Source organism: Allobosea sp. LjRoot9 (assembly GCF_964252745.1).
Taxonomy (GTDB): domain Bacteria; phylum Pseudomonadota; class Alphaproteobacteria; order Rhizobiales; family Beijerinckiaceae; genus Allobosea.
The window spans coordinates 226,331-449,187 of record NZ_CAXUPC020000002.1; the positions used below are offsets into that span (position 1 = coordinate 226,331).

The window sequence follows — 222,857 nt, forward strand, 5'->3', positions numbered from 1 at the left end:
TCGCCGTGACGCGGACGGTCTCGCACAGCGTCTCCCGGAAGAAGCCTGCGCCGGCGGCATCGGGCGCATGGACGACGGCCTCGTGCCCCAGTCGCACCAGCGCCTCGCCGAGCGCCAGCGCATGCACGACGCCGCCGCGCGGATTGGTCGAATGGGCGAGGATCGCGACCCTCATGCCGCGGCCTCCCTCGGCGCGGCGCAGCCGAGTAGCGGCTGGTGGGCGTGATCCCATATAGCTTCCGTTGCGCGCCCATCGGTGATCGCGACCCGGCTGCCGGCCGCGATCAGGCCGATATCCGCTGCCGCGATATCGCGCTCGGCATAGAGCGCCGTTACCGCCTCGATATCGGCAGGAGCGACAGCGAGCAGATAGCCGAAACTCGGAAAGCTCGTGAGCCAACGCTCCAGCGGGACTGCCGCGGGTTTCGGCACCGCTGTGACATCGATGGTGATGGCGACGCCGGAGCATTCGGCAAGCATCGCCGCCGTGCCCACGATACCGCCCTGGCTGATGTCCTTGGCGGCGCGGGACAAGCCGGCCTCGGCGATGCGCGGCAGTAGTTCGAGATCGCCGCGCAGCCGATCGGCCGGCGCATCGGTCGCAGCCTCCCAGTTGGAAAAGGGCTCGCGATATCGCCCGCGCAGATCGATCGCAGCGACAAGGTGGTCGCCGGGCTTAGCGTCGAAGCTGGTGAGAAGGCGTTTGGCGCGACCCAGCACCGCGACGGACAGCTGGCCTCGGTCGGTGCGGATATTGCTGTGGCCGCCGACGATGGGAACGCCGAAGCGCGCCGAAGCGTCAGCCAGCCCTTGCAGCACTGGCTTGGCCTTATCCTCGCCATTGGCCCAGATCGCATCGACGATGGCCAGCGGACGCCCACCCATCGCTGCGATATCGGACAAATTGACCATCACCCCGCACCAGCCGGCGAACCAGGGATCGCCAGCGACGAACTCATTCATGAAGCCTTCGATGGCGAAGAGCAGCCAGCCGTCGCCATCGGGGATCGCGGCGCAATCGTCACCGACCGGTACGGCAGAGGCACCCGACAGTCCCAGCCGCTCCGTCACCGATCCGATATCGGCTTTGGCGGTAAGCCCCCGGCCCGCTCGCAGCGCGGCGGCGAGAACGGCAAGATCGGGCAACGCGCTCATCAGGCGGCCCTTCGCAAAGTGAGGAAGCCGTCTTCGGGCTTGGGAAAGGGTGGATAGAAGGCCAGATCCGCCTCCATATGGTGATGCGGCCGGCCATGCAGATCGCACTCGCCAATGCTTCGCCAGTGCAGCCGATGGAACAGCGGCACATTCTGGCTTTGCACATGCGCGAAGAAACATGTGCAGCCGCGTGCATGCGCCGAGGAGACGGCGAGACGGATCAGGGAGGCACCGAGCGCTCCGACCTTGCGGTAGTCTTCGGCAACAGCCAGACGCGAACCCCACCACACAGCCGGGCTCTCCTCATGGATACGCACCGTCCCAACGACGGCGCCCGCGGCGACCCCCAGGAGGGACAGCGCCACGATCGGCGTAGCGACCGCATCGAGGTCGTCGCGATCGTCGCTCCCGAAAAGACCTTGCTCGCGGCAGAAGACGTCCCGGCGCAGGGCGGCTGCACCGGCACGCTCCCAAGCCTCCGTCGCGTATTTCACCTGGAACTCGCTGGCGACGAACGCCTTGAAGGGGTCGAACATCAGGCACACCCCTTTTGTTGCGACAGACCACGCTCATAGGTCGAGAGCGCCGAGCAGGCGCCGCATTTGGCGCAACCCGCCTTGACGTCGATCGCTTTGAGCCCGCTCGCCAGCAACATGCCCGCCAGCGGGCCCAGGATGGAGTTCATGAAGGCTGGCGGCGGCGTCGGCTGGCTCTCCAGCGGCGTGCCGGAAATCGGCACGAATGGCACGACGAAGGGATAGACACCGATGGCGGTGAGGCGACGACAGATCTCGAGAATCTCGTCGCGCGTATCGCCAAGCCCCGCGAGGATGTATGTCGAGACTTGACCGCGCCCGAAGACAGGAACGGCCGCCTCAAAGGCGGAGAAGTATCGCTCCACCGAAACCTGCGCCTTGCCCGGCATGATGCGTTGGCGCACCGGCTCGGTAACCGCCTCGAGATGCATGCCTAGCGCATCGGCGCCAGCCTCCCTCATGCGGCCAAACCAGGCGTCGTCGTCGGGCGGCTCGCATTGCACCTGGATCGGCAGGTTGACCGCGGCCTTCACGGCAGCCGCGCTCTCGGCAAGGATCGCCGCGCCGCGGTCCTTGCCGGGCGGCGTTCCAGTCGTCATCACCATGTGCTTGACGCCGTCGAGCGCGACCGCGGCTTTCGCCACCTCGGCGAGCTGCGCCGGGGTCTTGCGCTCAATCGTGCGCCCTGCCGCGAGCGACTGGCCGATGGCGCAGAACTGGCAGGTCTTGGTCCGGCTCTGATAGCGGATGCAGCTCTGAAGGACCGTAGTCGCCAGCACGTCGCGCCCATGCAGCACCGCGATCTTGGAATAGGGAATACCGTCCCGCGTCGTCAGCCCGTAGAATTTGGGTTGGACCGGGAACGAGACCTCGCCGAGCACCAACCCCTCGCGGGTGATGCGGCTTCTGCCATAGGCATCTGGCTGTTCGACCAGATAGGGACTCTCGAAGGCCGGCGCGGTGTGCACCGGCACCATCACGGTCATGCCGTCGATGGTGAGCGCCTTGTGGTCCGACGGCCCGGCGCCGCCTCGGCGGCTGTCGGCGCCAATTCGAGGATCAACCAGCCGCACCCCGAAGGATTGCAACTCGTTGATCAGCTGCTCCGTCGGCAGTGGCTTCAGTTCGGCTTGCGGTAGCGTTTGGTTCATGGGGAAGGCTCTCCGCCGGAAGGGGAAAGGAGGGGGCGGCCGTGCGCATCGGGACGGCCTGACGGTTGTCGAGATTGAGGCTGAGCAATTCGGGACGGGCGTAATGGCCGACTGAATCCATCATCCGCTTGCGCTTGGTGATGAGGCCCATGTCGAGATCGGCGATGAGAACACCTTCGCCCTCGGTCAGAGGCGGCACGACATGGCTGCCTTCCGGGGAGATGATCGCCGTCATGCAGCCGCCGCGCAGACCCCTGCGCAGCCTTTCGTCGGGCGATATCCGGGCGATCTGCTCTTCCGTGAGCCAGCCGGTCGAGTTGACCACGAAGCAACCGGATTCCAGCGCATGATGGCGAATCGTCACCTCGATCTGCTCAGCGAAGATCGGCCCGACCAGAGAGCCGGGAAACTGCGCAATATGGATTTCCTCGTGCTGGGCCATCAGAGCGTAGCGCGCCAGCGGGTTGTAGTGCTCCCAGCAGGCAAGCGCGCCGATGCGGCCCACGGTAGTGTCGACGACCTTGAGCCCCGCCCCGTCGCCCTGCCCCCAAATCATGCGTTCGTGGAAAGTCGGCGTCAGCTTGCGCCGCTTTAGCAGGAGCTCGCCATCCGCGTCGAAGATGAGTTGGGCGTTGTAGAGCGAACCGTGGTCGCGCTCATTGACCCCAAGCACAATCACGATGCGGTGCCGTCGCGCAGCTGCCGCGACAGCCTCCGTGACGGGACCGGGCACCGTCACGGCATTTTCGTAAAGCCGCAGATGCTCCCCGCCGGTCAGGACCGGCGGGTGCACGAAGGAGAAATAGGGATACCAGGGCACGAAGGTCTCGGGGAAGACCACAAGCTCCGCACCCTTGCCTGCCGCCTCGGCCGTTGCGGCCAGAACGCGATCGAGCGTCCCGGTGACGCTGTCGAGATCGGGCGCGATCTGCACCGCGGCGACTCGAACCTGCCTTGTCTCGACCATCACGACCTCCTTGTCTGCGACAGGCCCGCCTCAGAGCGTCCAGGTGTCGAGGATGAAGGCATTGTCCTTACGGTGGAGCAGGATGAGATCGAGCACGTCGAGCGGGCTGATCGGGATGATGCCGGGGATCAGCGAGCCCTCGCCATGCCCGTACAACGCCTGGAGCGCGAAACGACAGGCATAAACCTTGCCGCCCTCCTCGATGAACTTGGCGATCTGGTTGTTGAAGTTCTGGTGGCCGGGGAAGGCCTCGTCGCCGAGCTTAGGGAAGCCGCGCTGCACGCCGAGCGTAACGCCAGGGCCGTAAAGCAGGACAGCGGTCTCAAAGCCCTTGCGTTGCAGGCGCGTGGCCTGGAGCAGGTTGACGAATCCGATCGAGCCTTCGAACGCCACGGTATGGAAGGTCACAAGAGCCTTCTCGCCCGGCTGGGCTTTCACGTCCTCGAATTTCTTGTCCTCGTAGTCGACGAGGAAGTCGCCCTTCTGATTGGCGGGCTTGGTGACGGCAGGCATGATGCTCTCCTCGGTTCCGAAATGACCGCCCGATGACGGGCCGAACGCGAAGGAGTTTTGCAATCAATGTGCCAATTGATTGGTGATTAAAATATCGTCAATAACCGTCAATATGCATTCAATAATACATTCAATCTCACACCAGGGCGAGAACTTGCGCTGCGCACCCTTTGAGCGATGCTCATTAGAATCGCAGTAAAATGCCTGAATCTTGCGCGCCTTGTCGGCGCGCAGCCACTCACAGAGAGACCTTCCGCCTATCAACCTTGCGGGATTGAGGGTGACAGGCGAGCAATGCAACAATATACAGTCAATTCGAGTAGGCGTGCGAATCGCGCCGGTTTATGAAGTTGCAGAGCCATGCTCAATTGGACACCCGACCTGACGCGCAGCGACAAGCCGCGCTATCTCGCCATCGCCGATATCATCGCCGAGGACATCCGCAGCGGCCGACTCACGGTCGGCGACCGCCTGCCGCCGCAGCGCCGGCTCGCCAGCCGCCTCGACGTCGATTTCACCACGGTAGCGCGCGGCTATGTCGAGGCCCAGAAGCGCGGACTGGTCGAATCACGCGTGGGCCAGGGTACGTTCGTGCGGACGCCGCCGCGTCCGACGACCGTGACACGACCGCCTAGAATCGAGCCCGTCGACCTATCGATGAACCTGCCCCCCGAGCCGAACGACCCGGACCTGATCGCGAGAATGCAAGATGGCGTGGCCGAGGTGAGCCGCGATCTCGTGTCGCTGCTGCGCTACCAGGGTTTTGGCGGATCCCCAGCCGACAAAGACGCGGCTTCCGCCTGGCTCGGCCGCCGCGCTTTGGTACCCTCGCAAGAACGGCTATTCGTCACACCGGGCGCCCACTCTGCGCTGCTCGGTATTTTCGGCATATTGGCTAAGCCAGGTGACGTGATACTTGCAGAGGCCCTCACCTATCCCGGTGCGCGTGCCATCGCGGCGCAGCTCGGATTGAAACTTGCCGGCCTGCCGATGGACGCCGAGGGCGTCGACCCTGACGCCTTTGCGGAGGCCTGCGTCAAGCTGAAGCCGAAGGCGCTCTATCTCAATCCGACGCTGCAGAACCCGACGACGCTTACCATTCCCGAAGCCCGACGCGTGGCGCTCGTGGCGGTTGCGCGGCGCTACCATGTTCCGATCGTCGAGGATGACGCTTATGGCTTCATCCCGGCCCATGGGCTGCCGCCCTTCGCGGCGATTGCGCCGGACCTGACCTGGCATGTGGCGGGGCTGGCGAAATGCATCGGCGCCGGCCTGCGCACGGCTTATGTCGTCGCGCCCGATACGCGCGCCGGATGGCCGTTCGCCGCTGCCCTACGGGCTTCCAATGTCATGGCTTCGCCGCTGACCGCGGCGATCGCGACGCGCTGGATCGAGGACGGCACCGCCGACACGATCCTGCGCTTCATCCGGGCCGAGACCGCGGCGCGACAGCTGCTCGCCGCCGAGATCCTGCCAGCCGGCAGCTTCCGCGCCGACCCGATCAGCTTCAATCTCTGGGTCGAGCTGCCGGAGCCGTGGACGCGCTCGTCCTTCGTCGGCCACATGCAGTCGACCGGCATCGGCGTCGTCGCGAGCGACGTCTTCACCACCGATGGCGCCCCTCCTGAGGCGGCGCGCGTCTGTCTTGGCGGCCCCAAGGATAGGGAGACGATTCGCAGCGCGCTGGAATACATGGCGCATGCCTTGAGCAACTCTCCGCACATCGCCTCGGCCTTCCTATAAGCCGGCGTTCCGCTGCCTGGGCTCGCTGCTTTACCGTCAAAGCATCAGCCCGGCCGCCTTGGTGACCAGTCGAAACAGCCCGGCCGCGCAGCATCAGTGCACGGCGGTCGAGAGCGATCCAGCGGGCAGCCGTGCCTGCCGGGTCCGGATCACCCCCATCGCGAGAGCAGCAATTGCGAGTGGCGCGGCCAGCCCCAGATAATAGCCGGGAACGCCGCCGGCCTGGAGGAACCAGCCACCCAAGGCCGAGCCGATGATGGCGCCGGTGCGGCCGATGCCGATGGCCCAGCCCGTGCCGGTGGCACGAAGTTCCGTCGGATAAATGCTGGAGATCAGGTAGTTCAGCGCGATCTGTTGGCCCCCGATACCAAAGCCCGCTGCCGCAACCAGAATGAAAACGACCGTCCAGTTTGTCCCGCTCAATGCGAGGCCAATGCTGACCGCTATGCCAATCGCGAACATGATGATCAGTATGAGCCGCGCATTGACCTTCGGCAGGACGAGGGAGAGCGGGATAGCAAACAGGATGAAGGCCGTGTTGACCGTTACGGTCCCGAAGGCGGCAGTGGCCGCAGGCAGGCCCGATGCGGTCAATACCGTAGGCAACCAGAGCAGCAGCATGAACCAGGCGATCCAATTGAAGAGATAGGTCGCCCAGACCGCGAGCGTGCTCATGCGATATTCCGGCGCGAAAAGAGCGGCTACAGAGCCCTTCTGGACCTTTTCGGCGGCGACGAACTGCGTGCCGGCCGGCACTGGGCGGCCAAGAATGCCCTCGGCCAGGCTGCGGCTCTTGGCCAAGTCGACTGACCTGCCGCGCGCAACCAGGAACTGGGGCGATTCCGGCAGAAGAGCGAGGCAGATAACCAGCATCGCGAGAGGGAGCGCGCCGCCGACGATGTAGATGCCCTGCCAGCCAATCGCCGGCATCCAGGCAGAGGCCAAAAGTCCCCCCAGCACTGCGCCAAGAGGAAGGCCGAGAAGTACGCCGGTCAGCACCGAACCTCGGGTGTGCGCAGGGCTGTATTCTGCGGAGAGCGCTAAAAGCACTGGCGTCGCGCCGCCCATCCCCAAGCCTGTCAGGAAGCGAAGGACGACGATTTGCGCCGGGGACGTCGCAAAGGCAATGGCTAGGGAGAAAATGCCAAACAGGGCGATTGCCCCAAGAATCGCGGCGCGGCGGCCGATGCGATCGCCGATCGAGCCGAGCGTCATGGCGCCGATGGCCATGCCGAGCGTCCCGGAGATGAATATGTAAGTCATATCGGCGGGGGCCATACCGAATGCTTTGGCGATCGCTGGGCCGGTATAGGCAATGCATTGGGTATCGAAGCCATCGAGCGCCGCGACCAGAAAGCAGAGCATGAACACAAGCCACTGCCGACGGCGGATCGGTTCGTTATCAAGAAGGCTCTGAAGACTTTGAGTTGCAGTTTTCATGTTTCTCCCTTGGGTCCGTTTTTTTCGGCCACTGGGGCCGCTTTCGGCTCAGGGAGCAATTTCACGATATCCTGCACAGCGTCCAAGACCGTCTCGGTCAGCTTTGATACCTTTTAAGTCTAAAACCGCCCTCTGCCCTTGGCGCGCGCCTTTACTCTTGGGGCATGGCAATCGGTAAGATTGCTAGTAAACGGCTTCTGCAAGCTCGGCGCGCCGTAGATCTCCAACGACATTTCGGCCTAGAGCGATTTCCGATCTAATTGGATCATTCAATCACTCTAGGCATTATCTCGATATTTTGTAGTCTAATTTCGCTTAGACAGTTAAATTTGGTGCCATTTTACAGAATTTATTTGGCGATATACAAATACAATAGAGGAAAGAAGGCAAAATTTTAAACTATTGGTTGCTTAGGATTTGCCAAACGGCCCTCCTCAGCTTTGTAAAAAAACTGAGTCGCAACTAACCATCCCTTAAGCGGCCGAAGAGGCGGGATACACGTTAGCAAGATCAAAGGGAGGGTTGTAACGAGATGCACCCAAGCGGGAGGCTCATAGGCTAGCTCTAGCCATAGTGCGAAGCCAACTGCAGGAACACAGAAGAACATCATCACGAAGAACGCTGGACCATCGGCAGGGTCCGCGAAGGAATAATCAAGGCCGCAGACTTCGCAGCGGGGGCGCAACTTCAGGAAGCCGAGGAACATGCCCCCCTTTCCACAACGAGGGCAGAGTCCACGAACGCCCGTCCGTAGGGGAGACAGAGGTGGCCATTCTTCACTGTTTGTCGCCGTCTTCATTTCCATATCCATTCGCTCCGGACAGCGCCCGGTTTCGTGTCCATCTATTGTCATCGGAGGAAACGCCTTGATCTCTGCTCAGGGTTTCAGCGTGCCGGGTTCCCACCTCCGTCGGCCATTGAACCTCGATACTGTCTGGCCCGTGCCAGGAGCACGCGCTGACATTCGAAAATACGATCTCCTCAGATGCCGAGATGCCGTTCGAGAATTGCCGGATTGGCCTGAAGTTCGCCAGGTGTCCCATCGAAAGCCACCTCTCCCTTGGCCATCACCACCATGCGGTCGGCCACTTTGGCGAGGCTGCGGAAGTCTTTGTCCACGACGATGGTGGCAATACCTTCGGCGCGGATGACGCCGAGCGTCTTCCAGATCTCCTGCGCTATCAGCGGCGCAAGGCCTTCCGTCGCCTCGTCGAGAAGGATCAGGTCTGGATTGGTCATCAGGGCGCGGCCGATCGAAAGCATCTGTTGCTCTCCACCTGACAACTGGTGCCCGCCATTGCCGCGGCGCTGGTGCAGTCTCGGAAACACCTCGAAGACTCGGTCGATCGTCCATCGTCGAGAACCCGAAACGCCTTGGCGGGCGGACATGACGAGGTTCTCCACGACAGAAAGCGAGCCGAAGACGCCGCGCCCTTCCGGCACATAGGCCAAGCCTTTGCGGGCGATGTCTTCGGGCTTGGCACGCAGCGTGCTGGTTCCAGCGAAACCAATCCGGCCCCGCCGATCCGACAGGAGGCCGACGATAGACTTCAACAGCGTCGTCTTGCCCATGCCGTTGCGCCCGATCAGAGCGATTTGCTCGCCCGGGCGGACAACCAGATTGACCCCATGCAAGGCCTGGCTGGCACCGTAGAAGCTCTTGAGGTCGACGATTTCCAGAAGAGCGTTCATGCCACCGCTCCATGGTCTTGGCCGAGATAGGCTGTGCGAACGGCAGGGTGGCTGCGCACATGGTCGGGCGCGCCGGAAGCAATCACCGTTCCGTCCGCCATCACGGTTAACCGGTCCGCCAGGACGAAGACCGCATCCATGTCGTGCTCGACGAGGAGGACGGCACGGCCCTGCTTGAGACGCCGGATCAACGCTATCATGCTCGACGCCTCGGCATGGCCCATCCCTGCGAGCGGCTCGTCGAGGAGGATGACCTTCGGCTCGGTCGCCAACACCATAGCGATTTCGAGCTGGCGCTGCTCGCCATGACTCATGAACTTGGCGATGGTGTTGGCCCGATGGGTAAGGCCAACCTCTGCGATGGCGCTATTGGCGCGAGCGTTGACGTTGAGATCTTTCGTCACGCTGCCGAACAGCCGCAACGCCTGCCCGCCATGCGCCTGCGCCGCAAGGCGGACATTCTCGAATACGGTCGATGTCTGAAAGATTGTCGTCTTTTGATAGGAGCGACCAACTCCAGCTCGTGCCCTACGATCGGGCGACAGAGCGGTAATGTCGCGATCGCGCAGCATGACAGCGCCGGCGCTGATCGAGACGTCGCCCGAGAGCAAGTTGATCAGCGTGGATTTCCCGGCACCATTCGGGCCGATCACCGCATGGACCTCATCACGGTGAACGTCGATGGAGACGCCCGACACGGCCTTCAAGCCCCCATAGCGCTTTTCGAGCGCTGTCGCCTTGAGCAGGACCTCAGACATGATTGAGCGCCTTTCCGACGGGAACGGCGACGACCTTGGTCGTGTCCGCCTTCGCGTTCGATTCGTCAGAAGAGCCGGGCAGTAGCATGGCGGCGAGTTGCTGGAGCCCACCGGGCAATGCGAATACCAGTCCGATGACGACGAGGCCCTTGATCAGCTTCCAGTGCTCGAATGAGGATTTCAGCACCTCCTCGAGCCCGATCAGCGCGATGGCGCCGACTATCGGACCGAGGACCGAACTCATTCCGCCGAGCACGACCATCACCAAGACGCTGGCGCTCAGATGCCAGCCCAGCATCTGCGGCGCGACGAAACCGAACTGCGCGGCTGAGAAGTAGCCAGCAAGCCCGGCGATCATCGCCGAGATGACGAAGGCTGCCAGACGGATGCGGAAGACAGGAAAGCCGAGCGACAGCGCGCGTCTTTCATTGTCGCGCGCCGCAGCCAGAGCATGGCCGAAGGGCGAGCGCACCAGCGCGCGGATCAGCAGCACCGCGCCGACCAGGCACAACAGCACGACGTAGTAGAATGCGTTCGCTTTCTCGAGGTCGAACAGGATCGATCCGGCGACCGTGAACTCCGGCTTGAAGTAGATGTACAGCCCATCTGAACCGCCACCTATCTTGGTGTCGTGGAAGAAGTAGAAGAGCATTTCGCCGAAGGCGAGCGTGACCATTATGAAGTAGATGCCGCGGGTCCGGAGCGAGAGCGCGCCGATGATCGCCGCGACAGCACCGACGGCGAGAACCGCGACCGGCAGGGACAGCCAGCCGGACGCACCGCCGCTTTCGGGGGAGAGGAAGCCAAGCATGTATCCGGCAAGTCCGAAGAAGGCGGCATGGCAGAGGCTGACCAGCCCGCCATAGCCGACGACGAGGTTCAGCGAGAGGGCCAGCATCCCCATCAGCATCGCTTTGGACGCAAACTGCACGTAATAGCCTGGCGCAAGCAGCGGAAGCGCTAGTGCGGCTGCGAGCGCGGCGGCGATGAGCGCGTTGGTCGCAGGCGGTGAGGAATGGATCATTGGAGCCTCCTCACGCCTTGCCGAGCAGGCCATTGGGCCGCCAGAGCAGCACGCCAGCCATCAGCACATAGATCAGGATCGACGAGATCTGCGGGAAGAAGACCTTACCGAAGGTGTCGGTCAGCCCAATCAGCAGCGCTCCGATCGCGGCACCGGCGACCGAGCCGATTCCGCCGAGAACCACGACGACGAAGGAGAGGATCAGCATGCCGTCGCCCATGCCAGGAAAGACGGTCGAGATCGGTGAAACCAGGATACCGCCCAGCGCCGCCAGCGCGATCCCGCTGGCGAAGACGTAACGATTGACGAGGTCGAACGGGATACCGAGACAGCGCGTCATGTCGCGGTTCTCAGCTCCGGCGCGGATGATCATGCCCAACCGCGTCTTTTGGATCACGTAGAAGATCGCGACAGCCAACAGGAGGCAGATCAGGCAAAGAGCGATTCGGTAGATCGGGTAGGACAGTACATCCGTGAGCTGAATCGAGCCCTGCAGCCAGGATGGCGGCGCGACCGAGTGGACATCCTTGCCGAACAGGACCTGCCGAACCTCGTCGATCACCAGGATCAGCCCAAAGCTCAGCAGCACCTGCGCGAGGTGGTCGCGCCCGATCATGCGTTTGACGAAGACCTCTTCCAGCGCAACGCCCAGCACAAAGGAGATCGCGAGCGCCCCGACGAGCGCCAGCGTGAAGCTGCCGGTGTAGGCGGCGATCGCCCAGGCGAGATAGGCGCCGAGCATGTAGAAAGCGCCATGCGCGAGGTTGATGACGCCCAGAATGCCGAAGACGAGCGTCAGGCCGCTTGCCACGAGGAATAGCACGAGCCCGTATTGCACGCCGTTCAGCAACTGAACGGCGAAAGTGATCGCATCCATGGCGATTATCCTACCGTCGGAACAGAGAAATGGGCGCGGGGCGCGACGCCTCGCGCATCGTCGCGTGCTCAGGCAGGAGCACGGCAGCCGCGCGCCGGGTCGTTGACGGCCTGGCCGGCGACCGAGACCAATTCGTTGCGGCCGTTGCGGACCTCGCGCAGGTAGACGTTCTGGACGGGGTTATTCGCCTTGTTGAAGCTCAGCGGGCCGCGCGGGCTGTCGAACTTCGCCGCTTGCATGGCCGCGACCACCTGGGTCCGGGCCGCCCAGTCGCCCTTCGTGGCGGAAAGTCCCGCCGCCATCAGCGCAGCTGCATCGAAACCTTGCACCGCATAGATATCGCCGTCCTGCCCGGTCTTCGTCTTGAAGGCGGTCAGGAAGGCTTTGTTCGCGGCGTTGTCGAGATTATCGGCGTAATGCAGCGTCGTCTTGATGCCGTTGGCCGCCTCGCCCTGGGCCGGAATCGTGCCGTCGGTCAGGAAGCCCGCACCATAGAGCGGAATCGACTTGCTGAGACCAGCGGCCGCGTAATCCTTGACGAACTTCACCGCCCCGCCGCCCGCGAAGAAGGCGAAGACGGCGTCCGGTTTCAGCGTCGCGATGCGGGTTATCAAAGCCTGGAACTCGACCTCCGGGAAGGGCAGCGCCAGCTCCTCGACGACCTTGCCGCCGGCCTTGATGAAGCCCTCGGCGAAAGCGCCGACCATTTGCTGGCCGGCGGCATAGCGCCAGGTGATACTGACGACGTTGCGGTGGCCGGCGTCGAACATCACCTTGCCCATAGGCTCGCAAACCTGCCAGTTCGAAAACGAAGTGCGGAAGATGTTCGGCGCGCAGAGCGGGCCGGTAGCCTCGTTCACGCCGGCATTGGGAATGATCAGCATCGTGTTGGTGTCGCGAGCAACCTTGACCATCGCCATGGCGACGCCGGAATGGACCGTGCCGACAACGACATCAACCTTCTCGCGGCCGACGAGACGGTTCATGTTGTCCGTTCCCGCCTCGGGCTTGGACTCGTCGTCGACCTGGAAGAACTGGATCGGACGGCCGCCGAGCGAGCCGCCCTGCTGCTCGACATAGAGGCGGAAGCCGTCATCAATGAATTTGCCGAGCTTCGCGAAGGTCCCCGAATAGGGGAGCATGAACCCCACCTTCAGCGGTGCCGCCTGCGCGATCGCTGGCGTCGGGAAACGAAACGCGGCGCCAGCGGCCAAGACACCGGCCGACCCCATCAGGAAGCGACGGCGATCGAGCGAGCGCAACAAAGTGATCGATTGTGACATGAAACTCTCCTCCAGCGGCTATTGCGCGTTTTTCGCTGCCGGGAGAGACCTCCGGCATGACCGGGCCTCCTCGGACGGCAAGCGTTTCTTCCCAATAGTCACGCTAGGGAGGCTCACTCGTTAAGGACAGGATCGATTGAGTGTATTTTGATACCTCGCAGGTATGATCACTCCGCCGACCTCGCAGGGGCTCTGGATTTTTCGAAGGTTGGAGCCGGCGCTCAGTTGAATTTATGGCGCAGGAGTATCGTCAAGCAGGATGCTCCAGCCCAGGCGCTCAAAGCGGTGTCGAACCGGGCGGGGCCAAGCTCCACGAGAACCTGGCAAGAGCCGAGCCCCTCGCTCGACACGGCGCATGAACGGCTGATGCCACTTCTTCGAGCGTACCGGTCTCCGTCAGACCGCCCGCAAACCGAGTGCCGATCGCGCCTCGGTGGCAGAGGCCGGGCGTCCGCCATGTCTTGCGATGGCCTCGCCCGCCAGGTTCACCAACTCGGCGTTGCTGCCTGCAAGCCGATCCTTCGAGATACGGATATTGTCTTCCAGCCCGGTGCGGATGGCATCGGCGCCGCGCGCCAGCGCCCAGCCCATTACCTGCGCCTGATGCCGGCCGATGCCCGCCGCCGTCCAGGTCGCGCCGGGAATGATGCGCCTGGTCTCCGCAAGTAGAATGTCGAGCAGATGCTCGTCGGACGGCATGGCATTCTGCACGCCGAGCACGAACTGGACATGCGGACGCGGGGACATCAGCCCAGCGTCGATCAGGCGGCGTGCGCCATGGATATGCGAGAGATCGAAAATCTCGATCTCGGGCGCGATGTCGAACTCCTGCATGCGCATCGCAAGGTCTACCACCAGCGAGGCGGAGTTCTCGTAGACGATGGTCGGAAAATTCGTCGAGCCCGTCGAGAGCGACGCCATGTCGGGCCGATGAGCCAGGGATAGGCCGCGCGAAGCAGGATCGCGCCCGCGGCCTCCCGTCGAGAATTGCACGATCATGCCCGGGCAGTACCGGCGGACGCCTGCCTGCACCTGGGCGAAGCGCTCAGGGTCTGAGGACGGGCTCTCGTCGTCGTTGCGAACATGGATATGGACGAGCGACGCTCCGGCCTCATAGGCGGCATGGGTCGACTCGATCTGCTCGGCGGGGAGAACCGGGACGGCCGGATTGTCCTTCTTGCACGGCACCGAACCCGTGATGGCGACGGCGATGACGACAGGTCTCATGACGCTCTCCTCAGCCCTGGTCGCCGCCACCGACCGGCAGCACCGTGCCGGTGATGTAGGAAGCAGCGTCCGAGGCGAGAAAGAGGATTGCCCCCGACATCTCGCGCAGCAGCCCGTAGCGCTTCATATGGCTGGATTCGATGGTTTGATCGACGACCTCCTGGATCCAGGCCTTGTCCTGCGCGCTCTGCGCCTCTGTGTTGCGCGGCACCTTGCGCGGCGGCGCGGTCGTACCGCCCGGAGCGACCGCGTTGACCCGGATGTTCCTGGTCCCGAGTTCGAAGGCCAGCGCCGCGGTCAACCCGTTGACCCCGCCCTTCGCGGCCGCGTAAGGCACGCGGTTGATGCCCTTCGTCGCGATCGACGAGACATTGACGATGGCGCCGCGTCCCTGTTCGAGCATGTGGGGCAGCACCGCGCGGCAACCCCAAAGCGTCGGAAAGAGCGAGCGTTGGATTTCCGCGATGATCTGCTTGTCGTCGAAATGCTGGTAGGGCTTCATCCAGATCGCGCCGCCGACATTGGTGACGAGGACGTCGATCGCGCGGTAGGTCCGATTGGCCACCTCCATGACCTCGACATTGGCGTCCCAACTCTCGAGATCGGCGACGATGCCTATCGCCTCGCCGCCGCCGTCACGGATCTCGCTCGCGACCTGCTCGACGAGAGGCGACCGGTCGACGAGCGTCAGCCTGGCTCCCTCGGCCGCGGCCTCGATGGCGACCTGCCGGCCAATCCCCTGGGCGGCGCCGGTCACGACCATGCTCTTGCGGGAAAACCGCATGGCTGAAGCTATCATCTGCCCTCCGATGGCGAGAACTTCTCGAAATGGAAGCTCTTCGGCGCAACCCCGCGCTCCGCGAGATGAGCCCGGACCGCGTCGACCATCGGCGGCGGGCCGCAGAGATAAACATCGACATCGCCGCCGTGCAGCACGGCGTCCGGCATATGGTTCGTGACGTAGCCCTTGCGGCCATGCTTGCTTGCAGGATCGGCGACCACGGTTGAGTAGGTGAAACCGTCGATCTCTGCCGCAAAGGCCGTGAGCTTCTCGGTCTCGACGAGATCGGCATCGTTGGTGACGCCGTAGATCATATGGACCGGCTGATCGCTGCCGATACTCTTCAGCTCGTCGAGCATTGCAAGGAATGGTGCGAGCCCGGTGCCGCCGGCCAGGAACAACAGCGGCCGCTTGACCTCGCGCAAATAGAAGCTGCCGATCGGCCCTGTGATGGTGAGGCCGTCGCCTGGCACAGCGCGCTCCGCGAGATAGCTCGACATCAGCCCACCGGGAATATTGCGGACGAGAAACGCGGCCGTCCCGTCGCGCGGCATCGAGGAAAAGGAATAGGATCGCGTCTGGGTCGTGCCCGGGACGGATACGTTGACATACTGTCCGGGCAGATAGGACAGCGCCTCGCCCGCGACCGAGAGAGAAAAGCCGATCGTGGACGGGGAAAGCTTGTGAATCTCGCTGACGGTCGCCGGCATCGACGACGGCTTGACCTTGCAGACCGAAGACGAGGCCGGGATGTTGATGACGCAGTCGGATTGCGCTTTCATCTGGCAGGTCAGGACATAGCCCTGCCCGGCCTCCTCATCGGTCATCGCGTCGTCGAGAAAGCTGCCGAGCGAGTAACGGCCGGATTCGCAATGGCATTTGCAGGTGCCGCAGGCGCCGTCCCGGCAGTCCATCGGGATGTTGAGGCCCAGGCGATAGGCGGCGTCTGCCACGAGTTCGTCCGGGCGCGCCTCGATGAAGCGGGTGACCCCGTCCTCAAAATTCAGGGCGATGCGATGCGTCATGATCATCCTCCCGCAGCGGCTCCGCCAGTCCCTCGACCCGCGGCGCGCTGCCTCCATTGACCCGCGCAAAGGCGTCCGCCCGGAAGGCGTGGCGCCCTGGCCGCCCGGGGATTGCGTCAGATATGGTAGATGTCCACCACGTGGTGGATGTAGTCGTTCTTGAGAACGACCTTCTTGGCCGTGATCTTCAGGCCGTCATCTGACGTGTCGAGCGTATAGTATGACGTACCGAAATAACTGTCCGTCGTCTTGTAACGGAAACTCAGATTCAGCCAGTTGAACCGGATTTTCATAGAGCTTTCGCCCTGCTCGACGATCTCGACATTCGAAATGTTGTGCGAGGTGCGCGGCTCCGGCAACGAGGTCGCACTCGACCGCTCGGTCCTGATGCGGAATACGCGATCCTCCAGGCCCTGCTTCGAGCCGTAGTAGATCAGCGAGATCTCCTTCTGGGGATCGTCGGTCAGCGTGTCGTCGTCGTCCCAGGCCGGCATGTGAAACGTCGCATGCGGGGCATAGCAGGCAAGCCAGGCGTCCCAGTCACGATCATCGAGCGCGCGCGCCTCAGTGTAGAGGAAGGCCTGGACCTCCTCGATCGGCACAACCCTCGCCTGGGCGACGGGCTTCAGCATGGCGGACATGGTGATCCTCCCTTATTGTTCTTGTAAGATGAGCGGCCACAGCGACCGCAGGCTAAGGCCTCATTCTGCCGCTTGCCGGAAACCGGCCTCGGCTTCCTTCCGCAGCGCGGCGACCATCGCGTCCTTCCAGTAGCGATGCTGGACCACGAACAGACCCTCGTCCTCGGTCTTGGCGCCTGAGAGCAGTGGCTCGAGGCCGATGACCTGCGCATCGGCGTCAGCCCCCTCGATCCAATGGGTCGCGCCACGAGAGAGGTCGTTCCAGGCCGCGTTCCTGGCGCCATAGCCGATCTGGCAGGAGCGGAACTCCTCCAGATCATCCGGCGTCGCCATGCCGGACGCGTTGAAGAAGTCCTCGTATTGCCGGATACGGTGAGCACGAGCTTCCGCGCTCTCGCCTTTGGGCGCGATGCAGTAGATCGTGACCTCGGTCTTATCGACAGAGATCGGACGATACATGCGAATCTGCGACGAAAATTGATCCATTAGATACACGTTCGGATACAGGCAGAGATTCCGGCTCTTCTCGATCATCCAGTCGGCGCGCGGTTCCCCGAACTGTTCGACCAGCGAGGCGCGCCGCTCATAGAGCGGGCGATCTTCAGGGTTCGCCCAGTTGGTCCAGAGCAGGAGATGGCCGTTCTCGAAGGAATAGAAGCCACCGCCCTTCTTGGCCCAGCCGCCGGCGTCCATGGCGCGGACATCGTCCTTGCCCGCGGCCGCAGCTACGGTCGCCTTTCGCTGATTGGTTGTCGCGGCGTAGTTCCAGTGCACGGACGAGACATGATAGCCGTCGGCGCCGTTCTCGGTCTGGAGCTTCCAGTTGCCGTCGTAGATGTAGGACGATGAGCCGCGCAGCACTTCCAGCCCGTCCGGCGACTGGTCGACGATGAGGTCGATGATCTTGGCCGCCTCGCCCAGATGCTCTTCCAGCGGCTTCACGTCCGGGTTCAAGCTGCCGAACAGGAAACCGCGATAGTTGCCGAAGCGGGCGACTTTGGTGAGATCGTGGGAGCCGTTCTTGTTGAAGGTCTCGGGGTAGCCCGCGCCATCCGGATCCTTCGCCTTCAGAAGCTTGCCGGTGTTGTTGAAGGTCCAGCCATGGAAGGGGCAGGTATAGGTCGATTTGTTGCCGCGCTTGTGCCGGCACACCATGGCGCCGCGATGCGAGCATGCGTTGAGGAAGGCATGAAGCACGCCCTGGCGGTCGCGGCTGATCACGATCGGCTGGCGGCCGATATAGCTGGTCATGTAGTCGTTGTTGTTGGGGATCTGGCTCTCATGGGCGAGGTAAATCCAGTTCCCCTCCCAGATGTGCTTCATCTCCAGCTCGAACAGATTCGGGTCGGTGAAGATGTCGCGCCGGCAGCGGAAGGTTCCGGTTTCGTGATTATCCTCGACCGAGGATTCCAGTCGCTCGATGATGGCGTCCAGCATGGTCGTAGCTCCCAATGAATCTTTTTTGGAGGAGAGCCGCGCAACGTTGCGCGCGGCTGCGATCATCGGACCTGTCAGGCAGCGACCGCGTGCTCACGGTTCACGACGGTGCTTGGCGCACCAGCCTTCTCGCGGGTCATCTTGAAGTCGAAGGCGATGCGGGCAAACGGCTTGTTGAGGCCAGCCTTGTGAATCTCGGCCGCGTTGGTGACGCGCTCGACCGGCGGGATGAGATCGTCGCGTGTGCCGAAGGCGAAATCGTCGTGCAAATACTTGTCGCCGTCGATGTTGATCTGTGTCGTGAGCTGCCGGTAGCCGTTGGCGGTAACGAAGAAGTGGATATGGGCCGGGCGCTGGGCATGGCGGCCCATCTGCGTCAGCAGCTTTTCGGTGTTGGAGCCGGGAGGGCAGCCATAACCGGACGGCATGATCGACCGGAAACGGTAGCGGCCTTCGGCGTCGGTCTCGATGCGACGGCGCAGATTGTAGGGCGACTGCGGAGGACCGAAGAAGGAGTAAAATCCGAAGGAGTTGGCGTGCCAGACATCGACGATCGCGCCCGCGACAGGCCTGTCCTTGGTGTCGAACACCTGGCCTTCCATGAACAGGATTTCGCCGTCATCGGTGCCGTCGTCGAGGCGGGCCTCGTGCTTGGACAGGGGGGCGCCGGCGATATAGAGCGGTCCTTCGATAGTGCGGGCCGTGCCGCCGTCGAGACCGGCCAGGCGCTCGGCCTCGTCGAGGCGCAGATCGAGAAAGTGCTCGATCGCTACACCCGGGATCAGCAGACCGAGTTCATTGGCTTTCGCGACCTCGCCGATATAGGCGACGCCGGCCCAGAACTCGTCCATCGAGATGTCGAGTTCGTCGATGGTCAGCATCAATCTGTAGAGCAGCTTGTTGACGACTTGCTTGGTGCGCGCGTCGCCCTCTGCCTGGTCGAGGCCGGCAGCCTTGGCGGCGAGCGCCTTCATATCGGATTTTGCGATGAGATCGGCAGGCATGGCGTTTCCCTTTTTGACCGCAGCCTTATCTGGCTGATGGATGATCGAGCGATCCGATTAGGTGTCGTCCTCACGGATGGATGAGGGGTGTCGGCACAGAGGCGAGACGCTGATCTCCATGAATGGGAACAGCGGCAGAGTGGAGAGGATCTGGTGCAGCTCCTCGGCACCCGAGACATCGAAGATGCTGATGTTCGCGTAGCGTCCAGCAACGCGCCAAAGATGACGCCACTTGCCTAAGGCCTGCAGGTCCTGAGCCCGCTCGCGCTCGGTCTTCTTCAAGGCATCGGCCTTGTCGATCGGCAGGTCGTGCGGCAGCCGGACATCCATTTCAACGTGGAACAGCATGCTGTCAGCTCCCCGTCTTGAGAACGAGATGAACGGAGCGTTCCGATCGGTCGCGTCGGAAGCGATTCACACGCGCCTCGTCGAGGGCAATTCCAAGGCCCGGACCTGAAGGAACGCCGAGGCTGAACTCGCTGTAGTCGAGCGGCTCTTCCAGGATCTCTTCGGTCAGCAATAGCGGCCCGAACAGTTCGGTGCCCCATTCCAGCTTGGCGAATGTCGAGAAAAGCTGCGCCGAGGCAATCGTGCCGACAGCGCCCTCCAGCATGGTTCCGCCGTAAAGCCCAATGCCGGCAGCTTCAGCGATCGCCGCCACCTTGGCGCTGGCGAAAAGCCCTCCGGACTGCTCGATCTTGAGCGCGAACACATCCGCCGCCGCGAGGGAGGCAATCTGAAAGGCGGTCTCCGGGCCGTTGAGCGCTTCATCGGCCATGATGGCGATCGAGGTTTCTCGGGCAAGACGAGCCATGCCCCTGATATTCTTGAGCGCGATCGGCTGCTCGATGAGATCGACGCCGGCATCGGCCAGCAGCGGCAGGCAGGCCGATGCGGTGGCCTCGCTCCAGGCCTGGTTGACATCGACCCGGACGCTGGCCCGGTCGCCCAGCGCCGCCTTGATGGCGGCGACATGGGCAATGTTCTGGCGCGGATCGCCACGGCCGATCTTGAGCTTGAAGATGTTGTGCCGCCGCTTTGCCAGCATCTCCTCGGCTTCCGCGATGTCCTGCCCCGTGTCGCCGCTTGCCAGCGTCCAAGCCACCGGCAAGCGATCATGGCAGCGACCGCCGAGGAATTCGGACGCGGGCAGACCAATGCGCTTGCCGAGGACGTCGATCAGCGCCGTCTCGACAGCACATTTGGCGAAATGATTGCCCTGAACGGATTTGGCGATCGTTGCCATCGTCAACCCGACGCGGTTGGCGTCGCACTGCAGCAGAACCGGCGTGAAATAGGTGTCGATGGCGAGCTTCATTCCCTCGGGGCTTTCCGGCCCGTAGGCAAGCCCACCGATCGTGGTCCCCTCGCCAATCCCCACGATCCCGTCCGACGTGCGAATCCGGACGATCATCAGGGTCTGCCCCTTCATCGTCGTCATCGAAAGCTGATGCGGACGAATGGTCGGAAGATCGATGAGAAAGGTTTCAACCTGTTCTATCCGAGCGGCTGGCGTCGTCACGTTCATATACCCTTGCTGAGGTAGGGCCGACGATAGGATCGCTGTCTCTTGCTGCACAGGATCGATTGCGTCTATTTTCATACCCAAGAGGTATCGAAAACCTCATGGGAGGAACGACTATGGAGCTGCGTCATCTGCGCTACTTCACCACAGTGGCAGCGGAAGGCTCGTTCAGTCGCGCTGCTGAAAAGCTCAATATGGCTCAACCTCCACTGAGCAGGCAGGTACAGCAGCTCGAAGAGGAGCTTGGCGTCAGGCTCCTCGACCGGGGCCGCCCGATCACGCTGACCGAGCCAGGTCGATACCTTTTCGAGCAAAGTCGCCAAATTCTCCAGCGCATCGACGAGATGCGCGCAATGACGCTGCGGATCTCCAAGGGCATGGTTCTGCAGTTCAACATCGGCTTCGTCGCATCGACGCTCTACGACGCGCTGCCTGAGCTCATCAGGCGTTTCCGCATCATCGCTCCGGGAGCCGAAGTGCAGCTCGTCGAGCTGACGACGATGGAGCAAGTCGCAGCGCTCAAGGACGGGCGCATCGACGTTGGGTTTGGCCGGCTGCGCTTCGACGATGAAATGATCACGCGCAGCATCATTCGCGAGGAGAAGCTCTGCCTGGCCGTTCCGGTCGGCCATCCTCTTGCCGCGACGGAGGGGAAGCTCAAGCTCAGGCAGATTGCCGGCGAGCCGCTGATCATCTATCCGAAATCCCCGAGACCAAGCTATGCCGATCAGGTGCTGTCCTTCTATCGCGACGCGGGTGTCGAGCCGACGATCGGGATGGAGGCGAAGGAGGTGCAGACCGCGCTTGGCCTAGTGGCGTCGGGCGGTGGCGTCTGTCTCGTGCCGGCATCGGTCAAACGCCTGGGCCGTGACGATATCCGCTACATCGACCTCGATGAGCCCAAAATGATGAGCCCAATCATCATGAGCTACCGCAAGAATGACAGCTCTGCGCTCCTCATGGCGCTAGTCAAGCTGGTGCGCGATTTCGATCAATGGGATCAGGCGCTCAAAAGCGCCAAGCAAGCGTAAGGCTCGGATCATTGGTCGTGTCCGGTAGCGTGGCTCGCAGAAGCTACATCACGCGACCAGATACGACCCAACCGGGTCGAAGAGACAACTATCACAAGACATCGCATTGCCGTTTGCGCCGCACTACCAAGCATGTGCGCAAAAAGGCTTCAAACCTCGGGAGGGGCACCGCTCAGTCGCCCCAGAAGCCAGCGGCCGGCTGGCCCTGGAGGTTCATCCTGTCGATGAGCCACCACAAGATGCAGACTTCTAACCTGCTGAAAGCGCCCGTCGTCCCGAACCGACAGGCGAACGAGACGCCCTGAACTCAGATCGTCCATGACCAGCGCCTCCGGCAGGCTGCCCCATCCGATGCCTGCAAGGATGAGGGAATGCCTGGCAGACTGGTCGGTGACGCGCCAGGTGTTCAGCGCTGCGACCTGCACATCTTCGCCTGCCACGGCCTCCTCGACCTCGCTCAGGACGAGTTGCAAATGATCCCGAAGGATCTGCGCATCCAGGACACCCGTCATTCGGGCGAGTGGATGCGAGGAGGCAGCCACGGTGACGAGCTCGATCTCTGAGATCAGATATCGCTGAAAAGTGCCAGGCAGCAATTGTTCGTACAAAATGCGCAGGTCCGCTGTGCCCTTGGCGAGGGCAGGTGCGTTCCGACCGGTTGCCATCGAGAAGGGCTGTACGATCAGACGGACCTGTACCGTCGGAAACATGTCACGGAAGTCCGCCAGCGCAGGCGTCAACAGATTCATCGGAACGCCGCCCGCCACAGCGACCCGCAACTGAGCTTCCAGCCCTCGCGACAGTTCGAGAGCACTCGAACGGAAGCGCGCGACGTCGTCCATTATCCGTTGCGCCTTTGGCAGCAGGATACGCCCGGCTTCACTCAAGGTTGGGCGATATGTGGAGCGGTCGAACAATGCGGCGCCAACATGATCCTCCAGCTTCTGCATGGCATATGTAATTGCGGACTGGGCGCGATTGAGCTTTCGCGCTGCTCCCGAGAAGCTGCCGGCTTCCACGACCGCGATGAAGATCGCGAACTGATCCAACGTGTACGCGTCCATCTTTATCTGATTATCTGATCGTCTTTATCGAAACAATCCCAGTTTTTTACTCAATCCTCCTCCGCCATAAGCCATCGATCGTTCCAGCTCGCGGAGGCCCCGATGTCGACCATCCTAACAAAAGACCGTTCTCAGCCGGTCCTTTCTGCGGGCAAGCCGCTGCGCATCGGTATCTGGCTGGCTCAGATCGTTGCCGCCGGTCTGTTCTGCATGTCCGGGGTGATGAAACTCACCACGCCGATCCCGGAACTCTCGGCAATGATGCCCTGGACCGGCGAACTGTCCCCGGCCTTCGTGCGAGTGATCGGCGTCATCGATCTCGCAGGCGGCCTCGGTCTGATCCTGCCGTCACTGACGCGCATCCTGCCCCGTCTGACCGTAACCGCTGCCCTGTGCTGCATCCTGCTTCAGGTTCTGGCCGCCGGCTTTCACAGCTTTCGTGGCGAGTTCGCGGTTCTCCCCTTGAACGCTCTGCTGCTTGGCCTCGCGATCCTCATCTTCTGGGGGCGTTCGAAGAAGGCACCCATCGCGCCTCGGAACTGAGCGCTGCTGGCGCCGTCCTCATATCTCGGGAGCCTTCCGTGATTTTGGCAGAGAACTCGCAAATGGCCGGTCCGGCACGCGATGACATCGCGGCATGTGCGCCCATTAGGATTGGTGGTGTCACCCTGGTGGTTCGGGATCTGGATCGCGTGACCCGCTTTTATCGCGACGTGATTGGCCTGGAGCCGATCGTCCGGGATGGGCACACGCTCCACCTCGGCGTCCACGGCCGTGTCCTCATTTCCCTGCGGCACGATCCCTACGCGCTGCCCAATGTGCCGCAGAGCGCCGGGCTCTACCACATCGCCTTCCTGCTCCCCTCCCGCAACGATCTGGCTGCATGGGTGCATCATGCGCTCCGCTTGGGAACCCGCTTGGCCGGCGCATCGGATCACCTCGTCAGCGAGGCCATCTATCTGTCGGATCCGGAAGGCAACGGCGTCGAGATCTACGCCGACCGGCCAAGTTCGACCTGGAAGCGGATTCAGGAAGTTATCCAGATGGGCGCCGGTCCGCTCGACCTGCGCGAGCTGTCACAATCGACGACGCTCGCCTGGAATGGACTGCCGGCAGGCAGCACGATTGGCCATGTTCACCTGCAGGTCGGCGATGTCCGCTCCGCTGATTCGTTCTACGGCACGCTGCTCGGCTTCAAGATCAACGCAGCGGCGCCAACAGTCAGTTTCTACAGCACCGGCGGCTATCACCACCAGCTTGCGGGCAACACCTGGCAAAGTGGTGGGGCCGGAGCGCGTCTCGAGGATACGACGGGGCTTGCCGAGGTAGAACTCCTCCTACGCGATTCCGAAACGCTAGCGGCGATCGCCTTGCGATTGGCCAATGCAGGCAAGCCGGCCTTGGTCGACGAAGGACACCTGACCGCTTTCGATCCCTGGAACGTCCGGTTGAGCTTGACCAATGCGCCTGAAGCTCCGGGGCCGCGGTGAAGGCGGTCGTCCCAACGGTGGTTTCGCTCCTCCCGCCATTCGCTCGAACGCATGGTCAGGCCTGAATCATGTGGACCTTCCTCAAAGTGACCGGCCGCAGATTTCTGTCCCTCTTTCAATCTCGCGAAAGGCTCAAGCCGATGAACATCCTCCACCTCGATTCGAGTATTCTGGGCACCTATTCGGCCAGTCGCGACTTATCCGCGGCCATCCTTGATCGTCTTGTCTCATTGAATCCCGGTGCCGAGGTCATCTACCGCGATCTCGACGCGCAGCCACCGCTGCATCTGTCGAGCACCCATATGGCCGTGTTTCAGGGTGCGCCTGTGGAGGACGTTGCTCTTGGAGCCGATCTGGGCCTGGCTGGCGCCTATATCGAGGAACTGGTTGCCGCCGACATCGTCGTGATCGGCGCGCCGATGTACAATTTCACCATCTCAACCCAACTCAAATCCTGGATCGACCGCGTCGTCGTGGCCGGGAAGACCTTCCAATACGGCGCCAACGGCCCTGAAAGTCTGCTTCCATCGGGCAAAAAGGTCTTCCTGGCTTCGACCCGTGGCGGGGCCTATGGCGAAGGGAGCCCCGCTGCCTTTCTGGAGCATCACGAATCCTACCTGCGCGGCGTGCTCGGCTTCATCGGGCTGACCGATATCACGATTGTCCGGGCCGAAGGTCTCGCCATGGGCGATGATGCCAAAGCAGCGTCGATCGCCAGGGCGAAAGATCAGATCGCAGCCCTCGGCTGAGACGGCATCTGCTCAGGCCGAGGCCGTGACCGGCCCCTTTTTGCCTACGAGATAATGCACCGGGCCAAAGTGGAAAGACGCTGGCTGTGCGGGGAGCGCAAAGAGCCGAACCTAAACAGATCCTTCAATCCCGCGGCAATATGCATCCGGCCTTTGTGAGCCAGAATGCCGGGCGATAAGATTCCGTCCGCCAACGCGATCGGATGGAAGGTTTAACAAATATCAAAATGGAAAAGATCGATGATCAAGAACGATGAGCATCATGTGAAAAGCGAGTATCGCAAGACGCGGATCCTGGGCGTCAGTTTCGTTTTGTCACTTCTGACCGCATGCCACACGACCGATCTGGGGAAGTCCGTCGGGTGGCCGACTCCTCCATCCAGATCCGTCAACTAGCAGCACGGCAAGTTCAAATTGCCTGACCGGAGCGCCTTAGTTACGCGTCCGCAACGCCGGCATAGTCGACAGCGGACCACTGCAACAATCTGCGCCTCCGGCTCGGTCCTGAAATGGGTTGCCCGGTTGAGTGGCCTCGTTTCAATCTAATGCAAGGTTGGCTTCGCGGCCATGCAGGACAATGCTGCAGGCGCCGGAGGCTTGCAGCCAAGCGAGGAATACGGGCGCATGGTGTTGTAGCACTGGCGCCAGCTCTCGATGACGGCCTTCGCCTCGACGGCGCTGCAGAAGGTCTCATCTCGGAGCTTGGAGTCGAATCTCTCGCAGCAGCCATTCTCCCACGGAGATTCCGATTCAATGAAGGCAGTCCTGCCGGGAGTCGAGCAAACGTCCATCGCGGAAGAGATAGGCGCTCATGAAGTCTGGGCGTCCCCGTTGTATTTCGCTCGGATATCGGAGCGGAGAACGCCACGCCTAGCAGGGCGTTTCCGAAGCAGAATTTCTGCTCGCTCCGAAGTGGCTACGCCTTGAGAACTTTGTCCCACCAGTCCTTGAGTTGCGCATCATTCTTGAGAAGGTACTCGTTGTCGGGAAGGAAGACCTTGTCTTCCATGCCCTTCGGAATGCCGACACGCGACGAATATTCGTCCGGCAGGAGCGGCTTGTTGAGCACGGGGGCGTAACCCAAATCCTTGGCGAAGGAGATTTGCGTATCGTCCTGCAAATTTGCGTTGAGAAACTTGTATGCCTCGTCCTTGTTTCTTGCATTTTTGGGCATGCTGAAGCCGTAAAGCTCCAAGCCCAATCCCTCTTTAGGGAATGCGATCTTGATCGGAATACCTGCGTTCTGCCACATGACGCCGCGCGCCTGCCACATGATGCATATCCAGCACTCTCCGCTCTTGAGCGCCTGAGCCATGGCCTCGTTGGTCGGGTAGATTTTCAGGCCGGCCTTCTTGAGTTCGAGCAGTTTTTCCTTGCCCGGTTCGTAGTTCGAGATTGAGCCGCCGTTGATGAACGCAGCCGACTCGATCGTCGAGCGATATTGAAGGTCGATAGCCCCCACACGACCGGTGAGCGCAGGGTCCCAGAGGTCCGCGTATGATTGAGGAGCCTCGGCGAGCTTGTCAGGATTATAGAGAATGACGCGCGTGCTGAAGAACTTCGGGATCATATAAGGCTTCTTGACCGCCGGTATGATCTCGCTGGCCCTTACTATCCTCGTGTAATCGATGTCGGCAACGGCACCATTCTTCCAGAGTTCGAACGCACCTGTATCGGTCAAGCCAGCGATATCCATCGTGCCGCGAGGGAGCGCGCGTTCGGCCATGATCTTGACCTTTCGTGCCGGCTCCGCGGCAGCGTCGAAAGCAACTTCAATCCCTTCTTTCTTGAGGTAAGGGTTGACGATGTAGTCCTCGAGCCCTTTCTGGGAATCTCCACCCCAATTGCCCACAACGAGACGGCCTGTCCGTTGCGCCCGGGCCGCAAGACCGACGCAGGAAAAAAGGCCGCCGGCAGCGAGAATGTTGAAACCACGTCGTGAAGGCTGGCTCATTACATTCTCCTGTCAGGTTTGGCTAAGAACTCGCTGTTGCGGGCGCCTAAAGCGCGTTTTTGTAGAAATGACCGCCGCGCATGATCGCCGATAAGCGCGTGCCTCGATCCTGAAAAACGCTGAGATCTTCGAGCGGATTGCCATCCACGACCAGAATATCGGCGTGTGCGCCTGGAACGATTTCTCCCAGCTTGCCCTCCTGCCGAAGAATCCGGGCATTTACGAGAGTTGCTGAGCGAATGACTTCCTTGTTGGACTGAACCTGTGCCTGGACGGCCAGCCCATCGGTCTGATATTTTTGCGTGTAGGTCATCAGGTCGCTTCCGAACCCGATTTCGACCCCAGCGCTGCGGCAGACGTCCAGCGATGCCAATCCAGCAGCGTGCACGATGTCATTCTTTGCCAACTGAGAGGGGCTCTTCCCGGATGCCGCTCCTAGCCGTTTGTTGATCTCGTAAGTGATCAACGTCGGGACAAGGAATGCGTCCTTCTCCCGCATCAATTCAGCGCCTTCGCGCTCGACGAAATTTCCGTGCTCGATCGTTCTGACGCCATGCTTCACACCGCGAACAATCGACTCGTTGGAATAGGCGTGGGCGCCAACATAGACCCCCCACCTCTTGGCCTCGTCGACAGCGGCCGCAATCTCGTCGGTGGTGAACTGCACGCTTTCGAGAGGGTCGTTGGGCGACGCCACACCTCCGCTCAACATGAGCTTGATCTGGTCGGCCCCTCGTCGAAGTTCGTTTCGGACGGTTCTGATTACATCGGGGACCCCGTCAGCGACGACGCACATCAACTGTGCTCCGGTGCAACAAACATCGGAGCTCTCGCCGCCCTCGACGCGGCTGCGGAAATCGCCATGGCCGCCGGTCTGACTGATGGCGCGCCCGGAGATGAAAAGACGTGGCGCCTCGACATAGCCGGCATTCACCGCATCGCGCATGCCATAATCCGCCCCGCCCATGTCGCGAACGGTCGTGAAGCCGCGCATCAACATGGATCGGAGTGTCATCGTCGCCATAGCCGCCGAGAAGGTCGGTGGCACGGTGTTCATGAAGAAAGGGCCAGAATTGCTCAGGAAGTAATATATGTGGATGTGATTATCGATCAGGCCCGGCATCACGACTTTGCCGTTGCATGCAATGACCTCGGCAGATTTCGCGACAATAGGCTTGTCCGAAACCTCCTTGACGATTTCATCCTCAACGAGAACGTCGATCCCATCGATCAAGACGCCCTGATGGGGGTCGAGCAAACGCCCCCCACGGAAGAGATAAGCACTCATGATGTCCGGACGCCTCGTTGCGTTTCGCTCGGATGTCAGGGTGGAGACGCCATGCTTGTCATGGCGCCCCGAAGCAGAGTTCTGCCCGCGCCGAAATGGCTAGGCCTTGAGAATCTTGTCCCACCAGTCTTTCAGCTGTGAGTCGTTGTTGAGCAGGTAGTCGTTGTCGGGAAGGAAAACCTTGTCCTCCATGCCCTTCGGAATCCCGATGCGCTCGGCATAGTCGACCGGCAGCAGTGATTTCTTTAGGACCGGTGCGTAGCCGAAGTCCTTTGCGAATGCGACCTGTGTGTCGTCCTGCAAATTGGCATTGAAGAACTTGTACGCATTCTCCTTGTTGCGTGCGTTCTTCGGCGTCCCGAAACCATAAAGCTGGAGCGACAAACCTTCTTTCGGAAAGGCGATTTTGATCGGAATGCCGGCGTTCTGCCACATCACGCCGCGCGCCTGCCACATCACGCAGATCCAGCACTCCCCGCTCTTGAGCGCTTGCGCCATGGCCTCGTTGGTCGGGTAGATCTTCAGACCCGCCGTCTTCAACTCCAGCAGCTTTTCCTTGCCCGGCTCGTAATTCGAGACCGAGCCACCATTGGCCAGTGCCGCGGATTCGATCGTCCACTGATACTGAATATCAATGGCCCCAACGCGCCCGGCATAGGCCGGATTCCAAAGATCGGCATAGGACGTCGGCGCGGTCGTGACCTTGTCGGGATTGTAGAGGATGACGCGCGTCGTCATGAACTGAGGCACCATGTAGCTCTTCTTGGCTATCTCGATGATCTCGTTGGCTTTGACGATCTTCGAGTAGTCGACTTCGGCCAATGCGCCGTTCTTCCACAATTCATAGCCACCGGCGTCGCTCAGCCCCGCAATGTCCATCGTGCCGCGCGGAAGCGCCCGTTCCGCCATGAGCTTGACCTTGCGCGGAGGCTCGGCTGCGGCGTCGAAAGCGACCTCAATGCCCTCCTTCTGAAGATGGGGCGCGACGATAAACTGCTCGAGAACGCGCTGGGAGTCGCCGCCCCAGTTCCCGACAACCAAACGGCCTCCCGCTTGAGCGGAAGCAGGGGACACGGCCGTGGCAGCCAAGCTTCCGAGGGCCAATTTGCCGATTTGACGCCGTGACAGGTCAGTCATGTCCGTATCCCTCTTCTGGTGTTGTCTGCCTTCAGGGTCCTCGGCTCGACCGGCATCGCCGCTTCAACCAGCCGGCCACCACCATTTATCTCGACATCAAGCGTCGCAGAATTGGATACAATGTAAAGATACATTATTCATATATCGCATCTTCAATATACGATTTTGCTATCCGATCTCCGAAAATCAGGCTGTCTTGCCCGCCAAGGACAATGTGATCCGGTGACGAGGGCGCCCCCAGTCACGCGCCATGGCAACGCAGCGGGAGACGTCCTCGTCTAGGATGAACCCGGCCTCGACCAGCACCGTCGCCGCTTTGCGGATGGCGTCTGCGTAGTCCTCGACCACCGCGAAGCGCAACGAGACAGGCGCGCGTGGATCGTTCGTGAGGAGCGCCACTTCCTCGGTCTCCGGGAACGGCATGTAGGAACCCGTCACACCGAGCATGACGCCCGGGCCAAATTCGCGCCGGCGCATGCTCCACCCGGTGTAGGTGCCCAATGGAGCCTCGACCATCGGCGCGCGGAGGCCCGCGATATCGTTCCCATCCTCGTCCACCGCCGGAACGAGCACGGCATATTCCACATCGGGATCGATCCGTGGTGGAACGGTTTCCAGCAGCCCCTCGGCGAAGCGAGGGCCATAATCCATACGTTCGAGACGGCTAGGGCCGGTCGGTAGCGAGACACCGGGAATTCTCGGAAAACTGTCCAGCCAACTTTTGCCGGTAACAAGCGTCCCATCTTGCGCCAGCGGGAATCGACTCGGCGGAGGAGCGACGCCGCGTGTGACCCAGTCGTCCAGGCGTTGGACCGCCGCCCGAAAGAACATGGAGGTAGAGACCGGGTTGAAAAATTGTTCGGCTATCCCCGTGGAAAGCTCGTTCACGATCGGCGAGGCCCAGTGCTGTGAGCTCGACCAGAGATAGATGCGAACATTGTCGGGCAGGGTAAGGTCCCGACCTTCCGTATCCGTGTGAACCAAAGACGCGCGCCGATGCCAGTACTCGGCAGCAGAGTCCGTGTGAATCACGAAAGGGTCGCTCGCCGGCCGCTTGAGGATCGCGTCTTCGGCTCCAGTGATATGATCGCAGGAGCGCGCATAGGAGAACGGAAACACGTCCGCCGGCGCGCTGTGGTTGTCATGCGTCTGTCCAGGCAGCAGGGTCGGCTTAGCGAAACGGTGATTCAGCCACATCTTGCCGGCGCCGGCCACATGAGGCATCGCGCCTTCGAAAACCTGGCGGCCCTCGAGATCCTCATTGAATCCGAGATAGATGAAGTCCCGAATGCAGCGCCCTGACTGCGAGCGGCCCCAGCAATAGGCCTTCTTGATGCCGGCATCTCCCTGTCGCAGAGGGTTGGGTTGGCCGGAATTCGTATGCTGACCGTGTTTGAGGAACGAAATGAAGTCGCGGACAGCGCTGTGGCCGAGGCCGAGCACAAGCGGATCCTGCGCGGTATAGATCAATTCGTAGATCCAGCCCGGCTCGAAGCCCTCCGGCAGATAGATATGCGTGTCCGACGGCAAGATCGCGAGCTCTGCCCCTTGGTTGTCGGCCCCCTGCCCGCCTTCCGTTCGTGCAAATTGCCAGCGATCGCGCGCGACCTCCTCGCGAGAACTGCCGTAATAGCGCCGCCGGGTCAGGCGAGCCTGGCCCTTCGCATGTTGCGCGACCGGATAGGATCGTGATGTCGTCGCCGCGCTGAGCGGAAAAACCTTGACGCCCCTGGCATTGGCGATGAATTCCGAGAAGACCTCGCCTTCGATGGGGCCCTCGGGCAAGCGGGCCAATGGCGCTTCGAGCACGACCCGGTCGTCGCCCGGCCACAGGTCGCCCTGCCAGCCGAGCCAGACGATCGTGTAGCCCTGCCGCAGCAGGAACCCGTTACCGGCATCCGCCGCGTGAATGGGCATGTTTCCCGGCGGAGCATCGTTGAAGAACTGCAGAAGGCGCTTGTTGCCGCGATTGACGAACTCGAAGACAAGGCGCCCGTTGCCGGCCGAGAGGTCGACGGGTTTCAGGATGCAGACGTCAGCGCGATAGGCGACCAACTCATCTTCGCCCACAGGCGCGTAGGCGAGATCGACAATCCCGCGATTGCGCCCGTCAGCCGGATCGATCTTGAAGGTGGCCTTCCCGATGAGGCGCTCATAGGGGCCCGCATCGCCGAATGGTTGCCCGGCGGCAAAGCTCGTGCGCTCGAGGGCCGCGAAGTCGACGACATGATCCATTTTACACCGTCCAGGCAGGGTTTCAGCAGCGTGGTTCAGCCAAGGTCGTTTTTGACGATCTGGCCTGCCTTCATCACCAGACGCAGATTCTGCTCCGGTCGGGTCATCACGCGGATGTCATGCAGGGGATTGCCTTCGACCACGATCAAGTCCGCGCAATAGCCTGCGGCGACACGCCCGATGCGACCATCCAGTCTGACCAGTTCGGCAGCAACAGTCGTCGCCGAGCGCAGTAGCTCCAACGGGCTCAGGACTTCACTGCGCAGCACGAATTCATCAAGCTGCGCCTCATGAAGCTCGGCCCCGACGAGATCCGTACCGTAAGCCATCGGAATGCCGTGACGCTTGGCGATCTCGACTGCCTTGATGCCCGAGGAGATCAGGGCGTTGATCTTCGCCACGGACTCCGCTGCCATGCCCAACTTGGCGCCGTGCCTGGAGGACATCTGATAGGTGATCAGCGTCGGCACGAGGAAGCAGCCACGCTGCTTCAGGAGCTTGGCTGTCTCCTCGTCGAGATAGTTGCCATGTTCGATGGAACGAACGCCGAGACGCGCCGCTCTTTCGATGGTGCGCCCGGAATAAGCATGCACCACCGTATAGAGGTTCGCCATTTCGGCTTCCTCGACAACGGCTTTGATCTCTTCTTCCGAGAATTGATCCGAATCCAGCCTGTCAGTCGGCGATGCTGCGCCACCTCCGCCCATGATCTTGATGTGGTTGGCGCCGCGGCGGATCTCCGCACGGGCGGCTTTGCGAACCTCCGGCACGCCATCGCAGATCACTCCAAGGCCGGGCTGGGTGTAGGCCGCATCATAAGCTTCGTGACCCGGGCCTCGCAGATCGCCATGTCCACCCGTCTGAGACAGGGCCTTGCCGCCGAACAAAAGGCGCGGACCAGGGAACAGCCCCTCCTCCACGGCTTTCGACAGGCCGAAATCTGCGCCGCCCACATCACGGACCGTCGTGAAGCCACGCAGCAACATCCGGTTCAGGATGCGCGCGGACTGCGCGGTTACATAGGCCGGAGACGACCGCGCCAGCGTCCCAAAGTCGGCAGTGAATGCCGTGACGTGAACGTGAGCGTCGATGAGGCCAGGCAGGAGTGTACGCCCGCGAAGATCAAGAACCTGGCTATCGCTAGAAGGACTGCCTGCTCCGTCGCCGACTTCGCGGATTGTGCCGTTCTCGACGATCACGGTCCGCGCGGGAACAAGTTCTCCCAAATCGAGATCAAGCACATTCGCGTTCTTGAGGACGGTCAGGGCCATGGCGCCCTCCTTTTTCAGGCGTATGTCAGGATTTACGGGAGCGTCCGAAGACGCTCGTCAGGAGCAGCGTCGTCACCACCAGGAAGAAGGCCAGCGTCGCACCGACCGGCCAATTGTTCTTCGCCAGGATCTCGTCGGTCAGCGCAGGCGCCATCATCCTGAAGCTTGGGCCCCCGAGCAGGACGGGCGTGGCGTAGGCGTTCATGCCGAGGATGAAGGAGAGCACGAAGGCGGTGCGTACGCCCGGCAATGCAAGCGGCAGCGTGACCTTTCGGAACGTCTCGAACGGCGTCGCTCCCAAGCTGATCGCAGCCTCCTCGACGGATGGGTTGATGCCGTCCAGAACGCTCTGGATTGTCAGCACCACGAAGGGAATGTTGACCGCAACCGAGCCGATCAACACCGCCACGGGCGTGTACATGATCCGGATCGGTTCGGCGGTGATGCCAAGGCCGACGAGGATAGCATTGACCAGCCCCTGCTCGCCGAAAGCCAGCATCCAGCCTGCGGCGCGAACGGCGTTTCCGACGAACAGGGGCACGATGACGAGCAGGACGAGAAACTTCTTCATGCGTCCCGCACGGCTGATGAAATGCGCGAGCGGTAGACCTATCAGCAATGCGAGCAGCGTGACCGACAGCGCCATGGCGATCGTCGTCATCAGCACGTTGCGGTAATACGGGTCGCTGACGACGTTGACGTAGTTGGCAAAGGTGAAGTCCGAGACCATGAACTGGCCGGGGACGAACCGGTTGAAACTGTATCGCGCCAGCAGGACCAGTGGCAGCAGGTAAACCACAATCGTTATCGCCAAGGCCGGCGTCACCAGCAGGAACTCGCTGCTTCGGCTTGGAGCCGTGGCATCGGTCGACATCGTTGGCTTCGCCATCGCCGAAACTCCCTTAAGCCGCAGCGGCAGCGTTCTCATCGCGTCGCATCGCCATGAGACTGGGTTTTGGCAACCGCAGATGGACGTGATCGCCTTCCGTGATGCTGGCTAGGGGATCCGACGATCCCAGATGAACCGTGATGACCACATCCTCGGCGACGCGGCATTCCGCGAGAATCCCGGCCCCCAGATAGGTCTTGGATTCGACGATGGCGTCGACCTCGTTCTCCGCACCGATATCTCGCTCACGAGAGATTTCGACCTGCTCGGGGCGGATGACGAGCAGGTCGCAGTCCGCAGAGGCGTTCTCGACCGCCAAGCTTGCGCCCCCGGCTGTCACAAAGGCACCTTCATGCATCGAACCGGCGATGAAGTTCGCCTGCCCAATGAAATCTGCGACGAATGGGTTGAGCGGCCGCGCGTAGATATCCGCCGGCGTGCCGATCTGCTGGACGCGGCCCTGGCTCATCACGACCAGGCGATCGGCGATGCTCATCGCCTCCTCCTGGTCATGCGTCACCAGCACGGTCGTGATCCCGAGCGTCTTCTGGAGGCGCCGGATTTCCTGCCGGATGCTCAGCCTCAATTTGGCGTCGAGGTTCGAGAGCGGCTCGTCGAGCAGGAGGATGTCCGGCGAGATGACGATGGCGCGGGCGATTGCGACACGCTGCTGCTGCCCGCCGGAAAGCTCCCGCGGCATCCGAGCGGCGAGATGCCCCATGCGGACAAGTTCGAGCGCCTCCGCAACTTTGCTCGCGATCGTCGCCTCGACGACCTTTCGGCGCCTCAGACCGAACGCGACGTTCTCGGACACCGAGAGGTGCGGGAAGAGTGCGTAATTCTGAAACACCACGCCAATGTTGCGATCATAGGCTGGAACGCCGGTGATCTCGCGAGAGCCAAGCCGGATGCTGCCTTCGCTGGGATCGATGAAACCGGCAATCATGCGCAGCGTCGTCGTCTTGCCGCAGCCCGACGGTCCGAGAAAGACGACGAGTTCGCCCTCCTCGACGTCGAGATTGAAATCTTCGACGGCCACGGTAGCGCCGTAGCGCTTTGCGAGGCCGGAAATGCTGATCTTCGTCATCAGACAACTTTCGTCAGCGGGACAAAACGGTCGGTGATCAGGAGCCCCGCTGCGATCATCACGATCTGCAGCACGGAAATCGCAGCCACGCTCGGGTCGATCCGCCATTCCAGATATTGGAGGATGGCGATCGGCAGCGTCGTCTGCCCGGGAGCCACCAGAAAGAGTGAAAGCTCCAGGTTTCCGAAGCTGACGACGAAGCTGAACAGAGCGGCCGCCACGATGCCCGGCCACATCAATGGCACGGTCACTTTGACGAGAACGGTCATCGGCCTAGCGCCAAGGCTAATCGCCGCCTCTTCGACAGCGCGATCCACGGAGCCGATATTGGCGAGGATGAGCCTGAGGCACCATGGGATCGCAAGCAGGATGTGCCCGAGTACAAGACCCCCGGTCGAGCCAACGAGCGGCAGGTCGGTCAGGATCTCGAACTGGATGAGGCCGACATAGAGGCCAGCCCCGACAACGATCGCCGGGACGATCATCGGACTCATCAGAAACTGCAGGATCGCCGCGCTCATCGGAAGGCGGTTTCGCGTGAGTGCAATCGCGGCGGGTACTGCGACAAGGAGGCCCGCAAGGGATGCCAATGCCGCCACACGCAAGCTGTTGACGAAGCCGCCCGTGAATTGCGCATTGGCCAGGGCGGTCGGATACCAAATCGTCGAGTATCCGCTCGGCGGCACCGCCGGGATCTGATCCTTGAAGAAACTCAACCAGAATATCAGCCCTAATGGGCAGAGAAGGCAGAACAACGCGAACGCGATCATCACGTAATATGCCAAGCGGCCCGTTGCCACGGAAACGGCCCTCAGCCTTGTCGGCGTTGTGTCGCGTCGCATCATCGACACGGCCTCCTATGGATCGGTCGAGCCGCGTGCAGCAGGGATGACAGAGGCCGTCGAATAGGGGGCAGAGGCACCCTGGCTGATGCTTGCCCGGTCATGCTCGCGCGCATCCTCATCCGTCCCAAGGGCTGCCCCATCCGAGCGATGCGACCGCTGTAGCGCTCACTGCGGGCATCTCGAGTTCAGAGTATTCAACTCCCTGCGACTGAATACAATCAATTAAATTTGCATACCATACAGCTCGGCCATTCCTTGCACGCAGGGAGCCAGACGGAACTGCGTGAAGAACCAAACCGGTGCATCAAAAACCAAACTCGCTTGGTCCAAAGACCCGCGCTTATGAAGCTCTCTCCGTCAGTCGCTGCTTTCGTCGCGCGCACGATCGCATCGGCGATCGGCCTGCCGTCGGTTGAGGTCGATCGACCCGGCCATGATCACTTATTGGCCACTGGCGTGGCGCGTGTCAGCAGGACGACACCTGCAGCGTCAGCCGTATCGTAGTAGGTGAAACCACTCCCATTTTCGCGCCGGCCCCGCATCAGCAGCGAAAGACCAGATGCCCTTGCCTCGGTTTCGGCAGCATTGGCGTCAGGCACTTCGAAGCCGATATGGAAGACGCCCTCACCCTTCGTATCGAGAAACTCGCGCTGCGGACTCGGCTCTGCGCTCGGCTCGCAAAGCTGAAGCTGGATGTTGGGCAAATTGCAAACGCGGTACTTCAACGTCATGAAGGCATCGCGGCTGGGAACCGACAGGTCCGTGTAATCCGCCATCGGAGGATAGGCCTGCCATGGTGCGATCCCGATGGATTCATACCAAGCTTGCGCCTTGTCGATATCAGCCACCACGATGCAGATATGGTGCAGCTTGTCGAAGTTGTTCATCGGCTCAATCCCTTACCGGTACGACGTAGTTCAGGATACGGCGCCCGCCGTCGGGATAAATCGTTTCACCCGTGAAATAGGACGCGTCGTCACTGGCCAGGAACGCGACGACAGAGGCAATCTCGGCTGGGGTGCCGCAGCGGCCGATCGGGGTACGTGAGAGGATCGCGCGACGCGTTTCGTCCGAGTCGATGAACGAGCCTTCGACCATCTCCGTCAGGATCGTTCCTGGACCGACCCCGACCACGCGAATGTTATGGGGTGCGAAGGCAACGGCCGCCGTGCTCGTGATCTGATTCATGCCGCCTTTGGAAATCGCGTAGGTCGCGACTCGGGGGTTTGCCAGCCCCGAATTGATCGACGACATGTTGATGATCACCCCACCCTGTCCTTGGGCTATCATCTGACGGCCGGCCGCCTGAACGCCCATGAAGGCGCCCTTCAGGTTGATGCCGAGCACCTTGTCGTAGTCGGCCTCGGTGACGTCCAGGAAATCCTGCATCATCGCGATGCCGGCATTGTTGACCATGATATCGACACGGCCGAATTTTTGGACTGCCGCCAGGATCAGGGCATCCAGCTGAGCCTTTTGGCTGACGTCAGTCGTGACGGCCAAAACGGTGTCGGCTGCGCCAATGGCGGCAGCGGTTTCATTGAGGCGGACCGTATCGATATCGGCGATCACGACCTTGGCGCCTTCTGCCAAGAAGCGCTCGGCGCAGGCGCGACCGATACCTCGTGCCGCGCCGGTGACGACCGCCACCTTTCCCTTCAGTTTCATGCTCGTATCCTTCTCAGCTCGCTAATAGACCACCGTCTCGTGCAGCGGCGTGCCCGACCGGATCCGTCCGAAGCCGAGAGGTGACAGGTCGATCGCTTTGAATCCGCCATGCACGATCAACTCGGCGATACCTCGCCCGGTCGCCGGCGCATGCATCACCCCGTGGCCGGAAAAACCTGTCGCGAAGACCAGATTCTCGATCTCGTCATGGCGGCCGACGATGCCGTTATGGTCGAACGTATTGACCTCATAATGGCCAGCCCAGGCGCGCTCGACCCGCAATTGCTCGAGCGCCGGGATACGATGCGCCAATGCCGGCCAAAGCGTCTCTTCCAGCAGCGCGTGGGCCGGCTCGAAATCGCCCGTCGCATCCGGGTCATTGTCGTCCGTCGGCGCGATTCCGCAGATGAAGCCTTCGCCTTCGGGGCGGATCCAGGCTCCCGAGATATCGAACAGCATGGGAAAGCCCGACCGTTCGAGCGGTGTCTTGATGCCGAACACTGTGCGTTTGCGGGCCGAAACGGGAAGCGCGATGCCAAGATCGCGCACGATCGCTGCCGAGGCTGGGCCCGCGGCGTTGATGCACCAATCAGCCTTGATCTCGCCCCCGCCTGACAGCCGCACTCCGGTGACGCGCCCTCCCGCCACGGTGATCGCCTCGGCATTCCCCTCGACATAGCTGACGTCGCGGTCGCGCGCCCCGCGTCGCATCAGCGAAAGCAGCGACCAGGCATCGAACCAGCCTTCGTCGCGCCGCGCCGTGGTGGCAACGCCGAGATCCTCGACATTGAGCCAGGGAAAGCGCGCTTGCGCCTCGACAGGCGTCAGCGCTGCGACATCGGCCCCTTCGCCGCGCTGCATCTCCACGCCTGCCCTTCTCGCCTCGACCGCTTCCGGGCCACCGAGGATGAGATAGCCACGCTCAACGAAACCAATGTCGGCATCGCGTCCGAAGCGTTCCCTGATCGAACGGAAGAATGCTGCGCCGAACAGGCTCATATGGATGTTGACCGGCGTGCCGAACTGCGTGCGGATCGAAGCGGCCGACAAGGCGGTGGATGATCGCTGATAGGTCGGATCGCGCTCGATGACCGTGATCACCCCGGCAAAGCCGAGCTCGCGCAGGAAATAAGCGATCGACGATCCCACGATCGCACCGCCGACGATGACCACAGCTTCCGATCTCTGCGCCACCGAGCCCTCTTCGTCGGTCATATGGATGCCATGCGGCTTTCAGCAGGTCTCAAGGCCAAGGTGCTTGCGGAAGCGGTTCTTGACGTGCGCAGCATCTCGAGGTGGCAGCGACCGGGGGAGGTTCTCGGCGGCGATCTTGAGAACGAAGAGCCGGGGCCCTGCGCTGGGCTGGCGCAGACGATCGCAAAGCTGATCCACCTCCTCCAGCAAGCGCAGCTCGGCCGCCTCAGCAAAGCCACAGGCCGCCGCCACCTTGTCGAAGGCTATGCCGCGGCCGGTATGGCTGGACTGCATCCCGGTCTCGCCGAAATGCTGGTTGTCGAGCACAATCAGGTCGAGATTCTTCGGGCGCGCCACCGAGATCGTCGCCAGGGCTCCGAAGGCCATGAGCTGCTCGCCATCGCCGGTGATGACCATCACCCGCTTCGTTGGCTGCGCTTGGGCGATTCCAAGCCCGACCAGCGCGGCGCCCCCCATCGCGCCCCAGAGATAGTAGTTATCGTCGCGATCGCCGGCCGCATGCACATCGTAGCTCGGCGAACCGAGGCCGGTGACGACCAGAGCCCCGTCACGCGCGTCGAGCAGCTTCTTCACCGCGACGCGGCGGTCCATCGTCGAAATCACCATGACGCTTACCACTTCTTCTTGCCGAGCAGGCGCTGCCCGATCAGCACGGCAATCTGCTGATCGGCGTCGAAGGCCATCGTCGCGGCTTGAGCCACGGTCTCGACCAGATCGGAACCGGTCTCGGCGCGCAAAACGGTCAAACCGATCGCCTTCAACGAAGCTTCAGTCGCCTGCCCCATCGGCACCTGCCAGGGATTGAACTCGGCCCATTCCCCACGCATCGTCACCAGTATGAGCAGGGGAAAGCGCGCCTGAACCGGCAGGGACAGCATATTGATGCAGTTGCCCACACCCGATGACTGCATCAGCACGACGCTGCGCTTGCCGCCAAGCCAGGCGCCGGCTGCAATCGCTACGCCCTCTTCCTCGGTTGTCAGCACGTTGGTGATGACGTCGGGATCCGCATTGAACAGCTTGATCAGCGTCGAATGGCCGGCATCGGGCACATAAGACATCTGGCTGACGCCAGCGGCCTTGAGCGTGTCATAGAGTGCGATCGGCCAGTCCGACGACAGGTCGCGAGCCTTGCTGTCTTCAGACGAAGAAATCACTGCGGCGGCACTCAAGGCTTGTCTCCCCGACATGGCTTGTTGCCAGCTCTATAGCCTTGTCGGAAACGCACTCACATCGACTGGTTTTCATAAACAGATATAACGGTATTCTATAGCGATGGAACTTTCCCAACTTCGGACGCTCATCCACGTCGCCGAACTCGGCAGCTTGTCGAAGGCCGCAGACCGACTCCACATCGCTCAACCCGCACTCAGCCGCCAGATACGTATGCTGGAGGAGGAGCTTGGCGCGCGCCTCTTCGACCGGCACGGCCGCGGCATGACCGTCACCGAGCAGGGGCAGGATGTCCTGCTCCACGCTTTGCGGGTGATGGCTGAGCTTGAGGAAATCCAGGCCGTCGTCTCGGATGAAAACGCGCCGCTACGCGGCCATGTTTCGATCGGAATGCCCCCAACCGCATCTGACATCTTGTCCGAACCACTGGTTTCCGCCTTTCGGGACGCCCATCCCGAGGCGACGCTGCGGATCGTCAGCGCCTATTCGGGCTATCTGATGGACTGGCTGCAGCGCGGGGAGATCGATGCAGCGATCCTCTACGATCCAAGATCCGCGCGGTCCCTGCGCACCCAACCGCTATTGGAAGAGACGCTATTCTTGATAGGTCCACCCAACTCCGGGCTTTCTCGGGACCAGAGCGTCGAGTTCATCGAGCTTGCAAACCAGCGCCTCCTGCTGCCCAGCGCCGGGCACGGTCTTCGCTCGATCGTCGAACGCTATGCCGGCGAGCTTGGCATCAAATTGAACATCAAAGTCGAGGCCGACAGCTATTCGACGCTAAAAAGCCTCGTCCACAAGGGCCATGGCGTGACAGTGCTGCCGCTTGCGCCCATCCACGAGGAATTGCGGGAGGGCAGGCTTTGCGCGGCCCCGCTGGTCAATCCGGTGCCGATGCGCCGCCTCATCATGTCTTACCCGGCCGATCGGGCAACACCTCGGCTCGCTCGTTTCGCTGCTCAGATCATTGCTGGCACGATCAGAGCCATGGTCGAACAGGGCATTTGGTCCGGCCGGCTTCCGGACCTCGACACTGAGGCAAAGACAAGCAGCCCGCTATAGAAATCCAGCATAGCTGCTCTCGCCAGCTTGTCATTGTCGAACGGCTGCTCCGGCCTTTACACACGGCGTGAGGAGCCCCCATGAACATCCTGATCGTCTATGCGCACCCGGAGCCGACATCCTTCAACGGGGCTCTGCGCGACCTCGCAATCGAGGTGCTGAGCGCTCAAGGTCATATGGTGGAGATTTCAGATCTTTATCGGATGAACTTCAACGCGGTCACGGGGCTCGGGGACTTCACCGGCGAACGTTCTGACTCCACTCGGCTAAGCATCGCGCGAGAGCAGACTCACGCATTGGAGACCGGCACAATTGCTCCAGACATCGCCGCGGAGCAGGCCAAGATCAGCCGCGCCGATATGCTGATCCTCCAATTTCCGATCTGGTGGTTCGGCATGCCCGCCATCCTCAAGGGCTGGGCTGACCGGGTATTCGCCCGCGGGTTCGCTTATCTTCCAGGCCGCAAATACGATACCGGCATGTTCCACGGAAAGCTCGCGCTTGTCTCGGCGACCACCGGCACCTCGGCTGAAACATATGCCCCCGACGGGATCGACGGCGACATCCTCTCGGTGCTCTGGCCCGTTCACAATGGTCTGCTGCGCTATACCGGCTTCGATGTGCTGCCGCCCTATGTCGCCTATATGCCGGGCCGCTTGGACCAAGCCGGACGCGCCGCCCAGCTCGATGCTTATCGCGAACGGCTGCTGACGATCGACACGACACCGAGGCTATTCTTTCACCCCGCCTCGGACTACGCCCCGAACGAGCGCCTGAAACCTGGCGTGCTCGCGCGTTCGGGCGTGCAGCGCAACGTCTGAGACCACGCCAGCGGCCTGTGTTCCGCCATTGCGCAAACCCGCAGCCCCTTCTGTGCGCCCTACGCTTGCGGAGGCGATCGCGGTCTTGGCCTCAAAACATATCCATTCCGACAGCGACGAGTTGGGTCGTCTCAGTTCGGAGCCAAGCACCTGTCAGCCAACGGTCGCGCCGAGCTCGAGGAGACGCTTCCCAACTGGGAGGCGTCGCCGTACAATATTATCCATTTGACATTTTTTGAGTTCAATCAGATCATAATTGTATATTATTTTGCCGCGCACACACGCCTCGGCAACCACTAGCGAGGTCCACGATGACAGCTGCAGCTCGCCTCTTGGCATGGGCACTCATCGCCATCGTCAGCGGCCACTCCAACATTGTCCGCGCCCAGACTTATCCAGACCGCCCTGTCCGCATCATCGTTCCTTTTCCAGCCGGTGGTGGCACCGATGCGCTCAGCCGCATCCTCGCTGAAGCGCTCGCTCAAAGACTTGGCCAGCGCTTCGTGGTCGAGAACATTTCAGGAGCCGGCGGCAACTTGGGCGCTGCGCGTGTCGCGAATTCCGAAGCTGATGGTTATTCTCTGTTGATCGGCTCCATGGGTGTCTTGAGCGTCAATCCTCTCATTTACCGCAATACCGGCACTGCTGTCGTAGACAAGCTCGTACCGATTTCTCTCGTTTTCGAGACGGGGCACCTGATCGTCGTCAATCCGCGCGTTGAAGCACGATCTTTGACCGAGCTTGCGGCACTGGCCAAATCGGAAGGCGGCAAACTGACCTATGCCTCCGGTGGCATCGGCACTTCCACGCATCTCTATGCCGAGTTGTTCAATCTGCTGAGCGGCTCTTCGATGACGCATGTCCCCTATCGTGGAAACGGCCCCGCACTGCTGGACGTCATCGCCGGACATGCGCAAATCATGTTTGACCAGATCGGCAACTCGTCAGAGCAAGTGCGTGCCGGCAAGGTTCGCGGGCTGGCTGTGACGACGCCGTCTCGGCTGCCAATCATACCCGACGTGCCCACGACCGCGGAGATCGGGATGCCACAGCTGTCCGGGACGTCATGGACGATGCTCATGGCTCCGTCCGGAACATCGACTGCGATCCTGGGAAAGCTCAACGCGGCGATCGCTGCCATCACCGCAGATCCCGTCATGCGCGACAAGATGGAATCGATCGGTGCGTCTGCGAGAGCAAGTTCCTCGGCGGAGGCAGCCGCATTGATGCGATCCGAACTGGAGCGCTGGAAGCCGGTGGTTGCAGCGGTCGGCCTTCAGGCCAACTGAGCCTGGACAGGAGTTATTCTCGATGACGCGTCAAACCGATCTCATGATGCTGGGCTGCGGCAACATGGGCGCCGCTATTGCGGGGGGCTACCTCAAGCGAAACCCGGGAGCCCGCATTCTAGCCGTCGACCCTCAGGTGGCGCGCGCCGCTGAATTGTTGCAAGGCGTCGCGGGCATTGATCTCGTCCCGACACTTCAAGCGGAACCGCTCGTCGACCCAAGGGCCACGATCGTCGCGCTGAAGCCGCAGGTGACCGCAGACATCCTTCCACAGCTTGCCGCTCATCCGGCTGGCCGAGGGCTGGTCGTCTCCGTCGTAGCTGGCGTTTCGATTGGCACCCTTCGGCAGGCCTTGCCGGGAGCCCGGCTCATCCGGGCAATGCCGAATACGCCGGCTCTGGTGTCGAAGGGCGTAACCGTTCTCGTCGCGGCAGCGGATACGACGGAAGCCGATCGAGCATTCTGCGAGGAATTGTTCAGTGCGGTGGGCACGGTGCACTGGCTCGACGATGAGGGGCTGATGGACAGCGTGACGGCCGTTTCCGGCAGCGGGCCGGCCTATATCTTCGCTTTCGCCGAGGCTTTCATCGCCGCGGCGCAAGCAGTCGGCCTCGATGCCCCGCTTGCGAAAGCCCTCGTCGTGGAGACGCTGGACGGTGCGACCGCGATGATCCGCGAGACGGGGCGTCCTCTCTCCGATCTCAAAAGCGCGGTGCGCAGCCCGGCCGGCACGACCGATGCGGCATTGCGGGTCTTCGAGCACGACCAAATGCTGGCCCGCCTGATCGCGGAGGCCGTCACGGCTGCGGCAGTTCGAGCCCGAGAGCTTGGAGCGGGCTGAAGAACGGGCAGGAGCCCGGTGAAGGGATACGGCAATGGCTGTTGCTTCAAAGCGAATGTCGGTCGCTGAGTTGGAAGCACTTATCCAGCGCGCCCTGGGGCGTGCAGGTCTCGCCCACGACAATATCGCACCAGTGGCGCACAGCATCACGGCGTGTGAACGCGACGGGGTGAAGGGGCATGGCCTCCTTCGGCTCCCCGGCTTCGTTCATTCGCTCGCCACCGGCTGGGCCGACGGCACGTCTCGCCCGCAGATCGTGAGCGAAACGGATAGCTTGCTCACCATTGACGCACATAACGGCTTTGCACAGGTCGCGTTGGCATCGACGCAAGCTCGTCTGAAGGAGATGGCACGGAAGACCGGGGTTGCCGTCCTCTCGACGCGCAACTCGCATCACTTCTCGGCCATTTGGCCTGACATCGAGCCTTTCGCAGAAGATGGTTTCGTTGCGTTTTCCTGCGTCAACTCCAAGAAGCGAATGGCGGCATGGGGAGGTGGCCGTCCTGTGATCGGAACGAACGCCATGGCATTCGCAGCACCACGAACCGACGGGCATCCACTCGTCTGGGATCAGTCGTCGAGCGTGCTGTCGCAAGGGGACGTATTGCTTGCTGCCAAGGAGGGCCGGAGCCTGGAGCTCGGAGTAGGTTGCGACGCGGACGGGCGCCCGACGACCTCCCCCGCCAAGATCCTGGAGGGTGGTGCACTTCTCCCATTCGGCGGCCCGAAGGGCGCCTCGCTGGCAGTCATGGTCGAGATCCTGGCGGCGGCCCTCACGGGCGGGCCCTTCGGCTTTGAGGATTCTTCACCCAGCGGGACGACCACAACCTCGCTGGGAGGGCAATTTTTGTTGATCATAGACCCCCGGCGCTCGACCGGAGACTTCTACGATCGGATGGCCGGATTCTGCGCCGCCCTGGTCGAAGCCGGCTCTGAGCGTCTCCCAGGAGACCGTCGGTACAGCGCACGCGCGCTCAGCCTAGCGAACGGTATTGAGCTCGACGGCCATGCTTTTGAAAGCCTGTTGGAACTTGCCGGAGCGGACAAGGATTGCTCCCCGGATCGGTCAGCCCGACCGGTTGTCGAGGGCTCATGCCGGACGAAAGCGATCTGATCGTTCGTCACGAGAGCCTGGGACGCTTGTTTCGACAAGTGGCGCCCGATCCTTTTGACCGCTCCCGGGTGGAAACGATGGTCGGCAAGCCCACAGTCCGAAAAGCCTTGCCTCACCGCCTGGAGCACCAAGGGGCCAGCTCAAATGGATTTTGATCTGATCGTCAGATCCCGCTCGTGCTCCTGCTCAGCAAGCGCCCGAAGCGCGACCTCAGCAGCGCGCCGGACATGATCACGGCATGCCTGCGCTGCCAGGTCCGGCTGACGCCGTTCGATCGCCTCGACGATCTGGCGCACCTCAGCCAACATATGTGGCAGCCTCCCCGGCGCCGACAGCGACATTCCGCGGAGCTGTGTGATGCGGCTCAGCAAAGGCGCGAGCATTTTGGCGACATGATCGTTGCGACAGCCCCGCAACAGCACATCGTAAAACCGTCGTTTCAGGGCAACCAGCCCGTCGCTGCCAGAACCGGCTTGATACGCGGCCATCTCCTCATAAATCCGGCGCAAACCGATACGCTCCTCATCCGAGGCTCGAACCGCAAAGGCTTCGCCAGCCAAGGCTTCGAGCACGCCGCGAACCTCATAAATCTGCGCCGCTTCCACACCGGACAGATAGGCAACGAAGGGACCGCGGTTCGGCAAGACGGTGACGAGGCCCTCTGCCTCAAGCAACCTCACTGCCTCGCGCACGACCGTTCGGCTCGCGCCGAACAACTCGCACAGCATCCGATCCGGCAGATGCTCGCCCGCCGCAAACCGTCCGCTGACGATAGCGTTGCGGATTCCGTTCTCGACCAGCAGCCGAACCGGTTGAGGGACCACGCGTAGCTGCTGGCTTTCGTCTGTCATGGCCCCCGCGGATCCCCCCAATATTGTGCCCTATCACCGATCAGGGCGCATACGCACTAACGGCATTCCGTAGCGAAGAGCACGCGCCAGGTCGACGGCCAAACCGAAAAGCGAAATCATAGATTGACATACAATATGACAATTTCTAGGAGAGTCATACATCGGCAGAAGGGTGGCGCAAATGTCTGAAGACGATGCTCTGTTTCAGAAGGGCTTACCTATCCGGCGAGAGGTGCTGGGGGCCGATTATGTCGACGCCTCCATGGCCAAGGCCGACGCGTTCATGATGTCCTTCCAACGGGCGACGACATCATGGGCCTGGGGGTGGGCTTGGGGCGATCCGACTTTGGACCGACGTACGCGCAGCATGTTGAACCTCGCCATGCTCACGGCACTCGGTAGGACACCCGAGATCAAGCTGCATGTGAAGGGAGCGCTGAACAACGGCGTTTCTGTCGAGGAGATCAAAGCGGTCCTGCTTCATGCAACCGCGTACTGCGGCATCCCGGCAGGGCTGGACGCCTTCAAGGCAGCGCACGAAGTCCTGGTCAAAGAAGCCGCGCTGACGGGCGAGCCAGTGACGGATCCAGACCGATGAGCGCTGGGACGCCTATCCGTCGCGTCGGCTTCATCGGCATCGGCAATATGGGGTGGCCGATGGCTGCCAATCTGCACAAGGCCGGTTTCGAGATCGCGGTTTGCGACGCCGTTGCCGGACATGCAACGCGCTTCGCCAACGAGGTCGGCGGTCGAGCAGCCACCGACCCAGCGGACGCGGCCCAGGGGGTCGACGCGGTCGTCACGATCCTGCCCACCAGCAAGCATGTCGAGAGTGTGGTGCAGTCGATGCGAGGCAGCCTGCCGCGAGGGGCGCTACTGATCGAGATGAGCTCAGGCATTCCGCTGGTGACACGCCGTCTCGCGGATCTCTTGAGCCCGGACGGCATCGAGGTCGTCGACGCGCCCGTATCGGGCGGTGTGTCGCGCGCTCGCAGCGGCGAACTTGCCATCATGGCTGGAGGAGCCGCGACAGTCCTTGACCGCGCCGAGCCCGTACTTCGCGCGATGAGCACGACCATCCACCGCGTCGGCGCCGTCGGCGCCGGTCAAGCGATGAAGGCGTTGAACAATCTCGTCTCGGCCGGCGGTTTTTTGGTTGGCATAGAGGCGTTGCTTATCGGCCAGAAATTCGGCCTGGATCCCGCGCTGATGGTGGATGTGCTGAACGCCTCGACGGGCATGAACAACAGCACCCAGAAGAAGTTCAAGCAGTTCGTGCTTTCCCGCCGGTTCGACAGCGGTTTCGGCCTCGATCTGATGGTCAAGGACCTGACTATCGCTCTCGATGTCGGACGCGGAACGGACACGCCCACCCCGTTCGCAGCACTCTGCCGGGAGTTGGCGGCCAGTGCCGCCGCCCTGCTCGGGCCGGGGCAAGACCACACCGCGCTGGCCCAGCTTAGCGAAAGGCTGGCGGGCACGGCCCTGAGCGGCTCGGATCGCCCCCCCGACGCCTGATCGTGCTCGCAGGCCACGGGAGTTGCCCATCGAGAAGCCAGAAAACTGGCCGGAAGACAAATTCGAGGAAACGGACATGGGCGACGCCAAGAAGGCCTGCCGCGAATTCGACTACGTCGTCGTCGGAGGAGGCTCCGCAGGTTGCGTTCTGACAAACCGCCTCAGCGAGGACGGTTCATCGGTGTGCCTGCTTGAAGCGGGGCCACGCGATCTCAACCCGCTGATCCATATTCCGTCGGGCTACATCAAGAATGTCTACAGCCGGACGCTGACCTGGAATTTCGAATCGGAACCAAATCCAAACACCGCCAATCGGCAATTTCCTTTACCGCAAGGCCGCGTTCTCGGAGGCTCAAGTTCAATCAATGGCCTGAACTATGTTCGCGGTCAGGCAAGGGACTACGATCTCTGGGCTCAAAGCGGCAACACGGGCTGGGCCTATCGCGATGTTCTGCCGTATTTTAAGCGATCCGAACGGCGCATAGGTGATGGCGACGCGAGGTTTCGAGGCCGGGATGGCGAGCTCCCCATCACGGATCTGGACTGGCACCACCCAGTCAGCGACGCGCTCGTGGCCAGCGCCGAAGCGCTCGGCATCCCTCGCAATCGCGACTATAACGGCGCCTCGCAGGATGGGGTTGGTTACTTCCAGCGGACGATCCATCGCGGATGGCGCTTCAGCGCCGCGCGCGCATTCTTGAGCGCCGCTCGCAAGCGCCCTCATGTCAGCATCCGCACCGATTGCCAGGCCACCGGGCTCATCTTCGAGGGGAAGAAAGCCGTCGGCGTTCGGTATATGCGGGGTGGCCGGGGCGGCAAGGTCGAGGAGGTACGGGCACGCCGCGAAGTCATCCTATCAGCCGGCGCACTCAATTCACCCAAGCTGCTTCAGCTCTCAGGAATCGGCCCCATCGAGGTGCTGCACGAGATCGGCGTTGCACCGATCCACGTGCTGCCCGGCGTCGGGCAAAACCTGCGTGACCACTATGCCGTGCGCATGGTCGCCCGGATCAGGAATACGACGACGATCAACAACATGGTCCGCGGCCCGCGGCTCTTGCTGGAGATCGGGCGATGGCTCGCTGGCAAACCAAGCCTCCTCGCTGTCAGCCCCTCGCTCGTTCATATTTTCTGGAAGTCCGACCCGGCGCTGGGGCGGCCCGATCTCGAATTCGCCTGCTCGCCGGCAAGCTTCAAGGAGGGCGTGGTCGGCTTGCTCGACGATATTCCCGGCCTGACGCTCGGCGTCTGGCAGGAACGGCCGGAAAGCACCGGATATGTGCGCGCAACGAGCGCCGATGCGTTCGACAAGCCGATCATCCAGCCGAATTACCTGGCCGAAGAGGTCGATCGGAGATCGCTGCTGGGCGGCATGAAGCTGGCGCGGCGCTTGTTCAACGCCCCGCCGCTGGCTCGCTATTTTGACATGGAGACCGCGCCAGGCCCACAGCTCCAGTCCGACGACGAACTCCTGGATTATGCGCGCAGGATGGGCACGACGGTCTACCACATGACCGGAACGGCCAAGATGGGCATGAGCACCGATCCGGCCGCAGTGGTCGACGAGCAGCTGCGGGTCCACGGCCTGCAGGGCCTACGCGTCGTCGACGCCTCGATCATGCCCTCGATGCCCTCTGCCAACACCAACGCGACGACGCTCATGATCGCCGAGAAGGCAGCGGACATGATCCGCGGCCGTGCGCCGCCGGCGCCGATCGACGCCTGAGCTGCCGCATCATCACGCTCCCGCCTGCCCCGCTGGCCGCGACCATCGAGCCGGCATCCTGGATCATCTTCTCGGACAAAAGAGATCAACATGACAAACACTCCGACGGTTTCCGACCGGATCGCCGATGTGGTCGCCAGCCACGCCGATACCGTTTTCAGTCTGATGGGCAACGGCAACGCACATTTCGTCAGCAGCCTCACGCAGCGAGGCCATCGCGTGGTCAATGTCAGGCACGAAACGGCAAGCGTCATCGCCGGGCAGAGCTACTACCTGTCGACGGGCAAGATCCCAGCCGCGACCGTGACGTTTGCCGCAGGGTTCACCAATGTCCTGACATCGCTTGCGGAGGCGCGGCTGGCCCGCATCCCGATGGTCGTCGTAACAGGAGGCTCTCCCACCACTGGCCTGCGCGGCCAGGACATCGACCAGACCGGCGCCGCCGCGGCGATCTATGTCCGCACCTTCAGGGTAGGCAGGAACAACCCCGCGGCGATCACCGAAGCCGCTTTCGAGATTGCCAAGCGCGATCGCGTGCCGGTCATCGTCGAAATCCCCTATGATCTCGTCGACCGCCCAGCCGAGGAGGCTGCGGCGATCCCTACCCTGCCAGCCCCGGACGTGTTGCGGCCGACGGAACTGGCCGAGGCTCTGGCTATCGATCCCGACATCGCCGCTGCTGTCGCCCGCGAGTTGAGCCAGGCTGAGCGGCCCCTCATCCTGGCGGGGCGCGGCGCGGTCCTTGCCGGAGCCGGGCCCGCTCTGCGGAGCGTCGGCGACCATGTCGGCGCACTCTTCGCGACATCGCTCATGGCGAACCGCATCTTCAATTCGTCCTGGGACATCGGCCTCGCAGGAGGCTTTTCGTCGCTTCGTGCCGCCGAGCTTATCGGTGAGGCGGACGTCGTTCTCATCGTCGGCGCAAGCCTGAACCTCTATCAGATGCGCTATAACAAGCTGATCGCGAATGCCCGCAGCATCATCCAGGTCGATACCCTTGCTGTCGCGACCCATCCGCAGGTGACGAGATTCATCCGCGCCGATGCCAAGGCGTTCGCCGCTGTTCTCGATCAGCAGCTCGAAGGCGTTCAGCGAGATGGCTGGAGGGCGACTGTCGAGCGGCCTTTCACCGGCGAAAAGACGGAATGGAGCGAGTTTGGGCCTGATGGACGGCTCGACCCCCGCGCCGTGATGGATGCGTTCGAGGAACTGCTCCCGGAGCAACGGACTATCGTGCAGGATACCGGTCACTTCATGGGCTGGGCTGCCCGTCATCTCAGCGCGCCCGACCCCCAAGGGATGCTGCTGCCCGGGCTAGCGTTGCAAAGCATCGGGCTGGGCGTCGGGGCTGCGCTCGGCATCGCTGTTGGCCGATCAGACCGATTGCCCGTGCTCGTCACCGGGGATGGCGGCATTGCGATGGAGCTGAACGAAATCGACACACTCGTGCGCGAAGTGCCTTCCGCTCTCATCATCGTGTTGAATGACGCAGCCTACGGCATGGAGGTGCACCAGTACGGGCCTCGCGGATTGGACACCACCGCCATGAAATTCACTGAGATGAACTTCGCGCGGATCGGGGAGGCGGTCGGCGCGAAAGGCATCAAGGTTCGCAGCCTTGACGACTTAGGAGTGGTTCGCGACTGGTTGAATCAGGGCGCCAAAGGCGTCTTTATCGCCGATGTCGCTATTTCCGCGGAGATCGTGGCTGATTGGCTCGGGCTGAGCAATGCATACTATGCGTCGATAAGGACGTAGCGACACCCGAGCAATGAATTCGACATCCTCAAATGGCCGCACCGCTTCCACTTCGGAAGCCGGTGCGGGCCGCCTTGCGCGGCAGCCCGGTTGTCATGTGTTGGCCGGCGCCAGCCTGGTCGCCGGCTTCCTTGTCAATCTACCTGGTCAATCGACTTGCCGCGCCTGCTATTTGCCGCGCTTGCTATTTGCCGATTTTGGCGAGCTCGGCTTCAAGCTCCGGCATGATCGTGAAGAGATCGCCAACGAGGCCGTAATCGGCAATCTGGAAGATCGGCGCTTCCTCGTCCTTGTTGATGGCGACGATGACTTTCGAGTCCTTCATTCCAGCGAGGTGCTGGATCGCGCCGGAGATGCCGACCGCGACATAGAGGTCGGGGGCCACGACCTTGCCGGTCTGGCCGACCTGCCAGTCATTGGGGGCGTAGCCGGCATCGACCGCGGCGCGCGAGGCGCCCATGGCCGCGCCCAGCCTGTCTGCGACGGGCTCGATCACCTTGGTGAAGTTCTCCGCCGAGGCGAGCGCCCGTCCGCCGGAGACGATGATCTTGGCCGAGGCGAGCTCGGGACGATCGGATTTGGCGACCTCCTCGCCCTTGAAGCTGGAAACGCCGGGATCGCCCACGGCCGACACCGTCTCGACGCTGGCCGAGCCGCCTTCGCCTGTCGCCTGGAAGGAGGCGGTGCGGATCGTCATCAGCTTCTTGGCCTCGGAGGACTGCACGGTCTGGATGGCGTTGCCGGCATAGACCGGGCGCTCGAACGTGTCGGGCGAGACGATCTTCATCACATCCGAGATCTGCATCACGTCGAGCAAGGCGGCGACGCGCGGCAGCAGGTTCTTGCCACCGGTCGTCGAAGGCGCGACGACGGCGTCATAGCCCTCGGCGAGCTTGGCGACGAGAGCGGCGAGCGGCTCGGCAAGGCCGTGGCCGTAGATCGCGGCGTCGGCCAGGAGCACCTTCTCGACGCCGTCGAGCTTGGCTGCCGCATCGGCCGCGCCCTTGGCGCCTTCACCGGCGACGAGGATATGGACGGGGGCGCCCAGCGCCTTGGCCGCGGTCAGCGCCTTGGCGGTCGCGTCCTTGATGGTGGCGTTGTCGTGTTCTGCAATCAGCAGCGTGGCCATCACAGCACTCCCGCTTCGTTCTTGAGCTTGGAAACCAGTTCGGCGACGGAGCCGACCTTGACGCCGGCCGAGCGGCCGGCGGGCTCGCGCGTGTTCAGCACCTTGAGACGGGGGCTGACATCGACGCCCAGCGCCTCGGCCGAGGTCTCGTCGAGCGGCTTCTTCTTGGCCTTCATGATGTTGGGCAGCGAGGCGTAGCGCGGCTCATTCAGGCGAAGGTCGGTGGTGACGATCGCCGGCAGCTTGAGCGAAACCGTCTGGAGGCCGCCATCGACCTCGCGGGTGACATCGACGGAATTCGCGTCCAGCGCGACCTTCGATGCAAACGTGCCCTGCGGCCAGCCCAGCAGGGCCGCCAGCATCTGGCCGGTCTGGTTGCAATCGTCGTCGATCGCCTGCTTGCCGAGGATGACGAGCTGCGGGCTCTCCTGCTCGACCAGCTTCTGCAGGAGCTTGGCCACCGCGAGCGGCTCGACCACGCCGTCGACCTTGACCAGGATGCCGCGATCGGCGCCCATGGCTAAGCCCGTGCGGATCGTCTCGGCAGCTTGGGCTGGACCGATCGAGACCACGACGACCTCGGTCGCCTTGCCGGCTTCGCGCAGCCGCAACGCCTCTTCGACCGCGATCTCGTCGAAGGGATTCATCGACATTTTCACATTGGCGAGCTCGACGCCCGAGCCGTCCGCCTTCACGCGGATCTTCACGTTGTAGTCAACCACCCGCTTCACGGGCACAAGGATCTTCATCACACACTCCACGACCATCTCTCATCGCGACGCCCTGCCTACCGGTCGCGTAGTTTAGCGTCAATATATTGCATGCAATCTGTTATTTTATTTATGCAATTTTTAGGTTGGCCGTAAGAGAAAATTGGCTAGAATTTGTACCCACCCTTTGAAGGCACCGCCCTTTCTGACAAGTCATCGGAGAGATCAATCGAGTGTCCATCTCGACGCCAGACGCCTAAAAGCCGGGCGCGGCTCTGCTGAGGAAACCAGCATAATTGGATAAAATATGTATTGTATGTATCCAATCATAGATTACCGTATGGGCACTGAGCCCAAAACGGGCCATCTGATTGGAGGGGTCACATGCTGTCTCGTCGCCACTTTCTCGCCGCGTCCGGAGCGGCTCTGATCTCGTCTCCCAAAAACTCGCTCGCGCAATCCTCGGATGCTTTCCGCATAGGAGTCCTGACTCCCCTGACTGGCGCGGGTAGCACATACGGCCCTGGCATCCAGAAAGCCGTGGCGGCGGCCATCGAGTCGATCAACCAGCTCGGGGGCGCCGGCGGCCGGAAGCTGGAACTCTATTCAGAAGATGATCAGACACAGCCGCAGGCTGGCGTTCTCGCGGCGAAGAAGCTCATCGAGGTCAACAAGGTTCGCGCGATCGTCGGCGGCTGGAGCACCAGCGTCAGCATGTCGGTCATGCCGTTGACCAACGACGCTGACGTGCTGTTCGCCTACAGCTCGACCTCGCCCGACCTCTCGAACCCCATCTACAACAAGAAATGGCTCGGATTCCGCTTCCAGGGACCTGCGCCGCGGTACGGCAACGCATATGCCGAGGTTTGCGCCCGCGAGGGGTTCAAGCGCGTCGCGGTCATGGCCTTCAACAACGGTTCCGCAGTCGGCATTGCCGACTCCTTCGAGAAGGCATGGGCCGACCGGGGCAACAAGATCGTCGAGCGCGTCATCTACGAACCCAACCAGAGCAGCTATCGTTCAGAACTCCAGCGCGTCCTCGCTGCCAAGCCGGATTGTGTGGTGACGGGCTCCTACCTTACCGACACCACGATCATCCTGAAGGACTGGTACCAGAGCGGAGCGACCAACAAATGGATGGCACCGAGTTGGGCTGTGAACAGCGATCTGGTCAAGGCGCTGGGCAACGACGTCAGCGAGGGCCTGATGTCTGTCATCGCCGTCACGAACGAGGGCTCGCCGGCCTATAAGGTCTATGACGAGGCTTATCGGAAGGTCATGGGTGTTCCTGGCGAAACCAATAACGATGCAGCCATGAACTGGGACGCCATAGTCACGATCGCGCTGGCGCTGGAATCGAGCAAGGGTGCCGAAGGGCAGGAGCTTGCCAAGCACCTGAGGGCTGTCAGCGGCGGACCGGGAAAGGTCGTCACGACTTTCGCCGAGGGGCGAGACCTTCTGCGCAAGGGCGAGAAAATCAACTACGAAGGCGCCTCCTCGTCGGTCGATTTCAGCGACACCAACGACGTCTCGACCGGATACGCGCTGCAGCGCGTCGAAAAGGGGCAATTCGTCAAGAAATACGTGATCCCCGCCGCGCCCGCCTGATCGGCTGCAGGGCTCGGCCGACCGATAGCCCGGCAACAACCAGGGTGCACATATGCCCCCGCATTTCATCGACCATCGCGCGCCGCGGATGACGCGGCGCGCCGCCGGTGAACAGATATGCGCCGGAGGGCGGACATGGATTTCAACGATATCGCGCAATTGATCGTCAACGGATTCGTATCCGGCCTGATCATCAGCCTGGGCGCCCTGGGCATCACGCTGATCTTCGGCATCATCAGATTTGCCAATGTGGCCGCCGGCGACATGGCGACGTTCGGCGCCTATGCCGGATTGCTCGTCGCTTCGGCCGCCGGATCGATGGTCCTTGGATTCGCCGGCGCGATCGTCTGCACGGCCCTGTTGGGCGCCCTGCTTCACAGGGTCGTCTTCAGAAAGCTGCGCGGTCAGGCATCGGTGCCCTACCTCGTCTGCTCCATCGGCATCGCCTTCATGATCCGGTCCGTCATCGGCCTTGCCTTCGGCCATGGGCAGCATGTGTACCCGGTCCCGCTTGCCCGCCCCTGGGTCCTGGGCGAGATCAGGATCGGCGTCGTCGATGTGCAAGTGATGGCGATGACGGGTTTTGCGCTCGCAGCCGCCTTCGGCATCCTTCGATTCACGACCATCGGGCGGGAGATGCGTGCCGTCGCCGACAACATCGATCTCGCAAGGCTTTCAGGCATCCGCGCCGAACGGGTGATGGTGATGCTTTGGCTGCTGGTCGGCGCGCTCTCTGCCGTCGCCGGCACGGCATTGGGGCTCAAGGCCGTCATCACGCCGGAGATCGGCTGGGAGACCCTGCTGCCCGCGTTCGCCGCAGCGATACTGGGCGGGCTCGGATCGCCGATCGGCGCCGTGGTCGCCGGCATCCTGATCGGCATTACCCAGGAGGTTTCGACCCCGCTCATCGGCTTCTCCTACAAGATCGCCCTGTCTTTCGTCGTCATTCTGGCTGTGCTCCTAGTCCGTCCCGCCGGATTGTTCGGCAGCCGCGAACTCGTCCGGTGACCACCGTGCTTGCTTGTCCCATCAGCCAAAAATCGGCGTAGTCGGAAGCTCAGCTCATGGAAGCGTACGTCATCGCGATCGCGATCATCGCCCTCATCTATATGCTGATGGCACTTGGGCTTACCCTGCAGTTCGGGCTGGCCGGGTTGATCAACTTCGGCCTCGCCGGCTTCTTTGCCGTGGGCGCGTATGCGAGCGCGCTGATCACCGTGAAGACCGGACTTCCCATGCCCGCCGCAATGGCGATCGCGACGGTCGTGGCGGGTCTCGTTTCGATCCCGCTGGGGCTCATCGCGCTGCGCTTGAGGGATGATTACTTCGCCATCGTGACGCTCGGCTTCTCGGAGACGGTGCGCATCGCAGCGACAAGCGAGGTCGGGCTGACCAACGGCGTGCGCGGAATGGCCGGCGTGCCCCGCCTATTCGACACAGTAGGCGGTCAGACGATGCAGATCCTGACGCTCGCGGCCGTTCTGATTGCGGTTTCGGCGACGGCCTTGATCATGCGGCGGATCGTGCATTCACCATTTGGCAGAATCATCGAGGCCATCCGGGACAATGAACCTGCCGTGGCCTCGGTCGGAAAGGACCCAGCCCGCTTCAAGGTCGAAGTCTTCGTCCTCGGCAGCGCGATCGCGGGTTTGGCAGGATCGTTCTATGCGCATTACATCGGCTTCGTGGCGCCTGACCAATTCATCCCGCTCGTCACCTTCTATGTCTGGATGGCGATCGTCCTGGGCGGCATCGGACGGATTTCCGGTGCAGTGATCGGCACGGTGATCCTCATGACGCTGCTCGAAGGGTCGCGGTTCCTGAAGGACGGGCTGCCTTTCGTCTCCGAAGTCGGCATGGCCTCCCTTCGTCTGGGCATCGTCGGTCTCGCTCTGGTCCTGTTGATGCTCTACCGCCCGACTGGCCTGATGGGCGCTTCCAGCGGACGTCGCGCATGAGCCTCGAGATCCAGTCGCTCAGCAAGAGCTTCGGCGGTCTGACCGTGCTGACGGACGTCACGCTCTCCGTTCCAGCCGACAGCATGTTCGGGCTCATTGGTCCCAACGGCGCCGGAAAGTCGACCCTCTTCGCCCTCATCACCGGGCACCAGAAGGTGGATTCGGGCGAGATTCGGTTCTGCAACGAAGACCTCAAGCATGCCTCGGTCGCAGCCAGGGCCCGCAAAGGGCTGATCCGCACGTTCCAAGTCCCCCGGGAATTTGGCCATCTGAGCGTGCGGGAGAACCTCATGGCCGCCGCGCCTGACCAAAGCGGAGAAAAGCTCGTGAACCTCTTCCTCAAGCCGAAGCGGGTCGCGCTGGACGAAAAGCGCGTCAGGAGCGAGGCCGACGCCAAGTTGGAGTTCCTGAAGCTCGATCACGTGGCGAACCAGCCTGCGGCCGGCCTCTCAGGTGGGCAGAAGAAGCTGCTCGAACTGGGGCGGGCACTCATGGCCAAGCCTGAGATGATCCTGCTGGACGAGCCCTTCGCCGGCGTCAATCCGGTTCTCATCGACCAGATCATCGAGCGCCTGCGGCTGCTCTCCCAAAGTGGCATCGGCATCTTCATCATCGAACATGACCTCGAGGCCTTGACGCGGCTTGTGCCGCGCCTGGCCGTGCTGGACCGGGGCACCATCATCGCAGACGGCAGACCAGACGAGGTGCTCGCCAACGACCGCGTGCGCGAAGCCTATCTCGGAGGAGCGTCCGCATGAGCTGCGTGCTGTCGATCGACGCGCTGAGGGGCGGGTATGGCGAGGCGGACATCCTCAACGGCGTCACGCTGACCTTGAACGACCGCGAGATCCTGACGGTCGCAGGCACCAACGGCGCCGGAAAATCGACCCTCGCCAAGGCGATCGTCGGTCTGCTGCCGCGATCGACCGGCGCAATCATCTTCCACGGCAAGGATCTCGCCGGCCTCAGCACGGAAAAGCGGATCAGCCTGGGTATCGGCTTCGTCCCGCAGGTCGCCAACGTCTTCTCCGATCTGACGATCCAGGAGAACCTCGCTGTCGTAGCCGGCATCAAGGACAAGCGCACCCGTCTTGACGAGATGCTGGCTGTGTTCCCGGCTCTGCAAACCCGCCTTCACCAAAAAGCTGGCAGCCTATCCGGCGGTGAGCGGCAGCAATTGGCCGTTGCGCGGGCGCTCATGCCGCGACCGACGCTTCTCATCATGGACGAGCCCACGGCTGCGCTCTCGCCTGACCGAGCCTCCGCTGCACTCGAACTCGTGCAGCGCCTGCCCAGCCTCGGCGTCGCGGTGCTGCTGGTGGAGCAACGCGCACGGCAAGCTTTGGCGATCTCACATCGGGGCTGCATTCTCGACGGCGGCCAGGTCGCGATGGAGGGTCCTGCCGACACCCTCCTCTCGGATGGACGCGCTGCAGAACTCTATCTGGGCCAGTCCCGCAAGCCTGAGGCGACGCGGCACGAGAGTATGGGAATGGGTGGAGTATCCACTGCGTACTGAGGCAGGGTTTGGCGTCATCCCCCCGGCAAACTAGCAAGGGGTGTGAGTCCCGATATGCTTGGCGGCGAAGAAGGAGCGGCCCATGTCCTGGGTCTCCTCGCCCACGAACTGGACACGACTATGGGCATGCTCGGCGCCCGCAACCTCAGCGATCTCCGTCTCTGTTGAGATATCGTCCGAGAGTGAGCGATGCCCGCATCAATGCGCGGTTAAACGTACGTCACATGTCGTTCGCGCGGCTCCGCATGGCATCTCGCCACGAGCAAAAAGCTGTTCCACCGCCAGGTTTCGAGGTAGGTGTGCATTCGGTGCATGGCAGATGCTTCGCCTTGAGCCTCGAGCGCTAACAGTAGACAAATGGCTTCGTCACGAATCCGGGCGAGAATTCATTGCGATCCGGTAGCAGAGATGGCGGATCAGCCTTCAGCCGCCCAAGAGATGAATAGATGCCGCACGAAAATCAGACGAAACACCCCGTCGATGACAGCCGGCAAAAACGAGACAAATCAGAGGCATCGCTGTTTGTAAGCTCGACGCGGAAAGCATTTCAGGTCCTTCATGCTTTCGATGGCGCTCAGCGCCATATGACGCTCGCCGACATCGCGCGTGCGGCAAAACTCGACCGTAGCGCCACGCAACGGCTCGTCTTCACGCTAGAGGCGCTCGGTTATTTGCGGCGCGTGACCGATACACGCAACTATGCTCTGACCGCGAAGGTCCTGCAGTTTTCCCATAATTATCTCCACGCCAATGAGCTGATCGACCGCGCCTCGCCATACTTGCTTGAGATCAGCCGCCAGCTCGGCGAAACGACCAATCTTCACGAGCTCGATGGGCACGAAGTCGTCTTCGTCGCGCGGTTTCCAGGCCGACACCTGATGAATATCGATGTCGTTGTAGGAAGCCGGGTTCCGGCTTTTTTTACTGCATCGGGCACCGCCATTCTGTCGAGACTGAGCGAGGCCGAACAGCGAGACATCCTGGAAAGGACAACCTTGAGGCAGATCACGCCTCTGACGCAAATCGATCCGGATGTTCTCCTCGACCGCGTTCGGCGCGCAGGGGAAGCCGGCTATTCCGTGATCAGCAATGAAGCGATGATGGGCAACATCTCCGTCGCCGCCGCGATTACCGACGAGCACGGCCGCGCTGTCGCGGCAGTCAACGTGAGTGTTTCGACCTCTCGCTGGACGCCAGAGGACGCGGAGCGGGAGTTTGCGCCCCATGTCCAGGTCGCGGCGAGCTCGATGTCAAAGTCCCGCTTCACGCCCTTCCGGCGCGACGAGATGGACTCGAAAAGCGGGATCGACAAGCGCCACAAATAGTGGCGGCCACAAGTTGATCATTGCAGGTTCAACACAGCTTCTGCGGGCATTCCATGTGAGCGCCCCACGTGGCCTTTACTCCCGCGCTCCATGCCATCGGCGCGACGACAGAGGCCTCTGCAAACGCCAACAGCCCAGATCATCGGGGCTCCTTTCTCGCTGGAGGTGAGCGCCCATAGCCCGACGAGTCCGGCGTCTCTCGGCATCTGCAGTCAGCGTCTCTTTAGTATACAATATGATATTGCATGTATCCAATTACGGATCTAGCATGTCGCTGACGCTTCGCCCGTCATCGGCTTGATCCGTCATGCCGCACGTGACGCGCTTCTAAGAATTCTCCACCAGAGGAAGCCAGTTCCATGGCCTCAGGCGATATTGGCTTTATCGGAGCAGGCACCCTGACAGTCGCGGTGGTTCACGCCGTGCGGGCTCGCTCGAACAGTCCTACGATCCGGCTTTCGCCGCGCTCGCATGTGATCGCAGACGCGCTCGCGCGGGAACTCCCGAACATCATCCATGAGGCAACCAACAGCGCCGTCGTCGAGAAGAGCGACATCCTATTCCTGTCCGTCAGGCCTCAGCAATTGGACGAGGCGCTCAGCGGGCTGCAATTCCGGCCGGATCAGATCGTCGCCAGCTTTGTCGCGACAGTGCCTGTCGCGGAAGTGACCAGACTCGTGCGGCCGGCGGAACGCGTCTGCAGGGTCACCCCCCTGCCTACGATAGCCTTGGCGAAAGGACCGATCATCATTTCGCCGGCGATACCAGACATCGTGGAGCTGTTCGGCGGACTCGGAGATCTCATTCTCACCGAGAGTGAAAGCGAGATCATGGACCTCGGCTCGGCCGCAGGGTTCATGTCCACCTTCTTCGAGATCGAACACGCACTGGTAACGTGGCTGACGGGACGGAGCGTTCCATCTCAGCACGCTTCGCTTTACATACGATCCCTGTTGTCCGGCCTGGCCGATGTTGGCCTCCAGAACGCCGACATGGAATTGCGAGCGCTGGTTGAGAGCTATGAGACAAAAGGCGGTCTCAACGAGCATGTGCGGCTTCATCTGAAGACGGCCGGCCTGTTCGACCTCCTTCGCGCCAGCCTCGACAGCGTTTCGTCCCAATCCCTCCACAAGACAACACGACCGCCCAACCCGTCCGCCAAATAAAGCCGAATACGACCGCGCCAGTCGATCGCGCTCACGGGGCGAAACAGCACCAGCGGGTTTGTGACTGGCCAGGCGCAAGCCAGCTTGGCCAGTCCGCCTTCCCTGGCTTTATGCCGGCGCGGACACCGTCATCGGCGCCTGTTGCAGCGTGACCAGCTTCACAGGGCTGGATAATTTTTATTCAAAATCACTTTTTTGTATGCATAATTGGAATGCAGATGGCCTTCGAATTTGCGGAAGTTATTGATATTTAGGGATATTTTTGCAGAGAGGCGCGGCGCCGTCTCCTTGACAGCTCTCTTGATCAAACATTGACTCCGATCTATCGTATTGCAGTTGATGTAATCGCAGAGCGCTTACAAATGTTGAACCATCCATCTCTTCTCGACAGCTTGATCCGTCTGCTCGGCCCGCAAGGTGTCCTGCACGAGGCCGCCGACATGGCTGGCTTCACCGAAGATTGGCGGGGGCGCGTGAAGGGGCCGGCTCTGTGTGTGGTTCTGCCCTCGAATACGTCACAGGTTTCGCAGATCGTTAGGCTTTGCGCCGCTCACGGCACACCGCTTCTCCCGCAGGGCGGCAACACCAGCCTCATGGCGGGAGCGGTGCCCCATAGCGGGGACAAGCCGCCCGTCATCGTGTCGCTGCGACGGATGCGAAGCATTCGAGCGCTCGATACTCAAAACAATACCATTGCGGTCGATGCCGGATGCATTCTCGCCGAGATTCATCGGGCCGCGGCAGATGCCGGTCGGCTCTATCCCGTGAGCCTGGGCGCTGAAGGCTCATGCATGATCGGCGGCAACATCGCGACCAATGCCGGCGGCACGAGCGTATTGCGCTACGGCAACACCCGCGACAACGTGCTAGGGATCGAAGTCGTTCTGGCCGACGGCGCGGTCTGGAACGGCATGTACGGCCTGCGGAAGAACAACACCGGCTACGATCTCAAGCATCTTTTCATCGGCTCGGAAGGCACGCTCGGCATCATCACCGGCGCGGTGCTCAAGCTCCATGCGCTGCCGACCCAACGGGCCCTGGCATGGTTGACGGTGATCAGCCCCCAGCAGGCGCTCGACATCCTCACCATGGTCCGAGAGCGCGACGAGACGCGCCTCACGGCCTTCGAGCTTCTCAACGAAACACAAGTGCGGCTGGTTGCCGACAACGTGCCCGGCCAGCGCTGCCCGGCGCCGAGGCTTGATGCCTGGCATGTGATGATCGAACTCTCGGACGCGTCTTCAGAGCAGGGCGAACTCGACCGCGCGCTCGAGAGCGTCCTCGAACGGGCCTATAATGACGGGCTATGCACCGACGCAGTCGTCGCGACGACTGAAGCCCAGCGCGCGGCGTTCTGGCAATTCCGCCACAGCACCTCGGAAAGCAACAAGAAGGGCGGCATAGGCCTGAACACGGACGCAGCCGTGCCGGTCTCCGCCGTTCCCCGCTTCATCGAGGAAGCGACGGCAGCCATGCACACCGTCGTGCCTGATCTGCCGACCGCCGTCACCGTGCATATGGGCGACGGAAACGTGCACTACATCCCGTATTTCACCTTCGAGGCCTGGAATGCCCTCGCCGACCGCGACGTCGTCGCCGGACGCCTTCGTCGCGTCGTGAACGAGGTCGCGGCGGACTGCGCCGGGACATTCAGCGCCGAGCACGGCATCGGCCGAACATTCCTGCCGGAAATGGAGCATTTCAAGCAACCGCTGGAACTCGCGATGATGCGCGCGATCAAGCACGTTCTGGATCCGAACAATCTCCTGAATCCAGGCCCGCTTCTGCCGCCCGGTCCCATCTATGGCCAGCGCACGTCATCGGCTCTGGACGTATAGCCATGGGCATCGGTGTCGATCATGCGACGTGTCCGGCGGGTATCGCGCCAACTCCACGATACACCGCCACCAAGCATCTGCGGCCCGGCGGCCATGCATGCGAGCGCGCCAGGCAGGCCGAGAGGCCGCTTCTCTTGGTGCTCCCAGCTCCCGCCCATAGACGCCGCGATTTCCGCAACGACATAGCGACACACCAATGACCTCGACCAGTCTCGACATCTCGAAGATCTCAAAGCGCTACGGTGATTTCGTGGCGCTGGCGTCGAGCGATCTGAACGTCCCCCAAGGCGAGTTCCTGACCCTGCTGGGGCCTTCGGGCTCCGGCAAGACCACGCTGTTGAGCTTGATCGCGGGGCTCATCCAGCCCGATGAAGGCGTCGTCTCCATCGGCGATGTCGATGTCACCTATAGCCCGCCCTACGAGCGCGACATCGGCATGGTGTTCCAGAACTATGCCCTGTTTCCGCATATGACGGTCGAGGAGAACGTTGCCTTTCCCTTGCGCATGAGGCGCCTGAGCCCAGCCGAGACGAAGCGCCGCGTCAGCGAGGCGTTGGAGATGGTGCGTTTGCCCCATGTCGCCAAACGCACCCCACGCGAACTTTCCGGCGGTCAGCAGCAACGCATCGCCCTCGCGCGCTGCATGGTCTATCGCCCCGCGATCATCCTGATGGACGAGCCTCTCGGCGCGCTGGACAAGAAATTGCGCGATCAGATGCAGCTCGAGATCAAGCGCATCCATCGCGAGCTCGGCACGACGATCGTCTACGTCACCCATGATCAGGAAGAGGCGATGACGATGTCGGATCGCATCTGCCTGATGAATGCCGGCCGTATCGAGCAGCTCGGCACACCTCACGAACTCTATTTTCGTCCGCGCACGCTCTTCGTCGCTGATTTTCTGGGTGAATCCAATCTTTTGCCCGCACGCGTGACCGGACTGAGACCGGATCTCCTCGATGTGAGCCTTGTCGCTGGCGATCTCCCCGCCCAGGCGATGAGTAACGGCAGCCGGTTCGCAGAGGGCGAGCGGGTCAAGGTGATGGTTAGGCCGCAAAATCTCTCAGTTGGCTCAGCCAGCGCTGGCGGCAAGCTGACAGGCCGTGTCAGCGAGGTCATGGTCAGCGGAAGCCTGACGAAGCTCTACATTGAGCCTCTCGCTCCCGATACGCCGCCTTTGGTCGCGGCATATCCGACGCGCCCCAGCGCTGATCATCACGCGATCGGCGAGACCGTGTCGGTCGACTGGCACGCCTCGGATGCCGTCGTCATCGCCGAAGGCGGGGTCTGATCGCATGCCCTCCTCCGTCCAAGCCGTGAACCTCTCGCGCCGACATGCCGCCTCTCGGAAGGCGGTCTGGACCCGGTTGATGATGGGCGCGCCGCTGGTGCTCCTGCTGGTCTGCCTACTCGTCGTCCCAGTGGGGCAGGTGCTGATGCTCAGCATCTACGGCGATGACGGCTTCAACCTCGCGCCATACAGACAGCTCTTTGCCTCGTCGGTCTATGTCGACGTGCTTCTCACCACTCTCAAGATCTCGCTGGCTACCACGGCGCTATCCGTCGTCCTCGGCTACCCCGTCGCTTATCTGATCTCGCTCACCGATAAGGAGCGCCAGGCCAAGCTGTTGTTCTGGGTGCTTCTGTCCTTCTGGACGAGCTTTCTGGTGCGCGCCTTTGCCTGGATGGTTCTGCTCGGGCGCAATGGCGTCATCAACAAGACGCTGCTGGCGCTCGGCATCATCGATAGCCCGGCAAATCTGCTCTATAATTTCGGCAGCGTCGTGATCGGGATGGTCCATGCGCTGATGCCGCTCGCCATCCTCAGCATGCTGTCGGTCATGGAAAACATAGACCGAAATCTGCCGCGCGCAGCGTCCACGCTGGGCGCCCGTCCCGGCACAGCGTTCTGGAGCGTCTACTTTCCCCTGTCGCTGCCCGGCGTGGCTGCGGCAGCGATCATGGTGTTCGTCACATCGGTCGGCTTCTTCATCGTCCCCGCGCTTCTCGGCGGCAGACGCGAGACCATGATCACGCAGATCATCATGGACCAGGTTCAGCAAACCCTAAATTGGGGTTTTGCCGGCGCCATCTCCGTCCTGTTGCTGGTTGTCGTGCTCCTGGTGTTCGCGCTCTATGACCGGGTGCTTGGCCTGTCCACCATGACAGGCGCCTATACCCCGCGGACCTCGGCCAAGGATAAACCCAAAGGGCCTGCCCGCCATATCGGCGATACCATCCTGACTTTGCTTGGCCGGTTTTTCGACACGCTGCACGCTCTTCTGTCGATCGGACGAAGGCGCGCAGAAGGGGCTGCGCCGCGCTGGCTGACCGTTCTGGTCTGGGCAATTCTGGCGGCCATCAGCGTACCGGCTTTCCTCATGATCCCGCTCTCATTCGGACGCAGCGGCCTGAACTGGCCGCCACAGGGCTTCACTTTGCAGTGGTATGCAGATGTGCTGACCTCCCCGGTTTGGACGCAGGCGCTGCTCCGCTCTTTGCTCGTGGGCATCGGAACCGGCCTGCTCTCCATGCTGATCGGCACACCGGCTGCCTTCCTGCTGGTGCGCAGCAGCATGCGCGGCAAGGGTCTACTGCTGGCGTTCGTGCTGTCGCCGATCATCGTGCCCAGGATGATCATCGCTGTCGGAATCTTCTATCTTTTCGCCCGCATCGGTCTCGTCGGCAGCGCCCTTGGGCTGATCCTCGCCCACACGGTGGTGTCCGTGCCCTATGTGGTCATGACGATGATGGCGGTACTGCGCAATTATGATACCCGGCTCGATCTGGCTGCCCACAGCCTCGGCGCGCGACCGCTCGCAACCTTGCGCCACGTTACCTTCCCGATCCTGGCCGCGGGCATGATGTCGTCCTTTCTTTTCGCATTCGCCACCTCCTTCGACGAGCTGACGATCGCACTTTTCACCTCGGGCGGCCTCAACACTACGTTGCCGAAGCAGTTCTGGGATGAGGTGACCCTGCAGGTGTCGCCGACCATCGCAGCCGTTTCGACCTGCCTCTTCGTCTTCATCGCAGCACTCATGCTCGGAGCCGAGCATCTGCGCCGACGAGCAGCCCGTTAGTCGCAGCCTCTTCACCCTGGCGAACTCCCTTCGCCGGCAGAGTTACCCGGAGGCAAAGCCGGCGGGATTAAATCTTCACAATACAACGACCTCAAGCAGCACGTATTCGACCGCTTTCCGCAAGTTATTTGTAGTGTTTGATATCGATACGCCGCCTTCCGCAATCCTGATGAAAGGACTTGCGGGCAGCAGCCAAGAATGTCATTATACGATTGTATTAATTGCAATGCGATTAATTTGGCAGTGAACGCTGACCTCCCCGGCTCTGCGTGCCTTCAGCCGGGCGCCTTGCGCCACAGCATCGGACCACGCCTTCAACTCTCGTTTCATCACTGTGAGGGGCCATCATGAGCAGCACATTCAATTCAGGTGGATCGCGGCGCACCGTCATCAAAGGCGTCGCTTCGGGACTGGTCGGACTGGCTTTGCCGGCCGTGTGGAGTCCAAGCCGCGCGCAGAACAAGCGCATCGTCGTTCGCGACGATGGCGGGATTTATACGCGCGCCTACCAAGCCGCCTTCTACCGCCCCTTCACGCAAGCAACGGGCATCGAGGTGGTCGCCGTTCAGGCCAACGCCGAGCCTGTCGCGCAGATCAAGGGCATCGTCGATTCCAAGGCCAACACCTGGGACATGGCGAAAATCAGCTCGCCGGCGATCTTGCTGCTGACGACCGGCAACAAGGTCTATCTTGAAAAGCACGGCCTTGAGGCCGAGCCGGTCGTCCAATCGATCCCGGACCATTTCAAATCAGCCTATGGCGTCGGCACCAACGTCTATACCTCGGTTCTGGCCTACCGGACCGACGCGTTCAAAGGCCGCAAAGCGCCCAGATCCTGGGTCGATTTCTGGAACATCAAAGACTTTCCGGGTCGGCGCGGAATGCTGAAGTTTCCGTACAATTCGATCGAGGAAGCCTTGATGGCCGATGGCGTTCCGACCGACAAGGTCTATCCTTGCGATCTCGACCGCGCTTTCAAGTCGCTCGACAAGATCAAGTCCGACGTTCAGGTCTGGTGGTCGAACGGCGCCCAGGTCGAACAGTTGCTAACGACTGGCGAGGTCGATCTCGTCGCCACATTCGTGTCACGCCCGCAGGCGGCACAGGCCAATGGCGCACCAGTCGAAATCGTCTGGGACCAGGGCATCTGGGGCTTGGACAGCTGGGCGATCCTCGCCGGCACGCCCAATGGCAATGCCTGCCGAGAGTTCATCAAATTCGCATCCGATCCCAAGCGGATGGCCGCGCTGACAGAGTTCTTCCCCGCCGGCGTGACTCAACCTGCGGCCTTCGACGGCATCAAGCCTGATCTCGCCAGGAACTGTCCGACTTACCCGGACAACATCAAGAACAGCCTGAAGATCGATGCCCAGTACTGGTACGACAATCAGACCGCGGTGATCGAGCGCTTCAATGCCTGGATCCTCAAATAATCGCCTCCGCGCCGGGCAAGCACGTTGCCAGCCACGTCTTCAAGGAGGCTCTTACCGCTTCATCGTGACGTTCCCACACACGTCCCGCCATCATGCGGGCGCCCGCCAAAATCATCATCAATCCGTTCCAAAGCACGCGCTTCTCCTCTCGAGGCGGCCGCGCGACGACATTCTGTAATCGGAGATCTTCATGCTTGCTTCCAATGATCTGCGCGGCATCATTCCTGCTCTACCGACGCCGGTGCGCGCCGATATCGTCGATGCCAAGGCCGTTGAGGCCCTGTTTTCCTGGCTGCACAAGGCTGGCGTGGACGGCGTTCTGCCTCTGGGTGGGACAGGCGAATATGGCTCGCTTGCCAAATCCCAACGCATTCGGATGGTCGAGCTCTGCGCCAAGGAAATGGCCGGCAAGGGACCGGTGATCTCCGGCATCCTGGATCCCGGCTTTCATGATGCGCTGCAGAGCGGAAAGGACCTTGCCGCGGCGGGGGCGGACGCCCTCCTGGTGCTGACACCCTATTACACCAATCCCACCCAGGCCGGCGTGCGCGACTACTTCCTTCGCTATGCCGATAATTCGCCTGTTCCGATCCTGATCTACGAGATTCCCTATCGGACACGGGTGGCCATTCAGCCCGAGATTCTGCACGAGCTTTCGCGCCATCCAAACATTATCGGCATGAAGGCCTGCAACGTCGACATGTTCCATTTCCTGCAGGTGGTGGCGGGCGTGGCGCCCGATTTCGCCGTGCTCAGCGGCGAAGATACGCTGTTCCCGCTGCAGATTGCAGCCGGAGCCGTTGGCGGCATCGTGGTTCTGGCTAACTTCCTGCCGCGTGTCTGGCGCAAGATCTTCGATCTGGCGAGTGCGGGACAACTGCAGGAGGCCATCCTGCTGCACCGCGAACTGGTGCCGTTGATCAACATAGCCTTCGCTGAAACCAATCCGGGGCCAATCAAATCGATCGCCGATCTGATCGGCGTCGATGCGCCCGATCTGCTGGCGCCGCTGGTCAATGCAGACCCCAAGCTGAGTACGCGCCTGCGCGCCGAAATGTCTCGCCTGATGGCGAAGTTCGAGCAGCCGGTCGGCTAGGCCGGACGCCGCCCATTGCCAGCTCCCTTCCTGTGCCACGACCGATGAAGCAATGACAGGGAGTGGCGCAGGGTGGAAGAGACGTCACGCAATTTCAAACAAGCGATAGACGCCTGATGTGCCGGGAGAATGCTTCCGGCACAGCCTCACTCCGGCCAAGCGGGCTTGTCGCCGTGAATTGGCTGCTTGCGGATAGCTCTACCCTGCTGGAATGAGCCCTACCTTGCCGACGAGCCGTCCGACGTGGCTAGCTAACGCGGCCAAGATCGGGGCGCTCCGCTTCAGGCTATCGGCATCTCGGTATGCCCTTCGCCCACAAATTTGCGAGGCAGGAGGTTGCTCGGACCAATGGGAAACGCCGCTCGGATTGAATCCGAGTATTGGCCCCGGATACCAGAAGGTCTCATTGGATATGCTGCAGGAAGCTTGCCAGCCGCTCACTCGGCGGGTTGGAAAGCAACTCCCGGGGATTACCATCGTGAAGAACATGGCCTTTATCGATGAACAGGAGACGTGAACCTACGTTTCGCGCAAACCCGATCTCATGGGTCACGACGACCATCGTCATCCCCTCATCAACAAGCTGTTTCATGACTTGCAAGACTTCATGACGCAATTCAGGATCCAGAGCCGACGTTGGTTCATCGAACAGCATCAGCTTCGGTCGGATGGCCAGCGCCCGCGCGATCGCCACCCGTTGCTGCTGTCCGCCTGAGAGTTGGCTTGGATAAGAGTCAGCGCGCTCCTTCAAACCCACCTTCTCGAGCAAATCTCGAGCGATAGCCTCTGCTTCCACCTTCGTTGATTTGCGCACCTTGAGCGGGCCGAACATTATGTTCTGAAGCGCTGTCATGTGCGGGAAAAGGTTGAACTGCTGGAACACCATTCCAGCCTCTAAGCGGATCTGGCGGATTTGGGCTGCAGTTCCCTTCGAACTGAGCCCGTCGACAATGAGATCGCCGCCCTGAATGGTCTCAAGCGCATTGATGCAGCGTAGCAAGGTTGATTTGCCAGAGCCCGACGGGCCGATCAAGAAAACGATTTCGCCCGGTTCGATCTTGAGATTCACGCCCTTGAGAACATCAAGCGATCCATAGCTTTTGACCACATTTCGAAATTCGACGATGCTCATGCAATGTGAATCCGCTTTTCAAGAATACGGAAGCTGATCGCCATGATGCTTATGATAACCAGATATATGCCGCCGACCGCAGTCCAGACTTCAACGGCCCGATAATTTTCGGTCATAATTTCCTGGCCAGTACGCGTGAGCTCGGCGACACCGATAACGATGAGCAGCGAAGTGTCTTTCAGACCAATGATGAACTGATTTCCAAGGGCGGGCACCATTCGGCGAAATGCCACCGGGCCAATGATGTAAAGCAGCACCCGATGAAGCGGCAGCCCCATTGCCAGGCCAGCCTCACGAAGGCCAACTGGGACGGCAAGAAAGCCACCTCGAACGATCTCTGCAAGGTATGCCGATGAATTCACCGTAAGCGCGATCATGCCCGCCGTCAGCGCAGTCAGCTTAATACCAAGCAGAGAAGGCAACGCAAAGTAAATGAACATAATTTGCACGACCATCGGCGTGCCGCGAATGAGGCCTATGTATATTTGCGCAATGAACGAAATGTAGCTCGGCGCGTATGTTCTAATTACACCAACTATGGTTCCCAGTATTATTCCCATGGAAAGCGATGCCGCAGCGATCATCACGGTGGCCGCCGCACCGTTCAGCAATGCGGGAAGGGCGTCAATAGTTGCCGACCACTCAAAGGTCATGCGAGATCCTATATTGTATAGAGAGTTCGATATCGACGCCCTTCGGATTTAACCGGAGACCTTACCAAACCATTTCTTGTAAATCGTATCGTAGCGGCCGTCTGCCCGGATCTTCTTGAGGGCTTCATTGGTTTTCGCAACGAGACTGCTGCCCTTAGGGAAAGCAATTCCGACTGGAATTCCATCACCAACAGGTTTCTCGATGACCTTTACCTTACCATTTCCTTCCGTCTGTGCATAATATGCCAGGAACGGGTAGTCATAAACCACGGCGTCGGCGCGGCCAGCCTGCAGTTCCATGAACATATTGGTAACTTGGGGAAACAGCGTGACTTTAGCTGTCGGGACGTTCTCCTTGAGCCATGTCGTAGACGCGGCTCCCGTTACGGACGCAACCCCCTTGCCGGCGAGATCGGCTCCGGCCTTGATCGTCGCATTGTCGGCCGCGACGAGAATGCCAAGCGCGCTCGTGTAATAAACGTCGGAAAAATCAACGACCTTCTTGCGAGCGTCCGTCATGAAAATGCTGGAGATCGCCAGGTCGATATTCGCTGTTTGGAGCGCGGGGATCAGCGCGCCGAAGTCCATCGCGTTGACCTTGTACTTAAAGCCGGCCTCTTTAGCGATCTCAGCGAGGAGATCCTGGTCAAATCCCATAAACTTTCCGTCTTGCATAAAATCAAACGGCTTGGAGTCGATGCTGGTGCCAACAGTGACCAGTTTATCTTGCGCCATGGAGACCTGCGCAAATGCGGCAGTCGCGAGAATAACACCCAAAACCGTGCGTCTTTTCATGCTCTTTATCCCCTTTAAGCTTGTTATCGCGACGTCATCCCAAACCAGCCGACGGGATTTCTCCTGACAGCGAGGGAAGCGCCATTATGGATACAATCACATAAAATATGATAAATCAACGACAGATTGTATAAAATACGGAGGGACGTGGCGCGCCGCGTTCCCTGCCGGCCAGCTGACGGCTCCATGGCACAAGCATTGAGAAGGGTCCGTGCAACCGACATCCACCGAGCGACCCTAACTTGGCGTCGTCTGCCAGCTGCACGCTGTCAAACTGACCATACGGGTCGTTTGCACCTTGGACTCAGGCGGGCTGGCTCGAATGTCGAACACGACCCCACCCTATTCTCTGACGGTGTCGAAATAGGTGAAGCCGCTTCGATCCGCGCGGCGCGCTCATCAGGATCGACATTCCTTCGGCCTTCGCGGCCGCTTCCCCCGCGTCGCAATCGGGGACCTCGAAATCGAGATGGAACACCCCTTCACCATGCGCCTCGAGGAATTTGCGTTGCTGATTATCCAGCTTGCTCGGCTGGCAGAGCTGAACCGGGACCTTGTCCAGATCGATGGACTTGCAGATCGGCTGATCAAAGGCCTCGCTGGGAACATTCGGCGACATTGCCTTCAACAAGAAGGGCGACATCACCCGCGCGGACTATGTCATGTACACGTGGAAGAGGACGGCCGACGGCAAGATCACTTATGTCGAAGCTGCGCCAGGCGCCTGAAACCGCGACAACATCACGAAGCCCGACGGACGCCCTGGTCACATTCCAGGGCGTTTCGGTCTCAACAGGCCTAGCGGAACGTCCGGTCGTTAAAATCCGAGCCGGCCCAGGCGCCGATCGAACATTGATAAGGCCAGAGCCAGCCTCAGATACGCCGCATGGTCGATTGGAGCGACTTCTGGGTATGGCCGATGTGCTGCTCAAGCAATGTAACCGCCTTATCGATCGCTCCGGCTTGGCACGCCTCCAGAATCTTCCAATGCTCCCGGTTCGGGCTCTCCTTCCCCGCGGCGATCGAAACGCGGGTGCGCGTAAACCGGCTGACATGGTTCCAGTTGGATTCGATCAGTTCGAGCAAGCGCGGCATATTGCACGGCACATAGATCAGCCTGTGAAACTGCCAATTCATTTGCGCCCACATCTCGGGCCGCGGTTCGGCGTCATAATCCTTGAGGATCGCGCCTGCCGCAGCGATGTCTTCCTCAACCATATGAGGAATGGCCAGGCGCAGCGCCCTCGTTTCCAAACCGATGCGGATCTCCATCACCTCCATCAGGTCGGCGAGTGAGTAGGTCTTAACGATCGCACCGCGGTTCGGCAGGAAGTCCACCAGACCTTCGACGGACAACTGCTTGAGTGCCTCGCGCACAGGAATCCGGCTCGTGCCGAACCTGGCTGCGATCTCATCCTGGCGCAGCTGCGTCCCGGGCGCGATGTCGCCGGCGATGATCGCAGCGCGCAGGCCTGCACGCACGAGCTCGGGGGCCGGAATCCGCTCGTCGGCTGGAACTTCGATCGCACTGTCCATCGCGGCCCTCAAGCGTTTCTTCTCACGGATTATCATTGTAGCCAACGCTGGCTTGTAACCTGCCATAGCAGACATGAAGCAATCGGCACATCGTCGAACAGTGGCGCCTCAAGACAGGGTCCAAACCAGTAATTCTAGATGATGCCACGCTCCGGTAGCGGTTTGCCATCCAGCAGCCGCTGCCAACCAAGGCGGGACAGATCGATCGTCTCATACCTACCTTTGAGGATCAGCTCCGCCATGGCGCGTCCGCAGCCGGGAGCATGCATCAAGCCATGGCCAGAGAACCCGGCGAGCATCTGGAAATTCGTCAGCCCACCAGCGCCGGGACCGATGATCACATTGCCATCGAAATCGTTCTGATCGTAAAGGCCAGGCATGGTGCTCTTAACCTTGGTCTTCTCAAACTGCGGGAAGCGATGCGCCAAGGCAGGCCACACGACGTTTTCGAAATAGTCGTAATCCGTCTCGAAATTGTAGCCGCGCGGTTCGGCAAGGGTCGGCACTCCCCCTGTGTAGCCATTACCTTCGGGTCGAAACGCCAGCCGCGCCACGTCCTTCAAATAAGGAAGCGGTTCGATCGGCTCTTCCACCTCGAAATAATGCTCGAAGCGGCGCAGCGGCTCGATTGGCACAGCGACATCCACCATCGCGCAGATCTCCTTCGCCCAGGCGCCGGCCGCGTTCACAACCCATTCTGGCTCGATCTCGAGACCCGATTTCATCTTCGCCCTAACCACCCGCGTGGCAGTCCTCTCAAGCGCGACGACGTCTTCGGCCATGAACTCGGCACCCAAAGCCTTCGCCTTCCGGCGGAAGCCCTGAAGCGCGCTATAGGGATCGATCCATCCATCATCGGGAGAATGAACCGCACCGCCGAGATCGGAGACGTTCATCGAAGGGAACTTGGCCTTTAGCGCATCGGGATCGAGCCAAACGACATTGGCGCCGAGCGAGAGCTGTGTGTCGTAGTTGAGTTTCAGCAAGTCGATCGACTCTGGCGGAACGATGAAGAGGTAGCCGCCCTTCTTCCATCCGATTTCCGCCTTCTCGCCATCGACGGCCATTGTTTCCGCGAAATCGGAGAAGAAGGGGATACTGTAATTCGACAGTTCGATATTCTCGGGAAGCGCGAACAAACGCCGGACGCCACCCGAGGCCCTCGGCGTCGAAGCCAGTTCATAAGTCGGGTCGCGTTCTGCCACCACGACACGGCATCCGGGCTGCTGGAGCTTGAGGTAATAGGCTACCGAAGCACCGATCGCACCGCCACCGATCACAAGAACATCCGTCTTCATCACTTTGCCTTCAAAAATCTAAACTGTCGTGAGGCGCGAGGAACGAGCGATCTGCCCTCGCGCCAAATGAAAATCAGCTTCCAGACTGCCCTGATATCCGGTCTGGCGGTCACAGCACGCTGCGCTCCGACACTGCCGCGAGGTTGGCCATGAGCTCAGGATCCTCGTAGCGCGCCAGGCTGAGAGCCGGCGCGTATGCGGGCAGTGAGGCGCCCGCAACCCAGGCTGCGCAGATCGCGCCCGTCGCACAGGCAGCCATCGTACCAAAGCCGGAGAGCGCGCCTGCCATGAAAGCACCTGGCGTTCGCGACGGGCCGATCAGCGGCAAATTCTCCTCGGTCATGGTATAGTAGCCGCCATAATGGCGAGCCCCTCGCGGGAGCCGGCCTATATACTGCTTGAGCAACGGATTGAGCCTGCTCGCGCCCCTCAAGACGATGTCTGGGAAATTTGGGTCGACCGGCTCCAGCCCGTGAGGATCGGCAGCATCCTCATTGAAGGCCCAGCCAAGCTTGATCCATTTGCCGGCCTCGGTGCCGTCGGGCCGACAGTGGATCCCGCCTGGCAGCTTGGCGAGATATCTAGCCGCCTTTGGATCCTCGCCGAGTAGTTCCCGCTCCTCAGCGGACCAATCCACCTCTTGCCCATCCAGATCGATCGCGAAGGGTAGGTTGCGGGGAATTGCGCCCTCGCGGTCCTCGAAGGCGATCTTCTGCTGGTAAACGTTCTTGATAGGCAAATCCTCACCCATCATCCTTGCGGCATCCGCGAAGAAAGGTCCGGCTGCGTTGACTAGGTACTCGGCTTTCACGCTATCGAGCCCATGCGGCCCGCTGACGCGGATGGAGAATGATGAGGAGCGCTCGATCGATGCGACCTCGCCCCGGATCACGCTACCCCCACCCAGCTTGATGCGTTCAAGCATGAACTGCCCGAGTTGCTGGCCGCTGATCGAACCCGCTCGCCGGACATGGAGCACGGTCGCAATGTCGGGCGAGAAACCCGGAAAGGTCTCGCGGATGAGGGCCTGGCTGGTCAGAACATCGACGCCATCGGGCGCATCGCGCCAGGACGACGAGAGGGGCGGAACGTAACCCATCCCATCCCTGCTTGCGTGAAAGCGAATCGAGCCTTCCGCAGCGTCACCGTATCCCCGGACCAGATCGGCCATGAGATCGTCGGGAGCGGCGCGACGCGTGGCGAGGGCATAGCCGCGCCTCGTCATGTTGATGCGATCCCCGGATTTGCGGGCGACCTCTTCCATCAAACTGATGCTGTGGTTCGTATAAGCCGTCATCAGCGGATGCGGCCACCAGTTTCGATAGTTCTCCCCCGACTGAGCCGAGGTCAGGCTCATTGGGTCTCGGGGGTCGATCAGAACGACCTGTTTGAAGCCATGCTTCTCAACCAGATAGTAGGCCACGGAGATACCAACGACCCCCGCCCCGATAACGGCAACCTCAACGTCCTTCATCATCCAACCATCCAAAGGCCACCCCAACCCGCACGGATCGCTTTGCCGAGATTGCAGCCGGCACGAAAGCCGCTCGGCAAACCTTCATTTCGTTCTGTGCGGTCGAAACATATCGCATATTATTGAATTATTATTGTATCCAATCCGGAGAACTTGGCAAGCGGATCTCCGACATTCAGATCCACAAAAATCGAACATGCCCCGCATCGCCTGACTAGGCAGGCGTTGCGGAAATGGATACTATCAATGACTAATTGCATAATATCCTCCGACATCTCAACACCTGCTCTCCCGTGAGCAAGCAAATGACGGAGCGCATGTGTTGGAGCATCGTGATGACGACCGAGATCATTCCCCTCTTCATCGACGGCGCATGGCGGACTGGGGCCGCCGGTGACACGATCCCGGTGGTCGATCCAGCAACCGAAGAGGTTTTCAGTTCGGTCGCCTGTGCAAGCGCCGGCGATCTCGATCTCGCCTTGGATGCGGCCGCCAGGGCTTTTTTGTCCTGGAAACACGTGCCCGCAGCCGAGCGTGCGCGAGTTGTCGGTCGGGCCGCAGATCTGATCGAAGGCCGGAAGTTCGAGATCGCGCGCATCCTGACCCGTGAGAACGGGAAGCCGCTTGCCGAGGCCGAAGGTGAGCTGCAGTTCTGTGCGGATGCATCACGCTGGTATGCCGAGGAGGGCAAACGCGCCTATGGCAGAGTCATCCCATCCCGCTCGCCCGATGTGCGCCAGATCGTCATGCGCGAACCTGTCGGACCCGCGCTCGGTTTCGCCGCCTGGAACTTTCCAGGCGGGAACGTGACGCTGAAGATCGCTGCGGCGCTGAGCGCCGGCTGCTCGATCATCGTCAAGCCGAGCGATGAGACGCCAGGAACCGCCGCCGCGATCGCGCGATGCTTCGAGGAAGCTGGCGTGCCGGCAGGCGTACTGAATGTCGTTTTCGGCCCTCCTGCCGAGATCTCGCGCCATCTCATCGCCTCGCCGATCGCGAAGAAAGTCTCACTGACGGGATCGACGCCAGTGGGCAAGCTGCTCCAGCGCCAGGCGGCAGAGACGTTGAAGCGCTGCACGATGGAACTTGGCGGACACGCCCCCGTGATCGTCTTCGCCGATGCCGATCTCGAGCGCGCCCTTGACGCGCTCGTCGCAGCCAAATTCCGAAACGCCGGGCAGGTCTGCACATCGCCAACGCGCTTCTTCGTCCACGAAAGTCGGTACGAGGACTTTATCCGTGGCTTCGTCGAGCGCACCCAGACATTGACCATCGGAAATGGGCTCGATCGCACCGTCAGTATCGGCCCCCTCATCACGAGCCGGCGGCGCGAACTCATGGACGGGTTTGTGCAGGACGCCACCGCTCGCGGCGCGCGGATCGTCCTGGACGGTGGCAGGCGGGACGGCAAAGGGTACTTCTATGCACCCGTCGTGCTCCGTGATGTACCCGACGAAGCGCGCATCATGACCGAGGAGCCCTTCGGGCCCCTGGTTCCGGTAACCCCCTTCGCCAGCTTCGACGAAGTCATCGCCCGCGCCAATGCCCTGCCCTTCGGCTTGGCATCCTATGCCTTCACACGCGACGCCTCGACTGTGGCGCGCGTCAGCGATGCGCTCGACGCTGGCCAGGTCGGCATCAACCATACGTCCGTCCACGAGCCAGAAACGCCGTTCGGCGGCGTCAACGAGTCGGGATACGGCGCTGAGAGCGGAATCGAAGGGCTGGACGCTTACCTTCGCACCAAACTCGTGACGACGCTCGCTCTCTGACGCCAGGATCCCCCTGGCGAGCGCACCCATGAGGTCGCGCTTATAAGCTCTCACCCCACTTAATCGAGCGTGTCCGGCACGCGGAGAGACACAGATCGTGACGGAATACGACTACATCATCATCGGCGCGGGCTCCGCTGGGTGCATCGTCGCTGCCCGCCTCACGGAGGATCCGTCCATCAGCGTCCTCCTCGTCGAGGCTGGCGGATCCGATAGGAATCCCATCATAGCAATGCCCGCCGCTCTCCCGTTTGCCTACCAGAGCAAGGCGCTCGGCTGGGGGTATCAATCGGGACCTGAGCCGCACCTCGGCGGCAGAACCATCGATGAAAAGCGCGGTCGCGTGATCGGCGGCTCCTCCTCGATCAATGCGATGATCTATAATCGCGGCAACCCCCTCGATTTCGAAGGCTGGGCCGAGCGCGGTCTCCGGGAATGGGACTACGCCCATTGCCTGCCCTACTTCAGGCGTATGGAGACCTTCTCGGGCGGTGCGGATGATTGGCGCGGCAGTGACGGCCCGATGCGGATCAATCGCTGCGAGGCGCGCCACAAACTCTACGACGCCTTCCTGCGCGGCGGCGAGCAAGCCGGCTTCTCGATCACACCCGACCATAACGGTTTTAGGCAGGAAGGCCTCCATGTCGCGCAATCCTTCATCCATGACGGCTTGCGATGGAGTTCCGCACGCGGCTACCTTCATCCGGCTCGGGCAAGGCCCAATCTCACCGTTCTGACGCGGTCGCTCGTCAAGAAGGTGATCATCGAGAACGGAGCCGCTGTCGGAATCGAACTCACGGACGGCCGCCATTCGCAGAAGATAAACTGCGCGAGGGAGGTCGTCCTGTGCGCCGGGGCATTCAACACGCCTCAGATCTTGATGCTGTCGGGGGTCGGTGATGCAGGCGAGCTCAAGGCTCTCGGGATCGAGGTGAAGGCGGACGTTCCCGAAGTCGGCCGGAATCTGGAAAACCATCCCGGCGTGAACGTGCAATACGCTAGCCGCTATGAGGATTCACTGGTCTCCGAGTTGAACCTGTTCGGCAAGGCCAAGCTCGGTCTCGAATGGCTCCTGCGCCGACGCGGCCTCGGCGCGACCAACTTCTTTGAAACCGGCGCTTTCCTGCGGACGCGCGACGAGTTCGCGTTCCCCAACATGCAGTACGAGTTCCTGCCGCTGACGCGTTTCGTCAGGGATGGGAAGCTCATCGCCATCCCGGGGTTCCAGTTCTGGATGGATCTCTCGCGTCCCGAGAGTCGCGGGACCGTCAAGCTACGAAGTGCGGATCCTGCTGCGCATCCCTCCATCGTGTTCAATCACCTGAGCACGAGGAATGACCTGCGCGACCTGGTCGAGGGCGTGAAGCTTGCCCGCCGCTTGGTCGCGCAACCCGCATGGGACGGTTTCCGCGGCGAGGAATTGAGCCCTGGCCCCGCAGTCCAGTCGGATGCCGACCTCGAGAGCTTCGTGCGAACGAATGTCGGAACCTCGTATCACCCGGCGGGAACCTGCCGCATGGGGGGGGATTCCGAAGCGGTCGTCGACGGAGACGGCAAGGTCAAGGCGATCCTGAGAATGCGGATCGTCGATGCCTCCATCATGCCAAGGATTGTCACGGCAAACCTAAGCGCCGCGATCATGATGATGGCCGAGAAGCTCTCTGACAGCATCCTCGGAAAACGCGCGCTGGCTCCATCGGGCGCGGCGTTCTTCCGCTCCTTGCCGCCCGAAGGCGCCTCGACCACCCGATCTGCGTGAGAGGTAGCCGATGAGGTAAAGCCCTCGGCTTTCTCTCACGCGCCTACGAGATGACCGCCGAAGCCCGCGAGCATGGCGATTTGCTCCTCGGTGAGGGCAAGCCCCTGCGTCTGTGAGCGCAACCGCGCTTCCAGGCGCCGGTCGCCCGGCAACCGCTCCTGGCCGGCTTCCCTCAGATGCTGCACCAGTTCGTCGACCCGCAATTCATAGCGGTTGGCGGGATCGGCACCCGCCCGTGGGTCGATCAGGATGACGGTCTGCCCGGTATTCGGCGTATGTGCTCCAGGGTGCTTCGAGAGCTCCATCTCGATCGAGAAATGCCCGCCGACAAGAGCAGCGCAAAGCAGTTCGACCATCATGGCTAGGGCCGAGCCCTTGTGGCCTCCAAACGGCACGAGCGCCCCGCCCGACAGCACCTCATCTGGATCGGTAGTGGGTTCCCCAGCCCTGTCGACGCCCACTCCGGCAGGAAGCGTCCGCCCCTCGCGCTTGGCGATCTTTACCTCCCCATGCGCCATGGCGGAGGTGGCAAGGTCTACGACGATGGGGGCAGCGCCATCGCGCGGCACGGCAAACGCGATGGGGTTGGTTCCGAAGACCGCTTTCCGCGCGCCATGCGGCACAACCACGGCCATCGAGTTCACACAGGAGATCGCGACGAATCCGGCGTCGGCGAAGGGTTCGACGTCGAGCGATAGCGACGCCAGGTGATGCGAATTTCGTATGGCTGCGACTGCAATGCCATGACGGCGTGCCCTTTCGCGCAAAGGGCCGCTCACAGCCAGGAGTGCGGGCTGAGCGAAGCCATTCCTCGCATTGACACGCAAGAAGGCCGAAGCGGCCTCCTCGATGAGGGGCACGGCCCGCCCGTCCGTCCAGCCAGCGTCTAGGTTCGACAGATAGCCCGGCAGGCGAAAGAGTCCGTGGCTGATGTTGCCGTCGCGCTCGGCCGCAACGCAGTTGCGCGCGATGACGTCCGCAACCGCTTGCGAGCAGCCGCGCGCCTCGAGAATCTCGCCGACACACCGCACCACATCTTCAATGGGAAAACCATGCTTCATCCGTCAATTCCCGCAAGTTTCCCAGCCCCAAGCCTAGCCAGCCATGCGTTTGATGGAGCTTGATATATTATCCAATATATTTATTAATGGATACAATCAACGGCAAGCATTGGATATTTCACGCTTCCGTCAAGGAAGCAGTCGATCGTCACAGACGCACTCGGTCGAATTCCCAAAGCCCCTCGCCAATCCTCTCTCGCTGCCTGAACACCGAGGAGCACCGCATGCATGATGATCTCGCCCATCTCCTGTCCTTGCTGGAACAGCCGGGTCAGCCATCTCCGGCCTTCGAGGCCCTTGATCGCTTGACCAAGCGCCTCGTGGGTCATCGCCTCTTCACGATCCTCAGCGTGGAGGGCGACGAGGTTGTCCGGCTTTACGCAAATCTTCCTGACGAGGAACCCGTCGGAGGACGGAAGACGATGGGCCCGACGCCCTGGGGGGATCTCGTTATCAAGCAACGACAGCCATTCCTGGGAACGGACATGGCAGCTATCGCCTGGGCATTTTCCAATCATGAGACCATCAAGGCCCGTGGCATGGGCTCGGTCATCAATGCGCCGGTTGTGTATGATGGTGAGACAATCGGGACGATCAACATCCTCGACCGAGAGCATCATTATCGACCCGAGCACATACCTCTCATATGCCGACTGGCACCGACGCTAATACCAGCAATTCTACGTTCGAGGCTGCGATAGCCCTGACAATCGTAAGAGGACCGCGGCGTGAGCGATGGGATTTGAGCTCCCGCCTCACTCCCAACCGCTCCGCGATTCAAACACCTTTTGAGACCGCCTCAGCGACAACCTCACTCGTCGAATGAGCGGTATTTCGTGGCCGCACTGCCGACCGGACGCCCATTGAAAGTGACTGCGGCGCGCTTCCCGCTCTGGCATCCCGGGCTGGTGCCCCTCGACGGCAGGCCTGAACGGCCAGAGCGCCCTGCCCTAAAAAGCATGACCTGAAATCGCGGCCCGCCCGGCATCGCAGATCCAATGGGGTTCGAACGCTGGCGCGGCGCCTCACCCCCCCTCGCATGGATAGGCCCGGGCAAATTTCACGTCGCCTTGTAGGTTGCCCCAACCCGCCCCCCTTGCGTCAGGTGCATAATTATATACAATATTCTATTATCTAATACGATTAATCAAAATCGCACAAAATGCGCGAGGGGAATATCATGAAAATCACGCGGTCAGTGTTCGCTCTGGCGGCAGCGCTTGGGCTCTCAACCGTCGTCGCGCCCGTTCAGGCGCAGGAAAGAAAGCTCGAGACGGTGAAGAAGCGCGGTACTTTGAAGTGCAGCGGACACAACAGCAGCTTCCTCGGCTTCGCCGAAGTTGACGACAAGGGAAACTGGAAGGGCATGGACATCGAGCTCTGCCGGGCCCTGTCCGCTGCCATATTCGGCACATCCAACGGCCACTTGGAAATCGTGCCGATCAGTTGGGCGCAGCGCTGGCCTTCGCTTCAATCGGGAGAGCTCGACGTCGTCATCAAGATTTCGGGCTGGACGCAGAGCCGCGATACCGAGCTGAACCTATCCTTCTCGAACCCATACTTCATGGGCGAGTACAAGATCATGGTGCCGAAGGCGCTCGGCGTCGCGAAGATCGCTGATCTGAAGGGCGGCTCGATCTGCGTCGCAGCGGGCACGTCCCAGGAGCGCATCCTTGCAGCAGCTCTGCAAACCCGGAAAGTCTCCGCGGAAGTGCTCAGCTTCGGGAAGTCAGACGAATTGAGCGGCGCGTATTTCGGCGGCCGCTGCGACGGATACATGGAATTCGCACCGACGCTTGCCATCGCCCGCTCGGCAAAGGCAAAAAAACCGGAAGACCACATATTGCTCGAAGATACCCTGACGCTCGAGGCCGAGAGCATCGTCGTGACCGAGGCCGACCCAAAGTGGCTCGATATCCAGAACTGGATGATCTCGTCGCTGTTCTTCGCTGAGCTCGAAGGCATCACCAAGACGAATGTCGACGAGAGGCGCGCGAATCCAACGAGCACAGAAGTGTCGAAGTTTCTGGGCGTGACGCCCGGTTACGGCAGCCGCCTCGGGCTCTCCGACGACTGGGCCTACAAGATGATCAAGGAAGTCGGAAACTACGCCGAAATCTATGGCCGCACTGTCGGCGACCAGAGCCCCTACAAGCTCCCGCGCGGCAAGAATGCGCTCTACAACGCCAACGGCGTTTTCTTCCCGCTGCTGATCGACTGAGGCGAGCATGACGGCGGCCCTCGGGCCGCCGTCATGCCCCAGTCAACGGAGCCTGGCGCGTGCCCAAAACGCTTCTCAAGAACCGCCGCGTTCGCAGTGCGGTCCTTCAATCCATCTTCGTCGGAGCGCTGTTGCTCTCTCTCGGGGTGGTGGTTTGGACGACGCGCGCCAACCTTGCGGCACAGGGGCTGACGTCCGGCTTCGCTTTTCTCGACCAGTCCACCGGCTGGAACATCAACTTCTCCTTATTCCCCTACACCCCAGACGACCACTATTCCCGTGCGCTTCTCGTGGGCTTCGCCAATACGGTCTTCCTCGCGGCCATCGCACTGCCGCTTGCGACGCTGATTGGCCTCTTGGTCGCAATCTTGCGCACATCACAACAGCGGATCATGGAAGCGATCGGAACGACCTATGTCGAGACCTTCCGTAACGTCCCGCTCCTGCTCCAGCTGTTCTTCTGGTACGCGATCCTCACCGGCCTCCCCGCCCCGCGCAACGCGCTGAATTTTGCCGATTCTATCTTCTTGTCAGGTCGCGGGCTCTTCATGCCCTGGATTTCCTCTTCGAGCAGCACCGTCCTGCTCGCCGCTGCTGTTGTCCTGATCGCAGCCGCGCTGGATTTCGCCATCAAGCTGAGCGCGCCTGGTCGACGATTGGGAGAGCCAACGAAACGCATCATCAGAGCGGGCATATGGGTAACGGCCCTCATCGGCGTGGCCGTACTGCTTTGGACATCGCGCATCGAAGGACAACCTTTCCTCAGCTATCCGCAATTGCAAGGGCTGCGTTTCCGAGGCGGTATCTCAATCTCGCTTGAGCTGCTCGCTTGCATCGTCGCGATCTCGCTATACGGCGGGGCTTATATTGCGGAAGTGCTGCGCGCCGGCTTCAACGCCGTACCAAGGGGGCAAGTGGAGGCAAGCCTGGCCCTTGGCTTACGCCCTTGGCAGATTTTCTCCCGCATCCGCCTGCCGCTGGCGATCCGCGCTTGCCTGCCGATGCTCACGAACCAGTATGTCGCGCTCACCAAAGCCACGACGCTCGGCATCGCTGTCGGCTACGCCGATTTTTACATGGTGGTGTCCACATCGATCAATCAAAGCGGACACACCCTCGAATTGATCGCGATCCTCGCCGGCGGCTTCCTCGCGATCAACTTCACCCTTGCGACGGTCCTCAACCGCGTGAATGACGCCGTGAAGCTCAAGGGCAGTCAGTTGAGAGCATGACGGCACACCAGCTCCCCCTCCGCCATACTTCGCGGTCTTCACGCTTCATCCGTCGCCTCCATCGAGGGCGACTTCTGATGCCCTTCGCTACCGGCGCCTTGCTCGCCGGTCTCCTCTGGCTCGCTTGGCTTGCATTCGACTGGGCGATCTTGCGCGGAGTGTTTGCGGGGGATGGCCGGCCAAGATGTCTTTCAGACGGTGCCGGCGCGTGCTGGTCCGTCATCGCCAACCGCTGGCGCCTGATCATATTCGGGCTATTCCCCTTCGAAGAGCAGTGGCGGTCTGCGCTGGCCTGCTTTGTCATCGTGACCGTCGCTGCTTTATCCTGTATTCCAGCCTTCTGGAGCGCGCGTCGACTAGCCGCGCTTTGGCTCGGCGGCTTCACGGCCTTCTATGTGCTGATGCGCGGCGGCATGTTTGGCCTGACCGCGGTCCTACCCCAGTACTGGGGCGGGTTGTCGCTCAACATTTTCGTGTTCTGCTTGGTGGTGATCCTGGGCATGCCGCTCTCGATCGCCATGGCCCTGATGCGGCGATCCGAGTTGAAGCTTATAGCCCGAACGACAGGCGCCTTCATCGACATCGTCCGCGGCATCCCCCTCCTCGCGATCCTCTTCACCTTCTCGGTTGTCTTGCCCTTCGTCATTCCGAACTGGATGTCTGGCGACAAGCTGTACCGCGTCATCATTGGATTCTCGATATTCTATGCCTGCTACCAAGCCGAGATCCTCCGTGGTGGTCTCCAGGCACTGCCCGACGGCCAGGATGAGGCCGCCAAGGCCCTGGGCATGTCCTACTTCCAACGCGTCGGCCACATCCTGCTACCGCAAGCATTCCGCCGAAGCCTTCCGCCAACGATCAACCAGATCGTCACGACCCTGAAGGACACATCCCTCGTCCTGATCGTCGGCTTCTTTGAGATGCTCGGCTCTGGCTCGGCGGCCTTCGGCAATGCCGAGTGGCAGTTCGCAAACAAGGAGGTCTACGTCTTTGTCGCGCTGGTCTTCTTCGCCTTCGTGTTCTCGCTATCCCGCTACGGCGCCTTTCTCGAGAGACGCATGAGCAGATCCTCACATTGAGAACCGGCATGAACGACGATCAGACCGCAATCCAGATTCGAGATCTCAACAAATTCTATGGACCGTTTCACGCGCTGCGCGACGTCAACCTGCGCGTACGCAACGGCGAACGGATCGTGCTGTGCGGCCCGTCTGGATCGGGAAAGTCGACGCTCATACGTTGTGTGAACAGGCTTGAAACTCACCAGTCGGGTTCGATCAGCGTGCTCGGAACGGAACTCGATGACGATGTCGACAACATCGATGCGATCCGACGCGAGACTGGCATGGTGTTCCAGCACTTCAACCTGTTCCCGCACCTGACGATCCTGGAGAACTGCACCCTCGCGCCAGTCCTGGTCCGGAAAAGCTCGCGGAAGGAGGCCGAGACGGTTGCCATGCATTTCCTCGATAAAGTGAAGATCCCCGAACAGGCGCACAAATTTCCGGGCGAGCTTTCCGGCGGTCAGCAGCAGCGGGTGGCGATCGCCCGCGCGCTGTGCATGAAACCTCGGATCATGCTGTTCGACGAACCCACCTCGGCTCTGGACCCTGAGATGATCTCTGAAGTGCTCGACGTAATCGTGACCCTCGCTCGCGAGGGAATGACGATGGTCTGCGTCACTCACGAAATGGGGTTCGCCCGTCAGGCCTCTGACCGAGTGATCTTCATGGCTCAGGGCGAAATCGTCGAGGAAGCGCCGCCAGCAGAATTTTTTTCAAATCCAAAACACGAGCGAACGCGCGCGTTCCTCGGACAAATCCTCGGTCACTAGACCCAAGCGGCGTCACAGGATCCCAGACAACTGACGTCGCCGCTCGGCAAACAATCTCAACTCGGGCGCCTCGCGACTATCCGCCAGCGTGCAGGGAAAAGCCGCATGTCGGAAGCCACCAAGCAGCTCTTCAACTTCTACAACGGCACACTTTTGCCGGACGATCTCCTTGACGTGATGACCAATGACCAAGGCTGGTTCCCCTCGGGCAAGGTCGCCGTTGGCACATACCGTCGCGACTTCTCGGTCCGTGCTGCAGAGCTGCCGCCGCTCGAAATCCAGGATGGCGGGCGAACATTCGACGTCTACGACTACATCGCCACGAATGCCGTCTCCGCCATGATCATTCTGAAAGACGGAGTCGTCGTGCACGAATTCTACAGGCGCGGATTGTCGTCCAGCACCCTTTGGCTGTCGTGTTCATTGGCGAAATCCATCGCTGCCACGCTGGTTGGCGTCGCGTTGGGCGAGGGCAAAATCCGATCGCTCGACGATCCGGTATCGCGATACTGCGAGTTGCGTGGCGCCTATGCCGATGTCAGCGTGAAGCAGCTGCTTCGCATGTGCACAGGCGTACGCTGGAACGAAGACTATGGCGACGCGACCTCCGATCGTCGCGCGCTCCTCGACGTGCAGCTTCGCGCGATATCTGGCGGCATCGCCACCGTTATGCAGGGCCTCGGCACAACTGCACCGCCTGGCAGCACGTGGTGCTACAACACCGGGGAATCGTGCCTTCTCGGGGCTGTCATTCAAGGCGCGACGGGGACGAACCTCACCGATTACCTGTCCGACAAGATTTGGTCTCGCTTCGGCATGGCGCAAACCGCTTCGTGGTGGCAAGAAACTGAGGGCGGCATCACCGTGTCCGGAACCGGGCTTTATGCGGCCCTAGGGGATTACGCTCGCTTCGGGCAATTTATTCTGGAGGAAATGTCGACAACTCCAAGCGGAATCATGCCTGATAATTGGCAGAGGGAAGCATCAGCACCGTATCGTTTGAACGGCAGCCGCATACCATATGGTTACATGTGGTGGGTACCTGACCCTATCGACCCTGTACTGGAGGGGAGTTTCCAGGCCGAAGGTATCTATGGCCAGTTTCTTCATATAAACCCGAACCAGAGAATAGTTGCGATGATCGCTTGTTGCAGATCCAAGCCTAGCAAAAAGCGCCGAGTTGAGATTTGCGACGATGCGTTCTTTGCGGCGTTAGCGAAGACATTATACTAATATACTCCTATTCCCTGGTTATTTCGAGGCAGCAGTGACAACTCACAGCCTCGAGCAAGTGAGCATCAAAATGCGGCCATCTCGATCATGAGCTGGGTTGGCTTGCCCGAAAGGCGTCTCACATCATTCGCCTGATGAAACGCAGATCCGGCTTGGCCTTGGGCTATCCAGAGCCAATCGCCTCGAAGTGGATATTCCGCCTCTCGGGCCGACGGACGCGTTCACTGACATCACAGCCTCGCTGACAAGCGATGGCCCACGCGTGGGTACTCGACCTGGATACGCGCCTCTCTGGGTGCAAGCTCGACTATGGCGCGATACGGATTTGACCATCGAAAATCTTCCGGCCTCAATCGCGCAGCAATGGAAGCAATTGATCGCCCTGTCGCTTAATCTCGAACAGATACGGCGTGTCGGAGAGCACGAAGTGGGCGACGCCAAGATCGCGGTATTTGCCTAGCGAGCGCGCGACGTCTGCCGCCAAACCCACCAGCCAGGTGTTGCCGGCGCCGCCTCCGCCGAACTTGCCCGGCGCGGTATAGAGGTTGTCGTCGAGCACATCGCCGCGCGCATGCAGTTCGAGCAGCCGCTGCTAGCCGACAGCGACAGCCCGCTGGTCGTCGTTCCAGCCGGCCCCTTGCCCTTGGCCATCTCGGCGACCTTCGCCTCGGCATCGACCCAGGCTTGCTCGGTAGTGTCGCGGACCAGCGTGGTGATCCGCAGCCCGAATTTCAGCGACGGCAGGTCGCGATCCAGTGTCTTGCTCAGCGCCTTGAGCCGTTTGATCCGCTCTCGAACAGAGGCCACTTTCACAAGCACGTCGTTGCCGTGGACTCGTAGCCAACCTCGGCGACATCGCCGTCACGGACATCGGCAATGTCGCTATCGCCCTCAACCCACCAGTCTCGCCAGCTGATCAGGCGCCCCCTCGAAAGCAAAGGGATTGAGGAACTGCCGCCGCCACATCAGGTTGCGGTCAACCTCTCCAAGCCGGGCCTCGTCACAGATCGCGGACCAATGGTCGCGGACAATGACGATCTGCCGTTCAGCGAGTGCGATCGCCTCCGCTTCATCGAGCTGGAACTGCGCCGCGGCAGCGATGCAGACCGCAAGGCGGCTCTGCCGGTTATCGCCGGTGATGAGCATGGCCTGCCCCGCCTCGTTGCCGGCCCGCCCTTGCGGACAGATGTCGTAAGCGGGTGTCAGCGCAAGCATGGTCCCGTTCCAGAACGCAGCGTGGTTCCTGGCATGATCATCCGTATTGCCGCATAGGATGTTGAAGACGAGGCGTCCGAACAGTTCCTGCAGCGCCGCCCGTGGTGCCTCGAAGCGATGGCGAACGATCTCGGCCAACTCTTCATAGCTCGCATAGCGCGCCATCAGTTCGTCGAGGCCAAACAACGTCAACGCCGAGACCATAGCTTTGCGCCGCCAACCGCCCTCAACCTTTTCCCTGTCGAAGCGTTCGATCAGAAGCACGTCCTTCCCGGCTGCGCCGACAAGTCGGACAGGGGCGACTCGGAGCCCAGCAAGCGTTGCCAGCCGCATCGCAACGAACTCTGCCTTGACGACATTGAGCACGTCCGTGCGCGACGAGAACTTGGCGATGTACTTGGCGTCGGCCTCCTCGATCATCGCTTTCGGCCGAGCGCCGCCGAGCGAGCTTCCATGAAAAAGCGCCTGGTCGAGTTCGGGCGAAATGGGGACGCCGGCCTCGACACGATCTGCCGCCGTCAGGAGCTCATCGAGAGAGGCCGCGCGGCCCTGTCGCTGCTCGTAGACGCTGGCCGAACGCTGGAAATCGAGTGCGCCAATTCGATCTGAGCCGGATTCGATGAGATAGATTAGTTCGTCGAGCTGACCCAGATCGATCGCCGCGCCTTTATGGCCGAATTTGCGATTGACGATGACCCGCCGACCCCAGGCATCCGGCGCCGCATCGCGGAGACAGCTCGGCATGGACAGTCCAGGAAGAAGCGGCAGTATCCCGACCTCCAATGGAAGCTCCGGCAGGTAGATCGGTATCGCATTGCCGCGTTCAAGGTAGCTGCGGCCGTAGTTGAACACGAGTGTGTTGCCGCTACGCGACAACAGGCCCGCCACAACCGGCTCTATCTGTCCCGGCAGCCAGACCCAGACATAGACTTCGTCGAGCGGCGTCTCAGAAATCATCTTTGACGGCTTTCGGGGGATTGCGTACGGATTGGGGCAGTAGGGTCAGAATCTGGTCGTTCGACGTGATCCTCGCCGTCATCGTGGTCTGGTCGGCATCGAACAGGCGGATGCCGACGATGGCCGCCGCCTCGAACACCGCGCCGATGGCGCAACCCATGTCGCCGCGCTCGATGCGCTGGACAAGCCCCCGCGATAGACCGGCACGCTCCGCCAAATCCTCGATCGTCAGCTTCCGATTGATACGGGCAAGACGGATTGACTGACCCAGCAGTTTCGCCGCGTCGCGACCGTAGCGAGAATAGCTGCGGCTCGCCGGTTTAGGCATGTCTGTCAGCACTCCATTTATGGCCCAAGAGGCCTCCTTGAGCCTCATTAATGAACCATATAACAGAACAACGCTCGAGCAGCAACCAATCACCCATAAACCGCGCCTGAAAGGCGCTTACGCTTCATTAATGGACCTCATTTTTGATCGAAAGCAGCTGGCGATCTAAATCGGCGAGCCCCGTCGCCGTCTTAGCCGATGACGAGTTCGTCAACGCTGCCAGTCATCAGTCAGCAGCATTCATCTGTCAGGGCATTACCGCCTTCTTCGTACATGGCGGCCGGCAATGATGACGGCGCCTTCCGGAAGGTTTCTGGTCGTGCGAGGCCGATCACGAACCGGATCGGCCTGTACATAGATCACTGCCAGCCGAACCTTCTCTCTATCAAGACTCGGATAAGCCTCGAGAATGTGTTCGACCGAATGACCCGCTGCGACCGACGCCGCGACGTCATGCACCGGAACGCGAGTGCCTTGAATGACGAGGGTTCCGCTGAGCAGGTCAGCTGACGTCACGACCAGCCTGCGAGCTGCCTCAAGATCAAGACGACTCTCGTTCGTGTCCTTCAAGAAAGGCATCTCATCCATCCAGACTCTGAAAGGGACTGAAGGGTAACACTGGCTCGGTCATTGAACCAAAATGCCTGGCGCCTCTGCCGGAGATTGGCAGTAGCCGCGCCGATCTAGTTGAGCGCTCCCTTCGAAGCTCGTTCACAACCGGCTGCCGGCGCATTACTCCAGCCTCTTATCGCTCTCCGTGGCACAGTCCGTCTCCGTAGGCTGGGCTGCGTCCAACTCAGCCAACTTTTCGCGAAGCGCCCCTTCTATGACGCGTTCAATTTCGGCAACGCGTATGGGACTGAGATTCACCGCCATCAAGGATTGTTGGCTTGATCCTTTCGCCGACGATTTACGGCCATCGAACGAGCGGCTATGACGCACACACTGGTGGTACACACGCCGCTAGTCGAGGTCGCCAAAACCCCGGTATTTTCGGGCTTTTTGGGGAAGTGGGCGAGAGTTCAATCCTCTCTCGCAGCACCAGCAAACCCCCTTTGATGTGGCTAGAAAATCAGAGAAACAACGGGTTAGATCGCTGCTGGTGATACACAGAGGCGCTACACGTGGCTCCCTACCGGGGAGCCGGCGACGAGCCTGCGGGATCCGCTCCGCGCACCGCCAAATGCGATTGGGTGAGGGACGTAGCCCCCACGACCGCCATCAACGCAGATTTGTTGCCAGCCAGCCGGCGGCTGCCAGAAAGGAGAATAGCGACAACCACCCGCAGACATGAGCGGCTCGAAACGTGCCATTGACCTTCTGCCCAAGCTCTTTGAGCTTCTTCTCCAGTTCGGCTTGAGTTTTAGCTCGTTCGTCCTCGTGCTGCCCGACAATGCCGAGAACCACGCCAACGTAGAACTTGTCTTGCTCGCTCCTCATGCGGGCGAGTTGGCCATGAGTTTGAAAGTTGAAGTAGACGAAGAGAGAACATAACGCCGCAAGCACGAGACCGGCAGCAAAACCTGACGCGGAAAGTCCGAGTATCCACATTCGTTCGGGGCGCGGCAACGAGCTGACACCAAGGAAAACGGAAAGAGCCGGGAGCGAAATGAGACCGCCAGCGTTCAAGACGTACAAGTTCGTCACAAGTAGCTTGGAATACTCTACCGCGAACTTCTGATACTCGACGGCCGCTTTCTCCCATGGTTCGGCGGCAGCGCGAGTTTCGCGCAGGTAGCGAGTCCACTTCTCGAAATGGGCGTCCTCGGCTCCGTCTGACATTATTCCTCACGAGGTCGCGGGTACGTCGGCCGCCTTCAAGATGCGGTGGGCTTGCATCCTGCTGATCCCCAGCGTCTTGGCAATCTCTGACGTTCCCTTGCCTCCGTCCGGAGGCTCCGCGCGCTGTCAGCGCCGATCCTGCGCTTGCCGCCTGTGCAGACCTCAGCTTCTTTGGCTTTGGCAATGCCGTAGCGCTGGCGAAACTTGATGAAGCCCCGCTCCATCTCCGCCACCATCCCTGGGACCGTCAGCACGGTCCTGCCGGTGTCTCCCTTGGTCAAGACATGGGGCTCCAGAACGGTGAGTGAAGGGGCATGGGGGAACTTCGGCTTCGCTTTAGCGAGGAAGCCACCTGGGATTTTTCGGCCAAATATCGGCCTTAAATACATATCTGCTGTGCCAAGGCCTCAAGCTCCGCGCATACCTGTGACATCCATCTTGTCTGCGGAATGGCGTTCGCTTGCGCATCCCGCAGAAAGCGTCCCGGCCGGGCTGCACGGTAGCGCTTTCCGGCCAAGGCCATGGTTGCTGCGTTGAACTTTTGAGCCCCGTCCTTCTGCTCATGCGCGATCCGATGCCTTATAGCGCCAAAGTGGGCCAACCGTTGTTGAGCGGAGGCCAAGATGTTCTCAAATCGGCTATTTCTGAAATTGCCAGCCGCCCTGCCAATCACAGAACTGACGTTGTGCCAAAGAACGTACTGGCGGCCGTTCAATAACGCGGCTTCGGCATCAGAGATTTTGCTGTGGTATGCGCTTCCGGGGAGAAGTGGTTCCTGCCCTGCGGAATGCTCGTAACCACACATCAACCGCAAAAATGCCTCTTCAAGAAAGCTCTCCCAAGCCACAAAAACCCGGAGATAGGCGAGCTCGTATGCAAGCTCGACGTCAGTAAGAGTGATTAAAAGCCCATTTTGTCCACGCAAAGCTAAAGCAGCCTCTAAGCGCTGAACAAGCGCAAGTGACGCCACGATCTGCGCCGAAAAATCTGCGTCAAATCTCGGCAAGCGCCTAGGCATTACCGAAATGCGTGTGAGTACAACGTCTCAAGTCGAATTCGCCGAGGACGTATATTATCGGTCTGACTCAAGCATGCCGTAATAAAATTACGGAATTGCTCTACTATCTGACCATCTTTATCTTTCGCCGCTTCAACGACGTGCGAGAGCTCGCGTACGGCTTCTTGGAGTCCGTCCATATCAGCACGCGTCAAGTGCCCAGTTGCAGGGGACGTAAGCTCCACCCCCGGAAGTCCGAACATTCTATGAGCCACCGCCGCAAACAAACTGTAGAATAAAGGCCCTCGTCGAAATTCGGTAAGAGAAATTATATCACCAACACTTTCGTTTATAGCGTCGATTACAGTTTTAAATTTTCGTTCCACAATAATTTTTTCATTAAAATTATCGTCATTCGTCCTATAATAAATATCGATCGACTTTTTCTTGTCTTGCAATCCATTCATTATCGCAATCATTAATTCACTTGTTAGCTCAACCTCCTGCATTCGAGCGATAGCTTGCTCGCTGAAAATCTTACGGGTACGCCAAAATTCGAGGTGTTCGAAAGAGAGGCCAAATGCTGATCTCTTGAACTCTCCAAAGAACTGCCCATTTCGCAATTCTTGCGCATTCAACTTGACAGAGTGAGTGTTTAGCCGAGCAAAAATTCGCAGTATGTCGCTATCATCAACCCCATAAAAAACCTCACAAATGAACGAAAATTGATGGATCGCGTCCTTCTGATCCTGATCTAACTCGCTGAAGCGTTTACCAATCGCAGGGCTTTCGATATTCTTAGACAGCGCGAAGCCATCATTGACGTACGACAGAACAGCGGAGAGGCGTTGCTGGCCGTCTACGACCTCACGTATCATGCCTTTTTTGGCGTCCTGAGCGACCCGCAAATATATCGGGGGCACCGGCAGCCCAAGCAAAAGCGTGTCGATCAGATAAGACTGCGCGGGTCGGCCCCAAACTCCCCTTCTTTGAAATTTTGGGGAGATGACGAGAGTATCGATAGCCTTCCACTGCATGAAGTCCAACGTCGTGTAATTGCTGCGTTCTGGCTTCTTCATGCTCGCTTACCAACCTTAGGGTTCGTTCTCGTCCGACCATACCGGCGGATATGGTTCTGCGGCAATGACCGCTCATGCCGATGCGACAGACCGTTGCCGTGAGCATTGGCTTAACGCATCGCATGGAGGCCGAGCGGCGGCGGGGTAACTGCCGATTAGCTTCGGCTTAGCAACTCGGCGCTGCGGCAAACTGCGTTGCCCGTGATCCCCACGGGTGACACACAGACCGCAGCTCAACCCACCGGAAGCAACTGAAACGCCTACGCTTTCTCTCCGCTGCTGAGAGTTCAATTCTCTCTCGCAGCACCAGGCCTCCGGGCTTTAACCCCTTGAAATCGCAAATATCGCTTGATTTCGGGCACTTATGCCCATTCCATTGCCGCAAAAAGGGGCGCGATACGCGCTTTCGGGACCACGCCTATGTCAGGCCGCCGGCGGCAGCATGACGACCGTGCACCGTAAGGTTCGCGAGTTGGCGGCCATCGTGACCACCAAGCGCGGGCGCCACCCGCATCCCGTCGATGTTGAAATTCTGGACATCGCGTCGGCGACTGCCGATGAGGCCGAACTAAGGGAATTCGCTGACATCTTGGGAGACTCGATCTCATTCGCATCGCGATCACCGATCCAAGCGATGCGCGAGCGGGCGTGAAACGCCTTTCGCGACACGTGCTTCAAGGCGCTCGTGAGCATCCGGGCGGAGACGCAGCACAGCGCCTAAGCCAAGGGCGATTTACGCCATTAGGCCCGCCGGTGCAGATCGGCGGGCCTAATGACATCCTCGGGTAACCCAGTATCAGAGACTAATCCGCCCCTTGATGCTCGCTTTGATCTGAACGGAAATTACGCGATACAGCCCCTGCCACCAACGTTCGGGGATACCGCTCTCCCATTCGAGACGGACTTCTTGCCCGCTTTGCTGGTCGTTAATATGCAGCGATCCCCTACTGTATGCATCACTGGAGCCGCGGTTGTTGCGGAGCGTATTGATGATGCTGGATAGAGCGAGGTTAGGATTCGAGACGCGAGGAACAGCCGGCTTCCTAGATTTAGGAACCTTACCCTGTGGACCTGCAACTCGACCGCGACTTGGCGTCTTCATCATGGACGGATGTCTCTCAGAACGTGCCGCGGACACGAATGCCTCGCGTGGCCGGTTGATCACCGGCTCCTGATGTCAGCCCAACTCGGTTTGATGCCCCGTGGACGCCTCGGCGTTGTATCCCGCCTCGCTTCGTCCGGTTGCGACCAGAAAAAACGCGAGCGACTTCCCGGCGTCACCGTCTCCGGAGTGCACCGCTAGATTCGCCTCGATCCGTCTGGAAACTCTTTTGCGGGTGTCGATAGGCGTTTCCGCCGTCGTCACGCGACGGTTGATATCTAGTCCCGGATAGCGCTTTCCGTCAAGGATTAGGGTCGCGCAAACCCTGTGGACACGACATCTGGTAGGCTGAGGGCGTCACGCGGATAGGCTATAGAGCGTACGCTAAGACTTGGAAATCATGAGAGAATTCCGCGATTGCTGCGGGATCACATCACCGCGGCCAAGAAAAAATGATTCGCAAGCTGAAACGTGGCGATGTCATGCAGTAGAAGTAGTATTACACGGAGCGCTGTCAGCGCTGCTCACTCGATTCCCCCCTCACCATAGCGCCGCTCAAAACCCCTGCCATCCTTTTCGCCATTCAGGATGCGCGTCATCAGGCCGAGCGAATGGTTGAGCGGATCGAGGCCGAGATAGATCGAGCTGGCGATAGGCACCTCCGCTGCCCATGTCCGCACCTTGTGTTCGAACGCCTTCACCTCCCGCTGCATTTCCTCGATCTTGCCCATATCGAGTGAGCGCTTCGATCTCTGGACCATCACTGATCCTCGCCCGCATCATCGCGAGGTGCCCTTGTCCCCTCAGAGAACACCGCGCGTAGGAAGCCCCGCGACACTGCTTTGTCGGCATCGGCAAGCAGCGCGTGGAAGTCGTGCAAGAGCGCCCGCAGAGCCTGGCGCTCGCTGCCGTGCTCCTCGACCAGCTCGATCAGTTCCCACTCGATCGCGTCGCGACCATCCTCAATTTCGGCTGGCTTGGCTGACATGTTCCCATTCCTCGCGAATGAGAACAAAATACGAACACAAGCCGAAGGGGAGTCAAGGCTAAAGTGCGTTATCCACCGTTACAAGCGGCCCAAGAAACGCTCCACCACAGTGCCCCAAAATTACCTATAAGTAATTGATTTTATTATTTTACCTAGAGTTCAATCCTCTCTCGCAGCACCAGCCCATCCCTTTGGAATTGCTGAAGACCTTGACGCCACGGGACTTCCGTCCATTGGCCTGCCCCCGTTTGAGTGGCCCGGCTTCGACCTCATGCATCGTCGGCTTGACCTGATCCCCTTTTCGGGCCGCCGGAGGTTGGCGTTTTCCGGCCTTTGTCGCAGTGGCGAACTGGGAGCGCCGCCTGCGTTCTGCAATGAGATCGGCGGCTTATGGCCGATGGAGCCTGCGTCGCGATGCGTGCTTGTGATTGAGGAATTCTTCAGCATGCCGTCATCCTGCCGCAGCGACAGGCCAGAAATTTACAAGCTGCGCGCTATGGCCGACAAGACTACATCTCCAGCCAGGCTGCAGGCATGTCGATCATCCCATCTTCGGTCTTACGTCTGCTCGACCGCCTGCGCGCCTCCTATACGGCCGAGCAAGCGCGCAGCCGAATGAGCCACAGGGCTGAGCTGACGCCCCAGCGGTCCCTGCGCTCAGCGCGCGTGACGGATGCTTCCAGCATTGCCTCGCTCTGGCGGCAGCTCCACGCGGCCGGTGTCGCGACCGAAGCCGCAGAACCCGTTCTGGCGGACACGCAGACGCTCTCTGACGCCGCGCGTTACTCGGCGAACATCGAGGCGATGATCGGGACGCTGAAGCTGCCGCTGGGTGTCATCGGTCCGCTCGTGATCAATGGCCTCAACGCCAATGGCGCCTACTATTTGCCGCTGGCCACCACGGAAGCGGCGCTGGTTGCATCCTATGCGCGCGGCGCGGCGGTCGCGACAAAGTCGGGCGGCGTGACGACGGCCCTGCTGAACGAAGGCGTCCTGCGCAGCCCCGGCTTCAAGTTCGCTGGTCTCGTCGATGCCGGCCTGTTCGTGGAATGGGTGACGCGCAATGTCGACGATCTCCAGGCGGCAGCGGAGGCGACGACGCGTCACGGCAAGCTGATCTCGCTCGAGCCGATGATCGACAACGACATCGTCTTTCTGCTCTGCCGCTACACCACCGGCGATGCCGCCGGCCAGAACATGGTGACGATCGCGACCGACGCGCTCTGCCGCCGGATCGAGGACACCTGCCCTATCAAGCCGTTGCACTGGTTCATCGAGGCCAATTTCTCCGGTGACAAGAAGGCCTCCTATCTCGGCTTGCTCACCGGCCGCGGGCGGAAGGTCAGCGCCAGCGTCATCATTCCAGGCCCGCTCGTCGAGAAGCACCTGCATGTCAGCGTCGATCGGATGATGGCCTATGGCGAGATGGCCAATCTCGGCGCCCTGCTCAGCGGGCAACTCGGCGCGCAGGGGCACTATGCCAACGGGCTGGCCGCCTTCTACATCGCGACCGGGCAAGACGCCGCCTGCGTCTCCGAATCGGCGGTCGGCTTCACGCGGATGGAGCGGCGCGGCGCAGATCTTTTCATCTCGGTCACGCTGCCCAACATCCTGGTCGGTTCGGTCGGCGGCGGCACCGGCCTGCCGAGCCAGTCGGCGGCCTTGTCCCTTCTCGGACTCAAGGGCACCGGCCATGGCGCCGCGCTGGCGGAGGTTGCGGCAGCGCTATGCCTGTGCGGGGAAATCTCGATCATGGGCGCGATCACGGCCGGGCATTTCGCGTCCGCTCATGACAAGCTCGCGAGGCGCAGGTGACGGCCGACCTATCGAGCGAGCAGACGCTGCCCCTGCTGCGCCGGCTCTGGATCTACCAGGCCGAACGCTTCCCGCTGGCGAAGACGTCGGTCCTGCTCGTGGTCTTCACCGCGGCGAGCATCAGTGTCTCCGCCCATCTCGGCGGCCGCACGCTGCCTGCGTGGCCTGCCTTCGCGACGGCCTTTCTGGTGACGCTGATCATCTTCTTCCAGCTGCGCGCCTGCGACGAGGTCAAGGATGCCGAGGATGATCGCCGCTTCAGGCCGGAACGCCCGGTGCCGCGCGGCCTCGTCAGCTTGCGCCTGATCGTCAATCTCGGCATCGCCGGTGTCCCCGTCGCGGCGCTGGTGACGGTGCTGTTTGCACCGGGGCTGATCTGGCCGCTGGCTCTGGTCTGGGCCTGGCTTGCGATGATGAGTTTCGAGTTCTTCGCGCCAGCCTGGCTGAAGGCACGGCCCTTCCTCTACCTCGTCTCGCATATGGCGATCATGCCGCTGATCGACCTGTTCGTGACCGCCTGCGAGTGGCTGCCACGGGCAGGTGCGCCGCCGCCGGGGCTCTGGCTCTTCCTGGCGCTCAGCTTCGTCAATGGCTGCGTCCTGGAGATCGGCCGCAAGCTCTATGGCCGTGGGAATGAGCGACCGGGCGTGGAGACCTATTCCGCCCTGCTGGGGCCCAAGCGCGCTGCCTTGGCCTGGAGCGCCTGCGCGCTCCTGGCCTATGGGCTCCTGCTCGGCGTCGGCCATGCGGTCCAGGCCTTCTTGCCGGTCGCCATCATCGGCACGGTCGCACTAGTGGCGACGCTGGCCTGCGCCCTTCGCTATGCCCGCAACCCCGTTGGCGGCACACAGAAGACGGTGGATGCGATGGCGGGCCTTTGGGTGCTGGTCTGCTATGGCGCGGCAGGTTTCGCGCCGCTGCTGGCCGGAGGCACGATGTGAGCAGCTTCATCCTTCAAGCGCATGAGGCAGGCGATCCGGCTGTCGCCGGCGGCAAGGCCGCAGCGCTTTCAGCGCTGACGCAAGCGGGTTTCGATGTTCCGCCCTTCCTGGTCATCCTGCCCGAGGGCGTGTCCGCGCGCGGCCTCAAGGCGGAGACACGTGGGAGCCTCCAGGCCGCATTGCCGGGTATCGGCCCAGGCCCGTTCGCCGTCCGGTCGTCGGGGCGCGAGGAGGATGGTGCAAGCCATTCCCATGCCGGGCAATTCCTCTCCCTGCTCGACATGGCAGAGCCCGAAGTGGCTGCCGCCGCGCTGAAGGTCTGGCGCTCGGGCAGTACTGACAGCCTGAAAGCCTATCGCGCCACGCGTGGCGTCGATCCGGCCAGCGGGGCGCCCGCGGTCATCGTGCAGCGCCTGGTCAAGGCGCGCGCGGCCGGCGTCGCCTTCTCGGCCGATCCGGTCGGTGGCCGGCGCGACCGCTTCGTCATCTCCGCCATTGCCGGCCTCGGCGACAAGCTGGTCGGCGGCGAGGTCGATGGCGACGACTATGTGGTCGATGCCGCGACGGGCGCCATGCTGGAAGGCCCCCCGGACGGTGTGCTCGGCACCGCGGACATCGCCGCGCTCGCCGAGTTGATCGCACGGGTCGCCGCCGCCAGAGGCTCGGCCCAGGACATCGAATGGGCGTTCGAGGGTGAGCGGCTCTTCCTGCTGCAGGCGCGCCCGATCACGACCCAGTTGCGGGACCCGGCCTGGCCGGACCCAACTGTGACGATCTTCGACAACTCGAACATCGTCGAGAGCTACCCCGGCCTCGTCTCGCCTTTGACCTACAGCTTCGCGCAATACGCCTATGCCCGGGTCTACCGCCGCTTCGTCGCGCTGCTCGGCGTCGCGCCTGTCCGCATAGCCGAGAGCGCGCCGATCTTCGACAACATGCTCGGACGCGTCGACGGGCGGGTCTATTACAACCTCGTCAACTGGTATCGCGCGCTGGCCTTGCTGCCGGGCTTCAGCCTCAACCGCGCCCATATGGAGACGATGATGGGCGTCAGCGAGCCGTTGCCGGCCGCGATCAGCGCCAGCATCGGACCGGGACCAGTGCGCGGCTTCGCCAGGGCGGTCGAATACGCCCGGATGGGCCGCGCGGGCTTGGGCCTCGTCTTCGAGGCGCTGCGGCTGAAACGGACGATCCGGGGCTTCTATGCCAGGCTCAACGGCGCGCTGCGGCTCGGGCCCGAGGCCATCGCCGCCATGCCGCTCTCGGCGCTGGCGACCGAGTATCGCACGATCGAGGCCCGGCTGCTCGACCGCTGGGACGCGCCGCTGGTCAACGACTTCCTCTGCATGATCGCCTTCGGGGCCTCGCGAAAACTGCTGGAGCGCTGGTGCGGGCCCGAGGGCGTCGAGATCCACAATGCGGTGATGATCGGACAGGGCAACATCGTCTCGGCTGAACCGGCCCGGCGCATCGCGACGATGGGTGCGCTGGCTGCAGGCAAGCCGCAGCTTATCGAGGCCTTGCAGCGTGGCGATCTGGCGGCCAGCAAGGCCGATGCGGCTCTCGGGCGCGAGATCGACGCCTACCTTGCCAAATTCTCCGACCGTTGCACGGAAGAGCTGAAGCTGGAGAGCATCACGCTCGACCACGACCCCGCGCCGCTGCTCGCTGCGATCGCCGCCGCCGCCCTGACGTCGCGCGCAGCCCATGCCCAAAGCGGGGATGGAATGACGGCGCTGGAGCGCATCCTCGGGGATCGTCCGATCCGGCGCAGGATCGCGCGCCTGATGCTGGGTTGGGCCCGCGACCGGGTCCGCGACCGCGAAAACCTGCGCTTCGAGCGTACCCGCATCTTCGGCCACGCCAGGCGCGTGCTGGTCGCCATGGGGCAACAGCTCGCAGCGCTGGATGCGATCGATGCTCCGCGCGACGTCTTCCTGCTGACCGTCCCCGAACTGCTCGGCGCGATCGAAGGGTTTGGCACGACGGCCGACCTCAAGGGTCTCGTCACGATCCGCAAGGCCGAGATGGCGCGGGCGACTGAGCGACCGGATCCGCCGGAGCGCGTCACCGTCACAGGCGCCGCCGGCCTCGGATCGGAAGCCGTCGCCGTTGCGGAGCCGATACGCACCGATGCGTCGAAGACCGTTCGCAAGGGCACGGGCTGTTCGGCCGGCACGGTACGCGCCAGGGCAAGGCTGATCCGCGACCCGCGCCGGGAGGCGCTGGTCCAGGGTGAGATTCTGGTGGCGAGGCATACCGATCCCGGCTGGATCGCGGTGTTCAGCAACGCCTCGGCCATCGTCGTCGAGCGCGGCAGCCTGCTGTCGCATTCGGCGATCGTGGCGCGCGAGATGGGCATCCCCTGCGTGGTTGGGCTCAAGGGCGCGCTCGACTGGATCATCGATGGCGAGATGATCAGCGTCGATGGCGCTTCGGGCGAGGTAGGGAAAGCCGATGGCTGAGAGCGAAATCGCCGGCAAGGCCTCCTTCGAGGCGATCCGCTATGCCCAGCTCTGGGAGGATGCCGATGTGCTGACCGCCGCGCTCGGCACGCCGCCCGGCGCCACGCTGGTCTCGATCTGCTCAGCCGGCGACAACGCGCTCGCCATGCTGACGCTCGACCCCAAGCGCGTCGTGGTCGTCGACCTGTCGCCGGCGCAGATCGCCTGCCTGCGCATCCGCATCGCGGCCTATCGCAGGCTGGATCATGCCGGGTTTCTGGAACTGATGGGCTCCCGCCCAAGCGATCAGCGCGGCGACCTGCTGGACCGCGTCATGCAAGACGGCGTCATGCAAGATCTGCCGGAGGCCGAGCACGCCTTCTGGACTGCAAGGCGGGACGACATCATCGCGCACGGGCTCGGCGGCATCGGCAAATTCGAGCGCTATTTCCGGGTAATGCAGCGTTACCTGCTGCCGCTCGTCCATTCCCGCGAGACCATCGCGGCGATCTTTCAGCCGGGCAAGAGCCGGCGGGAGCGCGAGCGCTTCCTCGATACGCGCTGGAACAGCTGGCGCTGGAACCTGCTGCTGCGCGGCTTCTTCTCGCGTTTCACCATGGGACGGCTCGGCCGCGACCCCGCCTTCTTCGACCATGTCGAGGGCAGCGTCGCCGACCATGTCGCCCGCCGCATCCGCCACGCCGCGGTCGATCTCGACCCCGCCCTGAATCCCTATCTGCGCTGGATCCTGACCGGGAGCCATGGCGAGGCGCTGCCGATGGCCTGGCGCGCGGAGCATTACGAGACGATCCGCAGCCGGCTCGACCGGCTCGACATCCGCCAGGGCTCGCTCGAGGCTTTCGTCTCGACCGGCGAAAAGGCTGATGGCTTCAACCTCTCCGATATTTTCGAATACATGAACCCGCAGGTTTTTGAGACCGTCTATGGCAGCGTCGTCGCTGCTGCCCATCCGGGCGCGAGGCTGGTCTACTGGAACATGATGGCGCCGCGCCGCCTGCCACCGGCCCATGCCGACCGCATGCTGCCTCGGCCGGATCTCGAGGCGCCGGGCAAGGCCGCCGACAAGGCGTTCTTCTATTCCGACTTCGTCGTCGAGGAGGTTCAGGCGTGAGCGTGGCGGTGAACCTGCTGCTGGTCGCGGGCTCGATCTCCGCCATGCTTGGCCTCCTGGCAGGGACGAAATGGCTCGGCCGCCGCCATGGCCTGTCGGTCGAACTGCAGCGCAAATGCGTGCATATCGGCACCGGGCTCTATGCGCTGACCCTGCCGCTCACCTTCTCCGAACGCTGGCCGGCCGTCCTGCTGATCAGCCTGTCGCTCATCGTCCTGCTCGGCTTGCGTCTGCGCCGCTTCGCCGGTGACGGCATCAGCTCCGCCGTCCATGGCGTCGCCCGGAAATCCTATGGCGAGCTGTTCCTGGCGCTCAGCGTCGGCTTCCTGTTCTTCGCCTCGCAGGGACAGCCGGTGCTCTACGCGCTGCCGATCCTCGTGCTGACGCTTTCGGATGCGGCCGCCGCGCTCACCGGCACGCGCTATGGCCGCAAGCATTTCCAGGTCGAGGCCGGTACCAAGACCTGGGAGGGCGTCACGATGTTCTTCCTGGTCACCTGGATCCTGGCGCTGATCCTGCTGCTGATGATGACGGAGATGGACCGATCCAAGGTCGTGCTGTTCTCGGTCATGATCGCGGCTTTTGGGGCGCTGGTGGAGGCCGATTCCTGGCGCGGTTTCGATAATCTCTTCGTGCCGATCGGCATCCACCTCCTGCTCGCCAACAACCTCACCACCGAGCCGCTGCAACTTGGGCTCCTTGTGGTGGCGTTTCTGGCAACGCTCGCCTTCGTGATCGCCTTCGCGCCCTTGCTTGGTCTCACGAACCATGCCGCACGCGCCTATGTCGTGCTGGTCTTCCTGATCTGCTGCGTGACCGCTCCGCACAACGCGATCCTGCCCGTCGCAGCGGTGTTCACCCATCTCTTCGCCCGCAACGCACGGCCGAGCCGATCACCCTATCCAGATCTCGACCTGATCGCCGCCGTCAGTGGCGCGGCGCTGTTCTGGCTGTTCCTGGGCGATTATACCGGCCAGAACGCGCTCAACGCCTATAACCTCGGCTTCGCGGGAGCCGCGATCGGGTTCTTGGCGCTGCTGCCACGCCGGCTGATGCTGCTGACCGCGGTCGGCGTCCCCGCGATCGGCGCGATCCTGTTCCTCGTCGCTGCGGCCAATCCGGCCCACAGCCAATGGCACGGCCCGCTCTGGCCCTGGGCACTGGGGTCGATGGCGCTGTGCTTCATCACAATCGCGGCCATGCCGGCCTGGTTCGACCGCTACCGCGCCGCACGCGTGATGGCGCTCTCGCTCGCCGTGCCGCTGACCCTGTTCCTGGCCAAGCTTGCGACGAGGACGCCGACGCTATGACGGAAATCCCCTTGGAATGCGCGATCGAGGGCGCCTCCTGCCTGATCTTCAGGGACGCGCCCTCCTGGGAGGGGCGCCGCACGGCCAGTGTCGGACGTTTCCGCTGTGACAGCGCCAAGGCGGGCCGCGATCTGCTCGCCCGTGCCGCGGCTGATCTGGCGACTGAGGGCTATGAGGCGCTGATCGGTCCCATGGATGGCGACACCTGGCACAGCTACCGGCTGGTGACGGAGAGCGACGGCTCGCCGCCCTTCCTGATGGAGCCAGTGAGCGGCGCCTTCGACGCGGAGGCCTTCACGGCCGCCGGTTTCGCGACGCTGTCGAGCTACGTCTCGACGCGGACGACGCTGGATGCGGCGATTGCGCCCGAGGCGGTTTCGATCGCGGGTGTTTCGGTGACGCCATGGGACGGTAGCGACGCCGCCGGGCTCGTCCGCCAGCTTTACGCCATGTCGGCCGCGGCCTTCCGCAACAACGCGTTCTTCAAGCCGCTCGACGAGCAGGGCTTCCTCAAGCTCTACGAACCCGTCATGCCGCTGGTCGATCCGCGCTTCGTGCTGTTTGCACGCAACGAAGCGGGCGCGCTGATCGGCTTTCTGTTCGGTATGCCCGACCGGCTCGAGGGTGCAACGCCTCGGACCGTCATCCTGAAGACCTATGCCAGTGCCCAGCGCGGCGTCGGCCATCTCCTGGCCGACCATTTCCACCGCACGGCGCGGGACGCTGGCTTCACGCACGCCATCCATGCGCTGATGCATGTCGATAACATCTCGCTGGCGCGCAGCACCCGGCACTCAGGAACGGTCTTCCGCCGCTACGCCCTGCTCGGCCGCCTGTTGGACCTCTGAGGGCATGAACCTGCTCGACCCTTTCCTGCGGAATGCCGAGCAGCACGGCGACCGCACCGCGATCGTGGCGGGGAACGGCGACCGGGTCGGTTTCGCCGACCTCATCACGGCATCCTCGGCATTGGCTTCGGCCTGGCGCCGCGCCGGCATCGGCAAAGGTGACCGCGTCCTGATCGCCATGCCGCTCGGGCCTTCGCTCTATGCAGGCCTGGCCGCGCTCTGGCGGATCGGCGCGGTCGCGGTGCTGCCGGAGCCGGCGCTCGGCCTCAAAGGCCTGCGTCACGCCGCGCGCGCGACCGCCCCAAAAGCCTATCTGAGCGCCGGCTGGTTTCGCGCGCTGCGATATCTCGTGCCGGAGCTCTGGCCGATCAGGCTCATGCTGACGCCCGACGATGCAAGAGTTTCGGGCGAACCGCTGGAGTCGCTGACGCCCGAACATCCGGCCCTGATCTCGTTCACCAGCGGCTCGACCGGCCGCCCCAAGGCGATCCAGCGCAGCCATGGCTTCCTCGCGGCGCAGAGCGCCGTGCTGGCCGATCTGCTGGCGCCCGGGCGCGAGGACGAGACCGACCTCGTCGCCTTCCCGGTCTTCGTCGTCGCCAATCTCGGCCTCGGCGTGACCTCGGTGCTGCCGAGCTGGGACCTGCGCCGCCAGGATCGCACTGAGGCCGGCCTTATCGCCAGGCAGATCTCGGCCCAGCGGGTGACGCGCGCCCTGCTGCCGCCGTCGATCTGCGAAACGCTGGCGCGCAGCGAGGCGCCGCTGCAGCTGGACGCGATCTTCACCGGGGGCGGACCGGTGTTTCCAGACCTTTTGGAGCGCCTCTCGGCAAAAATTCCCGAAGCCGGGATCGTGGCGGTCTACGGCTCGACCGAGGCCGAACCGATCGCCCATCTGCACCACCGCGATATCGGCCATTACGATTGGAGCGCGATGAAATCAGGCGCAGGCCTGCTCGCGGGACACACCGTCGACAGCATCCAGGTCGCGATCCTGGACGATGAGATCGTCGTCACCGGCGATCACGTCAACAAGGGCTATCTCGACCCTGCCGACGATGCCTCGACCAAGCTGAGGCGCGCCGGCCAGATCTGGCATAGGACCGGCGATTCCGGCCATCTGGACGCGGAAGGCCGCCTTTGGCTCGGTGGCCGGCTCGACGGCCGGGCCGGGCAGCTTCTTCCCTTCGGCATCGAGGCCGCGTCGCGCTTCTGGCCGGGCGTGCGCCGCAGCGCGCTCGTGGAGATCGGCGGGCGGGCGCAGCTCGCGGTCGAGGGCGATCAGGACAAGATGCCGGCCTGGATGCAAGCCGCAGCCCTGATCGGGGAGGTCCATGTGGTCGGGATCGACGAGATCCCTCTCGACAGACGTCACAGGTCGAAGGTCGACTACGTCGCCCTTCGCGCCAGATTGCAGGGGCTGGCGAAGTAGCCAGGTCGATCGCGTGAGGCCCGCCAACTTAGCCTTTCCTCTGCGGGTGGCTTAGGTTGCAAGGCCGTCCCAACGAGTTCACCAAGGCCATTGGCGAGTTCGACAAGGTGACTGGCACGTCCGTAACGCTTGCGTCTGCTCTCGATTGCGTTGCCCGCCGCGCTCGCTCCCGCACGAAGCCGCAGGGAACCAACCTGTCAGCACCAGCCAATGTAGCGGGGTGCGTAGAGCTTCCTGAGCATCGTGCTTGGCCTCATAGACGGCCGTCGCGATCTCTTCGCCGATGATTGGTGGAATCGTCGATGCGCCGCCGCCTATGCCTGTCCCTCCAATCAGAACGAAATAGGAAATCTCTCCGACTGCGAGTCAGCATACCCATTCGGCTCGCCACCTCGACAGGCACAACCAATCCGTGCAGTCTTTAGCGCCAATAAAGGGAACAGGTTATGGCTAAGGGTCCGAAGACTGACGTGCTCGCGCAGCCTGTCAGCATGGAAGCGAGACTGACCGAGAGCGGAGTCAAGATCAGCATCAAAAGCAGGTTGGTGTCCGCCTGGGATCGCCTTAGGGGAAGCACAATCGATGCCGCGGCGGCAGAGCATGAGGGGCGCGCCACCCTTCAGCGGGCAAAAGATGCCGTTCAAGCCGACTTAATCGCCGAAGCGGGCAAAACTATCGCGAAAGAGGTCAAGACCGATCCCAAGCTAGCCATTGCGATTTTGTCGGGAGACTTTGCCGAGGCTTCGCGTCGCTATCAAAATCGAACCGCGATTGCCGGGATGACGGGAGAGGAAGTCATTCAGATAACCGCAACTCGCCCGGAAACAAAAATGGAAGAAGAAGATTCTTCAACGGAAATTGACGATGATTGGATGAATCAATTCTATAATTACGCTGGAGACGCGTCCTCCGAAGTGTTGCAACGCTCGTTTGCGCGGGTTCTGGCTGGTGAAATCGTAAATCCAGGATCTTTTTCAAAGAGAACTTTGCGATCTCTCTGCGAATTAGACAAGGACACTGCAGCCGCCTTTCAAAAATTGGCGCGATATCGCGATCGGCTTCATAGACATATATCGAAACCTACGGGAGAAGATGAACTTCCCTACCATATCATTGTTGCGCTGGACGACGCGGGTCTAATTGCCAATGTTCCTGGCGTCGGATTTGATCTCCACGCAGACGAAAGTAATGTGAGCATTCTTCAGAATGGAACAAGATCAATAGTATGCCATCAGAAAATAAAGACCTCCGCATTCCAACCACCACTGCGAATCGATGTATACGCCCTAACTCGATTTGGCTCTGATATTTGTTCAATTCTTCCTGATGAAGATGATAATTTTTATCTTCACGCTGTTACAAAACAACTTATGGAAGATGAAAATGTTGGAAAGATTTTTATTGGCGACGTCACAGCTATGAATAAAACTACTGGTGAAATACAAGTTGGTAATCAATATTTGATGTTTGAATCTGTCGGCAAAAACCCTAACTAACCCGCCGCCTTTCACGTCCCAAACCACGGCATTTTAACGCACCATCTCTCTGCTGAAATATTCGTTTATGGAAATATTTACGGCGTTCCCCTTCATTCGCTGCGTCCGCAATCTCTTTGAAATTCCTGGCATATTCGCGAAATAGGCATACTCGGCTACGCGCGATCAAATGCGAGACATTGCGAAGACCTGCGCCTATTCCAGAACCCCTTTGACCCGCGGAATCGCACTCTGTTCTCTTGGCCACGCGGCGTTGCTATAGTGCGCCGATGTGCGGACGTTTCAGCCAGTCCTATACCTGGGAACAAATTCATGCTTTCAGCCGGCCGCTGACGAAAGCGTTGCCGGCTGGGCAGGACAATCTGCCGCCGCGCTACAACATCGCGCCCACGACCAATGTGCACATGATTGTGCCCGTCGACGGCGGGCGGGAGCTGCGCATTGCCCGCTGGTGGCTGATCCCCTCCTGGTGGAAGAAGGGCATCAAGGAGGTGCCATCGACCTTCAATGCGCGGGTCGAGACGGTCGATTCCAACCCGATGTTCCGCGACGCCTTCAAGCGCACGCGTTGCATCGTACCGGCTTCGGGCTTCTTCGAATGGACCGGCCCTAAGGCCGATCGGACTCCACACTATTTCTCAGCCGCCGATGGCGGCCTCCTGGGGATAGCGGGCCTGTGGGCGATCTGGATAAACCCCGAGGGCGAGGCAGTCACGAGCTGCACGATGGTGGTCCGCGACGCGGACGAATGGACCGCGCGCTATCACGACCGCATGCCGTCCTTTCTGAAGCCCGAGGACTTCGACGCCTGGCTCACCGGCTCGGCGGGGAAGGAGATCCTGCGCAAGACACCGCCAAGGCTCCAGGAATGGATCGTCTCCAAGCGGGTCAACAAGACAGGCGACGGCGACGACGATCCCAGCACGGTCGAGCCGATCGCGGCTGCCTGAGAGGCCCTTCCCCTATTCGATGCCGTTCTGGCCGAACGATCGCTCATAGCGATCATCGATCGCCGCGTTCAACTGCGCGTCCATTAGGAGCAGCGCCGAATTGAGGTTGTCGAGCGCAACATAGACCGTCGTTTTGATCGGCGTCTCGGCGCACCAACGCCGGACCTCATGATGAAACGACTTCAGCACAGGCTGCATCGCCGCCGCCTTGCTCGCATCCATGCTGCGCTTCGTACGCTTGACCATCACTCGCCTCGCCTTTCGCCAGAAACCGGCTTCGCACCATCCACGAATCTGCAGCGCAGGTAGCCGCGCGACACGGCCTGCTTGGCATCCGCCAGCAACACAGCCATGCCATGGAACAGCGCGCCGATCGCCTGACGCGCGTCGCCGCCGAACGCGGCCAGAACCGCGTCGATCGGCCCTGCTCACCGCTGGAATTGTGGGTGCCGCCGCCTCGGTCGGTTCCTTGATTGCATCCTCAAGTATGAGAACATAATAAGAACAAACGCAAGTTGGGAGTCAAGCTATCCCCGCCCTCGTTCCAAAGCGCGCCATCGCATTGCCCAGTCCCCGAGCTCTTGTTCCGAAGACCGCCGGAGCTTCAGGAATTGCTCAGCACCGCGACGGCATAGACGCAGGCCCGGTCGCTCTCGTTCTTGAAGACGCAATCGCTGGGAGGGCCGAGCTCGAGGCAATCGCCTTCCGTCATCTCGTGCCGCGTCTGCCCTTCCCAGAAGACGAGCTCGCCATCCAGCACCCAGATCAGTTGGCGCATGAAGGCATAGGCCGAGGCGGGCATCGGCACCTCCTTCCCGGCCGGCAATTCGATGCGCACCAGGTCGAGCGGCAGGTCCGAGCGTGGCGAGACATGGCGGCGCACATAACCGGTCTGCGGATCAACCCATAGCGGCTGATCGGCCTTCCGCAGCAGCCACCCCTGCTGCATCTCCGCCCGCGCCATCAGCGTCGACATGCTCAGGCCGAAGGCTCCGGAGAGCTTGCCGAGCAAGGTCGCCGTCGGGCTGCTCTCGGCCCGCTCCACCTTGAAGATCATGGCGCGGGATACCGACGCCTTTTCGGCGAGATCGGACAGCGACCAGCCCCTGCCCTCCCGTTCGATGCGAATGCGAGCGCCAATGCGCTGATCGATGCCGTCAGATTTCGCCATGCGTGATACTATAGTGGACGGATCCGCAAAATCAAAAGCGGATCGCGCTGCGTCATGGCGTCTCCGCGCGCCCTCATCCCGTACTCGCGAAGTGACCACGCCCGATGCCGGACGTCTGCCCCTCGAATGACAAATGATAACGTTGTCATGCAGGGTCGATCCTGCTAGAGGCAGGCTCGCCGGGAGGAGCAGCCCAATGATGCAGTCGATCATGGATGGCGAACGCATGGATGGCGAAAGCCTGCGTCTCGACGCGAGCTTGCGCGGTGTGCCCTTCGCCCAGTCGGTATCGTCGCAGGACCTCATCGAGGCGGGCCTGCGCCCGAGCCATGGCGAGCTCTCGCTACCGGCCCTGACGCTGGATGAGGCGGCGCTTGCCTCCAATCGCGAGATCTTCTTCCGCTATCTCGCAGCTCATGGCGCGCTCGTCGCGCCGCACGCCAAGACGCCGATGTCGCCCGAGATCGTCGCCGAGTTGCGCCAGGCCGGCGCCTGGGGCGCCTCCGTCGCCAATCTCCAGCAGGCGGCGGTGCTGATGCAGGCCGGCGAGCCACGCCTCCTGCTCGCAAACCAGATCGGTGGCATCGCTGCCGGCCGGCGTCTGGGCGCCCTGCTCGCCGCCTACCCCCAAGTCGAGCTCACCGCTTTCGCGGATTCACCCGCCTCCGTCGCCGGGCTCGCTCTTGCCGCTGAAACCGCCGGCCGCCAGGGCCTGCCGGTCGTCGTCGAAATCGGCGCTGGGCGCGCCGGCGCACGCGATGCGCAGGCCGTCGAAGCGGTCATCACTGCGGTCGGCGCCTCCAATGGGCGGCTTCGTCTCGCCGGCGTCGCGACCTATGAGGGCGCCGTCGCCAGCCCGGATCCCGTCGCCACCCGCGCGGCCATCGCTGCACTCATGGAACGGACGATCGCGGCTTTCGCCCGCATCCGCGCCATCGAGCCCGAAGCCCCCTTGCTGATCAGCGCCGGCGGCTCGGCCTATTTCGATCTCGTCGTTGCCGCGCTTTCGCCTGTAGCGAAGGCGGATGGGCGAGCGAGCCTGCTCCTGCGCAGCGGCGCAATCTTCTTTTCCGATCACGGCATCTATGCCCGCGCCTTCGCGGCGCTCGACGCCCGCGGCGGCCTCGTCATGGATGGCGAGACGCTGTCGGCGTCAGCGAGCTTCCGCCCGGCGCTGCGGCTCTGGGCCGAGGTGCTGTCGCGGCCGGAACCCGGGCTCGCCATCGCCGGTTTCGGCATGCGCGACGTCTCCTTCGATCAGGGCCTGCCGCGATTGCTGAGCGTCCATCGCGACGGGGCTGAGCTTGCGGGCATGGCGGGCGTCACGGTCGAGCGATTGAACGACCAGCACGCTTTCCTCTCCCTGCCGGCCGGCTGCGATCTCGCGGTCGGCGACATCCTGTGCCTGGGCATCTCTCATCCCTGCACCTGCCTCGATCGTTGGCGGGCGGTCTTCGGATTGACGCAGGACGGCACGGTCGGGCGCGTGCTGCGCACGCATTTCGGCTGAGCGACGAGGCGCGGCGATGAACTTCCAGCAGCTCTGGCGCTATCAGGACCAGCTCGTCGAAGGCACGCTGATCACGCTTGCCCTGACGCTGATCGCGGCCTGCGTCGGCCTTGCCATCGGTCTGCTCGGCGCGGCGCTATTGCGCAGCGGATCGCGCCCCGCCCGCCTCGCGATCCGCAGCTATATCGAAATCATCCGCAACACGCCCTCGCTGATCCAGATCTTCCTGATCTTCTTCGTGCTGCCGAGCTTCGGCCTGAAGCTGCCGGCCTTCGAGGCGGCCGCCGTGGCGCTCAGCCTGTATTTCGGCGCCTACGCCATCGAGATCGTGCGGGCGGGGCTGGAGTCAATCCCGCCAAGCCAGATCGAGGCCGGCCGATGCCTCGGGCTGACGCGCTGGCAGGTCTTTCGCCATGTCGTGCTGCCGCCGGCGCTGCGCAACGTCTATCCGGCCTTCACCAGCCAGTTCACCTTGCTGTTGCTGGGCACCTCGCTCGCCTCCCAGGTCGCGGCCGGAGAGCTGTTCCACGCCGGCAGCTTCATCGAAAGCCGGACCTATCGCAGCTTCGAGGTCTATGCGGTGATCTGCGCGATCTATTTCGCGATGGTGCTGGCGTTCAAGGCCGTGTTCGCCGTCATCGGCGTCCTCGCCTTCCGCTGGCCGGTCAGGCGCTGAGGAGCCCGGGATGCGTTCCTTCAGCCTTATCGACCTGGTCTCCCTCGTCTATGCCCTGCAATGGACGGTGCTGCTCGTGCTGCTGGCGCTCGCCTTCGGCGCTCCGCTCGCACTCCTGCTCGCAACCGCGCGCACCAGCCGGTTCGCAGCCTTGCGCTGGCTCGCCGCAGCCGTGATCCAGCTCATCCAGGGCGTGCCCCTGCTCGGCCTGCTGTTCTTCTTCTATTTCGGCATGCCGGTCTTCCTCGACCTGCAGGTGCCGGCGCTCGTCGCCGTCGGCATCGCCTATACGCTCTATACGGCGGGCTTCCTCGGCGACATCTGGCGCGGCGGCATCCAGGCGGTGAAGCCGGCGCAATGGGAGGCCGGAGCATGCCTGGGCCTGAGCGCCTGGCAGCAGTTTCGCCACATCATCGGCCCGCAAGCGCTGCGGCTGTCGCTGCCGCCGACGGTCGGTTTCCTGGTGCAATTGATCAAGGGCACCTCGCTCGCCTCGATCGTCGGTTTCGTCGAGCTCGCCCGCGCCGGCCAGGTCGCGAGCGCGGCGACCTTCCAGCCGCTCCTCACCTACAGCGTCGTGGCCGCGATCTATTTCGCGCTGTGCCTGCCACTGACCTTGTGGTCCCGTTCCCTGGAGGCCCGCCTCAATGGCGCTCGTTGAAATCCGCGATGTCCGCAAGAGCTTCGGCCAGGTCGAGGTCCTGAAAGGGGTCTCGCTCGATGTCGCGGAGGGCGAGATCGTCACGATCATCGGCCGTTCGGGATCGGGCAAATCGACGCTGCTGCGCTGCATCAACGCGCTGGAAACCGTCAATTCCGGCACGATCACGGTCGAGGGGCAGCCAGTCTCCGCCGGCATGGCCAATCTGCGCCAGTTCCGCCAGCGCGTCGGCATCGTCTTCCAGGCCTTCAACCTGTTCCCGCATCTGACGGTCGAGAAGAACATCACGCTGGCGCCGCTGCTGACCAAGAAGATCGGCAAAAGCGAGGCCCGCGCGCTCGCCCAGGATGTGCTGCGCCGCGTCGGCCTCACTGACAAGATCGACGCCTGGCCGGAGCAGCTTTCGGGCGGCCAGCAGCAGCGCGTCGCGATCGCACGCTGCCTGGCGATGGCACCGCATCTGATGCTGTTCGACGAGGTGACCTCGGCGCTCGACCCCGAGCTCGTCGGCGAGGTGCTGAAGGTGATGGAGGACATGGCGCGCCAGGGCATGACCATGGTCCTCGTCACCCATGAAATGGGCTTCGCCCGCAATGTCGCGAACAAGATCGTCTTCATGCATCAGGGCAAGGTCTGGGAGGAGGGTCCGCCGGAGAAGCTCTTTGCCGATCCCCAGACGCCCGAGCTGCGCAGTTTCATCAACTCGGTGAAGTAGCCGGTCCCCAAGGCTGCAACGAGCCCTCAGAGGAGAACAGCATGACCCCGTTCAAAACCATGATGGCGGCACTCATTGCCGCAACAACCCTGGCCGCAGCGACCCTGGCCGCCCCCGTCGCCGCCAGGGCCGACAAGCTGCAGGACGTCCTCAAGGCCGGCAAGCTGCGCGTCGGCATCCTGACCGACGCCGCACCCTGGGGCTTCAAGGACGAGAAGGGCGAGATCGCCGGCCTCGACGCCGACCTCGCCAAGCTCGTCGCCAGCGACCTCGGCGTGAAGCTCGAGCTCGTGCCCGTCACCGGCGCGGCGCGCATCCCGAGCCTGCTCTCCGACAAGATCGACGTGCTCGCCGCCGGTCTCGGCGCCACGCCTGAGCGCGCCCAGCAGATCATGTTCTCGCAGCCCTATGCCGTGGTGAATCTCGGCGTCTACGGCCCGAAATCGATCCCCGCCGCCACCGGCAAGAAGCCCGACAACCTCAAGGGCAAGACGGTCGCCGTCGCCAAGGGCACGACGCTCGATCTCTGGCTGACCGACAACGCGCCCGAGGTGAAGGTGGTGCGCTTCGAGGATACGCCGGCCGCCATCGCCGCCTATCTCGCCGGCCAGGCCGATACCTTCGCCGAGAACAGCGCCATCGCCATCAAGGTGATGGAGCAGAACCCGAGCAAGGAGGTAGAGATGAAATTCGTCATCCGCCAGTCGCCGGCTCATATCGGCGTGCGCCAGGGCGAGCAGAACCTGCTGAACTGGCTCAACACGGCGATCTTCTCCAACAAGCTCAATGGCAAGCTCGGCGCGCTGCAGCTGAAATGGTTCAAGGAAGAGCAGTCCCTGCCGACGCTCTGAATTTGCAGCCGCCGCCCGGCTTTCGTCGGGCGGCGTCCTGACCCGAAGCCGCTGCCGGTTCGGCAACACTGCCGACCGGCGGCGCATCAAGGTGCCCCATGCATACCGGCCTTTTCCACGAGCTCGACTTCGCCGCGAACGGCAAATCACTCGGCTATCTCAGCATTCCCTTCTCGGTCGACCGCTCCCCCTATTTCCAGGTCAAGGTGCCGGTCTGCCGCATCCGCAATGGCGAGGGTCCGCGCGTCCTCTTGATGGCCGGCAACCATGGCGACGAATATGAGGGCGAGATCGCTCTCACCCAGTTGATCCGGCGCCTGGCGCCCGAGGCGATGCGCGGCGAGCTGACGATCCTGCCATTCGCCAATGCGCCGGCGGTGATGGCGGCGCGGCGGCGCTCGCCGCTCGACGAGGGCAATCTCAACCGCGCCTTCCCAGGCGACGCCAGCGGCGTGCCGACCAGCCGGATCGCGCAATTCCTGGAGACGGAACTGTTTCCGCGTCACGACGTGGTGTTCGACCTGCATTCCGGCGGCACCTCGATGGCGCATCTGCCTTGCGCCTTGATCGAAAAGCAGGGCTCGCCGGAGACTTTTGCCCGCGCGCTCGCGCTGATGGACGGGCTCGGCATGCCCTTCGGCTTCGTCGCGGAGAACGGCGCGGAGGCGCCGACCTCGATGGCGGCCGCCGCCCGTGCCGGGGCGATCGGCATCTCGGGCGAGTTCGGCGGTGGCGGCACGGTGACGCCGCAGAGCATGGCGCTAACCCGGCGCGCCATCGACAGATTGCTCCTGGCGCTCGGCAGCATCGCCGAGCCGGTGTTGGGCCCGCATCAGCCGATCGAGCAAACGATGACGTTGCTCGCCTTGCAGAGCCACACGCAAGCGGTCTACGCCACGCGCCGCGGCTGGTTCGAGCCGCGCGTCGATTGCGGCGCGACAGTCGAGGCCGGCGATCTGGCAGGCTGGTACCACGATTTCGGGCGGCTCGAGACGGCCGAGGAGGAGCTGCGCTTCGCCGCCTCCGGCATCGTCATTTCGCGCCGCCTGCACAGCGACAGCGAATCGGGCGATTGCCTGATACAGGTCGGGCGACGCTTGGATCGCTCCGCCTTCGGCCTTAGAGCAGGATGCGAAAAAGTGGGAACCGGTTTTTCGCATTGATCCTGCTCCAACTCCTAGATGAGAGACGGATTCAGATTTCAGCTGGGATCATCTCGTGATCCCAGCTGAAATCATCCGGCTCTTGCTGAGCGGCAGGCGATCGGGGAGGCTCGATGACGGAGGAGGCGGCGCCACGGCCGAATTACGACGACGTCGTGCGCGTGCGCGCCGACCAGGCGATCGCGCCGCGCCCCTCCGCCCGCCCTCCCCGCATCGAGGCGGTCGCGCGCCTCGCCGGGGTCTCGCCGATCACCGTCTCGCGGGCGTTGCGCCAACCGGAGAAGCTGACCGAGGCGACCCGCCGCAAGGTGCTCGAAGCCGTTGCGCGCACCGGCTATGAATCGAACCCCCATGCGCGGGCGCTGCGCTCCGGCCGCTCGACGCTTGTTGCGGCCTTCGTCTCCAACATCCTCAGCCAACCCTTCGGCCTGGCGATCCAGGGGCTGGCGGCCGAACTCGAGCCCGAAGGCTATGAGCTGATGATCGGGCAGACCTCCTATTCCTATGCGAAGGAGGTCGCGATGATCCGTTCGCTGCGCTCCTTGCGGCCGGCGGCGGTGATGTTCACCGGCGTCATCGAGCTCGAGGACAACCGGCAGGCGCTGCGCGAACTCTCGATCCCGGTCGTCGAGACCTGGGCCTATCCGCGCGATCCGATCGACATGCTGGTCGGCTTCTCCAATGTCGATGCCGGCGCCATGGCAGCCGAGCATCTCGCCGCGCGGGGCTATCGCCGCCTCGGCTTCATCGGCCGCGCCGGCGGGCGCGGCGCCTTGCGGCTGCAGGGATTCCGGGCAGCGGCAGAGCGGCTCGGCGTGACGATCGCCCGCGAGGTGACGGTGCCCGAAGTGATCGGCATCACTGACGGCCGCGCGGCGCTGCGCCGGCTCGTGGAGGATGGCGAACAGGTCGAGGCGGTGTTCTGCGCCAATGACCTGCTGGCGACGGGCGCCCTGATCGAGGCGCGTGCCCGCGGCCTGAGCATCCCCGGCGACCTCGCCATATTGGGCTTCGGCGACAATGACGCCGCCGCCGAGATCGCGCCGGGCCTGACCACGATCAGCATCGACGCCTACAGCATCGGCCGGCGCGCCGGGGCGCTGCTGCGCGAAAGGCTCGGCGGCGTTGCGCCGCAGATGCCGCAGCAAGCTATCGACCTCGAATTGATCCTGCGCGGGAGCGTCTGACCCCCGCGCCCTCAGGTCGCGTCCGCTTGCTCCGAGAGCAAGCCCTGCTCCGAAAGCAAGCCCTGGGCGATCGACGAGGCGTTGCGGACATGCGTCAGCGCCGCATTATAGGCCGCCTCACCGTCGCCGGCCCGGATCGCGTCGACGATGTTCTGCATCTGCCTGGGACCCTCGACATTGCGCCCCGTCGTCTTGATCGTCATCGAGCGCAGATAATTGATGCGCACGGTGATGGAGCTGACGATACCCCAGGCGATGTCCTTGCCGGAGGCTGCAAACAACAGGCGATAGAATTCTGTCGTCTCGGAAAGGACCGTCGACATCGCATTCTCGGCATAGGCCGCGCGGATGTTCGCAAGCCGACTTTCGAGCGTTGCGACGACGCCAGGCTGCTGGTTTTCCGCGCAGGCCCGGGCCGCGATACCTTCGAGCACGCCGCGAATCTCGTAGATCTGCTTGGCTTCATCCGGCGTGGTCTTGGCCACGATCGGACCGCGATTGGGAAGCGTCGCGACGAGCCCTTCCGATTCGAGATGGCGCAAAACCTCGCGGACGATGGTCCGGCTGACCCCGAGTTGCTCGCACAGATCGCGCTCGACAAGTCGCGCGCCCGGCTTGAAGCGCATGTCGAGGATGGCTTCGCGCATCTTTTCTAGAGTCAATTCACGAAGGGTCTTCCCCGGACGATCGACCAGCATCGGCCGCTCAGTCGAATTCATCGGTCGTTCTTCCTGTTTCTACGACAGTTGCCCGATCAGGACACAGAAGACAACAGCCCATTCGCCTGTGCTCCCTCGCCTGATTTATGGGCATGGCCCTGCCTGATTTTTCCCTGGTCAACCAGATTGTGGCGTCAAATCTGGTATGCCATAATACAGAATACCAGCTTGAAGATGGAGCGACAAATGGCCTTCTGGAGATTTGCCGTGCCTTGCGGGCGCAATCCCCGCAAAGCGATCCGCATGATCGGGCTCGCAGGCCTGATGGCTCTGGTCGCCCTTCCAGCCGCGCAGGCCCAGGCGCAAGGCTGCACGCCGAAGATCGCCGGAAATCTCCTGACCAAGGCCGGACATTTCGTCATGGCCACCAGCCCGACCTTGCCGCCGATGGCCTATGCGGATCAGAAGGGCGTGCTGAAGGGCATGCGGGTCGAGCTTGGATACGAGATCGCCAAGCGCCTCTGCCTGACGCCGGACTATATCAGCACGGAATATGCCGCGATGGTGCCGGGCCTGCAGGGCGGCCGCTGGGACATGATCAATGCCGGCCTCTTCGTCACGCCCGAGCGCCTGAAGATTCTCTACATGATCCCCTATGAGAACCTCGCGATCAGCATCTCGACACCGACCCAGGCGGGCAAGCCGATCACGGCGGTCGACGACCTCGCCGGCAAGCGGGTCAGCACCGATCTCGGCGGCTATGCCGAACGCAAGATCCGCGACCTGAACAAGGAGTTCAAATCGCGCGGGCTCACCGAGATGACCATCAATCTCTTCGACAACTACGCCACGGTCTATCAGGCCCTGCGCGCCGGGCAGGTCGATGCGGCGGTCTCGATCGACCCCGTCGCCAAGCAATATCAGGAGCGTGGCGAGTTCACCCATGCGCTCAGCGGCATGTTCCCGACGCCGGGCTCACTCTCCTTCGGCCAGAAGGCCATCGCCGATGCTGTGGCCCAGGCGCTGAAGGAGATGGAGGCCGACGGCTCGTTGGCCAAGCTGATGTCCGACTATGGCGTCGGCCAAATCGAGGGCGGCGTCCGCGTGCTGGGGCGCGACAGCTAGCCGACACCGCCCCTGCCTTCAAGACCACCCTGCCCTGGCGCATGCCCGGGCGTCCCATGTCCGATTTCGACCATCTGCCGGGAGATCTGCGTGAAAGGCTGGAACTGGGGCGGCTTCTTCGAATATCTGACGAACGAATACATGCTCGAAGGCGCGCTGATTACGCTCGGCCTGACGGTCTTCTCGATGCTGTTCGGATTGATCCTGGGCTTCCTCGTCGCGCTGATGCGCATGTCGAAGCATAAGGTCCTGTCGGCGCCGGCCTATTTCTACACCTGGATCATGCGCGGCACGCCGCTCCTGGTGCAGCTCATCATCATCTATACCGGCCTGCCGCAGCTCGGCATCCGCTTCTCGGTGCTCGAATCCACGCTGATCGGCCTGACCCTCAACGAGGCGGCCTATCTCTCCGAGATCGTGCGCGCCGGCATCTCGGCGGTGCCGCGCGGGCAGGTCAATGCGGCGCGCGCCATCGGCATGCGCGAATTCCAGGTCATGCGCTATGTCGTGGCGCCGCAGGCCTTCCGGATCATCATCCCGCCCTTGGGCAATTCGGTGAACGGCATCCTCAAGACCACCTCGATCGCCTCGATCATTTCCATGGAAGAGCTGCTGCGCCGCACGCAGGTGCTGATCCAGGAAAAGTTCCTGGTGCTCGAGCTCTTCATCGTCGCGGCGCTCTACTACCTCGTGATGACCACGGCCTGGGAGTTCATCCAGCGCCGGATCGAAAAACGCCTCGGCCGCGCCTTCGACGTACAGGCCACCGTGACCGAGCAGCGATGAGAACCCGCATCATGCAGCAGCCGAACGCCATGATCGAAGTCCGCGCCGTCAACAAATGGTATGGCGACAGCTTCCACGTCCTGAAGAATTGCAGCCTGGCGGTCGGGAAGGGAGAGGTTGTCGTGGTCTGCGGCCCCTCCGGCTCCGGCAAATCGACCCTGATCAAATGCGTCAACGGGCTGGAGAGCGTCAGGGATGGCGACATCCTGATCGATGGCGTGAAGGCGACTGATCCGGACACCGACATGCCCAGGCTGCGGGCGCGGGTGGGGATGGTCTTCCAGCATTTCGAGCTGTTCCCGCATATGACCGTGATGGAAAACCTCTGCATCGGGCAGGAGAAGGTACTGGGACGCTCCCCCTCCGAGGCCAGGGAGAAGGCACTCTCCCTGCTCGAACGCGTCGGGCTGACGGACCATGCGCGGAAATACCCGATCCAGCTCTCGGGCGGCCAGCAGCAGCGCGTCGCCATCGCGCGTGCGCTCGCCATGGACCCGATCGCGATGCTGTTCGACGAGCCGACCTCCGCGCTTGACCCGGAGATGATCAACGAGGTTCTCGACGTCATGGTCGGGCTCGCCCAGGAGGGCATGACGATGATGGTCGTCACCCATGAAATGGGTTTCGCCCGCAAGGTCGCCGACAAGGTCGTCTTCATGGATCGCGGCGAGATCGTCGAGAACAGCGACACGGAACAGTTTTTCGCCGCCCCCGAGAGCGAGCGCGCGAAACAGTTCCTGTCGAAGATCCTCCCCCATTGAGCATTCGTCCCCATTGAGCATCCCTGTCGACGGGATGGCGAGGCGCAGATGATCAACCGCATCCTCACCCCTCGCGAGCTCATCGTCGGCGGCGGGTCGGTCGTACAGCTTCCCGCCCTGCTGCGGCGCCTTGGCGTCTCGCGGCCGCTGCTCGTCATCGACCCCGGCGTCCTCAAGCTCGGTCTGGCCGAGCCCGCGATCGCCGCCATGCGCGCCGCCGGAATCGATCTCGATATCTTCGCGGGCGTCATCGAGGATCCCACCGACGCCACAGTCGATCTCGCCGTGGAGCGGATACGCGGTAGCAACCGGGACAGCGTCATCGGCTTCGGCGGCGGCAGCGCCATCGACACGGGCAAGGCGGCCGCCATCGTTGCCAGCACCGGGGAAGCGGTCCACGCCCTGAAAGTTCCGCGCATCATCGATCTGAGCGTGATGCCCTTCATCGCGGTCCCGACGACAGCGGGGACAGGCAGCGAGGTGACGCGAGCCTGCGTGATCACGGGCACACAGCGACACGAGAAGATGCTGATCCTGGGAACGGCCGCCTTGCCGGCCGCCGCAATCGTCGATTTCGAGTTGACCCTGAGCTGCCCGTTCCGCGTCACGGTCGACACCGGGCTCGATGCGCTGACGCACGCTTTGGAAGCGATCATCAACCGCAACCGCAACGCCCATGCCGATGCGCTCGCTTCCTCGGCGCTGGCGCTGATCGGCGCCCATCTCGAAACGGCGGCAAGCGAGCCGGGAAACCGCGCAGCCCGCGAGGCCATGATGCTCGGGGCGACCCATGCGGGGCTTGCCGTCTCCAACACCTCGACGGCGCTGATCCATGGCCTCAGCCGCCCGATCGGCGCCTTCTTCCATGTCCCGCACGGCCTGTCGAACGCCATGCTGCTGCCGCTCGTCACTGCCTATTCCTTGTCGGCCGCACCGCGACAATACGCGGCCGCGGCGCGGGCGCTCGGCTGGGCGGCGGCTGGGGACAGCGACGAGCGCGCCGGCCGCGCGCTCGTCCAAAGCTTCATCGGGTTGAACGCACGGCTCAAGGTTCCGACGCCGCAGAGCTTTGGCATCGACGGGGAGCGCTACAAGGCACTGCTGCCGGAGATGGCGCGGCAGGCGCTCAGCTCCGGGACGCCGCAGAACAATCCACGCGTCCCGGATACCGATGACATCATTGAGCTTTACCGGAATGCCTGGGATGGCCGGGTTCCGGCTTTTTTTAGATGACGGTCGCTATCCCCTTCCCGATGCAGGCCGCTCCCACGCGATGCTCCGCCATCGGCGAAAGCCGGTCTTGCAGTGCGTTTCCCCCGCGCCGGCGGCGGTTGACTCGCCCCGGTCGATCCTGCTGTCTGCAGGCGAGCGCGACGATGCGCGGTTGGCAAGGGATGGTGCTGTCGTTGAGCGTCCAGGACAGTTCGACCGGCTCGGGAGCGCCGGGGGAGACACGCAAAACACTGGAGATCGCGCTCGGCCGTCAGATCCGCGCGATCCGGCGCTCGCATGATTTGTCGGTCGCCGATCTCGCGGCGGCCGCCGGGATCTCGGCCGGCATGCTGTCGAAGATCGAGAACGGGCAGATCTCGCCGTCGCTCAGCACGATCGCGGCCATCGCCGCCAGCGTCAACGTGCCGATCAGCGCGCTCTTTGCCGCCTTCGAGGAGAAGAGCGACTGCTCCTATGTGCCGGCCGGCAAGGGGGTCAATATCGAGCGGCGCGGCACCAAGGCCGGGCATGTCTATGAGCTTCTGGGCCATGCCCTTGGCGGCGACGTCGTAGTCGAACCCTACCTCATCACGCTGCGCGAGGACGCCTCGCCCTTCACCGGCTTCCAGCATGCCGGCGTCGAGTTCATCTACATGCTCAGCGGCGAGGTGGTCTATCGGCACGCCGAGGGACGCTATCGCTTGAAGCCGGGCGATGCGCTGCTGTTCGACTCCGGCGCGCTGCATGGGCCGGAGGAGTTCGTGCAATTGCCGATGACCTATCTGTCGATCATCGTCTATCCGCGCCAAGCGCTTTAGATTTCCTGATAAGAACTTTTGTTTCTTGACAGGATAGGCGCCCATGCTAGGACTCTCGCCATGACGGGAGGGTCACATGTGCGGGATCGTCGGCTTATTCATCAAGGCGCCGGAGCTTGAGCAAGATCTAGGCCGGCTCCTCTCGGGCATGCTCGAGACGATGAGCGATCGTGGGCCCGACAGTGCAGGCTTCGCCATCTACGGCGCGGACAAGGCCGACCTCGTCAAGCTGACGCTCAGCCATTCCGACCCTGCCGCGTTGGAGCGTATTGCCGGCGCGCTCGACGCCCATCTCGGCTATCCCGCGGAGCGGACGATCCGCTCCAACCACCTCATCGTCTCGGTCCGCCGCGCCGACGAGGAGCGCGCGCGTGCCTTTGCGACTGGTGCGGGCCTGCGCGTCGTCGGGGCCGGCAAGCGCATGGAGATCTTCAAGGAGGTCGGGCTTCCCATCCAGGTCGCGCAGCAGTTCGGCCTCTCCGGCATGTCCGGCACGCACGGCATCGGCCATACCCGCATGGCAACCGAATCCGCCGTGACCACCAATGGCGCCCATCCCTTCTCGACCGGGCGGGACCAATGCCTCGTCCATAACGGCTCGCTCTCGAACCACAACTCGGTGCGGCGCGAGCTGACGCGCGAGGGCCTGTCCTTCGAGACCGAGAATGACAGCGAGGTCGCGGCCGGCTACCTGACCTGGCGCATGCGCGAGGGTGCTTCGCTGCGCGAGGCGCTGGAGAACAGCCTCAAGGCGCTGGACGGCTTCTACACCTTCGTGGTCGGCACCGAGAACGGCTTTGCCGTGCTGCGCGACCCCGTCTCCTGCAAGCCGGCGGTGATGGCGGAGACCAAGGACTACGTCGCCTTCGGCTCGGAATACCGTGCGCTTGCCGGCCTGCCCGGCATCGAAAGCGCCCATATCTTCGAGCCTGAACCAGCCAAGGTCTACGCCTGGGAGCGCGCCTGATGCCTGTCGTCGACCTCGCAACGGTTCCGCTGCGTTCGCTGAACGCGGATCTGCACAAGCTGCCCCAGAATACCAATGAGACGCATTGGACGATCAAGAACCCCGGCGGCAAGCACGCTCTGGCGGTCGGGCTCGACGCGCCGGTGATCGTCGAGATCGAGGGGCATGTCGGCTATTACTGCGGCGGCATGAACAAGGAAGCCACGATCGTCGTCGCCGGCAATGCCGGGGTCGGCGTCGGCGAGAACATGATGTCGGGCGAAATCCGCATCAGGGGCGACGCCAGCCAGGCGGCTGGCGCCACCGGCCGGGGCGGCCTTCTCGTCATCGAGGGTGATGCCTCGGCCCGCTGCGGCATCTCGATGAAGGGCATCGACATCGTCGTGAAGGGATCGATCGGCCCGATGAGCGCCTTCATGGCGCAGGAGGGCAATCTCGTCGTGCTCGGCGATGCCGGCGAGGCGTTGGGCGATTCCATCTACGAGGCCAGGCTCTTCGTGCGCGGCGCGGTCAGGAGCCTCGGCGCCGATTGCGTGGAGAAGCCGATGGAGGCCGCCGACCGCACGGCGCTGGCAGGCGTCATCGCGCGCGCAGGCCTCAGCGACGACGTCTCTCCGGACGAGTTCAAGCTCTACGGCTCCGCCCGCACCCTCTACCATTTCCACGTCGACAACGCCTCGGCGTATTGAGCGAGCTCCCCATGACCGCGTCACTCAAGCCCATGCCGGCTGCACCGCATCTCGACATGCCGGCAACCGCGCAGACCACGCCGCGCTTCTCCGCAACCTTCGATCCGCACACGATCTCGGAGATCCAGCGCGCCGCCGCGACCGGCATCTACGACATCCGTGGCGGCGGAGCGAAGCGCAAGCTGCCGCATTTCGACGACCTGCTGTTCCTGGGCGCCTCGATCTCGCGCTACCCGCTCGAAGGCTATCGCGAGAAATGCGGCACCGATGTCGTGCTCGGCGCACGCTTCGCCAAGAAACCGATCCATCTGAAGATCCCGATCACGATCGCCGGAATGAGCTTCGGCGCCTTGTCGGGGCCGGCCAAGGAGGCACTCGGGCGCGGGGCGACGATCGTCGGCACCTCGACGACGACGGGCGATGGCGGCATGACGCCGGAGGAGCGCGGCCACTCGCAGACACTGGTCTACCAATACCTGCCCTCGCGCTACGGCATGAACCCGGACGATCTGCGCAAGGCCGACGCGATCGAGATCGTGATCGGCCAGGGCGCGAAGCCCGGCGGCGGCGGCATGCTGCTCGGCCAGAAGATTTCCCCGCGCGTCGCCAGGATGCGCAACCTGCCGGAAGGCATCGACCAGCGCTCGGCCTGCCGCCACCCGGACTGGACCGGGCCCGACGATCTCGAGATCAAGATTGAGGAGCTGCGCGAGATCACCGATTGGGAGAAGCCGATCTATGTGAAGGTCGGCGCGAGCCGGCCCTATTACGACACCGCGCTCGCCGTGAAATCCGGCGCCGATGTCGTGGTGCTCGACGGCATGCAGGGCGGCACGGCTGCGACGCAGGAGGTCTTCATCGAGAATGTCGGCCTGCCTATCCTGGCGGCCATCCGCCCGGCCGTGCAGGCGCTGCAGGATCTCGGCATGCATCGCAAGGTCCAGCTCATCGTCTCCGGCGGCATCAGAACCGGCGCCGACGTCGCCAAGGCGCTGGCGCTCGGCGCGGATGCGGTCGCGATCGGCACCGCAGCACTGATCGCGCTCGGCGACAATGATCCGCGGCTGGAGGCGGAATACGCCAAGCTCGGCACCACAGCCGGCGCTTATGACGACTGGCATGAGGGACGCGATCCCGCCGGCATCACGACGCAGGATCCCGAGCTCGCCGCACGTCTCGACCCGGTCAAGGCCGGGCGCAGATTGGCGAATTACCTCTCCGTCCTGGCGTTGGAAACGCAGACCATCGCGCGCGCCTGCGGCAAGAGCCATGTCCATAATCTGGAGCCGGAGGATCTCGTGGCGCTGACCGTGGAAGCCGCCGCCATGGCGCGCGTGCCGCTGGCCGGCACCAACTGGATTCCCGGCAGCGCCGGGTTCTGAAAGCCACAGACGGGGCCGTCCAACGAGGCGGCCCTTATCGTTTGAAGAATGGGGAACTGAATGACCGTCGATCTCGCGGCCGCCGCCAAGGAGCGCGGCATCAAGTATTTCTTGATCTCCTACACCGATCTGTTCGGCGTCCAGCGCGCAAAACTGGTTCCCGCCAGCGCCATCAACGGCATGGCGAAGAGCGGCGCGGGCTTTGCCGGTTTCGCGACCTGGCTCGACATGACGCCGGCCGACCCCGATCTCTTCGCCGTGCCCGACCCTGACAGCCTGATCCAGCTGCCCTGGAAGCCGGAGGTCGGCTGGCTTGCGGCCGATCTGTGGATGAACGGCAAGGAGGTCGCGCAAGCCCCGCGCAACCTGCTCAGGCGCCTGGCCAAGGACGCCGCCGCCCAGGGCTATACAATGAAGACCGGCGTCGAATGCGAGTTCTTCCTGACCACGCCCGACGGCCTCGAAGTCTGCGACAGCGCCGACAGGCAGACAAAACCCTGCTACGACCAGTCGGCCCTAATGCGCCAATACGATGTCATCGCCGAACTCTGCGACGCGATGCTGGCGCTCGGCTGGAAGCCCTATCAGAACGACCATGAGGACGCGAACGGCCAGTTCGAGATGAACTGGAATTTCGGCGACGTGCTCGTCACAGCCGACCGCCATTCCTTCTTCAAATACATGGCGAAATCGATCGCCGAGAAGCACGGCCTGCGGGCGACCTTCATGCCGAAGCCGTTCCTGAACCTGACCGGCAGCGGCTGCCACGCCCATGTTTCGGTCTGGAACGGCGAACGCAACCTGTTCGAGGATGAGGCCGGCGAGCTCGGCGTCTCGCAGCTCGGCTATCACTTCATCGGCGGCGTGATCCATTCGGCGGACGCGCTCTGCGCCTTGTTCAACCCGACGGTGAACTCCTACAAGCGCATCAATGCGCCGCGCACGACCTCCGGCGCGACCTGGTCGCCCAACACCGTGACCTATTCCGGCAACAACCGCACCCATATGATCCGCATCCCTGAGGGCGGTCGGTTCGAATTGCGACTGCCCGACGGCGCGGCCAACCCCTATCTCCTGCAAGCCGGCATCGTCGCCGCCGGCCTCGACGGCATCCGCAACAAGCGCGATCCCGGCAAGCGCCTCGACATCAACATGTACACGGACGGCCACCTGGTCGAGGGCGTCAAGAAGCTGCCGCTCAACATGCTCGACGCGCTGCGCGCGCTCGAAGCGTCGGAGGTCCTGAAGGAGGGCCTTGGCGCCTTCGTTCCCGCCTATCTCAAGCTCAAGCACCAGGAATGGAACGATTACGCACGCCATCTCACCCAGTGGGAACGTGACGTGACGCTCGACTGCTGAGGGCGGAGCGGCTTTCTCGGGCCGCTCCTCGTCATTCCTCTGGATGCCGGCGCTCTCGGAGACCATTTGGGAATTCCAGCTCTCGCCAGTCATCCCGGACGATCGCCGATCGTCAAGGGATCGGCTGGGGGAGTAGTCATGCCGACCATATCTGGCTGTCGGAGGTCGAGCGCACGTGGCTGACCAGGAATTCGTTGAAGACCCGGATCTTGGCCGGCAGGTGGTCGCGGTTCTGATAGGCGATGTTCATGGTCAACATCGGCAATTGCCAATCCAGCAGGACAGGCACGAGACGTCCAGCCTCGATGTCGGCCTGCACGATGTAGAGAGGCTGGATGAGGATGCCGAGCCCCGCGATCGCGGCCTGGCGGATCACCTGCCCGTCATTGCAGTCGAGGGCTCCGCTGATCCGCACGGTCCGTTCCGTATCTCCCTTGGTCAGGCGCAGCGAAAACGGATCGGCGGCGAGATTGTAGATCAGCATGTCGTGCTGGGCGAGGTCGGCAGGCGCTCTAGGGCGGCCTCGCTCCTCTAGATAGGTCGGAGAAGCCGCCAGCACGCGCCGCATCCGCCCGAGCCGCCGCACCATGATGTTGGTGTCGGGCTCGTGCAGTCGTGTGCGAATGGCGACATCGATTCCGGCCTCGATGAAGTCGAGATAGCGATTAGCGACGGCGATGTGGACGCTGAGCTTGGGGTATTGCTTGCGGAACGCCGGCAGCATCGGCGCCAGATAGATCGTCGCGAAGGACAGCGAACTGGTGACGCGCAGCACTCCCTGCGGCGCGAGCGTGTGTGCGTTCACGGCATCCTCTGCCTCGGCGAACTCGCTGAGCAATGCACTGCTGCGCTGATAGAAGGCCTGGCCCGCCTCCGTCAGCCAGAGGCGACGCGTATTGCGCTCGACGAGCCGGGCCGAAAGGCGTTCCTCCAGCGCGGCCAGGTGACGGCTGGCAGCGGCGTTGGACATGCCGAGCGCCTCTGCCGCGCGTGACAAGCTGCGCAGCTCCGCCGTCTTCACGAAGACCTCGATCTGCGTAAGCCGATCCATATTTCCGATTTCCGCAAAAGAGACTTCCTAAAACTCATCTTTATTTCCGAGTTTCGCAAGCCATAATTGGTTGCAACAAGAACGACCCTAGGTCGAGGAAACGCTTATGTCCGGTCCGATCCGCCACATCGTGATGTGGCGCTTGCGTGGTGACACGCCGCAGGAACGCATCGCCGCACGCGCCAAGGTGAAGTCCGCCTTCGAGGGGCTCAGGGGACGCATTGACGGCTTGACCCATGTCGAGATCGGTGTCGACGTCAGCGGTGTCGACTATGCCTGCGATGTCGTGTTGGTGAGCGAATTCAGCGATCGCGCCGCGCTGGAAGCCTATGCCACACATCCCGAGCATTTGCGGGTCCGGCAAGAACTTGCCGATCTGAGGATCGCGCGTTTTCAGGTCGACTATCTCGCCGATGGCGACGTGCCTGCCTTCGCCGAAAGTGATCTGCGTCGCCGCAGCGAGGTCGTTGCCGGCGAGTAAGCCGGCAACGCCTGATCAACGCTCTTTCACAGGGAGCCTCCGATGATCGAGACCTTCACCTATGAGGCTCTCCCGTCCCGGGTCCGCTTCGGCCGCGGCACGATCAGCGAGGTCGCCGCGGAGGTCGAGCGGCTCGGCGCCCGCCGGGCGCTGGTGCTGACGACGCCGCAGCAGGCGGATGCGGGCGAGCGTCTCGGTGCCTTGCTCGGCCCGAGTTTGGCCGGGTACTTCAACGACGCGACCATGCATACGCCGGTCGAGATCACCCAGCGCGCACTCGCCACGCTGCGCGAGACCGAGGCCGATTGTGTCGTCGCGCTCGGCGGCGGCTCCACCACCGGGCTCGGCAAGGCGCTGGCGCTGCGCACCGGCATTCCGCAGGTCGTCATCCCGACCACCTATGCCGGCTCGGAGATGACGCCGATCCTCGGCCAGACGGAAAGTGGCCGGAAGACGACGATCCGCTCGCTCGACGTGCTGCCCGAGACGGTGATCTACGATATCGAACTGACGCTCAGCCTGCCGCCGATGCTGTCGGCGACCTCGGGCGTCAACGCCATGGCCCATGCGGTCGAGGCGCTCTACGCCAGGGACCGCAATCCGATCATGTCCCTGATGGCGGAAGACGGCATCCGCGCGCTGTCCTCGGCCCTGCCGATCCTCGTCCACGAGCCGGCCAATATGGAGGCGCGCTCGAATGCACTCTACGGCGCCTGGCTCTGCGGCTGCTGCCTCGGCGCGGTCGGGATGGCGCTGCATCACAAGCTCTGCCACACGCTCGGCGGCAGCTTCGACCTGCCTCATGCCGAGACGCACACCGTCGTCCTGCCGCATGCGGTCGCCTACAACGCGCCGGCGGCGCCGGAGGCGATGGCGGCCATCAGCCGGGCGCTCGGCGCGCCGGATGCGGCGCAGGGCCTGTACGATCTGGTGCGCGCGCTTGGCGTGCCGCTTTCGCTGGCTGAGCTCGGCATGCCGGAAAGCGGCATCGAGACGGCGGCGGACATCGCCGTCGAGAATCCTTACTGGAATCCGCGCCCGACCACCCGCGACGGCATCCGCGACCTGATCGCCAATGCATTCGCCGGCGAGCGGCCCCGTGCCGCCCTGACCGAAGACGAGATGGCCTGAGCCATGGCCCGCCGCATCCTCATCTCAGGTGCCACCATCCTCTCGATGGACGCCGCCACGGGTGACCTGGCGAGGGGCGACATCCTCGTCACGGACGGGAAGATCGCCGCCATCGCGCCGCGCATCGAGGCCGGGGATGCCGAACAGGTCGACGCAACCGGACGGATCGCCGTGCCGGGCTTCGTCAACGCCCATATGCACAGCTGGCAGACAGGGCTTCGCGGGCTCGCGTCCGACTGGACCCTGCTCGAATATTTTCGCTGGGTCCATGCCGGGCTGGCCACTCTCTTCAAGCCGGAAGACATCGGCATCGCGACCTTCATGGGCGCGCTCGGCCAGATCGACGCCGGTACCACCACATTGGTCGACTGGTGCCACAACAATCCCACACCCGAGCATACGGATGCGGCGGTCGAGGCGTTGGCACAAAGTGGGATTCGCGCTGCCTTCTTCCACGGCTCGCCCAAGCCCGATCCGAAGCCCGGCGAGCCGCATTTCTCGGAAGTGCCGCATCCCCGCAGCGAGGTGGAGCGCCTGCGGCGCGGCCGCTTCGCTGGCGATGACGGGTTGCTGACGCTCGGCCTCGCCATCCTCGGCCCGCATTATGCGACGATGGAGGTCGCGCGGGCCGATTTCCGCCTCGCACGCGAATTCGGGCTCGTCGCCTCGATGCATCAGGGCGGCGGTGCGGCGAAGACACCGGGCGGATGGGAGACGTTGATCACTGAGGGGCTGGTCGGGCCCGGCATCAACATCGTGCATGGCAACGATCTCTCTGACGATCTGTTTGGCCGGCTGGTTGATCTCGGCGCCTCCTTCTCCGTCACGCCGGAGAACGAGATGACCCAGGGCCACGGCTTTCCGATCACCGGCCGGCTGCTGGCAAGCGGTGCGGCGCCGTCGCTGGGCGTCGATCTCGAATCCGTGCTCGCCGGTGACATGATGGGCGTCGCCCGCATCGCGCTCGGCATGCAGCGCGCGCTCGACAATGCCGAAAGCCGCCGGCAGACCGGCGCCATTCCGCCGACCTCGACCATCCGCGTCCGGCAGGCACTATCCTGGATCACCATCGAAGGCGCGCGCATGCTCGGCCTCGACCACCGGATCGGCTCGCTCGTCCCCGGCAAGCAGGCCGACATCACGCTGGTCGATGCGCGCGCACTCCATCTCCAGCCGGTGCACGACCCCGCCGCCACAGTCATTATGCAGGCCGGGCGCAGTGACATCGAGGCCGTGATGATCGCCGGCCGCTTCATGAAGAGGGACGGCCGGCTGCTGGCTGAAGGCTTGGACGGGAAGCTCACCCGTCTCGCCGCCTCCGGCACACGGATCGTCGAAGAGCTACGTCGCGGACAGCGGGCGGCTTGAGGACAGTGAAAATGACCGACACGCAAAGCATTGGCTGGATCGGGCTCGGCAAGATGGGGCTGCCCATCGCCACCCGCCTCGCTGCCGCCGCGCACGACATCGCGGGCTTCGACCGCGACCAGGAGCGCATCGCCGCGGCCTCCGAAGGCGGCGTCAGGCCCGCCGCCACGCTATCGGATGCGGCCAGGCGCGATATCGTCATCACCTCGCTCCCGGACGACAAGGCGCTCGCCGCTGTCGCGCTCTCGGGCGGGCTCTTCCCCGCGATGCGCAGGGGCGCGATCCTGGTCGAGACCTCGACCGTCAGCCCCACGATCTCAGCCGAGGTCGCGCAGGCGGCGGAGCGGCAAGGCGTCGCCTATCTGCGTGCGCCGGTCTCCGGCAACGCCGCGATCGCGCATACCGGCAACCTGACCTGCTTCGTCTCGGGGCCGCGCGCTGCCTTCGACATCTTCCTGCCGGTCGCGCAGGATTTTACGCGTGTCCAGAAGTACCTTGGCGAGGCCGAGGAGGCCCGCTTCGCCAAGCTCGCCGTCAACCTGATGATCGCGGTCTCGGCCGCGATGATGGGCGAGAGCGTGGTGCTCGCCCGCAAGGGCAACCTCGCCTGGCAGGACATCCTCGACGTGCTGACCAACAGCGCGGTCGGCTCACCCATGGTCCACTACAAAGCGAAAAGCCTGGAAACGCGCGACTTCTCGCCGACCTTCTCCTGCCGGCAGATGGCCAAGGACCTCGACCTGATCATCGGGGCCGGCCATGCGGCAGAGATGGCCATGCCGCTGGCGACGCTGACGCGGGAAACCTACGGCGCCCTGATCGGGCGCGGCGAAGGCGAAGCCGATTTCATTTCGACGGTGCGCCTCGCCGAATGGCTCGCCGGCCTCGGCGAACCCGACCTTGGCCAAAACGAAGGGAGGATCGAATGAGGAATTTCGATCAGAACAGTATCACCCAGGCCGTGCTCGAACGTGTCGCCGGTGCGCCCGACGCGCGCACCCGGCAGATCAGCGAAGCCCTCGTCCGCCATCTGCATGATTTCATCCGCGAGATCCGCCCGACACAGGCGGAATGGGAGCGTGGGATCGCCTTTCTGACGCAGACCGGGCAGATGTGCACCGGCACCCGCCAGGAATTCATCCTGCTCTCCGACACGCTCGGCGTCTCGATGCTGGTCGACGCGATCACCCATGACCATCAGCATGCCGTCACCGAAAGCACGGTCCTCGGTCCGTTCTATGTCGATGAGGCGCCAGAAGTCGCTCGCGGGAGTGACATCTCCGGCGACCTTCCCGGCGAGCCGATGTACGTCTCGGGTTCGATCGCCGCAGCTGACGGCGCGCCCTTGTCCGGCGCGATCGTCGATGTCTGGCATTCCGACGAGGACGGCTACTACGACGTCCAGCATTCGCACGACGGCTCCGAGCTTGTGGCACGGGCGCGCTTCCGTACCGATGCGCATGGCCGCTTCGATTTCTGGTCGATCAAGCCGGCCGCCTACCCAATCCCGCATGACGGACCGGTCGGGAAAATGCTGGAGGCGCAGGGGCGCCATCCCTGGCGCCCGGCGCATGTCCATTTCATGATCGAGGCCCCCGGGTACGAGAAGCTTGTCACCCACGTTTTCGTCGCCGGCGACCAGTACCTCGATTCCGATGCCGTGTTCGGCGTGAAGGATTCGCTGATCCGCGATTTCGAGATGCACCCGGCTGGGGCCGCCCCGGACGGCCGGATATTGGATCGGCCGTGGTGCCAACTGACCTACGACTTCCAGCTCAACCCAGCATCAGGGGCAGCATCCCGCGCGGTCTGACGCGCCGACCATCAACCGCAATCGAGAGAGCCCGGTCAGCGGGCCATTGCAGAGGGAGAAGACAATGTTGACCAGGCCGTCACCTGACGGGAGAGCCGCGGACATCGCGCTGACGCGGCTGAGCGAGACGCTCGGCTCGCGCGTCACCCGCGCGGCTGGCGTCCTCGCCGATCACGGCCGCAGCGAGGCCTATCATCCGCCCTGTCCGCCCGATCTCGTGACCTTTCCGGAAACGACGGAAGAGGTGCGAAGCATCGTGACGCTGTGCCGCGACCTGCGACTGCCGGTCGTGCCGTTCGGCGCCGGCACCTCGCTCGAAGGCAATGCCGGAGCGCCGCTGGGCGGCGTCTGCATCGACATGTCCCGCATGGACAAGGTGCTGGCGGCGAGCCCGGAGGACATGGATGTACGCGTCCAGCCCGGCATCACCCGCAAGCGGCTCAATGCGCAGTTGCGCGACACCGGGCTGTTCTTCCCGATCGATCCCGGCGCCGACGCCTCGATCGGCGGCATGGCCTCGACGCGCGCCTCGGGCACGATGGCGGTGCGCTACGGGACGATGAAGGACAATGTGCTGGGGATCGAAGCCGTGCTCGCCGATGGCCGCGTGATCCGCACCGCGCGGCGCGCCCGTAAATCCGCCGCCGGCTACGATCTGACCCGCCTGTTCGTCGGAGCGGAAGGCACGCTCGGGGTCATCACCGAGGTGACGCTGAAGCTGCATCCGCAGCCGGAAGCGATCTCCTCGGCCGTCTGCGCCTTCCCCGATCTCAAGGCGGCGGTCGACACGGCGATCGCCGTGATCCAGTCAGGCGTTCCGGTCGCACGCATCGAGCTGCTCGATGCGGTGATGATGCGCGGCATGAACCTGCACGCAAAACTCGGCCTGCCGGAAGCGCCGCATCTCTTCTTCGAGTTCCACGGTTCGAAGAGCTATGTCGCGGAGCAGGCCGAGACCGCGCAGGCGCTGGCCAGCGAATTCGGCGGACAGGGTTTTGCCTGGGCTACCACACCGGAGGAGCGCAGCCGTCTCTGGCAGGCCCGCGACAACACGCTCTATGCCGGGCTAGCCCTGCGGCCGGGTGCGCGCGCCCTCGTCACCGATGTCTGCGTGCCGATCTCGCGGCTCGCCGAATGCCTCGTCACGACCGTCGCCGACATCGCTGAGAGTGGCCTCATCGCCCCGGTCGTCGGCCATGTCGGCGACGGCAATTTTCATCTCCTCGTCTTGCACGACCCCGACAGCGCGGACGAGCTCGTGCGGGTCAAGGCGTTCAACGAGCGCCTCGTCAGGCGGGCAATCGCGCTGGACGGCACCTGCACCGGCGAACACGGCATCGGCCTCGGCAAGATCGATTTCCTCGAGCTGGAGCTGGGCGAGGCGGTCGACGCCATGCGCCTGGTGAAGCAGGCGCTCGATCCGCTGGGGATCATGAACCCCGGCAAGATCTTCCGCTCGCCCGCGCAGATGGGAGGCGTCTCATGAGCGCTATGACCGCGATGAAGCCCCGCTTCGAGGCGGCCTCCCCACCACCTGCCTCCGCCGCGGGCGTGCCGCTCTTCGAACTCAGGGGCATCTCCAAGACCTTCCCCGGGGTGAAGGCGCTCGACGACGTCTCCTTCGCCCTCTGGCCCGGCGAGGTGCACATGCTGCTCGGCGAGAACGGTGCCGGCAAATCCTCGCTGATGAAGGTGCTGTGTGGCGCCTATCAGGCTGATGCCGGCGAATATCTCCACAAGGGCGAGACGGTCGAGATCCGCTCGCCGGCCGATGCCCGCAAGCTCGGCATCGCCGTGATCTTCCAGGAGTTCTCGCTCGTCCCCTATCTCGACGTGGCGCAGAACATCTTCCTCGGCCGGGAATTCCCGTCCCGCTTCCCCGGCCTCGTCGACCGCCGGCGGCTCTACCGCGAGGCGCAGGCCGTGCTCGACCTGATCGGCCTCGATGTCGATCCGAGGACCAAGGTCCATACGCTCGGCGTCGCCCAGCAGCAGATGGTCGAGATCGGCAAGGCCCTGTCCCAGGACGCGCGCATCCTCGTCATGGACGAGCCGACCGCCGCGCTCTCCGATCGCGAGACCGAGCGCCTCTTCGCGGTGATGCGCCAGCTCCAGGCCAAGGGCGTTGCCATCGTCTACATTTCGCACCGCATGGCGGAGGTGTTCGCGCTCGGCGACCGCATCACCGTGCTGCGCGACGGCAAGCTCGTCGGCCGGGCGCGGCCGGGCGAGACCACGCCGGACGCGCTGGTGCGCATGATGGTCGGCCGCACTGTCGACATGAGCTATCCGCGCAACTTCGCGCAGCAGCCGGGCGAGGTCGTCCTCGAGGTCAAGGGCCTGTCGGCGAAGAACGGCATCCGCGACATCGATCTGACGGTGCGGGCCGGCGAGATCGTCGGGCTATGCGGCCTCGTCGGCTCCGGCCGGACCGAGGTCGCACGCGCCGTCTTCGGCGCCGACCAGGTCACGGCCGGCGAGGTGCGCATCTTCGGCCAGGCGAGGCGTGGCGGGCCCGACGCCGCCGTCCTCGCCGGTGTCGGCCTCATTCCGGAAAGCCGCAAGACGGAAGGCCTCGCGCTGATCCGCACGGTCGCCGACAACCTCGCCGTCGCCGGCCTGCCGAAACTGTTCCCGAACCGGCTGTTCTCGCCGCGCCGGGCGCAGCGCTCGGCCGAGGAGCTGATCAGGCGGCTACGGATCGCGACGCCGTCGCCGAACCAGAGCGTCGCGCTGCTCTCCGGCGGCAACCAGCAGAAGGTGGTGATCGGCAAATGGCTCGCCGCCGGCACCAGGCTGTTCATCTTCGACGAGCCGACCCGTGGCATCGATGTCGGCGCCAAATCCGAGATCTTCGCGCTGATCGACCAGCTCGTCGCCGACGGCGCCGCGGTGCTGATGATCTCCTCCGAGCAGGCCGAGATCGTCCATGTCTGCGACCGCGCCTACGTCATGCGCGGCAAGCGCCTCGTCGGCGAACTCTCCCGCTCCGAACTTTCCGAAGAGAATATCGTCCGAATGGGGATGCACCATGACTGATCAGGCGGTCTCCTCTGCTTCACCGCGCCTTCCCGCCGTGCCGGGCGTGGCCGTCGCGCTGGCCGGGCTCTCGCTGTTCTTTGCGCTGGCGAGCCCGGGCTTCATCACCGCTGGCAACCTCTCCAACGTGCTGGTGCAGTCGGTCATCCTGCTGCTGCTGGCCTTGCCGATGACGCTGATCATCATGACCGAGGGGCTCGACCTCTCCATGGGCGCGGTGCTGACCCTGGCCTCGCTCGTGCTGGCGCTGATCGTGGTCGCGACGCAGTCGCTGGCGCTTGGCTTGCTAGGCGCGCTTTGCGTCGGGCTCGCCTTCGGCCTCGTCAACGGCTGGCTGATCGCCGGGCTCTCGATCCCGCCCTTCGTCGCCACGCTGGGCACGCTCGGCGCGGCGCAGGGGCTCGCGCTCGTCGTCAGCGACGGCCAGAGCGTCGTCGGCATCCCGCGCTTCGTGCGGTTGGTCTATTCCGGCGACATCTTCGGCATTCCCACGCCGATCCTGATCGGCGCGGGCTTCTACGCGCTCTTCCACGTCCTGCTCTACCACACCCGCTTCGGCACCTATGTCTGCGCGCTCGGCGGCAACCGCGATGCGCTGACGCTGGCGGGCGTGGCCTGGAAGCGCCTGCTCGTCGCGGTCTACATGCTCGGCGGCGCCATGGCCGGCATCGCTGCCCTGCTGATGACCGCCCGCATCAACGCCGGCCACCCGACTGCGGCGATCGGCCTGGAGTTCGACGCCATCGCCGCGGTGGCGTTGGGCGGAACCTCCTTCGACAAGGGCAATGGTTGGCTCTTCGGCACGTTGCTCGGCGTGCTGACGGTCGGCGTGCTGCGCAACGGCCTCAACCTGATGGCCATCCCCTCCTCCGTCCAGGTCGCCTGCATCGGCGCCCTCGTCATCGCCGCTCTTCTCATCGACAGCCTGCGGAGCACAAGGTCATGAGCATTGCTACAGACGCCTCGGCCCGCGCGGCCGGCTTCCATCTCTCGCGCGAGACGCAGCAGCTCGCCTACCGGCTGGTGGCGGTCGCGCTGCTCTGCGCCGCCCTGAGCGTCGCGGCGGAAGCCTTCTTTACGGCGAACAACATCCTCAACGTGCTCAGGCAGGCGAGCCTGCTCTTCTTCCTGGCGTCGGGGCTGACGCTAGTGATCCTGACCGGCGGCCTCGATCTCTCGGTCGGCGCCAATATCGGCCTCTCCGCCTGCTTCGCGGCGACCGTGATCAAGGCGACCGGCTCGCCCGCTCTGGGCACTCTCGCCGGTCTTGCCACCGGTCTCGCCATCGGCATCTGCAACGGGCTGATGGTGGCCAAGCTTAGGATCCCATCCTTCATCGCCACCTACGGCATGCTCTGGGTGCTGCACGGCATCACCTATTACTACATGGCCGGCGAGACCATCCACGGCTTCCCGCCCGGCTTCCGGCAGATCGGCTCGGGCTATTTCCTCGGCGTGCCGATCCCGGTCTATCTGATGCTGGCCTTCCTGCTGGCGGGCACGATCTTCGCCCAACGCACGGTCTGGGGGCAGCAGATCTACGCCATCGGCGCCAACCCGGTCGCGGCGCGCCTCACCGGCATCCCGGTCGATCGCCGCCTGATCCTGGTCTACGCCTTCTCCGGCGCCATGGCGGGCGTGGCCTCGATCGTCTTCCTCGCCCGGCTGAACTCGGCCGAAGGCGATATCGGCGAGGCCATGACCCTGCCGGCCATTGCCGCGGCGCTCATCGGCGGCGCCTCGCTGTTCGGCGGCGTCGGCAGCGTGTTCGGCACCTTCATCGGCGCGCTGATCCTGACGCTGGTGCTGAACGGCATGAACCTGCTCGCGGTCAACGCCAATTGGCAGCCGCTGGTCACCGGGCTGATCGTCATCCTCGCCGTCTGGTTCGACATGGTCGGCCGTCGGCGCGCCTGAACCAAGCAACACAACCACAAAACCAAAGGGAGGGAACCACCATGTCAAAATCAAAGCTTCTGGCCGCAGCGCTGCCCGCCATCCTGATGTCCACTGCGGCGCTCGCCGCCGGCGAGACGATCGCGGTCTTCACCAAGAATCAGACCAACCCCTATTTCCAGACGGTGCGGATCGGCGCGGAGGTCGCAGCGAAGTCGCTCGGCGCCAAGGCGGTGCACTACATCCCGACCAAGCCCGACTCGATCCCCGAGCAGCTCAGCCAGGTCGAGGACGTGATCGTCAAGAAGCCGAGCGCCATCGTCTTCGTGCCCGTCGACTACAAGGCCATGGTGCCGGGCGTAGAACAGATCAACGACGCCAAGATCCCGATCGTCAACGTCACCGACCGCAGCGCCGGCGGCAAGTTCCTCGCCTTCGTCGGGGCCGACGACTACAGCCTCGGCTTGGAGACAGCGCGCTACCTGCTCAAGGCGATCGGCGGCAAGGGCAACGTGATCATCCTCGAGGGCGTCAAGGGCTCCCTGACCAATATCGACCGGGTGCGGGGCTTCAACGACGCGATCAAGGAATCGAAGGACGTCAAGCTGCTCGCCAGCCAGCCAGCCAACTACCAGCGCCTGCAGGGCCTGCAGGTGATGGAGAACCTGATGCAGTCCCACCCGCAGATCGACGGCGTGCTGGCCGCCAACGACGCGATGGCGATCGGCGCGATCGAGGCCCTCGACGGCGCCAACCGCAAGGCCAAGGTCGTCGGCATCAACGGCACGCAGGAAGCCGTGGACGCCATCAAGTCCGGCAAGCTGCTCGCCTCGGGCGATTATAACGGCTTCCTGCAAGGCTGCATCGGCACCCTGGTCGCGATCAGGGCCCTGCGCAACGAGCCCATCGTTACCGAAGTGGTGCTGAAGCCGACCGTGGTGAACGCCTCGAATTTCCAGCCCTACGATGTCCCGCTGGAAACGCGTAGCTGCCCAAGCTGGAGCGAGGCGGCCGCCCTGGCCAGCAAGCCGAACTGAATCCCTGGAACTGAATCTCAGCCATAGCGGCGGCCGGTGAACCACCCGGCCGCCACAGGAGCACATTGCATGCTGTTCGTGATCCATGCCCTCGACAAGCCGGGCGCGCTCGGCGCCCGGCTAGCCCATTACGACGCGCACAAGGCCTTCCTTTCCGACACCTCTGCGCTACAGGTCGAGATCGTGATGTCGGGCCCCCTGGTCGCCGACGACGGCTCGACCATGATCGGCAGCCTCTTCGTCGTGGAGGCCGCGGACCTTGTAGCCGTGGAGCGCTTCAATGCCGCCGATCCATTCCACGCCGCCGGCATCTGGGAGCGCGTCGCGATCACCGGCTTCATCAGGCGTCAGGGCTGAGCCCGACCAACCAAGCGTTTCAGGAGACAAGACATGACGAAGGATAGCCGCCCGATCCGAGTTGTCGGGATGTCCGGCAGCCTGCGGGCCGGGTCCTACAACACCGCCGCACTCAAGGCCGCGATCGCGCTGGCGCCCGAGGGAATGACGATCGAGACTGCGGAGATCGGCGACCTGCCACTCTACAACGATGATGTGCGTGTCGCAGGCTATCCGCCGGCGGTTCAGCGTTTGCGCGACCAGCTCTCGGGCGCTGACGCGATCCTGTTCGTGACGCCGGAGTACAACTACTCGATTTCGGGCGTCCTCAAGAATGCGATCGACTGGGCTTCGCGCCCGCCGAGCCAGCCTTTCGACAACAAGCCCGTGGCGATCATGGGCGCGAGCGGCGGCATTCTCGGCACGGCGCGGGCGCAGTACCATCTGCGGCAGATGCTCATCTTCCTCAACGCCTTCCCGCTCAACAAGCCGGAGGTGATGATCGGCCAGGCCTCGTCCAAGTTCGACGAGGAGGGCCGGCTCACCGACGAGGCGACGGCCGGCTTCATCCGCCACCTCCTGGAAGCGCTGCGAGACTGGCGCGACCGGTTGAGCTAAGGCCCCGCATCTGAACCCTGTCGAGGGTGCGATTGATCCAGCAACGCTGGTGGCGAGCCTTTCGGGAGAATGCCGCCGCGTGCCATGGATATCGCAGCGCCTATCAAGTGCGGCACCAGGCGAGGCACTTTGGGCGCGCATCATCGGCCCCAGGCCGCCTTCGAGACGCCATTCCTGACGGAACGGCTCCTCAGGATGAGCGCTCAATTCATTCCCAAACGTCCGCTCAGGGCGCGCTGTAGATGCGGGCAGCTCCCGCCGGCCAGCCGAGGCGGACCTGGTCCGTGGTTTGCGGCGGCTGGCCTCTGAAGCCGTCGCAGGGCAAGCGGATCGAGACCTCGCCGCCCCAGCTCGTACGCGTCAGGACATGCACGACATCGCCGAGGAAGGTCGTCGCGGTGACGGTGGCCGGGACCAGCCCTGCCGCCATATCGTCGCCCCGGGTGATCGTGAGACGCTCCGGCCGGACCATGATCGCGACATCGTCCCCGGCCTTGAGACCCGCGCCGGCAAGGCTCGCACCGGTAAGGCCCGGAAGCCGCGAGCCATCCGGCAGAACCGCCTCGAAGGCGGCACCGCTCGCGGATGCGACCTTGGCCGGCAGGAAGTTGGAGTTGCCGATGAAGCCTGCGACGAAATGCGTAGCGGGTGCATCGTAAAGATCGCGGCCGGACCCGACCTGCTCGATCCGGCCATTGTTGAACAAGGCGACGCGGTCGGACAGGCGCAGCGCCTCCTCCTGGTCATGCGTGACATAGAGGATCGTCACCCCGGTCTCGTTATGAATGCGCTTGATCTCGAACTGGATCTCTTCCTTCAATTTCTTGTCGAGCGCGGAAAGCGGCTCGTCCATCAGGAGCAATGGCGGGTCATAGGCCAGGGCGCGGGCCAGCGCCACGCGCTGCTGCTGGCCGCCGGAGAGCTGCGCCGGCATGCGCTCCGCATAGCGCTCCAGCCGCACGAGCCTGAGCATGGCTTGAACCCGTGCGTCGATCTCCGCCTTCGAGCGACGCCGGACCTTGAGCGGAAAGGCGATGTTGTCGGCGATGCTCAGATGCGGAAACAGCGTATAGCGCTGGAAGACCATGCCGATATTGCGCTTGTTCGACGGCACCCGCAGCAGCGAGCTTCCGCGCAGCAGCACATCGCCGACTGAGGGCCCCTGGAACCCGGCGATGACATAGAGCGTCGTGCTCTTGCCGGAGCCCGACGGCCCCAGGAAGGTCACGAATTCGCCCTCAGTGATATCCAGCGAAACATCCTCCACCGCGGCGACCGCGCCATAGCGCTTGGCTACGCCCCTGATGGACAGGAAGGGGGTCGTCGTCATGAGGGTTTGTCCTTGCGCAGGAAGGCCGCGAGCAGCATCAGCACGGCGGTGAAGCCGACGAGGATCGAGGATACGGCGGCGATGACCGGCGAGAGATCCTGCCGCAGCGTCGAGAAGATCCGCACGGGCAAGGTCTGGAGGTCGGGGCTCGCCATGAAGATGGCGATGACGACCTCGTCCCAAGACGCAAGGAAGGAGAAGATCGCCGCGCCGAACACGCCAAGCCGGATCGAAGGGATCGTCACCCGCAGCTTGGCCTCCAGCGGGCTTGCGCCGCAGATGATCGCAGCATCCTCGATCGCGATGTCGAAGCGCTCCAGCGCGTTGCAGATCGAAATGATGGCGAATGGCAGCGCCACCACCAGATGGGCGATGACGAAGCCGATGAAGGTTCCATTGAGCTGGATCCGCAGGAACAGCGCATAAAGCGCCACCGCCAGCACCACCACCGGCAAAACCATCGGCGTCAGGAACAAGGCGCGGACCAGTTCGCGCCCCGGAAAGCGCCCGCGCGTCAGCCCGAACGACGCCATCAGGCCGATGACGGTCGAGAGCACCATGACGGTCAGCGCGATCCTGAGGCTGACGAAGAAGGAGGTCAGCCATTCCGGATCGGCGAAGAGCTGACCATACCATTTCAGCGTCCAGGCCGGCGGCGGGAATTGCAGCCATTGCGAGGAGCCGAAGGACAAAGCGACGATCAGCAGGATGGGCAGGAGCAGGAACAGGCCGACAAGCACGGCGACAAGGCAAAGGGCATAGCGCAGCCAGCCGAGACGATCGAAATCGAGCAGCATGGCCTACCTCGCCTCCCCGCCGCCGAAGCCGAAATAGCGGAACTGCACCGCATAGATGGCGAGCGTCACCACGAGCAGGACGAGCGCGGCTGCCCCCGCCAGCCCCCAGTTGAGCAGCGATTGCACCAGCTGCGCGATCAGCTCGGCCAGCATCATGTTGGAGGTTCCGCCGAGCAGCGCGGGCGTGACGAAATAGCCGAGCGACATGACGAAGACCATGAGCACGCCCGCAGCAACGCCCGATGCGACGAGCGGCGCGAAGACCAGCCGGAACACCTGAAACCGGCTCGCCCCGCATAGGGACGCCGCCTGGAACACCGTGGGGTCGAGCGTCCGGATCGTGGCGTGCAGCGGCAGGATCATGAAAGGCAGCATGATGTAGGTCATGCCGATGGTGACGCCGACGAGGTTGTTGATCAGCGAAAGCGGCTCGGAGATCAGGCCTATCTGCATCAGCATGCGGTTGATGATGCCCGTGCCCTGCAGCAGCACCATCCAGGCATAGGTGCGCGCCAGCAGGTTCGTCCACATCGACAGGACGATGACGCCAAACAGCAAGGCGGACCAGCGCCGCGGAGCGACCGCCAGGAACCAGGCGACGGGAAAGGCGAGCAGCAAGGTGACCAGCGTGACGAGCCCCGCCACCAGGAAGGTGTTGCCGAAGACCTTCAGATAGGTCGTGGAGCCGAACACCTCGGCATAGTTCTGCAGGCCCGGCTGCGGCTCCAGGACGCTGCGCAGCAGCAGCGCGACGACGGGTATAACGAAGAACAGCGCCAGCAATCCCAAGGCCGGCGCAACCGCTCCGAGCCCCGCCAGACGGCGGGGCTCGGGCGAGAAATCGACCTCGCCTGCGAGCGATGGCGTGGGCACCGTCGTCATGATCTCACCGGCATTGCGGGCGTGACAGGTGCGGGGCTTACTTGGCCTGCCACTCGTACCAGCGCTTGCCGATCTCATCCCGGTTGGCGGCCCAATAGGCCATGTCGAGATTGATCTGCGAGGTGGTGAACTTGTCAGGCAGGGTCGCGGCCACCCTCGGGTCCATCAACGCCGCCGATTTGAGGTTCGTCGGAGCATAACCAGTCTTGACCGCCATCTCGGCCTGGCCTTGCGCCGAGCTCGCCGCCGCGAGGAACTTCATTGCCGCCGCCTTGTTCTTGGCGCCCTTGGGAATGACGAGCACGTCGGCTGCCGTCAGGTTCTCTTGCCAGGACAGGCCGACCTGCGGGTTCTCGGCCTGGATGGCGAAGATGCGGCCGTTCCAGAACATGCCGAGCGGAGCCTCGCCCGAGGCCAGGAGTTGCTGCGACTGCGCGCCACCGCTCCACCAGACGATGTTCGGCTTGATGGTGTCGAGCTTCTTGAAGGCGCGGTCGAGATCGAGCGGGTAGAGCTTGTCCGGCTTGACGCCATCTGCCAGCAGCGCGATCTCCAGGACGCCCGGCGCTGACCATTTGTAGAAGGTGCGCTTGCCCGGGAAAGCCTTGGTGTCGAACAGGTCGGCCCAGACCTTGGGCTCCTTGCCGGCGAGCTTGGCCTTATTGAAGCCGAGCACGAAGGAATAGTAGAAACTGCCGACATGGTGGGCGGAGCTGAAGCGGGGATCGAGGTCGCCGCTCTTGGTCAAGGCGGGGTCGAGCGGCTCGAGCAGGCCGGCCTTGGCGGCCGCGACCGCGAAATCGCCTTCGACGTCGACGACATCCCAGCTCACATTGCCGCTCTCGACCATGGCCTTGAACTTGCCGTAGTCCGTCGGCCCATCCTGCTTGACGGCAATGCCCGAGGACGCCGTGAAGGGTTCGGCCCAGGCCTTCTTCTGAGCCTCCTGGGTGGTGCCGCCCCAGCTCGTGAACACCATGCTGTCCTGCGCGGAGGCCGATCCGATTCCCGACATTGTTGCGCTGATCGCGAGCATGCTCGCGGCAATGAGTGTGCAGGCCTTCATGTTCATTCCCCTGTTTTGTTTGGTTGTTCGGCAGGCGTCGTGACGTCCTATTTCAGCGGCGAGAACGGCGCTGATTTCAGGATCTGGTTCTCCATGGTTTCGATGAGCGACTGGATCTTCGGCAGGAAAGCCTGCCAGCGTGGGTCGGCGGCAAGCGCTGCGCGGCGCGCCTCGCGATCATCGAGGCTGGCATAGGCCCAGACATGCACGATCTGGTTCAGCGGCCCGATCTCGGAGAAGAAGTAGCCGACGAGCGTGCCGAGATGGCTCTTCTGGACGGCGATGCCTTCGTCCTCGACGAGCTTCAGATAGGCCGGCACCGTCCCGGTCTTCAGGCGGTAGGTCCGCATTTCGTAGATCATCGCGGCCTCTCCCCTCAGCGCATCACGAAGGGGTCGGGAATCGGGTCGTCGGAGGTGCGGATCCAGACCGATTTCGTGCGCGTGTAGTCACGCACCGATTCCGAGCCGCCCTCGCGCCCGAGACCGGACTGGCCGTAACCGCCGAAGGGCACGATCGGCGAGACCGCCCGATAGGTGTTGACCCAGACGATGCCCGCCCGCAGGCGGCGCGTGACGCGATGCGCCCGGGTGAGGCTCGTGGTGAAGACGCCCGAGGCCAGCCCGAACGGCGTATCGTTCGCCAGCGCGATCGCTTCCTCCTCGCTGTCGAAAGGGAGGACGCTGAGCACCGGGCCGAAGAGCTCCTGAGCGACGCAAGGAACGGTGTTGTCAGCCGCCGAGACGATGGTCGGGGCGAAGAACCACCCAGCCTCACGGCCGGCCGGACGCCCGCCGCCGCAAATCACCCGCGCCCCGGCGGCGACGCTACGGGCAAGGTTGTCCTCGATATGCGCGCGCTGGCGCGCGGTCGCGAGCGGGCCCATCTCCGTCGCTTCGTCCTGCGGATCGCCGATGCGGATCTTCGCCGCCTTCTCAGCGAGGATGGCGACGAGGCGATCATGCGCCGGGCGCTCGACATAGAGCCGGGACCCGGCGACGCAGCTCTGGCCGGTCGCAGCGAAGATGCCGGCGATGATGGCGTTCGAGACGCTGTCGAGATCAGCATCGGCGAAAACCAGGACGGGCGATTTGCCGCCGAGCTCCAGCGTCACATGCGCCAGGTTCTCCGCCGTATTGCGCACCACCTGGCGCGCCGTCGCCGGCCCGCCGGTAAAGGCGACGCGCGCCACTTTCGGGTGGCTCGTCAGGGCGCGCCCGGCGGGCTCGCCGAAGCCGGTGACGATATTGACGACGCCCTTGGGAAAGCCCGCGGCATCGATCAATCGGGCGAATTCGAGCAGCGGCGCCGGCCCGTCCTCGGAGGCCTTCAGCACGACGGTGCAGCCAGCCGCGAGCGCGGGTCCAAGCTTCACGGCGGACAGGAAGAGCTGCGAGTTCCAAGGCACGATGGCGGCGACGACGCCGATCGGCTCACGGCGCAGGAAGACCTCCATGTCCGGCTTGTCGATCGGCAGATGCGCACCTTCGATCTTGTCGGCAAGGCCCCCGAAATAGCGGTAGTAATCGGCGACGTAGCCGATCTGCGCCCGCGTCTCGCGAATGATCTTGCCGGTATCGCGCGTCTCCAGCTCAGCCAGGCGGCCGGCATGCTGGGCAACGAGATCGCCGAGCTTCATCAGCAGCTTGCCGCGCTGGGTCGCGGTCAGCCCGGCCCAGGCCGGGTCATGGAAGGCGCGGTCCGCCGCCTCGACGGCGCGATTGATCTCGGCCTCCCCCGCCGCCGGCATCAGCGCCCAGGCCGTGCCCGTCGCCGGGTCGAGGCTCTCAAAAGTCTCTGCCGCGTCGACGAAGGCGCCGTCGATATAGAGCTGGAACCGCGGCAGGGTCATCGACGCTCTCCGTCAGAGAAAGGCCGGCAGGACATGCCGGATGAAGAGATCGAGCGACTTCTTCTTGCGCGCATGCGGCAGGCCACTGTCGATCCAGATCGAGAACTGGTCGAAGCCGAGCGCCTCATAGCCCTTCAATCGCGCGATCACCGCATCGGGCTCGCCGATGACGAGGTTCTTGGCGACAGCCTCCGGCCGATAGGCGGGCAACATCGCCGCGCGCTCCTCGGCATCGAGCGGCGCCATGATGCCTTGCCGGATCGGGCGCTTGTTCTGGAACCAGGCGCCGAACAGGCCGTAGAAATCGCTCAGCGCCTGCGACAGTTCCTCGGTCTCAGTCGGGCTGTCGGAGACGAAGGTATGCTGCAGCAGCATGATCTTCGGGCGCTTGACCTCGGGATGGTTGGCGACGGCGGCCTCGAAGCGCTCCATCAGGCTTGCCACCTCACCATCGCCCGAAGCGAGCGGCGTCACCTGGACGTTGCAGCCATTCGCCACCGCGAAATCATGGCTGTTGGGGTCGCGCGCTGCGATCCAGACCGGCAGCTCCGCCTGCACCGGCTTGGGCGAGGATGTCGTCTCGGGAAAGGACCAGAACTCGCCCTGATGGGCATAGTCGCCCGCCCACAGCCTCTTCACCGCCGGCACGAGCTCGCGCATGCGCTGGCCCGCGCCCCAGGCGTCGAGGCCAGGCACAAGGCGTTCGTATTCGAAGGAATAGGCCCCGCGCGCAATGCCAAGGTCGAGGCGCCCATTCGTCGCGACATCGGTCAGCGCCGCCTCGCCCGCGAGCTTGATCGGGTGCCAGAACGGCGCCACCACATTGCCGGTGCCAAGCCGGATGCGCGTCGTCTTCGCCCCCAAATAGGCGAGCTGGACGAAGGGATTCGGCGCGATGGTGAACTCCATCCCGTGATGCTCGCCGATCCAGGCCGTCTCGAAACCGGCCGCCTCGCTGATCAGGACGAGCTCTTCCAGCTCCTCGAAGAGTTCACGATGCGACTTGGCCAGGTCGGCGCGCTCCATATGGACGAAGAGGGAGAATTTCATCGCGCCGCCTTTCGTCTAGACCGGTTGCGCCAACGGCTTGGTCGGTGATTTTGCCAGCGGCTGGACCGTGCCGCTCTCGGTGTCGCCGATATAGACGCCGAAGCTGTCCTCGCTGCGCTCGCGGACATAGCGACGCAGCATCGAGCGGATCGCCTCGTCGCGGAGCCGCTCCCACGGAATCTCGTCGAACGGTACCAGATGCACCGCCCCGGATGGCTCCGGCACCTGCAGAAGCCTGCCGCGATAATAGATCGAGGTCGCGCTCGGCGGCTCGCGATCCTCGAACACGGCAAAGAGGAAGCCGAGATCGGCCTTGATGCCGAGATGGTTCATGCGCCCGGACAGGCTCGCCGGATCGCCGCCCGCACCGAGCGAGGCGCCTTCCGGCAAGTCGAGCCGACCGCCCTCGCCCGCGACGAACAGGATCGCGTGCTCATGCTCCAGGATCGCGCCGACGCGCATCCGGCCGCCCTTCGCGGAGAAGCTGTCGAGCGACAGGCCGAACGCCACATGCGTACCCCGGCAATAGCCGAGCGGATTGGCCGGCGCATGGTCGAAGCCCATCACCTCGCCAATGAGGATGACGTGATCGCCGGCCTCGATCAGCTCATGCTGCCGGCAGTCGAACCAGGCCGCGACGTCGTTCAGGATGGGACTGCCTGCCGGCCCCTTGCGCCAGGCGGTCCTGGCGAATTTGTCGGCGCTCCTGGTCGCGAACAGGTTGGAGATATCGGCCTGACTCTCGGCCAGGATGTTCACGGAGAAGTGGCCCGCTTTCGAGAAGACCGGGCAGCTCGACGCCGTCTTGGCGATGCAGACCAGAACCAACGGCGGGTCGAGTGAGACAGAGGTGAAGGAGTTGGCGGTGAAGCCGCGTGGCTCGCCATCCTCCTGGAGCGTCGCCACCACGGTGACACCGGTCAGGAAGCTGCCGAGCGCCTTGCGGAAGTCGCCCTTGTCGAAGGGCGCGGCCTCGGCTTGCGCGAAAAAGGCGAGCAGCCGCCGGCTGATCTCGCTGGGCGCGGTCAGGCTCATCATATGGCGTTCGCCGGGCACGATCTCGGCCCGGCTGCCGGGTGCAAGCCGCGCCATCGCCAGGGACATCTCGGGGGTCGAGTTGGGGTCCCCTTCGCCAGTGATGAACAAGGCCGGCACGGAAAGCCCGGCAAGACGGTCGCGATGGGCGGCGTCCGAGGTCGCAAACAGGCGGTAGGTCCGCGCATAACCGACCGGATCGACCGCATCGAGAAGCGCGTGCACCGTCGCCGCCGCATGGCTCCACGAGGCCGGGACGGGATCTCCGAACCAGCGCGTGATCGTCGCGGCCCAGGCGGTGGAAGCGGACGCATCCTCCAGCGCCGCGAGACGCTGCGCGATCGCCTCGCGCTGCGCCGAGGTGCGGCAGAAGGTGGCGTTCATCGCCGTCACGCTCGCCAAGCGCGAGGGATGCGACAGGGCGAATTCCAGCGAGACGAGCGCCCCCATGGAATGGCCGACGAGATGCACGTTCCGGAGACCGAGACCGTCGATGAGTGCGAGCAATGCGTCGGCATAGTCGGAGAGCCGCGCATCCGCCGGCGGCAGGCTGGAGCCGCCATGGCCGAGCATGTCGACGGCGACGACGTCGTGGCGCTTCGACAGCTCCTCGATCTGGTCCGCCCAGACCGAGGCCTGCATGCCGACGCCATGCACGAGAAGGACAGGCGCGCCCCTGCCGCTCCGGACGAAGGCCGCCCGCGCGAGCGCTCCCGTCCGGTCCTGGTAGGAGATCGCGCCCCGCTCAGACATCCGTGCCGCCCAGATCCTTGAGATCCTGGTAGCGATCGCCGATGCGATGATGCGGCCGCCCGCCGATGGAGGCGCCGAGCGCCACCACGATCTCGTCGGGAGCCGGCGCGTCGAGAATGCCGAACTGGATCGTGAGGTAATGCGAGCGCATGCCCTCATCGGCCTTGTGCATCAGCGGGATGACCACCGGGCAATTCGGCCCGCCGCGCGTATTGGTGAAGCTCAGATAGCTCTTCGCGCCGACGGCCTTGCGGAAATGGTTGCCGAAGCGGAGCGTGTGAATCAGTGCCGAGGCGTGCTCGATTTCGCCTGAGGTTCCGACGATCGCGGCCTTGCCATAACCCTCGACCGCCTCGCCGCCGCCAGTCATCCGTAGGATCTCGGCCGTCAATCGCTCGCCCAGAACCGGCGCGACGGCATGGATCCCGGGCTTCAGATCCTCGACGAAACCGCGCCCCGCCCAGGGATTGCGCAGAACCGCCGCCGCCGCGAACAGGCGCAGCGGCCGGGCGGCCTCACGGCCACCCTCGATGAAAGTGTCCTCGGTGAACGTGACGATCTTGCGCAGTTCCAAGCTCACTTCCCTCTCCTCCCAAGCGCTCCGCTTCGAGAATGAGATTATGGTATGCCATATTATGATTCCGTCAAGAGCGCCTGGATGAAGAGCGTTGCCTTGCCTGGGAACAGCACCGTCATCTGGCCGACGCGAAGCGAAGCGCCGGGATCCATCGGAGGGCTCGACGCCTTACGATGGATCCCGGAACTGCGCGGCTTCGCCGCTTATCCGGGGATGACGGAGTGGTTGTGCGTGACGACTGCCCGCTTCGACGCGGGGCAGCGTTCACGGCCGCGCCCTCAGGCGCCGACCTTGGCCAGCACGTCGGCGCGCAGGAAGCGCTCGATGAACAGCATGAACAGCACGGAGGGAACGAGCAGGATCAGCGCCGTGATCGAGGCGACCTGATAATTGCCGCCCATCGCCGCGTTGTAGAGCAAGAGCGGCAGCGTCGTGACCTGCGGCACGCCGACGAAGAAGGTGCCGGTGAACTCGTCGAGCGATTCCAGAAAGACGAAGATGCCGCTGGCGATGATGCCGGGTGCAGCCAGCGGCAGCGTCACCGTGAAGAAGGCGCGCAAGGGCGAGGCGCCGATATTGCGGGCGGCGAGTTCGAGATCCTTGTCGACCGCAGCAAATGCCGCCGCCGCGATCCAGACCGAATAGACCAGGCCATGAGCGGCATGGACGAGAACGACGGCGAAGACCGTGCCGTTGATGCCGATCTGGTAGAACACCCGCGCGACATTGATGTAGATCGCGACCGAGGGAAAAGCCTGCGGCAGCAGGAACATCACCATGAACAACGCCCGCATCGGCAGCTTCAATCGCGCCAGCGCATAGCCCGCCGGGATAGACAGAGCGAGCGCGACGACGACCGTCAGCACGGCGATCCAGACCGAGGTGCCGAGCGAGGCCATGGCATCGCCGGTCGGGCGGAAGACCTGCTCCCAATAGCGCGTGCCATAGGTCACCGGCAGCTTGAACGGCGTGTACCAGCGCTCGGCGACCGACCAGAGCGCGAGATTGGCCAATGGGCCGATCAGCACGAAAGCGAAGGCGGCGAGCAGCGCGGCGGCCAATGTCGCCCGGGCGGCCGAGGCGAGACGGATCATGGCGCCGCCTCCTTCGACAGGCCGCGCTTAAGGTAGAGGATCGCGGCGCCTGCGCTGATCAGATAGGTGATGACGCCAAGCGCATTCGCCGTGGCGTAGTCACCGTAGGAGTTGATGCGGAAGGCCATGTCGACCGTCAGCATGGTCGGCTGCGAGCCCGCGACCATCATCGGCACGGAGAGCACCGAGAGCATCGTCACGAAGGACAGCACGAGCGCGACGAGCAGCGTCGGCATCACCTGCGGCAGGGCCAACTCGACCAGCACGCGGACACGCGAGGCACCGAGATTGCGGCCGGCCTCCAGCGTCGCCCGATCGATCGAAGCGAGCGCGCCGGCGAGCAGCAGCGCGACGAAGGGGGTCTGCTTCCAGACGAAGGTCGCGATGATGCCGCGCCAGTCGAGATAGCTCACGGCGCTCAGCGGCTCCATCAGTCCGAGCGAGACGAAGGTGTTGTTCATCAGCCCGTTCTTGGCGAGGAAGGTGCGCATGCACTGCGCCGCGACGATGAAGGGAATGAAGAGCGGCCAGCGATAGAGCGCCTTGAGCGTGCCGACGATCCAAGGATTCTCGCCCAATGTCAGCGTGCCGGCGATGACGATCGCGGCAAGCGCGGTAAGCCCGCAGGACGCCAGCACGATCACCACCGTGAAGACGATGTCGGTCGAATACAGCTCATAGGCCTTGGCGAACCAGTCCAGCGTCAGCGAGCCGTCCGGCTTGGTGAAGGCCGAGATCAGCGAAAAGCCGAGCGGGTAGAGGAACAGCGCAGCGACCAGGAGAAGGCCGGGCGCGATGAGGATCAGCGCCAGTTGGCGTTGGGAGAGCATGGACAGGCGCCGATCGCGAGGATGGGCGGCCCGGCGTCAAGCCGGGCCGGTGGTGGATTCGACCGTCAGTTCGAGACCTTCTTCTCGTAGCCCTCGAGGATGTCGTTGAAGTAGGGCGCGATCGGGAAGGACTTGGCGTTCTTCGAGAGATCGCTCGGGGTGATGTCGGTGAAGAGCTTGTTCCAGGCGGCCTGATCGAGCTTGCCCTCGAGGTTCTTGGCGTCGATGCCCGGATACCAGTTGAACTTCTTGACGATGCCGTCGGCCTGCACCTGCGGGCTGGTGGCGAGCGCGATGAACTCCTCGGCGAGCTTGCGGTTGGCGGTCTTCTCCGGCACCGCGTAATACATCGGCTGGCCCGGCATGCCGGGAGAAGCGAGCTTGAGCTTCATGTTCGGCGGCAGCTTGCCGTCGGCCTGCCAGGAATAGAACATGTCGACCCAGACCGGCCCGATCGCGATCTCGCCGCGGTTGAGCATGTCGAGCGTGCCGGCATTGCCCGGCGTGATGACGACCGATTTGTTGAACTCCTTGAGATCGGCGAGCGCACCGTCCCAGGACGCCTTCACGGCCGGATCATAGGGCCCCTTGATCAGCTTGTCGGCGTCGCCGCCGAAGGCGTAGACCCAGCCGGCAACGAAGGCGACGCCGGACATGCCGCCCTTGATGCCGTTATAGCCGAACTGCTTGGGGTTCTTCTTGGCCCAATCGCGCAGCTCCGCGAAGGTATTGGGCGGGGATTTGAGCAGATCGGCATTATAGGCGAGCGCGGTCTGCGACTGGAACATCGGGATGACGAAGCCCGAGACGTCGGCGCCGAGCGCGTTCTTCGCCGACTCGCTGGAGACGAGCTTCGCGGTGTCGACCTTGTCGGTGTATTTGGCGAGCAGGCCTTCCTTCACCATCGTGCCGGCGGCCTTCTGGTGGATGACGACGACATCGAAATCGGTCGTGGCGGCGCTCTTCTGCGCGTCGAGCTTCTCATAGATCTTCTGCGAGCCGGAATCGCCGGCGCCGGTGCCGACGGAAACGACCTTCACGCCGGGATGGGACTTCTCGAACATCGGCCCGAGATAGTCCTTCACATAGTCGACCATGTTCTGGTCGCCAGCGGTGGCGACGTTCAGGGTCTGGGCCGAGAGCGGCGATGCCGCCATCAGCGCCGCGAGCGAACAGGCAATGGTGAGGATGCGCATGGGTCTGACTCCTTGTTGAGTAGAACTCGGTCAGGCGGCGATCGTCCCGGCCTCGGATGCCGGGAAGATGTGGAGGCGCTGCAGCGGGATGCGCAGGCCGACTTTGGTTCCGAGTTCGTGGCGGTCGGCGTCGTCGACCGTGATCTGGCGGCCTGCCGCCTCGACCCGGTAGCGATAGACACCGCCTGGATAGGCGCGCGCGGCGATCAACCCCGGTACGATCAGATCGTCGACCGAGGTCGCGTCGCTGGCGTCGAGCCGCGCGACGTCGTCGCGGAAATAAGCAACCGCATCACCGCTCGGCAAAGCGCTCGATATCCCGCTCGCGAGGCTCGCCGTGGCCTCGCCGGCGCTCAAGCGAGCGCCCTGCTCCGAGCGCTCGACGCGCAGCGGCAGGACGTTCTCCGCGCCCATGAAATTCGCGACGAAAGCGGTGGCCGGGCGGTCATAGACCTCCTCGGGCGTGCCGACCTGCGCGATCCTGCCCGCCTGCATGATGACGAGCCGGTCGGCCATGGTCATGGCCTCCTCGCGATCATGCGTGACATGGACGGCGGTCAGGCCCAGACGCTGCTGGATCGCGCGGATCTCATGGCGCATCGTCATGCGGATCTTGGCGTCGAGATTGGAGAGCGGCTCGTCGAGCAGCAGGATGCCGGGATCGATGGCGAGCGCCCGGCCGAGCGCGACGCGCTGGCGCTGGCCGCCCGAGAGCGCGGTGACCTTGCGGTTCTCATAGCCGGCAAGGCCGAGGAATTCGAGCATGGCGGCGACCTTGGCCGCGATCTCTGCCTTCGTGGCGCCGCGCAGCTTCAAGCCGTAGCCGATATTCTGCAGCACGGTCATATGCGGCCAGAGCGCATAGGACTGGAACACCATCGCCATGCCGCGCTTCTCCGGCGGCAGCGAGGCGACATCCTTGCCGCCGACGATGATCGAGCCGGATTCGACCGGCACGAAGCCGCTCAGCGAGCGCAAAAGCGTGGTCTTGCCGCAGCCCGACGAGCCGAGGAGCGCGGTGAAGCTGCCGGGCGTGAAATCGAGGCTGACGCCGTGCAGCACCCGCGTGCCGCCATAGGCGACATGAAGGTCGCGCACGGCAATGGCCGCGCCGCTTTGCGGCCCGTGCTGCAATTCCGTTGGCAAAACGCCGTCTCCCTTGCCGCGATCTTTTTCAGAATGATTGGAACGTCTCTTCCAATTTCTGATACGCTTGGAATAAATATAACGCCCGTCTCCGGCCGTGTGCAATAGGTTTGTGAACCTCTGATGACGCCCCTGATCCACTCCATCTGGCTGCTGCCGAAAACCGAGGACGAGACGCTGCTGGCGGAGGTGGTTGCGGAGCTGTCGCGCCGCTTCGACACACCGCTCTTCGCGCCGCATCTGACGATGAAGGGCGACACCGACCTGCCCATAGCGGCGCTCGAAGCCGCGATTGCGGAGGCGGCCGGCGTGGTTGCGAGGTTTGCGGCAGAGATCGCCGCGATCGAGACCAGCGAAAGCTATTTCCGCTCATTCTATGCGCGCTTCGCGGTCAGCGCGCCGCTGGCGCGATTGAAACAGCGATTGGACGTGCAGGCGGCAGACGCCTTCATGCCGCATGTTTCGCTGCTCTATGGCCCGGTCGTGCCCGAGCCGAAGGCTGCAGCGGTGGAGGAGGTCGGGCGGAGGCTGAAAGGACGAACCATCAGCTTTGACCGGCTCTGCGTGGTGCGCTCGGGCCAGGATATCCCTATCGCCGATTGGCGCGTGATCGCGACCGCGCGGCTCCGCTGAAGCAGCCGCCGGCTCAGCCCGGCGGGATCAGCGTCACGCCCGAATTCGCGAAGCCGAGCTTCACCGACGTGCCCTCGGCCAGCATCGGGCGGGCGCCGTACTGCACCACGAAGAGATCGGCCGCCTCCGTTTCGACGATGATGTCGAGGTGGTTGCCGAGATAGGTGCATTTGCGGATCGTGCCGGGCAGCCCCTCGCCCGTCGCCTCCGACAGGATCAGGCTCTCCGGCCGCACTGCGACCCGGGCCGGCCCCGGCCCAAGCCCGCGCGCCGGCAAGGAGACGCTGGCCGAGCCGATCGCGACATCGGCGCGCCCCTCGGCGACGGAGCGGATCGTCACGTCGATCAGATTGGCGTCGCCGATGAAGTCCGCGACGAAGGCGTTGGCCGGCTCCTCATAGAGTTCGCGCGGCGCGCCCTCCTGCGCGATGCGCGAATTCGACATCACGATGATGCGGTCGGAAACGGCAAGCGCCTCCTCCTGATCATGGGTGACATAGGCGACTGTCAGGTTGAGGCTCTGCTGCAATTCGCGGATCTCCTCGCGGACCCGGCGGCGCAGTTTCGCGTCGAGGTTGGAGAGCGGCTCGTCGAAGAGCAGCACCTGCGGCTCCAGCACCAATGCGCGCGCCACCGCGACGCGCTGCTGCTGCCCGCCGGAGAGCTCCGAAGGGTAACGGTTCTCGAAACCTTTCAGGCCGACGAGTGCAAGCTTCGACAGCGCCATCTCGCGCGCCACGTCCTTGCCCAGCCCCTTCACGGTCGGGCCATAGGCGGCGTTCTCCAGCACGCTCATATGCGGAAACAGCGCGTAGGACTGGAACACCATGCTGACGTCGCGATCAGCGGCCGAAAGCCGCGTCACATCCTTGCCGCCAATCAGGATCTGGCCCGCGCTGGCGATCTCGAGCCCGGCGATCATGCGCAGGGTCGTGGTCTTGCCGCAGCCGGAGGGGCCGAGCAGGGTGACGAGCTTGCCGGCCTCGATGGCGAAGCTGACATCGTCGACGGCCGTCACCGCGCCATAGCGCATGCTGACATTGCGGAACTCGACGGATGCGGGGCCGGCCTTCGTCAACTTGCTGCTCCTTGACTGATAGGATTGGAGACCGAGCCGGAGAGTGCGACGACCTTGCGCCGGCCGAGTTTGCGTTCGCCGACGCCGAGCTGGATCAGCCCGATGCCGGCGGCCATGACCACGATCAGCACCGAGGAATAGGCGATGGCCAGGCCGAACTCGCCGGCCTCGACCCGGCCGACGATATAGGCGGTGGCGAGGTTGTATTCGGCCGAGACCAGGAAGATCACCGCGCTGACGGCGGTCATGCTGCGTACGAAGCTATAGACCAGCGCCGCAACCAGCGCCGGGCGCAGCAGCGGCAGCACGACGCGCCAGAGCGTGGTGAAGCTGCGGGCGCGCAGCGTCGTCGAGGCCTCGTCCAGGCTCTTGTCGATCTGCGACAGGCCGGCGATGCCGGAGCGCACGCCGACCGGCATGTTGCGGAAGACGAAGGCAATGATCAGGATCAGCCCGGTACCGGTGATCTCGATCGGCGGCACGTTGAAGGCCAGGATATAGGCGACGCCGAGCACCGTGCCGGGAATGGCGAAGGAGAGCATCGTCGCGAATTCCAGGGTGCCGCGCCCGCTGAATTTCTGCCGCGTCAGCAGATAGGCGGTGAGCAGGCCGATCAGCGCCGTCAACGGCGCCGAAATCGCCGCGACCTTGAGCGTCGTGAAGAACGAGTTCCAGGCCGCGCCCTCGAAGAAGAGGCCGCGACTGAAATCGATCGCGAAGCCGGTGCGGTAATGCTCCAGCGTCGGCGTGTAGTCGCGGCCCATCGTCTTGACGAAGCCGCCGACGAGGATGACGAGATAGATCACCAGCGTGAGCGCCACCCAGGGCAGGACAGCCAGCCCCGCAAGCCAGGCGACGCGGCGCGGCAGCGGCGTCGGCAGGCCGGCATCGCCCTTGCCGGTGACGGTGGTGTAGGATTTGCCGCCGAGCCAGCCCTGCTGCAGCCAGAAGGCGCCAAGCGTGAAGGCGAGCAGCACCATGGCGAGCACCGCCGCCTGGCCCTGGTTATAGGCCGCGCCGACGACGGCGAAGAAGATCTTGGTCGAGAGCACCTCGAAATTGCCGCCGAGCACCAGCGGATTGCCGAAATCGGCCATGCTCTCGACAAAGCCGAGCAGGAAAGCGTTGGCGATGCCGGGTCGCAGCAAGGGCCAGGTCACGGTCGAGAAGGTCTGCCAGCGGCCGGCCCCCAATGTCTGCGAAGCCTCCTCCAGGCTCGGGCTGATGCCCTGGACTACGCCGATCAGGACGAGGAAGGCGATCGGAGCGAAGGCGAGAACCTGCGCCAGCAGCACGCCTGGCAAACCGTAGATCCAGCGCGAGCGCGGAATCCCGAACCAGTCCGCCATGATGCCGGTGAAGAAGCCGGACCGGCCGAAGAGCAGGATCAGCGCGAGCCCGATCACGAAGGGCGGCGTGATGATCGGCAGGACCGTCAGCGCCCGCATCAGGCGCTTGCCGGGCATCGCCGTGCGCTGGAGCAGCAGCGCGCAGGCAAGACCGAGCAGGGTCGTGATCACCCCGGTCAGCACGGCCAGGACCAGCGTGTTCCAGGCAACGCCGCAACTCGTGCCGCTGGAGACGCAACCGAGCCCCCAGATCGTGGCGCTGAAGAACCTGTCCGAGAAGGCCGAAAGCGCGACATGGCCGTTCTGATCGACCAGCGCGCTCTTCAGGATGACCATGACGGGCCAGAAGATGAACAGCCCGATCAGCAGGACGACGATGCCGATGGCCGAGGTGGTGAACAGGTCGCCCCGGCAATAGCCGCGATAGGCCAGGCCATGGCAGGTCAGGAGCAGCAGCGAGAGCACCGTCAGGAAAGCGCCGCCGCCCATGCCAGCCTGCGCGACGTCCGCGCCGAACAGCGCCATGGCCCAGCCGGCGGCCGAGCCCTTGAGGACGATGCCGAAGCCCTGCAGGAAGAACACTGCCAGCCCCGCAGCGCCGGCCGCGACGAGGACACGCGCCACCTTGCCGGAATCGGCGCCGCGGCAGAACGCCGTCTCCACCAGAAGGGCCGCCCCGATCGGCAGCAGCCAGGGCGCTTCCCCGGACAAGGCGAGCGCCAGCGCGCTGCCCGCCTTGCCGAGCGGATAGCCGGAGAGCCAGCCGAACTGCATCAGGCTCATGCCCTCGGGCAGATACCAGGGCAGCACGGCATAGCCGAGCCAGCCGATCAGGAGCACGAGTTGCGTGGCGCGGCGCATGTCAGCCGTCTCCGCCCGAGAGCCCGTCGCCTACTTCGGCAGCGCCTTGACCTCGCGGTCCCATTTGGCGAGCAATCGCGTGCGCTCGGCCGAGGAGCCGTATTTGACGAAGTCGTAGTCGATCAGCTTCATCTCCGACATCTTCGGCGATTGCGGCGGCACCGGCGCATTCTTGTTCGACGGCACCTGATAGGATTTCGCCGGTCCGGCGAGCCCTTGCGCGGCGGGCGTCAGCGCCCAGTCGTAGAACTTCTTGGCGTTGTCGAGATTGCGCGCGCCCTTGACGATCGACATCGAGCCGATCTCGTAGCCCGTGCCCTCGCAGGGCGCGACCGGCTTGATCGGATCGCCCTGCACCGCGAAGACGACGGCGTCGTGGATGAAGACGATACCGACGGCGGTCTCGCCCAGGCTCGTCGCCTTGGCCGGTGCGGCGCCCGATTTGGTGTACTGGTTGATGTTCTTGTGCAGGGCCTTGAGATAGCCGAAGGCCTTGTCCTCGCCCATTAGCTGCACCATCGTCGCCAGCAGGTTATAAGCGGTGCCCGACGAGTTGGGGTCGGCGACCTGAACGTCATCCTTGAGCTTGGGGTCGAGCAGATCGGCCCAGCATTTCGGCTCCGCGATGCCCTTGGACTTGATCTGCTGGGTGTTGAAGCCAAAGCCGAGCGCGCCGGCATAGATGCCGATCGAGCGCTGCTTGGCGGCCTTCCACTGCGAGATCGCCCAGTCGTTCAGATCCTTGTTGGCGGGCGATTCGTATTCCTGCGTCAGCCCTTCCTCGGCCGCCTGGAGATGCGGATCGCCAGTGCCGCCCCACCAGATGTCGCCGCGCGGATTGGCCGATTCCGCCTTGAGCTGGGCATAGATCTCGCCCGCCGATTTGCGCGTCATCGCGACCTTGATGCCGGTCTCCTTCTCGAAGGCGGTCGACATGGCGCGGCACCATTCTTCCTGCACGCCGCAATACATCACCAGCGCGCCTTGCGCCTTCGCTGGAGAGGTTGCCAACGGCGAAGCGGCGGCAACAGCGGCGAACACTCCGGCGGCAAGCCAGGATTGGGTCTTCATGGTCGTCCTCCCTGGTCGAACGTTTCGTTCGTTGTTTTGTCGTTGGCTGAACTCTGACGGCTTTCGCGCAAAGATCAACGGATCAGTTGCTGGCTAAGAAATTCCGCTGATCGCCCTCACCGCGCCGGCGAGCGCCGGCGTGCAGCACAGGACCGGGTTGCCCTTGGCGATGGCGTCCCCAGTGAAGAAATCATTGAGCACGGCGCCGGCCTCGCCCGCGATGACGACACCCGCCGCGACGTCCCAGGCATTGATGTGCAATTCGACATAGGCCTCGGTGCGGCCATTCGCGACATGGCAGAGCCCGAGCGCGCCGGAGCCGGAGCGCTTGACCGATGCGCCTGCCGCCAGGCCGCGCCCGATCATGGCGAGATAATCGGCTGCGGGAATACGCGTCGACCAGCCCATCTCGATATAAGCGCGCGTGATGTCGCTCGCCCCCGAAACCTGGATCGGCTGGCCGTTCATGGTCGCGCCGCGCCCGCGCCGACCGAGATAGACCTCGTCCAGGGCCGGGGCGGCGATGATGCCGATCTCCGGCACGCCATGATTCAGGAAGCCGATCGAGATGCACCAGTTGCGGTCGCCGCGCGCGAAATTCGAGGTGCCGTCGATCGGGTCGATGATCCAGACCGCGTCGGAATTCTCGCCGCCGCCCTCCTCGCCGATGACGGCATCCGACGGGAACAGCACGCCAAGGCGCTGGCGCAGAAAATCCTCGACCGCACCATCGGCGACGGTGAGCCAGTCCTGCGCGCCCTTCATGGTGACGCCGAGACTGTCACGCTTGCGGAAATAGTCGAGCGCCATCCGGCTCGCCTCGGTGACGAGGCCGAGCACGGCATATTGGCGAAGGTCGAGTTCGGCGGGCGACATGGTCAATTCTTCTCCAGCGCAACGGCGACAGGCCTGCCCGTGCGCGCCGACTCCGTGGCGGCATCGGCCAGGATCTGGGCCTTGAGGCCGTCGAGACCGGAGGGCCTTGCCGCCGTTCCGCCCCGGCAGGCCGCGATGAAGGCCTCGAGCTCGGCGCGATAGGCCGCCGCATAGCGCTCGAGGAAGAAGTTCTGCACGGGATCGGCGCGGAAGCCTGCAACGGTCGCACTCTCGACCGTGGTCTCGTGGATATTGCCGGCGCGCAGCATGCCCTTGGAGCCATGCACCTCGATACGCTGGTCATAGCCATAGGTGGCGCGCCGAGAATTCGAGATCTGCGCGATCCGACCCGAGGCGGTCTTCATCAGCACGGCAGCGGTGTCGACGTCGCCGGCCTGTCCGATCGCCGGATCGACCAGCGCCGAGCCCAGCGCGAAGACCTCGACCGGCTCTTCGGCCAGGAGGAAGCGCGCCATGTCGAAATCATGGATCATCATGTCGCGGAACAGCCCGCCAGAACGCGCGACATACTCGACCGGCGGCGGCGAGGGATCGCGCGAGATCACGCTGACGATCTCGATCGCGCCGGCCTCGCCTGCGCGCAGGCGGCGTTCGAGCGCCGCGAAACTGGGGTCGAAGCGGCGGTTGAAGCCGATCATCAATGGCTTCCCGGTCTGCAAAACCAGCTTCAGGCAGCGACGGATGCGCTGCGCATCGAGATCGACCGGCTTCTCGCAGAACACCGCCTTGCCGGCCGAGACGGCCGCTTCGATAAGATCGGCATGGGTGTCGGTCGGCGTGCAGATCAGAATGGCGTCGATGCTGGCATCGGCCAGAATGGCGTCGATGCCGGCAACATGCGCGCCCGTCACCGCCGCCAGCGCGGAGGCCGCCTCGTTCGAGGCATCGGCGACCGCGACCAGCGCGGCATCAGCCCGCGCGGCGACATTCAGTCCGTGAATGCGGCCGATCCGCCCGGCGCCCAGCAATCCAAATCGCATTGTCGTCGTTGTCCTGTGGTCAAGCTTCGTGTCGTCGGGCCCGCATCAATCATGCGCGCCAAGAATCGTCTGGTCGAAATCGATGTTGGAGCCGGTCATCAGGCCCGATTCGCCCGACGCCAGATAGGCCACCGCCTTGGCGACCTCGCGCGGGTCGATCAACCGGCCGAAGGGCTGCTTGCGCGCCGCCTCGTCGAGCCAGCCATCGCTTGCGTCGTGGCGCAGCCGCATGATCGCGTCCTCGCCCGGCGTCGCCATCCAGCCGATATTGAGGCCGTTGACCCGGATGCGCTGCGCCAGCAAGCCGAAGGCCGCGTTCTTGGTCAAGGCGGCGAGCGCGGCCTTGGAGACGCTGTAGGCGGAAAGGAAGGGCTGGCCGCCATGAGCCGACATCGACTGGATGTTGACGATCGCGCCTTCGATACCGAGCCGCGCCATCGCCTCGGCCGCTCCCTGGATCAGGAAGAAGGGCGCGCGCAGATTCACCGCCATGATGCGCTCATAGAGCTCGGGCGTGGTGTCGAGGATCGTGCCGCGATCGGTGTCGCCTGCAGCATTGACCAGGATGTCGATGCGCCCGAAGGCGGCCTCGGCTGCCGGCACGATCGCCTTCACGGCGTCGAGATCGGCGAGATCGGCCTCATGAAAGCGGACATCGCAGCCCGCGCCACGCAGCGACGCCGCCACGGCTTCGCCGCGCGCCCGGTTGCGGCCGGTCAGCAGCAGGTCGGCGACGCCGCGCGCCGCGAATTCGCGCGCAATCGCCTCGCCCAGCCCCTGGCTGCCGCCGGTCACGATGGCGGCCTTGCCCGTCAGATCCCTGCTGAAGGCATCACGGTTCGGCACCTGGCGTCACGCTCCCATGCGCATCATTTTGATATGAGCGGATTGTTTTTCTCGTAGATTGGAATAAACATTCCGCCCGCCGGCTTACGAAGTCAAGGCCGTGCCCAAGCGGGAAACGCATGCCAGCCGAGCCACAGCCAGCCGCGCCAATCAAGGACTTCGACGGCTTTGTCGCGCTGCTGCGCCAGCGCCGGCCGATGCTGCCGAAGCGCCTGAAGCAGGTCGCCGACCACGCTCTCGCCCATCTCGACGACATGGCCTTCGGCTCGACGGCGCAGATCGCTGAGCGAGCCGGCGTGCAGGCCTCGACCCTGGTGCGCTTCGCCCAGGCGCTCGACTATTCCGGCTTCAGCGAGATGCAGGAGGTCTTCCGTTCGCGCCTGCGTCGCCAGGTCGTCGACCATCGCGAGCGGCTGGCGGCGCTGCGCAGCACGCAAGCCGCGACGGGCGGTGCCGTGGCGCTGCTGGAGGGCTTCGTCCATGCCAGCGAAACCTCGCTGACGCAGGTCAAGGCAGCGATCCGGCCTGCCGATCTTGAAGCCGCCGTGACCCTGCTGGCCGGAGCCCGGACGATCGTGCTGGTCGGCGCCAGACGCATGTTCCCGGTCGTCTCCTATCTCGCCTACGCCTTCGGCAAGCTCGGCATCCGCGCCGTGCTGGTCGACAATGTCGCGGGGCTGGGCCCCGAGCAGGCGGCGATCGCCGGCCCGGGCGATGTCATGCTCGCGGTGAGCTACGCGCCCTATGCCGCCATGACCGTCGAGATCGCGGCAGCCGCGCATCAGCGCGGTGTGCCCGTGCTCGCCCTGACCGACAGCGCGCTGAGCCCGCTGGCCGAGAATTGCCACCTCTGGCTCGAGGTCGCCGAGGCCGATTACGGTGCCTTCCGCTCGGTGGCCGCGACCTTCGCGGTGGCGATGACGTTGGCCGTCGCGACGGCCGAGAAGTCCGGCCTCTCGGCCGAGCCAGACCTCGATCGATAGAACACAGGGCCTGACATGCCGACAGCCGCCTCCGACACGACGCTCGACGTCATCGCCATCGGCCGCTCCTCGGTCGATCTCTACGGCCAGCAGATCGGCGGCCGGCTGGAGGATATGGGGACCTTCGTCAAGGCCGTCGGCGGCTGCCCGACCAACATCGCCATCGGCACGGCGCGGCTCGGGCTGAAATCGGCGGTGATCACCCGCGTCGGCGACGAGCAGATGGGCCGCTTCATCCTCGAGCAGCTCGAGCGCGAAGGCGTCGAGACGAAAGGCGTCGTCACCGATCCCAAGCGCCTGACCGCGCTGGTGATCCTGGGCGTGCGTGATGAGAAGACCTTTCCGCTGATCTTCTATCGCAGCGACTGCGCCGATGCGGCCCTGCATGAAAGCGAGATCCATGAGGCCTTCATCGCCTCGGCCAAGGCGATCGTCGTGACGGGGACGCATTTTGCGCTGCCCGACGCCGCCGCGGCACAGAAAAAGGCGATCCGCTTCGCCCGCAAGCATGGCCGCAAGGTCGTGTTCGATGTCGATTACCGGCCCAATCTCTGGGGCCTGGCAGGCCATGCCGCCGGCGAGGAACGCTATGTCCGTTCCGACAATGTGACGCGGCATTTGCAGGAGATCCTGCCGGATTGCGACCTGATCGTCGGTACCGAGGAGGAACTCCACGCCGCCGGCGGCTCCGAGGATACGCTCACCGCCATCCGCACGATCCGCGGCTTGAGCACTGCGACCATCGTCTGCAAGCGCGGGCCGATGGGCTGCGTGGTCTTCACCGGCGCGATCCCCGCCTCGATCGAGGACGGCATCAAGGGGCCGGGCTTTCCTGTGGAGGTCTATAATGTGCTGGGCGCCGGCGACGCCTTCATGTCCGGCTTCCTACGCGGCTTTCTGCGTGACGAGCCGATCGAAACCTGTTGCGCCTGGGCCAATGCCTGCGGCGCCTTCGCGGTCTCGCGGCTACTCTGCTCGCCGGAGAGCCCGACCTTCCCGGAGCTGCAATATTTCCTGAAGCATGGCTCGCAGCATCGCGCGCTGCGGCACGACACCGAGATCAACCACGTCCATTGGGCGACGACGCGCCGGCCCCAGCCCGCCGGCATCATGGCGCTCGCTATCGACCATCGCGCCCAGCTGGAGAACATGGCCGACGCCGTGGGCGCACCACGCGAGCGCATCGCCGCCTTCAAGACGCTCGCAGTCGCTGCCGCCGCGCGTGTCGCGGCCGGGCGGCCGGGGTTCGGCATGCTGATCGACGGCAAACATGGCCGCGAGGCGCTGTTCCGGGCCGGCGACCACGATTTCTGGATCGCGCGCCCGCTCGAATTGCCGGGCTCGCGGCCGTTGGAGCTCGAGACGGACGCAACCGGCTCGCTGGGGGCGACGCTGGCGGAATGGCCGGTGGATCACATCGCCAAATGCCTGTGCTTCTACCACCCCGACGACCCCGCCGAGCTCAAGGCCGCGCAGGAGGCCGTACTGAAGCGCGTCGCGCTGGCCTGCCGGCAGGTCGGGCGCGAATTGCTGGTCGAGATCATCGCCTCCAAGCACGGCCCACTGCATGACGACACCACGGCGCAAGTCATGGAACGGCTCTACGCCATCGGCATCCGGCCCGATTGGTGGAAGCTGGAAACCCAGCCCTCGCCCGCCGCCTGGCAGGCGATCGACACTATGATCGCGACGCGCGATCCCTATTGCCGCGGCGTGCTGCTGCTCGGGCTCGATGCGCCGGAGGACGTCGTCATGCAGGCCTTCCGGGGCTCGCGAAATGCCGCCTCGGTCAAGGGCTTCGCGGTCGGGCGCACCATCTTCGGCGAGGTGGCGCGCGCATGGCTTTCGGGCGCGATCGACGACGAGGCCGCCACTGTGCGGATGGCACAGAACTTCGGCAAGCTGGCCGCAGCCTGGGAAAGCCGGTGAGGAGACAGCCGATGGCCAAGATCAGGCTCACCATGGCGCAGGCGCTGGTCAAGGCGCTCGCCGCGCAGAAAACAGTGATCGACGGTGAAACCCTGCCGCTCTTCGCCGGTGTCTGGGCGATCTTCGGCCATGGCAATGTCGCGGGCCTCGGCGAGGCGCTCCATGGCGCACGCGATGTGCTGCCGACCTTCCGCGCCCATAACGAGCAGGCGATGGCGCATGCGGCGATCGCCTTCGCCAAGGCCTCGCGGCGGCGCCGGATGATGGCGGTCACGAGCTCGATCGGCCCCGGCGCGACCAATATGGTCACCGCCGCCGCGGTCGCCCATGTCAACCGCCTGCCGCTCCTGCTCCTGCCGGGCGATGTCTTCGCCGGGCGCCGGCCTGACCCGGTGCTGCAGCAAATCGAGGATTTCGGCGACGGCACCGTCTCGGCCAATGACTGCTTCAAGCCGGTCTCGCGCTATTTCGACCGGCTGACCCGGCCCGAGCAATTGATACCGGCCTTCGAGCGCGCCATGGCCGTCCTGACCGATCCGACCGAATGCGGGCCGGTGACGCTTTGCCTGTGCCAGGATGTCCAGGCCGAGGCCTTTGACTATCCGGAAGGCTTCTTCGCCGAGCGCATCTGGACGCCGCGCCGCCAGCGGCCGGACGAGGTCGAGCTGGCTGAAGCGGCCGCGCTGCTCAAGGCCGCGAAAAAGCCCTTCGTCGTGGTCGGTGGCGGCGTGCTCTATGGCGAGGCCGAGGCTGAACTCGCCCGCTTCTGCGAGGCGCATGGGCTGCCAGCAGCCGAGACGCAGGCCGGCAAGAGCGCCCTGCCCTTCGACCATCCGCTCAATCTCGGCGCGATCGGCGTCACCGGGACCGGGGCGGCCAATGCCATGGCGGGAGAGGCCGATGTCGTGCTCGCCATCGGTACGCGCCTGCAGGACTTCACCACCGGATCCTGGTCGCTCTTCGCCAATCCCGCCTGCCGCATCATCGGGCTGAATGTGCAGGCCTTTGACGCCGGCAAGCAGCGCGCCCAGCCGCTCGTCTGCGACGCCCGCGCCGGCCTCGCCGAGCTCGATGCGGCGCTTGCAGGCCACCGCGCGCCCGAGACCTGGACGACGCAGGCGAAGGCGGCAAAGGCCGGCTGGCTTGCCACCGCCGCGCGCTACACCGCCGCCGGCAACGAAGCGCTCCCAAGCGATGCGCAGGTCCTCGGCGCCGTGCAGCGCTGGAGCGAACCTTCCGATATCGTGGTCTGCGCCGCCGGCGGCTTGCCGGGCGAATTGCACAAGCTCTGGCAGGCTGGCGCACCCGGCGGCTACCACATGGAATACGGCTATTCCTGCATGGGTTACGAGATCGCCGGCGGGCTCGGCGTCAAGATGGCCGACCCCGCCCGTGAGGTCGTCATCATGCTCGGCGACGGCTCCTATCTGATGATGAACTCCGAGATCGCGACCTCGGTGATGCTGGGGCTGAAGCTCACCATCGTCGTGCTCGACAATCGCGGGTTTGGCTGCATCAACCGATTGCAGGGCGCGACCGGCGGCGCCCCCTTCAACAATCTGCTGGCCGACAGCCGCCACGAGACATTGCCGGCAATCGATTTCGCCGCGCACGCCGCCTCGCTCGGTGCGGTCTCGCGCAAGGTGGCAAGCCTTGCCGAACTCGATGAGGCGCTGCGCGAAAGCAGGACACATGACCGCACCAGCGTCGTCGTGATCGACACCGACCCAATGATCTCGACCGATGCCGGCGGGCATTGGTGGGATGTCGCGGTACCCGAGATTTCGACGCGGGCCCAAGTGACGCAGGCCCGCCAACGCTATGACGACGCGCTCAAGGCGCGGCCATGATCGAATACCACCGTCATTGCGAGCAAAGCGAAGCAATGACGGAGAACCGCGCCTCATTCTGATCGCCTCGAAGAGTACGGAACCAACGACATGCCTATCCGCATCGGCGCCAACCCCATCGGCTGGTCGAATGACGATCTGCAGGAGATCGGCGGCGCGACCTCGCTCGAAACCTGCCTGGATGAGGCCCGCGAGGCCGGTTTTGAGGGCATGGAGCTCGGCCATAAATTCCCGCGCGAACCCGCCGCGCTCAAGGCCGCGCTCGCACCCTTCGGCATGGCCTGCATCTCGGGCTGGTACTCCGCCGAATTGCTGCTGCGCGATGCCGATGAAGAGATGGCCCATCTGCGGCCGCATCTCGATCTGCTCAAGGCGATGGGCTCGAATGTCCTGGTCTTCGCCGAGACCTCGAACGCGATCCATGGCGACCGCAGCAAGCCGCTCTCGCAGCGGCCGGTGATGGCGGCAGGCGACTGGGCGGAGTTCGGCCGGCGGATCACCGAGGTCGCCGAACGCACCCTCGCTGAGGGCGTCCGGCTGGTCTATCACCACCATATGGGCACGATCGTGGAGAGCGAGGCCGATATCGACGCCTTCATGGCGGCAACCGGCAAGGCCGTGCATCTCCTGCTCGACACCGGCCACGCGACCTGGGGCGGGGCTGACCCTGCCGCCCTCGCCGCGCGCTATCGCGACCGGATCAGCCATGTCCATGCCAAGGATGTGCGCGAGAGCGTGATGGAGCAGGCCAAGGCTAGCGGCTGGAGCTTCCTCGATGCCGTCCTCGGCCAGGGCAGCGATCTCGGCGTCTACACCGTGCCCGGCGACGGCATGGTCGATTATCCCGCCGTCTTCCGCGCCCTGCCCGGCTATTCCGGCTGGGTCGTGGTCGAGGCCGAGCAAGATCCCGAGAAGGCCCATCCCCTGACCTATGCCAAGAGGGGCGTCGCCCATCTGAGGCAGAGCCTGAAGGAGGCCGGGCTCGCCTGAGCCGGAGCACATCATGTCGAAACTGCTCGTCAAACCCGCTGCCCCCGATTCACAGGGCCGCATCCACAACGTCACGCCGGCATCGGCCGGCTGGGACCATGTCGGCTTCGAGGCCTACAAGCTCGCTGACGGCCAGAGCCTGTCGAAGGAGACGGGCGATCGCGAGATTTGCATCGTCCTGCTCGCGGGCAAGGTCGCGGCCAGCGCGGGCGGCACGGAGTTCGGCACGATTGGCGGCCGCAATTCCCCCTTCGAACCTGATCCCTGGTCGCTTTATGTGCCGGCCGGAACGTCCTGGAGCGTCACGGCTGAAGGCGCCTGCGAACTGGCCATCTGCTCGGCCCCGGGCAAGCCGGGGCTCAAACCACGCGTCATCGCGCCCCGGGATGTCGGCTGCCTGACACGCGGCCAGGGCACCAACACCCGCCATGTCCGCAACATCCTGCCGGAGACCGAGCCTGCCGAAAGCCTGCTCGTGGTCGAGGTGATTACGCCCTCGGGTTCTTGGTCGAGCTATCCGCCGCATAAGCACGACCGGGACGCGCCGCCGCGGGAATCGCTGCTGGAGGAGACCTATTACCACCGCCTCTCGCCACCGCAGGGTTTCGCCCTCCAGCGCGTCTACACCGACGATCGCTCGCTCGACGAGACGCTCGCGGCCGAGGATGGCGACGTCGTGCTGGTGCCCAGGGGCTACCATCCGGTCGCCGCGCCGCATGGCTACGAGCTCTACTACCTCAACGTCATGGCGGGGCCGAAGCGGGTCTGGAAATTCGCCAACGACCCTGCCCATGAATGGATGCTGGAGAGCTGAGCGAGGCGACGACGCCCGGCGGAAGAAGAAGGGGCAGCGAAGGCAAGGGATTTCGCTGCGAGTGAGAGCAGGATGCGAAAAACCGGTTCCCACTTTTTCGCATCCTGCTCTTGCGCCTCAGTTGACCCGACGCTTTTCGAGCTTCCGCGCCAGCGTCCGGCGATGCATCCCCAGCCGCCGGGCGGTTTCGGAGATGTTGAAATCCGTCTCGACCAGGGTTTCGTGGATGCGCTCCCATTCGAGATTCTTCAGCGAGGTCGGCCGCTGCGAGAGCGGCACCTCCGCATTGCCGGTCGATTTCCCGAAGGCCGCCTCGATATCGTCGCCATTCGACGGCTTCGCGAGGTAGTGGCAGGCGCCGAGCTTGATCGCCTCGACCGCCGTGGCGATGCTGGCGAAGCCGGTCAGCACCACGATCTTCATCAGCGGATCGTGCCCGTGCAGCAGCTTGATGCATTCCAGGCCGGAGCCGCCGACGAGCTTGAGGTCGACGACGGCATAGCCCGGGGAGGTGGCCGCCAACAGCTCCTGCAGGCCGGCGACGCCGTCGCAGGACAAGACCATGTAGCCGCGACGTTCGAAGGAGCGTCGCAAGGCACGCGCGAAGGAGGGGTCGTCCTCGACGATCAGGAGCGTGCGCTCAGGCTGCATCGGCAGTTCCTGGAGAGAGGCTCGCCAGCGGCAGCGCCAGCGTGACATGGGCGCCACGGCCGATGCGGTTGCGCGCCGTCACCGTGCCGCCGAGCTTGCGCAGCACATTGAAGACGAGAAAGAGTCCGAGCCCGCTGCCGGGGCGCTGCTTGGTCGAGCGATAGGGCTGGCCGAGTTCGGCAAGGATCGTCGGGTCGAAGCCCGGCCCGGCATCGTCCACCGCGATGAGCAGCTCATCGCCGCGCCGACCGATGGTGACCCCGACCCAATGCGGCGAGGCCTCGAGCGCATTGTCGAAGACGTTGAAGATGACCTGCTTCAGGGCCGGGTCGGAGACGATGCTGTCGTCAGGGCTGAAGCGGTTGTCATAGTCGAGCACAATGGGCGAGCGATGCGAGCGCCACTCCGCGACCAGACCATCGACGAACCCATTGACCGTGGTCTTGACCGGCCCCTCGCCGCGCGCCTCGCCGGAGGACATCAGGATGCCGGTGACGATCGATTTGCAGCGGTCGATCTGGCCCTGCATCTCGCTGGCCTCCTGGAGGAGATCGGGATCGCTCCTGAAGACGGGCATGCGCTGCCAGTCGTTCAGGATGACCGAGAGCGTCGCCAATGGCGTGCCGAGTTCATGGGCGGCGCCCGAGGCCAGCAGGCCCATCCTGACGATATGGTCTTCCTCCGCCGCGCGCTGGCGCAGATCGGCAAGGTGAACATCCCGGATGCGCAGGTTCCGGTTGATCCGCGCGATGAAGAAGACGAGCAGGCTCGCCGCCAGCAGGAAGCAGACGAACATGCCCTGGACGTGCAGCGTCAGCAGCTGATCGGCGAGCTCCGCTGGCAGTACGAGCGGCCGATAGGAGAAGATCAGCCCGATGAAGCAGCCGCTGGCGACGACGACCAGGAGCCTGGTCGCCCAGACCTCAAGCAGCACGGCGCCGAGCGTGATCTGCAGGAGATAGAGCGAGATGAAGGGGTTGCTCGCGCCGCCGCTGAGATAGAGCTGGATCGTCAGCGCGGTGACGTCGAGCATGAGCTCGGCGACGAGCTCGCCATGATTGATCTCGGTGTTCTGCCGATAGCGCAGCAGGCTGACGACGTTGAGACCGACCAGGAACAGGATGACGCCAGCCATCTGCGGCACCGGCAAGGCGATGCCGAACCAGAGCTGCACGACCAGCATGGTCAGCACCTGCCCGCCGACGGCGAACCAGCGTAACTGGACGAGAAGCAGCAGGTTCTTCCGACTTACCGTGTTTTGAACGCTAATGCTCGTTCTCCACTGCACGCCGCAGCCGATACTCGCCGCGGATGACGAAGGCCGCCGCTGCGGCGAGCATGAGCGCCAGCGCAAACCAGGTCAGCGCGTAGACGAGATGATTATTCGCAAAGCGCAGCACTGTCAGCCCGCCGACCGGGAAGCCCGCCGGACCCTGCGTCGCATCGGCGTCGACGAAATAGGGCGCGATCTCGCCAAAGCCGCGCTCGCCGAGACCGCGCACCGCGGCGATCGCGGCGACATCGCGTGAATACCAGCGATCGGCGGCGGGATCATTGTGGCGCAGGAAGCCGCCTCCGGGTTCGCTCAGGCGCAGGAGCCCCGTGACCGTGACTTGCGCGGCTGCGACCTGGCCGCGCGACGCAGAGGCCGGCCCGCTCAGTTGACCGCGTTGCTCCGGCGTGACGAAGCCGCGATTGACCAGCACCGTGAAACCCGCATCGCTGCGCAGCGGGGTCATGAGCCAGTAGCCGCCGCCGCGCTCCGTCACTGCCTGCACGAAGGTTGCGCGATCCTGCTGGAAAAGCCCGCTCACCCGCACGCGTCGGTATTCGTCGTCGGCAACCGCCGCCCAGCCCGCCGGGCCGGGAGCGGGCACCGGTTGCGCATGGATGCGGCTCTCGACGCGGGCGATCAATGCCTGCTTCCAGCCAAGGCGCTGCACCTGCCAGATGCCGAGCGCCAGGAAGCCCAGAACGCCGATGAGGGCGACAATACCGAGACAAGCGAGTAGCCGCACCGAGCGCGGCCTGCGGCCCCGCCGGCTCGCCGCCTCCTCGCCATCGCCAGGCGCGCGCTTGTCCAGCGTGGCAGGCACTGCCTGCCGCCTGGGCGGGCGTGTCACTGCATCTGGCTCATGTCGTGGCCGGGCATCATGTTGGTGTTGAGGTGGTACATCACCCAGAGCGAGCCGGTGAGCGCGATGACGACGAGGATGATCGTGAAGATCAGGGCCAGCATCGTCCAGCCGCCTTCCGAGCGGCCGTTCATGTGCAGGAAGAAGACCATGTGCACGACGATCTGGACCACGGCGAAGGCCATGATGACGAGCGCCGTCGCCTGCTTGTTGTCCAGGACGTTGTTCATGACCAGCCAGAACGGGATCGCGGTCAGCACGACCGAGAGCAGGAAGCCGGTCAGATAGCCGCGAAACGAACCATGCGCCTCGACGTGATCGCCATGGTCGCCGTGATCGCCATGCGCTTCGGAGCTCATCGCAGCATTCCCGTGAGATAGACGAAGGTGAAGACGCCGATCCAGACGACGTCGAGGAAGTGCCAGAACATGCTCAGGCACATCAGGCGGCGGCGGTTGGCCGCAATCAGCCCGTGCTTGGCGACCTGCACCATCAGCGTCACCAGCCAGATCGTGCCGAAGGTCACGTGCAGGCCGTGGGTGCCGACGAGGGTGAAGAAGGCCGAGAGGAAAGCGCTGCGTTGCGGCGTCGCGCCGATCTCGATCAGATGGTGGAACTCGTAGAGCTCGATGCTGAGGAAGGCGAGGCCGAACAGGCCGGTGACCGCCAGCCAGATCTGGGTCGCGGCGACGCGGCCCTTCTCCATCGTCAGCATGGCGAAGCCATAGGTGATCGACGAGAGCAGCAGCATCGTCGTGTTCAGCGCGACCAGCGGCAGCTCGAACAAGTCCTTGGGCGAGGGTCCCGCGGCATAGTTCGCGCCGAGCACCCCATAGATCGCAAACAGCACTGCGAAGATGAGGCAGTCGCTCATCAGATAGATCCAGAAGCCGAGCGCGGTGCTCGAGCCTTCGGGATGGTCGTGCTCGTCCTTCAGGTAGAAGACGGTCTCGGTGTTGGCAGTCTCGGCGTCGTGCCGCCCGGCGATATCGGCTGTCGTCATGGCTCAGGCTCCCGCGCCGGCCAGGAGGCGGGTCCGCTCCGCTTCCGTGCGCACCACCTCCTCGACAGGGATGTGGAAATCGCGGTGGTAGTTGAAGGTGTGGGCGATCGCCACGACGAGCAGCGCCACGAAGCCGAGCGCGGCCAGCCACCACATGTACCAGATCAGGCCGAAGGCGACGGCCATGCTCAGACCGGCGAGAATGATCCCGGTCGGCGTGTTGCTCGGCATATGGATCGGCCTGTAGCCGTCGAGCGGGCGCTGATAGCCGCGGCGCTTCATGTCCGACCAGGCATCGTTGTCATGGATGACCGGCGTGAAGGCGAAATTATAGGCCGGCGGCGGCGAAGAGGTCGCCCATTCCAGCGTCCTGCCGTCCCAGGGGTCGCCGGTCGTCTCGCGCAGCTTGTCGCGCCTGAGGATGCTGACGCCGATCTGCACGAGGAAGGAGACGATGCCGAGCAGGATCAGGAAGGCGCCGAAGCCCGCGATGATGAACCAGATCTGCAGGGACGGGTCGTCGAAGACGCGCATCCGGCGCGTCACCCCCATCAGGCCCAGGATGTAGAGCGGCATGAAGGCGAACCAGAAGCCCACCACCCAGAACCAGAAGGAGAGCTTGCCCCAGAACGGATCGAGCTTGAAGCCGAAGGCCTTGGGCCACCAGTAGACGATGCCGGCGAAGAGCCCGAACAGCACGCCGCCGATGATGACGTTGTGGAAATGGGCGACCAGGAACAGGCTGTTGTGCAGCACGAAGTCGGCCGGCGGCACCGCCAGCAGCACGCCCGTCATGCCGCCGACCGTGAAGGTCAGCATGAAGGCGAGCGTCCACATCATCGGCAGTTCGAAGCGGATGCGGCCGCGATACATCGTGAACAGCCAGTTGAAGATCTTGGCGCCCGTCGGGATCGAGATGATCATCGTCGTGATCCCGAAGAAGGAATTCACACTCGCCCCGGAGCCCATCGTGAAGAAATGGTGCAGCCAGACCAGATAGGACAGGATGGTGATGACGACGGTGGCGTAGACCATCGAGGTGTAGCCGAAGAGCCGCTTGCCCGAGAAGGTCGAGGTCACCTCGGAGAAGATGCCGAAGGCCGGCAGGATCAGGATGTAGACCTCCGGATGGCCCCAGATCCAGATCAGGTTCACATACATCATCGGGCTGCCGCCGAAGTCGTTCGTGAAGAAGTTGGTGCCGACATAACGGTCGAGCGAGAGCAGCGCGAGGACCGCAGTCAGCACCGGGAAGGCCGCGACGATCAGGACGTTGGTGCATAGCGACGTCCAGGTGAAGACGGGCATCTTCATCATGGTCATGCCCGGAGCCCGCATCTTCACGATGGTGCAGACGAGGTTGATGCCGGAGAGCAGCGTGCCGATACCGGCGACCTGCAGAGCCCATATGTAGTAGTCGACCCCGACATCAGGGCTGTAGCCGATGCCCGACAGTGGCGGATAGGCGAGCCAGCCGGTGCGCGCGAACTCGCCGACGAAGAGCGACATCATGACGAGGACGGCGCCGGCGGTCGTCATCCAGAAGCTGAAATTATTGAGGAAGGGGAAGGAGACGTCGCGCGCGCCGATCTGCAACGGCACGACGAAATTCATCAGCCCGGTGACCATCGGCATCGCCACGAAGAAGATCATGATCACGCCATGGGCGGTGAAGACCTGATCGTAGTGATGCGCGGTGAGGTAGCCTTCCGAGCCATTGAAGGCCATGGCCTGCTGCAGGCGCATCATGATCGCGTCGGCAAAGCCGCGCAGGAGCATGACGAGGCCGAGCACCATGTACATGATGCCGATCTTCTTGTGGTCGACGCTGGTGAACCATTCGCGCCAGAGATAGCCCCAGACACGAAAATAAGTCAGCGCGCCGACAACGACGATGCCGCCGAGCACGACAGCGGCGAAGGTCACGAGCAGAATCGGCTCGTGCAGCGGGAACGACTCCAGCGTCAACCGGCCGAAGATCATCTTGAGGAGAGCGGAAGCGTCAGGCAACGGACTATCTCGCTTCAGGAATTAGATGGACGGCCCGGGCCGGAAAGCAGCAGCGAGTCCAGGCGACGGAGCGAGAGATTGGGCAGGGGCAGGCCGGCGCCGCGGATCGCGCTCGCCTTGGGCGGAGCGGACGTCATCGGCACCCGGGCCTGCATCGCCTCGGCCTCCTGGGGGGTGCAGACGCTGAGCACATAGCTCGGATCTGCGCCGAAGACCGCGCCCCGGCGGGCATATTTGTCGTAGGAGAGCGGCAGCGTATTGGCGACGCCGGCCAGGCCGAGCCCGCCCTTGGCGTCGACGGCCGCCATCTCGTTCATGCACATCTTGCCGGGCTCGACGCACATGTTGAGGATGGCGTTGAAGAGCTTCGGATCGACGTTCGTATAGCGGCGCACCGGATCGTTCTCGCTCGGCCGCTCCAGCTGCAGATAACTGGCGCGGTCGAGCGTCCCGCCAGCCGCTTTCGCCTGCGCGATCCAGCTGTCGAAATCGACATCAGTCAGCCCGTGGAAGGCGAAGCGCATGCCGGAGAAGCCGGCGCCGCTATAATTCGCCGAAAAGCCCTGATAGCGCCCCGGCCGATTGATCACCCCATGCAAGCGCGTCTGCATGCCGGCCATCGCATAGATCTGGCCGGCGAGCGCGGGAACGTAGAAGGAGTTCATCACCGAGGAGGAGGTGATGCGGAAGCTGATCGGCCGGTCGACCGGGGCTGCGAGCTCGTTGACGGTCGCGACCCCGTATTCCGGGTAGATGAACAGCCATTTCCAGTCGAGCGCGACGACGTTCACCTCGAGCGGCTTGGCCGTCTGCGGGACCGGGCGGCCGGCCGCGATGCGCCCGAGCTGGCGATAGGGATCAAGCAGATGGGTGCCCATCCAGGTCAGCGCGCCCAGACAGATGATGATCAGCAGCGGCGCCGACCAGATCACCAGTTCGAGCCCGGTCGAGTGATCCCAATCGGGCTCGTAGCGCGCCTCCTTGTTGGAGTGCCGATAGCGCCAGGCGAAGAACACCGTGAGCGCCATCACCGGTATGATGATCAGCAACATCAGGATGGTGGAGATGACGACGAGGTCGCGCTGCTGCGCAGCCACGTCCCCCGCCGGAGCGAGCACGACGAAATTGCAGCCGCCCAATAGCGCGAGCAGCGGCAGTACGGCGATGATCCGGAAACGGCTCACGGCACCAACCTGTCAGTATTAATCTGTCAGGATGAGCGCTAGCGGCTGAGCGTCAAGCCGAACATTGGACAATTTGCCCAATCCTCGCCTAGCCTGTCATCAGTCAGAAGGGCATGAGTGAAAAGCGGACTGCCGTCAGGCTACGGGCCGGCGGATCGCCAAACGATGCGAGCTCGGGCGCACATGTCAACGACACCAACGACAGCGGAACGCGACGCCAGGATCATCAACGCGCGCCACGGCGAGATCAATCCGGGCGAGATCGCGATCGGCGTCGTCATCGGCCGGACCTCCGAGTTCTTCGATTTCTTCGTCTATGCGATCGCATCGGTGATCGTGTTCCCCAAGCTCGTCTTCCCCTATTTGGATCCGCTGACCGGCACGCTGTACTCCTTCGCCATCTTCGCCCTTGCCTTCGTGGCGCGCCCGCTCGGCACCGTCATCTTCATGGCTGTCGACCGCGCCTATGGCAAAAGCGCCAAGCTGACGATCGCGCTGTTCCTGCTCGGCACCTCGACCGTGGCTATTGCCTTCCTGCCGGGTTACGGGCAGATCGGCGCGGCCTCGATCTGGCTTCTGGCGCTCGCGCGCATCGGCCAGGGCATCGCGCTCGGCGGCACCTGGGACGGGCTGGCCTCGCTGCTCGCCCTCAACGCCCCCGACAAATATCGCGGCTGGTATGCGATGATCCCGCAGCTCGGCGCACCGCTCGGGCTGATCGTGGCGAGCGTGCTCTTCGCCTTTTTCGTCGGCAATCTCTCGGCCGAGGATTTCTTCAGCTGGGGCTGGCGCTACCCGTTCTTCGTCGCCTTCGCGATCAATGTCGTGGCCCTGTTCGCCCGGCTGCGCATGGTCGCCACGCCGGACTACCAAAAGCTGTTCGAGAACCGCGACCTCCACCCCGCACGCATCCGCGACACGCTGCGCAGCGAAGGCGGCAGCGTCCTGATCGGCGCCTTCGCGCCGCTGGCGAGCTTTGCCATGTTCCATATGGTCACGGTGTTTCCGCTGTCCTGGGTCTTCCTGTTCACACAGGAGGGGCCGGCGCGCTTCCTGATCATCGAAGCCGTCGGCGCCGTCTTCGGCATCGCGGCGATCGTCGCCTCGGGCCTGATCGCGGACAGGATCGGGCGGCGTTCCCTGCTCGGCGGCTGCGCGGTGGCGATCGCCGTCTTCAGCGGGTTCGCGCCGCAATTGCTCGATGGCGGCGTAGTCGGTGAGACGGTCTTCATGATTGTCGGCTTCGTGCTGCTCGGCCTGTCCTTCGGCCAATCCTCGGGCGCCGTCGCCTCGAGCTTTTCGCCGGGCTTTCGCTATACCGGCTCGGCGCTGACCTCCGACCTCGCCTGGCTCTTCGGCGCGGGCTTCGCCCCGCTCGCGGCGCTCCTGCTCTCGACCCAGTTCGGCCTGATTTCCGCGGGTGCCTACCTGCTCTCGGGCGCGGCCTGCACCTTGGTCGCGCTGCGTCTCAACCAGAGATGGGAGAGACGCAAACCCGAGGCTCCGCAAGTCTGACGAAGTCGAGAATTCGGCAGAGCCGGCCGTCTTCGCTTACGAAAAACCGATTCCGGTCCCAAAACCTTCCCTATATTCGCCTGGATTTGGCCGCACTTCATTCAATCCCGGTTCATGGCGCTGCTTCGAGACTGCAGCGCTCTGACTTGTCCTTGCCGGGAGGGCGCAATGCCTGGGCTTCATCTCCTCCGTCTGGCGGTCGTCGCGCTCTGCGTCGCCATAGGCTTCAGTCCCAGCCAGGCCCAGCAGCTCGAAAAACGGATCGCGCTGGTCATCGGCAATGGCGCCTATCAGGCGAGCCCGCTGGCAACACCCGCCAATGATGCCGGCCTGATCGCACAGACCCTTCAGGCCGCCGGATTCGATGTCGTCGGTGCGCGCGACCTCGACACCGCGACGCTGCGCTCCTCGCTGCGTGAATTCTTGGACAAGGCTGGTGCGTCGGGGCCCGACACTGTCGCACTGGTCTATTTCGCCGGAAACGGCCTGCAATTCGAGGGCGAGAACTATCTCATCCCGGTCGATGCGCGGATCGCGCGCGATGCCGATGTCCCGCTCGAAGCGGTTCGGCTGAGCGACCTCACCAAGCCCTTGGCGGCCTTGCCCTTGAAGGCGCGCATCGTCGTGCTCGATGCCGCCTATGCCAATGGCTTCGCTAGATCCGGGCAGCCTCTCGCCGGCGGCCTGGCCCTGATGCAGCCGGATCCCGGCACATTGCTCGCCTTCAACGCCGCGCCAGGCACGATCGGCCCCGACAACAAGGGGCCCTATGGCGCCTATGCGACCGCCCTCTCCGAGATGATCAAGGAGGGCAGCCTGCCGCTCGACGATGTGTTCGAGCGCGTCCGCCTGCGCGTCGACGCCCTGACCCATGGCGCCGAACTGCCCTGGCAGGTCTCGCGCGTGCAGGCGCCGTTCCTGTTCTTCGAACGCACCCAGGCCGCTCCGCAGGCGCAAGCCAACCGCTTCTCCGAATTGCGCTCCAGGCCGATCCGCGATTTCGACGCCGGCGAGGCTTATCTCGCGGCTTTGGCGCGCGACACGATGCGCGGCTATCTCGATTTCCTTGCCGCCTATCCCAGCGACCCGCTCGCCAAGCGCGTGCGCGCCATCGTCGCGGCGCGCCGCGAGGCCGCAACCTGGCGCGAAAGCGCCTTCGCCGACACGCCCGATGCCTACTGGTCTTATTTGCGGCGCTATCCGAGCGGCCCCCATGCCTATGATGCGCGCCGCCGCCTCACCCATTTCGCGGTCGTGCTGGAGCCACCGGCCTCCTTCGCCATGCTCGCCTATGACGTGCCGCCGCCTCCGCCGGAGGAGGTCATCTATGTCGAGCGCCCGGCCGTCTATTTCGCAGACCCGATCTACGATCTGCCGCCGCCGCCGCCGGTGCCGGTGTTCTTCCTGCCGCCGCGGCCAGCCTATTTCGTAGACCTGCCGCCGCCCCCGCCGCCTGCCGTCGCCTTCGTGCTGCCGATCCCGGTCTATCATCCGGTTCCGGCCTGGATCGAGCGCCCGACCTATGTCGCTCCGCCGCCGCTCAACGTCGTCAATGTCAACATCCACAACACAGTGGTGATCAACCAGGCCAATCAGACGGCGATCGTCACCAATCCGGCCGGCCAGCAGGTTGCACCCATCCCGGCCAATCTATTGCCGCCGCAGCCAACCGCACCGACGCCACCGCCCGGCAACGGCCCGTCCAATTTCGTGCAGGCGCATCCGGCCGCGAGCGCTGCGATAGCCGCCGCTGCCGTCGCATTACCGGCCGCAGCCGCGCTGCACGCGGCAGGACAGCGGGCAAGACCTTCTGACGCTGCAAGACCCGCCAACGCCCCGGGCCAGCCGCCGGTCGCGGCACCCCAGGCGGTCGCGCCGAACTCGGCTGCGCCCATCAACAACGCCCTGCCCGGCGCCCGCCCCCTGATGCCCGCTCAGGCTGCGCCCGCTCAGACCGCGCCTGCCCAGGCAGCTCCAGCCGCCAATCTGCAGCCGCAAGCGCAGCCAGCGCAGCCGCTGCGCCCCGGCCAATCGCCGGCCCTGCCTGCCGCACCGGGTGCGCAACCACTGCCCACTCCCAACGCGCCTGCCACCGCCGGCCACAACGCGCAGCCACAGCCCCCCGGCGTGGCGCAGACGCCGGCAGTCCCGGCGCGCGGCGCTCAGCCGGCGCCCAACGCCGCTGCTCCTGCACAGGCCAACCCGCAGATTGTACCTCCGGCCGCCCCGGGTGTACGGCCGCTACCGACGCCGAATGCACCTGCTAGCGCTGGCCACAACGCATCGCCACAGACTCCGGGTGTAGCGCAGACGCCGGCAGTCCCGGCCCGCGGCGCCCAGCCGGCGCCCAATGCGGCTGCTCCTGCACAGGCTAACCCGCAGACTGTATCGCCTGCCGCTCCGGGAGCGCGGCCGCTACCCACACCGAATGCGCCTGCCGCCGCCGGCCGCACCGCACCGCCGCAGACCCCGGGCGTGGCGCAGACGCCAAACGCGCCGGCTCGCGGAGCCCAGCCGGCGCCCAGCCCCGCCGCTCCTGTCCAGGCGAATCCGCAGGCGCCCCGCTCGGTTGGACAAGCGACACAGCCGGCCGCCCCCGCCACCATCGCTCGCCCGTCGCCATCGCCCGCGGCGCCTCCTCAGGCTGTGACGAACGATGCTGCAGCTCAGCGCCAACAACAGGCCGTTCAGCAACGCGCCCAACAGGCGGCTCAACAGCAGCAGGCGGCTCAAGCCGCCGCGCAGCAACGCGCCCTGCAAGCCTCTCAACAGCAGCGCCAGCAGCAGGCGGCCCAGGCCGCAGCTCAGCAACGCGCCCAACAAGCTGCGCAGCAACAACAGCGGCAACAACAGGCAGCCCAGGCCGCTGCTCAGCAGCGCGCTCAACAAGCCGCGCAGCAGCGGCAGCAGCAAGCGGCTCAAGCCCAGCAGCAGGCCGCCCAGCAACGCGCCCGGCAAGCGGCTCAGCAAGCCGCCCGTCCGCACCCGGCGCCGCAGCAGCAGAAGCGGCCGAACTGCGGACATCCCGGCGAGCCGGTCTGCCACTGATCAGGTCGAGGGCTTAGAGCGTTTTCGAGCGAAGTGGACACCGGTTCGCTCGCGACAAACGCGAAGCGTTTGCGCGGAGAAAACGCGTTAAAACAATAATAGCGAGACGCCGGAGGACGCCCCGGCCTCACGCCTCGACCGTGACGCTCCAGCTCATCGCCCGGCTTTCGCCGGGCGCCAGCAGCAGGATGCCGGGCTTCTCCGTGAACTCGCCATCCCAGCCGAGTGGGCTCGCCATGCCGAACCAGGGCTCGATGCAGAGGAAGGGCGCGCCATCCGGCTTCGACCAGATGCCGAGATCGCGATAGCCTTCCCACGAGACCTTGATGGCCCGCGCCGTGCGCCCGGCTTCGTCCCTTGCGATGAAGCGAACGGAGCGGCTGGCGAGTGAAGGCAGGATCAGCGCGTCCCTGGCGAACAACTCCGACGATAGCGGCAGGACACGGCCCTGCAGGGGCAATGGCTCCCGCGCATCGAGCAATCCGTCGGTCAGCAGGACGGCGCTCCCCTCCTCCGGCGCGTCGAATTCCAAGACATGACGCTCCTTGGGAACGCCGGCCATCAGCGGCCAGTTGAAGGCGGGATGCGCGCCGACGCTGCAGGGCAGCGCGACATCGCCCGGATTGGTCACACGCGTCGTCACGCTCAGTGCGCCGTCAGTGATGGCGTAGGTCAGTTCGAGGATGAAGCGGAATGGATAGATGGCTTGCGTCTGCGCATTCTCGGTCAGGCGCAGCACCGCGCGCGCCTCGCTCTGCTCGACCCAATCGAACAGACTGTCACGTGCAAAGCCGTGCTGGGTCATGGTGTAGTTGTGCCCCTGATGCCGCAGCCGGCTCTCCGCCAACCGCCCGACGATCGGGAACAGCACCGGAGAGTGGCGCGGCCATTGCGGCCCGGCCTGCCAGAGGAGTTCGCCTTCCTTCGTACCCCGCAGACTGATCAATTCGGCGCCGTCCGGCTTGATGGTTGCCGACAGCATCGCGTCGCCAATGCTGTGGCTGGCTTGCGAGGTTTGCATGCTGGTCTCTCCGGTTCCCGTCGGACAGCGCGCATCCGGTATGCGCGCGAGCAGCATTCCTAAGCCATCCCGGAAGAACTCGGCTACTCTGCCGCCGGCATCGCATGGCCGCGCATATGCCTTGCGATCGGAGACATGGAGCTTTGCAAGGCAAGATGGGCACGGTTCGCTACGAGACGGAGAACGGCATCGCCCGGCTGGTCCTCGACCAGCCCCAGAAGATGAACGCGATGAGCTATGAGATGTGGGCGAGCCTGCCGGGCCTCGTCGCCCGCGCGGAGACCGATCGCGAGGTGCGCGCCATCGTCGTCGCAGGCGAAGGCGGGCGCGCCTTCTGTGCCGGCGCCGACATCTCGCAATTCGGCGAAAAACGCGACAGCGCCACTGAGACCCGGGCTTATGACGAAGCCTATCTGCAAGGCTGCGCCGCGCTGGTCCATGCCGCCAAGCCGACGATCGCGCTCATTTGCGGCATCTGCTTCGGCGGCGGCTTCGGCCTGGCGATGAGCTGTGACCTCAGGCTGGCGCGGGCCGATTCGCGCTTCCGCATTCCCGCCGCGCGGCTCGGCCTCGGCTATGCCTATGAGGGCGTGCGCATGCTGGTGGCCAAGCTCGGCTTCGGCCCGGCCTCCGACCTCCTGCTCAGCGCCCGCATCATCGCTGGCGAGGAGGCCTTGCGCCTGGGCGTCGTCACCGCGCTCTGGGGCGCAGAAAGCTTCGAGCGGGAGGCTTCCGACTACCTCGCGCGGATCGCCGGCAATGCGCCGCTGACCTTGCGCGCCCTCAAACATGCGCTGAGCGAACTCGCCCGCCCCGAGAGCGAGCGAGACATCGCAGCTGTCGAGGCCTCGATCGCCGCCTGCTTCAGCAGCGCCGATTATCGCGAGGGCCAGCGCGCCTTCAAGGAAAAACGCGAGCCGGCCTTCACCGGGGAATAGAGCGTTTTCGAGTGAAGTAGACACCGGTTCCCTCGCGACAAACGCGAAGCGTTTGCGCGGAGAAAACGCGTTAAAACAAAGACCTAGAGCAATTGAACGATCCAACCGGATCGGAAATTGCTCTAGAGCCCCGGAACGACAGCCATCGCGCCATCGCAACAAGGATCAATCGCATGGATCTGAAACTGACCGGCCGCCGCGTCCTAATCACCGGCGGCTCGAAAGGCATCGGCGCGGCCTGCGCAAAAACCTTCCTGGCGGAGGGGTGCTCCGTCGTCCTCGTCGCGCGCGACGCGGAACGCCTCGCGGCCACGGCTGCGGCCCTGGGCGAGGCCAACCGCGTCGCGAGCTGCGCCGCCGATCTCTCGGTCGCGGCCGAGCGCGAGCGCGTCGCAGCCAGCTATCCTGATATCGACATCCTGGTGAACAATGCCGGCGCGATCCCCGGCGGCGGGCTGCTCGATCTCTCCATGGAAAGCTGGGAGCAGGCCTGGGCGCTGAAGGTGATGGGCTATATCCATCTGACCAAGCTCTATCTGGCGGGGATGAAGGAGCGGCGAGCCGGTATCATCGTCAACATCATCGGCGGAGCCGGGCGCAGCCCGCGCTACGACTATGTCTGCGGCGGCACCGGCAACGCCGCCTTGATGGCCTTCACCAGCGCGGTCGGCGGAAAATCGGTCGATTGGGGCGTGCGCGTCTTCGGCATCAACCCCTCGCAGACCCGCACCGACCGGATCATCTCGCTCAGCAAGCGGCGTGCGGCAACCTCGCTCGGCGACGAGGCGCGCTGGGAGGAGATGCTGACGAACCTGCCATTAGACCGGTTGATCGAGCCCGAGGAGATCGCCAACGCCGCCGCCTTCCTGGCCTCGCCGGCCTGCGGATATGTCAGTGGCACCGTGCTCGACGTCGATGGCGGCGGGGCGTTTCGAGCGTGACGCCCTCTCGCTTGGCAGCTCAATACTCGGCGTAGATCTCGATGATGGTGTCCTCGGGATCGCGAAAGAACAGCGTACGGTGACGCCAATTGGGCAAATCGGTCGGCTCCCTCAGGATCGGCACGCCCTTGGCGACCAGTTCCGCATGGCAGGCATCGACCGCGGGAGGCGCCACGCGAAAGGCGAGCTGAACCGCCGCCGATCCCGGCAGCGCCCTGCCGTCGTCGCAGACGCTCCACACGCCGCGCGGCCGCAGGGCAAGCAGCGCGGCACCGACGCGAAAGCTGACCCAGTTCTCAAGATCGACCTCAATGGGAAACTGCATGATATCGCGGTAAAACGCGCGCGTTTCCGCCATCCTGCTGCACAGAATGACGGTGTAGTCGAGGTTACCTATCCCACCCAGGCTCACTGCCATGCTCCTTGATCTCGCGGTCAGCCGACGCGGTTCAACCGCCCGCCTGTCAGCGGCTGCGGCACGCCGGTCGTGCCGGGCAGGCTGAGCGGCAGCCCCTTGACCGAGCGGATCGCGAGATAGGCGAAGGTCTGGGCTTCCAGCGCATCGCCATCCCAGCCCGCCGCCTCGACCGGCTCGACGGGAACGCCGAGGCGGCTCGCGAGCCGCGCCATGAAATGCCGGTTCAGCCGCCCGCCGCCGGTGACGAGCCAACGCTTGGGTACGCCAGGTACATGGCGCAGCGAGGCGACGACGCTCTCGATTGTGAAGGCGGCGAGCGTCGCGGCGCCATCGGCATCCGGCAAGGCCTCGACGACCTGGGCGCGGCGGTGGAAATCATTGCGATCGAGCGATTTCGGCGCGGGACGGTCGAAATAGGGGTTCTGCATGAAGCCCTCGACCAGATCCTGCCGCACCTGCCCGCTCGCTGCGAGCGCGCCGTCCGCATCATAGCTGCGGCCCTGCCGGCGCAGCACGAAATCGTCGAGGATCGCGCTGGCGGGCCCCGTGTCGAAGGCGATCACGGTCTCGCCGTGGATATAGGTGACGTTGCCGACGCCGCCGAGATTGAGGACCATGACCGGCTGCTCGAGCGCCTGCGCCAATGCCCGGTGGTAGAGCGGCGCGAAGGGCGCCCCTTCGCCACCGGCCGCGACATCGGCATGGCGGAAGCGATCGACGGTGGCGATGCCGAGCGCCTGCGCCACCGCCGGCCCATCGATGAGCTGGCGGGTGAAGCGCTGTTCGGGCCGGTGATAGACGGTCTGACCGTGCAGGCCGACGAGATCGATCGCGGCAGGATCGAGCTTCTGCTCGACGATGAAGCGCTCGACCGCAGCGAGATGGTCGGCGGTCACCGCCGCCTCGAGTTCGACAAGCGGTTCGGTCAGCGCGCGCTCGGCCTCAGCGACCAGTGCCTGAAGTTCACGCCGTGTGCCGTCGCGATAGGGATAAGAGGCGCCGGCGCCGAAGCGCGGCGTATCCTGGCCGTCGCTGGTGACGATCGACACGTCGATGCCGTCCATCGAGGTGCCGCTGATGACGCCGATGGCGGTGAGCGTGGTCTTGTCGTGCAGCGTCACTATGTTCGCCATCCTCGGTCACGAACGCGGCGTCATCCCGGACAAGTCGCGAAGCGACGCCGATCCGGGATGACGCCGCGGTTTCCACAAGCGTCATCCCAGCATCAAACGCCTCAATCCCCCGGCTGGACGCCCTCATAGCCGCCGATGATGACGAGGTCGGATTTGCCGGCCTGGGCGAGGTACTTCACCGCCTCCTGGTATTCCGGCGAATCGTAGCAGGCACGCGCCGTCGCCTCGTCCTTGAACTCGAGGACGACGTTGTGCTTGCGGCCCTCGCCGCGGGCGAGCTTGTAGTCGCCGCCGCGCACCAGGAACTTCGCGCCGTATTTGGCGAAGGCGATCGCGTTCAGCGCGCGGTAGCTGTCATAGGCGGCGGTGTTCTCGACATCGACACGCGCGATCCAATAGCCCTTCGCCATGGCTTCAGACCCCCTCGACCACGACGATGTCGAGTTCGCCGGCGCCTTCGCGCAGCTTGCGCGCCTCGGCATATTCCGGCGAGCTGGCATAGGCCTTGGCCGAGGCGAAATCGGCGAATTCGATGACGATGTTGCGGGCCCGGCCCTCGCCCTCGGCGACCGTCATCTGGCCGCCGCGCACGATCGGCGTGCCGCCATATTGTTTGATCGCCTCGGAAGCCTTGGCGGCATAGGCCGCCCATTTGGTGGCGTCGGTAACCTTGGCGCGCGCCACGACATATCCCTTGGGCATTTCCGTATCCGTCTCTGCGTGGGTCGGTTGGAGCGCGCGAGCTTATGAGGCTGCGGCGATCTCGTCCATGATCGCGGCGGCCGCTCCACGCGGGTCTGCCGCGCGGATAATGGGACGCCCGATGACGAGATGGTCGACGCCGGCGCGGATCGCCTCGCCCGGCGTCAACGTCCGTTTCTGGTCGCCTGCGGCGCTCCCGGCAGGGCGGATACCGGGCGTCACGATCAGCATGTCGGCACCGACGACGTCGCGCACGATCTCGGTCTCGGCCGCGGAGCAGACGATGCCGTCGATGCCGGTGGTGCGGGCCTGTTCGGCGCGCATCCGCACGAGATCGCGCACGGCGAGCCCATAGCCGGCATCGCGCAGATCGCCATCGTCATAGGAGGTCAGGGCCGTGACCGCGAGAAGCTTCAACGCCGCCTCGGCCCGCCCCTCGACCGCACCGCGCATGGTCTGCGGATAGGCATGCACGGTGAGGAAGTCGACGCCGAGATTGCTCAGCGACTGCACGCCTTCCGTGACCGTATTGCCGATGTCGTGCAGCTTCAGGTCGAGAAAGACCTTCTTGCCCTCGGCCACCAGTTGCTGGGTAAGCTGCAGGCCGCCGGCGAAGGCGAGCGCATAACCGATCTTGTAGAAGCTCGCCTCGTCGCCGAGCTGCGAGACGATGCGATAAGCGTCCCAGATCGTCGGCACGTCGAGCGCGACGATCATGCGGTCACGCAGGTCGTTGATCTTCTGCGTCATTGGCCAGCCACCTCCTCCATCGAGCGCCACGCGTGGTGCACGATTCGTGTCGCGGCGTCGAATGCGAAAAGATTGCCGCCTCCGCCAGGCTGATCCCGTTTGCGCGCTATCGGCTCCGCCCCGAGATGGCAGAGCAGCAAGGTGCCGACGCCGCCATGCCCGACGAACAGGATATCATCCTCGCCCGGTTCGGCCAGCACGGCCTCGACCTCGCGCAGGATCCGCGCCTGCGCATCGACCGCCCGCTCCCAGCCGCGAATGCTGAGCCACGGCGAAGCGAAGAACGCATCGGCCATGGCCTCGAACTCCGGCGGCGGCAGATAGCCGGTCGCCGAGCGGTCGTTCTCATGCATGGCGTGGCGAATTTCGACGGCAATGCCGAGCACTGAGGCAATGCATTGCGCAGTCTCGATCGCCTTGCGCTCGCCGGATGATACGATCCGGCGTGTGGCGCGCAGAAACGGCGCGCCCGCGAAGGCTTGCGTTCGCGCCAGGCCGAGCGGTGACAAGCCCCAATCGGGCACAGGGACCGCAGGGTCGATCTGGACCTGCGGATGGCTCAGATAGCGCGCGATCGCCATGCTCGGGCTCAAGCCGCGTCGCGCATCACCTGCTGGAACACCTGCGCCCAGACATCGCCGGTCTGCGCGCCGGAGACCGCGAGCTTGCCGTCGATGATGAAGAAGGGCACGCCGGTGACGCCGACCTTCTGGGCGTGAGCCTCTAGGCCGATGATGGTCTCGCGCAATTCGTCATTGGTGAGCTCGTCGCGAGCCGCCTGCTCGTCAAAACCCTGCTCGACTGCGATCTCGACCAGCGTCTCCAGATTGCCGATGTCGCGGCCCTCCTGGAAATAGGCCTTGAACAGCGCCGCCGTCATGTCGCTGCCACGCTGCACGGTCGAGGCGGCCGCGATCAACATATGCGCCATGCGCGTGTTCACGCTCCTGGTGACCTTGGCCCAATTGAAGGTGATGCCGCTTTCGAGCGCCGCCTCCGAGAGCCTGACCTCGATCTCCTTGCGCTTGCCGGGACCGAACTTGGCGTCGAGATAGGCCGTACGGTCCATCCCTTCCGCGGGCATGTCCGGGTTCAGCTCATAGGGCAGCCAGGTGATGGCGACGCGGTCGGTCAGGCCATGCGCCTCGAGCGCTTTTTCCAGCCGCGCCTTGCCGACGAAGCACCAGGGGCAAACGACGTCCGAGACGATCGCGATGGGCATCTTCTCTTGCATGGCATGTCCTTCCATGACCGCACGCTGGCGGTTCTATGCGTCAGGCCGGCGGGTAGCGGTGAAGCTCACCATGGCGATCCTCGGCGAAGGCCTCCGCGCCGGGTGTCTCGCAGCCCGAGAGAAAGGCAGGACCGACCGGGATCTTGCCCGCCCCGCCAGGGATGTCGAGGATATAGGTCGGCTGGCACAGGCCTGAAAGATGGCCCCTCAGGCTTTTGACCAGCGCCTGCCCCTCCTCCAGCGAAAGCCGGAACTGCGCGGTGCCGGGCGCGAGATCGGGATGGTGCAGGTAATAAGGCTTCACCCGGTTCTCGACGAAGGCGCGCATCAGGGCCGAAAGCGTCTCGATATCGGCGTTGACGCCCTTGAGCAGCACGCTCTGGCTGATCAGCACATGGCCGGCATCATTGAGGCGGGCGAGCGCGGCACGGGCGGCATCAGTGAATTCGCGCGGGTGGTTGGCATGGACCGCGATGTAGCTCGCCTTGCCGGGGACGCGAAGCGCGCGAGCATAGTCGGCTGTGACCCGCTCCGGCTGGACCATCGGCACGCGGGTATGCCAACGGGCGACCTTGATATGCGCGATCTCGGCGAGCCGCGCCGCGATCTCGCGCAGCCGCCTCGCGGAGAGGATCAGCGGGTCGCCGCCCGTCATGATGACCTCCCAGATCTCGGGCCGGGAGGCGAGATAGGCCAGCGCAGCATCGAGCTTCTCGCCCGTCAGCGCGTCACCGCCCGGCCCGACCATCTCGCGGCGGAAGCAGAAGCGGCAATAGACCGGGCAGGCATGGACGAGCTTGAGCAAGGCGCGGTCGGGATAGCGATGCACCACGCCCTCGGCCGGCGAATGCGCCTCGTCGCCGATGGGATCGGCCAGCTCCTGCGGCAAGGTGACAAGCTCGGCCGCATCGGGCACGAATTGCCGTGCGATCGGGTCGGCTGGGTCGCCGGGGTCGATCAGAGCCGCCATGGCCGGCGTCACGGAGACGGCATAGCGCCGGGCGACGGCATCGAGCGCGTCACGCTTTTCAGGCGCGACGAGCCCCTGCGCGATCAGCGCATCGATGCTCCGCATGGGCGTATGGGCGTTCATGCCTGCCTCCTGCCCGGTTCCGCCACCGGCGTCCAGAGCACATCCTCGATCCGCCGCGCGCCCGTGCAGAGCATCACCAGCCGGTCGAAGCCAAGCGCGATGCCCGAAGCCTGCGGCATCTGCGCGAGCGCGGCCAGGAAATCCTCGTCGACCGGGTAGCGCTCGCCATAGATGCGCGCCTTCTCGTCCATATCGGCCTCGAAGCGCCGGCGCTGCTCGGCCGGGTCGGTGAGTTCGCCGAAGGCGTTGGCGAGCTCGACGCCGCAGGCATAAAGCTCGAAGCGCTCGGCAATCCTGCCATCGCCGGGCTTGGGCCGCGCCAGGGCGGCCTCGGAAATCGGATATTCACACAGGATCGTGGCACGGCCTTGACCGAGATGCGGCTCGATCCGTTCGGACAGGACGCGGCTGAAGATGTCGGACCAGCTATCGTCTTCCACCAGCCTGATGCCGGCCGCGATGGCGGCTCTCGCGAGCGCAGCGCGATCGGTTGCGCCGTCGGACCCGATCGTCGCCAGCAGGTCGATGCCGGCATGGCGCGCAAAGGCCTCGTGCAGCGTCAGGCGCTCAGGCTCGGCAAAGGGATCAGCCTCCATGCCGCGCCATTGCAGCGAGGTCGCACCGGCCGCCCGCGCGGCCTCGGCCAGCAGCGCGGCGCTGTCGGCCATCAAACTCTCATAGTCCTCGCCAGCCCGGTACCATTCCAGCATCGTGAATTCGGGATGATGCAGCGCCGTGCGCTCGCGGTTGCGGAAGACGCGGGCGAAATCGAAAATCCGCCGCTCGCCCGCCGCCAGCAGCTTCTTGGCGGCGAATTCGGGCGAGGTGTGCAGGTAATAGGGGTGGCCCGCGCCGGCATCGTCGATCAAGACCGTCGCAAAGCCGTGCAGATGCGTCTCGTTGCCAGGCGAGAGCTGCAGGATCGCCGCCTCGACCTCGACGAAATCGCGCGCCTCGAACCAGCGCCGGAGTGCTGCCTTGATGCGCCCGCGCGCCAACAGAGCGTGCCGGCGGTCGGCATGGATATCCGGCCGCCAGAAGGGCGAAGGTTCGTCGTTCATAGGGTCTCGGGTCAAAGCGTCTGACAGCTTCCGTTTCGGCGACGAATGCGGTAGTTGCGCGGCAACGAATTTCGAATAGCGCGCGAAGGCGCCGCGCACCAGCAAGGACATCTCACGTGGTCAAGGTCATCGCTTCATCCGTCCGCAAGGGTAATGTGCTCGAGCTCGACGGGCATCTCTGCTCGGTTCTCTCGGCCGAGAGCTTCTTCCCCGGCAAGGGCACGCCGACGACGCAGATCGACATGCGCCGGATCCATGACGGCACCAAGATGACGCAGCGCTACAAGACGACCGAGCAGGTCGAGCGCGCCTATGTCGAGGATCGCGACTACACCTATCTCTACCAGGACGGCGAGCAATACGTCTTCATGAACCCCGAAACCTTCGACCAGATCAACGTCGATGGCGACGTGGTCGGCGACATGGCGCCCTATCTCCAGGAAGGCATGAAAGTCTCGCTCTCGGTGTTCGAGGAGAAGGCGGTCTCGATCGAGTTGCCGCAGCGCGTCGTCGTCGAGGTCGCCGAGACCGAGCCCGTGACCAAGGGTCAGACCGCCTCGTCCTCCTACAAGCCCGCGATCCTGGTCAATGGCGTACGTACCGCCGTGCCGCCGCATATCGGCCCTGGCGTCCGCATCGTCGTGATGACGGCCGACGGCTCCTATGTCGAGCGCGCCAAGGATTGATCCTAAGTAAGGTTTGTTCGCAGCCAGCCCCTGTAAACGGCGTGGCAGCAACTATATTCGCGATGCGACGGGCCCATCCGGGCCCGTTTTCGTATCCGAGGATGATCGCATGTCCATGACCGCCCGCACCGCCGCGCTTGCCGGCTTCACCCAGACGCTCAAGGCACTCGACGCCATCCTCGACAAGACGGTCGCGCAGGCCACCGAGCGCAAGATCGACCCGGCGGTCCTGCTGTCGTCGCGCCTGTCGCCCGACATGCTGCCCTTTACGCGCCAGATCCAGCTCGCCTGCGATTTCGCCAAGAACGCGGCGGCACGGGTCAGCGGCGCCGAGAATCCGAAATTTCCCGACGAAGAGACGACCGTCGCCGAGCTCAAGGCGCGCATCGCCAAGGTGCTGGCCTTCGTCGCGAACACCGATGATGCAGCGCTGGATGCGGGCCTCGCCAAGGACGTGACCTTCCCGCGTGGCCCGTCCGCGACGGTGACGATGAAGGGCGAGACCTACCTCACGCGCTTTGCCGTGCCGAACTTCTATTTCCACGCCACGACCGCCTATGCGATCCTGCGCGAGAACGGCATCCAGATCGGCAAGAGTGACTTCCTGCACGGCGTTCTCGACGCCTGATCTATAGCGGGAGGCCGAGATGAAGCCGCGCAATGCAACGCGGATCGAGCGCGCCACGGCCGGCGACGCCGCCGAGATCGCCGAGCTCTATCTTGCCTCCCGCACCGATGCCCTGCCGTTCCTGCGTCGCGTCCACAGCGACGCGGAGACGCGCCGCTGGATTGCCGACACGCTTTTGACGACTCGCGAAACCTGGATCGCCAGATCGGGCGAGAGCATCGTCGGCGTCCTCGCCTTGCAGGGCGAGGACCTCGACCAGCTCTACCTTCTACCGGGCTGGTATCGCCGCGGCATCGGTTCGCTGCTGCTTGCCAAGGCCAGGGAGCTGAGCCCGGCGCGGCTCACGCTGTTCACCTTCCAGCGCAATGCCCGCGCCCGCGCCTTCTACGAAGCTCGTGGCTTCCACATCATCGAGATGGGCGACGGGACAGGCAATGAGGAGGGCGAACCGGACATCCTCTATGAATGGCGTCCGAATCGAGGTTGATGCGCGCCCTTGAAACCGCCGCATTGCTCTCCCATATAGGGGTCACGGCGATGTCGAGGGCGTTCCACTGTCCTCCAGCGCCGGTGAAGACGGCCATGAGCCGAACGTTTGACGCCGGATGTACGCGCAGCCGTTCAGGACATGGCCGTTGGTTCTTCCAGGGCCCGTAGCGGATATCCGCTGCGGGTCTTTTCGTATCAGCGGTCTTTCGTATCAACCTTGCAGAAACTCGTTGTTCAGGCGCTCCTCGCCGAGCGTACTCTCCGGGCCGTGGCCAGGCAGGAACTGGACGTCATCGCCGAGCGGCAGGAGCTTGGCCTTGATGCCGGCGATCAGCGTCTCGTGGCTGCCATAGGGAAAATCGGTGCGGCCGACCGAGCCGGCGAAGACCGTGTCGCCCGCCAGCAGGAAGCGCACATCCTTCTGGAAGAAGGTGACATGGCCCGGCGTATGGCCCGGCACATGCGCGACGGAGAAGGCGACCTCCCCGACCGTGACCTCATCGCCCTCGGTGAGCCAGCGCGTCGGCGTCACCGGCCTGATGCCGCGCATGTCGAAGCGCAAGCCCGAGGCCGGCAGATCGTCGAGCAGGAACTTGTCCGCCTCATGGGGACCGATGACCGGCACCGACAAGGCCTCGGCGAGATCGGCCGCGCCGCCGGCATGGTCGATATGGCCATGCGTCAGCCAGATCGCGACGGGCGTCACCGAAAGCTCGCCCAAGGCGCGTTGGATTTGCGGGACATCGCCGCCGGGATCTACGATCGCGGCCTGCATCGTCTTGGTGCACCAGACGATCGAGCAATTCTGCTGGAAGGGCGTCACCGGCACGACCGCGATGCTGAGCGGGGCCTCTGGCTGATCGGACATCGGAAACGCCTTTCGGGGCTGGGATTGGACGGCGACCTCAGCGCTTGCCGCAGCGATTGGCGAGCAGCACGCGGTATTCGGCAAGCTCGGTATCCATCAAGCCGACATTCTGTTCGCGCTGGGCGCCGCTCTGGCAGGTCGCGAAGACCGAGCGCGCGCTCTGCAGGAAGCCGACATGCTCGCGCCAGGTCCGGCATTGCGTCGCCTGATCGGCCGTCGCGACCGCCTGCAATCGTGTCAACTGGCGGCGCAGCGCGCCTTCGTTCTGGAACAGGTCGCGCGAGCAGGTCGCGGGCGCACCCGCCCGCCCCTGCGCCATCGCCTCGCCTGCCGTGGCGAGCACGACAAATCCGAGGCATGCGGCGGCACCCCCCCTCATCCGAGGTTCAACTCCTTGAAGAAGTCGTTGCCCTTGTCGTCGATGACGATGAAGGCCGGAAAATCCTCGACCTCGATGCGCCAGACCGCCTCCATGCCAAGTTCGGGATATTCCAGCACCTCGACCTTCTTGATGCAGTCCTGCGCAAGCCGCGCGGCGGGACCGCCGATCGAGCCGAGATAGAAGCCGCCATGCGTCTTGCAGGCTTCCCGAACAGCAGCGGAACGGTTGCCCTTGGCGAGCATCACCATCGAACCGCCGAAGGACTGGAACTGGTCGACGAAGGAATCCATCCGGCCGGCCGTGGTGGGCCCAAACGAGCCCGAGGCCATGCCCTCGGGCGTCTTGGCCGGGCCGGCGTAATAGACCGGGTGGTTCTTGAAATAATCGGGCATGCCCTGCCCGGTCTCCAGCCGCTCGCGAATCTTGGCATGGGCCGAATCGCGCGCCACGATGATCGTCCCGGTCAGCGAGAGCCGGGTCTTGACCGGGTATTGCGACAGCGTCTTGAGGATCTCGCTCATCGGACGGTTGAGATCGACCTTCACGACCGCGCCGCCGAGCGAGGCATCCTCGACCTCGGGCAGGTACTTGGCCGGGTTGGTCTCCAGCGCCTCGAGATAGATGCCGTCCCTGGTGATCTTGCCCTTGGCTTGGCGATCGGCCGAGCAGGAGACGCCGAGCCCGATCGGCAGCGAGGCGCCATGGCGCGGCAGACGGATGACGCGGACATCATGGCAGAAATACTTGCCGCCGAACTGTGCGCCGACGCCGAGCGACTGCGTCAGCTTATGCACCTCCTCCTCCATCTCAAGATCGCGGAAGGCATGGCCGGAGGGCGAGCCCTTGGTCGGCAGCGCGTCGAGATATTTCGTCGAGGCGAGCTTGACGGTCTTGAGATTCTGCTCGGCCGAGGTGCCGCCGATGACGATGGCGAGGTGGTAGGGCGGGCAAGCCGCGGTGCCCAGCGTCAGGATCTTCTCCTTCAGGAACGCCATCATGCGATCCTTGGTCAGGAGCGAGGGCGTTGCCTGGAACAGGAAGGTCTTGTTGGCGGAGCCGCCACCCTTGGCGACGAAGAGGAATTTGTAGGCGTCCTCACCTTCCGCATAGATGTCGATCTGCGCCGGCAGGTTGGTCGCGGTGTTCTTCTCCTCGAACATCGAGAGCGGGGCGACCTGGGAATAGCGCAGATTGCGCTTGAAATAGGCATCTGCGACGCCTTCGCCGAGCGCCGCCTCGTCATCGCCATCGGTCCAGATCTTGCGGCCCTTCTTGCCCATGATGATCGCCGTGCCGGTATCCTGGCACATCGGCAATACGCCGCCGGCCGAGATGTTGGCGTTCTTCAGCAGGTCATAGGCGACGAACTTGTCGTTCGAGGTCGCCTCGGGATCATCGAGGATTTTCGCCAGCTGGGCGAGATGACCCGGCCGCAGCAGATGGTTGATGTCGATGAAGGCCTGTTCGCTGAGTTGGCGGATCGCCTCGCGCGAAACCGTCAGAACCTCGCGATCGCCGAGTTTCTCGACCGAGACCCCTTCGCTGCCCAGCTTGCGATAAGGCGTGGCATCGTCGCCGAGCGGGAAAAGATCGACATGCGTATAGGCCATGGACGGAGGCTCCGAGGCGGGTTGGCGCGCCACGCTCAGAACCAGCTCAGCGCAACGCCATTGTGCATGGCGTCATAGCGGCTTGGCGCACGCTGTCCAAGCCTAGAGGCTGTTAGGGACTCTGGGGACGATTTGATGAGGTCAAAACGGTGGAGATGGGAGGAGCATTGCGCAGGCGATACCATCGGTATCGGCAAGCGATGCGACGCTGCAGCTCCGCCGTTTTCACCTCACCCGTAGGGCGCGGCGCTTTTGCGCGACTGCGGCGTCGTTCTTCGTAGCAAGCCGGAAGGCTTGCGTCCTCGAACTCCTGGCATTCGCGCAAAATCGCCTGCGTCAAATCATTCCCAGAGTCCCCAACAGCCTCTGGCTTCAAATGGTTCCAGTCAGGCCGCCTTCGCAGCCGACTCCGCCAGGATCGCGTAGATCGCAGCCGGGTCGCGAGCCTTGCGGATCTGCTCCAGCACGGCATGGTTGCGCAGCACGCGAGCAACGCGGGCGAGCGCCTTGAGATGGTCGGCGCCGGCGCCCTCGGGCGCGATCAACACGAAGATGATGTCGACGGGCTGGCCGTCGAGCGCATCGAAATCGACCGGCTTTTCGGCGCGGGCGAACAGCCCGACCAGCCTGTCAATGCCGGGCATGCGTCCATGGGGAATCGCGATGCCATCGCCGATGCCGGTGGAACCGAGGCGCTCGCGTTGGAGCAGCGCCTCGAAGAGCTCGCGCTCAGGCAAGCCGGTAATCATCGCCGCGTGTTGGGCGAGTTCCTGCAGCGCCTGCTTCTTGCCATTGGCCCGCAGCGGCGAAATCACCGCAGCCGGTGTCAGGAGATCGATCAGCGTCATGCGCCAGTCCATGCATGTCCCGTGCCGGGCCGGAGAGCCATGCAGCGCGGGTCAGATTTGAAAGCCGGGGAGCCTCCCGCTGGCCTTACGACAGCGACGCCGGGGGATCGATCCACCCGATATTGCCGTCGCGCCGGCGGTATACGACGTTCATCCGGCCATTGCCAGCATGGCGGAAGATGACGACGGGAGCGCCGGTCAAATCGAGTTCGGCGACAGCGTCGCCAACCGTCATGACATGGAAGGATTTGGTGGCTTCGGCCACGATAACCGGGTGATCTCCGGCCATATCGAGCTCGATCTCCTCGAGATCGTCGTCCGGCGCCGCAATCACATAGCTGGGGATTTCGATACCGGCCTCGCGGCCATTGGTCGAAGCTGAGCGGTCCTTCAAGCGACGCTTGTAACGACGCAGCCGTTTCTCGATGCGCTCGGCCATCTTGTCGAGGCTGGCATAGGCGTCATGCGCCGTACCCGAGGCCTCGAGCGTGATTCCGGAGGACAGATGCAGCACGCCGTCGGTCTTGAACGCCGTGCCGTCCTTGGCGACGGTGACGTGACCTTGATAGCCGCCCTCGTAATATTTGCTGAGCGCGGCCGCGACGCGGGTCTCGGCCTGGCCGCGAAGGGCCTCGCCGACATCGAGATTCTTGCCGGAGATTCGCAAGCTCATGGAGTGCTTCCCCTTATGTAACCATGGCCAGTAGCCGGCCATCCTTAGGAGGTAAGAACGGGGTCACGGGGATGTCAATGCGTTGATCGGCTTTCATGACCGGCATGTCCATAAGGACGAGCGAGACAGAAAATGTACACGGAATCGCCGCACCCGAATGGAACAATGATCCAGCCTGGCACGGCAGTCTCATCATGACAGTCTCGCCTTGGGACGCGGCTCGACTTGCGTGATGCCGCATCGGGAGTTCGCGAACCTACGGAGGCGAAAAACCTCGGACGGCGGCTCAGCGGCTGCCCATCGCCATCGCGACCTTCTCGCGGCGGCGCTCCATCGATGAGGGAATGCGCAGCGATTCGCGGTATTTTGCGACGGTGCGCCGCGCGATGTCGATGCCACCCGCCTTGAGCCTGGCGACGATGGCGTCGTCCGAGAGCACGTCCGCCGGCGTTTCGTCGTCGATCATCTGCTTGATGCGGAAGCGCACTGCCTCAGCCGAATGCGCCTCGCCATAGCCGGTCGCGGCGATGGCGGCCGAGAAGAAGTACTTCATCTCGAAAACGCCGCGCGAGCAGATCAGATATTTGTTCGAGGTCACACGCGAGACGGTCGATTCATGCATGCCGATGGCGTCCGCAACCGTCTTGAGGTTCAGCGGCCGCAGATGCTCGACGCCATGGGCGAAGAAGCCGTCCTGCTGGCGCACGATCTCGCTGGCGACCTTCAGGATGGTGCGAGCGCGCTGCTCCAGCGAGCGCGTCAGCCAGTTCGCGGTCTGCAAGCATTCGGCGATGAAGGCCTTGTCCTCATCGCTGCGCGCCGCCCTGGAGACGCGGGCGTGATAGGTCTGGTTGATCAGCACGCGCGGCAGCGTGTCGGGGTTGAGATCGACCAGCCAGGAGCCGTCAGGCGCCGAGCGGATGAAGACGTCGGGCACCACCGTCTCGGCCGTCGCGCCGCCGAAACCGCGCCCGGGCTTGGGATCGAGCCGCCGGATCTCGGCGACCATATCGGCGATGTCCTCGTCATCGACGCCACAGATGCGCTTCAGCGCCGCGAAATCACGCTTGGCGACGAGATGGAGATTGGCGACCAGCGCCTGCATCGCCGGGTCGAAGCGGTTGCGGTCACGCAGCTGGATCGAGAGGCATTCGCAGACGTCACGCGCCGCGACGCCCGAGGGATCGAAGCCCTGGACGATGCTCAGGACGCCTTCGATCCGCGCCACCGTGATGCCGAGCCGCTCGGCCATCTCCGCGACCGGTTCGCCGAGATAGCCCGAATCATCCACCGCATCGATCAGATGCCGGCCGATGATCCGGTCCGCCGGGTCAGTGACCGCCAGATCGAGCTGGGCGCTGAGATGGTCGTGGAGGGAGGCCTCCACCGTCAGCCCGCTCTCGAAACCGTCCGGCCCCTCCTCGAAGGACCCACCGGAGCCGCCATAGGCGCCGCCGATGATCGGCAGCGAATCGGCGCCGCGCGTGTCGAGCCGCGCCACGCTGGGCTGCTCACCCTGGAAGACGTTGTCGAGCCCGGTGCCGAGCCGGTTTTCCATACCTTCCTGGCTGTTCAGGCTCTCCGAGCGGGCAAAGGTCTCGGCATCGACAGCCAGCGGCCCGTCGCCGCCATTGGCGCGCAGAGGCCCCTCCGTCACATCGTCGCGCTCCAGCAACGGATTCCGCTCAAGCTCGCCCTCGACGAAGCTCTGCAGCTCCAGATGCGACAATTGCAGAAGCTTGATCGCCTGCAGGAGCTGCGGCGTCATCACCAGGGACTGGCCCTGGCGCAGCTCCATGCGCGGCATCATCGCCATTGCGCTCGTAACCCTTTCATGCCAGCGCGCCATTTCGGCACGCTTCTTGCCTGTGGCTAGAGCCTAGCGGCGCGAGAGCGGCGCGTCAAAGCCCTTGCCTCGGCATTGAGCAGCGAAGTTAATGCGCTGCAGCATGAAGCCGCGATTGCGGCCGAATCATCCGATTTTAGCGGCTCAGAGCCGGAAATCCTCGCCCAGATAAACCCGGCGGACATCGGGATTGGCGATGATCTCGGCCGGCGAGCCTTCCGTCAGCACGCGGCCGGAGTGGATGATATAGGCGCGGTCGACGAGGCCGAGCGTCTCGCGGACATTGTGGTCGGTGATCAGCACGCCGATGCCGCGATCGGTCAATTGCCGCACCAGCGCCTGGATGTCGCCGACCGCGATCGGGTCGATGCCGGCGAAAGGCTCGTCGAGCAGGATGAAGGAGGGCTTGCCGGCAAGCGCGCGCGCGATCTCGCAGCGCCGCCGCTCGCCGCCCGAGAGCGCGATCGACGGCGCCTTGCGCAGCCGGGCGATGTTGAACTCCTCGAGCAGCTGGTCGAGCTGGCGCTCGCGCGCCTTGCGGTTGGGCTCGACCACTTCGAGCACGGCGCGGATATTGTCCTCGACGCTCAGGCCCCGGAAGATCGAGGCCTCCTGCGGGAGATAGCCGATACCGAGCCGGGCGCGCTGGTACATCGGCAAATCGGTGATGTCGTTGCCTTTGAGCGAGATGACGCCGAGATCGGCGGGGACCAGCCCGGTGATCATGTAGAAGATCGTGGTCTTGCCGGCGCCGTTGGGGCCGAGCAGGCCAACGGCCTCGCCCTGGCGCACGAACAGGCTCGCCTCCGAGACGACCGTGCGCCCGCCATAGCTCTTGCGCAGCCCGCTGACGGCGAGCACGCCCGGTCCGCCGATCGCCGCTGCGACAGGCGTGGTGTCAGTCCGCTCGCGCCCGCCGAACAAGCCGCGAATGCGGCCAAACAGGCCCGCCTCGCCGCGCGCCGTGACGGCCTGAGGAATATCGGTTTGCGGCATGTCGGAAATCGTCACTGCGAGCGCTGGCCTGGTCTGGGAACGGAGAGGGGCCGGCGCCCCGTGAGCGGGTCTTTACGAAGCGGATCTTAGTTCGTCGGCGTGGCGGGGCGCGCGCCACCGGCAGCCGGCTTGGCAGGCGTGGTCTTGCCGGCCTCGTTCTTGCCGGCCTCGGTCGAGTTCGGCACGAAGAAGCCCTGCACGCGGCCGGTCTTGTTCTCGACATTGGCGATGCCGGTGACGGTGTTGTAGGTCAGCTTCTCGCCGCGCGTGATGTTGGGACCGTCGTTCAGCGCGACATTGCCGGTCATGATCACGACATTATTGGCGCGGTCGAAGACCGCATTGTCCGAGGTCGCGGCCTGTGTCTTGGAGACGACCGTGACCGGCCCCTTGCATTCGATGCGCTTGATGCTGCTGTCATTCGCGTTGCCGCCGGCCGACGGGGCAACGGCGGGTGCGGCGGCAGGCGCTGCGGTCGAAGCCGTCGCCTTCGCGGCTCCAGCTCCACCCTGCTGACCGTTGCGCCCCTCGTAGAACACGGTCATCACCGTGCAACGCACCGTCGTTTCGCCCTGCACCGCCACGACATTGCCGGTGAAGACGGCCCGATTCTCCTTGTCGAGCACGTCGAGCTTGTCGGCGTCGATCTTGATCGGCTCCTTGCTGTCGCCGCCGAGCCCGCCGAGCGCCGAATCGCCGCCGCCACGGGCCTTCTTCCCCTGCGCCTGGGCGGCCCCGGGAACCAGCGCCGCGAAAGCAAGCGCAGCAGTCAGGACGAACAGGGCGGTCTTGCCGGCGAGGGCAGTCTTGCCGGCTAGGGCAGTCTTGCCGATCGTTCCGTGAAGCTTTGACGCTTGGCGCATGTCACTGTCTCGTTTCGGTGTCGGGAAGGCCAGCGGGCGATGCCGCCGCGCCGTCTGCCGGAACAACCTGGCGCGGCGCCAGCAGTTCCGGCGCCGGCGTGCTGCCTTGACGTTCGGGGCCGGCAAGCGTGCCGGCCGGAGCATTCACGATAACCGCACGGACGTGTCCCTGGAAAGCGATCAGCGCACCATTATCCTTCACATCGAGCGTATCGGCATCGATGGTGGTCGTGCCGAGATTGACCTTGACCGGCTCCTTCGAGACCACCGTGCCGCCTTTGAAGTCGATATCGGCGGTGCGCATATGGATGTCATAGCCCGTTTCGGTGCGGACATGGACATCGTCGACGAGCTGGAGCTTTTCCTTCTGCGTATCGAACAAGCCCGTCCGCGAGCTCACCGTGACCCAGCCCTCGCGTTCCATCTGGATCCGGGCCTTCAGCGACATCAGCTCGACCTGCGTCGGGTTGCGGATATCCTGCAAGGCGGCCTCGGCATTGACTTCATAAGGCCGGTTATCCTTGCGGTAGCCCGAGAGCTTGGGCGTCTCCATCTTGACCTTGCCGTTCGAGATGCCGACCGCACCGAGCGAGACATTCGCCAGGCCGCGCAGCGGATTCAAGAACGGTGCCACGACGAGGCCGAGCACCGCGACGACCGCAGTGATCGGGATGGCGCGACGCAGCAGGCGCACCAATAGCGTATGCCGGCGCGCCGCCTTGAAGGCAGCCAGCCGGTGGGCGGCGTTCCCTGAGGACGGCCCAGTCCAGTCATTCGATGTCATAGCCACAGTCATGCCCCGCGCAATGGCAGTCGCTAACGGCTTTTTCGTGTCACCAGCCTGGCGGCATCGCGCCCCTCGCGCCGCCTGCTTTGCTCCAGACAGACGCTGGATGACTTAGAATTTGTCAAGTATGCGCGAAGATATCGTTTTCCGCCCAGCCGGCGAGATCGAGCTCGGCGCGATGGGGCAGGAAGCCGAAACAGGCCTGCGCCAGCTCGGTGCGGCCCTCCCGCGCCAGCATCGCATCCAGCCGCACCTGCAGCGCATGCAGGTGCAGCACGTCGGACGCCGCGTAGGTGAGCTGTGCCTCGCTCAGCGTGTCGGCGCCCCAATCCGAGGATTGCTGCTGCTTCGACAATTCGATTCCCAACAGCTCCCGGACCAGATCCTTCAGGCCGTGGCGGTCGGTATAGGTGCGCGTCAGCTTGGAGGCGATCTTGGTGCAATAGATCGGGCCGGTGACGACGCCGAAGGCCTGGCGCAGCACGGCGACGTCGAAGCGGGCGAAATGGAACAGCTTCAGCACCGACGGATCGGTGAGCAGGCGGATCAGGTTCGCCGGCTTCTCGCCGTCCTTCAGGATCTGCACGACATCGGCGGTGCCGTCGCCGCGCGAGAGCTGCACCACGCAGAGCCGGTCGCGATGCGGGTTCAGGCCGAGCGTCTCGGTATCGATCGCGACGCTCGGGCCGGCGACGAAGTCGTCGGGCAGGTCACCGCGATGGAAACGAATGGTCATGGCGCAAACCTCGCTCTGCGGCGCAAGCGCCCCGTGAAACCTGACTGACGCATTCCTTGCGGCAGCTGCTCCGCAGCTAGCGGCGCGGCTGCCGCCATTCAAGCCTTTTCCGCGTTAACCTTCTATTCACCATAAACTTCCTGCGCCCGCCGATGCATGCCAGAACAGCAGGATCGGAGCCTCGTCATGTCCCTTTTCCGCCTGCTGACCGATCTCGACGGACGCATCGGGCTTAGCCGCTTCTGGTTCGGCAGCGCCCTGGTGGCGCTGATGCTTCTCGCGATCCAGCTTGGCGCGCCGCACCTCGCCGGGCGGCATGCCGGCCCGATCATCGCCTTCGCCAATGCCTTTGCCCTGTTCCCCTGGGCCGCGCTGGCGGCCAAGCGCTCGACCGACCGTGGCGGCACGGCGCTGTTCGGCATCCTGCTGGTCTGCGCGATAGTGCTGCCCGGCCAGCTCAAGCCGTTCCTATCGTCCTATGTCTGGGGGCCTTCGCTCGACACGATAGCGCTGCTTGCCTGGGTGGTCGCTCTCGTCGATCTGGGGATGCTGCCTTCCGCCCATGACGACGAGCGGGTTGCGGAGGCTGCGACCGATGCTAAAGCGAGTGCATGGACCAGCAGCTCGACGCCCCCCTCCTCGCCTTCGACCCAACCGATCCCGTCGCCCTGACGCAGGCGCTGGTGCGCTGCCCGTCGGTGACGCCGGCGGAGGGCGGCGCCTTGTCGCTGCTCGCGGCCGTGCTGACCTCGGCGGGCTACAGCGTGCACCGTCCCGTCTTCAGCGCGGACGGCATGCCCGATATCGAGAACCTTTATGCCCGCATCGGCACGGAGGGGCCCGTCCTCGCCATTGCCGGCCATAGCGATGTCGTGCCGGTCGGCGACGCCGAGGCCTGGACGCGCGATCCCTTCGGCGGGGAGATCGTCGACGGGGTGCTCTATGGGCGCGGCGCCTGCGACATGAAGGGCGGCCTCGCCGCCATGATTTCCGCCGCCTTGCGCTTCCGCCGCGACAACCCGCAGGCACCCGGCTCGATCGCCTTCCTGATCACCGGCGACGAGGAAGGCCCGGCGATCAACGGCACGGTCAAGCTGCTGGCCTGGGCGCAGAGCCAAGGCGAGCGCTTCGACCATTGCCTGCTCGGCGAGCCGACCAATCCCGCGAGCATGAGCGACATGATCAAGATCGGCCGGCGCGGCTCGCTGACCGGCAAGCTCACGGTCGACGGCAAGCAGGGCCATGTCGGCTACCCCCACCTCGCCGACAATCCGATTCGCGGCATGGTGCGGCTGCTGGCAGCACTCGACGCAACACCGCTCGATGGTGGCACGACGCATTTCGACCCGAGCAATCTCGAGGTCACGACGCTCGACGTCGGCAATCCGTCGAGCAATGTCGTGCCGGCGCAGGCCAAGGCCGTGTTCAACATCCGCTTCAACGACAGCTGGACCCCGGAGACGCTCGCCGCCGAGATCGAGCGGCGTGTGCGTGAGGCGGCCGGCAACCTGGTGCGGTACGAGCTGGCCTTCCAGCCGACCAACGCCGTCGCCTTCCTGACCGAGCCCGGCCCCTTCGTCGCCATGGTCGCAGATGCAGTCGAGGCCGAGACCGGCAAGCGCCCGGTGCTGTCGACCACCGGCGGCACCTCCGACGCCCGCTTCATCAAGAACTATTGCCCGGTGGTGGAGTTTGGCGTCGTCGGCCAGACCATGCATCAGATCGATGAGCGCGTCGCCGTGGCGGACCTGACGGCGCTGGAGCGGATCACGCACAGGCTGCTCGACAGCTATTTTGCACCGCAACATAAGCCTTGACCATCGCGGCCGGCGTGCCAATATGAGTCTTAGACGAAAGTCTAAGATTGATCATTGGAGTGTCGGCCATGGCGCTTGCTGCCGATGATGTGGCGCGCTCTCTGCGCGGCTCGTGGCGTCTGATGTCCCAAGGCGCCAAGGCGCTGCCGGAACTCGATTTATCGAGCGAGGGCTTCCTGCGCTCCTATGGCGCAGCCGTGCTGACGCTGCCGGCGATGGTCGCGGTGCTCGCGGCCGAACGGAGCATCGCCGGCCTCCCCAACAGCGATGGCCTGTTTCATTCGGCGCCGCTGGTGATCGCCGTCATCGCCTCGCAGGCCGCCGCCTTCCTTTGCGTGCCCGCGCTGCTCGTCGCGCTTGCCCCGCATCTCACGCGCTCCCCTGCCCTGTCGGGCTTCATCATCGCCTGGAACTGGACGGAGATCCTCGCGGCCGGCCTGCTGGCGATCCCGGCGGCCGTGCATGCGATCGGCTGGTCGACACCCGAGATCGCCGCGATGCAATGGCTCGCCTTCGCGGTGATCGTGGCGCGGCTGCGCTACGCCGCCGCCAAGGTGACGCTCGGCGCAGAGCATGGCCTCGCCTTGACCATCGTCTGCGCCAGCTTCCTCGGCCAGTTCGGCCTCGCGCGACTGCTGGGGCTTTGGGGGTTTTAGCGTCGGCTAACCTGACTCGGAAACACGCCTAAGCGGCACACGGCCCAAGATCACGTTTCCACACAATGCTCTAGTAATCCACGCCCGCCAGATAGAGCCCCGAGGGCGGCGCCAGCGCCGCGCATTGCGAGCGGTCGCGCGCGGCCAGGACCTTGCCGAGCTTGTTTTCCGGCCAACGCCCGGCCCCGACCATCTTCAGGCAGCCGACCATGGAGCGGACCTGATGGTGCAGGAAGGAGCGGGCATGGACATAGGCCACGATCTCGGCTCCCTCGCGCCGGACGTCGAAGCGGTCGAGCGTGCGCATCGGGCTGTTGGCCTGGCATTCGGCAGCGCGGAAGGTCGTGAAGTCGTGATGGCCCAGCAGGGCCTTGGCCGAGCGGTCCATGGCCTCGTGATCGAGCCTGATCGGAACATGCCAGAGCCTGTCGCGATCGAGCGTCGGCTGGGCGCGGCGGTCGAGGATGCGGTAGATGTAATAGCGCCGCTTTGCCGAGATGCGTGCGTCGAAATCATCGGGCACGATCTCTGCGCTGACGACGGCGACAGGCAGGTGCTTCAGCCGCGCATTGGTCGCGTCGCGCACGACGTCGCTGCGCCAGTCCTTGTCGAGATCGACATGGGCGACCTGATGCGTCGCGTGCACCCCGGCATCGGTGCGGCCGGCGCAATGCAGGCGCACGGCATGACCGCAGAAGCCTTCGATCGATTCCTCGACGCTCTGCTGCACCGACGGCCCGTTGAGCTGGCGCTGCCAGCCCGAGAACGGCGTGCCGTCATATTCGATGACGAGCTTGTAGCGCGGCATCAGAGCCTGATGCCGAAAAGTGCAAGGCGGTTTTCGGGCGACATCATGCGCATGCTCTAAAGCTTCGCGCCGGCCGCAAGCTTCGTCCCGCGCAGGAATTCCGCCCCCGTGACAGGCCGCCCGCCGGCGCGCTGGACCTGCAGCAGCCTCACCGCGCCCTCCGCGCAAGCGACGGTGCCCTCGCCGTCGAGCAAGGTGCCGGGCTCGGCCGCCCCGCCTGCCAGCGCCGTGCGCAAGATCTTCAGCCGCTCCGGGCCCTTGCCCAGATCGACCTCGGCGAAAGCGCCGGGAAAGGGCGAGAGACCGCGCACGAGATCGTGGACCTGCTTGGCCGGGCGCGCCCAATTCAACTTCGCCTCGGCATTGCCGATCTTGGCGGCGTAGGTCACGCCCTCCTCCGGCTGCGGTGTGAAGCGCAAGCCGCCGCGGCCGAGCGCTGCAAGCGCGCGCACCATCAGATCCGCTCCGAGCGGCGCCAGCCGGTCGTGCAGTTCGCCCGCCGTCATGTCCGGACCAATCGCCAAGGTCTCGACCATGCCGACAGGGCCGGTATCGAGGCCCGCCTCCATCTTCATGACGCAGACGCCGCTCTCGGCGTCGCCGGCCATGACGGCGCGCTGAATCGGGGCCGCGCCGCGCCAGCGTGGCAGCAGCGAGGCGTGCAGGTTCAGGCAGCCGAGTTCCGGCAGATCGAGGATCGCCTGGGGCAGGATCATGCCATAGGCGACGACGACCGCGACATCCGCCTGATGCGAGGCGGTGGTCTCGACCGCCTCCTCCGATTTCAGGGTCTTGGGCGTGAAGACGGGAATGCCGAAGCGCTCGGCGGCGCGCTGCACCGGCGAGGGTTTGAGATCGAGCCCCCGGCCCGCCTGCGCCGGGGCACGGGTGTAGCAAGCCACGACCTCGTGGCCTTGCCCGATGATCTCGGTCAGGGTCGGCACGGCGAAATCGGGCGTGCCCATGAAGATGACGCGCAAACTCATACGCTGAACATGACCCCAACCCTAGCCTTTGTACTCACGCCGCGCTTTCGCGCTTCGCCATCTTGGCGAAGCGCTTGGTCACGCGCTCGCGCTTGAGGCGCGACAGATAATCGATGAACAGCACGCCGTTGAGATGGTCGACCTCATGCTGCAGGCAGGTGGCGAGCAGGCCCTCGGCCGCAATCTCCTGGGCCTTTCCGTCGAGATCCATATAGCGGAGCTTGATCGAAGCGGGCCTTTCGACCTCCTCGTAATATTCTGGGATCGAGAGACAGCCCTCCTCATGGGTGCTCATCTCCTCGGAGGTCCAGATCACCTCCGGATTGACGAAGACCATCGGGGCCTTTTCCTCGTCATCGCTCTTCGAGAGATCGATCGTCACGATGCGCTTGGGCACCCCGATCTGGATCGCGGCCAGCCCGATGCCGGGTGCGTCATACATCGTCGCCAGCATGTCGGCGGCGAGCGTCTTGATCTCGGGAGTGATCGTATCGACCGGCGCAGAAACCTGACGCAGGACGGAATCGGGCAGGATAACGAGTGGACGAATGGCCATGGGGGCTCTGCGCGGAATTTTTCGAGGTTGCCGCGACATAAGCACTTGTGCGCAAGCGGTCAAACTGTTCCGCTTTCGTTCGAAATTTCTACCCGAATCTGCTAGGCTCTTCCGATGAAAGAGATCGCCTTCATCCTGCTCGACCGTCCCGTGAGCTGGGCCGAGGCCGCACTCGGCTTCGCCGGCTTGAGTCTCCTCTTGCTCGTACTGGTCGTCATCTCGTCCTGGCGCGGCGCCTCGCGGCGCACGCTCGAGGCCGCCATGGCGGTTGAGCGCGCCCGCGAGATGGACGACAAGGTCGCCGAAATGAACCGCACCCAGGCGGAGCTGTCAGGCCGCCTGCAGTCGATGGCCGAGATCCTCTCGACGCGGCAGGGCGATCTCGCCCGCCTCGTCGCCGAGCGGATGGACGGTTTGCGCCAGCAGGTCGGCGCCGGGCTGGAGCAGAATGTCCGCCAGACCTCGGAGAGCCTCGGCAAATTGCAGGAGCGGCTCGCCGTCATCGACTCCGCCCAGAAGAACCTGACCGACCTCACCTCCGAGGTGGTGACGCTGAAGGACGTGCTCTCGAACAAGCAGGCACGCGGCGCTTATGGCCAGGGTCGCATGGAGGCGATCATCCGCGACGGGCTGCCCGCCGCCTTCTTCGCCTTCCAGCCCCAGCTCTCCAACGGCAAGCGGCCCGACTGCATGGTGACGCTGCCCGGCGACGGGCGCGGCCTGGTGATCGACGCGAAATTCCCGCTGGAAAGCTTCACCATGCTGCGCGAGGCGCGCGGCGACGAGGCGAAGAAGGCCGCAGGCGTGCGTGTCCGCAATGATGTCGGCGTGCATGTGAAGGACATCGCCGAGCGTTACTTCCTGCCGGGCGAGACGCAGGACCTGGCCCTGCTCTTCGTGCCATCTGAATCGATCTATGCCGATCTGCACGAGCATTTCGACGATGTGATCCAGAAGGCGCATCGCGCCCGGATCATGATCGTCTCGCCCTCGCTGCTGGCGCTCGCAATCCAGTTGATGCAGTCGCTGGTGCGCGACGCCCGCATGCGCGAGGAGGCGCAGGTGATCCAGTCCGAGGTCGGCAAGCTGCTCGCCGATGTGCGCCGCCTCGGCGACCGGGCCGAGAAGCTCGACCAGCATTTCCGCCAGGCCCAGGAGGATGTCTCCGGTATCCGCACCTCGGTCGGCAAGATCGCCAGCCGCGGCGAGAGGATCGGCGCGCTTGAATTCGACGACGCCAAAGCAGCCGAGCCGACGCTGCCCTTCGCCAAGGGGCTGGCGCTGAAGGCCGCAGCGGAGTGAGCCTGGCCTCGCCGGCGCTCTAACCCTTGCTGAGCACCTGGAGCAGCGCCTTGTGAAACTCCTCGGGCGCCTCGACCTGCGGGGAGTGGCCAAGTTCGGGGAATTCGACGAGCTGCGCATTGGGAATGGCCTTGGCGGCCTCCCGTCCAAGCTGTTGATAGAGGCCGAGCGTCTTCTGCAGCTCGGGCGTGGCGCGGTTGGCTCCCGGAGCGGTGCGGTCCTTGCCGCCGATCATCAGGGTCGTCGGCACCTGGATATTCGGGAATTCATGGATGACCGGCTGGGTGAAGACCATGTCAGAGGTCTGCGCCTGGTTCCAGGCGACCGCCTGCTTGCCGTCGCCGGCATACATCCCCGCGAGCATCGCAACCCATTGGTCGTATTCGGGCTTCCAGTTGCCGTTGTAGTAGAAGCGCTGTTGATAGGCCTTGATGCTCTCGAAGCTCGTCTTCAGCTCGGCCTGAAAGCCTGCGTCGAGCGTGGCATAGGGAACGCCCTTCGCCTGCCAGTCCTCAAGCCCGAGAGGATCGACCAATACGAGGCGCTCGACGGTCCCCGGATACATCAGCGCGTAGCGGGCCGCGAGCATGCCGCCCATTGAATGCCCCATGATGATGACGCGCTGAATGCCGAGCTCCTTCAGCAGCCCCGCCGTATTGGCCGCTAATTGCTGAAAGCTGAACTGGTAGCCCGCCGGCTTAGTCGATTTGCAGAAGCCGATCTGGTCGGGCGCCACGACGCGGTAGCCGGCCTGCGTCAGGACCTTGATGGTCGCATCCCAGGTTCCGGCGCAGAAATTCTTGCCATGCAGGAGCATGACGGTCTGGCCATTCGCCTGACCGCTCGCCGGAATGTCGAGATAGGCCATTTCGAGCGGCTGACGCTGCGAGATGAAGTCGTGGATCTTGACCGGATAGGCGTAGTCGAAGCCTTCCAGCCGGGAGCCATAGGCGGCAACGCCGGTTTGCTGGGCGCTGGCCGGCGCCGCCAGAGCGAACAGAATGGCGGCTGCGGTGGCGATACGCATGGAGCGTCCTTCCGTCAGGGATGCGGACGCCTTGATAGTCTGCGAAGACGTGACCGGCTCCCGCCATCTCGCCCGGCCCGGATCACGATCCGCTGAGCGAACGCTGCGGAAGCCTCCGGCGAGGCTACGGGTTGCGGCGCATCTCAGGCGCGGCTCAACGCTGCCGAGAGTTCCGGCTTCACGTTCAACGTCTGGAACACGACGCAATAGCGCTCGGTCAGTTTCAGCAGCGTGTCGAGCTTCTCCTGCGGGGCGTCGGTCTCGACATCGAAGGAGAGGCGGATCGCCTTGAAACCGACGGGTGCATCCTTGGCGACGCCGAGCGTGCCGCGGAAATCGAGATCGCCCTCGGCACGGACGGTGCCCTTCTTCAATTCGATCTCAAGCGCGGTCGCGACCGCCTTCAGCGTCACGCCGGCGCAGGCAACGAGCGCCTCGAGCAGCATGTCGCCGGAGCAGAGCTCGGCACCGGAACCGCCGGTCGCCGGGTGCAGGCCGGCAAGCGCGATGGCGCGGCCGGTCTCGACCTTGCAGGCGATGTGCTGGTCGTCGAGCTCGCCCCGCGCCTTCAGCGTGATGACCGCCGCATCGGGCGTCTCGCGATACTGGTCCTTGAGCGGAGCCTGGAGGGCGCGCAGGGCTGTGACGTCCATGGTTTCAACCTTCTTGGGACAAGCGACGATGCCCGTCGCAAATAGTGCTGCTAACCGGATCAGGCCAGAGCATTGCGCGAAAAAACGGGTACCGGCTTTTCGCTTGAGCAATGCTCTAAACTCTTAGAATCGATCACGTTTCTCGCATTCGGACAATTCCGTCCGAATGCGACGTGATCTGAGGCTGCCGGCGCAGGGCCGGGCAGCGCCCTACCACCACATCCCCGCCGTCTCGGCGGTCTTGTGCTGCTGCGGCTCCTCGTCACGCAGCGAACGATCGAGCGTGCGCAAAACCTCGCGCTTGCTCGCCTCGAAGGCGGGCGAGAGCCGGTCGCGCGGGCGGGCAAGCGGATTGTCGAGCTCGTCGAAGATGCGGCCGGGCTTGGGCTGCATCACGATGATGCGGTCGGCCAGGGTCACCGCCTCCTCGACATCATGCGTCACCATCACGACCGTTGGCCTGCTCTCCTCCCAGAGCGCCAGCAGATGGCCGTGCAGGCTCGCCCGCGTCGTGGCGTCGAGCGCCGAGAACGGCTCGTCCATCAGCAGGAGTTTCGGCCGCGTGATCAGCGCCCGAGCGATGGCGATGCGCTGCTGCTGGCCGCCGGAAAGCTCGCGTGGCCAGCGCTTCTCATAGCCGGCGAGGCCGACGCGGACGAGCGCATTGGTCACGAGCCCCTCGCGCTCGAAGGCGGAGAGATGCGAGAGCCCGAAAGCGACATTGTCGGTAACGCTGAGCCAGGGAAACAATCGCGGCTCCTGGAAGATCACGCCGACATCGGCGCGCGGCTCATGGATCGCCTCGCCGTCGAGCAGGATGCGTCCGGCGCTCGGCCGGTCGAGGCCCGCGATCAAGCGCAGCAATGTCGTCTTGCCGCAGCCCGAGCCGCCGACGAGGGCGAGGATCTCGCCCGCCGCCACGCTGGCGGTGATCGCCGACAAGGCACGCGTGCCGTCGGCATAGGTTTTCGAGAGGGTCTCGAAGCTCAGCATCGCGGATGCCTTTCAGAGCGTGTCGCGGCCGAGATCCTGCCAGGCGAGGAAGGGCCGCGTAATGGCGAGCAGCAGCCCGTCGGCCAGCTTGCCGAGCACGGCGAAGCTGATGATGGCCGCGATGATGGTGTCGGGGCGGCCGAGCTGCTGGCCGTCCACGAGCAGGTAACCAAGGCCCTCGCTCGCGCCCATGATCTCGGCAGCGACCACGAACATGAAGCCGAGGCCGAGGCCCGAGCGCAGCGCCGTGAACCAGGCCGGCAGGATCGCCGGCAGCAGGACACGCCGGACCATGGCGAGCCGGCCGAGCCGGAAGACGCGACCAACCTCGACGATCTTGCGGTCGATGCCCTGGATCGCGGCCGCCACCCCGAGATAGACCGGGAAGAACACGCCGACCGCGATCAGCGCGACCTTCGAGGCCTCGAAGATGCCGAACCACAGGATGAAGAGCGGCACCCAGGCGATCGAGGGGATCGCGCGCAGCGCCTGAAGCGTCGGGTCGAGCAAGCCGCGCGCGACGGGTAGAGCCCCCGTCAGTGCACCCAGAACCGTGCCGACGCCCGCGCCCAGGCCGAAACCGGCGGCGACACGCCAGAGTGTCGCCGTGACATGGGTCAGGAGCTCGCCCGAGACCGCCAGGCCCCAGAGCGTCCGCCCGACTACGCTGGGCGGCGGCATCAGACGGCCATTGGCGATGCCGGCCCGGACCAGGAGCTCCCAGAGCGCGGCGAGCGCTATCGGCAGCAGCCAGCCGGCGAGACCGAGGCGACGAGAGCCGGGGCGACGAGAGCTGGCGCCGGGCGAGCCCGGAGTTTTCGCCTGCGTCGCGGCTGCGATCTCCAGCGTGCTCATCGCGCCTCGACCGCCTCAGTTGGTCGCGGCGAAGCGCCGGTCGAGCAGATCGTCGACGACCGCCTTGATGTCGGTCGTCGCGGGCAGCACGCCGGCTTCCTTCAAGGCGAGGCCGGCGGCGATGATCGTATCGGCCTGCGCCTGGCCAATGCTGGAATGCGTCAGCTCGGTGCGGGTGAGCTGGCGCTCGATCACGGCATCCGAGAGCTTGGTGTAGTCGATCAGCGTCTTCTTCAGCTCCGCCGGATTGGCGAGCGCATAGACGCGCGCCTCCTCATAGGCGGCGATGACCTTGTGCACGAGGGCCGGGTTTTCCCTGGCGAAGGCCTCGCGGACATTGAGGATGCCCCAGGTGTTGTCCTCAGCCTTGCGGTGGAAGAGTTTTGCGCCGCTCTCGACCTCGGCTGCCGCCATCAGCGGGTCGAGCCCGGCCCAGGCGTCGACATCGCCGCGCTCCAGAGCGAGGCGGCCATCGGCATGCTGCAGCAGGACGAGCTTGACGTCCTTCTCGGTCAGCTTGGCCTCGGCCAGCGCCCTGACCAGGAAGATATGCGGGTCGGTGCCGCGCGTCACGGCGACGCGCTTGCCCTTGAGGTCAGCGACCTTGGTGATCTCGCTCTTGGCGCCGGTGACCAGAGCCGTCCATTCCGGTCGCGAATAGACATAGATCGACTTGATCGGGTTGCCGTTGATCTTGCCGATCAGGGCTGCCGCGCCGGCGGTCGAGCCGAAATCGAGCGAGCCGGCATTGAGGAATTCGAGCGCCTTGTTGGAGCCGGCCGACTGAACCCAGCGCACGGCGATGCCCTCGGGGGCGAGCGCCTTTTCGAGGATGCCGCGCTCCTTCAGCACGAGGCTGACGGGGTTGTAGGTCGCGTAGTCGATGCGGATTTCCTTGGGGGCCTGCGCAAAGGCGGAGGCTGCGCCCAGGGCAAGCGAGGCGGCGGCGAAACCGGCGATGGCGAGGCGGCGTGTGAGCGTGCTCATGATCGATCCCTTGTTGCGATGACGCGCAGGGATCGGGACAGACTCGCAAGCCTGCCCTTGGCCCCGACGCTTTAGCTGCACTTATTTCGCGCCCGCAAGCTGCTGGCTCAAATCGGCGCGTATCCGTCTTTTAGGTCCGTACGTTCTGTTTGTCAAACACGACATCCGATGATGTTGAATTGTAAATTGCACATTCTGCCGATGTGTAATTTATCTGCTTTGCGAATCCCGCCGGCATGTTAACGAGCGGAATGGGCCGAGGCCGCATGGCCCGGAATCGAGGGTGAGCCGCCGTGTCGTCCGTCGCCGATCAGCCGCGCCTCGCGCTCGCCGAGGTGCTGGAGAACCCCGCCCGGGCCGTCGCGAACCTCATCGCCCGATTGGGCAAACCCACCACCGCCGAGATGCGCCAGGCGCTGGTAGCGCATCTGCGCCGCGTGCTCGAGGAAGGCCATGCCTCGGCCAAGGATCTGCTCGCCGGCCCGCGCAACGGCCTCGCCTGCGCCGCGCGCATCTCCGCGACGATGGACGGGATCATCGCCTGCCTGCATATCGCGGCGAGCGAGCATTTCTACCAGGCGGTCAACCCGTCGCAATCCGAGCGCATCGCCGTCGTCGCGGTCGGCGGCTATGGCCGCGGCACTCTCGCGCCGGGCTCCGACGTCGATCTGCTGTTCCTGTTCCCGCACAAGCAGACTGCCTGGGGCGAGAGCGTGGTCGAGGCGATGCTCTACCCGCTCTGGGACCTGAAGCTGAAGGTCGGCCACTCCGTGCGCTCGATCGACGACTGCATGCGCGAGGCGCGCGCCGACATGACGATCCGGACCGCGCTGCTCGAAGCGCGTTTCCTCATCGGGGACAGGTCGCTCTTCGACGAGATGGTGCGCCGCTTCGGGGCCGAGGTGGTGGAGGGCACGGCGCCTGCCTTCACCGAGGCCAAGCTCGCCGAGCGCGAGACCCGTGTGCGCCGCGCCGGCACCTCACGCTATCTGGTCGAGCCCAACGTCAAGGACGGCAAGGGCGGCCTGCGCGACCTCAACACCCTGTTCTGGATCGCGAAATACGCCTATCGCGTCGATGATGTCAGCGAGCTGGTCGCAGCCGGCCTGTTCGACCGCAAGGAACTGGTAATGTTCCAGCGTTCGGAGGAGTTCCTCTGGCGCGTGCGCTGCTGGATGCATTTCATCACCGGCCGGGCCGAGGAGCGCTTGTCCTTCGACCTCCAGCGCCAGGTCGCCGCCGCGATCGGCTATGCCGGGCGCAGCGGCCAGGCGCCGGTCGAACGCTTCATGAAAGCCTATTTCCTCGTCGCCAAGGATGTCGGCGATCTGACCGCCATCGTCTGTGCGGCGCTGGAGGCGCGCCAGCAGAAGCCGCGCGCCTCACTCTCGCGCCTGCTCGGCTCGTTTGCCAAGCGCAAGCGCGTGCGCGCACTCGGCCACCCCGATTTCACGCTGAAGAGCCAGCGTCTCAACGTGATCGACGACAACGCCTTCCGGCGCGATCCGGTCAACCTGCTGCGGCTCTACGAGATCGCCAGCCGCGACGACATCGCCATCCACCCCGACACCAGCCGGCTGGTGACGCAGTCGCTGCGCCTGGTCACGGCGCAATTGCGCCACGATCCCGAAGCCAACCGCATCTTCCTGGAGATCCTGACCGGGCGGCGCTCGCCGGAGCCGGTGCTGCGGCGGATGAACGAGTCGGGGCTGCTGGGGCGCTTCATCCCGGATTTCGGCCGCGTCGTCGCGATGATGCAGTTCAACATGTATCACCACTATACGGTCGACGAGCACCTGATCCGCTCGATCGGCGTCTTGGCGGAGATCGATGCCGGCGTCCTCGAAATCGAGCACCCGCTCGCCAACGAGATCATGCCGACGGTCGCCAACCGCCGGGCGCTCTATGTCGCGCTGTTCCTGCACGACATCGCCAAGGGCCGGCTGGAGGACCACTCGATCGCCGGCGCCAAGATCGCCCGCAAGCTCTGTCCCCGGCTGGGCCTGAGCGAGGCGCAGACCGAGACGGTCGCCTGGCTGGTCGAGCACCATCTCGACATGTCGACCGTTGCCCAGAGCCGCGACCTCGGCGACCCCAAGACGATCGAGACCTTTGCCGCGACCGTGCAGACGCTGGAGCGGTTGAAGCTCTTGCTCATCCTCACCGTTGCCGACATCAAGGCGGTCGGCCCCGGCGTCTGGAACGGCTGGAAGGGCCAGCTCCTGCGCACGCTCTATTATGAGACCGAGATCGTGCTCGCCGGCGGCTATTCCGTGATCGAGCGCAAGGCCCGCGTCGAGAAGAAGCAGGATGCGCTGAAGGAACAGCTCGCCGATTGGCCCGAGACCGAGCGCAACGCCTATCTCGCCCGCCATTATCCGCCCTACTGGATCAAGACCGACCTCGCCCGCCAGGAGAAGCACGCCCGCTTCCTCAGGCAGGCCGAGAGCGAGGGCCGCACCACAGCGACCGCCGTCGAGACCGACCAGTTCCGCGGCATCACCGAGCTCACCATCCTGGCGCCTGACCATCCGCGCCTGCTGGCGATCGTCACCGGAGCCTGCGCAGCGGCCGGCGGTAACATCGTCGATGCGCAGATCTTCACCACCACCGACGGGCTCGTGCTCGACACGATTTCGGTCTCGCGCGCCTTCGACCGGGACGACGACGAACTGCGCCGGGCCGAGCGGATCGCGGCAGCGATCGAGCGCGCGTTGAAGGGGGAGATCAAGATCGCGGATCTGGTGGCGCAGCGCCGCGCCCCGCCGCCGCGCGGCCAGACCTTCCAGCTCGCGCCCGAGGTCATCATCGACAATGTGCTCTCGGCCCGCCACACCGTGCTCGAGGTCTCAGGGCTCGACCGGCCCGGCCTGCTCTACGATCTGACCACCGCGATCGGGAAGCTCAACCTCAACATCGCCTCGGCTCATATCGCCACGTTCGGCGAGAAGGCGGTCGACGTGTTCTACGTCACCGACCTGACGGCGGCGAAGATCGTCTCGACCGCGCGCCAGCTCGCCATCCGCAGGGCGCTGCTCGATGTCTTCGCCTTCGAGCACGACAAGCCGGCCCCAGCCAAGGCCAAGGCACCCGTGCGCGCTTGATTTCGCAGGCGACAAGCCCGATATCGGCCCGGAACGCCGCTGCGCCCTTCGCGTGCGCCGGCTCCCGATCCGCCTGGAATTACGATCTATTTGGAATTGGATGACGCCATGACGCAGAAGCCTGCGAAAGACGAGCCCGAGATCGACACCGCGACCAGCGAGGAACTAGCCAATGAAGTCGCCTCCAATGCCGAGGCCGATCTCGCCCGGCTGGAATCCGAGCGCGACGACTTCAAGGACAAGCTGCTGCGCACGCTGGCCGATATGGAGAATCTGCGCCGGCGCACCGAGCGCGAGATTTCCGACGCCAAGGCCTATGCGGTGACGAGCTTCGCCCGCGATATGCTGGCCTCGGCCGATAATCTGCGCCGCGCGCTGGAGAGCGTGCCCGAAGCCGCACGCAGCGGGGCCGAAGCGGCGCTGGCAGCGCTGATCGAAGGCGTCGAGCTGACCGAGCGCGACCTGCTGAAGACGCTGGAGCGCCACGGCGTGCGCAAGATCGATCCGCAGGGCGAGAAGTTCGACCCCAACCTGCATCAGGCGATGTTCGAGGCGCCCGATGCCGAAACGCCCAAGGGCATGGTCTCCAAGGTCGTGCAGTCGGGCTACAAGATCGGCGAGCGCGTACTGCGGCCAGCCCTGGTCGGCGTCTCGGCCGGCGCGCCCAAGCCGCAGGAACCCTCGACCCCGGACACCTCCGGCAGCACTCCGTCCGGCCACTGAGACGTGCTCGAAGCCGCCGGCGTCGCCGTCTTTGCATTGACTGGCGCGCTGGTCGCGACCCGCAAGGGCATGGATCCGTTCGGCTTCATCCTGCTCGCGACGGTAACCGGCGTCGGCGGCGGCACGCTGCGCGATCTCCTGCTCGGGCGCCTCGTCTTCTGGGTGCGCGATCCCAGCGATGTCCTGGTCTGCTCGGGCGTCGCGCTTGGCGCCTGGGCCATCGCTTATCTGAAACCCGGCATGCTCGACGGCTGGGCCGGCAAGCGCCTGCTGATCTGGGCCGACTCGGCCGGGCTTGCGCTCTTCGCCGTTGCCGGCACGCTGAAGGCGCTCGATGTCGGCGTCTCCCCCCTGTCAGCGATCGCGCTCGGCGCGATGACCGCCTCCTTCGGCGGCATCCTGCGCGACATCCTGGCCGGCGACCGGCCGATGGTGCTGTGGAGCCGCGATTTCTACGTCACGGCCGCAGCCGCGGGGGCAGCAATGACCGCGCTTCTGTCGAGCCTGGTGATCGAACCGGTCATCGTCATGCTCGTCGGCCTCGCAACCACCTTCGGCCTGCGGGCTGGGTCGATCCTGTTCGGCTGGTCGTTCCCGAACCTGCCGGGCTCGGGATCGTCCTGACGACGTCACTGCGGCCCGGAGCAATTGAACGATCCAGCCGGATCGTTCAATTGCTCTGGGTCATTGTTTTAACGCGTTTTCTTCACGCGAACCGGTATCCACTTCGCTCGAAAACGCTCTCGTCACGCGCCGCAATGTCAGATTGATCCGCCCGCCTTGCGGCAACAGGCTCGACGAGCCCGCCAGGATGCGGTCGATGCCGTGATAGGCGAGCCTGGCCTCCCCCCCGAACAGCAAGGCATCGCCCGAGGCAAGCTTCAGCGACACCGTCTTGCCGCCCCGCTCCGTGCCGCCGATGCGGAACATGGCGGTGTCGCCCAGCGACAATGACAGCACCGGCGCCTCGAATTCCTGCTCGTCGCGGTCCTGATGCAGGCCCATCTTGGCGCTCGCCTCATAGAAATTGACCAGGCAGGCCTCGGGCGGATGCGGATAATCCGCAAGCTCCCGCCAGGCCTGCGTCAGCAGCGCCGGCATCGGCGGCCAGGCCAGGCCCGTCTCGGGATGGAGCGGCTGGTAGCGATAGCCGCGCTCGTCGGAAACCCAGCCGAGCGCGCCGCAATTGGTCATCCGCACCGAGAAAGGTTTTCCGGTCCTGGGCATGCGCGGGGAGAAGAAGGGCGCCTGCCGCGCCACCTCGCGCAGATCGGCGACGAGCGCGGCCTGCGCCTCGGCCGGGAGATAGCCCGGCCAATGGACCACGCCGGGCGCGATCGCGAGGCGCGTCATGCCCAGTTGCGTCATTCCCCGGCGCTCAGAGGCTGTTGAGCCCGAGCACATCGGCCATGGAATAGAGCCCGGGCTTGCGGCCCCTGCCCCAGAGCGCGGCCTTGACCGCCCCTTGTGCGAAGAGACTGCGATCTTCCGCGATGTGGGAGAGTTCCAGCCGCTCGCCGGTCCCCGCGAAGATCACCTTGTGGTCGCCAACCACAGTGCCGCCGCGCAGCGCCGCAAAACCGATCGTGCCGGGCTGCCGCGCGCCGGTGTGGCCGTCACGCACGGCGACGCGGGCATCAGCCAGATCGACCGCCCGGCCCTCTGCCACCGCCTCGCCCAGCATCACGGCCGTGCCCGAGGGCGCATCGACCTTCATGCGGTGGTGCATCTCGACGATCTCGATGTCCCAATCCGTGCCGAGCGTGGCCGCGACCTTGCGTACGAGGCCGGCCAGCAGATTGACGCCGAGGCTCATATTGCCGGAGCGGATGATGGCGGCATGGCGGGCGGCTGCCTCCAGCTTGGCCAGATGCTGCGGCTCCAGCCCGGTGGTGCCGACGATATGGGCGATGCGCGCCTGCGCGGCGAGGGCAGCGAAGGAGACCGTGGAGTCAGGCGTCGTGAAATCGAGCACGCCCTCGGCCTCGACGAAGGCCGGCAGAGCCTCGTCGGTCACATCGATGCCACAGGCCGGCAGGCCGGCGAGCACGCCGGCATCCTGCCCGACCACACCAGAACCCGGCCGCTCGACCGCAGCCGACAGGACACAGCCCGGCGTCTCATGGATCGCTTTGATCAGCATCCGGCCCATGCGCCCGGCGGCGCCGACGACGACAAGACGCATGTCGCTCATGAGAAGAACTCCGGAAAGCAGGTTGGCCTATCCGCCCGCCTATAGGACGAATCGGACAGGTGCGACACCCAAAACCCGGGGCCAACAAAAAACGGCCGGGTTGCCCCGGCCGTCATGTCATTCGGTATCGCTGGATCGGACTGCGGCTCAGGCCGCGGCCTGGATCCCCGAGAGCTTCCAGGCGCCGCCGCGCTCGCGCAGGAAGGTCCAGTGTTCGGTGACCTCCTGGGGAACAGTGGCGTTGCCGTCGACGACCTTGCCGCTGGCGCGCTCATACAGCGCGTTGATCAGGCTGAAGCGCATCGCGACCGTGGCGTATTCGGCATCGCCCTCGCGCCAGGCTTCCGCGAGGTCGCCCTTCAGCAGCTTGACCTCGGAGACGCGGTCGACAAGGCCCTTTTTGGCGTTGCCCGAGAGATCCTCGTCGAAATAGCCGAACATCTCCGGCGTGACGCGCTGGCGCAGGCCAGCCTCGTCCTCATTGGAATAGGCCGCGTTGACCTCCGTCAGCAGACGCTCGAAGGCGTTGAAATCCTCGCCCGACAGCTGGATCGGCTGGGTCTGCGGCGCGGCGGAGCCGCCGCCCATCATGCCCATGCGGGCGGCCTGGTTCTGGGCCTGCGGCTGGTAGGCCTCGCGCGGCAGCGGCGCACCGGCGCCGGCGAGCTGCGGCTCGGACCGGCGGCGGAAGAAACGCAGCGCCAGCCAGATCAGGCCGCCGATCAGCGCGATCTGCATCAGGAAGCCGAAGATGCCGGCGAGCGAGGCCAGGCCGCTGAAGAAGCCGGAGCCCGACAGCATGCCGAACAGGCCCGCGCCGAGCAGGCCGGCGCCGAGACCCATCATCAGGTTGCGCGCCATCGAAGGCCGAGCCGCCTGGGCGGCAGCGCCGGCGGCAGCGCCTGCCATCGGAGCGGCAGGTGACGGCGTCGCGCTGCGCTGGAAGGGCTGCGCCCCGTTGGGGGCCGTATCCGTGCGCGTTGGCGCGGATTCGGTGCGCGTGCCGCGGCTGCCGACGCTCTTGCCACCGCCGGGCCGCGCCTCAGCGACCACGGGGACGATCAGCAGCGCACCAGCGAGAAAAGCGATGGCCCGGCCGCGCCGGGCGAGCAAAATCAGCGACATGGTTCCTCCCGGAGCCCGCCTCGGGCTCTCTTGCCGCCAATATGGTCGGCCATCACAGCGGTTACAAGACCGATCTCACCAAGTATCTACGACTAAAGTCGTAGTTCGCTCCGGCAAAGGATTTGAGAGCCATCTGGAGTCGTGCTAGTTTTGACTCTGCTTGACCGGCTTGGCCGGCAGCGGAGGGATCGAGCCATGCGCAGGATCTCATCGGGACTGGTTCCGGCGCTGCTGCTGCCTTGGCTTGCGGCTTTGGTCCTGTTGCTCCCGCTCGGCGTGTCAGCCCGGGCTGAAGACCGCGCCATACCCTTCGATCCGCCGCGTCTGGCGCAGTCGCCCGAACCGCTCTGCTACTGCTGGAGCGAGGGCCGCAAGATCGCCGAAGGCGCCATCGCCTGCATCAGGACAACGCAAGGACGGCGATTGGCCGCCTGCGGCCGGGTCATCAACATGATGTCCTGGGAGGTCACCGAGAACCCCTGCCCGGAAAGCTAGAGTATCGGCCCGAAAAGTGGGAACCGATTTTCGGGACAAGCCGATGCATAGTCAAAGCCCCAAAACGAAAGCGCCGCCAGGAGTTTCCCCGGCGGCGCTCGTCAAAGGCTCTTGTGGTCCATTCGACTCGAGACTGACGTCTGTCAGAACGCTCCCAGTACGATTGCCATCATGAAAATGAAGGCCGCACCCATGACCAAACGGTCGAGACGTAGCGTGAGGCTCATCACATCCTCCTGTGTCATTGACCTGTCGCGAGGCTAGCAGAACTGGCGAAGGCTGCAAGGGGGCAGCAAGGTGACGAGAAGGGGGCACAGCCAAGAGTATGGCTAAAATTTGATTAAAGCATTGAATTGTTTTGGGGACAGTTTCGGTTAGCGGATTGGTTCAACACGCGTTTCCAGCGCCTTCGCCGCTGCGATGACACGATCATCAGCGCCAAATCCACCTATAACCTGAATCCCGACCGGCAGACCGCGCGGGCCGCGCATCACCGGGATCGTCAGGCATGGCACGCCCAGCAGAGTCCAGAGCCGGTTGAAGCGGGCATCGCCCGTCGAGGCCAGCGTGTCGGGCGCCTCGCCGGGGGCGGCATAGCTCACCACGACATCGACCTGGCCGAAGAAGCCGCGGGCCGCGTCGCGGCCACGCCGCGAGATCCGGCGCGCCTCGTCGTATTGCGCCGGCGTGACGCTGCGGGCGCCGTCGAGATAGGCGCGCAGCTTCGGCGCGATCTGCTCGCGATGCTCGGCATATTCCCAGGCCAAAGCCTGCGTCGCCTCAAAGCCCTGTAGCGGCACATGAGCATGAAAGGCCTCCGACAAGGCTCGCGGGCTTTCGAGCTCGACGAGCTGTGCCCCGGCCCCGGTCGCGATCTCGCAGAAGCGTTGCAACGCCGCCTCGGAGGCCGGTTCGGGCGCGCCGGCGAAATCCTGCCGGGTCACGCCGATGCGCAGGCCCTTCAGCTCCGCCGCGGCGGCGTCAAGCTCGGGTCGGCCCGTTATCGTGGCGAGCGCCAGGCCGAGATCATCGGCGCTTGCCGCCATCAGGCCCAGCGTATCGAGCGACCAGGAGAACGGCTTCACGCCGACTGTCGGCAGCAGCGCATAGGACGGCTTGATGCCGGCCACGCCGCAATAGGCGCTCGGCCGGATCACCGAGCCGCCGGTCTGCGTGCCGATGGCGAGCGGGATCATGCCGGCCGCCACCCCTGCAGCCGAACCCGCCGAGGAGCCGCCAGGGCTCGCGCTGAGATCATGGGGATTGCGGGTCGGTGCCGGATCGCTGGCGGCGAAGGCCGTGGTGTGGGTCTTGCCGGCTACAGTCGCGCCGGCGGCCTTCAGCATCATCACGATCGGCGCATCGGAGCGCGGCCGCCAGCCCTCATAGATCACCGAGCCCATTTGCGTCGGCAGATCAGCTGTGTCGATGATGTCCTTGACCCCGCAGGCGATGCCGGCAAGCCGCCCCGCCCCCGCGACAAGCTCGGCCGGGCGGCTGGCGAAGGCCTGGATGGACGGCTCGGATTCGGCGATCCGCGCAGCGCTCAGCGCCAGCGCATCGGCTGTCGTGATCTCGCCCGCCGCAATCCGGCGCAGGATGTCGCGCAAGCTCTGCATGCTATTCTCCAATGACCTTGACGATGAGGGCAGTCCCTCGCCGTGCGAGCGGGATCGCGAGGAAGGCGGCGCCGGCCGCGCAGGGCCAGGCGATGACGAAGGCGTGCAGCCAATGCACCACGAAATCCGGCGGGAAGCCGAGATTGAGATAGGTCACCAGCGCCGTCATCAGGAAGGCCATGACGCCGGCCATGAGCACGGGAAAGATGAAACGGGCCTTGCCTGTCATGGCTGACGATCTCCGGACACTCCATGCTGTCTCGCATGCGGCGTGCCAGCCGCACCAGCCTGCTTTCTGACATGGCTGACTGCAGTGATCGCCCGTTCATAAGCTTCGCCATGGCCGACGCCTTTCCCCATCGTCCCCAGGCGTTCAAGGCGCGGAATGACCTTGGGACAGCCCTCAGTGGCGCCTTAAGATCCCGTTAACCGCAGCGCCAAAGTTAATCCGGCTGTTGCGCCGCGGGCTCAGGCGGTTGAGAAACCGTTCACCAAACGGGTCGCATTTGATCGGTCATGCGACGCGTTCACCTCACCCTCATCGCTCTTGGCGTGATCGGCGCCGGCCTTGCCGGCTGCGGAAAATTCCAGAAGCCGCAGCGTGCGGCCTGGCGTGACCAGGCCGAAGCGGAGTGCCTGGCCTCGCGCCAGGTGCAGCTCTCCTCCTATGTCAGCCTGCGCAGCAAGCCGATCGACGGTCCCGGCACCTGCGGCATGGAAAAGCCGCTGAAGGTCTCCGCCTTCGCCAATGGCGGCATCGGGCTGACGAGCTCGGCCACGCTCGCCTGCCCCGTCGTCGCGACCACCGACAAATGGCTCGCCGAAGTCGTCCAGCCAGCCGCCCAGAACGTTCTCGGCGCGCAGGTCATCGAGATCCGCGCCGGCTCCTATTCCTGCCGTGCCATGAACAACGGCACCGGCACCAGCCGCACCTCCGAACACGCCTATGGCAATGCGCTGGACGTGTTCTCCTTCCGGCTCAATGACGGGCGCAACATCACGGTCAAGGATGGCTGGCGCGGCTCGCCGGAGGAGCAGAACTTCCTGCGCGAAGTGTTCGTCGGCGCCTGCGAGAACTTCTCGACCGTTCTCGGACCGGGCTCGAACGTGTTCCACTACGACCATATTCATATCGACCTGGCCCGGCATGCCAAGGGTCGGCACATCTGCAACCCGGTCATCAAATACACCCCGAACTACAATCTGCCGCCGCCGGATCCGGCGCGCCCATTCCGCTCGGCCGAGCAGCCGCGCGAGCGGCGCGACGAGATCGGCGCGCTCATCGCCGGCGGTCCGATGCTGCGCCAGCCGGGCGACGGATTGCGGCCGCCGGGCTCGGTGCAGAGCGGCTATCCTGTCGCGACCAATCGCGGCGGCCAGAGCCTCGACACGCAACGGCGCTTCATCGAGGAGCCCGCGAGCGAACCGCTCAACCAGTCGCGCTACCGGCCGCAGCCGCTGCCGAGCGAACAGCGCGGCCCGCTGACCTTGCCGGGTTCGGTGCCGCCAACGGAAGAGGTGATCGTCGGCGACGATGAGGGCACCGGCGTGCTCGACCAGGAAGGCATGGAGCAGGCCAAGCCCGTGATCACGCCGCAGAACGATCCGTTCGCCTATAGCTCGGGGCGGACCGGTGGTCTGCGTCGCTAACTGAAACGCAAAGCTCCGGATAAACCGCGCCACGTCATAAACTCACTTGGAGTGAGTTTATGACGGTAGAGGCTGGTCAGCGCGACACCAGAACCTGGCGGCACTCGGCTGGCAGCGCATCGAGCGACATCGGCGGCTTGGGCTTCGGCGCCGGGCCGGTGCGCGGCTTCTTCGGCGTGAAGAGGGCGGTGCGCTGGCGCTCGATCCAGCCCGAAAGCTCCTCGCCGCAGCCATCGCCGAAATTGGGCGGCTCCTGCCCCTGGCACCCCTCCATTCCCGCCGGGCAGACCATCCGGACATGAAAATGGTAGTTGTGGCCCCACATCGGCCTGACCTTGTTGAGCCAGGCGCGATCGCTCCCGGCCTCGCGGCAGAGCGCGACTTTCAGCGCCGGGTTGACGAAGATGCGTTCGACGCGCGGCTCATTGGCGACGGTCTTGATCAGCTTGGTCTGCGCCGGCGTCCAGTTCTTCGGATCGATGTCGCGCCAGTCGGCGCGGGCCATGTTGACGGCCGGCATGTTCTCGCGATCGTTACGATCGAGCCGCTCCCTGGGCATCGGCGTCAGCCAGAGATCGGCGTCGAGACCGATCTGGTGCGAGGCATGGCCGGTCAGCATCGGTCCGCCGCGCGGCTGCGAGATGTCGCCGACCAGGATTCCGGGCCAGCCATTGATCCGGGGCACGTCGTGGGCGAGCTTTTCGAGATAGTCGATCAGGATCGGATGGCCCCAGTAGCGGTTGCGGTTGAGCCGCATCACCTGCCAGCTCGGTCCATCGACCGGCAGAGCGGTCGCACCCGCCAGGCAGCCGCGCGCATAGGAGCCGATGGCGCGGGCGCGCATATCCGCCGGCGCGGTCTTCTGGCCGAAGAGTGCGCGCGCCGCATCGGGAAAGGCTGCGATATTGGCAGCGCGGCGCCGCGCCTCCTCATCGGCCGTATCCTGCGCATGGGCGAGCGCAGGGACGACGACGCCCGAGAGCAGGACGAAGGCGGCGGCGATTCGGCGATTCAGGGCGCGCATGGGCTGAGAATCGGCGCGTTGTCCCCCAAAGGTCAAGGCCGGGCGCAGACGCAAATGCTGGTGGACAAGTTCCGGCCGAGGCGGCAGCCTTGCCGGTAAGCAGCAAGCGGGCACCAAGTCCCGCGGCACAGCCCAGGGAGAAGACCAGTACCATGACCGATTTCACGATCGACCGCCGCAGCATGCTTGCTGCGCTCAGTGCCTGCCTTGCCCTGCCGCAGGCCGCGTTCGCTCAGGCCCCCTGGCCGCAGGGCCGCACGGTCAAGCTCATCGTGCCGTTCCCGCCCGGCGGGGCGACCGATATTCTGGGCAGGCTCGTGGCCGACAAGCTCGGCCACGCCTGGAGTACGAATCTCGTCGTCGAGAACCGGCCTGGCGCAGGCGGCAATATCGGCGTCGACGCGGCGACGCGGTCCGAGCCGAATGGCGACACGCTGCTGATCGGCTCGGTCGGGCTCGTCGCGAACCCCTATCTCTACGCCAAGGTCAATTACGATCCGATCAAGGACCTCAGCCCCATCACCATGGTCGCGATGGTGCCGAACCTCCTCGTGGTCAGCAAGGAGCTGCCGGTCAAGGACACGGCCGAGCTCGTCGCCTACGCCAGAGCCAACCCCGGCAAGCTGAGCTATGCCTCCTCGGGCGTCGGCACCTCGATCCATCTTGCCGGTGAATTGTTCCAGAAGCTGACCGGCACCAAGATGGTGCATGTGCCCTATCGCGGCTCGTCCCAGGCGATCCAGGACCTGATCGGTGGGCGCGTCGACCTGATGTTCGACAACATCACCTCGGCCCTGCCGCAAGCGCGGGCCGGTTCGATCCGCGGTTTCGGCGTCACCACCGCGAAACGCTCTCCGACCGCCCAGGAATTCGCGCCGATCGCCGATGTCGTGCCCGGCTTCGACGTCTCGTCCTGGTTTGCGCTGTTTGCACCGGCGAAGACGCCCAAGGCGATCATCGACAGGGTCCAGGCCGACACCAAGACCGCGATCGCGGATGCCGGTGTTCGCGCCAAGATGGATCTGCTGGCGGCCGAGCCCGTCGGAAACACCCCGGCGGAGCTCGCAGCCTTCGTGCAGTCCGAGCAGAAGAAATGGGGCGACCTGATCAAGGAGGTCGGCATCAGGGCCGAATAGCGCGTGTCTCCCGCCATTCGGCTGTGGAACTTGCGGGTCGCCGCTGACGTTCTCCTTCTACTTTCGGTCGTCGCGCCATGCGACGGCGCGATCAGGGAAGGGAACGTCTCATGTCCACCCTCGTCATCATTCTGGTGCTCGTGCTGCTGCTCGGCGGCGGAGGCTATTACGGCCATCGCAGCTATGGCACCACCGGCCTCGGCGGCGTGCTCGGCCTCGTGCTGGTCATCGCCGTGATCTTGTGGCTGCTCGGCGCGATCGGTGGCGTGCCCGTACGAGTCTGACGACCTCACTCCACTGGTAGATCAGGCTGGCGCAGAGGCTTCCCAGACGGCCACGGCGGCAGCCAGATCCTCCAGCGAGACGCCAACCGATTTGAACAGCGTGATCTCGCCGCCCTCCGCCGCACCCGCGATGCGGCCATGGCAGAGATCGGCCAGCGTGCCGGCGATCCTGTCGGCGCTATAGCTACCCTCGGCGATCGCGACGGCGACATCGCCGCCCTCATCGATCGCCTTCTTGGAGTCGACGATGACGCGGGCGCGGTTCAGCGCCTCGACGTCAGCCTCGCGCATCTGCATGGTGAAGGCGCCGATCAGGTCGAGATGTGCGTCGCGCTTCAGCCATTTGCCCTGGATCAGCGGCTCGCTTGCATTGGTGGCGCAGGAGATGATGTCGGCCGTGCGCGCCTCGGCCTCGAGATCGGTGACCGCGCGGGCCTCTATGCCGTCACGTGCAAGCTCTTCCACCACTGCGACGGCGGCTTCGGGCCGGCGCGCCCAGATGGCGATATCGGTCAGCGGCCTGACCGCGCGATGCGCCTTGACCAGGAAGGGGGCAAGGCTGCCGGCGCCGACCATCAGCATGCGGCTGGCGGAGGGGCTGGCCATGTAGCGCGCTGCCAACGCGGAGGCGGCTGCCGTGCGCCACAGCGTCAGGCGGTTGCCGTCCATCACCGCCAGGGGCTGGCCGGTATTGCCGTCCATCAGCAGATAGGCGCCCATGACGCCGGGCAGGTTGCGCTTGCCGTTGCCGAAGAAGACCGAGACGATCTTGGTGCCGATATAGGCCTTCTCGGCGCTGGGCGCGCTCCAGGCCGGCATGATCAGCAGCACGGCCGGGTCGCCATCGGGGCGCTTGACGTCGTGATGGCTGCGCGGCGGCAGGACCGCATCGCTGCGGAAGGCGTCGTCGAGCGTGTCGATCAGGCCGGGAAAGGTCAGGGCGGCGTCGATCTCGCCATTGTCGAAAAGCCGCATCAGCCCCTGCCGCTGGTCAGCGCCGGCAAGGCGGAATCGGGCACGGCAGCGCGCAGCATCTGCGCCTCGCCGCGCAGCGTCTCGGCCTCGCGGCGGTTGCGGCGGGCCGCCTTGCGGTGCTTGCCCTGGGCAATCCAGGAGGCCAGGCCGCCGATCAGGATACCGACCGCAATCGCCGCCAGAACCACCGCAAAGAGTGGCACGTCGAAGACGAACACCGGCGCGTCGCGACTGAACGGGTCGAAGGACAGCGGAACCGACTTCCGATTGGCGACGGAAAACAGCACGATCGCCAGCGCGACCGGAACCAGAATCAGGGCCTTGAAGAAGGATTTCATCGGAGTTCCTTTCAGCGGCTATCGCGAGCCTTCATCCTGGCGAGCTATTTCGGCGGAAATAGCGTCTCCAAGGATGTTTCAGCCCACTCTGGATCATCCATCGAGACGCCGCTTCGCGGCTCCTCGGGACGAGGGCTGAAAGAGGCTTTACGCCTTGCCGTTCAGCCGCAGCCGAAGCTCCTTGCCGGTCTTGAAGACCGGGACGAACTTTTCCTCGACCTCGACAGCGTCACCCGTGCGGGGATTGCGGCCGACCCGCGCGGAGCGGGCCTTGCGAGAGAAGGCTCCGAAGCCGCGCAGCTCGACCCGGTCGCCGCGCGCCAGCGCCTTGACGACCTCGTCGAGGATCGCCGTGACGATGTTTTCAATATCGCGCTGGTAGAGGTGCGTGTTGCGCTCAGCGATGCGCTGGAC

General features: G+C 64.1%; 220 protein-coding genes and 1 pseudogene (2 of these 221 running past the window's edge). 98 read left to right on the top strand and 123 right to left on the bottom strand.

The window, feature by feature from the left end; all coding sequences use genetic code 11:
- The 6 genes in view from ACSQ3P_RS09605 to ACSQ3P_RS09630 are tightly spaced (at most 30 nt apart) and all read right to left on the bottom strand, a layout consistent with a single transcriptional unit that may run on beyond the window.
- A protein-coding gene (locus ACSQ3P_RS09605) for an MSMEG_0565 family glycosyltransferase (RefSeq protein WP_436165367.1) crosses the window boundary here: on the bottom strand, window positions 1-175 show its 5' portion. Its footprint begins 971 nt before the window's first position; only the first 175 of its 1,146 coding nucleotides appear in the window; it begins with the start codon at window positions 173-175; its stop codon lies off the left edge, out of view.
- Complete coding sequence (locus tag ACSQ3P_RS09610; RefSeq protein WP_436165368.1) at window positions 172-1,155, bottom strand: sll0787 family AIR synthase-like protein; 984 nt, start codon at window positions 1,153-1,155, stop codon at window positions 172-174. Before ACSQ3P_RS09610 ends, ACSQ3P_RS09605 begins: the two co-directional genes overlap by 4 nt.
- Complete coding sequence (locus tag ACSQ3P_RS09615) at window positions 1,155-1,691, bottom strand: MSMEG_0567/Sll0786 family nitrogen starvation N-acetyltransferase (RefSeq protein ID WP_436165369.1); 537 nt, start codon at window positions 1,689-1,691, stop codon at window positions 1,155-1,157. The genes ACSQ3P_RS09610 and ACSQ3P_RS09615 overlap by 1 nt, the downstream gene beginning before the upstream one ends.
- Complete coding sequence (locus tag ACSQ3P_RS09620; protein WP_436165370.1) at window positions 1,691-2,842, bottom strand: MSMEG_0568 family radical SAM protein; 1,152 nt, start codon at window positions 2,840-2,842, stop codon at window positions 1,691-1,693. Before ACSQ3P_RS09620 ends, ACSQ3P_RS09615 begins: the two co-directional genes overlap by 1 nt.
- On the bottom strand, window positions 2,751-3,809 hold the full coding sequence (locus ACSQ3P_RS09625; protein WP_436165371.1) for a Nit6803 family nitrilase: 1,059 nt from the start codon (window positions 3,807-3,809) through the stop codon (window positions 2,751-2,753). Before ACSQ3P_RS09625 ends, ACSQ3P_RS09620 begins: the two co-directional genes overlap by 92 nt.
- 30 nt (window positions 3,810-3,839) lie before the next feature.
- Window positions 3,840-4,322, bottom strand: coding sequence for an MSMEG_0572/Sll0783 family nitrogen starvation response protein (locus ACSQ3P_RS09630; protein ID WP_436165372.1), 483 nt, complete (start codon window positions 4,320-4,322; stop codon window positions 3,840-3,842).
- Between the two features lie 360 nt (window positions 4,323-4,682).
- Between ACSQ3P_RS09630 and ACSQ3P_RS09635 the strand changes: the two genes are divergently transcribed.
- Entirely contained in the window at window positions 4,683-6,065 is a 1,383-nt protein-coding gene (locus ACSQ3P_RS09635) for a PLP-dependent aminotransferase family protein (protein ID WP_436165373.1), read from the top strand.
- 93 nt (window positions 6,066-6,158) lie between these two features.
- Here the strand turns inward: ACSQ3P_RS09635 and ACSQ3P_RS09640 are convergent, their stop codons facing one another.
- From ACSQ3P_RS09640 to ACSQ3P_RS09710, 15 genes are all read right to left on the bottom strand, one after another.
- Window positions 6,159-7,505: an MFS transporter gene (locus ACSQ3P_RS09640; protein WP_436165374.1), complete on the bottom strand. Its 1,347-nt coding sequence runs from the start codon at window positions 7,503-7,505 to the stop codon at window positions 6,159-6,161.
- 394 nt (window positions 7,506-7,899) lie between these two features.
- On the bottom strand, window positions 7,900-8,304 hold the full coding sequence (locus ACSQ3P_RS09645; RefSeq protein WP_436165375.1) for a DUF983 domain-containing protein: 405 nt from the start codon (window positions 8,302-8,304) through the stop codon (window positions 7,900-7,902).
- A gap of 182 nt (window positions 8,305-8,486) precedes the next feature.
- Window positions 8,487-9,197 carry an ABC transporter ATP-binding protein gene (locus ACSQ3P_RS09650; RefSeq protein WP_436165376.1) on the bottom strand — a complete coding sequence of 237 codons (711 nt, stop codon included), beginning with the start codon at window positions 9,195-9,197 and terminating at the stop codon, window positions 8,487-8,489.
- Window positions 9,194-9,955: an ABC transporter ATP-binding protein gene (locus tag ACSQ3P_RS09655; protein WP_436165377.1), complete on the bottom strand. Its 762-nt coding sequence runs from the start codon at window positions 9,953-9,955 to the stop codon at window positions 9,194-9,196. Before ACSQ3P_RS09655 ends, ACSQ3P_RS09650 begins: the two co-directional genes overlap by 4 nt.
- Window positions 9,948-10,979, bottom strand: coding sequence for a branched-chain amino acid ABC transporter permease (locus tag ACSQ3P_RS09660; protein ID WP_436165378.1), 1,032 nt, complete (start codon window positions 10,977-10,979; stop codon window positions 9,948-9,950). The genes ACSQ3P_RS09655 and ACSQ3P_RS09660 overlap by 8 nt, the downstream gene beginning before the upstream one ends.
- A 10-nt stretch (window positions 10,980-10,989) precedes the next feature.
- Window positions 10,990-11,856: a branched-chain amino acid ABC transporter permease gene (locus ACSQ3P_RS09665; RefSeq protein ID WP_436165379.1), complete on the bottom strand. Its 867-nt coding sequence runs from the start codon at window positions 11,854-11,856 to the stop codon at window positions 10,990-10,992.
- 68 nt (window positions 11,857-11,924) lie between these two features.
- A complete protein-coding gene (locus tag ACSQ3P_RS09670) occupies window positions 11,925-13,139 on the bottom strand; it encodes an ABC transporter substrate-binding protein (protein WP_436165380.1) in 1,215 nt (404 codons plus the stop codon).
- Between the two features lie 396 nt (window positions 13,140-13,535).
- Window positions 13,536-14,366, bottom strand: coding sequence for a 3-keto-5-aminohexanoate cleavage protein (locus ACSQ3P_RS09675; RefSeq protein WP_436165381.1), 831 nt, complete (start codon window positions 14,364-14,366; stop codon window positions 13,536-13,538).
- 10 nt (window positions 14,367-14,376) lie between these two features.
- Entirely contained in the window at window positions 14,377-15,150 is a 774-nt protein-coding gene (gene benD, locus ACSQ3P_RS09680) for a benzoate diol dehydrogenase BenD (RefSeq protein ID WP_436165382.1), read from the bottom strand.
- An 11-nt stretch (window positions 15,151-15,161) separates the two neighbouring features.
- Entirely contained in the window at window positions 15,162-16,172 is a 1,011-nt protein-coding gene (benC, locus tag ACSQ3P_RS09685; protein WP_436165383.1) for a benzoate 1,2-dioxygenase electron transfer component BenC, read from the bottom strand.
- A 116-nt stretch (window positions 16,173-16,288) separates the two neighbouring features.
- Window positions 16,289-16,813, bottom strand: coding sequence for a benzoate 1,2-dioxygenase small subunit (benB, locus tag ACSQ3P_RS09690; protein ID WP_436165384.1), 525 nt, complete (start codon window positions 16,811-16,813; stop codon window positions 16,289-16,291).
- Window positions 16,814-16,873: 60 nt separating this feature from the next.
- Window positions 16,874-18,250: a benzoate 1,2-dioxygenase large subunit gene (benA, locus tag ACSQ3P_RS09695; RefSeq protein ID WP_436165385.1), complete on the bottom strand. Its 1,377-nt coding sequence runs from the start codon at window positions 18,248-18,250 to the stop codon at window positions 16,874-16,876.
- Window positions 18,251-18,324: 74 nt separating this feature from the next.
- Complete coding sequence (gene catA, locus ACSQ3P_RS09700) at window positions 18,325-19,254, bottom strand: catechol 1,2-dioxygenase (RefSeq protein WP_436165386.1); 930 nt, start codon at window positions 19,252-19,254, stop codon at window positions 18,325-18,327.
- Between the two features lie 57 nt (window positions 19,255-19,311).
- Complete coding sequence (gene catC, locus ACSQ3P_RS09705; protein WP_436165387.1) at window positions 19,312-19,602, bottom strand: muconolactone Delta-isomerase; 291 nt, start codon at window positions 19,600-19,602, stop codon at window positions 19,312-19,314.
- Between the two features lie 4 nt (window positions 19,603-19,606).
- Complete coding sequence (locus tag ACSQ3P_RS09710) at window positions 19,607-20,782, bottom strand: muconate/chloromuconate family cycloisomerase (protein WP_436165388.1); 1,176 nt, start codon at window positions 20,780-20,782, stop codon at window positions 19,607-19,609.
- Between the two features lie 59 nt (window positions 20,783-20,841).
- On the opposite strand from ACSQ3P_RS09710, the gene ACSQ3P_RS09715 reads away from it, so the two are divergent.
- A complete protein-coding gene (locus ACSQ3P_RS09715) occupies window positions 20,842-21,810 on the top strand; it encodes a LysR family transcriptional regulator (protein WP_436165389.1) in 969 nt (322 codons plus the stop codon).
- Window positions 21,811-21,959: 149 nt separating this feature from the next.
- On the opposite strand, the gene ACSQ3P_RS09720 is transcribed toward ACSQ3P_RS09715, so the two are convergent.
- Window positions 21,960-22,874, bottom strand: coding sequence for a LysR family transcriptional regulator (locus ACSQ3P_RS09720; protein WP_436165390.1), 915 nt, complete (start codon window positions 22,872-22,874; stop codon window positions 21,960-21,962).
- Between the two features lie 102 nt (window positions 22,875-22,976).
- Between ACSQ3P_RS09720 and ACSQ3P_RS09725 the strand changes: the two genes are divergently transcribed.
- The 3 genes from ACSQ3P_RS09725 (at window position 22,977) to ACSQ3P_RS09735 (ending at window position 25,113) form a co-directional block, all read left to right on the top strand.
- Complete coding sequence (locus ACSQ3P_RS09725; RefSeq protein ID WP_436165391.1) at window positions 22,977-23,417, top strand: DoxX family protein; 441 nt, start codon at window positions 22,977-22,979, stop codon at window positions 23,415-23,417.
- 38 nt (window positions 23,418-23,455) lie between these two features.
- Window positions 23,456-24,364, top strand: coding sequence for a VOC family protein (locus ACSQ3P_RS09730; protein WP_436165392.1), 909 nt, complete (start codon window positions 23,456-23,458; stop codon window positions 24,362-24,364).
- Between the two features lie 140 nt (window positions 24,365-24,504).
- A complete protein-coding gene (locus tag ACSQ3P_RS09735) occupies window positions 24,505-25,113 on the top strand; it encodes an FMN-dependent NADH-azoreductase (protein ID WP_436166223.1) in 609 nt (202 codons plus the stop codon).
- A gap of 542 nt (window positions 25,114-25,655) precedes the next feature.
- Here the strand turns inward: ACSQ3P_RS09735 and ACSQ3P_RS09740 are convergent.
- The 14 genes from ACSQ3P_RS09740 to ACSQ3P_RS09805 form a co-directional block, all read right to left on the bottom strand.
- Window positions 25,656-25,904: an integrase core domain-containing protein gene (locus tag ACSQ3P_RS09740; protein ID WP_436165393.1), complete on the bottom strand. Its 249-nt coding sequence runs from the start codon at window positions 25,902-25,904 to the stop codon at window positions 25,656-25,658.
- Between the two features lie 125 nt (window positions 25,905-26,029).
- Window positions 26,030-27,067 carry an ABC transporter substrate-binding protein gene (locus ACSQ3P_RS09745; RefSeq protein WP_436165394.1) on the bottom strand — a complete coding sequence of 346 codons (1,038 nt, stop codon included), beginning with the start codon at window positions 27,065-27,067 and terminating at the stop codon, window positions 26,030-26,032.
- Between the two features lie 46 nt (window positions 27,068-27,113).
- Entirely contained in the window at window positions 27,114-28,355 is a 1,242-nt protein-coding gene (locus tag ACSQ3P_RS09750) for an amidohydrolase family protein (RefSeq protein ID WP_436165395.1), read from the bottom strand.
- Between the two features lie 99 nt (window positions 28,356-28,454).
- Window positions 28,455-29,492, bottom strand: a complete 1,038-nt coding sequence (locus ACSQ3P_RS09755; protein WP_436165396.1) for an ABC transporter substrate-binding protein — start codon at window positions 29,490-29,492, stop codon at window positions 28,455-28,457.
- Window positions 29,493-29,678: 186 nt separating this feature from the next.
- Window positions 29,679-31,727: an alpha/beta hydrolase domain-containing protein gene (locus tag ACSQ3P_RS09760; RefSeq protein ID WP_436165397.1), complete on the bottom strand. Its 2,049-nt coding sequence runs from the start codon at window positions 31,725-31,727 to the stop codon at window positions 29,679-29,681.
- A gap of 35 nt (window positions 31,728-31,762) precedes the next feature.
- On the bottom strand, window positions 31,763-32,998 hold the full coding sequence (locus ACSQ3P_RS09765; protein ID WP_436165398.1) for an amidohydrolase family protein: 1,236 nt from the start codon (window positions 32,996-32,998) through the stop codon (window positions 31,763-31,765).
- Between the two features lie 25 nt (window positions 32,999-33,023).
- Window positions 33,024-33,887, bottom strand: coding sequence for an ABC transporter permease (locus tag ACSQ3P_RS09770; protein ID WP_436165399.1), 864 nt, complete (start codon window positions 33,885-33,887; stop codon window positions 33,024-33,026).
- Between the two features lie 13 nt (window positions 33,888-33,900).
- A complete protein-coding gene (locus tag ACSQ3P_RS09775; RefSeq protein ID WP_436165400.1) occupies window positions 33,901-34,974 on the bottom strand; it encodes an ABC transporter ATP-binding protein in 1,074 nt (357 codons plus the stop codon).
- Entirely contained in the window at window positions 34,974-35,819 is an 846-nt protein-coding gene (locus tag ACSQ3P_RS09780; RefSeq protein WP_436165401.1) for an ABC transporter permease, read from the bottom strand. Before ACSQ3P_RS09780 ends, ACSQ3P_RS09775 begins: the two co-directional genes overlap by 1 nt.
- Window positions 35,820-36,256: 437 nt before the next feature.
- Window positions 36,257-36,706: a VOC family protein gene (locus ACSQ3P_RS09785; RefSeq protein ID WP_436165402.1), complete on the bottom strand. Its 450-nt coding sequence runs from the start codon at window positions 36,704-36,706 to the stop codon at window positions 36,257-36,259.
- A gap of 4 nt (window positions 36,707-36,710) precedes the next feature.
- A complete protein-coding gene (locus tag ACSQ3P_RS09790) occupies window positions 36,711-37,487 on the bottom strand; it encodes an SDR family NAD(P)-dependent oxidoreductase (RefSeq protein ID WP_436165403.1) in 777 nt (258 codons plus the stop codon).
- Window positions 37,488-37,508: 21 nt separating this feature from the next.
- On the bottom strand, window positions 37,509-38,702 hold the full coding sequence (locus ACSQ3P_RS09795) for an NAD(P)/FAD-dependent oxidoreductase (RefSeq protein ID WP_436165404.1): 1,194 nt from the start codon (window positions 38,700-38,702) through the stop codon (window positions 37,509-37,511).
- An 18-nt stretch (window positions 38,703-38,720) separates the two neighbouring features.
- Window positions 38,721-39,308, bottom strand: coding sequence for a thiamine pyrophosphate-dependent enzyme (locus ACSQ3P_RS09800; RefSeq protein WP_436165405.1), 588 nt, complete (start codon window positions 39,306-39,308; stop codon window positions 38,721-38,723).
- 5 nt (window positions 39,309-39,313) lie between these two features.
- Entirely contained in the window at window positions 39,314-39,856 is a 543-nt protein-coding gene (locus ACSQ3P_RS09805; RefSeq protein ID WP_436166224.1) for a thiamine pyrophosphate-binding protein, read from the bottom strand.
- A 121-nt stretch (window positions 39,857-39,977) separates the two neighbouring features.
- Between ACSQ3P_RS09805 and ACSQ3P_RS09810 the strand changes: the two genes are divergently transcribed.
- The 5 genes from ACSQ3P_RS09810 (at window position 39,978) to ACSQ3P_RS09830 (ending at window position 45,002) form a co-directional block, all read left to right on the top strand.
- Entirely contained in the window at window positions 39,978-40,937 is a 960-nt protein-coding gene (locus ACSQ3P_RS09810; RefSeq protein WP_436165406.1) for a LysR family transcriptional regulator, read from the top strand.
- An 80-nt stretch (window positions 40,938-41,017) separates the two neighbouring features.
- Window positions 41,018-41,758, top strand: coding sequence for an NAD(P)H-dependent oxidoreductase (locus tag ACSQ3P_RS09815; protein WP_436165407.1), 741 nt, complete (start codon window positions 41,018-41,020; stop codon window positions 41,756-41,758).
- A gap of 311 nt (window positions 41,759-42,069) precedes the next feature.
- On the top strand, window positions 42,070-43,047 hold the full coding sequence (locus ACSQ3P_RS09820) for a Bug family tripartite tricarboxylate transporter substrate binding protein (RefSeq protein WP_436165408.1): 978 nt from the start codon (window positions 42,070-42,072) through the stop codon (window positions 43,045-43,047).
- A gap of 22 nt (window positions 43,048-43,069) precedes the next feature.
- The gene (proC, locus tag ACSQ3P_RS09825; protein ID WP_436165409.1) at window positions 43,070-43,888 is read left to right on the top strand and encodes a pyrroline-5-carboxylate reductase; all 819 of its coding nucleotides are present in this window, start codon (window positions 43,070-43,072) and stop codon (window positions 43,886-43,888) included.
- A 34-nt stretch (window positions 43,889-43,922) separates the two neighbouring features.
- Entirely contained in the window at window positions 43,923-45,002 is a 1,080-nt protein-coding gene (locus tag ACSQ3P_RS09830; protein WP_436165410.1) for an Ldh family oxidoreductase, read from the top strand.
- Between the two features lie 140 nt (window positions 45,003-45,142).
- Here ACSQ3P_RS09830 and ACSQ3P_RS09835 read toward each other — a convergent pair whose 3' ends face one another.
- The gene (locus ACSQ3P_RS09835; protein WP_436165411.1) at window positions 45,143-45,853 is read right to left on the bottom strand and encodes a GntR family transcriptional regulator; all 711 of its coding nucleotides are present in this window, start codon (window positions 45,851-45,853) and stop codon (window positions 45,143-45,145) included.
- Window positions 45,854-46,034: 181 nt separating this feature from the next.
- On the opposite strand from ACSQ3P_RS09835, the gene ACSQ3P_RS09840 reads away from it, so the two are divergent.
- The 4 genes from ACSQ3P_RS09840 to ACSQ3P_RS09855 all read left to right on the top strand — a co-directional run bounded on the left by ACSQ3P_RS09840 (window position 46,035) and on the right by ACSQ3P_RS09855 (window position 50,855).
- Window positions 46,035-46,451 carry a carboxymuconolactone decarboxylase family protein gene (locus ACSQ3P_RS09840; RefSeq protein WP_436165412.1) on the top strand — a complete coding sequence of 139 codons (417 nt, stop codon included), beginning with the start codon at window positions 46,035-46,037 and terminating at the stop codon, window positions 46,449-46,451.
- Window positions 46,448-47,371 (top strand): NAD(P)-dependent oxidoreductase, encoded by a 924-nt coding sequence (locus tag ACSQ3P_RS09845; protein ID WP_436165413.1) that lies wholly within the window; start codon window positions 46,448-46,450, stop codon window positions 47,369-47,371. Before ACSQ3P_RS09840 ends, ACSQ3P_RS09845 begins: the two co-directional genes overlap by 4 nt.
- A 76-nt stretch (window positions 47,372-47,447) precedes the next feature.
- Window positions 47,448-49,097 (top strand): GMC family oxidoreductase, encoded by a 1,650-nt coding sequence (locus ACSQ3P_RS09850; protein WP_436166225.1) that lies wholly within the window; start codon window positions 47,448-47,450, stop codon window positions 49,095-49,097.
- A 90-nt stretch (window positions 49,098-49,187) separates the two neighbouring features.
- Window positions 49,188-50,855: a thiamine pyrophosphate-binding protein gene (locus ACSQ3P_RS09855; RefSeq protein ID WP_436165414.1), complete on the top strand. Its 1,668-nt coding sequence runs from the start codon at window positions 49,188-49,190 to the stop codon at window positions 50,853-50,855.
- A 184-nt stretch (window positions 50,856-51,039) separates the two neighbouring features.
- On the opposite strand, the gene ACSQ3P_RS09860 is transcribed toward ACSQ3P_RS09855, so the two are convergent.
- Window positions 51,040-51,984: an electron transfer flavoprotein subunit alpha/FixB family protein gene (locus ACSQ3P_RS09860; RefSeq protein WP_436165415.1), complete on the bottom strand. Its 945-nt coding sequence runs from the start codon at window positions 51,982-51,984 to the stop codon at window positions 51,040-51,042.
- On the bottom strand, window positions 51,984-52,733 hold the full coding sequence (locus ACSQ3P_RS09865; RefSeq protein ID WP_436165416.1) for an electron transfer flavoprotein subunit beta/FixA family protein: 750 nt from the start codon (window positions 52,731-52,733) through the stop codon (window positions 51,984-51,986). Before ACSQ3P_RS09865 ends, ACSQ3P_RS09860 begins: the two co-directional genes overlap by 1 nt.
- Window positions 52,734-53,078: 345 nt before the next feature.
- Between ACSQ3P_RS09865 and ACSQ3P_RS09870 the strand changes: the two genes are divergently transcribed.
- From ACSQ3P_RS09870 to ACSQ3P_RS09930, 13 genes are all read left to right on the top strand, one after another.
- The gene (locus ACSQ3P_RS09870) at window positions 53,079-54,302 is read left to right on the top strand and encodes an ABC transporter substrate-binding protein (protein ID WP_436165417.1); all 1,224 of its coding nucleotides are present in this window, start codon (window positions 53,079-53,081) and stop codon (window positions 54,300-54,302) included.
- Window positions 54,303-54,437: 135 nt separating this feature from the next.
- A complete protein-coding gene (locus ACSQ3P_RS09875; RefSeq protein ID WP_436165418.1) occupies window positions 54,438-55,310 on the top strand; it encodes a branched-chain amino acid ABC transporter permease in 873 nt (290 codons plus the stop codon).
- 56 nt (window positions 55,311-55,366) lie between these two features.
- Window positions 55,367-56,260 (top strand): branched-chain amino acid ABC transporter permease, encoded by an 894-nt coding sequence (locus tag ACSQ3P_RS09880; protein WP_436165419.1) that lies wholly within the window; start codon window positions 55,367-55,369, stop codon window positions 56,258-56,260.
- A gap of 44 nt (window positions 56,261-56,304) precedes the next feature.
- Window positions 56,305-57,018, top strand: a complete 714-nt coding sequence (locus ACSQ3P_RS09885; protein ID WP_436165420.1) for an ABC transporter ATP-binding protein — start codon at window positions 56,305-56,307, stop codon at window positions 57,016-57,018.
- Between the two features lie 5 nt (window positions 57,019-57,023).
- Entirely contained in the window at window positions 57,024-57,779 is a 756-nt protein-coding gene (locus ACSQ3P_RS09890; RefSeq protein ID WP_436165421.1) for an ABC transporter ATP-binding protein, read from the top strand.
- A 54-nt stretch (window positions 57,780-57,833) separates the two neighbouring features.
- Window positions 57,834-57,947: an alpha-hydroxy-acid oxidizing protein gene (locus ACSQ3P_RS09895; RefSeq protein WP_436165422.1), complete on the top strand. Its 114-nt coding sequence runs from the start codon at window positions 57,834-57,836 to the stop codon at window positions 57,945-57,947.
- 278 nt (window positions 57,948-58,225) lie between these two features.
- Window positions 58,226-59,104 carry an IclR family transcriptional regulator gene (locus ACSQ3P_RS09900; RefSeq protein WP_436165423.1) on the top strand — a complete coding sequence of 293 codons (879 nt, stop codon included), beginning with the start codon at window positions 58,226-58,228 and terminating at the stop codon, window positions 59,102-59,104.
- A 359-nt stretch (window positions 59,105-59,463) separates the two neighbouring features.
- Window positions 59,464-60,270, top strand: coding sequence for an NAD(P)-binding domain-containing protein (locus ACSQ3P_RS09905; RefSeq protein ID WP_436165424.1), 807 nt, complete (start codon window positions 59,464-59,466; stop codon window positions 60,268-60,270).
- A 362-nt stretch (window positions 60,271-60,632) separates the two neighbouring features.
- Entirely contained in the window at window positions 60,633-62,108 is a 1,476-nt protein-coding gene (locus ACSQ3P_RS09910; RefSeq protein WP_436165425.1) for an FAD-binding oxidoreductase, read from the top strand.
- A gap of 196 nt (window positions 62,109-62,304) precedes the next feature.
- Complete coding sequence (locus tag ACSQ3P_RS09915) at window positions 62,305-63,399, top strand: ABC transporter ATP-binding protein (protein ID WP_436165426.1); 1,095 nt, start codon at window positions 62,305-62,307, stop codon at window positions 63,397-63,399.
- A 79-nt stretch (window positions 63,400-63,478) separates the two neighbouring features.
- Entirely contained in the window at window positions 63,479-65,191 is a 1,713-nt protein-coding gene (locus tag ACSQ3P_RS09920) for an ABC transporter permease subunit (protein ID WP_436165427.1), read from the top strand.
- Between the two features lie 347 nt (window positions 65,192-65,538).
- Window positions 65,539-66,624 carry an ABC transporter substrate-binding protein gene (locus tag ACSQ3P_RS09925; RefSeq protein ID WP_436165428.1) on the top strand — a complete coding sequence of 362 codons (1,086 nt, stop codon included), beginning with the start codon at window positions 65,539-65,541 and terminating at the stop codon, window positions 66,622-66,624.
- Between the two features lie 190 nt (window positions 66,625-66,814).
- Entirely contained in the window at window positions 66,815-67,720 is a 906-nt protein-coding gene (locus ACSQ3P_RS09930) for a dihydrodipicolinate synthase family protein (protein ID WP_436165429.1), read from the top strand.
- 403 nt (window positions 67,721-68,123) lie between these two features.
- Here ACSQ3P_RS09930 and glnQ read toward each other — a convergent pair whose 3' ends face one another.
- The 7 genes from glnQ to ACSQ3P_RS09965 form a co-directional block, all read right to left on the bottom strand.
- Window positions 68,124-68,852 (bottom strand): glutamine ABC transporter ATP-binding protein GlnQ, encoded by a 729-nt coding sequence (gene glnQ / locus ACSQ3P_RS09935; RefSeq protein ID WP_436165430.1) that lies wholly within the window; start codon window positions 68,850-68,852, stop codon window positions 68,124-68,126.
- Window positions 68,849-69,505: an ABC transporter permease subunit gene (locus ACSQ3P_RS09940; protein ID WP_436165431.1), complete on the bottom strand. Its 657-nt coding sequence runs from the start codon at window positions 69,503-69,505 to the stop codon at window positions 68,849-68,851. Before ACSQ3P_RS09940 ends, glnQ begins: the two co-directional genes overlap by 4 nt.
- Before the next feature lie 48 nt (window positions 69,506-69,553).
- Window positions 69,554-70,300, bottom strand: a complete 747-nt coding sequence (locus ACSQ3P_RS09945) for a transporter substrate-binding domain-containing protein (RefSeq protein WP_436165432.1) — start codon at window positions 70,298-70,300, stop codon at window positions 69,554-69,556.
- 304 nt (window positions 70,301-70,604) lie between these two features.
- Window positions 70,605-70,943 carry a VOC family protein gene (locus ACSQ3P_RS09950; protein WP_436165433.1) on the bottom strand — a complete coding sequence of 113 codons (339 nt, stop codon included), beginning with the start codon at window positions 70,941-70,943 and terminating at the stop codon, window positions 70,605-70,607.
- Window positions 70,944-71,173: 230 nt separating this feature from the next.
- Window positions 71,174-71,836, bottom strand: coding sequence for a GntR family transcriptional regulator (locus ACSQ3P_RS09955; RefSeq protein ID WP_436165434.1), 663 nt, complete (start codon window positions 71,834-71,836; stop codon window positions 71,174-71,176).
- A 134-nt stretch (window positions 71,837-71,970) separates the two neighbouring features.
- Complete coding sequence (locus tag ACSQ3P_RS09960) at window positions 71,971-73,134, bottom strand: NAD(P)/FAD-dependent oxidoreductase (RefSeq protein ID WP_436165435.1); 1,164 nt, start codon at window positions 73,132-73,134, stop codon at window positions 71,971-71,973.
- 109 nt (window positions 73,135-73,243) lie between these two features.
- On the bottom strand, window positions 73,244-74,611 hold the full coding sequence (locus tag ACSQ3P_RS09965; protein WP_436165436.1) for an NAD(P)/FAD-dependent oxidoreductase: 1,368 nt from the start codon (window positions 74,609-74,611) through the stop codon (window positions 73,244-73,246).
- 332 nt (window positions 74,612-74,943) lie between these two features.
- Here ACSQ3P_RS09965 and ACSQ3P_RS09970 point away from each other — a divergent pair, with 332 nt between their 5' ends.
- A complete protein-coding gene (locus ACSQ3P_RS09970; protein ID WP_436165437.1) occupies window positions 74,944-76,380 on the top strand; it encodes an NAD-dependent succinate-semialdehyde dehydrogenase in 1,437 nt (478 codons plus the stop codon).
- Between the two features lie 97 nt (window positions 76,381-76,477).
- A complete protein-coding gene (locus tag ACSQ3P_RS09975) occupies window positions 76,478-78,139 on the top strand; it encodes a choline dehydrogenase (RefSeq protein WP_436165438.1) in 1,662 nt (553 codons plus the stop codon).
- Window positions 78,140-78,174: 35 nt separating this feature from the next.
- Here ACSQ3P_RS09975 and ACSQ3P_RS09980 read toward each other — a convergent pair whose 3' ends face one another.
- The gene (locus ACSQ3P_RS09980; RefSeq protein WP_436165439.1) at window positions 78,175-79,200 is read right to left on the bottom strand and encodes an Ldh family oxidoreductase; all 1,026 of its coding nucleotides are present in this window, start codon (window positions 79,198-79,200) and stop codon (window positions 78,175-78,177) included.
- 224 nt (window positions 79,201-79,424) lie between these two features.
- Between ACSQ3P_RS09980 and ACSQ3P_RS09985 the strand changes: the two genes are divergently transcribed.
- The 6 genes from ACSQ3P_RS09985 (at window position 79,425) to ACSQ3P_RS10010 (ending at window position 85,720) form a co-directional block, all read left to right on the top strand.
- On the top strand, window positions 79,425-79,901 hold the full coding sequence (locus tag ACSQ3P_RS09985) for a GAF domain-containing protein (protein ID WP_436165440.1): 477 nt from the start codon (window positions 79,425-79,427) through the stop codon (window positions 79,899-79,901).
- Between the two features lie 479 nt (window positions 79,902-80,380).
- Window positions 80,381-81,421 (top strand): transporter substrate-binding domain-containing protein, encoded by a 1,041-nt coding sequence (locus ACSQ3P_RS09990; RefSeq protein WP_436165441.1) that lies wholly within the window; start codon window positions 80,381-80,383, stop codon window positions 81,419-81,421.
- 59 nt (window positions 81,422-81,480) lie between these two features.
- Window positions 81,481-82,653, top strand: a complete 1,173-nt coding sequence (locus tag ACSQ3P_RS09995; protein ID WP_436165442.1) for an amino acid ABC transporter permease — start codon at window positions 81,481-81,483, stop codon at window positions 82,651-82,653.
- A 77-nt stretch (window positions 82,654-82,730) separates the two neighbouring features.
- The gene (locus ACSQ3P_RS10000; protein ID WP_436165443.1) at window positions 82,731-83,732 is read left to right on the top strand and encodes an amino acid ABC transporter permease; all 1,002 of its coding nucleotides are present in this window, start codon (window positions 82,731-82,733) and stop codon (window positions 83,730-83,732) included.
- 8 nt (window positions 83,733-83,740) lie between these two features.
- Window positions 83,741-84,487 carry an amino acid ABC transporter ATP-binding protein gene (locus tag ACSQ3P_RS10005; RefSeq protein WP_436165444.1) on the top strand — a complete coding sequence of 249 codons (747 nt, stop codon included), beginning with the start codon at window positions 83,741-83,743 and terminating at the stop codon, window positions 84,485-84,487.
- A gap of 105 nt (window positions 84,488-84,592) precedes the next feature.
- The gene (locus ACSQ3P_RS10010; RefSeq protein WP_436165445.1) at window positions 84,593-85,720 is read left to right on the top strand and encodes a serine hydrolase domain-containing protein; all 1,128 of its coding nucleotides are present in this window, start codon (window positions 84,593-84,595) and stop codon (window positions 85,718-85,720) included.
- 349 nt (window positions 85,721-86,069) lie between these two features.
- Here ACSQ3P_RS10010 and ACSQ3P_RS10015 read toward each other — a convergent pair.
- The 7 genes and pseudogenes from ACSQ3P_RS10015 to ACSQ3P_RS10045 all read right to left on the bottom strand — a co-directional run.
- Window positions 86,070-86,518 (bottom strand): annotated as a pseudogene (locus ACSQ3P_RS10015) (LLM class flavin-dependent oxidoreductase); the annotation flags it as partial.
- Between the two features lie 93 nt (window positions 86,519-86,611).
- Window positions 86,612-87,892: a type II toxin-antitoxin system HipA family toxin gene (locus ACSQ3P_RS10020; RefSeq protein ID WP_436165446.1), complete on the bottom strand. Its 1,281-nt coding sequence runs from the start codon at window positions 87,890-87,892 to the stop codon at window positions 86,612-86,614.
- Window positions 87,882-88,220: a helix-turn-helix transcriptional regulator gene (locus ACSQ3P_RS10025; RefSeq protein WP_436165447.1), complete on the bottom strand. Its 339-nt coding sequence runs from the start codon at window positions 88,218-88,220 to the stop codon at window positions 87,882-87,884. The genes ACSQ3P_RS10020 and ACSQ3P_RS10025 overlap by 11 nt, the downstream gene beginning before the upstream one ends.
- A gap of 255 nt (window positions 88,221-88,475) precedes the next feature.
- Entirely contained in the window at window positions 88,476-88,799 is a 324-nt protein-coding gene (locus ACSQ3P_RS10030; protein ID WP_436165448.1) for a DUF433 domain-containing protein, read from the bottom strand.
- Window positions 88,800-89,441: 642 nt separating this feature from the next.
- Window positions 89,442-90,002 (bottom strand): hypothetical protein, encoded by a 561-nt coding sequence (locus ACSQ3P_RS10035; RefSeq protein ID WP_436165449.1) that lies wholly within the window; start codon window positions 90,000-90,002, stop codon window positions 89,442-89,444.
- 379 nt (window positions 90,003-90,381) lie between these two features.
- Window positions 90,382-90,972 carry a hypothetical protein gene (locus ACSQ3P_RS10040; protein ID WP_146055869.1) on the bottom strand — a complete coding sequence of 197 codons (591 nt, stop codon included), beginning with the start codon at window positions 90,970-90,972 and terminating at the stop codon, window positions 90,382-90,384.
- Window positions 90,973-91,019: 47 nt separating this feature from the next.
- Complete coding sequence (locus ACSQ3P_RS10045) at window positions 91,020-92,078, bottom strand: DUF262 domain-containing protein (RefSeq protein WP_436165450.1); 1,059 nt, start codon at window positions 92,076-92,078, stop codon at window positions 91,020-91,022.
- A 442-nt stretch (window positions 92,079-92,520) separates the two neighbouring features.
- Here ACSQ3P_RS10045 and ACSQ3P_RS10050 point away from each other — a divergent pair, with 442 nt between their 5' ends.
- Window positions 92,521-92,730 (top strand): hypothetical protein, encoded by a 210-nt coding sequence (locus tag ACSQ3P_RS10050; RefSeq protein WP_436165451.1) that lies wholly within the window; start codon window positions 92,521-92,523, stop codon window positions 92,728-92,730.
- 974 nt (window positions 92,731-93,704) lie between these two features.
- Here the strand turns inward: ACSQ3P_RS10050 and ACSQ3P_RS10055 are convergent.
- Together ACSQ3P_RS10055 and ACSQ3P_RS10060 are read right to left on the bottom strand one after the other, a co-directional pair.
- On the bottom strand, window positions 93,705-93,911 hold the full coding sequence (locus ACSQ3P_RS10055; protein WP_436165452.1) for a hypothetical protein: 207 nt from the start codon (window positions 93,909-93,911) through the stop codon (window positions 93,705-93,707).
- 29 nt (window positions 93,912-93,940) lie between these two features.
- Window positions 93,941-94,168: a hypothetical protein gene (locus tag ACSQ3P_RS10060; protein ID WP_436165453.1), complete on the bottom strand. Its 228-nt coding sequence runs from the start codon at window positions 94,166-94,168 to the stop codon at window positions 93,941-93,943.
- Between the two features lie 534 nt (window positions 94,169-94,702).
- Between ACSQ3P_RS10060 and ACSQ3P_RS10065 the strand changes: the two genes are divergently transcribed.
- The 9 genes from ACSQ3P_RS10065 to ACSQ3P_RS10105 all read left to right on the top strand — a co-directional run bounded on the left by ACSQ3P_RS10065 (window position 94,703) and on the right by ACSQ3P_RS10105 (window position 106,536).
- Complete coding sequence (locus tag ACSQ3P_RS10065; protein ID WP_436165454.1) at window positions 94,703-95,983, top strand: hydroxymethylglutaryl-CoA reductase; 1,281 nt, start codon at window positions 94,703-94,705, stop codon at window positions 95,981-95,983.
- Window positions 95,980-96,924 (top strand): UbiA family prenyltransferase, encoded by a 945-nt coding sequence (locus ACSQ3P_RS10070; protein WP_436165455.1) that lies wholly within the window; start codon window positions 95,980-95,982, stop codon window positions 96,922-96,924. The genes ACSQ3P_RS10065 and ACSQ3P_RS10070 overlap by 4 nt, the downstream gene beginning before the upstream one ends.
- Window positions 96,921-99,389: a PEP/pyruvate-binding domain-containing protein gene (locus ACSQ3P_RS10075; RefSeq protein ID WP_436165456.1), complete on the top strand. Its 2,469-nt coding sequence runs from the start codon at window positions 96,921-96,923 to the stop codon at window positions 99,387-99,389. The genes ACSQ3P_RS10070 and ACSQ3P_RS10075 overlap by 4 nt, the downstream gene beginning before the upstream one ends.
- A complete protein-coding gene (locus ACSQ3P_RS10080; RefSeq protein WP_436165457.1) occupies window positions 99,382-100,500 on the top strand; it encodes a DUF3419 family protein in 1,119 nt (372 codons plus the stop codon). Before ACSQ3P_RS10075 ends, ACSQ3P_RS10080 begins: the two co-directional genes overlap by 8 nt.
- Window positions 100,497-101,810: a diacylglycerol/polyprenol kinase family protein gene (locus ACSQ3P_RS10085; RefSeq protein WP_436165458.1), complete on the top strand. Its 1,314-nt coding sequence runs from the start codon at window positions 100,497-100,499 to the stop codon at window positions 101,808-101,810. The genes ACSQ3P_RS10080 and ACSQ3P_RS10085 overlap by 4 nt, the downstream gene beginning before the upstream one ends.
- A complete protein-coding gene (locus ACSQ3P_RS10090; protein WP_436165459.1) occupies window positions 101,807-102,658 on the top strand; it encodes a hypothetical protein in 852 nt (283 codons plus the stop codon). The genes ACSQ3P_RS10085 and ACSQ3P_RS10090 overlap by 4 nt, the downstream gene beginning before the upstream one ends.
- A gap of 4 nt (window positions 102,659-102,662) precedes the next feature.
- Window positions 102,663-104,090: an AMP-binding protein gene (locus ACSQ3P_RS10095; protein WP_436165460.1), complete on the top strand. Its 1,428-nt coding sequence runs from the start codon at window positions 102,663-102,665 to the stop codon at window positions 104,088-104,090.
- 470 nt (window positions 104,091-104,560) lie between these two features.
- Window positions 104,561-105,586, top strand: coding sequence for a DUF2806 domain-containing protein (locus tag ACSQ3P_RS10100; RefSeq protein ID WP_436165461.1), 1,026 nt, complete (start codon window positions 104,561-104,563; stop codon window positions 105,584-105,586).
- Window positions 105,587-105,855: 269 nt separating this feature from the next.
- Window positions 105,856-106,536, top strand: a complete 681-nt coding sequence (locus tag ACSQ3P_RS10105; protein WP_436165462.1) for an SOS response-associated peptidase — start codon at window positions 105,856-105,858, stop codon at window positions 106,534-106,536.
- Window positions 106,537-106,548: 12 nt separating this feature from the next.
- On the opposite strand, the gene ACSQ3P_RS10110 is transcribed toward ACSQ3P_RS10105, so the two are convergent.
- Together ACSQ3P_RS10110 and ACSQ3P_RS10115 are read right to left on the bottom strand one after the other, a co-directional pair.
- Window positions 106,549-106,782 carry a hypothetical protein gene (locus ACSQ3P_RS10110; RefSeq protein ID WP_436165463.1) on the bottom strand — a complete coding sequence of 78 codons (234 nt, stop codon included), beginning with the start codon at window positions 106,780-106,782 and terminating at the stop codon, window positions 106,549-106,551.
- A 358-nt stretch (window positions 106,783-107,140) separates the two neighbouring features.
- Window positions 107,141-107,707: a helix-turn-helix domain-containing protein gene (locus ACSQ3P_RS10115; RefSeq protein ID WP_436165464.1), complete on the bottom strand. Its 567-nt coding sequence runs from the start codon at window positions 107,705-107,707 to the stop codon at window positions 107,141-107,143.
- A gap of 196 nt (window positions 107,708-107,903) precedes the next feature.
- Here ACSQ3P_RS10115 and ACSQ3P_RS10120 point away from each other — a divergent pair, with 196 nt between their 5' ends.
- The 7 genes from ACSQ3P_RS10120 to ACSQ3P_RS10150 all read left to right on the top strand — a co-directional run bounded on the left by ACSQ3P_RS10120 (window position 107,904) and on the right by ACSQ3P_RS10150 (window position 114,470).
- Window positions 107,904-109,217 carry an alanine racemase gene (locus ACSQ3P_RS10120; RefSeq protein WP_436165465.1) on the top strand — a complete coding sequence of 438 codons (1,314 nt, stop codon included), beginning with the start codon at window positions 107,904-107,906 and terminating at the stop codon, window positions 109,215-109,217.
- Window positions 109,218-109,233: 16 nt separating this feature from the next.
- On the top strand, window positions 109,234-109,893 hold the full coding sequence (locus tag ACSQ3P_RS10125; protein ID WP_436165466.1) for an amino acid ABC transporter permease: 660 nt from the start codon (window positions 109,234-109,236) through the stop codon (window positions 109,891-109,893).
- Window positions 109,894-109,903: 10 nt separating this feature from the next.
- Entirely contained in the window at window positions 109,904-110,554 is a 651-nt protein-coding gene (locus ACSQ3P_RS10130) for an amino acid ABC transporter permease (RefSeq protein WP_436165467.1), read from the top strand.
- Window positions 110,541-111,269: an amino acid ABC transporter ATP-binding protein gene (locus ACSQ3P_RS10135; protein ID WP_436165468.1), complete on the top strand. Its 729-nt coding sequence runs from the start codon at window positions 110,541-110,543 to the stop codon at window positions 111,267-111,269. Before ACSQ3P_RS10130 ends, ACSQ3P_RS10135 begins: the two co-directional genes overlap by 14 nt.
- Before the next feature lie 41 nt (window positions 111,270-111,310).
- Window positions 111,311-112,120, top strand: a complete 810-nt coding sequence (locus ACSQ3P_RS10140) for a transporter substrate-binding domain-containing protein (RefSeq protein ID WP_436165469.1) — start codon at window positions 111,311-111,313, stop codon at window positions 112,118-112,120.
- A 98-nt stretch (window positions 112,121-112,218) separates the two neighbouring features.
- Window positions 112,219-113,283 (top strand): succinylglutamate desuccinylase/aspartoacylase family protein, encoded by a 1,065-nt coding sequence (locus tag ACSQ3P_RS10145; RefSeq protein ID WP_436165470.1) that lies wholly within the window; start codon window positions 112,219-112,221, stop codon window positions 113,281-113,283.
- Between the two features lie 113 nt (window positions 113,284-113,396).
- Window positions 113,397-114,470: a LacI family DNA-binding transcriptional regulator gene (locus ACSQ3P_RS10150; RefSeq protein ID WP_436165471.1), complete on the top strand. Its 1,074-nt coding sequence runs from the start codon at window positions 113,397-113,399 to the stop codon at window positions 114,468-114,470.
- Window positions 114,471-114,481: 11 nt separating this feature from the next.
- Here ACSQ3P_RS10150 and ACSQ3P_RS10155 read toward each other — a convergent pair whose 3' ends face one another.
- Entirely contained in the window at window positions 114,482-115,189 is a 708-nt protein-coding gene (locus ACSQ3P_RS10155) for a GntR family transcriptional regulator (protein WP_436165472.1), read from the bottom strand.
- A 243-nt stretch (window positions 115,190-115,432) separates the two neighbouring features.
- Between ACSQ3P_RS10155 and ACSQ3P_RS10160 the strand changes: the two genes are divergently transcribed.
- The 9 genes from ACSQ3P_RS10160 to glnT all read left to right on the top strand — a co-directional run bounded on the left by ACSQ3P_RS10160 (window position 115,433) and on the right by glnT (window position 124,228).
- A complete protein-coding gene (locus ACSQ3P_RS10160; RefSeq protein ID WP_436166226.1) occupies window positions 115,433-116,254 on the top strand; it encodes an ABC transporter substrate-binding protein in 822 nt (273 codons plus the stop codon).
- A 90-nt stretch (window positions 116,255-116,344) separates the two neighbouring features.
- Window positions 116,345-117,040, top strand: coding sequence for an amino acid ABC transporter permease (locus ACSQ3P_RS10165; protein ID WP_436165473.1), 696 nt, complete (start codon window positions 116,345-116,347; stop codon window positions 117,038-117,040).
- 29 nt (window positions 117,041-117,069) lie between these two features.
- A complete protein-coding gene (locus ACSQ3P_RS10170; protein WP_436166227.1) occupies window positions 117,070-117,801 on the top strand; it encodes an amino acid ABC transporter ATP-binding protein in 732 nt (243 codons plus the stop codon).
- Window positions 117,802-117,849: 48 nt separating this feature from the next.
- On the top strand, window positions 117,850-119,034 hold the full coding sequence (locus tag ACSQ3P_RS10175; protein WP_436165474.1) for an iron-containing alcohol dehydrogenase: 1,185 nt from the start codon (window positions 117,850-117,852) through the stop codon (window positions 119,032-119,034).
- A 143-nt stretch (window positions 119,035-119,177) separates the two neighbouring features.
- Window positions 119,178-119,831 (top strand): helix-turn-helix domain-containing protein, encoded by a 654-nt coding sequence (locus ACSQ3P_RS10180; protein ID WP_436165475.1) that lies wholly within the window; start codon window positions 119,178-119,180, stop codon window positions 119,829-119,831.
- A gap of 76 nt (window positions 119,832-119,907) precedes the next feature.
- The gene (locus tag ACSQ3P_RS10185) at window positions 119,908-120,798 is read left to right on the top strand and encodes a class II glutamine amidotransferase (RefSeq protein ID WP_436165476.1); all 891 of its coding nucleotides are present in this window, start codon (window positions 119,908-119,910) and stop codon (window positions 120,796-120,798) included.
- Window positions 120,798-121,487, top strand: a complete 690-nt coding sequence (locus tag ACSQ3P_RS10190) for a protein glxC (RefSeq protein ID WP_436165477.1) — start codon at window positions 120,798-120,800, stop codon at window positions 121,485-121,487. The genes ACSQ3P_RS10185 and ACSQ3P_RS10190 overlap by 1 nt, the downstream gene beginning before the upstream one ends.
- Window positions 121,488-121,543: 56 nt before the next feature.
- Entirely contained in the window at window positions 121,544-122,869 is a 1,326-nt protein-coding gene (locus tag ACSQ3P_RS10195) for an FMN-binding glutamate synthase family protein (RefSeq protein WP_311915937.1), read from the top strand.
- 60 nt (window positions 122,870-122,929) lie between these two features.
- The gene (gene glnT / locus ACSQ3P_RS10200) at window positions 122,930-124,228 is read left to right on the top strand and encodes a type III glutamate--ammonia ligase (RefSeq protein ID WP_436165478.1); all 1,299 of its coding nucleotides are present in this window, start codon (window positions 122,930-122,932) and stop codon (window positions 124,226-124,228) included.
- Window positions 124,229-124,364: 136 nt separating this feature from the next.
- Here glnT and ACSQ3P_RS10205 read toward each other — a convergent pair whose 3' ends face one another.
- Window positions 124,365-125,279, bottom strand: a complete 915-nt coding sequence (locus ACSQ3P_RS10205; RefSeq protein WP_436165479.1) for a LysR family transcriptional regulator — start codon at window positions 125,277-125,279, stop codon at window positions 124,365-124,367.
- 106 nt (window positions 125,280-125,385) lie between these two features.
- Between ACSQ3P_RS10205 and ACSQ3P_RS10210 the strand changes: the two genes are divergently transcribed.
- The 12 genes from ACSQ3P_RS10210 (at window position 125,386) to ACSQ3P_RS10265 (ending at window position 136,998) form a co-directional block, all read left to right on the top strand.
- Window positions 125,386-125,760 carry a Dabb family protein gene (locus ACSQ3P_RS10210; RefSeq protein ID WP_436165480.1) on the top strand — a complete coding sequence of 125 codons (375 nt, stop codon included), beginning with the start codon at window positions 125,386-125,388 and terminating at the stop codon, window positions 125,758-125,760.
- Between the two features lie 42 nt (window positions 125,761-125,802).
- Window positions 125,803-126,891 (top strand): maleylacetate reductase, encoded by a 1,089-nt coding sequence (locus ACSQ3P_RS10215; protein ID WP_436165481.1) that lies wholly within the window; start codon window positions 125,803-125,805, stop codon window positions 126,889-126,891.
- A 3-nt stretch (window positions 126,892-126,894) separates the two neighbouring features.
- Entirely contained in the window at window positions 126,895-128,259 is a 1,365-nt protein-coding gene (locus tag ACSQ3P_RS10220) for an amidohydrolase family protein (protein WP_436165482.1), read from the top strand.
- Window positions 128,256-129,188 carry an NAD(P)-dependent oxidoreductase gene (locus tag ACSQ3P_RS10225; RefSeq protein WP_436165483.1) on the top strand — a complete coding sequence of 311 codons (933 nt, stop codon included), beginning with the start codon at window positions 128,256-128,258 and terminating at the stop codon, window positions 129,186-129,188. The genes ACSQ3P_RS10220 and ACSQ3P_RS10225 overlap by 4 nt, the downstream gene beginning before the upstream one ends.
- On the top strand, window positions 129,185-130,072 hold the full coding sequence (locus ACSQ3P_RS10230; protein WP_436165484.1) for an intradiol ring-cleavage dioxygenase: 888 nt from the start codon (window positions 129,185-129,187) through the stop codon (window positions 130,070-130,072). Before ACSQ3P_RS10225 ends, ACSQ3P_RS10230 begins: the two co-directional genes overlap by 4 nt.
- Before the next feature lie 64 nt (window positions 130,073-130,136).
- Window positions 130,137-131,558, top strand: coding sequence for an FAD-linked oxidase C-terminal domain-containing protein (locus tag ACSQ3P_RS10235; protein ID WP_436165485.1), 1,422 nt, complete (start codon window positions 130,137-130,139; stop codon window positions 131,556-131,558).
- A 5-nt stretch (window positions 131,559-131,563) separates the two neighbouring features.
- On the top strand, window positions 131,564-133,111 hold the full coding sequence (locus ACSQ3P_RS10240) for a sugar ABC transporter ATP-binding protein (protein ID WP_436166228.1): 1,548 nt from the start codon (window positions 131,564-131,566) through the stop codon (window positions 133,109-133,111).
- Window positions 133,104-134,057, top strand: coding sequence for an ABC transporter permease (locus ACSQ3P_RS10245; protein ID WP_436165486.1), 954 nt, complete (start codon window positions 133,104-133,106; stop codon window positions 134,055-134,057). Before ACSQ3P_RS10240 ends, ACSQ3P_RS10245 begins: the two co-directional genes overlap by 8 nt.
- On the top strand, window positions 134,054-135,028 hold the full coding sequence (locus ACSQ3P_RS10250; RefSeq protein WP_436165487.1) for an ABC transporter permease: 975 nt from the start codon (window positions 134,054-134,056) through the stop codon (window positions 135,026-135,028). The genes ACSQ3P_RS10245 and ACSQ3P_RS10250 overlap by 4 nt, the downstream gene beginning before the upstream one ends.
- 41 nt (window positions 135,029-135,069) lie before the next feature.
- Window positions 135,070-136,044 carry a sugar ABC transporter substrate-binding protein gene (locus ACSQ3P_RS10255; protein ID WP_436165488.1) on the top strand — a complete coding sequence of 325 codons (975 nt, stop codon included), beginning with the start codon at window positions 135,070-135,072 and terminating at the stop codon, window positions 136,042-136,044.
- Between the two features lie 69 nt (window positions 136,045-136,113).
- Complete coding sequence (locus tag ACSQ3P_RS10260; RefSeq protein WP_436165489.1) at window positions 136,114-136,401, top strand: YciI family protein; 288 nt, start codon at window positions 136,114-136,116, stop codon at window positions 136,399-136,401.
- 33 nt (window positions 136,402-136,434) lie between these two features.
- Complete coding sequence (locus tag ACSQ3P_RS10265) at window positions 136,435-136,998, top strand: NADPH-dependent FMN reductase (RefSeq protein ID WP_436165490.1); 564 nt, start codon at window positions 136,435-136,437, stop codon at window positions 136,996-136,998.
- 226 nt (window positions 136,999-137,224) lie between these two features.
- On the opposite strand, the gene ACSQ3P_RS10270 is transcribed toward ACSQ3P_RS10265, so the two are convergent.
- The 4 genes from ACSQ3P_RS10270 to ACSQ3P_RS10285 are packed head-to-tail and all read right to left on the bottom strand — an operon-like array spanning window position 137,225 to window position 141,043.
- Window positions 137,225-138,328, bottom strand: coding sequence for an ABC transporter ATP-binding protein (locus ACSQ3P_RS10270; RefSeq protein ID WP_436165491.1), 1,104 nt, complete (start codon window positions 138,326-138,328; stop codon window positions 137,225-137,227).
- Entirely contained in the window at window positions 138,325-139,125 is an 801-nt protein-coding gene (locus ACSQ3P_RS10275) for an ABC transporter permease (protein ID WP_092170298.1), read from the bottom strand. The genes ACSQ3P_RS10270 and ACSQ3P_RS10275 overlap by 4 nt, the downstream gene beginning before the upstream one ends.
- Window positions 139,126-139,128: 3 nt before the next feature.
- Window positions 139,129-140,007, bottom strand: coding sequence for an ABC transporter permease (locus tag ACSQ3P_RS10280; RefSeq protein WP_436165492.1), 879 nt, complete (start codon window positions 140,005-140,007; stop codon window positions 139,129-139,131).
- Between the two features lie 37 nt (window positions 140,008-140,044).
- Window positions 140,045-141,043: an ABC transporter substrate-binding protein gene (locus ACSQ3P_RS10285; protein WP_436166229.1), complete on the bottom strand. Its 999-nt coding sequence runs from the start codon at window positions 141,041-141,043 to the stop codon at window positions 140,045-140,047.
- Between ACSQ3P_RS10285 and ACSQ3P_RS10290 the strand changes: the two genes are divergently transcribed.
- Window positions 140,976-141,116 (top strand): hypothetical protein, encoded by a 141-nt coding sequence (locus ACSQ3P_RS10290; RefSeq protein ID WP_436166269.1) that lies wholly within the window; start codon window positions 140,976-140,978, stop codon window positions 141,114-141,116. The two genes, ACSQ3P_RS10285 and ACSQ3P_RS10290, sit on opposite strands and share 68 nt — an antisense overlap.
- Before the next feature lie 4 nt (window positions 141,117-141,120).
- Here ACSQ3P_RS10290 and ACSQ3P_RS10295 read toward each other — a convergent pair whose 3' ends face one another.
- The 9 genes from ACSQ3P_RS10295 to ACSQ3P_RS10335 form a co-directional block, all read right to left on the bottom strand.
- Complete coding sequence (locus tag ACSQ3P_RS10295; RefSeq protein ID WP_436165493.1) at window positions 141,121-141,435, bottom strand: NIPSNAP family protein; 315 nt, start codon at window positions 141,433-141,435, stop codon at window positions 141,121-141,123.
- Between the two features lie 14 nt (window positions 141,436-141,449).
- Window positions 141,450-142,919 carry an aldehyde dehydrogenase gene (locus ACSQ3P_RS10300; RefSeq protein WP_436166230.1) on the bottom strand — a complete coding sequence of 490 codons (1,470 nt, stop codon included), beginning with the start codon at window positions 142,917-142,919 and terminating at the stop codon, window positions 141,450-141,452.
- Between the two features lie 18 nt (window positions 142,920-142,937).
- Entirely contained in the window at window positions 142,938-143,975 is a 1,038-nt protein-coding gene (locus ACSQ3P_RS10305; protein WP_436165494.1) for an LLM class flavin-dependent oxidoreductase, read from the bottom strand.
- A 15-nt stretch (window positions 143,976-143,990) separates the two neighbouring features.
- The gene (locus ACSQ3P_RS10310) at window positions 143,991-145,763 is read right to left on the bottom strand and encodes an alpha/beta fold hydrolase (protein WP_436165495.1); all 1,773 of its coding nucleotides are present in this window, start codon (window positions 145,761-145,763) and stop codon (window positions 143,991-143,993) included.
- Window positions 145,756-146,343: an amino acid synthesis family protein gene (locus ACSQ3P_RS10315; RefSeq protein WP_436165496.1), complete on the bottom strand. Its 588-nt coding sequence runs from the start codon at window positions 146,341-146,343 to the stop codon at window positions 145,756-145,758. The genes ACSQ3P_RS10310 and ACSQ3P_RS10315 overlap by 8 nt, the downstream gene beginning before the upstream one ends.
- A gap of 275 nt (window positions 146,344-146,618) precedes the next feature.
- Window positions 146,619-147,434, bottom strand: a complete 816-nt coding sequence (locus tag ACSQ3P_RS10320) for an ABC transporter permease (protein WP_069689939.1) — start codon at window positions 147,432-147,434, stop codon at window positions 146,619-146,621.
- Window positions 147,431-148,264, bottom strand: a complete 834-nt coding sequence (locus ACSQ3P_RS10325) for an ABC transporter permease (RefSeq protein WP_103717791.1) — start codon at window positions 148,262-148,264, stop codon at window positions 147,431-147,433. The genes ACSQ3P_RS10320 and ACSQ3P_RS10325 overlap by 4 nt, the downstream gene beginning before the upstream one ends.
- Before the next feature lie 65 nt (window positions 148,265-148,329).
- A complete protein-coding gene (locus tag ACSQ3P_RS10330) occupies window positions 148,330-149,460 on the bottom strand; it encodes an ABC transporter substrate-binding protein (protein ID WP_436165497.1) in 1,131 nt (376 codons plus the stop codon).
- Window positions 149,461-149,490: 30 nt separating this feature from the next.
- A complete protein-coding gene (locus tag ACSQ3P_RS10335) occupies window positions 149,491-150,606 on the bottom strand; it encodes an ABC transporter ATP-binding protein (protein WP_436165498.1) in 1,116 nt (371 codons plus the stop codon).
- 123 nt (window positions 150,607-150,729) lie between these two features.
- Between ACSQ3P_RS10335 and ACSQ3P_RS10340 the strand changes: the two genes are divergently transcribed.
- On the top strand, window positions 150,730-151,239 hold the full coding sequence (locus tag ACSQ3P_RS10340; protein ID WP_436165499.1) for a 2'-5' RNA ligase family protein: 510 nt from the start codon (window positions 150,730-150,732) through the stop codon (window positions 151,237-151,239).
- Window positions 151,240-151,252: 13 nt separating this feature from the next.
- Here ACSQ3P_RS10340 and ACSQ3P_RS10345 read toward each other — a convergent pair whose 3' ends face one another.
- From ACSQ3P_RS10345 to ACSQ3P_RS10370, 6 genes are all read right to left on the bottom strand, one after another.
- Window positions 151,253-152,317: an ABC transporter ATP-binding protein gene (locus tag ACSQ3P_RS10345; protein WP_436165500.1), complete on the bottom strand. Its 1,065-nt coding sequence runs from the start codon at window positions 152,315-152,317 to the stop codon at window positions 151,253-151,255.
- On the bottom strand, window positions 152,314-154,527 hold the full coding sequence (locus ACSQ3P_RS10350) for an ABC transporter permease (protein WP_436165501.1): 2,214 nt from the start codon (window positions 154,525-154,527) through the stop codon (window positions 152,314-152,316). The genes ACSQ3P_RS10345 and ACSQ3P_RS10350 overlap by 4 nt, the downstream gene beginning before the upstream one ends.
- A gap of 30 nt (window positions 154,528-154,557) precedes the next feature.
- Complete coding sequence (locus ACSQ3P_RS10355) at window positions 154,558-155,598, bottom strand: ABC transporter substrate-binding protein (protein ID WP_436165502.1); 1,041 nt, start codon at window positions 155,596-155,598, stop codon at window positions 154,558-154,560.
- Between the two features lie 93 nt (window positions 155,599-155,691).
- Entirely contained in the window at window positions 155,692-156,474 is a 783-nt protein-coding gene (locus ACSQ3P_RS10360; RefSeq protein ID WP_436165503.1) for an inositol monophosphatase family protein, read from the bottom strand.
- Between the two features lie 2 nt (window positions 156,475-156,476).
- Complete coding sequence (gene iolG / locus ACSQ3P_RS10365; RefSeq protein ID WP_436165504.1) at window positions 156,477-157,475, bottom strand: inositol 2-dehydrogenase; 999 nt, start codon at window positions 157,473-157,475, stop codon at window positions 156,477-156,479.
- Between the two features lie 45 nt (window positions 157,476-157,520).
- Window positions 157,521-158,321 carry an SDR family oxidoreductase gene (locus ACSQ3P_RS10370; protein WP_436165505.1) on the bottom strand — a complete coding sequence of 267 codons (801 nt, stop codon included), beginning with the start codon at window positions 158,319-158,321 and terminating at the stop codon, window positions 157,521-157,523.
- Between the two features lie 119 nt (window positions 158,322-158,440).
- On the opposite strand from ACSQ3P_RS10370, the gene ACSQ3P_RS10375 reads away from it, so the two are divergent.
- From ACSQ3P_RS10375 to iolB, 5 genes are all read left to right on the top strand, one after another.
- Window positions 158,441-159,304 (top strand): MurR/RpiR family transcriptional regulator, encoded by an 864-nt coding sequence (locus tag ACSQ3P_RS10375; protein ID WP_436165506.1) that lies wholly within the window; start codon window positions 158,441-158,443, stop codon window positions 159,302-159,304.
- A 15-nt stretch (window positions 159,305-159,319) separates the two neighbouring features.
- Complete coding sequence (locus ACSQ3P_RS10380) at window positions 159,320-161,233, top strand: bifunctional 5-dehydro-2-deoxygluconokinase/5-dehydro-2-deoxyphosphogluconate aldolase (protein WP_436165507.1); 1,914 nt, start codon at window positions 159,320-159,322, stop codon at window positions 161,231-161,233.
- A gap of 11 nt (window positions 161,234-161,244) precedes the next feature.
- Window positions 161,245-163,083: a 3D-(3,5/4)-trihydroxycyclohexane-1,2-dione acylhydrolase (decyclizing) gene (gene iolD / locus ACSQ3P_RS10385; protein ID WP_436165508.1), complete on the top strand. Its 1,839-nt coding sequence runs from the start codon at window positions 161,245-161,247 to the stop codon at window positions 163,081-163,083.
- Window positions 163,084-163,173: 90 nt separating this feature from the next.
- Window positions 163,174-164,073, top strand: coding sequence for a myo-inosose-2 dehydratase (gene iolE / locus ACSQ3P_RS10390; protein ID WP_436165509.1), 900 nt, complete (start codon window positions 163,174-163,176; stop codon window positions 164,071-164,073).
- 13 nt (window positions 164,074-164,086) lie between these two features.
- Entirely contained in the window at window positions 164,087-164,887 is an 801-nt protein-coding gene (iolB, locus tag ACSQ3P_RS10395; RefSeq protein WP_436165510.1) for a 5-deoxy-glucuronate isomerase, read from the top strand.
- Window positions 164,888-165,004: 117 nt separating this feature from the next.
- Here iolB and ACSQ3P_RS10400 read toward each other — a convergent pair whose 3' ends face one another.
- From ACSQ3P_RS10400 to cyoA, 7 genes are all read right to left on the bottom strand, one after another.
- Window positions 165,005-165,538, bottom strand: coding sequence for a response regulator transcription factor (locus tag ACSQ3P_RS10400; RefSeq protein ID WP_436165511.1), 534 nt, complete (start codon window positions 165,536-165,538; stop codon window positions 165,005-165,007).
- Window positions 165,528-166,721 (bottom strand): ATP-binding protein, encoded by a 1,194-nt coding sequence (locus tag ACSQ3P_RS10405; RefSeq protein ID WP_436165512.1) that lies wholly within the window; start codon window positions 166,719-166,721, stop codon window positions 165,528-165,530. Before ACSQ3P_RS10405 ends, ACSQ3P_RS10400 begins: the two co-directional genes overlap by 11 nt.
- 82 nt (window positions 166,722-166,803) lie before the next feature.
- Entirely contained in the window at window positions 166,804-167,634 is an 831-nt protein-coding gene (locus tag ACSQ3P_RS10410) for an SURF1 family protein (protein WP_436165513.1), read from the bottom strand.
- 23 nt (window positions 167,635-167,657) lie between these two features.
- Window positions 167,658-168,032, bottom strand: a complete 375-nt coding sequence (cyoD, locus tag ACSQ3P_RS10415; RefSeq protein WP_436165514.1) for a cytochrome o ubiquinol oxidase subunit IV — start codon at window positions 168,030-168,032, stop codon at window positions 167,658-167,660.
- Window positions 168,029-168,676 (bottom strand): cytochrome o ubiquinol oxidase subunit III, encoded by a 648-nt coding sequence (gene cyoC / locus ACSQ3P_RS10420; protein ID WP_436165515.1) that lies wholly within the window; start codon window positions 168,674-168,676, stop codon window positions 168,029-168,031. Before cyoC ends, cyoD begins: the two co-directional genes overlap by 4 nt.
- A gap of 3 nt (window positions 168,677-168,679) precedes the next feature.
- The gene (gene cyoB / locus ACSQ3P_RS10425) at window positions 168,680-170,659 is read right to left on the bottom strand and encodes a cytochrome o ubiquinol oxidase subunit I (protein ID WP_436166231.1); all 1,980 of its coding nucleotides are present in this window, start codon (window positions 170,657-170,659) and stop codon (window positions 168,680-168,682) included.
- 41 nt (window positions 170,660-170,700) lie between these two features.
- Complete coding sequence (cyoA, locus tag ACSQ3P_RS10430; protein ID WP_436165516.1) at window positions 170,701-171,870, bottom strand: ubiquinol oxidase subunit II; 1,170 nt, start codon at window positions 171,868-171,870, stop codon at window positions 170,701-170,703.
- Between the two features lie 183 nt (window positions 171,871-172,053).
- Here cyoA and ACSQ3P_RS10435 point away from each other — a divergent pair, with 183 nt between their 5' ends.
- Together ACSQ3P_RS10435 and ACSQ3P_RS10440 are read left to right on the top strand one after the other, a co-directional pair.
- The gene (locus ACSQ3P_RS10435; RefSeq protein ID WP_436165517.1) at window positions 172,054-173,385 is read left to right on the top strand and encodes an MFS transporter; all 1,332 of its coding nucleotides are present in this window, start codon (window positions 172,054-172,056) and stop codon (window positions 173,383-173,385) included.
- 168 nt (window positions 173,386-173,553) lie between these two features.
- Window positions 173,554-176,433, top strand: a complete 2,880-nt coding sequence (locus ACSQ3P_RS10440; protein ID WP_436165518.1) for a caspase family protein — start codon at window positions 173,554-173,556, stop codon at window positions 176,431-176,433.
- Between the two features lie 127 nt (window positions 176,434-176,560).
- Here the strand turns inward: ACSQ3P_RS10440 and ACSQ3P_RS10445 are convergent, their stop codons facing one another.
- Window positions 176,561-177,454 carry an aldose 1-epimerase family protein gene (locus tag ACSQ3P_RS10445; protein WP_436165519.1) on the bottom strand — a complete coding sequence of 298 codons (894 nt, stop codon included), beginning with the start codon at window positions 177,452-177,454 and terminating at the stop codon, window positions 176,561-176,563.
- A gap of 143 nt (window positions 177,455-177,597) precedes the next feature.
- Between ACSQ3P_RS10445 and ACSQ3P_RS10450 the strand changes: the two genes are divergently transcribed.
- Together ACSQ3P_RS10450 and ACSQ3P_RS10455 are read left to right on the top strand one after the other, a co-directional pair.
- Complete coding sequence (locus tag ACSQ3P_RS10450; protein WP_436165520.1) at window positions 177,598-178,392, top strand: enoyl-CoA hydratase; 795 nt, start codon at window positions 177,598-177,600, stop codon at window positions 178,390-178,392.
- Between the two features lie 173 nt (window positions 178,393-178,565).
- Window positions 178,566-179,333: a short-chain dehydrogenase/reductase gene (locus tag ACSQ3P_RS10455; protein ID WP_436165521.1), complete on the top strand. Its 768-nt coding sequence runs from the start codon at window positions 178,566-178,568 to the stop codon at window positions 179,331-179,333.
- A gap of 19 nt (window positions 179,334-179,352) precedes the next feature.
- Here ACSQ3P_RS10455 and ACSQ3P_RS10460 read toward each other — a convergent pair whose 3' ends face one another.
- The 9 genes from ACSQ3P_RS10460 to epmA form a co-directional block, all read right to left on the bottom strand.
- The gene (locus ACSQ3P_RS10460; RefSeq protein ID WP_436165522.1) at window positions 179,353-179,751 is read right to left on the bottom strand and encodes a VOC family protein; all 399 of its coding nucleotides are present in this window, start codon (window positions 179,749-179,751) and stop codon (window positions 179,353-179,355) included.
- A gap of 17 nt (window positions 179,752-179,768) precedes the next feature.
- Complete coding sequence (locus ACSQ3P_RS10465; protein ID WP_436165523.1) at window positions 179,769-180,884, bottom strand: anhydro-N-acetylmuramic acid kinase; 1,116 nt, start codon at window positions 180,882-180,884, stop codon at window positions 179,769-179,771.
- Window positions 180,885-180,985: 101 nt separating this feature from the next.
- Complete coding sequence (locus tag ACSQ3P_RS10470; protein ID WP_436165524.1) at window positions 180,986-181,294, bottom strand: DUF1330 domain-containing protein; 309 nt, start codon at window positions 181,292-181,294, stop codon at window positions 180,986-180,988.
- A 4-nt stretch (window positions 181,295-181,298) separates the two neighbouring features.
- Window positions 181,299-181,586: a DUF1330 domain-containing protein gene (locus ACSQ3P_RS10475; protein ID WP_436165525.1), complete on the bottom strand. Its 288-nt coding sequence runs from the start codon at window positions 181,584-181,586 to the stop codon at window positions 181,299-181,301.
- Window positions 181,587-181,628: 42 nt separating this feature from the next.
- Entirely contained in the window at window positions 181,629-182,336 is a 708-nt protein-coding gene (gene pyrF, locus ACSQ3P_RS10480) for an orotidine-5'-phosphate decarboxylase (RefSeq protein ID WP_069689909.1), read from the bottom strand.
- Window positions 182,333-182,917, bottom strand: coding sequence for a histidine phosphatase family protein (locus tag ACSQ3P_RS10485; RefSeq protein WP_436165526.1), 585 nt, complete (start codon window positions 182,915-182,917; stop codon window positions 182,333-182,335). The genes pyrF and ACSQ3P_RS10485 overlap by 4 nt, the downstream gene beginning before the upstream one ends.
- Window positions 182,918-182,925: 8 nt before the next feature.
- Window positions 182,926-183,570, bottom strand: a complete 645-nt coding sequence (locus ACSQ3P_RS10490; protein WP_436165527.1) for a DsbA family oxidoreductase — start codon at window positions 183,568-183,570, stop codon at window positions 182,926-182,928.
- Window positions 183,571-183,610: 40 nt separating this feature from the next.
- Entirely contained in the window at window positions 183,611-184,663 is a 1,053-nt protein-coding gene (locus ACSQ3P_RS10495; protein ID WP_436165528.1) for a lysine-2,3-aminomutase-like protein, read from the bottom strand.
- Window positions 184,660-185,724: an EF-P lysine aminoacylase EpmA gene (gene epmA / locus ACSQ3P_RS10500; RefSeq protein ID WP_436165529.1), complete on the bottom strand. Its 1,065-nt coding sequence runs from the start codon at window positions 185,722-185,724 to the stop codon at window positions 184,660-184,662. Before epmA ends, ACSQ3P_RS10495 begins: the two co-directional genes overlap by 4 nt.
- Window positions 185,725-185,840: 116 nt before the next feature.
- Here epmA and efp point away from each other — a divergent pair, with 116 nt between their 5' ends.
- The 3 genes from efp to ACSQ3P_RS10515 all read left to right on the top strand — a co-directional run bounded on the left by efp (window position 185,841) and on the right by ACSQ3P_RS10515 (window position 187,525).
- Window positions 185,841-186,410: an elongation factor P gene (gene efp, locus ACSQ3P_RS10505; RefSeq protein ID WP_092170397.1), complete on the top strand. Its 570-nt coding sequence runs from the start codon at window positions 185,841-185,843 to the stop codon at window positions 186,408-186,410.
- A 109-nt stretch (window positions 186,411-186,519) separates the two neighbouring features.
- Window positions 186,520-187,038 (top strand): DUF1993 domain-containing protein, encoded by a 519-nt coding sequence (locus tag ACSQ3P_RS10510; RefSeq protein ID WP_436165530.1) that lies wholly within the window; start codon window positions 186,520-186,522, stop codon window positions 187,036-187,038.
- Window positions 187,039-187,057: 19 nt separating this feature from the next.
- Entirely contained in the window at window positions 187,058-187,525 is a 468-nt protein-coding gene (locus ACSQ3P_RS10515) for an N-acetyltransferase family protein (RefSeq protein ID WP_436165531.1), read from the top strand.
- A gap of 213 nt (window positions 187,526-187,738) precedes the next feature.
- Here ACSQ3P_RS10515 and ACSQ3P_RS10520 read toward each other — a convergent pair whose 3' ends face one another.
- The 10 genes from ACSQ3P_RS10520 to ACSQ3P_RS10565 form a co-directional block, all read right to left on the bottom strand.
- Window positions 187,739-188,395, bottom strand: a complete 657-nt coding sequence (locus tag ACSQ3P_RS10520; protein ID WP_436165532.1) for an MBL fold metallo-hydrolase — start codon at window positions 188,393-188,395, stop codon at window positions 187,739-187,741.
- Window positions 188,396-188,432: 37 nt separating this feature from the next.
- A complete protein-coding gene (locus ACSQ3P_RS10525) occupies window positions 188,433-188,738 on the bottom strand; it encodes a hypothetical protein (protein WP_436165533.1) in 306 nt (101 codons plus the stop codon).
- A gap of 32 nt (window positions 188,739-188,770) precedes the next feature.
- Window positions 188,771-190,387, bottom strand: a complete 1,617-nt coding sequence (locus ACSQ3P_RS10530) for a fumarate hydratase (protein ID WP_436165534.1) — start codon at window positions 190,385-190,387, stop codon at window positions 188,771-188,773.
- 386 nt (window positions 190,388-190,773) lie between these two features.
- Entirely contained in the window at window positions 190,774-191,235 is a 462-nt protein-coding gene (gene ptsN, locus ACSQ3P_RS10535; RefSeq protein WP_092171438.1) for a PTS IIA-like nitrogen regulatory protein PtsN, read from the bottom strand.
- Window positions 191,236-191,320: 85 nt separating this feature from the next.
- Window positions 191,321-191,908, bottom strand: a complete 588-nt coding sequence (gene hpf, locus ACSQ3P_RS10540; protein ID WP_069689898.1) for a ribosome hibernation-promoting factor, HPF/YfiA family — start codon at window positions 191,906-191,908, stop codon at window positions 191,321-191,323.
- 286 nt (window positions 191,909-192,194) lie between these two features.
- Window positions 192,195-193,724, bottom strand: a complete 1,530-nt coding sequence (gene rpoN, locus ACSQ3P_RS10545) for an RNA polymerase factor sigma-54 (RefSeq protein WP_436165535.1) — start codon at window positions 193,722-193,724, stop codon at window positions 192,195-192,197.
- Between the two features lie 174 nt (window positions 193,725-193,898).
- A complete protein-coding gene (gene lptB / locus ACSQ3P_RS10550) occupies window positions 193,899-194,750 on the bottom strand; it encodes an LPS export ABC transporter ATP-binding protein (RefSeq protein WP_436165536.1) in 852 nt (283 codons plus the stop codon).
- An 86-nt stretch (window positions 194,751-194,836) separates the two neighbouring features.
- Entirely contained in the window at window positions 194,837-195,613 is a 777-nt protein-coding gene (locus tag ACSQ3P_RS10555; RefSeq protein WP_436165537.1) for an LptA/OstA family protein, read from the bottom strand.
- A gap of 1 nt (window position 195,614) precedes the next feature.
- Window positions 195,615-196,397 (bottom strand): LPS export ABC transporter periplasmic protein LptC, encoded by a 783-nt coding sequence (gene lptC, locus ACSQ3P_RS10560; protein WP_436165538.1) that lies wholly within the window; start codon window positions 196,395-196,397, stop codon window positions 195,615-195,617.
- Between the two features lie 124 nt (window positions 196,398-196,521).
- Window positions 196,522-197,136: a ribonuclease D gene (locus ACSQ3P_RS10565; RefSeq protein WP_436165539.1), complete on the bottom strand. Its 615-nt coding sequence runs from the start codon at window positions 197,134-197,136 to the stop codon at window positions 196,522-196,524.
- Window positions 197,137-197,322: 186 nt separating this feature from the next.
- On the opposite strand from ACSQ3P_RS10565, the gene ACSQ3P_RS10570 reads away from it, so the two are divergent.
- From ACSQ3P_RS10570 to ACSQ3P_RS10580, 3 genes are all read left to right on the top strand, one after another.
- Window positions 197,323-197,808, top strand: a complete 486-nt coding sequence (locus ACSQ3P_RS10570) for a DUF805 domain-containing protein (RefSeq protein ID WP_436165540.1) — start codon at window positions 197,323-197,325, stop codon at window positions 197,806-197,808.
- Window positions 197,748-198,953, top strand: a complete 1,206-nt coding sequence (gene dapE, locus ACSQ3P_RS10575) for a succinyl-diaminopimelate desuccinylase (RefSeq protein WP_436165541.1) — start codon at window positions 197,748-197,750, stop codon at window positions 198,951-198,953. The genes ACSQ3P_RS10570 and dapE overlap by 61 nt, the downstream gene beginning before the upstream one ends.
- A gap of 68 nt (window positions 198,954-199,021) precedes the next feature.
- The gene (locus tag ACSQ3P_RS10580) at window positions 199,022-199,609 is read left to right on the top strand and encodes a hypothetical protein (protein WP_436165542.1); all 588 of its coding nucleotides are present in this window, start codon (window positions 199,022-199,024) and stop codon (window positions 199,607-199,609) included.
- A gap of 70 nt (window positions 199,610-199,679) precedes the next feature.
- Here the strand turns inward: ACSQ3P_RS10580 and truA are convergent, their stop codons facing one another.
- From truA to ACSQ3P_RS10595, 3 genes are read right to left on the bottom strand one after another with little or no spacing between them, the layout of a single operon-like run.
- Window positions 199,680-200,417, bottom strand: coding sequence for a tRNA pseudouridine(38-40) synthase TruA (truA, locus tag ACSQ3P_RS10585; protein WP_092170439.1), 738 nt, complete (start codon window positions 200,415-200,417; stop codon window positions 199,680-199,682).
- 56 nt (window positions 200,418-200,473) lie between these two features.
- Window positions 200,474-201,403: a methionyl-tRNA formyltransferase gene (gene fmt / locus ACSQ3P_RS10590; protein ID WP_436165543.1), complete on the bottom strand. Its 930-nt coding sequence runs from the start codon at window positions 201,401-201,403 to the stop codon at window positions 200,474-200,476.
- Window positions 201,404-201,437: 34 nt separating this feature from the next.
- Complete coding sequence (locus ACSQ3P_RS10595; protein WP_436165544.1) at window positions 201,438-201,959, bottom strand: peptide deformylase; 522 nt, start codon at window positions 201,957-201,959, stop codon at window positions 201,438-201,440.
- 114 nt (window positions 201,960-202,073) lie between these two features.
- On the opposite strand from ACSQ3P_RS10595, the gene ACSQ3P_RS10600 reads away from it, so the two are divergent.
- Window positions 202,074-203,261: a DNA recombination protein RmuC gene (locus ACSQ3P_RS10600; RefSeq protein WP_436165545.1), complete on the top strand. Its 1,188-nt coding sequence runs from the start codon at window positions 202,074-202,076 to the stop codon at window positions 203,259-203,261.
- Between the two features lie 19 nt (window positions 203,262-203,280).
- Here ACSQ3P_RS10600 and ACSQ3P_RS10605 read toward each other — a convergent pair whose 3' ends face one another.
- The 5 genes from ACSQ3P_RS10605 to ACSQ3P_RS10625 all read right to left on the bottom strand — a co-directional run bounded on the left by ACSQ3P_RS10605 (window position 203,281) and on the right by ACSQ3P_RS10625 (window position 207,776).
- Entirely contained in the window at window positions 203,281-204,288 is a 1,008-nt protein-coding gene (locus tag ACSQ3P_RS10605; RefSeq protein WP_436165546.1) for an alpha/beta fold hydrolase, read from the bottom strand.
- A gap of 143 nt (window positions 204,289-204,431) precedes the next feature.
- A complete protein-coding gene (locus tag ACSQ3P_RS10610; protein WP_436165547.1) occupies window positions 204,432-204,941 on the bottom strand; it encodes an OsmC family protein in 510 nt (169 codons plus the stop codon).
- A 210-nt stretch (window positions 204,942-205,151) separates the two neighbouring features.
- The gene (locus ACSQ3P_RS10615) at window positions 205,152-205,934 is read right to left on the bottom strand and encodes an ABC transporter ATP-binding protein (protein ID WP_436165548.1); all 783 of its coding nucleotides are present in this window, start codon (window positions 205,932-205,934) and stop codon (window positions 205,152-205,154) included.
- 12 nt (window positions 205,935-205,946) lie between these two features.
- Window positions 205,947-206,789, bottom strand: coding sequence for an ABC transporter permease (locus tag ACSQ3P_RS10620; RefSeq protein WP_436165549.1), 843 nt, complete (start codon window positions 206,787-206,789; stop codon window positions 205,947-205,949).
- Window positions 206,790-206,804: 15 nt separating this feature from the next.
- Entirely contained in the window at window positions 206,805-207,776 is a 972-nt protein-coding gene (locus tag ACSQ3P_RS10625) for an aliphatic sulfonate ABC transporter substrate-binding protein (RefSeq protein ID WP_436165550.1), read from the bottom strand.
- Window positions 207,777-208,114: 338 nt separating this feature from the next.
- Between ACSQ3P_RS10625 and ACSQ3P_RS10630 the strand changes: the two genes are divergently transcribed.
- The 3 genes from ACSQ3P_RS10630 (at window position 208,115) to ACSQ3P_RS10640 (ending at window position 212,227) form a co-directional block, all read left to right on the top strand.
- Window positions 208,115-210,880 (top strand): [protein-PII] uridylyltransferase, encoded by a 2,766-nt coding sequence (locus tag ACSQ3P_RS10630; protein ID WP_436166232.1) that lies wholly within the window; start codon window positions 208,115-208,117, stop codon window positions 210,878-210,880.
- Between the two features lie 108 nt (window positions 210,881-210,988).
- Complete coding sequence (grpE, locus tag ACSQ3P_RS10635) at window positions 210,989-211,603, top strand: nucleotide exchange factor GrpE (protein WP_436165551.1); 615 nt, start codon at window positions 210,989-210,991, stop codon at window positions 211,601-211,603.
- A gap of 3 nt (window positions 211,604-211,606) precedes the next feature.
- Entirely contained in the window at window positions 211,607-212,227 is a 621-nt protein-coding gene (locus tag ACSQ3P_RS10640) for a trimeric intracellular cation channel family protein (protein WP_436165552.1), read from the top strand.
- A 60-nt stretch (window positions 212,228-212,287) separates the two neighbouring features.
- Here ACSQ3P_RS10640 and ACSQ3P_RS10645 read toward each other — a convergent pair whose 3' ends face one another.
- The 3 genes from ACSQ3P_RS10645 to ACSQ3P_RS10655 form a co-directional block, all read right to left on the bottom strand.
- Window positions 212,288-212,971 (bottom strand): alpha-ketoglutarate-dependent dioxygenase AlkB family protein, encoded by a 684-nt coding sequence (locus ACSQ3P_RS10645; RefSeq protein ID WP_436165553.1) that lies wholly within the window; start codon window positions 212,969-212,971, stop codon window positions 212,288-212,290.
- A 10-nt stretch (window positions 212,972-212,981) separates the two neighbouring features.
- On the bottom strand, window positions 212,982-213,788 hold the full coding sequence (gene dapB / locus ACSQ3P_RS10650; RefSeq protein WP_436166233.1) for a 4-hydroxy-tetrahydrodipicolinate reductase: 807 nt from the start codon (window positions 213,786-213,788) through the stop codon (window positions 212,982-212,984).
- A 156-nt stretch (window positions 213,789-213,944) separates the two neighbouring features.
- Complete coding sequence (locus ACSQ3P_RS10655; RefSeq protein WP_436165554.1) at window positions 213,945-214,922, bottom strand: TIM44-like domain-containing protein; 978 nt, start codon at window positions 214,920-214,922, stop codon at window positions 213,945-213,947.
- Between the two features lie 195 nt (window positions 214,923-215,117).
- Here ACSQ3P_RS10655 and ACSQ3P_RS10660 point away from each other — a divergent pair, with 195 nt between their 5' ends.
- The gene (locus ACSQ3P_RS10660) at window positions 215,118-215,417 is read left to right on the top strand and encodes a hypothetical protein (RefSeq protein WP_436165555.1); all 300 of its coding nucleotides are present in this window, start codon (window positions 215,118-215,120) and stop codon (window positions 215,415-215,417) included.
- Window positions 215,418-215,791: 374 nt separating this feature from the next.
- On the opposite strand, the gene ACSQ3P_RS10665 is transcribed toward ACSQ3P_RS10660, so the two are convergent.
- Together ACSQ3P_RS10665 and ACSQ3P_RS10670 are read right to left on the bottom strand one after the other, a co-directional pair.
- Window positions 215,792-217,036 carry an amidase gene (locus tag ACSQ3P_RS10665; protein WP_436165556.1) on the bottom strand — a complete coding sequence of 415 codons (1,245 nt, stop codon included), beginning with the start codon at window positions 217,034-217,036 and terminating at the stop codon, window positions 215,792-215,794.
- Between the two features lies 1 nt (window position 217,037).
- Entirely contained in the window at window positions 217,038-217,265 is a 228-nt protein-coding gene (locus tag ACSQ3P_RS10670; protein WP_436165557.1) for a DUF2798 domain-containing protein, read from the bottom strand.
- 287 nt (window positions 217,266-217,552) lie between these two features.
- Here ACSQ3P_RS10670 and ACSQ3P_RS10675 point away from each other — a divergent pair, with 287 nt between their 5' ends.
- Window positions 217,553-218,686: an extensin-like domain-containing protein gene (locus tag ACSQ3P_RS10675; RefSeq protein WP_436165558.1), complete on the top strand. Its 1,134-nt coding sequence runs from the start codon at window positions 217,553-217,555 to the stop codon at window positions 218,684-218,686.
- 76 nt (window positions 218,687-218,762) lie between these two features.
- Here the strand turns inward: ACSQ3P_RS10675 and mepA are convergent, their stop codons facing one another.
- A complete protein-coding gene (mepA, locus tag ACSQ3P_RS10680; protein ID WP_436165559.1) occupies window positions 218,763-219,710 on the bottom strand; it encodes a penicillin-insensitive murein endopeptidase in 948 nt (315 codons plus the stop codon).
- 152 nt (window positions 219,711-219,862) lie between these two features.
- Here mepA and ACSQ3P_RS10685 point away from each other — a divergent pair, with 152 nt between their 5' ends.
- Window positions 219,863-220,846, top strand: a complete 984-nt coding sequence (locus ACSQ3P_RS10685; protein WP_436165560.1) for a Bug family tripartite tricarboxylate transporter substrate binding protein — start codon at window positions 219,863-219,865, stop codon at window positions 220,844-220,846.
- 110 nt (window positions 220,847-220,956) lie between these two features.
- Window positions 220,957-221,130 (top strand): DUF3309 family protein, encoded by a 174-nt coding sequence (locus ACSQ3P_RS10690; RefSeq protein ID WP_310158633.1) that lies wholly within the window; start codon window positions 220,957-220,959, stop codon window positions 221,128-221,130.
- A 21-nt stretch (window positions 221,131-221,151) separates the two neighbouring features.
- Here ACSQ3P_RS10690 and ACSQ3P_RS10695 read toward each other — a convergent pair whose 3' ends face one another.
- The 3 genes from ACSQ3P_RS10695 to ihfB all read right to left on the bottom strand — a co-directional run.
- Window positions 221,152-222,105 carry an ornithine cyclodeaminase family protein gene (locus ACSQ3P_RS10695; RefSeq protein ID WP_436165561.1) on the bottom strand — a complete coding sequence of 318 codons (954 nt, stop codon included), beginning with the start codon at window positions 222,103-222,105 and terminating at the stop codon, window positions 221,152-221,154.
- Window positions 222,105-222,443, bottom strand: coding sequence for a LapA family protein (locus ACSQ3P_RS10700; RefSeq protein ID WP_069689870.1), 339 nt, complete (start codon window positions 222,441-222,443; stop codon window positions 222,105-222,107). The genes ACSQ3P_RS10695 and ACSQ3P_RS10700 overlap by 1 nt, the downstream gene beginning before the upstream one ends.
- Window positions 222,444-222,590: 147 nt before the next feature.
- Window positions 222,591-222,857 carry the 3' portion of an integration host factor subunit beta gene (gene ihfB, locus ACSQ3P_RS10705; protein WP_092170498.1) on the bottom strand. It continues 18 nt past the right edge of the window, so 267 of the gene's 285 nt are visible here — the last part of the coding sequence; its start codon lies beyond the right edge, outside the window; its stop codon occupies window positions 222,591-222,593.

What these genes read in the sequence shown, in the direction of transcription:
- ACSQ3P_RS10465 (WP_436165523.1), bottom strand. Translation starts at nt 180,884, where the DNA reads ATGGCGAACATAGTGACGCTGCACGACAAGACCACGCTCACCGCCATC.
- ACSQ3P_RS10565 (WP_436165539.1), bottom strand. Translation starts at nt 197,136, where the DNA reads ATGACCATTCGTTTCCATCGCGGTGACCTGCCCGACGACTTCGTCGCC.
- ACSQ3P_RS10350 (WP_436165501.1), bottom strand. Translation starts at nt 154,527, where the DNA reads ATGCGCCGCGCCACGCAACTCGTGCTCCTGATCGGCTGGCTCGGCTAT.
- ACSQ3P_RS10305 (WP_436165494.1), bottom strand. Translation starts at nt 143,975, where the DNA reads ATGAAATTCTCCCTCTTCGTCCATATGGAGCGCGCCGACCTGGCCAAG.
- epmA (WP_436165529.1), bottom strand. Translation starts at nt 185,724, where the DNA reads ATGAACGACGAACCTTCGCCCTTCTGGCGGCCGGATATCCATGCCGAC.
- ACSQ3P_RS10310 (WP_436165495.1), bottom strand. Translation starts at nt 145,763, where the DNA reads ATGTCTGAGCGGGGCGCGATCTCCTACCAGGACCGGACGGGAGCGCTC.
- ACSQ3P_RS09775 (WP_436165400.1), bottom strand. Translation starts at nt 34,974, where the DNA reads ATGACGAAGATCAGCATTTCCGGCCTCGCAAAGCGCTACGGCGCTACC.
- iolE (WP_436165509.1), top strand. Translation starts at nt 163,174, where the DNA reads ATGCCTATCCGCATCGGCGCCAACCCCATCGGCTGGTCGAATGACGAT.
- ACSQ3P_RS09750 (WP_436165395.1), bottom strand. Translation starts at nt 28,355, where the DNA reads ATGAGTGCTTATCTCTTCCGTGGGGGGCGTTTGCTCGACCCCCATCAG.
- ACSQ3P_RS10645 (WP_436165553.1), bottom strand. Translation starts at nt 212,971, where the DNA reads ATGACGCAACTGGGCATGACGCGCCTCGCGATCGCGCCCGGCGTGGTC.
- ACSQ3P_RS10245 (WP_436165486.1), top strand. Translation starts at nt 133,104, where the DNA reads ATGACTGATCAGGCGGTCTCCTCTGCTTCACCGCGCCTTCCCGCCGTG.
- ACSQ3P_RS10135 (WP_436165468.1), top strand. Translation starts at nt 110,541, where the DNA reads ATGGCGCTCGTTGAAATCCGCGATGTCCGCAAGAGCTTCGGCCAGGTC.
- iolG (WP_436165504.1), bottom strand. Translation starts at nt 157,475, where the DNA reads ATGCGATTTGGATTGCTGGGCGCCGGGCGGATCGGCCGCATTCACGGA.
- ACSQ3P_RS10675 (WP_436165558.1), top strand. Translation starts at nt 217,553, where the DNA reads ATGCGACGCGTTCACCTCACCCTCATCGCTCTTGGCGTGATCGGCGCC.
- ACSQ3P_RS10700 (WP_069689870.1), bottom strand. Translation starts at nt 222,443, where the DNA reads ATGAAATCCTTCTTCAAGGCCCTGATTCTGGTTCCGGTCGCGCTGGCG.
- ACSQ3P_RS10140 (WP_436165469.1), top strand. Translation starts at nt 111,311, where the DNA reads ATGACCCCGTTCAAAACCATGATGGCGGCACTCATTGCCGCAACAACC.
- ACSQ3P_RS10555 (WP_436165537.1), bottom strand. Translation starts at nt 195,613, where the DNA reads ATGCGCCAAGCGTCAAAGCTTCACGGAACGATCGGCAAGACTGCCCTA.
- benB (WP_436165384.1), bottom strand. Translation starts at nt 16,813, where the DNA reads ATGTCCGCCATGCTGAAGCCCGTCGCCCAGGCGAGGGTTGTGCCGATC.
- benC (WP_436165383.1), bottom strand. Translation starts at nt 16,172, where the DNA reads ATGACGCATCGCATCGCCCTGAATTTTGAGGACGGGGTCACCCGCTTC.
- ACSQ3P_RS10010 (WP_436165445.1), top strand. Translation starts at nt 84,593, where the DNA reads ATGTCGGAAGCCACCAAGCAGCTCTTCAACTTCTACAACGGCACACTT.
- ACSQ3P_RS09985 (WP_436165440.1), top strand. Translation starts at nt 79,425, where the DNA reads ATGCATGATGATCTCGCCCATCTCCTGTCCTTGCTGGAACAGCCGGGT.
- ACSQ3P_RS10655 (WP_436165554.1), bottom strand. Translation starts at nt 214,922, where the DNA reads ATGTCGCTGATTTTGCTCGCCCGGCGCGGCCGGGCCATCGCTTTTCTC.
- ACSQ3P_RS10235 (WP_436165485.1), top strand. Translation starts at nt 130,137, where the DNA reads ATGTTGACCAGGCCGTCACCTGACGGGAGAGCCGCGGACATCGCGCTG.
- catC (WP_436165387.1), bottom strand. Translation starts at nt 19,602, where the DNA reads ATGCTGTTCCACGTTGAAATGGATGTCCGGCTGCCGCACGACCTGCCG.
- ACSQ3P_RS10045 (WP_436165450.1), bottom strand. Translation starts at nt 92,078, where the DNA reads ATGAAGAAGCCAGAACGCAGCAATTACACGACGTTGGACTTCATGCAG.
- ACSQ3P_RS09610 (WP_436165368.1), bottom strand. Translation starts at nt 1,155, where the DNA reads ATGAGCGCGTTGCCCGATCTTGCCGTTCTCGCCGCCGCGCTGCGAGCG.
- ACSQ3P_RS10050 (WP_436165451.1), top strand. Translation starts at nt 92,521, where the DNA reads ATGACGACCGTGCACCGTAAGGTTCGCGAGTTGGCGGCCATCGTGACC.
- ACSQ3P_RS10515 (WP_436165531.1), top strand. Translation starts at nt 187,058, where the DNA reads ATGAAGCCGCGCAATGCAACGCGGATCGAGCGCGCCACGGCCGGCGAC.
- ACSQ3P_RS10670 (WP_436165557.1), bottom strand. Translation starts at nt 217,265, where the DNA reads ATGACAGGCAAGGCCCGTTTCATCTTTCCCGTGCTCATGGCCGGCGTC.
- ACSQ3P_RS09800 (WP_436165405.1), bottom strand. Translation starts at nt 39,308, where the DNA reads ATGGTGATTTCGACGATGGACCGCCGCGTCGCGGTGAAGAAGCTGCTC.
- ACSQ3P_RS10180 (WP_436165475.1), top strand. Translation starts at nt 119,178, where the DNA reads ATGCGCGGTTGGCAAGGGATGGTGCTGTCGTTGAGCGTCCAGGACAGT.
- ACSQ3P_RS09910 (WP_436165425.1), top strand. Translation starts at nt 60,633, where the DNA reads ATGTTGAACCATCCATCTCTTCTCGACAGCTTGATCCGTCTGCTCGGC.
- ACSQ3P_RS10435 (WP_436165517.1), top strand. Translation starts at nt 172,054, where the DNA reads ATGTCAACGACACCAACGACAGCGGAACGCGACGCCAGGATCATCAAC.
- ACSQ3P_RS09665 (WP_436165379.1), bottom strand. Translation starts at nt 11,856, where the DNA reads ATGGATGCGATCACTTTCGCCGTTCAGTTGCTGAACGGCGTGCAATAC.
- ACSQ3P_RS10530 (WP_436165534.1), bottom strand. Translation starts at nt 190,387, where the DNA reads ATGGCCTATACGCATGTCGATCTTTTCCCGCTCGGCGACGATGCCACG.
- ACSQ3P_RS09655 (WP_436165377.1), bottom strand. Translation starts at nt 9,955, where the DNA reads ATGTCTGAGGTCCTGCTCAAGGCGACAGCGCTCGAAAAGCGCTATGGG.
- ACSQ3P_RS09780 (WP_436165401.1), bottom strand. Translation starts at nt 35,819, where the DNA reads ATGATGCGACGCGACACAACGCCGACAAGGCTGAGGGCCGTTTCCGTG.
- ACSQ3P_RS09615 (WP_436165369.1), bottom strand. Translation starts at nt 1,691, where the DNA reads ATGTTCGACCCCTTCAAGGCGTTCGTCGCCAGCGAGTTCCAGGTGAAA.
- ACSQ3P_RS10285 (WP_436166229.1), bottom strand. Translation starts at nt 141,043, where the DNA reads ATGCTCGCGATCAGCGCAACAATGTCGGGAATCGGATCGGCCTCCGCG.
- proC (WP_436165409.1), top strand. Translation starts at nt 43,070, where the DNA reads ATGACGCGTCAAACCGATCTCATGATGCTGGGCTGCGGCAACATGGGC.
- benA (WP_436165385.1), bottom strand. Translation starts at nt 18,250, where the DNA reads ATGCTGGACGCCATCATCGAGCGACTGGAATCCTCGGTCGAGGATAAT.
- ACSQ3P_RS10320 (WP_069689939.1), bottom strand. Translation starts at nt 147,434, where the DNA reads ATGATCCGTCTCGCCTCGGCCGCCCGGGCGACATTGGCCGCCGCGCTG.
- cyoC (WP_436165515.1), bottom strand. Translation starts at nt 168,676, where the DNA reads ATGACGACAGCCGATATCGCCGGGCGGCACGACGCCGAGACTGCCAAC.
- ACSQ3P_RS10510 (WP_436165530.1), top strand. Translation starts at nt 186,520, where the DNA reads ATGTCCATGACCGCCCGCACCGCCGCGCTTGCCGGCTTCACCCAGACG.
- ACSQ3P_RS10185 (WP_436165476.1), top strand. Translation starts at nt 119,908, where the DNA reads ATGTGCGGGATCGTCGGCTTATTCATCAAGGCGCCGGAGCTTGAGCAA.
- ACSQ3P_RS09755 (WP_436165396.1), bottom strand. Translation starts at nt 29,492, where the DNA reads ATGACTGACCTGTCACGGCGTCAAATCGGCAAATTGGCCCTCGGAAGC.
- ACSQ3P_RS10150 (WP_436165471.1), top strand. Translation starts at nt 113,397, where the DNA reads ATGACGGAGGAGGCGGCGCCACGGCCGAATTACGACGACGTCGTGCGC.
- ACSQ3P_RS10255 (WP_436165488.1), top strand. Translation starts at nt 135,070, where the DNA reads ATGTCAAAATCAAAGCTTCTGGCCGCAGCGCTGCCCGCCATCCTGATG.
- glnQ (WP_436165430.1), bottom strand. Translation starts at nt 68,852, where the DNA reads ATGAGCATCGTCGAATTTCGAAATGTGGTCAAAAGCTATGGATCGCTT.
- ACSQ3P_RS09900 (WP_436165423.1), top strand. Translation starts at nt 58,226, where the DNA reads ATGCCGCACGAAAATCAGACGAAACACCCCGTCGATGACAGCCGGCAA.
- ACSQ3P_RS10330 (WP_436165497.1), bottom strand. Translation starts at nt 149,460, where the DNA reads ATGCGCATCCTCACCATTGCCTGTTCGCTCGCGGCGCTGATGGCGGCA.
- ACSQ3P_RS10195 (WP_311915937.1), top strand. Translation starts at nt 121,544, where the DNA reads ATGCCGGCAACCGCGCAGACCACGCCGCGCTTCTCCGCAACCTTCGAT.
- cyoD (WP_436165514.1), bottom strand. Translation starts at nt 168,032, where the DNA reads ATGAGCTCCGAAGCGCATGGCGATCACGGCGACCATGGCGATCACGTC.
- ACSQ3P_RS09850 (WP_436166225.1), top strand. Translation starts at nt 47,448, where the DNA reads ATGGGCGACGCCAAGAAGGCCTGCCGCGAATTCGACTACGTCGTCGTC.
- ACSQ3P_RS09945 (WP_436165432.1), bottom strand. Translation starts at nt 70,300, where the DNA reads ATGAAAAGACGCACGGTTTTGGGTGTTATTCTCGCGACTGCCGCATTT.
- ACSQ3P_RS09855 (WP_436165414.1), top strand. Translation starts at nt 49,188, where the DNA reads ATGACAAACACTCCGACGGTTTCCGACCGGATCGCCGATGTGGTCGCC.
- pyrF (WP_069689909.1), bottom strand. Translation starts at nt 182,336, where the DNA reads ATGACGCAGAAGATCAACGACCTGCGTGACCGCATGATCGTCGCGCTC.
- mepA (WP_436165559.1), bottom strand. Translation starts at nt 219,710, where the DNA reads ATGCGCGCCCTGAATCGCCGAATCGCCGCCGCCTTCGTCCTGCTCTCG.
- ACSQ3P_RS10175 (WP_436165474.1), top strand. Translation starts at nt 117,850, where the DNA reads ATGATCAACCGCATCCTCACCCCTCGCGAGCTCATCGTCGGCGGCGGG.
- ACSQ3P_RS10610 (WP_436165547.1), bottom strand. Translation starts at nt 204,941, where the DNA reads ATGGACGTCACAGCCCTGCGCGCCCTCCAGGCTCCGCTCAAGGACCAG.
- ACSQ3P_RS09795 (WP_436165404.1), bottom strand. Translation starts at nt 38,702, where the DNA reads ATGACCGACGAAGAGGGCTCGGTGGCGCAGAGATCGGAAGCTGTGGTC.
- ACSQ3P_RS09840 (WP_436165412.1), top strand. Translation starts at nt 46,035, where the DNA reads ATGTCTGAAGACGATGCTCTGTTTCAGAAGGGCTTACCTATCCGGCGA.
- ACSQ3P_RS10240 (WP_436166228.1), top strand. Translation starts at nt 131,564, where the DNA reads ATGACCGCGATGAAGCCCCGCTTCGAGGCGGCCTCCCCACCACCTGCC.
- ACSQ3P_RS10665 (WP_436165556.1), bottom strand. Translation starts at nt 217,036, where the DNA reads ATGCAGAGCTTGCGCGACATCCTGCGCCGGATTGCGGCGGGCGAGATC.
- catA (WP_436165386.1), bottom strand. Translation starts at nt 19,254, where the DNA reads ATGCCTGCCGATCTCATCGCAAAATCCGATATGAAGGCGCTCGCCGCC.
- ACSQ3P_RS10120 (WP_436165465.1), top strand. Translation starts at nt 107,904, where the DNA reads ATGATGCAGTCGATCATGGATGGCGAACGCATGGATGGCGAAAGCCTG.
- ACSQ3P_RS10060 (WP_436165453.1), bottom strand. Translation starts at nt 94,168, where the DNA reads ATGTCAGCCAAGCCAGCCGAAATTGAGGATGGTCGCGACGCGATCGAG.
- rpoN (WP_436165535.1), bottom strand. Translation starts at nt 193,724, where the DNA reads ATGGCGATGATGCCGCGCATGGAGCTGCGCCAGGGCCAGTCCCTGGTG.
- ACSQ3P_RS09980 (WP_436165439.1), bottom strand. Translation starts at nt 79,200, where the DNA reads ATGAAGCATGGTTTTCCCATTGAAGATGTGGTGCGGTGTGTCGGCGAG.
- ACSQ3P_RS10005 (WP_436165444.1), top strand. Translation starts at nt 83,741, where the DNA reads ATGAACGACGATCAGACCGCAATCCAGATTCGAGATCTCAACAAATTC.
- ACSQ3P_RS09675 (WP_436165381.1), bottom strand. Translation starts at nt 14,366, where the DNA reads ATGAGACCTGTCGTCATCGCCGTCGCCATCACGGGTTCGGTGCCGTGC.
- ACSQ3P_RS10035 (WP_436165449.1), bottom strand. Translation starts at nt 90,002, where the DNA reads ATGTCAGACGGAGCCGAGGACGCCCATTTCGAGAAGTGGACTCGCTAC.
- ACSQ3P_RS10340 (WP_436165499.1), top strand. Translation starts at nt 150,730, where the DNA reads ATGACGCCCCTGATCCACTCCATCTGGCTGCTGCCGAAAACCGAGGAC.
- ACSQ3P_RS10460 (WP_436165522.1), bottom strand. Translation starts at nt 179,751, where the DNA reads ATGGCAGTGAGCCTGGGTGGGATAGGTAACCTCGACTACACCGTCATT.
- ACSQ3P_RS09965 (WP_436165436.1), bottom strand. Translation starts at nt 74,611, where the DNA reads ATGATGAAGGACGTTGAGGTTGCCGTTATCGGGGCGGGGGTCGTTGGT.
- ACSQ3P_RS09960 (WP_436165435.1), bottom strand. Translation starts at nt 73,134, where the DNA reads ATGAAGACGGATGTTCTTGTGATCGGTGGCGGTGCGATCGGTGCTTCG.
- lptB (WP_436165536.1), bottom strand. Translation starts at nt 194,750, where the DNA reads ATGCCGCAAACCGATATTCCTCAGGCCGTCACGGCGCGCGGCGAGGCG.
- ACSQ3P_RS09735 (WP_436166223.1), top strand. Translation starts at nt 24,505, where the DNA reads ATGAACATCCTCCACCTCGATTCGAGTATTCTGGGCACCTATTCGGCC.
- ACSQ3P_RS09790 (WP_436165403.1), bottom strand. Translation starts at nt 37,487, where the DNA reads ATGAAACTGAAGGGAAAGGTGGCGGTCGTCACCGGCGCGGCACGAGGT.
- ACSQ3P_RS10190 (WP_436165477.1), top strand. Translation starts at nt 120,798, where the DNA reads ATGCCTGTCGTCGACCTCGCAACGGTTCCGCTGCGTTCGCTGAACGCG.
- ACSQ3P_RS10405 (WP_436165512.1), bottom strand. Translation starts at nt 166,721, where the DNA reads ATGCTGGTCGTGCAGCTCTGGTTCGGCATCGCCTTGCCGGTGCCGCAG.
- ACSQ3P_RS10600 (WP_436165545.1), top strand. Translation starts at nt 202,074, where the DNA reads ATGAAAGAGATCGCCTTCATCCTGCTCGACCGTCCCGTGAGCTGGGCC.
- ACSQ3P_RS10155 (WP_436165472.1), bottom strand. Translation starts at nt 115,189, where the DNA reads ATGAATTCGACTGAGCGGCCGATGCTGGTCGATCGTCCGGGGAAGACC.
- ACSQ3P_RS10115 (WP_436165464.1), bottom strand. Translation starts at nt 107,707, where the DNA reads ATGGCGAAATCTGACGGCATCGATCAGCGCATTGGCGCTCGCATTCGC.
- ACSQ3P_RS09835 (WP_436165411.1), bottom strand. Translation starts at nt 45,853, where the DNA reads ATGACAGACGAAAGCCAGCAGCTACGCGTGGTCCCTCAACCGGTTCGG.
- ACSQ3P_RS10475 (WP_436165525.1), bottom strand. Translation starts at nt 181,586, where the DNA reads ATGCCCAAGGGATATGTCGTGGCGCGCGCCAAGGTTACCGACGCCACC.
- ACSQ3P_RS10485 (WP_436165526.1), bottom strand. Translation starts at nt 182,917, where the DNA reads ATGGCGATCGCGCGCTATCTGAGCCATCCGCAGGTCCAGATCGACCCT.
- ACSQ3P_RS09930 (WP_436165429.1), top strand. Translation starts at nt 66,815, where the DNA reads ATGCTTGCTTCCAATGATCTGCGCGGCATCATTCCTGCTCTACCGACG.
- ACSQ3P_RS09765 (WP_436165398.1), bottom strand. Translation starts at nt 32,998, where the DNA reads ATGGCCCTGACCGTCCTCAAGAACGCGAATGTGCTTGATCTCGATTTG.
- ACSQ3P_RS10380 (WP_436165507.1), top strand. Translation starts at nt 159,320, where the DNA reads ATGCCGACAGCCGCCTCCGACACGACGCTCGACGTCATCGCCATCGGC.
- ACSQ3P_RS09620 (WP_436165370.1), bottom strand. Translation starts at nt 2,842, where the DNA reads ATGAACCAAACGCTACCGCAAGCCGAACTGAAGCCACTGCCGACGGAG.
- ACSQ3P_RS10080 (WP_436165457.1), top strand. Translation starts at nt 99,382, where the DNA reads ATGGCTGAGAGCGAAATCGCCGGCAAGGCCTCCTTCGAGGCGATCCGC.
- ACSQ3P_RS09760 (WP_436165397.1), bottom strand. Translation starts at nt 31,727, where the DNA reads ATGGATCATGTCGTCGACTTCGCGGCCCTCGAGCGCACGAGCTTTGCC.
- ACSQ3P_RS10130 (WP_436165467.1), top strand. Translation starts at nt 109,904, where the DNA reads ATGCGTTCCTTCAGCCTTATCGACCTGGTCTCCCTCGTCTATGCCCTG.
- ACSQ3P_RS10170 (WP_436166227.1), top strand. Translation starts at nt 117,070, where the DNA reads ATGATCGAAGTCCGCGCCGTCAACAAATGGTATGGCGACAGCTTCCAC.
- ACSQ3P_RS10265 (WP_436165490.1), top strand. Translation starts at nt 136,435, where the DNA reads ATGACGAAGGATAGCCGCCCGATCCGAGTTGTCGGGATGTCCGGCAGC.
- ACSQ3P_RS09875 (WP_436165418.1), top strand. Translation starts at nt 54,438, where the DNA reads ATGGATTTCAACGATATCGCGCAATTGATCGTCAACGGATTCGTATCC.
- ACSQ3P_RS09645 (WP_436165375.1), bottom strand. Translation starts at nt 8,304, where the DNA reads ATGAAGACGGCGACAAACAGTGAAGAATGGCCACCTCTGTCTCCCCTA.
- ACSQ3P_RS10470 (WP_436165524.1), bottom strand. Translation starts at nt 181,294, where the DNA reads ATGGCGAAGGGCTATTGGATCGCGCGTGTCGATGTCGAGAACACCGCC.
- ACSQ3P_RS10360 (WP_436165503.1), bottom strand. Translation starts at nt 156,474, where the DNA reads ATGTCGCCCGCCGAACTCGACCTTCGCCAATATGCCGTGCTCGGCCTC.
- ACSQ3P_RS09895 (WP_436165422.1), top strand. Translation starts at nt 57,834, where the DNA reads ATGCTTGGCGGCGAAGAAGGAGCGGCCCATGTCCTGGGTCTCCTCGCC.
- ACSQ3P_RS10105 (WP_436165462.1), top strand. Translation starts at nt 105,856, where the DNA reads ATGTGCGGACGTTTCAGCCAGTCCTATACCTGGGAACAAATTCATGCT.
- ACSQ3P_RS09650 (WP_436165376.1), bottom strand. Translation starts at nt 9,197, where the DNA reads ATGAACGCTCTTCTGGAAATCGTCGACCTCAAGAGCTTCTACGGTGCC.
- ACSQ3P_RS10455 (WP_436165521.1), top strand. Translation starts at nt 178,566, where the DNA reads ATGGATCTGAAACTGACCGGCCGCCGCGTCCTAATCACCGGCGGCTCG.
- ptsN (WP_092171438.1), bottom strand. Translation starts at nt 191,235, where the DNA reads ATGACGCTGATCGATCTCCTGACACCGGCTGCGGTGATTTCGCCGCTG.
- ACSQ3P_RS10445 (WP_436165519.1), bottom strand. Translation starts at nt 177,454, where the DNA reads ATGCAAACCTCGCAAGCCAGCCACAGCATTGGCGACGCGATGCTGTCG.
- truA (WP_092170439.1), bottom strand. Translation starts at nt 200,417, where the DNA reads ATGCCGCGCTACAAGCTCGTCATCGAATATGACGGCACGCCGTTCTCG.
- ACSQ3P_RS10375 (WP_436165506.1), top strand. Translation starts at nt 158,441, where the DNA reads ATGCCAGCCGAGCCACAGCCAGCCGCGCCAATCAAGGACTTCGACGGC.
- ACSQ3P_RS10020 (WP_436165446.1), bottom strand. Translation starts at nt 87,892, where the DNA reads ATGATTTCTGAGACGCCGCTCGACGAAGTCTATGTCTGGGTCTGGCTG.
- ACSQ3P_RS09670 (WP_436165380.1), bottom strand. Translation starts at nt 13,139, where the DNA reads ATGTCACAATCGATCACTTTGTTGCGCTCGCTCGATCGCCGTCGCTTC.
- cyoB (WP_436166231.1), bottom strand. Translation starts at nt 170,659, where the DNA reads ATGATCTTCGGCCGGTTGACGCTGGAGTCGTTCCCGCTGCACGAGCCG.
- ACSQ3P_RS10250 (WP_436165487.1), top strand. Translation starts at nt 134,054, where the DNA reads ATGAGCATTGCTACAGACGCCTCGGCCCGCGCGGCCGGCTTCCATCTC.
- ACSQ3P_RS09625 (WP_436165371.1), bottom strand. Translation starts at nt 3,809, where the DNA reads ATGGTCGAGACAAGGCAGGTTCGAGTCGCCGCGGTGCAGATCGCGCCC.
- ACSQ3P_RS10660 (WP_436165555.1), top strand. Translation starts at nt 215,118, where the DNA reads ATGCGCAGGATCTCATCGGGACTGGTTCCGGCGCTGCTGCTGCCTTGG.
- ACSQ3P_RS10025 (WP_436165447.1), bottom strand. Translation starts at nt 88,220, where the DNA reads ATGCCTAAACCGGCGAGCCGCAGCTATTCTCGCTACGGTCGCGACGCG.
- iolD (WP_436165508.1), top strand. Translation starts at nt 161,245, where the DNA reads ATGGCCAAGATCAGGCTCACCATGGCGCAGGCGCTGGTCAAGGCGCTC.
- ACSQ3P_RS09725 (WP_436165391.1), top strand. Translation starts at nt 22,977, where the DNA reads ATGTCGACCATCCTAACAAAAGACCGTTCTCAGCCGGTCCTTTCTGCG.
- ACSQ3P_RS09970 (WP_436165437.1), top strand. Translation starts at nt 74,944, where the DNA reads ATGACGACCGAGATCATTCCCCTCTTCATCGACGGCGCATGGCGGACT.
- ACSQ3P_RS09630 (WP_436165372.1), bottom strand. Translation starts at nt 4,322, where the DNA reads ATGCCTGCCGTCACCAAGCCCGCCAATCAGAAGGGCGACTTCCTCGTC.
- ACSQ3P_RS09920 (WP_436165427.1), top strand. Translation starts at nt 63,479, where the DNA reads ATGATGGGCGCGCCGCTGGTGCTCCTGCTGGTCTGCCTACTCGTCGTC.
- ACSQ3P_RS10220 (WP_436165482.1), top strand. Translation starts at nt 126,895, where the DNA reads ATGGCCCGCCGCATCCTCATCTCAGGTGCCACCATCCTCTCGATGGAC.
- ACSQ3P_RS09925 (WP_436165428.1), top strand. Translation starts at nt 65,539, where the DNA reads ATGAGCAGCACATTCAATTCAGGTGGATCGCGGCGCACCGTCATCAAA.
- ACSQ3P_RS10065 (WP_436165454.1), top strand. Translation starts at nt 94,703, where the DNA reads ATGTCGATCATCCCATCTTCGGTCTTACGTCTGCTCGACCGCCTGCGC.
- ACSQ3P_RS10230 (WP_436165484.1), top strand. Translation starts at nt 129,185, where the DNA reads ATGAGGAATTTCGATCAGAACAGTATCACCCAGGCCGTGCTCGAACGT.
- dapB (WP_436166233.1), bottom strand. Translation starts at nt 213,788, where the DNA reads ATGCGTCTTGTCGTCGTCGGCGCCGCCGGGCGCATGGGCCGGATGCTG.
- benD (WP_436165382.1), bottom strand. Translation starts at nt 15,150, where the DNA reads ATGCGGTTTTCCCGCAAGAGCATGGTCGTGACCGGCGCCGCCCAGGGG.
- ACSQ3P_RS10400 (WP_436165511.1), bottom strand. Translation starts at nt 165,538, where the DNA reads ATGCAGCCTGAGCGCACGCTCCTGATCGTCGAGGACGACCCCTCCTTC.
- ACSQ3P_RS10110 (WP_436165463.1), bottom strand. Translation starts at nt 106,782, where the DNA reads ATGGTCAAGCGTACGAAGCGCAGCATGGATGCGAGCAAGGCGGCGGCG.
- ACSQ3P_RS09720 (WP_436165390.1), bottom strand. Translation starts at nt 22,874, where the DNA reads ATGGACGCGTACACGTTGGATCAGTTCGCGATCTTCATCGCGGTCGTG.
- ACSQ3P_RS10595 (WP_436165544.1), bottom strand. Translation starts at nt 201,959, where the DNA reads ATGGCCATTCGTCCACTCGTTATCCTGCCCGATTCCGTCCTGCGTCAG.
- ACSQ3P_RS10615 (WP_436165548.1), bottom strand. Translation starts at nt 205,934, where the DNA reads ATGCTGAGCTTCGAGACCCTCTCGAAAACCTATGCCGACGGCACGCGT.
- ACSQ3P_RS09745 (WP_436165394.1), bottom strand. Translation starts at nt 27,067, where the DNA reads ATGAGCCAGCCTTCACGACGTGGTTTCAACATTCTCGCTGCCGGCGGC.
- ACSQ3P_RS10055 (WP_436165452.1), bottom strand. Translation starts at nt 93,911, where the DNA reads ATGGGCAAGATCGAGGAAATGCAGCGGGAGGTGAAGGCGTTCGAACAC.
- ACSQ3P_RS10695 (WP_436165561.1), bottom strand. Translation starts at nt 222,105, where the DNA reads ATGCGGCTTTTCGACAATGGCGAGATCGACGCCGCCCTGACCTTTCCC.
- ACSQ3P_RS10270 (WP_436165491.1), bottom strand. Translation starts at nt 138,328, where the DNA reads ATGACGACGACCCCCTTCCTGTCCATCAGGGGCGTAGCCAAGCGCTAT.
- ACSQ3P_RS10295 (WP_436165493.1), bottom strand. Translation starts at nt 141,435, where the DNA reads ATGATCTACGAAATGCGGACCTACCGCCTGAAGACCGGGACGGTGCCG.
- ACSQ3P_RS09770 (WP_436165399.1), bottom strand. Translation starts at nt 33,887, where the DNA reads ATGGCGAAGCCAACGATGTCGACCGATGCCACGGCTCCAAGCCGAAGC.
- ACSQ3P_RS09915 (WP_436165426.1), top strand. Translation starts at nt 62,305, where the DNA reads ATGACCTCGACCAGTCTCGACATCTCGAAGATCTCAAAGCGCTACGGT.
- ACSQ3P_RS10625 (WP_436165550.1), bottom strand. Translation starts at nt 207,776, where the DNA reads ATGAGCACGCTCACACGCCGCCTCGCCATCGCCGGTTTCGCCGCCGCC.
- ACSQ3P_RS10030 (WP_436165448.1), bottom strand. Translation starts at nt 88,799, where the DNA reads ATGCCTTTCTTGAAGGACACGAACGAGAGTCGTCTTGATCTTGAGGCA.
- ACSQ3P_RS09990 (WP_436165441.1), top strand. Translation starts at nt 80,381, where the DNA reads ATGAAAATCACGCGGTCAGTGTTCGCTCTGGCGGCAGCGCTTGGGCTC.
- ACSQ3P_RS10605 (WP_436165546.1), bottom strand. Translation starts at nt 204,288, where the DNA reads ATGCGTATCGCCACCGCAGCCGCCATTCTGTTCGCTCTGGCGGCGCCG.
- fmt (WP_436165543.1), bottom strand. Translation starts at nt 201,403, where the DNA reads ATGAGTTTGCGCGTCATCTTCATGGGCACGCCCGATTTCGCCGTGCCG.
- ACSQ3P_RS09820 (WP_436165408.1), top strand. Translation starts at nt 42,070, where the DNA reads ATGACAGCTGCAGCTCGCCTCTTGGCATGGGCACTCATCGCCATCGTC.
- hpf (WP_069689898.1), bottom strand. Translation starts at nt 191,908, where the DNA reads ATGAGCTTGCGAATCTCCGGCAAGAATCTCGATGTCGGCGAGGCCCTT.
- ACSQ3P_RS09955 (WP_436165434.1), bottom strand. Translation starts at nt 71,836, where the DNA reads ATGGACAGTGCGATCGAAGTTCCAGCCGACGAGCGGATTCCGGCCCCC.
- ACSQ3P_RS09905 (WP_436165424.1), top strand. Translation starts at nt 59,464, where the DNA reads ATGGCCTCAGGCGATATTGGCTTTATCGGAGCAGGCACCCTGACAGTC.
- iolB (WP_436165510.1), top strand. Translation starts at nt 164,087, where the DNA reads ATGTCGAAACTGCTCGTCAAACCCGCTGCCCCCGATTCACAGGGCCGC.
- ACSQ3P_RS09635 (WP_436165373.1), top strand. Translation starts at nt 4,683, where the DNA reads ATGCTCAATTGGACACCCGACCTGACGCGCAGCGACAAGCCGCGCTAT.
- ACSQ3P_RS09860 (WP_436165415.1), bottom strand. Translation starts at nt 51,984, where the DNA reads ATGGCCACGCTGCTGATTGCAGAACACGACAACGCCACCATCAAGGAC.
- ACSQ3P_RS10125 (WP_436165466.1), top strand. Translation starts at nt 109,234, where the DNA reads ATGAACTTCCAGCAGCTCTGGCGCTATCAGGACCAGCTCGTCGAAGGC.
- ACSQ3P_RS10620 (WP_436165549.1), bottom strand. Translation starts at nt 206,789, where the DNA reads ATGAGCACGCTGGAGATCGCAGCCGCGACGCAGGCGAAAACTCCGGGC.
- ACSQ3P_RS10000 (WP_436165443.1), top strand. Translation starts at nt 82,731, where the DNA reads ATGCCCTTCGCTACCGGCGCCTTGCTCGCCGGTCTCCTCTGGCTCGCT.
- ACSQ3P_RS09740 (WP_436165393.1), bottom strand. Translation starts at nt 25,904, where the DNA reads ATGGACGTTTGCTCGACTCCCGGCAGGACTGCCTTCATTGAATCGGAA.
- ACSQ3P_RS10260 (WP_436165489.1), top strand. Translation starts at nt 136,114, where the DNA reads ATGCTGTTCGTGATCCATGCCCTCGACAAGCCGGGCGCGCTCGGCGCC.
- ACSQ3P_RS09880 (WP_436165419.1), top strand. Translation starts at nt 55,367, where the DNA reads ATGGAAGCGTACGTCATCGCGATCGCGATCATCGCCCTCATCTATATG.
- ACSQ3P_RS09815 (WP_436165407.1), top strand. Translation starts at nt 41,018, where the DNA reads ATGAACATCCTGATCGTCTATGCGCACCCGGAGCCGACATCCTTCAAC.
- ACSQ3P_RS09710 (WP_436165388.1), bottom strand. Translation starts at nt 20,782, where the DNA reads ATGAACGTGACGACGCCAGCCGCTCGGATAGAACAGGTTGAAACCTTT.
- glnT (WP_436165478.1), top strand. Translation starts at nt 122,930, where the DNA reads ATGACCGTCGATCTCGCGGCCGCCGCCAAGGAGCGCGGCATCAAGTAT.
- ACSQ3P_RS10145 (WP_436165470.1), top strand. Translation starts at nt 112,219, where the DNA reads ATGCATACCGGCCTTTTCCACGAGCTCGACTTCGCCGCGAACGGCAAA.
- ACSQ3P_RS10215 (WP_436165481.1), top strand. Translation starts at nt 125,803, where the DNA reads ATGATCGAGACCTTCACCTATGAGGCTCTCCCGTCCCGGGTCCGCTTC.
- ACSQ3P_RS10280 (WP_436165492.1), bottom strand. Translation starts at nt 140,007, where the DNA reads ATGACGACGGTGCCCACGCCATCGCTCGCAGGCGAGGTCGATTTCTCG.
- ACSQ3P_RS10580 (WP_436165542.1), top strand. Translation starts at nt 199,022, where the DNA reads ATGGCGCTTGCTGCCGATGATGTGGCGCGCTCTCTGCGCGGCTCGTGG.
- ACSQ3P_RS09640 (WP_436165374.1), bottom strand. Translation starts at nt 7,505, where the DNA reads ATGAAAACTGCAACTCAAAGTCTTCAGAGCCTTCTTGATAACGAACCG.
- ACSQ3P_RS10570 (WP_436165540.1), top strand. Translation starts at nt 197,323, where the DNA reads ATGTCCCTTTTCCGCCTGCTGACCGATCTCGACGGACGCATCGGGCTT.
- ACSQ3P_RS09845 (WP_436165413.1), top strand. Translation starts at nt 46,448, where the DNA reads ATGAGCGCTGGGACGCCTATCCGTCGCGTCGGCTTCATCGGCATCGGC.
- ACSQ3P_RS10685 (WP_436165560.1), top strand. Translation starts at nt 219,863, where the DNA reads ATGACCGATTTCACGATCGACCGCCGCAGCATGCTTGCTGCGCTCAGT.
- ACSQ3P_RS09870 (WP_436165417.1), top strand. Translation starts at nt 53,079, where the DNA reads ATGCTGTCTCGTCGCCACTTTCTCGCCGCGTCCGGAGCGGCTCTGATC.
- ACSQ3P_RS10210 (WP_436165480.1), top strand. Translation starts at nt 125,386, where the DNA reads ATGTCCGGTCCGATCCGCCACATCGTGATGTGGCGCTTGCGTGGTGAC.
- ACSQ3P_RS10090 (WP_436165459.1), top strand. Translation starts at nt 101,807, where the DNA reads ATGACGGAAATCCCCTTGGAATGCGCGATCGAGGGCGCCTCCTGCCTG.
- ACSQ3P_RS10095 (WP_436165460.1), top strand. Translation starts at nt 102,663, where the DNA reads ATGAACCTGCTCGACCCTTTCCTGCGGAATGCCGAGCAGCACGGCGAC.
- ACSQ3P_RS09660 (WP_436165378.1), bottom strand. Translation starts at nt 10,979, where the DNA reads ATGATCCATTCCTCACCGCCTGCGACCAACGCGCTCATCGCCGCCGCG.
- ACSQ3P_RS09810 (WP_436165406.1), top strand. Translation starts at nt 39,978, where the DNA reads ATGGAACTTTCCCAACTTCGGACGCTCATCCACGTCGCCGAACTCGGC.
- ACSQ3P_RS10325 (WP_103717791.1), bottom strand. Translation starts at nt 148,264, where the DNA reads ATGCTCTCCCAACGCCAACTGGCGCTGATCCTCATCGCGCCCGGCCTT.
- ACSQ3P_RS09865 (WP_436165416.1), bottom strand. Translation starts at nt 52,733, where the DNA reads ATGAAGATCCTTGTGCCCGTGAAGCGGGTGGTTGACTACAACGTGAAG.
- ACSQ3P_RS10690 (WP_310158633.1), top strand. Translation starts at nt 220,957, where the DNA reads ATGTCCACCCTCGTCATCATTCTGGTGCTCGTGCTGCTGCTCGGCGGC.
- ACSQ3P_RS10275 (WP_092170298.1), bottom strand. Translation starts at nt 139,125, where the DNA reads ATGCTGCTCGATTTCGATCGTCTCGGCTGGCTGCGCTATGCCCTTTGC.
- ACSQ3P_RS10160 (WP_436166226.1), top strand. Translation starts at nt 115,433, where the DNA reads ATGATCGGGCTCGCAGGCCTGATGGCTCTGGTCGCCCTTCCAGCCGCG.
- ACSQ3P_RS10520 (WP_436165532.1), bottom strand. Translation starts at nt 188,395, where the DNA reads ATGTCCGATCAGCCAGAGGCCCCGCTCAGCATCGCGGTCGTGCCGGTG.
- ACSQ3P_RS10205 (WP_436165479.1), bottom strand. Translation starts at nt 125,279, where the DNA reads ATGGATCGGCTTACGCAGATCGAGGTCTTCGTGAAGACGGCGGAGCTG.
- ACSQ3P_RS10440 (WP_436165518.1), top strand. Translation starts at nt 173,554, where the DNA reads ATGCCTGGGCTTCATCTCCTCCGTCTGGCGGTCGTCGCGCTCTGCGTC.
- dapE (WP_436165541.1), top strand. Translation starts at nt 197,748, where the DNA reads ATGGACCAGCAGCTCGACGCCCCCCTCCTCGCCTTCGACCCAACCGAT.
- ACSQ3P_RS09830 (WP_436165410.1), top strand. Translation starts at nt 43,923, where the DNA reads ATGGCTGTTGCTTCAAAGCGAATGTCGGTCGCTGAGTTGGAAGCACTT.
- ACSQ3P_RS10355 (WP_436165502.1), bottom strand. Translation starts at nt 155,598, where the DNA reads ATGAAGACCCAATCCTGGCTTGCCGCCGGAGTGTTCGCCGCTGTTGCC.
- ACSQ3P_RS09940 (WP_436165431.1), bottom strand. Translation starts at nt 69,505, where the DNA reads ATGACCTTTGAGTGGTCGGCAACTATTGACGCCCTTCCCGCATTGCTG.
- ACSQ3P_RS10490 (WP_436165527.1), bottom strand. Translation starts at nt 183,570, where the DNA reads ATGCAAGAGAAGATGCCCATCGCGATCGTCTCGGACGTCGTTTGCCCC.
- grpE (WP_436165551.1), top strand. Translation starts at nt 210,989, where the DNA reads ATGACGCAGAAGCCTGCGAAAGACGAGCCCGAGATCGACACCGCGACC.
- lptC (WP_436165538.1), bottom strand. Translation starts at nt 196,397, where the DNA reads ATGACATCGAATGACTGGACTGGGCCGTCCTCAGGGAACGCCGCCCAC.
- ACSQ3P_RS09785 (WP_436165402.1), bottom strand. Translation starts at nt 36,706, where the DNA reads ATGAACAACTTCGACAAGCTGCACCATATCTGCATCGTGGTGGCTGAT.
- ACSQ3P_RS10495 (WP_436165528.1), bottom strand. Translation starts at nt 184,663, where the DNA reads ATGAACGCCCATACGCCCATGCGGAGCATCGATGCGCTGATCGCGCAG.
- ACSQ3P_RS09950 (WP_436165433.1), bottom strand. Translation starts at nt 70,943, where the DNA reads ATGTCGCCCTTCTTGTTGAAGGCAATGTCGCCGAATGTTCCCAGCGAG.